This window comes from Pseudomonas sp. CAM1A, assembly GCF_047501685.1.
Lineage (GTDB): Bacteria > Pseudomonadota > Gammaproteobacteria > Pseudomonadales > Pseudomonadaceae > Aquipseudomonas.
In genome coordinates, this window is the sequence record NZ_JBFNXP010000007.1 from 1 (window position 1) to 181,468 (window position 181,468).

Sequence of the window (181,468 nt, forward strand, 5' to 3'; positions counted from 1 at the left end):
CGCTTTCCTCATTTCGTGTCAAGCGTTTATTTTGAAGTTTTTCGTTTCACTTCAAACACTTGACTCGCTGCGATCTCTCGTAGCGGGAGGCGAATCATACAGCGTTACAACCTGCTGTCAACTGCCTTTTTCACCGCTGCCGATCGTGATACCGAAGCACCTCCGCAACTCTCTTCAACAATCAACTCATTGATATTCAAGGAGTTTTTCGTTCCGATGTCGCTGGAAGTGGGGCGCATTATAAGGGGATCTGAAACCCCGTCAACCGTTAATTTCATATATTTGCAATGTCCGGTTCAGACTGATGAAGAACCTCCCCGATCGGCAAGGGCTTGTTCAGCAATACCCCCACCAGCACCGCAAAGATCAGCGCCGCGACACCGGCACTGTACAGCACCGCCTCGAAGCCGCCGATGAGCGCCTGGCGCGCCAGTGGTGCCGCCACCTCTCTCAGCCTTGGGTCGAGCAACGCCAACGCGGCCTGCAGATCCCCCGCCGCCACCCGCGTGGCCATCTCCCCTGCCGCACCCAGCGCCTCGGGTGCCTGGATCGCCAGGGCATCGCGCAGCAGTTGCCCACTGCGCGCCGCAAGGATGCCGCCGAGAATTCCTATGGCAAGGACGATGGCCCCAAAGCGCGTGGTGGTGCTCAGCCCCGAAGCCATACCGGTGCGCTCACGCGGCACGCAGGCCATGATGTTCTTCTGCGTATCGCCATTGAGCAGCCCGGCGCCGGCGCCCAGCACGACACTGGCCAGGGCGAACGCGGCATAGCCACCCTGGCCGGTGGCCCAGGCGCAGGCCAGGTTGCCCACCCCGACCAGGACCAACCCCAATGCGAATACCTGGGCCGGCGACAGGCGCGCAGCCATGCGCATGCCCAGCCGAGGCGTGAGCAGCATGGCCACGGCGAACGGCAACATGCCCGCGCCCGCGGCCAGGGCCGACAGCTGCAAACCGCCCTGCAGGTACAACGGCAGCAAGGTCATCATTACCTGCGCACAGGCGGCATAGGCAAACATCCCTAGCAAGGCGCCGATGAAGCGCCCGCTGCGCATCAGGCCGAGGTCGACCATCGGCCGCGCCTGGCTGCGCTCGACCATCACGAACAGGCCAAGCAGGAACGCGGCGATCAGCAGACGCCCCAACGTGGGGGCGCTGTCCCAACCGACCCGATTGGCGTCGATCAAGGCCCAGATCAGGTAGCCCAGGCCACCGGCGAAAGTCAGGCTGCCCAGTGGATCGAACCGCGCCGCCGAACCGTCGCGGGACTCCTCGATACTGCGTACGACCATGAACGCCAGCACGATCACCAGCGGCAGGTTGATATAGAAGATCCAGCGCCAGCCCAAGGTACTGGCGATCAGTCCACCGAGCAGCGGCGCGAAGGTGATGGTCGCGCCCATGCAGGCGCCCCAGAAGGCCCAGGCCCGCATGCGCTCCTGCGGCGCATGGAAACGGTGGCCGATGGCGGCCAGCGCGGCAGTCAGCAACAACGCGGCACCGATGCCCTTGGCTGCGCGGGCCAGATCAAGGAACAACAGGCTCGGCGCGGCGCCGCACGCCAGCGAGGCAGCGCCGAACAGCGCCAGGCCGAGCAGCAGCATGCGCCGCCTGCCAAAACGGTCGGCCAGGCTGCCAGCGGGTAGCAGGCAGGCGGCGAACGCCAGCAAGTACGCACTGACCACCCATTCGATATCGCTGAACGAGCCGGACAGATCGCGGGCAATGCTGGGCAAGCTGACCGCGACGATGTTGGTGTCGAGGATGATCACGGCGCACACCGCCGAGGCGGTGAACAGGGTGAAGCGTGGTGAGGCGGCTGCAGGCATGACAAGGCTCCGTTATAGAGAGCAGGCGGGTCGTCGCCGCTTTACCGCCACGACGCCAGCCTTGTAGTGTTGCCTCAACCATAACGCCGCAGGGCGCCCGGCTTGTTAGCCAGCACGTCCCGCGTCATTAGCGCCTGGCTAACGAGGCCCCATGGAGATACGTCACTTCCGCTACTTCCTTGCCGTCGCCCGCCACGGCCACTTCACCCGCGCCGCCGAGCAACTGGGTATCGCCCCGCCGACCCTGAGCCGGCAAATCCAGGACATGGAGCGCGAGCTGGGCGTGCGGCTGTTCGAACGCAGCCAGCGCGAGGTAAGCCTCACCGCTGCAGGTCAGGCCTTGCTCACCGAGGCCGAACAGGCGGTGCAGCAGTTCGACGCCGCGCAGTTGGGTGCGCAGCGTGCCGGTCGCGGCGACAGTGGCCGGATCGAACTCGGCTACGTTGCCTCGGCGGCTTACTCCGGCACCCTGCAGCAACAGGTCAGTCGGTTTGTCCAGGCCTATCCCGACGTACAGCTGAACATTCGCGAAGTACCCATGCTCGAACTCCCCTCGCTTGTCGACGAGGGCCAACTCGACCTCGCCTACTTGCGCTCGCCGATGGAGCTGCCGCAGACCCTGAATGCCATTGCCCTGCATCAGGAAGGTTTCGTCCTGGCGCTGCCGGCCAGCTCGCGCCTCAACGAACTGAAGACCATCCCGGCCTCACGCCTGGCCGACGAAACCTTCATCTTGCCCGAGCAGATCTCCGGCACACTGGCCATTGCCAGCCAGGGCAGTTTCACCCCGCGCCTGGGACCGCAACCGGGCAGCCTGGTGGCGGTGCTCACCCTGGTGTCACTGGACCAGGGCGTGGCTGTGGTACCGGCGTCGGTGGTCCAGCGTATCAGTTTGCCCCAGGTCAACTACCGGCCCATCGCCGACGCCCAGGCAAGTTCATGGCTGAGCCTGGTGCACCGCCGCTTCGAAAAGTCGCCCGCAGTGCTGCGCTATATAGAGGGAGTACGCCAAGGTGCCGAATGATCACCTACGCATCGGTTATCGGGTGCTGCTGGCGTTGCTTGCCTGCCTGGCCTGGCCCGCGTGGGCCGACGACACCATGCAGACGATGGCGCTGGGCAAGGCTGCGCCCTACCCTTTCTTCACCTACGCCAATGCCAGGCTCGACACCCGCCTGCCGGTCCGACATGCAGTGATCGTGCTCCATGGCGTGCGCCGTGATGCCGACCACTACTATCGCAGCGGCCTGCTGCTGCTCGGCAATGCGGGACTCACCCAGGACGATACGCTGCTGCTGGCCCCCCGCTTCTTCAGCAAAGACGATCCACAAGCAACGCCCACTCCGCCCTTGTGGGTGAAAAGCCAATGGCTGCAAGGCCACGAGTCCGTGGCCGGGCCCACCGGCATCTCCGCATTTGCCGTGCTCGACGACCTTCTTGCCTACCTCGCCGATCGTCATCGGTTTCCACACCTTGAAGACATCACCTTGATCGGCCACTCCGCCGGCGGCCAACTGTTGCAGCGCTACACCCTGCTCGGCACGGGCGACCAGGCGCTGCGCGCCCTTGGCATCCATGTGCGCTACCTTGTCGCCAGCCCCTCCACCTACCTGTACCTGGATGCCAACCGCCCCCTTGGCGAAGGCTTCGCCCCTTTACCTGCAGCGCAGTGCGCCGACTACGACCGTTACCGTTATGGCCTGCCGGGCGCACCGGACTACTTCGCCACGCAGCGTCTCGATACCCGCCAGGTGCTCAGCCGCTACGCCGCACGCGACGTGACCTACCTGGTCGGCGAGCGCGACCGTCACCCGCACAGCCGGATCATGGACCGCAGCTGTGCAGCCCAGGCCCAGGGCAGTGACCGGGTCGAACGGCAACTCAACTACCTGCGCTACGAGGCTTTTCTGGCCCAGCGCTGGTCGATAGCGCTCGCGCATCGCCAATACGTACTGCCGGGCATCGGCCATGACCCCGCCCGCCTGCTGACCGATCCAGGCGTTGCCCAGCTGCTGTTTTCCGGCCACTGACATATCACCACGCCGCGCAGTACACTCGGGTCCTCCCCCTTTCGGAGACGTCCAAGGTGCATCACGCAGGAAGCGATGAACATCCACCGGCACGTGCCCGAGCTGGCGCGGTCATCTGGCTTACCGGACTCTCAGGCGCGGGCAAGTCGACACTGGCCCAGGCCCTGGCCCGAGCGCTCCATGAGCTGGGACATGGCTGCTACGTGCTCGACGGTGATGTACTGCGCACAGGGCTGAATGCCGACTTGGGTTTCTCGCCCGAGGATCGCCACGAAAACATCCGCCGCACAGCCGAGGTGGCGGCACTGTTCGCCGATGCCGGGCTGATCTGCATTGCCGCGTTGATCTCGCCCTATCGCGCCGGACGCGCCGCCGCGCGCCTGGCCTGCAAGGCAGGCTTCCACGAAGTGCACGTCAAGGCTGATCTGGCCACCTGCGAGGCCCGCGACCCCAAGGGCCTGTATCGCCGCGCCCGGGCGGGAGAGCTGCCGGCCTTTACCGGGATCGATGCGCCCTACGAAGTGCCGGAGCGACCGGAGCTGGTGGTGGAGACGGCACAAGTGCCGCTGCCGCTAGCAACGGCGCAACTGCTGGCGTACGTACAGCAGCGGGTACTGCACCAACCGCAGTAGGCGCGGGCTGATCCCGCGCCTGCTGGTTGTGCTCAACTGCCCGGGGCGATATCGCCACGCTGCCAGCGTGCCTCGTTGTTGCCCAGGGCCTGGGCAATGTCGGCGAGTTCGCCGGACGGCAGGGTCTGCGGCAACGGGTCGAGCCCGGCGCTGGCGAACACCTGGCCATAGCTGTTGCGCAGCTCGGCATAGGCCAGGTCGCGGCGCAGGTCGGCCTGCAGCGCATTCAGTTCGCCCTGGATCAGCTCCAGCTCGCCAATGCCCTGCGCCTGATGGCGATTGCGCAGTTGCTCGACGATCTGCTGGTCAAGGGCGACCAGTTGCTGGCTGGTGGCGAACTGGCGGCGAGCTTCGTTGTAGTTGGCATTGGCCACATAGAGCTGGGCCAGGATGGCCATCGACATCGCCTGGCGACGCGCCTCGACCACCTGCTCGCCAGCCTTGGCCACATCGATGGATGCCGGCCCCGACAGCACGTTGAACAGGTTCCAGGTGACCTTGACGCCATAATCGGCCCAGTGCTGGTTGGTCAGGAAGCTGTTGCTGTCGTAGTGCCCGCCCGCCGAAAACTCCAGCCCCGGCAACATGCGCAGCATTGATTTGCGCACCTCGGCGGCGCTGATGCGGGCCTGGTAGTCCTGCTCGCGCAACTCGGGGCGCGTGGCCAGGGCCTGCTGCTCCAGCGCTTCGAGGCCTACCTTGAGCTCCGGCACGCTGTAGTCGTCGGTGGCGGCGAGGGTCAGCTCGCTACCCGGCGGCAGGTTGATCAGTGCCCCCAGCTCAGTCTTGGCCAGCGACAGCGCGCGGCGCTGTTCTTCCAGCTGGCGGGTGGCCTCGATCAACGAGCGCTGGTAGTTGAGCGCCTGGATCGGGTCGCCGATGCGCTGGTCACCCATGCGCTGGCTGTTGTCCCGGGCCTGCTCGACCCGCACCATCAGTGCGTCGATCTGCTTGAGCAGACGTTCGGCGGCGACCGCCCGCCAGTAGGCCGAGCGCACGTCCTGGATGATGGTCTGTACCACCTTGCGCCGACGTTCCTGGACGATCAGGCGCTGATCGCCCTGTTGCTTGGCGCTGACATAGCTGACACCGAAGTCGAGTACGTTCCACACCATGGTCAGGTCGGCCACGTCGCGGTCGCGGTCCTGGGAGGTCGATGGCTCCAGGGACTGGGTATTGGTCAGCACGCTCTGGCTGCTCGATGCGCTGACGTTGCTGCGTCCGGCGTAACCGGCCGACAGGGCCATGCGCGGCAGCATGTCGAAGGTGGCCAGGTCGACCTGGCGCTGGGCCAGGGCTTCTTCCATGATCTTCAGGCGTGCCTCCAGGTTGTACTTGACCGCACGGGCCATGGCCTGGTGCAGGGTCAGCGGCCCGTGCAAGGCCTCCTGGCCCTTGAACATGCTGGCAAGGTCCGCCCGCGCCCGCTGCTCGCTGACGCTGCGGTCGATGGGCTGGGTCTTGACCGCGCACCCCGTTACCGCCAGTGCCAGTACGCTTACCGCAAAAATCCTCGATGCTCTGCTCATCCCTGTCCGCCCCCTTGGTACGGCACTGCTGTTCTTCTAATTGGATTGCTCGCGTGCGCCGGCTCAAGCCTGCGGCACGGGTACCTCGACCTGCCCCAACGCCTGCGCCAGTTGCCTGGCCTGGTGTTGCTCCCCCTCCCGGAAGGCCTGCAACTGCTGCCCGAGGGTCGGCGCCCCGGTCAGGCCCTTGCCCGCCCCGGCCTCTGCCCCCTGGCGGAATGGTTTGCCACCGCTCAGTTCATACTGACCACCGTCATCCGGCAGCGTCTTGTCGAAGATGTTGGCCAGGCTGCTGGCCCCGAAGACATTGGCGTCACCGCCACCAAAGCCGAGGAAGCCGGCCCCCGAACCATTGCCGATACCGCTGTCAGCGTGCTGGCCGGCGAACACCTGCGCCAGGTAGCTGGGCGCCAGCGCACCGTTGTGGATGAACAGATTGCCCAAGGTCGGCAGCCCACCGCCCGCTGTCGGCACCTCGAACAGCGGCTGTGGCAGCAGCGGCGACTGGAACGGCGCGGTTACCGGCAACGGTGCGATCACCGGCGTACCTGGGCTGGCCTGGCCCGGGCGCGCCGGTGGGTAGGCGCGGAACTCCGGATCACCATCGGTCGACTGCAATGTCACGCTTTGCCCGGCGAAGCCGCCGACCAGGGTGTTGCCTGCGCCATCGAGAATGCCGCTGCCACTGGCCTTGAGCCCCAGGGCCAGGCCACCACTGCCCGCCACGCCTGCGACATTGACCTGCCAGGTATGGCCGTCGAGGCGCACCAGCGACTGCAGCGTGCCACTGGCATTGCCACTGGCCAGCAGTTCGAAGTCGCCCAGATCCACACCGCTGACGTCCTCGCTGAAGGTCACGGTGAAGGACTGGCTGCCCGGCGTCGGCGACGGATTCGCCACGATCGAGACCACGCTGGGTGGTGTGCTGTCGACAATGACCCCGTGGCTATCGCCAATATTGTTCACCCCCGGTGTCAGTTGATTGCCGGCCGCATCGTGCAGGCTCGCACCATTGGCCGACAGGCCAAGCACCTGGATGCCGTCGGCATCGTTGTCGCCGGCCTGGATCTGGTACTGGAACACCAGCGTCGGCGTGCCTGAGCCAGCCACGAAATCGGCGTAAACCGTGCGCCCGCCGACATCCAGGGCAAGCCGCGGCACGCCGTCGACCAGCACCGCTTCGCTGGTGTTGACCACGAAGGTGAGCACATCGCCGGTGTTATAGAGGACGCCGACCGGCACGCCGACACTGCCCACCGTGGGGGCGTCGCGGTCGATGTTATACGTGGCGCCGGTCAGGCCACCGACCAGTGCGTTACCGGCCACATCGGTGATACCGGTGGCACTGCCATTGAGGTTCAGGCCCAGGGTGCCGGTGCCGTGCACACCACTGACGGTAATCACATAGACTCCGCCGCCCAGCGCTTGCAGGCCGCTGAGCGTGCCGCTGGCCGAGCCGGTGCCGACCAGGCTGAAATCGCTGAGGTCGACGCCATTGACCTGCTCGTTGAAGGTCACGGTGAAGCGCACGCTCTGGGCATTGCTCGGCGACGGGTCGAGGGTGACGATGCCGATCGCGCTTGGCGCCTGGGTATCGACCAGCACCTGGTGGGTGTCGGCTACGCCGTTGAGGGTCAGGTCCATGGCATTGCCCGCGGCGTCGACAAGGGTCGCGCCATTGGCGGCAAGGCCGCTTACGGTGATGCCGTCGCTGTCGTTGTCCCCGGCCTGCACGGTGTACTGGAACACCAGCGTCGCGGTGCCTGCCCCGGCCACCAGTTCGGCAAACACCGTGTGCCCGCCGATATCCAGCGCCAGCCTTGGCGAGCCCGATACCTGCACGGCTTCACTGGTGTTGACCACGAACACCAGCGAATCCCCGGCATTGTAGGAGACCCCGACCGGGCCACCGACGCTGGTCACGCTGGGAACGCGGGTGTCGATGGCATAGTTGTTGGAGTCGGTACTGCCCACCCCGGCGTTGCCTGAAGACGCCGCGACCACACCGCTGTTGTCCAGGGTGATCAGGTTGCTGCTGTCCTCGACGCCGTTGCCGGGCGTGAGGGTGGCGGTCCAGGTGATGCCACCATCGCTGCTGCTCAAGCCGCTCAAGGTACCGTTGGCCACGCTCAGGTCGGCCAGGGTGAAGCCGCTGACCGCTTCGCTGAAGGTGATGGTCACCAGTGACGTTTCGCCGACCCGCAAGGCATTGTCGGCAACCACGATGGTGGCCGTGGGCACCACGGTGTCGACCGTGTAGTTGGCCGACGAGGTGGTGCCGACGCCGGCGTTGCCAGCCAGGTCGCTGACACCGGTGTTGTTCAGGGTGATCAGATTGCTGAGGTCCCGCACCCCGGCATTCGGGGTGAAGATCGCGGTCCAGGTGATACCGCCGTCGCTGCTGCTCAGCGCGCTCAGGGTGCCGTTGGCCACTGTCAGGTCGGCATTGGTGAAACCGGTCACCGCCTCGCTGAACGTGAACGTCACCGTGGTGGTTTCACCCGCGGTCAGGTTGGCGTCGGCGATCACGATGGTGGCGGTCGGGCGCTGACTGTCGATGGCGTAGTTGTTCGAGTCGGTGGTGCCTGAGCCGGCGTTGCCGGCCAGGTCCGTCACGCCGGTGTTGTCCAGGGTGATCAGGTTGCTGGTGTCGGTGATGCCGGCAGTCGGGGTCAGGGTCGCGGTCCAGGTCACGCCGCCGTCGCTGCTGATCAGTGCGCTCAAGGTGCCATTGGCCACCGTCAGGTCGGCATTGCTGAAGCCGCTCACCGCCTCGCTGAAGGTGATGGTCACCAGTGACGTCTGGCCGATGGCCAGGTTGCTGTCGGCCACCACGATGGTTGCGGTCGGGCGAAGGGTATCGATGGCGTAGTTGTTCGAGTCGGTGGTGCCGGAGCCGGCGTTGCCGCTGCTGGCGCCAACCACGCCACTGTTGTCCAGGGTGATCAGATTGGTCGCGTCCTGGATATTGCTCGACGGGGTGAAGATGGCGGTCCAGGTGATGCCGCCATCGCTGCTGGACACCGCGCTCAGGGTGCCGTTGCCCACCGTCAGGTCGGCGTTGGTGAAACCGCTCACCGCTTCACTGAACGTGATGGTCACCAGGCTGGTCTCGCCCACGCGCAGGGCCGAGTCGCTCACCACCACCGTCGCCGTGGGCTGCAGAGTGCTGACGGTATAGTTGGCGGAGTTTGTGCTGCCGGAGCCAGCATTGCCGGCCAGGTCGGCCACCCCAGTATTGCTCAGGGTGATGACGTTGCTCGCGTCCTGCACGTTGATTGTCGGGGTGAAGGTGGCCGTCCAGGTGATACCGCCGTCGCTGCTGGCCAACCCGCTCAGGGTACCGTTCGGCACAGTGAGGTCAGCCAGGGTGAAGCCGCTCACCGCTTCGCTGAAGGTGATGGTCACCGTGGTGGTCTCACCCACGGTCAGGTTGCTGTCGGCCAGCACGATGGTCGCGGTCGGGCGCTGGGTGTCGATGGCGTAGTTGTTCGAGTCGGTGGTGCCGGAGCCTGCGTTGCCGGCGAGGTCGGTCACCCCGGTGTTGTCCAGGGTGATGAGGTTGGTCGCGTCGGTGATGGTGCTGGTTGGCGTGAAGGTCGCCGTCCAGGTGATACCGCCATCGCTGCTGGACACCGCGCTCAAGGTGCCGTTGGCCACCGTCAGGTCGGCATTGCTGAAGCCGCTCACCGCCTCGCTGAAGGTGAAGGTCACCAGCGACGTCTGGCCGATGGCCAGGGTGGGGTTGGCCACCACGATGGTCGCGGTCGGGCGCACAGTGTCGATGGCGTAGTTGTTCGAGTTGGTGGTGCCGCTGCCTGCGTTGCCTGCGGCATCACTCACCCCGCTGTTGTCCAGGGTGATGACATTGGTTGCGTCGGTGATGGTGCTGGTCGGGGTGAAGGTTGCTGTCCAGGTGATGCCGCCGTCGCTGCTGGACACCGCGCTCAAGGTGCCGTTGGCCACCGTCAGATCGGCGTTGGTGAAACCGGTCACGGCCTCGCTGAAGGTGATGGTCACCTGCGACGTCTCACCGATCCTCAAGTTGCTGTCAGCCACCACGATGGTCGCGGTCGGGCGCTGCGTGTCGATGGCGTAGTTGTTCGAGTTGGTGGTGCCGCTGCCAGCGTTGCCGGCCAGGTCGGCCACCCCGGTGTTGTCCAGGGTGATGAGGTTGGTCGCATCGGTAATGGCACTGGTCGGGGTGAACGTCGCGGTCCAGGTGATCCCGCCGTCGCTGCTGGAAACGGCGCTCAGGGTGCCGTTGGCCACCGTCAGGTCGGCATTGGTGAAGCCGGTCACGGCCTCGCTGAAGGTGATGGTCACCTGCGACGCTTCACCGATGCTCAGGTTGCTGTCGGCCACCACGAGGGTCGCCGTCGGGCGCTGCGTGTCGATGCTGTAGTTGGCCGAACTGGTGGTGCCTGCGCCGGCGTTGCCGGCCAGGTCGGTGACACCGGCGTTGTTCAGGGTGATGACGTTGCTGGCGTTGGTGATGCTGTTGGTCGGGGTGAAGGTGGCGGTCCAGGTCTTGCCGCCATCGCCGCTGGAGACCGCGCTCAAGGTGCCGTTGGCCACGCTCAGGTCGGCATTGGTGAAGCCGCTCACCACCTCGCTGAAGATGATGGTCACCGTCGCCGTCTCGCCCACTTTCAGGGCCGTGTCGCTGAGGGTGATGGTGGCGGTGGGCGGCACGGTTTCGTGGATGGCCACCGACACCGACGCCGCGCTCGAGGTACCGCCGTCACCATCGTTGACCGTGACCGACAGGGTACGGGTGGCCTGGCCGATGCTGTTGGCGGCATTGCTGTTGTCGTAGGTGAGGTTGCGCACCACCGCCTGGACCGCTGCGGCGCTGGCGTTGCCGTTGAACGTCAGCACCAGATTGGCGCCGCCCGTGCCCCCGGTGTAGGTGCCGATGGCCACGCCACCGTAGCTGACCGTATTGCCGCTGACGCCGACCTGCCCGGCGCCATTGCCCTGGTGGCGGATGCCCAGCACATCTTCACTGGCGACGCCGTTGGCGCTGACGGCCACGGTCAGGTTACCGCCGGCAAAGTCGGCCGAGTCGCTGTCGGTGACCGTGGCGTTGCCGCCGCTGTCGAGCAGCACGGCGCCACTGCCTTGGGTGAAGGTCTGGCTGTCGCCGTTGAGGTTGGCGATCACCGGCACGGCATTGGCCGGCTGGACCACCACCGAGGCCGTGCGGGTGGTACTGCCCATGTCGTCGTTGACGCTGACCGTCACGCTACGGGTGCCACTGGTCCAGGCCCCGGTGCTGTTGCCGTAGGCCACCACGGCGAGGATCGAGCGGTACTGGGCTAGGGTGGCCACGCCGCTGAGCGACAGCACCGTGGTGCCGGAGCCGCTGATGGTGATGCCGTAGCTGGCCGCCGTGGCGATCTGCCCGGCGCTGAGCGACAGAGTTTCGTTGCCGCCGTCGAGCACGCCGCCCAGAGTGAGGGTCGCGCCGCTGACCTGGATGTCGCCGTCGGTCTGGGTGAGGCTGATGTTCGGCACGATGGCCACCGGGCTGCCGGCGAAGTTGACCGTGCTGTCGTTGCCGCCGGTGTTGGTGTCGAGGTCGACCACCGGGGGCGCCGAGTACAGCACCTCGTAGGCACCGATATCGACGCCGCCACCACGGGGCCGGTCGAAGCCGCGCAGGTCGGTGGCCGGCGCGCCCGCAAGGGTGCCCTGGTCGATGGCGTTGCTGGCGGTGCTGGCCAGCCGGTAGTCGCCACCGGCGGCGTTGACGAAGTTTACCGTCGTGCCGATCAGGTTGGTGGTGCTGGTATAGCCGCCGCCACTGCCACTGTTGGTGGCGGCATCAAGGGCTGCGCCATTGACGGTGTTGCCGGTGATGATGCTGTTGCGCACCGTCACCGTGCCGGCGCCACCGGTGGCCCAGCCCAGGCCGGCGGAGTTGATGGTGCCACTGCTGGTATTGAGGTAGGTGTTGTTGGCGATGGTGCTGTTGACGATGGTCACCGACCCCGTGCTGTTGCTCAGCACGATGACCGAAGCGCCGGCGACCGTGGCGGTGGCGGCGTAGGTCCCGCTGTTGTTGTAGATCGCCACGTTCTCCAAAACGTGGTTGTTGTTGCCGCCCAGGCGCACCAGCGACGACATGCCGGTGGCGCCGACGATGCTGGCGTTGTTGTCATGGATCGTGGTGTTGCGGACCACCACCGTGGAGCCAGCGGTGGTCGCCGAGTTGATCACAGTGCCGGCGTTGTCCTGGAAATTGGAGTCCTCGACGGTGATCGAACCGCCGTTGGCGCGAATGGCGCCACCGGTGATGTTGCTGGAGAAATGGCGCATGTCCAGGTTGCGCACCATCAGCACACCGCCGCCGTTGCTTTGCAGGCCCGAGGCCTCGCCGGCATCGCGGGTGTTGTTGCTGTTGACGTCGCCGCTGAGGATGATGTCGCCCTTGCCGTCGCCGTCGACATCGCCGTTGATGGTGATGTTGCTGGTCACCGCCAGCGCCGTGGCCGACGACCAGCGGATGGTCTCGCCTTTCAGGTTCTGGTGAAACACGATGATGTCGTTGCCGCTGCCCGCGGCAGAGCCGTCCACCGAGGTATCGGTGTTCGCCGCCTGGATGGCCTCGGCCAGGGACACCTGGCCATCGTTGGCGATCAGCGAGGCATTGCTGCTGGTGACGGTGATGGTCGCCAGCGAGGTGTTGAACGCCGACAGGTCGCCGCGCTGCACGCCCACGCCGCTGGCCACCACACCGGAGACGGTCTCCAACGCCCAGTCCTCGCCGGCGCGGTTGCCGGTCGAATCCGACGAGGCGCCTACGTCGGCGCCGCTGAGCCGCGCCACCTCGTTGACGAACAACTGGCCATCGCTGCCGGCGCCGGTGTTGCAGGCAAAGAAGCGGATATCGCCGCCGGGTGCCAGGCTGGCACCGATGCGCGCCAGGTCGGCGCCATGACTGGCCAGTTGGTTGGCCCAGATGGCATTGCCGGCCAGGTACACATAGCCGCTGTCGCCGTGGCTGATGATATCGACCGAAGTGACGTCGCTACGGCCATTGAGGTAGTCGGCGATCTGCTTGAAGCCGTCCTTGCCGTTGTCCAGCACCACCACCTCGACCCCTGCGGGTAGGCCTGCGATGAGCTTCTGGTAATCGCTTACCGCCGAGTCGATGAACACCACTTCATGGTTGCCCGGGATCGCGGCTATTGGTGCGGTCGCCGGCGCCGCTTCATGGGCCGGTTCGTGGGCGGTGTTGTCGCGTGTACTGGCGGCATCACTGGCAGCGCTGGTGTCCTTGCCTCCGGTTGCGGCAGTAGCGGCTTCGACCGCCTGAGCCCCCTGATCGGCAACCACGCCTACCGAGGCGTCGAACATCATGCGCGGTTCCAGGGCCTGGATGAGGTTGGGCCGGCTCACGGAAACGTTGGGTGTGTGGGTGTCCTTGCCGCGTTTCCAGAATGCCATGATGCCCTCGTTCAGCCCTGGGGCTGGTTGTGCCTGCCGGCCTTGAAGATGTGGACGGCCTGTCCTTGTTGGGAAATCCTGAACGGACGACGGGGCGCCGATGTGCGCCCCGCAGTCCTGCCTGCTATTTGCCTGACTTCAGTTGCGCGACGGGAAGATCCCCTCGACAGCAATAATGAAGTTGATGCCCAGATACGGGCTCTGGATCGAGAACGGCTGGTTGCCTGCTGCAGTCACGCCCGTCGTGGCAGGGATGGTGAGGTTGAACGGCTTGAGCGTGGTATCGCTGGCGGTGGAGGCGTAGATGTCGATCGTCACCCCTGACCCGGACGAATCCTTCGGTTTGGCCAGTACGCCGGTGGTCGAGGGGGCCGGCAGGTCGGCGTCACCTTCTGCGGCAGGGATGGCGACCGATACGGTCTGGGCGGGAATGTTCACAGCCTGCGACGCCATGTTCAGCGATGTCAGCGTGGTAGTCGGCGTACCGGCTGCCTCGCCGAGATCGACAATCGGCAAACCGGGGCCTTGTCCCTGCTGGACCGGCGCACGGCCACGCAGGTCAGGCAGGGCGAATGTAGTCTGGCCATTGCCTCCGTAGGTCGTACCCAGAATCGAGAACAACGCAGTGTTCTGGGCGATGCTTAGCAGCTGCCCTTGGCATAACATCCAGCCACGTGGCGCGAAGTTTCCCGCGAACAATGTGATCTGACCGATGAATGGCTCACTCATTTACTGCACTCCTTTGACAACGCGGCAAGGACGGGCATCAAAGCCCGCAGGTAATCACGTTCGTGACAGGCACGCTCAGAGCTGCCGATCGGCGTGGAAAATCGTCTGGAGCTCCGGCCCCCTTGGGTATCTGGGCTCACCGGTTACATCAGTCGCGGCAATGGACGTTGGCCGACTCATCTTCAGCGACAGGCCGTTCTCGCCGACCACCTGGAACCCACAGCGCTGGTAGAGCCGCAAAGCCGGGTTGTGGGAGGTCACATGCAGGTCGGCGCTGAGCCCCCGTTCATCGGCACCTGCCAGCCACTGGCCGAGCAGCCGGCTGCCGATGCCTCGGCCGCACCAGGCGGGCAGCAGGGCCATGTCGATGAATTGCACGTGGCTGTCGGTCCACAACAGGTAGGCACGGCCGATGCGCTCCCCCGCCGCTTCGATGACGAAGAAGTCGGCGTCGGCGAACTGGGCCTGGTAGTAGTCGTGCTGGGCTTGGAACTGCTGGTCGAGGAAGGCATCGATGGCGGCCTGCGGCCACGCCAGCAGGGCCATTTCGGCGGCACGCGTGGTGCCATAGAGCTCGCGCAGGAACGCCCGGTCGGCGTCCACCATGGGACGGAGGTTCACCTCGGGGATGGACATCGGGTCTGGCTTCCCTGCGTAAGGTTACCCCATGGTGAGGGGCGCACATCCAAGTGAATTGTCCTACACGATCATTCGCAGCGTAGCCGAAGAACAAGGCATATAGCCACTACCCGAGCGGGGTCTTTACGACTATTTTCTCAAACACCCGTTCGAGGTACTTTGACGCCACTTTCTAGGCATTTCGCAACCGTATGGATTCCAAAGCGTTGTACGGCTGCAGGGCCCATCGGGCGACTGCCGCGCGCACCTCGTCGCTGGCCTCGTCACGCTTGCGCTGGCCATCGGCGCTGAAATTTATGGCCGGCTGCTTGGCGTCGAAGGCTGCAATTGCCTGCAAATCCGGCACATCGCCTGGCGGGATACCAAACAGCGGTCCCAGACGCCCCCACACGGCGTCGGGCAATTCGCTGTAGTTCACCGCGATGGCGCCTTGGCGTTCGCACAACGCTAGGCCAGCCGCGAGGATTTCGCCAATCATCCGGCAGGTGTATTGCACCGCACCCATGCCCTCGGTTTCGGGCAGCACGCTGTCGAGCCCAGAGGCTCCGAGCAGGCCCGGCACCCGGTGCATGCCCGGCTGGCGTAGTTGGGAAACGACAATCTCCAGCGGGTCACGGTAGAGGAACACCCGTGGCACCTGGGGATACAGCGCCGTCAGCAATGGCGCCTCGAAGATGTTCCAGGCATCGAGCTTGATCAGCAGCTGGCGCTCGTCGCCCCGACGACACTGACCGTAGGCCGAACACAGCGCACGCAATACATCGGCCTGCCAGGCGGCGGCGGCCGGGTCCTGGCGCACGGCACGCAGCAGGTTGTCCAAAGGCGGCGGCTCAGACAGCACGATGTTGCGGGCCTGGCTGGCGAGCAATTGGGCGATCAGCGTCGAGCCACAGCGCGAGGCATGGAACACCAGCGCCGATGGCGCCAGACCCGGGCTGCGCGCATGCCAGTCGAGCAAGGCCTGGACGTCGGTGTTGCGGCGCATGGCCTGGTTGAACGGCAAGCGCAGCGCCTGGTCGACGTCGTCGCGGAAAAACGGCCGGGCCAGGCGCCTCTCGCCGAACCAGCACCAGTCCACCCGCCATCCGGCGTCGCCTTGCCAGAGGCGGATGGGCAGCCAGCCGTGAAAATCCATCGGGGTATTCACACTCGCCATTGATCGCTCCATGCCTGCTTGCCCCGGCGCATGGCGCCCAGGACTTCTGCCTCGGAAAACGCCAGCCCTAGCTCGGCACCAAGGCGCACCGCCTCGACCACGAAGGCCCGGGGATCCTCCAACGCCTGTAGTTGCGCGACCAATGCCGGGGCCTCACTCACCTGCTGGCGAAACCGTTCGAATGCCTGCCCAGCCCTGCCGGGCTGCAAGGCCGGCGTCTGCGCCAGGCCTTGGTCGATCAGCGCCAGCAACCAAGGGTCGGCCGCGCAGTCGAGTATCAGGTGGATGCGCTCGCCGGGCCCGGGGTTGGTGACCCGGTGGGGGCGCGACAGGTCGATGAACCAGCACTCGCCCGGGCGCATCGGCACTTGCAGGCCATCCACCAGGAACTCCACGCCCGGCGGGCTCAGCAACGGCAGGTGCAGGCGCAGGCAGCCGCCCGGGCGGCCAAGGTCGGGGTCACGGTGCTCGTGAATCCTCGCCCCCGCGCCCAGGCGTAGCAGGCGGGCTGCGCGCAACGATGCCTGGAAGGGTGCCAGCGCTTGCTGCCAGGCCGGCTCGTCTTGCCACCAGGCCAGGCTTGTCGGCGCGCCGGTGCCTGGGGCCAGCGGCAACGGCGCGTCCTCGGCGGCGACCAGCGCTACACCGCTCCAGTCGCCTTCGTGGTAGCCCCGGTTGAAATGCGCCTGCCAGGCTTGAGTGTCCAGCCGGGTCAGGGCCTGCAGCAACGCGGGCAGGTTCGTGGGCAAGGTAAGGCGGGAACACAGTGGCAGCGTGGTCTCGGTCATGCGGGCTCCTTGCGTTGGCATTGTCTTGAACGGTGTTCCTGGCGATGGATAGCGTAAAAACGACGAGTGTCTGGAGGGAAAGGCCGCCTAAAACCCACTCTCTCGCACCCCCAACGCCGCCAACCGTCGCCAGACAGCCCCCAGCAACGACTCACGCGCGCCCTCCAGCACCACCACGCCACGCAACGGCTGGGCCACATCGGGCACCTCGATCAGCGGGCTAAGGCGCACGCCATACTGGGCCTGCACCGGCTCCGCACGCTGCTGGCCATCACGCCGCACGGCTACCGGGCCATGGCGGTCGGAGGCCAGCGCTTCGAGCTCCAGCACGGCCACGCCAGTGGCATCCACCTGCTCCACGCGCACCGGTAATGCCGGGCGCACCGGGTCATCGGCGATAAAGCGCCCTTCGCTGCCGGCCGCCACCCGCCACAGGTCGGCCTCGGCCAGGTAGCCGCGCAAACGCAGCCCCGGCTCAACCACCCGGCCCAAGGTCTGTGCCGGGCTGACCCATTGCCCCGCTGCCAGGCCGGCCGGCAGGTCGCGCAACACACCGTCGCGGGGCGCGCGCAGCTGCAGGCGCTCGCGCTGGGCGGCCAAGCCGCGGTACTCGGCCACGGCTTCGGCCAATTGCTGTTCGAGCACGCCGGCATCCGCCGCTGTCTCGCTACGCCCGGCCTGGCGGCGTAACAGCAGCTGCAGGATGTCGATCTCGCGGCGCACGATGGACTGGCGCGAGGTCAGGTCGGGCGATTCCAGCTCCACCAGCAGCTCGCCCTGGCGAACCGCCTGCCCTTCGCCCACCGGCAAGCTTTTCACCCGTGCCGCCACCGGCGCATGCAGGGCGCTGACGCGGGACGCCTCGAGCATCGCCGGCACCTCCACCGCGCCACGCCAGGGCACCACCAGCACGGCCAGCAGCAACCCCAGCGCGGCCGCTACCCGCAACGTCTTGCCCGGCGCCGCCTGGCCACGATGCAGCCACCATTGGCGCAACTCCTTGTACACCGGCAAGCCGATGAACCAAGCCAGCTCCACCAGCATCAGGAAGATGCCCAGCACCTTGAAGAACAGGTGATACACCGCCAGGGCGATACCGAAGAACAGCACCGCGCGCCACAGCCAGGCGCCATAGCCCCACACTAGCAAACGACGGCGCATGGTCGGCGACCAAGCTTCCGGGGCCGGCTCGCCATAGCCGAACAGCGCCTCGCGCAGTCGCCAGCGGCACAGGGCAAAGGCGCGGTTCTGCAGKTTCTCTACCCGCCACAGGTCGCTGATCAGGAAGTAGCCATCAAAACGCATGAAGGGGTTGAGGTTTACCAGCAAGGTGGTGATCCAGGTGGCGCTGGCCAGCATGAACGCCGCCGTGCGCGCCGGGCCGTCAGGCAGCAGCGACCAGGCCAGCAACGCCAGCACCGCCAGCAGCAGCTCGGCGAACACCCCACCGGCATCGATCAGTAACCGCGCACGGCGGTCACTGACGCGCCAGGCATCGCTGACATCGGTGTAGAACATCGGCAACAGCACCATGAACGCCAGGCCCATGCTCTGCACCCGGCACCCGGCGCGCTTGGCCATGAAGGCGTGGCCGAACTCATGGCAGAGTTTGGCGAACCCCAGCGCCACGCCAAAGGCGAGGATCCCGCCGAGGCTGAACAGGTGCGGGAACGTGGCGATGAAGCGCGACCAGTCGCGGATCACCAGGAACACGCCCAACGCCAGCACCAACGGCAAGGCGAAACGCAAGATCCAGCCAGCATGGCGTTCGAGCACCGGCCATGCGCGGTTGAGGAAGGCATCCGGGCGCCACAACGGAATCCGGAAGAACAGATACTGGTGCAGCACACGGGTCCACAGGCTCTGCCGGGTGGCGGCGGCCTTGGTCGCATAGCTTCCGCGCTGGCGGGCGTCTTCGGCGCCGATCAGGTCGTGCTGGCCGAGAAACAGCAAGAGCTCTTCCAATGCCTGTTCGTCGACTGCCAGGCCAGGCTCGGCGTTGGCGGCCGCCAGCACACGCTGCGGGTCACCCAGGCGCCAGTGCTGCAACAGCCGCACGGCGCCACCGCCCAGCTTGAAGTAACGCCCGCGCAGCGGGTCGGCCAGGGTCCACTGCGGCGCGCCGTCATGCCCGGCCGCCGCCGGCGACAGATGCAGGTCGGCGCGCAGCACCGGCAGGGTCACAGCCCCAGCCCCTGACGCAACGCAGCCAGTGGGCGACGCAGCAGGTAGTAGACCAGCGGAGCGCGCTCGCCATACACCTTGGCGGTACCGCGCAAGCCGATGCGCGGCGGTGCCTCGTCGAAACCGGCGTCCAGTCGGTAGGCCAGTTGTCCGGCTGCGCTGGCCTGGGCCTCGTAGGCAGCGCGTTCCAGGCGAGCGCCATGGCGGTGCAGTGGGTCGCTGTCGAGGAACAACGCCACTTCGGCACCGGGCTGCAAGGCGATGGCATCGCCCACCGGCAGCTCCAGACGCAGTTCGGCCTGCTGCGGATCGGCCAGTTGCATCAGGCGCTCACCGGTCTGCACGGGCTTGCCGGTCCAGCGCTCGGCGTCGGCGAACACCGCGATGCCCGCACGCTCGGCGCGAATTTCGCTGCGGCCGAGGAGCTGGCGGGCGTAGTCGAGTTCGGCGCGTTTCTGCTCCACGCGGGCGGCCAGCAGGTCGAGGCGGGCATTGGATTCGGCATCGCTGAAGGCGCGCTGGGTGCTGGCCTTGAGCTCGGCCTCGGCGACCCCGAGGGCGCGCTCGGCGACATCGACCTGGGCCTTGAGGGTGGTGGCGTCGAAGCGCACCAGCAGATCACCGACGGCAACCGTCTGGTTGGGCTTGATCAGGAACTCGGCGATCACTCCGTCCAGCGGCGCGGCAACCACCCGCCCTGCCCGCGGCACGACCTCGGCCGGGGCCAGCACCGATTGGCGTACCGGCACCAGCAGCACCAGCAACGACAGCCCCAAGACCACCAGCAGGCGCCGCCGGGGCCAACGCAATCGCCAGGGTTTGGCCGGGCCCAAAGCCAGCCAGGCGTGGGCGTAAGTCTCCCCCAACTGAGTGAGCAGGGCTTGCTCGGCGGGGTTGAACGCCTGGTCGCGGGCCAGCCACAGCCCGCCGAACGCTTTGCCCTGGCGATCGAGCAACGGCAGCCAAAATGCGTGGGCGGCGGATAACGAGCGCCAGTCTGCCTGGGCCTGGGTGTCCAGCGTCGCCGGATCCACGGCCCCGGCCTGGGCCGCGACGCCGGCTGCCTGGAGCGTGTGAGCGGCGCGTTCGACAAACGCCACGAACGGCGCATGGGCCTCGACCACACTGATACCGGTCAGCGCCCGAACCTTGCCGGCGATCAGCAGGGCGGCATGGCGAAAACCGAATAGTGTCTGGCCATCGTTGACCATGTTGTAGGCCAACTGCTCGGGACCAGCCGCCTGGCGGGCTTGGCGCTGCAGGCCGAGAAACAGCGCGAAGGCATGCTCAGCCACCCCCGTGGCGGCGGCCGTCATGGTTGTGCGGCGAAGTGGGCGGTACCGCTCATGCCGGCCAGCAGCCCTTCGCTGTCGCGGGGCAGTTCGCCGATCAGCAGCAAGGTCTGGCTGCCCTCGTCGATCCGCGCGCCGACGCGCTTGACCTGTGCCTGCAACGGCTTGCCGGTTTCATCAGGAACAAACTCGAACGGTTGGCCGGGCTTGAGCTGCCCCAGCCACCGCGAGGGCACCAGCAGGTGGATCTCCAGCGAGCGGTTGTCCACCACCTCGAGCAGCGGCGAGCCACTGGCGACGCTTTCATGGGGCTGGGCCCGGCGCTGCACCACCCGGCCATCGAACGGCGCGCTGACCACGCAGCGCCTGACCTGCACCTGGTACACCTGGGCCTCGGCCTGAGCCTGGGCCTGCTTGGCCTCGGCCAGCGACACCTCGAACTGGCCGACCGACTTCAGCGCGGCCAGTTGGCGGTTGTGGTTGAGTTCTTCGCGGGCAGCGCGCACGGCGGCCTGGGCGGCGTTGAGCTGAGCCTGGTAGGCGCTGCAATCGAAGCGCGCCAGGGTGCTGCCCTGCTTGAAGTCCTGGCCATCGGCATAGGGCATCTCGACGATGCGCCCGGCCAGCTCACTGGACAGCACGGCCTGATCGCGGGCACGCAGTACACCACGGGGGTTGTGTCCGGCACTGGACGCTGCGGGGGTATCGAGCAAGGGGTCGGCGGGCGGGTCACCGGCCTGTGCCAGCGGCAGGTGCAACAGACTCAGAGTCAAAGCCAGACGGAAACCGCGAAGCATGTTGCGCACTCCCTTGCGAGCTGATGGCCGGAGTGTAAGACAAAAGATGATGGCACGGATATATCACGCCGATGAAGATCCGGGATGCTCACAGTGCGCAAGGAGCAGGCCTTGGAACGGCGTGGGAGCGGGCTTGCCCCGCGATGAGGCCAGCCCATGTGACCACGCCACCCGGCACGGGCCTCGCCCGTGTTCGCGGGGCAAGCCCGCTCCCACAGAAACCGCGCAGGCATACGCAGCCCGGGTCAGCCCGGCGACCGCGCAGCCACCGCCCGACGCCCATGCCCTCGGGTGGTGATGATGCCGAGGAACGAGATCACGATCGCCAGGCTCAAGGTGGCGGTGACCTCGGCGCGGTGCTCCTCGGTAAACATCATCACGGCCAGTGCGCCGCCGATGAACAGGATCACTGCCCAGGTCAGCCAGGGGAACAGCCACATGCGGAACTTGAGGTTGGCGTTCTCGCGCTCCAGCCGTGCCCGCATGCGCAACTGCGAAATGGCGATCACCAGGTACACCAGCAAGGCAATGGCGCCGGAGCTGGCGAGCAGGAACTCGAACACGCCCTTGGGCGCGAAGTAGTTGAGGATGGCGATTGCCGCGCCGATCAAGGTGCTGCCGAACACCGCCGCACGCGGCACGCCAACCCGTGAAGTGTTCTTCAGCAGCGCCGGCGCATCGCCGCGTTTGGCCAGCGAGTACATCATCCGCGAGGCGATGTAGATCGACGAGTTCATGCAACTGGTCACCGCGATCAGCACCACGAAGTCGACCATCAGCGCGGCATTGGGGATGTTCATGATCTCCAGCGCGCGCTGGTAGGAGCCCACCACCGCCAGTTGCGGGTCGTTCCAGGGCACCACCGAGATGATCACGAAGATCGACAGGATATAGAAGGTACTGATGCGCCAGATCACCGAACGGGTGGCCTTGGCGATGTTGCGCGCCGGGTCGCTGGACTCGGAGGCGGCGATGGTCACCGCCTCGGTGCCGATGAAACTGAACATCACGGTGATAAAGGCACCGACCACCGCCGACCAGCCCTTGGGGGCGAAGCCGCCGTGCTCGTCGACCAGCGTGCTCAACCCGCTGACCTCGCGCTCCGGCAACCAGCCTGCCAGTGCGGCAAAACCCAGGCCGATGAAGCCGAGAATCGCAGTGACCTTGAGAATGGCGAACCAGAATTCGAACTCGCCGTACTTGGCCACGCTGAACAGGTTGGTGCAGGCCAGCAACAGCACGGAGGCCAGGGCGAAGATCCAGCTGTCTACCTGGGGGAACCAGGCGTTGAGCACATGCCCCGCGGCCAGCGCCTCGATGGGGATCACCAGCACCCAGAACCACCAGTACAGCCAGCCGATGGTGTAGCCGGCCCAACGGCCAATGGCCTGGTCGGCATAGGTGGAGAACGAACCGGTGTCGGGGTGGGCCACGGCCATTTCGCCGAGCATGCGCATGACCAGCACCACCAGGGTGCCGGCCACGAAATAGGAAAGAATGGTGGCGGGCCCGGCAGCCGCGATGGCATGCCCGGAGCCGACGAAAAGTCCCGCGCCGATGATGCCGGCGATGGACAGCATCGTTACGTGACGTGGCTTGAAACCTTGAGCAAGGTTGCCATCAGTTCCCACGGTGTTCATTGGTCTTGTTCTCTTTTTACTGACACAAGGAAGGGACGGGCAGGCGTAGGCGAAACGGTCTCCTCGGCTAAGGGCGGAGTACGTTGCGCACGCTCTGTTACGGCCTTCTCATGCGCCCGGGGCAACGCACCATGGGGATGCGGGCTTCACTTTAAGCTGGGCGCGGCGCGAGCAAAATGCTCGAAAACGTCAGACAACTGTTCGATCACGACACCACGTGCCCATGTACGTCAGTCAAGCCCCCGGACATGCCTGATTGCGTCAGTCGCGGTTACGGACTTCTACGCCGAGCTGCAAGACAGCGACGTGGAGATCGCCCGGCAGGCCCCCGACCTGCCCCGGGTACTGGCCGAAGGCGGCCTGGCACTGGTGCTGATCAGCACCTACCGGCTGACCGACGGCGAGGCGCCGCATTGGGGGCTGGTCACCGCCTGCGATGACGACTTTGTCTATCTGCACAACCCCAACACCAACCATGGCCGCCATCGCCAGGCCCTGGACTGCCAGTACTTGCCGGTCAGCCATCAGGAGTTCCAGCGCATGAGCCTGTTCGGCGGGCGCAAATTGCGGGCGGCGGTGGCGCTGTTCGAGCGGGAATGCGCCTTGGGCGGGAGATAATGCACGCCAGGCTGACTCGTGATGTGCACCCGATGGACCTGACATTTTTGCCAGTTACCCGGGCATCGGGCTGGTGCTAGTGTGATTTCACGCAGCGCTAAAGAATCTGGGAAGGTGCCTGGCTCGATGAATCAATTTACTGAAAGTACGTTGGCAATTGGACAAGAGGTCGCCATGACAACCCCAAAGATCCTCGCAACTGACTGGATGCAGACGCCCCAAGTTGCGCAAACTGGAGCGCTGCGCTTGCCTTGCAGCCATGCACCTTACGGTCACCGCAGCGCACCGGCTGGCGCTCCGGATACAGGACTCACCGGACAGCGGCGCGAGACCGCACTGGGCTGGTACCTGCTGGGCAACGGCCACAGGTGCTATAGCCCAGTACTGATGCGCTTCCACTCTCCTGATCTGACGAACAGTCCTTGGCGCGAAGGGGGTATCAACAGTTATGCCTACTGCCAGGGGGATCCAATCAACTTCCATGATCGAAGTGGTCGAGTCATAGGCTGGGCGAATTCCACAGTAAGCACGTCCAGGTATCAGAATTTCAGTACAGTAACGAATACCACGGCCGGCATCCTCCCTGGAGTCACCGCATTCTCATTCGTCGCTATCAGCAAAATGAACTCAGCGAGTATTTCCCGTAACGACGCAGCACTTCTGGCTACTGGAGGTATCGGCGCAGCTATTTATGGCGCGGGAAAAGTGGCGAGATACACGTATGACGAGAATGTAGCCACTATGCTGGAAGATGTAGGCACCACGATTGTGAACGCAGCAGGCATCGCCTCAATTCACCAATTCTACAAATCCACAAAAGCCGCACAACTTCAAAACCTTGCAGATCAATATATTTCTTCGACACCGTTAATGTCACCTACGGGCACTGACCAAGTCGACGCGACTTCCTTCTCACGGCGCTCAACCCGACCCAGAGTTAGTGTGATAGGGGGCAGAGCCTTACTAGTTTCAACCTCCTCGACACCCAGTAACAGTACTCATTCGTCTAGGGCCACTCTGTCGACGCCCGGATTCACAGGACATATGAAGAATATATTCAACTACATCACTGGAAATCAAGTACGCTCATCAGAGCAGATCAACATCGATATCCTTTAATAGCCTCGAATATTCGAGCATGATAAATCACAGTACGCCCCTTGATCGAGCCCACACAGCAGCCATACCAAAACCAGCCCAATGATAGATTCCAGCCTCATGAAAAAATATAACCACCCGGCTAACTACTCCGACAGCAAGCTGCTGAGCATTGACCGCAGTGGTTCCGTACTGAATCTGCTGGCAAAGCCATTTTCATATTCCTGCTTCGGTTATCTACCCGGCGAGCATGGGCTATCCGTACTGCTGGCTTTCAATGCACTGCCGTTGGAGCTTTCTACAGGATGCTATCTGCCGGGCAACGGTCGACGGGTCTATAATCCCGTGTTGATGCGTTTCCAATCTGCGGATGCACTAAGCCCATTCGAAGTCGGGGGGCTCAACGCGTATGGTTACTGTGAGGGTGATCCGATAAACTGGCAGGACAAATCAGGGCAGGCTCGCAGTTTCATTCAAATAATTCAGACTCTTGTAGGAAACGGCCATTCGAAATTTACACAACCCATTCCCCCCACTTCTCCCACTTCTCCCACTTCTCCCACTTCTCCCACTTCTCCCACTTCTCCCACCTCTCCCGACACACCAGAGTCGAGCAGAGCGGACACAATGCGGATAAAAAAAGTAAAATTCTCTGAAAAAGCCAGTGTTGCAACCTATGATATGATCGACGCACCCGCCGCACAAAAGAAACACCAAAACGTCATCAATGCCGAACACGCACTTGTTCAAGCAGATTCAGCATTTCGAAATCAACCAACAACAAAAAATAAAATAAAGCTAGGCCAAGCTATTTACAATCAGCAAATCGCGAACACCAAACTTGAGCGCGCCAGAAAAACCACACCACCGTCTTATATACTTACAGGCAGTTACCAGGAAGATATAAGAACACAATGAACATTTAAAACAGCCTTCATTCAAGCGCACATCACTTATCACCCGCACCAGCGGCTACAACTTTTTACAGTTCAACATCCCCACCACGGCTAATCTACAATTCCTTTCGCTGAAAGTTCGACATCATGGCAACCTTTCTCGATGATCCCTCCTTTGAGCGGATGGAGCACTACCACGACAACCCGCATCTGCGCGCCGAACTCAACGCCCTCACCCGCCAGACCTATGGCTTCGACTTCGAAGCCTGGTACCAGGCCGGCTTCTGGCAAGCCGACAACCAGCCGTGCTCACTGGTTCGCAACGGGAAGATGCTGGCCAACGCCTCGGCCAACCTGCTCGACTTCACCCTCGATGGCCAGCACCTGCATTGCGTCCAGATCGGTACGGTAATGACCGCGCCCAAAGCAAGGGGCCGTGGCTACAGCCGCTACCTGATGGAAGTGCTGGTAGAACGCTGGGCAGGCAAGTGCGACCTGTTGTACCTGTTCGCCAACAGCACCGTACTCGATCTCTATCCCAAGTTCGGCTTTCGCCGAGTGATCGAACACGAGTACTACCAGACATGGTCGGCGCAGCAACGGGCCACGACCTTCCACCCGGTGAGTCTGGAAGATGGCGAACAACGTCAACGCTTCATCGATGCGGTGAAAAAGAGTTGTCCACAGGCGCGATTGAGCCTGGTGCCGAATGTTCCGCTGACGATGTTCTATTGCGATGGGCCATACCGGGAGGCGGTGTTCCATTCCTCAAAGCACGAGGCCTACGTGGTGATCGAACATGATGGCGAGCGGATGGTGCTGGTGGACGTGTTCTGCGAACGCGAACTGGTGCTGGCCAATGTCGTGGCTGAACTGGTCACGGCAACGACGCGGGAGGTGGTGCTGGGGTTTGCGCCGCTACACAGCGATGGTTTCGCGACGCGAGTTGTGGATAGCGATGATGCGCTGTTCGTCTGGGGCGCGGCACCCACCAGTGTCGAGGGACAGGCGCTGATGTTTCCATTGCTGTCCCATACCTGAAATGGGGGGTTGCGTGGGAGCGGCGGTACGCCGCTCCCACGTCACCAGGTCAGGCAGATCTTGCCGAAATGCCGATTGCTCTCCTGGTACCTGAACGCCTCGACCATCTGCTCCAGCTCGAAATGCTTGTCCACCACTGGCCGCAGGCCATTGGCGTCGATGGCCCGGACCATCGCCTGCTGCTGGGCGCGGCTACCCACCAGCACGCCTTGCAGGCGGATCTGCCGCACCAGCGCCTGCACCAGCGGCAACTGCCCGGCAACGCCGGTAAGGATGCCGATCAACGACACGTGGCCACCGATGCGCGCAGCGATCATCGACTGCTCCAAGGTGGCCGGGCCGCCGACTTCGATCACATGGTCCACGCCGCGTCCGCCAGTCAGTGCACGGACCTTTTCGCCCCAGGCGGGCGTGGTCTTGTAGTTGATCAGATGATCCGCGCCCAGTGCCTTGAGGCGCTCGAGCTTGGCATCGCTGGACGAGGTGGCGATCACCGTGGCGCCGGCCAGCTTGGCGAACTGCAGGGCAAAGATCGATACGCCACCGGTGCCCTGCACCAGCACACTGTCACCGGGCTTGAGGTGGTCGTCGCTCATCAAGGCGCGCCAGGCCGTGAGGCCGGCGGTGGTCAGCGTCGCCGACTCGGCATGGCTGTAGCCTTTGGGCGCAAGGGTGAAGGCGGTGGCCCGGGCGGTCACCTGTTCACGGGCGTAGCCGTCGATGCCATCCCCGGGCACACTGGCAAAGCCCTCGACCTGGGCCTGGCCGTCGAGCCAGTCTGGGAAGAACGTACTGACCACGGCATCGCCAACCTGGAACTCACTGACCCCTGCCCCCACCGCGATCACTTCACCGGCGCCGTCGGCCATCGGGATGCGCCGCTCGCTCGGCCCCCACATGCCACTGACCACGGCGAAGTCGTGGTAGTTGAGAGAGCTGGCGTGCAGGCGCACGGTGATCTCGCCGGCCTTGGGCGCGGCGGTTTCGCAAGTGCCGACCTGGACCTTGTCGTAGCCGCCGCCGGGCAGGACGTAGAGGGCCTTGGTGCTCATGGGATGGGTCTCCATCGAGGGGAAAGGTGCAGTGCAGCTTAGACAGGTCTGGATGATCGGGGGGCCGTCAGCCGAGCAACGCCTTCAACGCCCGGCAATCGGCCGCGTGCCAGTCGGCCAACTGCGGCCAGGGATTGTCCGGCAAGTTGACCAGCACGGTGCGGGTGCCCGCGGCCCGGCCACAGTCGAGGTCGAAGCGGTAGTCACCGACCATCACCATTTGACCAGGGCTCACACCCCAAGCCTGGGCGATCTGCAACAACCCGTCCGGGCTGGGCTTGGGCGCCGCCTCGTCGCGACCGAGGATATGTTCGACCGGGAAGCAGTCAGCCAGGCCGATGGCCTCGAGGGTCACGTGGGCAAGCTCGCGGGCATTGCGCGTGAGAATGGCCAGCCGGCAGTCACGTCGAGCCAGTTCGCGCACCAGCTCCACAGCGCCATCGGCGGCCTTGGAGGCGATCGCCAGGTCGCGCTCATGCTCCAGCAGCCAGGCATGCTTGGCCGCCGCCTCCGCTGCCGGCAAGGCTGCCAGGTGGGTGAGGATGTCGTGCTCGGAGGGGATATCGAGCGCTTCGCGGATGGCCGCGAAGTCATGCACGGCGACCGTGAGGGTGCCGTCCATGTCGAACACCCAGTGGCGGATGTCGCCCAGGCTCATGCCCAGTCCTTGCGATGGCGGATCAGGCCTTCCTGGGTCGACGAGGCCACCAGCTGCCCGGCGCGGTTGAAGATGCTGCCCCGGCAGAAGCCACGGGCATTGCCGGCCCAGGGGCTGTCGGTGGCGTACAGCAGCCAGTCGTCGGCGCGCAGGTCACGGTGGAACCACAGCGAGTGGTCGAGGCTGGCGATCTGCATGTCCTTCTGCCACACCGACTTGCCATGGGGCAGCAAGGACGTGGTCAACAGGCCGAAGTCCGAGGCGTACGCCAGCAGGTACTTGTGCAGCGCCGGAATGTCCGGCAGGTTGCCGTCGGCGCGGAACCAAGCGTACTTGACCGGATCGCCAGGCTTGGGGTTGAACGGGTCGCGCTCGGTGACCGGGCGGATCTCGATGGGCTTGGCGCACAGCACCTTCTCGCGGATGCGCTCGGGCAACTTGTCGGCCATGGCGCTGGCCAGCTCGACCTCGCTGGGCAGGTTCTCCGGGCCGACCACGTCGGGCATCGGCGCCTGGTGCTCGAAGCCTTCCTCGTCGTACTGGAACGAGGCGCTGCAGGTGAAGATCGGCTGGCCCTTCTGGATCGCCGTCACCCGCCGGGTGCTGAAACTGCCGCCGTCACGCACGCGGTCCACCGAGTAGACCACCGGCATGCTGGCGTCACCCGGGCGCAGGAAGTAGCCATGCAGCGAATGCACATGGCGCGCGTCCTCGACCGTCTGGCTGGCCGCCGAAAGCGACTGGCCGAGCACCTGACCGCCGTACAGCTGGCGGAAGCCCAGGTCCTGGCTGCGTCCGCGGAACAGGTTCTCCTCGATGGACTCGAGGCTCAGCAAATCGACCAGATCGTCGAGTACGTGGCTCATGGGGTTCTCCTGGCAAGGCAATACGGCGCTGTTAAGGCGGTAAATGATACAGGGTTTGTCAGTAGTCCCGCCGTACGAATGGCCACCTATTCAGCCGCGCAGGTTGTGCTGCCAGCGGGCGCGGTCGATGCGGTAGAGCACATGAGGGCGCAGCGGATCGCCCGGCGGCAGGCGCGGGTGCTCGAAGCTGCCCGCCGGGTCCTGGACCATGCCGATGGCCTGCATCACCTTCTGCGACGGCAGGTTGCCCTCGGTGGTGAACGACACCACCTCGTCCAGATGCAGCTGGGCGAAGGCACAGCGCAGGCAGGCCCAGGCCGCCTCGCTGGCGAAGCCCAGCCCCCAGTGCCGGCGGGCCAGGCGCCAGCCGATTTCCACCGCCGGGCCGAAGGGCGCGTCGAAGTTGACGTTGAGCAGGCCGGTCATGCCGATGAAGGCGCCACTGTCCTTGCGCTCCAATGCCCACAGGCCGAAGCCGTACTCGTTGAAATGACCGCGGATCCGGCCGATCAGCGCCGCCGCCTCGACCCGGGTCATCGGCGCGGGGAAGTAACGCATCACCTGTGGGTCGGCGCACAAGGCGGCGAACTCGCGCAGGTCGTCGTCCTGCCATTGACGCAGCACCAGGCGCGGGCTTTCCAGTTCGAGGATGGGGGTCATCGGCGCGGCTCCGAAATCACGGTCTGGCAGTGTACAGCGTAGGCCGCGTGCATCGGCCAGCCGATGCTTTTTTCACATCGGCTTCACCGCCCCCCGACAGGCCTCTTCGCACAATGCCGACACCTACCGCGGCCTTGGTCGACGCCGCACTGCCATCGGAGTGACGCATGCCCCCCAGCAACACCCTGCACAACCCGGCCCTGCTGGCCCGCCCCGAACGCCGCCGTTCACGCACCGCACTCGGCGCCGCCTTCGGCCTGCTCCTGGCACTGGCCGGGGCCAGCACCTGGCTAGCGACGAGGACGCACATCGTGAACCTTGGCAACGAGCAACAACTGAGCGACAGCGGCCTGCTGCAGGACTGGAAGGAAGGCGCGGTGATCGTGATGATCCGCCACGCCGAACGCTGTGACAGCGCCCCAGGCCCCTGCCTGGACGATGCGACCGGCATCACCGTGGCCGGCAGCCAGGCGGCGCAGCGGGTCGGTCAGGGCCTGCGGCAACTGGGGCTGACCGGTGCCGACCTGCTAAGCAGCCCAAAGCTGCGAACCCGCCAGACCGCGCATTTCATCCTTGGCCAGGCGGTATCCAGCGAAGACTGGCTGGAGCGCTGCGACCGTCCGTTCCCCGCCGAAGCCATGGCCCGCAAGCGGCCCGGGCACAACCTGGTGCTGGTGACCCACAATGGTTGCATCGATCACTTCGCCCGCCAGCAGCATGTGCCGGGGGGCGAGCGTGAGAGCGGCTACGCCAGTGCGCTGTTCGTGTCGGTGGATGGCAATGGCAAGGCACGGATTCTTGGGCGGATGAACGAGCCGGACTGGCAAAGGGTGCTGGCATCGGCAGGCCAATGAGCGCCACAAGATCACTGCAGCCCTGTGATAGTGGGCTTGCCCCGCGATTGCGTTGGCGCCTGCGCCACCAATACTGGCAAGATCGGTGTTCGCCCTCAACGCGCCGACACCATGCCCCTGCCGCTGATCTACCACGACGACTACAGTCCCGAATTCCCGCCGGACCATCGCTTCCCGATGGACAAGTTCCGCCTGCTGCGCGATCACCTGGTGGACAGCGGCCTGACCACCGACGCCGCCCTGCTGCGTCCTGAAATCTGCCCCAACGACATCCTCGCCCTGGCCCATGACCGCGCCTACATCGAGCGCTACATGAACGGCGAACTGTCCCGCGAGGACCAGCGCCGCCTGGGCCTGCCCTGGAGCGAAGCCCTGGCCAGGCGCACGGTGCGCGCCGTGGGCGGTTCACTGTTGGCCGCCGAACAGGCACTGCAGCATGGCATCGCCTGCCACCTGGCCGGCGGCACCCATCATGCCCACTACGACCACCCCGCCGGCTTCTGCATCTTTAACGACCTGGCAGTGATCAGCCGTTACCTGCTGGAAGCCGGACGCGTACACCGGGTGCTGATCTTCGACTGCGACGTGCACCAGGGCGACGGCACCGCGCGCATTCTCCACGACACGCCGGAGGCGATCACCGTGTCGCTGCACTGCGAGCAGAACTTCCCGGCGCGCAAGGCCCAGAGCGACTGGGACATCCCTCTGCCCCGCGGCATGCACGACAGCGCCTACCTCAAGGTGGTCGAGGATGCGCTGAACTACCTGCTGCCGTTGTACCAGCCAGACCTTGTGCTGTACGACGCCGGCGTCGATGTGCACAAGGACGACGCCCTGGGCTACCTGCAACTGACCGATGCAGGCCTCGCTGCCCGCGACGAGCATGTGCTGCGCCAATGCCTGGGCCGCGACATCCCGGTGGTGGGGGTGATCGGTGGCGGCTACAGCAAGGACCGCCAGGCGCTTGCCCGGCGCCACGGCATCCTCCACCACAGCGCGGCGCGGGTGCTCGGTTGTTCACAATGACTGTGGAACCGCCTGTGGATAACCTGCGGGAAAGCCGCTCCAGCCCTTTAACTGCCTGATCTGCAAAGAGCTGGTCATTTTTTGAGCAGTGCCGCGAGTCATCCCGCTGGGGTAGAATGCGCGCTCTTTTCCACAGCCTGCCGCCCGCCATGAACGATCCTCGCCCCGCCTCCCGCCCCCTTGTCGCCGTGATCGGTGGCGGCCCTGCTGGCCTGATGGCCGCCGAAGCCCTGGCCAGGCGCGGGATGGCAGTTGAAGTGTTCGACGCCATGCCTTCGGTGGGGCGCAAGTTCCTGCTGGCCGGAGTCGGCGGCATGAACATCACCCACTCCGAGCCTTACCCGGCCTTCGTCGGCCGCTACGGTACACGCCACGGTGAGATCGACACGCTGCTGCGCGACTTCGACGCCGATGCCCTGCGCCAGTGGATTCACGGCCTGGGCATCGAAACCTTCGTCGGCACCTCGGGCCGCGTGTTTCCCCGCGACATGAAGGCCGCGCCGCTGCTGCGTGCCTGGCTCAAGCGCCTGCGCGAGGCCGGCGTGGTTATCCACACCCGACACCGTTGGCTGGGCTGGACCGACGCTGGTGCCTTGCGGATCAGTTATCCACAGGGCGAACGACAACTGCAGGCAGACGCCGTGGTACTGGCCCTGGGTGGCGGTAGCTGGGCGCGCCTGGGTTCGGACGGAGCCTGGGTGCCGCTGCTGGCTGAACGGGGTGTGGATATCTCCACACTGCAGGCAAGCAACTGCGGCTTCGAGGTCGAAGGCTGGAGCATGCTGCTCAAGGACAAGTTCGCAGGTGCCCCGCTGAAGAACATTGCCTTGAGCGTCCCCGGCACTGCGCCGCGCAAAGGCGAGTTCATCCTCACCGCTCAGGGCGTGGAAGGCAGCCTGGTGTATGCCTGGTCGGCGGCGCTGCGCGAGGCGATCAACTGCGACAGTCGGGCTACCCTGCTGCTGGACCTGCTGCCGGACCGGCCTGTGGACAAAGTTGCCCAGGCCCTGGCCAAGCCCCGGGGATCGCGCTCGATGGCCAAGCATCTGCACGGTCAGCTGGGCATCGACGGGGTGAAGGCTGCGCTGTTGCGCGAGCTGACCGACCAGGCGACCTTTGCCGACCCTGCGTGCCTGGCGGCGGCGATCAAGGCGCTGCCGATCGTGCTGGTGCGGACCCGGCCACTGGACGAGGCGATCAGCAGTGCCGGCGGTGTGCGCTTTGAAGGGCTGGATGAGGGGCTGATGGTGCGCAACCTGCCCGGGGTGTTCTGCGCAGGGGAGATGCTGGATTGGGAAGCGCCGACGGGTGGGTACCTGCTGACGGCGTGCTTCGCTAGTGGGTTGCGGGCGGGAAATGCGGCGGCGGATTGGCTGACGCGCCTGACCTGAGGAATGCCGGGGCTGCTACGCAGCCCCGAGGATCTCAAGGCTTGGGCTTGCGCGGCTTGCCACCGAACGCCGGCACCTTGCGCACCGCCTTGACCGCCGGCGCCGAAGCCCCCGCGCCCTCGCTATCCATCCAACGCCCCAGGCCACGCTTGGCGCTGTTCTCCTTGGGCTTCTTGGGCTTCTTCGGTTTCTTCAGCACCTGGCCACTGGCATCGGTCACCGGCACTCGGTGATCGGGGATGAAATCCGGCTCCTCATGCCGTGGCAACACCTGGCGAATCAGGGTCTCGATCGTGGCCAGCAATTGCACCTCGTCGGCACACACCAGCGAAATCGCCTCGCCCTTGTTCCCCGCGCGGCCGGTACGGCCGACGCGGTGCACATAGTCTTCGGCGACGATCGGCAAGTCGAGGTTGACCACCAGCGGCAGGTCGTCGATGTCCAGGCCGCGAGCGGCCACATCGGTGGCCACCAGTACCTGGATCTCACGGGCCTTGAAGCTGTCCAAAGCGCGCTGGCGCGTGGCCTGCGGACGGTCGCCGTGGATGCCGTCGGCATTCACGCCCTCGGCCAACAGACGCTCGACCAGTTGATCGACACCGTTGCGAGTCTTGGCGAACACCAGCACCTGCTTCCAACGCTGCTTGCGCATCAGGTGGATGAACAAGTCGGCCTTGCGCTTTTTATCCACAGGCACCAGCCACTGCTTGACCGTGGTCGCGGCGGCGTTGCGCGGGCTCACCTCGATGCTCAGCGGATCGTTCAGCGCCAGGCCCGCGAGCAGGCGGATCTGCTCGGAGAAGGTGGCGGAGAACAGCAGTGTCTGGCGCTTGCGCGGCAACGCCGCGTACACCGATTGCAGCTCTTCGGCAAAACCCAGGTCGAGCATGCGGTCGGCTTCGTCGAGCACCAGGGTCTGCACCTGATTGAACTTCACCGCGTTTTGACGGAAGAGGTCGAGCAAGCGGCCCGGGGTCGCCACCAGCAGGTCGACGCCACGACGCAGGCGCATCATCTGCGGGTTGATACTGACCCCGCCGTACACCGCGTAGGTGCTCAGCGGCAGGTTCTCGGCATACTCGCGCACATTGTTGTGCACCTGCTCGGCCAGCTCGCGGGTCGGCACCAGCACCAGCGCGCGGATCGAGTTGCTGGCGACCTTCTCCCCTTCCAGCGCCAGGCGCTGCAGTACCGGCAGGGCGAAGCCGGCGGTCTTGCCGGTGCCGGTCTGGGCGGCGGCCATCAAGTCACGGCCAGCGAGCACGGCGGGGATGGCCTTGGCCTGGACCGGGGTGGGCGTGGTGTAGTCCAGCGTCTGCAGGGTGCGCAGCAGCGGTTCGATCAGGCCGAGTTGGGCGAAATTCATGGCAATACCGTCAGGGGTTCAGCGAAGGCGGCAAGTTTACCGCAACGCCCTGCCCTACTTGCACATTTCGCCTTTGAGCGGCACAGGTTGCTGCGGCGCCTTGCGCCACTGCGGCAGGCCGATCAGCACCACCGCGCCGATGATCACCGCCATGGCCACGCACTCCTCGGCGCCGATCTGTTCGCCGGCGAAGACGATCCCCAGCAGCACCGCCACCGCCGGATTGACGTAGGCATAGCTGGTGGCCGCTGCCGGGCGCACGTGCTTGAGCAGATACATGTAGGAACTGAACGCCAGGATAGAACCGAAGAACACCAGGTAGGCCAGCGCGCCCCAACCGGCAGCGGTGGGCATCTGGGTCAGGCGCTCGCCGCTGACGGCGCTGCCGATCAGCAGCGCGGCGCCGCCCACCAGCATTTCCGCCGCGCTGGCCATTGCCCCCTGGGGCAGCGGCAGGCTCTTGCTCCACACCGAGCCGAAGGCCCAGGCGGCCGCGGCGAACAGGATCAGTGCCGCGCCCATGGGGCTGGCCTGCAGGTTCGAACCCAGGTTGAGCATGCCGATGCCGACCAGCCCAAGGGCGATCCCCGCCCACTCGAGGCGCGAATTGCGATGGCCGAAGAACAGGCCGAACACCAGGGTGAACAGCGGCACCGTGGCCACCGCCAGCGCCGCCACGCCCGAGGCGACCCCAGCATGTTCGGCCAGGGTCACGCCACCGTTGCCACAACTGAGCAGCAGGAAACCGATCGCCCCGGCCGCGCGCCACTGAGGCCAGGTCGGCGCCGGCACGCCGCGCCAGCGCAGGAAGCCATACAGCAGGCTGCCGGCAATCACGAAACGCACCCCGGCCATCAGCATCGGCGGCCAGGACTCCACGCCAATGCGGATGAACAGGTAGGTCGAGCCCCAGACCAGGTACAGGGCGAGAAAGGCGCCGACAAGCATTAACGGGAAGCGACGGGCAGTGGACATGGCTAGGGCTCGAAATCCGTTTACGGGTGGATTAGTTTAGAAAGGCCCTGGCGCAAACTTAAGTTACAAAACACGTTTAAAACACCGAAACACTTTGCAATGCATGGTTATGCAGCGCCTTTCCCATCGATTGCAAAGTCACCAGGAATCACCATGGACAAGTACGACCGCATGCTCCTCGCCGCCCTGCTGGAAAATGGCCGGGCCACCTACGCGCAGCTGGCGCGCCAGGTCAATCTCTCGGCACCGGCGGTGGCCGAACGGGTGGCCAAGCTGGAGGCCAGTGGCGTGATCAGCGGCTACACGGCCAAGGTCGACCTGGAGAAGATCGGCCTGCCGATCCAGTGCGTGATGGAACTGCGCCTGGCCAGCCATGGCAACCAGCAGGCCTATGAGGCCCTGGAGAAAATCCCCGAACTCACCGAATGCCATCGGGTAACTGGCGACCCGTGCGTGATCATGCAGGCGGCCGTCACCTCGATGGGCGAGCTGGAGGCGCTGATCAACCGCGTGTCGCAGCTGGGCTTCACCAAGACGTCGATCATCCTGTCCAGCGCGGTGGCGCGAAGGGTGCCGCTGGGGCATCTGGCGGGCAACGGCAAAAAAGCCTGAACCTGGATTCAGTGACGCAGCAGCAGCCTGCCCTCGATCGGCACGTAGCGGCTTGCGGCGCGGATCACCGACAACGCCGTCAACCCCGGCACGCCGTACACGACGGTTTCCACGCCATGGCGTTGCATCGCCCGCTCCAGCAGCAGGTCGAAATCACCGTCGCCGGAGGCCAGCACTACCTGGTCGACCCGTGCTGCTGCCTCGATCACATCGAGGGTGATGCCCACGTCCCAGTCACCCTTGGCCGACCCGTCGGCACGTTGGATGAACGGTTTGAGGCGTACCTCGAAACCGAGGTTGCGCAGGATCTGCTGGAACTGCTGCTGCTTGCTGTCGCCGCGGTCGATGGCATAGGCCACCGCTTCGACGATCTGGCCCTCGCGGCTGACGTCGGCCCACAGCGCGGCGTAGTTGAAATGGCAGCCATGGCCTTGGCGAACCGTGTAGTAGAGGTTCTGTACATCGGCGAACAGCGCGATTTTCTTCACCGGGAGCCTCTCTCTGGCAGTGGCAGACAATCGCGGGGCAAGCCCGCTCCCACGCTTCGATAGGAGCGGGCTTGCCCCGCGATCAGACGCTGCAGTATGCCAGAGCCCTCAGACGTAGTCGTCGTCCGAGAAGAAGCCGCCATCATCGCCGCCGCTGTAGTCGGTATCGGCGAACCCGCCCTGGTCATTGCCCCAGCCACCGTTGTCGGCCACCTGGCGCTGACTGTCCTGATCGTTCCAGCCGCCAGCGTCGCTGGCCGGCTCTTCCTTGATCACCTCGACGATTTCTTCAGGCTGCGAGTTGTGGTTGAACAGGCTGCTGATACCTTGAGCCAGCAGCACGCCACCAGCCACCCCCGCAGCAGTCTGCATTGCCCCGCCGAGGAAGCTGCTGGCACCGCTGCGCGCCGGAGCAGGCGCCGCAGCGAAACCCTGTTGCGGTGGCGGCGGGGTATAAGCCTGCGGCGCCGGCTCACGCCAACCTCCTGTGGAAGTCGAAGCCGGTGCAGCCGGCCGCTGCGGCTCCGGGCTGCGCGCTCCCGCGCCGAAGATGCTGGAAAGAAAACCGCCGCCGTTGCCACTGGGTCGGCTTGCCTCCAGTTGCGCCCGCGCTTGCTTGAGCTCGGCCTCGAGCTGCTTGTTCTGCTCGTCCAGGCGCTTGATCGCCGCTTCCTGCACCAGGATCGCCTGGGCCATATAGTAGGGCGCCGCCGGCTGCTGGCGCAGGTGCTCCTCGATCCGCGCCTGGGCCTGGGCATCGCGCGGCTGGGCCGGGTCCTCGGCTTGCTTGAGACGGCCGAACAGGCCATCGATCAGGGTTTGTTCTTCAGTGTTCATCGGGGCAACCTCGTGCGCTGAACAGGGCATCGGACAGCGTCAAAGATGGGGGGCCGGGCGCGGCGATTCAATTGCCCCGGCCATGAAACTTTTTTCAGCAAGCGGGCGGTCTGGGCTAAAGTTACGCCCTGCTTTTTCCGCCATGCGATGTTGACCGATGAATCCGTTGAGCGTTCTGCGCGACTCCCTGTACTTCTTCCGCCGTCACCTGACGAGCATCCTCCAGCTGTGCCTGCCGTTGGTGGTACTCGAGGCCCTCGGCACCCAGCTGCTCTACAACCAGCTGGGCGAACAGGCCTCGCCGGCCTACGGCATGCTGGTCAGCCTGCTGTTCTATCCGCTGTACAGCGCCGCGCTGATCCTCTACCTCGACACCCGCAGCAATGGCCAGGACATCGCCAAGCGCGCCCTGTTCGCCCGCGCCCTGCACCTATGGCCGATGCTGGCCCTGCTGATCGTGATCAGCTCGTTGCTGATCATGGCGGGCCTGGCGCTGCTGATCTTCCCCGGCGTTTGGATCATGGTGAACCTGGTGTTCGCCGAGTACCTGCTGGTGCTGCGCGGCCTGCCGGTGATCGAGGCGATGCGCACCAGCGCGCGCATGACCACCGGGCACTTCCTGCGCATCATGGTGTGCATGCTCTCGGTGCTGGCGCCGCTGTGGCTGATCGACGGCCTGCTGCTGCAGCTGTTCCCCGAGCCACAGGCCGGTGTGCAACTGGCGCTGGACAGCCTCAGCGGCTTCCTGCAGCTGTTCAGCACCGTGGTGCTGTACCGCCTGTTCATGCTGCTCGAGGGTGAAGCCGGCGCCTGAGACCGGCATTCCCCGAGCGAACGCAGACTTCAGACCTTCCTTGGCTTGGCCCTGGCCGTCGCTTCGGCCACCAGCGGATCGTCCGGCCAGTAGTGCTTGGGATACCGCCCTTTCAAGTCCTTCTTCACCTCGGCGTAGGTGGTGCGCCAGAAGTTGGCCAGGTCCTGGGTCACTTGCACCGGCCGACGTGCTGGCGACAGCAGGTGCAGCTTGACCTGCTGCCGCCCATTGGCGATTTGCGGGGTGTCGGCCAGGCCGAACAGCTCCTGCAGGCGCACGGCCAGGATCGGTGGATGCTCGCTGTAGTCAAGGCGGATGCTTGAGCCCGAAGGCACCGCCAGGTGCGATGGTGCGAGCTCGTCCAGGCGCTGGGGCAGCGGCCAGGGCAGCAGGTTGCGCAGGATCGAGGCCAGGTCCAGGTTGGCGAAATGGCTCAGCCGCGACACCTTGCCCAGGTAGGGTTGCAGCCAGTCTTCCAGGCTCGCCAGCAAGGCGTCGTCGCCCAGATCAGGCCATTCGCTCCGGCCGTCCTTGTCCAGATCGAGCTGACGCAGCAGCGCGACGCGGGCCTGCCACTGGCGCAGTTCCGGGGTCCAGGTCAGCAGGTTCAGGCCTTTGCGCCGAACCAGGCCGAGCAATGCCTTGGCCCGCGCCTCGTCGTCCAGCCCAGGCAACGGTTCACGGCAGAGCACCAGCTCGCCGACCTTGCGCTGGCGCTCGGCGCGCAGCACCTGCTCACGTTCGTCCCAGTCGAGCAGGTCGAGTTGCTCGACTTGCTCGGCCAGCACTCCGTCGAACAATGCCGGGTCAAACTCTGCAGCCAGGTAGATGCGTTCCTCGCGCTGCCCCTGCCGGCTACCCAGGTCGGCAATAACCAGCCACGGGCTTTTCATCAGCACATCGGCTTCGGCGAACAGCGCCGCCCGGCCATTGGCCAGGCGGTACTCGGCGCCACCTTGGCGACGTTGCTGCGCCACCCGATCGGGATAGGCCAGCGCCAGCACCGCGCCCAGCCAGCGAGAATGGTCGGGATCGGCCACCGGACTGCGCGGTTTGCCACGCAACTGGCCGCGGTACTGCCGGGCCAGTTGCCGGGCACGCTGCACCCCGCCCTGCCCACCTCGCGCGGCCCGGCTTTCACCGCTGAGCAACACCAGCCGGCTGTGCAGGTCGGCACCACCGCCACGCAGGATGTCGCGCTCGCCCAGCAACGCTGCGACATCGCACGCCAGGTCGGCCAACCCGAGATCCTGACCGCGCAGCAGCAAATGGGCGATGCGTGGATGCGCAGGCAACTCGGCCATGGCCTGGCCATGGGCGCTCAGGTTGTCGCGGCAACCTGGCTTGAAGGCGCCGAGCCGGGTCAGCAGGTCCTGGGCTTGGCCATAGGCGGCCGTCGGTGGCTGGTCGAGCCAGCTGAGCTGCTCCGGCGGCACTCCCCAGCGCGCCAGCTGCAGGGCCAGTCCGGCCAGATCGGCCTGGAGGATCTCGGCACTGCCGTGGGCCGCCAACTGGTCATGCTGCGCCTCGGACCACAGCCGATAGCACACGCCAGGCTCGAGGCGCCCGGCACGACCGGCGCGCTGGGTGGCGCTGGCCCGGGAGATGCGCTGGGTGTCCAGGCGGGTCATGCCGCTGCCGGGGTCGAAGCGTGGCACCCGCGCGAGACCCGCGTCGATCACCACGCGCACACCGTCGATGGTCAGGCTGGTTTCGGCGATGTTGGTGGCCAGCACCACCTTGCGCTGGCCCTTGGGCGCAGGCTCAATGGCGGCGCGCTGGGCACTCAGCTCAAGCTCGCCGTGCAACGGGCAGAGCAGGATGCCCGGGCGCTCGCCCACGGCCTCCTGCAGAGCCTGGTGCACGCGGCGGATCTCGGCCTGCCCGGGGAGGAATACCAACAGGCTGCCGGATTCGTCGGCCAGGGCCTGGAGCACGCAGTCGACCACCCGCGGTTCGACGAACTCGCCAGGCTGGAACGGCCGACTCCAGCGGATATCCACCGAGTGCATGCGCCCCTGGCTGCTGATGATCGGTGCGTCGTCGAGCAGGCGCGACAGGCGCTCACCCTCCAAGGTAGCCGACATGAGCAGAATCTTCAGCGGCGGCTCGTCGCGCAACAGCGCCCGGCCGTTGAGGCTCAGGGCCAGGGCCAGGTCGGCATCCAGGCTGCGCTCGTGAAACTCGTCGAAGATCACCAGGCCCACGCCTTCAAGCGCAGGATCGCTTTGCAGGCGGCGGGTGAGGATGCCTTCGGTGACCACCTCGATGCGCGTGTTCGGGCCGACCTTGCTGTCGAGGCGGATGCGGTAGCCCACGGTTTCGCCGACCTTCTCGCCCAGCTCGCTGGCCAGGCGTTCGGCGGCGGCGCGGGCGGCCAGGCGCCGGGGCTCGAGCATGAGGATGGTCTGCCCGGCCAGCCAGGGCTCATCGAGCAGCGCCAGCGGTACGCGGGTGGTCTTGCCGGCGCCGGGAGGTGCCTCGAGCACCGCTTCGTCACATTCGGCCAGGGCCTGGCGCAGGTCGGACAGTACGGCATCGATCGGTAATGAAATCATGGTGGTCCTCGAACAATCGTCCGAGTATAACGGCGAACCGAGGCGGCCTTATCATGGTCTTAACCTCAGGCGCAGGCGATTGCCGCGCCCATGTTTGTCGTTATCTTCCGGAGATTCACATGCGCATCCCTTCCCGCGTCATCGGTGGCGCCCTAATCGCCACCCTGCTGACCCAGCTGACGGCCTGCGGCACCCTGTTCTACCCCGACCGTCGCGGCCAGATCGAAGGCAAGATCGATCCGGTGGTCGCGGCGCTGGATGCCATCGGTATCCTGTTCTATGTCATTCCCGGCCTGATCGCCTTTGGCATCGACTTCGCCACCGGCGCCATCTACTACCCCGGGGGCACCACGGCCCATGTCGACCCGGCCAAGCTCAAGCCGGCGATCAATGCCGACGGCCAGGTCGACAGGACGAAGCTGCAGGCTATCCTGGAAAGCGAACTGGGCCAGCGCCTGCCGCTGAACGATCCACGGCTGATCCAGCACCGTGGCAGTGTCGAACAACTGGCCAGCTACGGCCTGGTGCCCGCCGCCTGATCCGAACACGGACGATCCTCTGCGCATGACCGTCACTGCCGAACACCAACGCCTGCTGCGCCTGGCCACCCGCGCCTCGCTGAGCGTCGCCTGCATCCTGGTGCTGAGCAAGGCCGTGGCCTGGTGGCTGAGCGGCTCGGTCAGCCTGCTGGCCGGGCTGACCGACTCGGCGCTGGATGCCGCCGCCTCCTTCCTCAACCTGCTGGCCGTGCATTACGCCCTGCGCCCGGCCGATGACGACCACCGCTTCGGCCACGGCAAGGCCGAAGCCTTGGCCGGCATGGCCCAGGCGCTGTTCATCGGGGTCAGTGCGGTGCTGATCGGGGTGCAGGCGGTTGATCGGCTGAAGTCGCCGGAGCCTTTGGGCGATACCGCCGCCGGCATCGCGGTGATGCTGCTGTCGCTGGTGCTGACCTTCGCATTGCTGGCATTCCAGCGCAAAGTCATCCGCGCGACCGGCTCCACGGCCGTGCGCGCCGATTCGCTGCACTACCGCTCCGACCTGTTGCTCAACGCCAGTATCCTCCTGGCGCTGCTGCTGGCCCGCTTCGGCTGGCCACAGCTCGATGCCCTGTTCGGCCTCGGCATCGCCCTGTACATCCTGTGGAGCGCGCTGCAGATCGCCCGCGAGAGCACGGCGATCCTGATGGACAAGGAACTGCCTGCCGATGTCGGCGAACGCATGCTTGAAGTGGTGCTGGCGATTCCCGGGGTGAAGGGCGTGCATGACCTGCGCACGCGGGTGTCCGGCAGCCAGTGGTTCGTGCAGCTGCATCTTGAGTTACCCGGCGAAATGCCGCTGCACGCCGCCCACGAATTGTGCGTGCAGGCTTCGCAGGTCATTCGCCAGCGCTATCCGCGGGCCGATGTGATGGTTCACGCCGACCCGGTGTAGCCCGCTATCGCAAGTGCCGCATCAATTGACGCTGTAGCCGCGCCCACTCAGGCACGCCCCCAAAGCCCGCCTATAGTTGTCCGCCACATTGGCCGGCGGCGCATAGGTCGCCGTCGCCGGATCGAACCCCGACTGGCTTACCGCCCAGCGGTGGCACTGGTAGCGGTCCTGCTCCTGCTGCTCCGGTCCCTGGCCGTACATCGGGTAGGCAATCACATCATAGCCACTGCCCTGCTGCTGCGCTGCGGGCGCGACGCTGGGCGGGTTGACCACCACGTACTCGCGGCTGTCGGCGAGGTACTGGTAGTAGGTGTCGGACACCAGGAAGAACAACGCACCGCTCAACCACATCTCGCGGGCATAGGGCGGCAGATAGCCGACCCGTACACCGTAAGGCGGCGTGACCACAACGTAGCCGCCGCCATGGGGTCGATACCAGTATCCGCCGGAGTAGAAGTAATCCTGTCCACGGTAAGGCACCTTCCAGTAGCGATCCGGGAAGCGGTCGACGGTGTGCCCAGGGTGATATTGCGGCCCTGGCCCCCAGCCATTGCCATGACCATCGGGCCGGCCTGACCAGTCGCCACCGGGGCGCTGACCCGGGCCGCCCGCTTCCCAGTGACGGTTGTCACCGTAACGCCGGGGAATGTCCTGGTAGTAGCCCTGGCGCGGCGGTTGCGTCTGGCGCACTTCGTCACGTGAATTGAGCGGCGATCCGCGCCGTTCACCACCGCCCTGCTCCTGCTGGCCGCCATGCCCGTCCCCCGGCCCCTCGGCCAGGGCACCCAGGCTGATGCCCAGGCCCAGCAAACCAACACCTGCCAACCGCCAGATGCGCGAACTCATGTTGTTCCTCTCGATGAAAACACCCGCCATTTACCGTTCGCAGTCTACTGCGCAGACCACGACCGACAAATGAAATAGCCGACAGCCTAGTGTGGTGTTTCACAAATAACGACCCTGATTCGCGGCGCAATAAAAAAGGGAGGCCTTGCGGCCTCCCTTCGGGAATTGTCGTCCGTGCTCGGCGCTTGTGGCACCGGCTCACCTCGCGCCGTCTTCTGGACAGTGCGTAGCCCGGGGACCTGGCGGATCCTGTTGGATGGCTGGCCGCGACCGCCCGCCTAGGGCGCGTCGCCGTGGACTGATGTCCGGGCAGTGATTCTGTTGATAAAGATAGGGCAGACGCCGGGGCAGAGGATTGCGAAGATTGCTCTGATAAATAGCGCTTGCGCAATTTTTCACTCAGGATCGATAATTCGCCGCAATCTGAACAGAAAAGGCCTTTTCCATGAGCAAGCTCGACCGCTACGACCTGAGCATCCTCGCCGAATTGCAGCGCGATGCGCGCATCTCCAACCAGGAATTGGCCGAACGCATCGGCTTGTCGCCGTCACCCTGCTCACGTCGGGTCAAGCAGCTCGAAGACGACGGTTATATCTCGCGCCAGGTGGCCCTGTTGGATCGCAAGAAGCTCGGCCTGAGCCTTACCGCCTATGTGCTGATCGGCATGGACCGGCACACCCCGGAACGCTTCGAAACCTTCGAGGCGGCGATCCGCAGCCTGCCCCAGGTCCTCGAATGCAGCCTGGTCACCGGAATGGACGCCGACTACCAGCTCAAGGTGGTAGTGCCGGACATGGACCATTACCAGAAACTGCTGCTGGGCAGCCTGACCCGTATCGAAGGGGTGACCAGTGTGCGCTCCAGCTTCGTGCTCAATCAGGTACTGGCCAGCACCGAGCTGCCATTGACCCACCTGCGTTGAATCCCTGCGCGCCCGGCGTATGATCGGGCTTTGCGCTTGCCTGGAGTAAACTGATGGATCCCGCCGTATTCGAAGAATGGATGATGATCATCCTCGTCACCGTGCTGATCGCCTTCATGGGCTTCATCGTCTGGGACCTGGCGAAGAAGTCCAAGGCCGGCCGCTTCGGCACACTGATCCTGTTCTTCGTGCTGGGCCTTGGCGTGCTGGCGTTCATCATCAAGAGCGTGGTGGTGGGGTTTATCGAAGGGGTCTGACCACCCCACCCGGGGCGGCGATTACAGCTTCGCCGCCACCTCCCGCCAACATCCCTGCTGCAACCCTTCGATCGTCCAGTCACCGATACGCACCCGCACCAGACGCAAGGTCGGTAGCCCCACCGCCGCCGTCATCCGCCGTACCTGGCGGTTGCGCCCTTCACGTATCACCAGCTCCAGCCAGGCAGTCGGCACGCTCTTGCGAAAACGTACCGGCGGATTGCGCGGCCACAACTCGGGCTCCTCGAGCAAGCGTGCCTGCGCGGGTAGCGTGGGCCCGTCGTTGAGCTCGACGCCCTCGCGCAGGCGCTGCAACTGCTCCTCGCTCGGCTCGCCTTCCACCTGCACCCAATAGGTCTTGGCCAGTTTGTGCTTGGGGTCGGCGATGCGCGCCTGCAAGCGCCCGTCGTTGGTCAGCAGCAGCAAGCCTTCGCTGTCGCGGTCCAGGCGCCCGGCCGGGTAGATGCCGGGGATGTCGATGAAATCCTTGAGCGTGGCGCGCCCCTCGCCGTCGCTGAACTGGGTGAGCACATCGAACGGTTTGTTGAACAGGATCAGGCGCGGCTCGGCCGGCGGCGCCTTGGGCTGGCGACGCGGGCCGGTGGGTCGCGCCGCCTGGCGGCGCGGGGTGCTACGGGGTGGCAGGGGCATGGATCCTCAGCGGAACGGCGGCTCATCGAAGCTGCGCAGTTTACGCGAGTGCAGCGAGTTGAGCTCGGTGCGCAGCAGGTCGAGGGCGGCAATGCCGATCTTCAGGTGCTGGCTGACCGCGCGGTTGTAGAAGGCGTTGGCCGACCCCGGCAGCTTGATCTCGCTGTGCAGCGGCTTGTCGGAGACACACAGCAAGGTGCCGTAGGGGACGCGCAGGCGGTAGCCTTGGGCGGCGATGGTGCCGCTTTCCATGTCCACTGCCACGGCACGGGACAGGTTGATCAGCGGGCGCTCCTGTGCCCAACGCAGTTCCCAGTTGCGGTCGTCGTAGGTGAGCACGGTGCCGGTGCGCAGACGCTTCTTGAGCTGCTCGCCACGTTCTCCGGTGACCTGCGCGGCCGCCTCCTGCAACGCCAGCTGCACCTCGGCCAGGGCCGGGATCGGGATGTTCGGCGGCACCACCCGGTCGAGGATGCCGTCGCGGCGCATGTAGGCGTGGGCCAGCACATAGTCGCCGATGGTCTGCGACTGCCGCAGGCCGCCGCAGTGGCCGATCATCAGCCAGCAATGCGGGCGCAGCACCGCGAGGTGGTCGGTGATGTTCTTCGCGTTGGACGGGCCGACGCCGATGTTGACCAGGGTCACGCCATCGCCGTCGGCGGCAATCAGGTGGTAGGCCGGCATCTGGTAGCGGTGCCAGACCACACTGGCAACCAGTGCCTGGGCCTCACCGTTGTCCATGCCCTTCTCGATGATGACGTTGCCCGGCAGGACCATGCGCACGAAGCGTGGATCCTCGCGCAGTTGCTCAAGGCCATGGGCGATGAACTGGTCGACATAGCGGTGGTAGTTGGTCAGCAGGATCCATGGCTGCATGTGCCGCCAGTCGCTGCCGGTGTAGTGCACCAGGCGGCGCAGGGAAAAGTCCACGCGGGCGGCGTCGAACAGCGCCAGCGGCAGGGTCTCGGCGCTTTCCCAGTCGTACAGGCCATCGGCGGTGTTGTCGGTGGCCGCCGACAGGTCGGTGCTGGGGAATACGCGTGCCAGCTGGGCCGCGGTGATGCCGCTGCCCGCCAGCTCGTCGCCCTGGTCGACCACGTAGGGGTACGGGATGTTCTGTTCGCTGACGCCGACTTCCACGGTCACGGTGTAGTCGTGCATCAAGGGGCGCAGCTGTTCGAGCAGATAGCCACGGAACGCCGCGGGCTGGGTGACGGTGACGCTGTAGGTACCATCCACCTGGACCTTGGCGTAGGCGCGGGTGGTCGCGGCGACTTCGCCCTGGCTGGAATAGATGAGGCGCAGGGCCGGGTAGCGGAACAGCGCGCGTTCTTCGTCACCGGGCTCGGTGCGGTCTTTCAGGTAGCGCTTGAGGGCCTGGCTCAGGGCACCGGTGGCCTGTTCATGCAAGGCCGCCAGACGGTCGACGGCCTGTTCGGGGGTATCAACGACTACAAACGCTTGGCTCACGCAGGGCTTCCTGTCTTATGGAATGCATGACAACCATCTTGCCTGCGTTGCAGGGTAAAAACACCCCCGCGATGGCGTTACCCAGCCCACGCCGGCGTGGCCCTGGCCACCAGCGCCTCGGCATCCACCCCGCGCGGCAACGCACCATACACCCGCCCGCCAACGCCCAGCCGACTGCCGATAAACGCATCGCTCACCGTGGCGTTGCCCGCCTCCAGCAACAGCTTGGCCTGCAGCGCCACGGCGATGTCCTCGGTCAGCTGCCGGGCGCGGTACTGAATATCGCCGGTATCGGCGAAGGCGCCCTTGAGGTTGCCGATGAACGCCGCCAGACGCGGGTCGCCATGCCCGTCCCCCAGCTCGGTAAACAGCGCCTCCAGCACACCCGGCTCCTTCGACAAGGCGCGCAGCACGTCCAGGCACTGTACATTGCCCGAGCCCTCCCAGGTCGAGTTGACCGGCGCCTCGCGGTACAGCCGCGGGAGGATGCTGTCCTCGACGTAGCCGGCGCCGCCCAGGCACTCGGCGGCCTCGTTGATCATCCCGGGGGCGCGCTTGCAGATCCAGTACTTGCCCACGGCCGTCACCAGGCGGGCGAAGTGCGCCTGCTGCGGGTCATCGAGCCGATCAAGCGCCTGGCCCATGCGCAGGCTCAGGGCCAATGCGGCCTCGCTTTCCAGAGCAAGGTCGGCGAGCACGTTCTGCATCAAGGGCTGTTCGGCCAGCACGCGCCCGCCGACCTTGCGATGGGCGCAGTGATGCGCGGCCTGGGTCAGGGCCTGGCGCATCAAGGCGCTGGAGCCGACCATGCAGTCGAAGCGGGTCATGGCCACCATTTCGATGATGGTCGGCACGCCGCGCCCCTCCTCGCCCACCATCCAGGCCAGGGCACCACGGAACTCCACTTCGCTGGAGGCGTTGGAGCAGTTGCCGAGCTTGTTCTTCAGGCGCTGGATGTAGAACTGGTTGCGATTGTCGTCAGGGCGGTGGCGCGGCAACAGGAAGCAGCTCAGGCCCTTGTCGGTCTGCGCCAGGGTAAGGAAGGCATCACACATCGGTGCGGAGCAGAACCATTTGTGCCCCACCAGTTCATAGGGCTGGCCTGGACCGGGCGCGCCAACTGGGTAAGCGCGGGTGGTGTTGGCGCGCACGTCGGTACCGCCCTGCTTCTCGGTCATGGCCATGCCGATCGTGACGCCGGCCTTGTGCCGGTCGCCGACATTGCGCGGGTCGTATTCGCGGGCATGGACCTTGGGCAGCCAGTAGCCGGCCAGCTCAGGTTGCAGGCGCAAGGCCGGCACGGCGGCGAAGGTCATGGTCAGCGGGCAGCCGGTACCGGCTTCGGCCTGGCTGTGCAGGTAGGTCATTGCGGCCCGGGCCACGTGGGCACCGTCTCGTGGCTCCGCCCACGGCAACGAGGGCAGGCCATGCTCGATCGCGGTGCGCATCAACTGGTGATACGCGGGATGGAATTCCACCAGGTCGATGCGGTGGCCATAACGGTCATGGCTGCTGAACTCGGGCTTGTGGGCATTGGCAAGGAAACCCGCCGCCATCAGCGGGCCACCGGCCAGTGCGCCGTAGGCGTCGATCCGCGCTTCGGCCCAGCCGGCACCGAAGCGCCGCGACCATTCCTGCAAGGGCTGGTCGAGGCGGTAGAGGTTGGCACCGTCGAGGGACGGCGGCTGGTTGGTGACTTCGTGGGTTTCCGCGAACTGGTGCAGGTTCATCGTGGGCCTCCTGGATCCGTTCATGCCTGGATAACCCAGTGAAACACCGCGGGCCGGTCAGTCAAAGTGACAAAACGGACTACATCGGGGGCACCTCTGTTCAGAAGCGGTCCAGGCTCGAGACAGCACGCGCCGGTGGAGCCTGCACCTGTGCCACCGTCAAGGGCAGCGTCAGCTCGAACCGACTGCCCAGCCCCTGCGTGGACTCATGGGACAACGTGGCGCCGATCAATTCGCTCAACTGGCGGCAGATGGACAGGCCGATCCCCAATCCGCCATAGCGCCGTGTCATCGAACCGTCCACCTGGAAGAAGCGCTGGTACAGCACCGCCTGGTCCAGGTCGTCGAAGCCGATGCCGCTGTCACTGACTGTGAGGCTCAGGGCCAGGCTGTCAGGTCCGGTACGCCGGCCACGGGCCTGCACGGTGACGCCGCCCTGGTGAGTGAACTTCAGCCCGTTGTCCACCAGACACGCCAGGCAGCGGGCGAGCTTCTGCGCATCGCCGACCAGGCTGTCGGGCAGGTCGGCGGGGATATCCAGGCTCAGGTACAGGCCCTTGGCCAGCGCCTGGCTGGCATAACCGGCCCGCAGTTCCTGGAGCAGCCGCCGCAGGCTGAACGCCATGCCATGGTTGCGCAGGCGCCCGGCCTGCAGTTCGGTGAGGATGAGGATATCGTCGACCATCGCCATCATGTCCTGGGCCGAGCCGGTGGCGGTGCGATGGTACTGAGCCTGCTCGGCGCTCATGGGCAGGGTGTGCAGCAGCTCCAGCGAACCGATCACGCCGTTCATCGGTGTGCGCAGTTCGTGGGTCACGGTGGCGAGGAACTCGTCCTTGAGCCGGTTGCTGCGGGCCAGTTGCAGGTTCAACTGCTCAAGGGTACGCCCGGTGTCGCGCAGGGCCTGAGCCTGCTGCTCACGCAAGCTGTTGATGCGGTCGGCCAGAGCCAGTGACAACAGCGCCACTTCCAACGCAGCGCCCAGCTGGCTGGCGTACATGGTGATGAACAGGTTGGGCAGGTACCCCAGCACCATCAAGGTGTTGACCAGCCCGCCGACGAGGAAGGCGGTCCAGGCGATGATGAACCAGCGCGCCACGCGCAAGCCGCGCCACCAGGCATACAACCCCGCACTGAAGATGCTCACGGTGAACAACAGTGCCAGCAGCGTGGCCATGCGCAGCGCCACGCCGTAACGCAGGGTCACCGCCAGCACCATCACCAGCGCGCCGCCAGCCATCAACCCCTTCAGCAGACGGTCGAGACCACGGCTGAGGTTGCCCAGTTGCAGGAAATGACGGGCGAACTGGCAGCCGAACAGCCCGGCGGCACCGATGAAAAATGGCGTGGCAGCGTTGGCCCACCAGGGGCTGTCGGGCCAGAAGTAGGCGATGCCGGCACCGTTGACCGAGACCTGATAAAGGCCGAACGAAGCGATGTAGAGGATGTAGTACAGGTAGCTGACATCACGCACGCTGAGATACAGGAACAGGTTGTACACCAGCATCACTAGCAGCACGCCGTAGATCATGCCCAGCACGTAAAGACGCGTGGGCTGGTCTTCCAGATAGGCCTGGGCCGACCACAATGTCAGCGGTGCCTGGATCGAACCCTGGCTGTGCAGGCGCAGGTAGACGGTCGTCGCCTGGCCGGGGTGCAGCGGCAGCTCGAACAGGTAGTTGTTCTGACGGACCTGCCGGCTGGCGTAGGGCAAGGCATCACCCGTGCGCTGGGCCAGGCGATAGGTGCCCTGGGCGTCCGGCAGATAGAGTTCCAGATGATCCAGCGGTGGGTAGGCAAGCTCCAGCAACCACTGGCGTGGCGCCGGCGAAGGCGTGGCTGCATAGGCGAGGTCGACACGGAGCCAGAAAACCGAGGTCGAATAGCCGGCGTTGAGCACGTCGTCGTGATGAGCATGGAAGCGTCCGGCGAATGCGCCGGTACTGACCTGGGCGATGCTGGCGCTGCCATCGTGGTCTTCATAGACCTGCATGTAGCGGCCCAGCGGCAAGCGCCCGGTGGCGTCGTCGAATTCGACCGCTCCGGCCAGCAGGGGCAAGCAGCCCAGAAGCACAATCAGCAAATAGCGCATACAGCCCCAGCATGGCCTGTCCGGTTGCGTCGCGGTTGCCTCCCTTCCCTTTGAGACGACGTGATCCGGCAGAACCCGTTCATCGAGTTATCCGAGCACTCTAGCATAGCCTCCAGCACTGCTCAGCAGCTACTGAGAATTTCAATGCAGAGGCTCTAGAACGCACGTTTCAGAATATCCAACAAAACCAACCTGACCACTTGATCAGCAATTCTCTCGCCACGACCGAACCGCACAAAAAGGTTTGGTGATAAGCTCGCCGACCATGAATACCTACAGCTCCCGCCCCGTTGTCCTCTGTCTCTCCGGCCACGACCCCAGTGGTGGCGCCGGGCTGCAGGCAGATATCGAAGCCCTGATCGCCCAGGGTTGTCACGCCGCACCCGCCGTGACCGCCCTGACCGTGCAGGATACCGTCAACGTTTCCGACTTCCGCGTGCTTGACCGCGAGTGGGTGCTGGCCCAGGCCAACGCCGTGCTGGCCGACTCCACGGTGGCCGCGGTGAAGCTGGGCATGCTCGGCTCGATCGAGATGGTCGACACCGTCGCCGAACTGCTCGCCGCCCACCCGCACCTGCCACTGGTCTGCGACCCGGTGCTGCACGCCGGTGGCGGTGGCCGCCTGGGCAAGGACGAGGTCGGCTACGCCCTGCGCGAACGCCTGCTGCCGCTGGCCACCATCGCCACGCCGAACCTGCCGGAAGCACGCATTCTGGCGGAACTGCCCGAAGGCACCGCGGACGAGTGCGCCGAAAAATTGCTGCCGTTCTGTAGACACCTGTTGATTACCGGCGGTCACGGCGACGAGGTGGAAATCCACAACCGCCTGTACAGCCGCGACGGCCAGCAGCACACCTGGACCTGCCAACGCCTGCCGGGCAGCTACCACGGCTCGGGCTGCACCCTGGCCAGCGCCCTTGCCGGCCGCCTGGCCCTGGGTGAAGCATTGACCAGCGCCGTGCGCAGCGCCCTGGACTACACCTGGCGCACCCTGCGCGACGCCGAACAGCTGGGCAAAGGCCAGTACGTGCCGCGCCGCCTGCCCCTGGATTTCTGTTCCTGACACGAGGCCATCCGATGAAGCTCCGCGGTCTGTACGCGATCACCGACAGCCAGCTGCTGGCCGGCCGTTTCCTCTCCCACGTCGAAGCGGCACTTGAAGGCGGCGTGCGCCTACTGCAGTACCGCGACAAGAGCGACGATGCCGCCCACAGACTGCGCGAGGCCGAAGCGCTGAAGACGCTCTGTGAGCGTTACAGCACCGAGCTGATCATCAACGATGATGCCGAACTAGCTGCCCGCCTGGGCGTTGGCGTGCACCTTGGCCAGACCGATGGCCCGCTCACCCCGGCCCGCGCCCTGCTCGGCCACCAGGCGATCATCGGCTCGACCTGCCACGCCAGCCTCGACCTCGCGCAGCAGGCCGCCAACGAGGGCGCCAGCTATGTCGCCTTTGGTCGCTTCTTCAATTCCGTCACCAAACCGGGCGCGCCCGCCGCCAGCGTCGAGCTGCTGGAGCAGGCCCGCGCCCAGGTCAAGCTGCCGATCGCGGTGATCGGCGGCATCACCCTCGACAACGCCGCCCCGCTGGTCGCCCATGGCGCCGACCTGCTGGCGGTGATCCACGGCCTGTTCGGTGCCGACAGCGCGCAGGAAGTCACCCGCCGCGCCCGCGCCTTCAACGCCCTGTTCGTTTCCTGATTTCGAGAGAAGACTCCATGTCCCGTTCCGAAGCCCTGTTCGCCCAAGCCCAGAAACACATCCCCGGTGGCGTCAACTCGCCGGTGCGCGCCTTCAAGAGCGTCGGCGGCACCCCGCTGTTCTTCAAGCACGCCGAAGGCGCCTACGTCATCGATGAAGACGACAAGCGCTACGTCGACTATGTCGGTTCCTGGGGCCCGATGATCCTCGGCCACGCCCATCCAGAGGTCCTGGATTCGGTGCGCAAACAGTTGGAGCACGGCCTGTCCTACGGTGCGCCGACCGCCATGGAAACCGAGATGGCCGACCTGGTCTGCTCGATCGTGCCGTCGATGGAGATGGTGCGCATGGTCAGCTCTGGCACCGAAGCGACCATGAGCGCCATCCGCCTGGCCCGTGGCTACACCGGCCGTGACGCCATCATCAAGTTCGAAGGCTGCTACCACGGTCACTCCGACAGCCTGCTGGTCAAGGCCGGCTCCGGCCTGCTGACCCAGGGCGTGCCAAGCTCGGCCGGGGTACCGGCGGACTTCGCCAAGCACACCCTGACCCTGCCGTTCAACGACATCGCCGCCGTCGAGAAGACCCTGGCCGACGTCGGCCAGACCGTGGCCTGCATCATCGTCGAACCGGTGGCCGGCAACATGAACTGCGTGCCGCCGGCGCCGGGCTTCCTCGAAGGCCTGCGCACGTTGTGCGACAAGCACGGCGTGGTACTGATCTTCGACGAGGTGATGACCGGCTTCCGCGTCTCCCTTGGCGGTGCGCAAGGCCACTATGGCATCACCCCCGACCTGTCGACCTTCGGCAAGATCGTCGGCGGCGGCATGCCGGTCGGCTGCTTCGGCGGCAAGCGCGAGATCATGGGCTGCATCGCCCCGCTGGGCCCGGTCTACCAGGCCGGTACCCTGTCGGGCAATCCGTTGGCCATGGCCGCCGGCCTGACCACCCTGAAGCTGATCAGCCGCCCGGGCTTCCATGACGAGCTGAGTGCCTTCACCAGCCGCATGCTCGATGGCCTGCAACAGCGTGCCGATGCCGCCGGTATCCCGTTCGTCACTACGCAGGCGGGCGCCATGTTCGGCCTGTACTTCAGCGGTGCCGACGATATCGTCACCTTCGACGACGTGATGGCCAGCGACGCTGAACGCTTCAAGCGCTTCTTCCACCTGATGCTCGAAGGCGGCGTGTACCTGGCGCCAAGCGCGTTCGAGGCGGGCTTCACCTCCATCGCCCATGGCGACAAGGAGCTGCAGATCACCCTGGATGCCGCCGAACGGGCATTTGCCAAGCTGAAGTAAGGGTGTTCCTGTCTCGGCCTGATCGCGGGCTTGCCCCATGATCAGGCCGGACCAGGCAAGCCTGTGAACCCCATCACAACCCGCCACGTCCCATCCTGCAGTAGAAATTCGCGTAAAACTTTGTAAGGTAGGCGCTGCTTATCCCATAATGTGCCACCAGAGACATTGGCCGTAGCTTTGCAGAGGTAAGTCGATCCCCATGAACCGCACCGGCCGCGCCCTTACCCTGGGCTGCCTGTTGCTTCTTCAGCCCCTGCTGGCCTTGGCGGAGGGCGGTAATTCGTTGCTGATTCCAGCGACGGGCCGCTGCGCCCTCGATACCGCGCCCGAAGACCTGCACAATGCCCTGAAGGCCTGCGAGCAGACCGCGCAGTCAGGGGACGCCGAAGCGCAGTACGAGCTGGGCGAGTTCTACTACAGCGGCACACCGCGTCAACTCGACAACGCGCTCAAGTGGTTCGAGAAAGCCTCGCTGCAAGGCCAGGCGCAAGCACAGTACCGCCTCGGCTCGATGTTCTTCCATGGCGAAGGGGTCAAGGCCAACAACGTGCAAGCCTACATCCTGCTCAAGATCGCCGCGGTCAACGGTGCCGAAGACGCCCTGGACATGGCCGACGAAGTCACCGAGCAGATGCCCCGCGACGAGCTCGAGCACGCCACCCAGGTACTCGGCCAGATCTTCCGCAAATACCTGCTGGAACTGCAGAACGCCGAAGGCCGCACGCCCTTCTCCCCGCTTCCCTGAACCGTTGCCCGGCCCGGCGCTGGCCCAGGCATCATCGATTCGTCAACTTGCCCTGCCATGCTTGACGCACGGATCGGACGCGTCCCAGCGACCCTTGATCGTTTCAGTGCTTTCGCCACTGCCACTCAAGGGTTATTCTTGAGTTCACATTCATTGCCGTCGAGCGGCTAAAAACGACCTTGAACGCACCCATACAACCCCATCGCTTCATCCTCGAACCCTTCGAGGCCCATCGTTTCGCCAACCTGTGCGGCCAGTTCGACGAGCACTTGCGCCTGATCGAACAACGTCTGGCCATCGAGATCCGCAACCGCGGCAATCAGTTCGAACTGATCGGCGAACCCAAGACCACTTCTGCCGCCGAACAACTGCTGCGCCGACTCTATCGCGAGACCAAGGGCACCGACCTGTCGCCGGAAACGGTCCACCTCTACCTTCAGGAATCGGCGGTAGAGAGCCTCGAAAACCCGGCCGTCAACGAAGTCAGCGTCTCGCTGCGCACGCGCAAGGGCAATATCCGCCCGCGCGGCGTCAACCAGCAGCGCTACGTCAAGGAAATCCTGGCCAACGACATCAACTTCGGCATCGGCCCGGCCGGTACCGGCAAGACGTACCTGGCCGTGGCCTGCGCGGTCGATGCGCTGGAGCGTGAACAGGTACGCCGCATCCTGCTGGTGCGCCCGGCGGTCGAGGCCGGCGAAAAGCTCGGCTTCCTGCCCGGCGACCTGGCCCAGAAGATCGACCCGTACCTGCGCCCGCTCTACGACGCGCTCTACGAGATGCTTGGCTTCGAGCACGTGGCCAAGCTGATCGAGCGCCAGGTGATCGAGATCGCGCCGCTGGCCTACATGCGCGGCCGCACCCTGAACAACAGCTTCATCATCCTCGACGAGAGCCAGAACACTACCCTCGAACAGATGAAGATGTTCCTCACCCGCATCGGCTTTGGCTCGACCGCGGTGATCACCGGCGACATCACCCAGGTCGACCTGCCCCGCGGCACCAAGTCGGGCCTGGCCCATGTGATCGAGGTGCTCAAGGACGTGCCAGGCATCAGCTTCACCCATTTCCAGCCCAAGGACGTGGTACGCCACCCGTTGGTGCAGCGTATCGTCGAAGCCTACGACCGCTTCGAAGCCCGTCAGTCCAAGCCCGAGGCACCCGGCAAAGATGCTTGAACTCGACCTGCAACGGGCCACGGACGCCGCTGCCCCCGATGACGCCGCCTTCCGCCGTTGGTGCGAACTTGCCCTGCGCCAGCGCAGCGCCGACTCGGAAATGACCATCCGCCTGGTCGACACCGCCGAAGGCCGCGAGCTGAACCACACGTACCGGCACAAGGACTACGCCACCAACGTGCTGTCCTTCCCCGCCGACGTCCCCGACGAGCTGCTCGACATCCCGTTGCTGGGCGACCTGGTGATCTGCGTGCCGGTGGTCGAGCGCGAGGCCGCCGAACAGGGCAAGTCCCTGGAGGCGCACTGGGCGCACCTGGTCATCCACGGCTGCCTGCACCTGCTCGGCTACGACCACATCGAAGACGATGAGGCCGAGGAAATGGAAGCGCTGGAACGGCAATTGCTGGCGGAACTGGGTCATCCGGATCCGTACGCCGATGACGAAACCGAAACAATCACACACTGATACTGCAAGGATCACGAGTAACCGCCATGAGCGAAGACCGATCGAGCAACGGGCAAAAGTCCTGGTTGGGTAAGCTGACCCAGGCTTTTGCCCATGAGCCGAAAAACCGCCAGGAGCTCCTCGAGCTGCTGCGCGAAGCCCATCAGAACAAGCTGCTCGACAGCGAAGCGCTGACCATCGTCGAAGGCGCCATCCAGGTCGCCGACCTGCAGGTGCGCGACATCATGGTGCCGCGTTCGCAGATGATCAGCATCAAGGCCAACCAGTCGCCCCGCGAGTTCCTGCCGGCAGTGATCGATGCCGCGCACTCGCGCTACCCGGTGATTGGCGAGAGCCACGACGATGTGCTCGGCATCCTGCTCGCCAAGGACCTGCTGCCGCTGATCCTCAAGGAGAATGGCGACAGCTTCAACATCAAGGACCTGCTGCGCCCGGCCACCTTCGTGCCCGAGTCCAAGCGCCTGAACGTGCTGCTGCGCGAGTTCCGCGCCAACCACAACCACATGGCCATCGTCATCGACGAATACGGCGGCGTGGCGGGGCTGGTGACCATCGAGGACGTGCTCGAGCAGATCGTCGGCGATATCGAGGACGAGCATGACGTCGAGGAAGACAGCTACATCAAGCCGCTGCCCAGCGGTGACTTCCTGGTCAAGGCACTGACCCCGATCGAGAACTTCAACGAGTTCTTCGACAGCGAGTTCTCCGATGACGAGTTCGATACGGTCGGCGGCCTGGTGATGAGTGCGTTCGGCCATTTGCCCAAACGTAACGAAACCACCGAGATCGGCGGCTACCGCTTCCGCATTCTCAATGCCGACAGCCGCCGGATACACTTGCTGCGCCTGACACCGATCAATCGTTAAGGACGAACATGCGCTGGATCACCCGCCCCGGCTGGCCCGGTAACCTGCTGGCCATGGCGGCCGGCGCCTCCACCCTGCTGGCCCTGGCCCCCTTCGACATCTGGCCGTTGGCCCTGCTGTCCCTCGCGCTGTTCTATGCAGGGCTGCGCGAACTGAGCCCGCGCCAGGCCCTGGGCCGGGGCTGGTGCTTCGGCTTCGGCCTCTACGGTGCCGGCACCTGGTGGATCTACGTCAGCATGAACACCTACGGCGGCGCCTCGCCGCTGCTGGCGATCCTGCTGCTGCTGGCGTTTTTCGCCTGCCTGGCCTTCTTCTTCGCCCTCCCCGCCTGGCTCTGGGCACGCTGGTTGCGCCGCGACGAGGCGCCGCTGGCCGACGCCTTGTGCTTTGCCGCCCTGTGGTTGCTGCAAGAGGCTTTCCGAGGCTGGTTCCTCACCGGTTTCCCTTGGCTCTACGCAGGTTACAGCCAGCTCGACGGCCCGCTTGCAGGCCTCGCGCCGCTGGGCGGCGTGTGGCTGATCTCGTTCGCCCTGGCGTTGACCGCCGCCCTGCTGTGCAACCTCCATCGCCTGCGCGAACGCTGCTCGTTCCTGGCTGTGGGTGTGGTACTACTGGTGACGCCGTGGATCATCGGCCTGGCCCTGAAGGACCACGCCTGGACCAAGCCGGCAGGTGATCCGCTGAAGGTCGCCGCCCTGCAAGGCAACGTCGAGCAGGACCTGAAGTGGGACCCGGCGCACGTCAATGCGCAACTGGCGCTGTACCGCGACATGAGCTTCAGCTCCAGGCCCGTCGACCTGCTGGTCTGGCCGGAAACCGCCGTGCCGGTGCTCAAGGACCAGGCTCAGGGCTACATCGACATGATGGGCAACTTTGCCGCCGAGAGGCACTCGGCACTCATCACCGGGGTACCGGTGCGGCAGATGGTCCATCACCAGCGCCGCTACTTCAACGGCATCACCGTGACCGGCGAGGGCGACGGCACCTACCTCAAGCAGAAGCTGGTGCCCTTTGGTGAGTACGTGCCATTGCAGGACATGCTGCGCGGCCTGATCGAGTTCTTCAACTTGCCGATGTCGGATTTCGCCCGTGGCCCCGAGGACCAGCCACTGCTACAGGCCAAGGGTTACCAGATCGCCCCTTACATTTGCTACGAAGTGGTCTATCCCGAATTCGCCGCGAGCCTGGCCGCGCGCAGCGACCTGCTGCTGACCATCAGCAACGACACCTGGTTCGGCACCTCGATCGGCCCGCTGCAGCACCTGCAGATGGCCCAGATGCGCGCACTGGAGGCCGGCCGCTGGATGATCCGCGCCACCAACAACGGTGTGACCGCGCTGATCGACCCGTTCGGCAGGATCACCGCGCAGGTCCCGCAGTTCCAGCGTGCGGTCCTGTACGGCGAGGTAGTGCCTATGCAACAACTGACGCCTTACCTGCAATGGCGTTCGTGGCCGTTGGCGATCGTCTGCGTGCTGTTGCTGGGCTGGGCGCTGCTGGCCGGGCGCATCGCGCGGACCGTCTGAGGTCCTCCTGGGGCCGCGTAGCGGCCCCAGGCCTTAGTAGAACAAACGATACCCCACCAACCCCACCGCCTCGTTCAGCAACTGCCCGCTCTGCCACATTGCCCGGCTTTCCGGCAGCAATCCCGCGAACGGTCGCGCATGATCCCGCCCCAGGAACCCCACCGGTGCCGGCACCACTTCGAACCCGGCCCGCTCGAAACTCAAGCGCGAGCGCTGCATGTGCCAGGCCTGCGTCACCACCACCACCCGCTTGATACCCTGCGGCTGCAACACCTTGGCGCTGAACTCGGCGTTTTCCCAGGTGGTGTGGCTGGCTTCCTCCTTCCAGGAAACCTTTACCCCAAAATCCGCCTCCAGGCGGTCAGCCATCAGCTGGGCCTCACTGGGCGGCGTGCCATAGTGCAAGCCACCGCTGGTCAGCACCGGCAGCCCTGAGGCCTTGGCCAGTTGCGCGGCGTAGCGCATGCGCTCGAGGGCGACGTAGGTTGGCTGATCAAGGCCACCCCAGGCCGGATCACCGCGCTCCCGCCCGGCACCGAGGACCACGATGGCGTCGGCCCTTGACGCCAGGCCTGCCCACCCCTCAAGCGCCAATGGCGGCTCTGTTTCAAGGGCCCGGGCAACCTGCTCGACAGTCAGCGGCAGGCTCATCAGCCACAAGCCACCCAGCCCCAGAGCAAAGCAGGCGGCGGCCAGGCGCGGACGGCGACGGCGCCACCACCAGGCGGCCAGCAGCAACAGGAACAGGACGCCGGGCGGCATCAACCATTGTTTGATGAAAAAGCGCAGCGGCATCACACACCTCCATGGAAGGCGTGCAGCCTAAGAGGATCGGCACCGGGCCTCAAGGGCAACCGGCGCCGATCGATGCGTGCATTGCGAAAACCGGCGCGTCGGCCCGCGCCTGCAACCCTGAACGGCTATCGGGACGGCAAGGTCCTGGAGCTGGCTTGGGCGCCGGGGCGCCTGCGGTCCTTGAGCCAGACAATCCTGGCAGAGGACGGCTCCGGTTGCGGGTAGGCACCGGCACTGGCAAATCGGCCTTCCGGGAGGGATTCCAGGTAGGCTTTGATCACCTCGAACTCGGCATGGCTCAGGCCACGCAACTCCAGTTCGGCAGGCATCTCGTCGCGCAATCGCACGGAGGTCCTGGCGACTTCCAGTGCCAGGCCCAAACGGTCGATCAAGCGCTCGTAAAGCTCCGGTTTGCTTGCGGTTAGTTGCGACTCTCCCATCCGTTCACCTCATTGAAGGTAAGAATATCTCCCCCCACAAATGAGCTTAGCGTCACTCGTAAAAGCGGCCGGGCGCCGCGACCAACGGCCCGCGCGGCGGGCGATGCAATCAGGGTTTCCCACGATGCGCGGCGCTCATGTATGCTACGGCGTTCACTCTTGCAGATCCCGGAGTGCCGGACGCAGTGAGGTCGAGCTGCCTGGAACATGTCTCTTATCTCTCAATACAAAGTAGCCATGCACGAACAATACACGCCCCGTGATGTAGAAGCCGCCGCCCAGAATGCCTGGGACGAGCAACAATCGTTCGCTGTCACCGAACAGCCAGGCAAAGACACCTACTATTGCCTATCGATGTTCCCGTACCCGAGCGGCAAGCTACACATGGGCCACGTGCGCAACTACACCATCGGTGACGTGATCGCCCGCTACCAGCGCATGCTGGGCAAGAACGTCCTGCAGCCGATGGGCTGGGACGCTTTCGGCATGCCGGCGGAAAACGCCGCGATGAAGAACAACGTCGCCCCGGCCAAGTGGACTTACGAAAACATCGACTACATGAAGACCCAGCTCAAGAGCCTGGGCCTGGCCATCGACTGGTCGCGTGAAGTCACCACCTGCAAGCCGGACTACTACCGCTGGGAGCAGTGGCTGTTCACCCGCCTGTTCGAAAAAGGCATCATCTACCGCAAGAACGGCACCGTGAACTGGGACCCGGCGGACCAGACCGTACTGGCCAACGAGCAGGTCATCGACGGCCGCGGCTGGCGTTCCGGCGCGCTGATCGAAAAGCGCGAAATCCCGATGTACTACTTCCGCATCACCGACTACGCCGACGAGCTGCTGGAAAGCCTCGACGAACTGCCGGGCTGGCCCGAGCAGGTCAAGACCATGCAGCGCAACTGGATCGGCAAGTCCCGCGGCATGGAAGTGCAGTTCCCCTATGACCAGGCGAGCATCGGTCATGAGGGCACCCTGAAAGTCTTCACCACCCGTCCGGACACCCTGATGGGCGCCACCTACGTGGCCGTCGCCGCCGAGCACCCGCTGGCCACCCAGGCCGCCCAGGGCAACCCGGCGCTGCAGGCGTTCATCGACGAGTGCAAGAGCGGCAGCGTCGCCGAGGCCGACATGGCCACGCAGGAGAAGAAGGGCATGGCCACTTCCCTGTTCGTCGAGCACCCGCTGACCGGCGAGAAGCTGCCGGTATGGGTCGCCAACTACGTGCTGATGCACTACGGCGATGGCGCGGTCATGGCCGTGCCGGCGCACGACGAGCGCGACTTCGAGTTCGCCCACAAGTACAACCTGCCGCTCAAGGCCGTGGTGCGCACCAGCGTCGGCGATGAAGTCGGCAACGAATGGCTGGCCACCTATGGCGAGCACGGCCAGCTGATCAACTCCGGCGAATTCGACGGCCTGGATTTCCAGGGCGCCTTCGACGCCATCGAAGCCGCGCTGATCCGCAAGGACCTCGGCAAGTCGCGCACCCAGTTCCGCCTGCGTGACTGGGGCATCAGCCGCCAGCGCTACTGGGGTTGCCCGATCCCGATTATCCACTGCCCGTCCTGCGGCGACGTGCCGGTGCCGGAAGACCAACTGCCGGTCACCCTGCCGGAAAACGTGGTGCCGGACGGCGCCGGCTCGCCACTGGCGCGCATGCCTGAATTCTACGAATGCACCTGCCCGAAATGCGGCACCGCGGCCAAGCGCGAAACCGACACCATGGACACCTTCGTCGAGTCGTCCTGGTACTTCGCCCGCTACGCCTCGCCGAACTACGACAAGGGCCTGGTCGACCCGAAAGCCGCCAACCACTGGCTGCCGGTCGACCAGTACATCGGCGGTATCGAGCACGCCATCCTGCACCTGCTGTATGCGCGCTTCTTCCACAAACTGATGCGTGACGAAGGCCTGGTCACTTCCAACGAGCCGTTCAAGAACCTGCTGACCCAGGGCATGGTCGTCGCCGAAACCTACTACCGCGTCGCCAGCAACGGCGGCAAGGACTGGTTCAACCCGGCTGACGTCGAAATCGAACGTGACGCCAAGGCCAAGATCATCGGCGCGCGCCTGAAGACCGACGGCCTGCCGGTGGAAATCGGCGGCACCGAAAAGATGTCGAAGTCGAAGAACAACGGCGTCGACCCGCAGTCGATGATCGAGGCCTACGGTGCCGACACCTGCCGCCTGTTCATGATGTTCGCCTCGCCGCCTGACATGAGCCTGGAATGGTCCGATTCCGGGGTCGAGGGTGCCAGCCGCTTCCTGCGCCGTGTCTGGCGCCTGGCCCAGGCCCATGTCGCACAGGGCCTGCCGGGCAAGCTGGACATCGCCGCCCTGAGCGACGAGCAGAAGGTCATCCGCCGCGCCATCCATGCCGCGATCAAGCAGGCCAGCACCGATGTGGGCCAGTACCACAAGTTCAACACCGCCATCGCCCAGGTGATGACCGTGATGAACGTGCTGGAAAAGGCGCCACAGGCCACCGCCCAGGACCGCGCCCTGCTGCAGGAAGGCCTCGAGGCCGTTACCCTGCTGCTGGCACCGATCACCCCGCACATCTCCCACGAACTGTGGAAGGCGCTGGGCCACGACCAGGCGGCGATCGACGCGGCTTGGCCGACGGTCGACGAGAACGCACTGGTGCAGGACACCGTGACGCTGGTGGTTCAGGTCAACGGCAAGCTGCGTGGCCAGGTGGAAATGCCAGCCGCCGCCAGCCGCGAGGAAGTCGAGGCCGCCGCTCGCAACAACGAGAACGTCCTGCGCTTCACCGACGGCCTGACCATCCGCAAGGTCATCGTCGTTCCGGGCAAACTGGTCAACATCGTCGCCAACTGATGGCAACGCCCGCCTGCATATCCTGCAGGCGGGCGTAATCGGTCCACGAGGGAGCAACACACATGATCAAACGCAATCTGCTGGTAATGGGCCTGGCTGTGCTGCTCAGCGCCTGCGGTTTCCAGCTGCGCGGCACCGGCACCAACGAACTGAGCATCAAGGAGCTGGACCTTAGCGCCCGCAACGAGTACGGCCCGACCGTCATGCAGCTGCGCCGCACCCTGGAAAGCAGCGGTGTAAAAGTTTACTCCGGCGCGCCGTACAAGCTGGTGCTGACCAACGAGCAGGAAACCCAGCGCGCCGCCACCTACAGCGGTGGCAACCGCTCGGCCGAGTACGAACTGACTACCGTGCTGAACTATGCGGTCGAAGGCCAGAACGACACCATCCTGCTGGAAGACAAGCTGCAAGTGCAGAAGTACTACGTCTACAACGGCAACAACATCACCGGTTCCGGCCAGGAAGCCAACCAGGTCCGCGAGGAAATGCGCCGCGATCTGGTGCAGGGCTTGATGGCCCGCCTGCAGCAGCTGCCCCCGGAACACCTCGACGAGCTGCAGCGCAAGGCCAACGAGCGCGCCGAAGCCGAGGCTCGCGCCCTGAAGGAAGCCCAGCGCATCCAGGACGAGACGCCCCAACAGTCGCCGCTGGAAGTCCCGGCTCCCTGAGCCTGAACGGGGCACCTGAGGTGCCCCGCCCTTCGCCATGAAGCTCTCCCCGGCCCAACTCAACAAGCACCTGCAAGGCCAGCTCGCGCCCGTCTACATCGTCAGCGGCGATGACCCGCTGCTTTGCCAGGAGGCCGCCGACGCCATCCGTAGCGCCGCACGCCAGCAGGGCTACGACGAACGCCAGGTGTTCAGCGCCGATGCCAACTTCGACTGGGGCAACCTGCTGCTGGCCGGGGCCAGCCTGTCATTGTTCGCCCAGCGCCGGCTGCTGGAGCTGCGCCTGCCCTCGGGCAAGCCCGGCGACAAAGGCGCTGCCGCGCTGATGGAATACTGCGCCAACCCGGCCGAGGACACGTTGCTGCTGATCAGCCTGCCCAAGCTCGATGGCAGCGCGCAGAAAACCAAGTGGGGCAAGGCCTTGATCGAAGGCCCGCACTGCCAGTTCATCCAGATCTGGCCGGTGGACGCCCAGCAACTGCCACAGTGGATCAACCAGCGCCTGTCCCAGGCCGGCCTTTCGGCCCAGCGTGACGCCATCGACCTGATCGCCGCCCGGGTCGAGGGCAACCTGCTGGCCGCCGCCCAGGAGATCGAGAAGCTCAAGTTGCTCGCCGAGGGCAACCAGATCACCGTCGAAACCGTCCAGGCCGCTGTCGCCGACAGCGCTCGCTTCGACGTATTCGGGCTGGTCGATGCCATTCTCAATGGCGAAGCGGCCCATGCCCTGCGCATGCTCGAAGGACTGCGTGGCGAAGGTGTCGAGCCACCGGTCATTCTCTGGGCGCTTGCCCGCGAACTGCGCCTGTTGGCCGGGCTCGCACAGCAGTTCAGCCAAGGCGTACCGCTGGACAAGGCCTTCAGCCAGGCCCGACCTCCAGTCTGGGATAAGCGCCGCCCGCTAGTCAGCAAGGCCCTGCAACGCCTCTCGGCTCAGCGCTGGGCCATGCTGTTGCAGGATGCCCAGCGTATCGATGCGCAGATCAAGGGCCAGGCCGAGGGCTCGCCGTGGACCAGTCTGGCACGCCTGTCGCTGCTCATGGCCGGACAGCGCCTGGCGCTGCCCGCCGAATAAAGCGCACCGCCGCCATAAACACAATCAATTGGCCCACAGAGCGCTACAGGCCTAAAGTGCGCCCGCAATCCATCCAGACCGGGAATCCACCATGAGCAAGAAGCCGAAAAAGCACGGCCCCAACAAGGCCAAGTCGATCATCGCCCAACCACTGTTCCGCTGCCGCCAGGAACAGGCAGGAAAAGGCAAAGGAAGCTACCGCCGCGAAGCCTTCCAATCGAGAGATTGGGAGGCTTCCTGCTTTATGGCCGCCTGAAAAGGCATGAAATGCGCAGGCATGGTATGGTCGGCACCTGACCTGCAATTCTGGATCTGTGCATGCCCTCTCGTCTCACTCTCCGCTGGCAACCCCGCCAGCTGATCGCGGCCACAAGCTTCATCCTGCTCGTCGCCTGCGCCGAGAAACCCACCGCCGCCGATGCCCTGCCGCTGGCACCCGCCCAGCCCGCACCCGTCGTTACGCTACCCGGCGCCACGCCCGATAGCAGCAGCGAAATCCAGCCCCTGCAGACCTTCGCCCAATGGCAGGCCGGTTTCCGCGAGCAAGCCCTGCAAGCCGGGATCAGCTCCAGCCTGTTCGACCGTGCCTTCCTCGGCGTCACTCCGGACATGGACGTGATCAAGGCCGACCGCAGCCAACCAGAGTTCACCCGCCCGGTCTGGGAATACCTGGACGGAGCCCTGTCGCCGCTGCGCGTACGCAACGGCAAGAAACTGCTAGAACAAAATGCCGAGCTGCTGGCACGCATCGAGCAACGCTACGGCGTCGACCGCCAGGTGCTGGTCTCGGTGTGGGGCATGGAGAGTAACTTCGGCCAGTTCCAGGGTAGCAAGTCGGTGATCCGTTCGCTGGCCACCCTGGCCTATGAAGGCCGCCGCCCCCAGTTCGCCCAAGACCAGCTGATCGCCGCGCTGCAGATCCTGCAGAACGGCGACATCCAGCCTGACGCGATGCGCGGCTCCTGGGCCGGCGCCATGGGCCAGACCCAGTTCATCCCGACCACCTACCTCACCCACGCGGTGGATTTCGACGGTGATGGTCGCCGTGACATCTGGAACAGCACCGCCGACGCCCTGGCATCCACCGCGCACTACCTGCAGGCCTCCGGCTGGAAGCGTGGCCAGCCTTGGGGCTTCGAGGTACAGGTACCTGCCGGCTTCGACTGGTGGCTGGCCGATGGCAGCCAGCGCAAGAGCGTCAGCGAATGGTTGCAGTTGGGCGTGAAACTGCCCGCCGGCACCTCATTGCCCGCTGGCAGCAACCAGCTGTCCGCTGCTCTGCTGCTGCCCGCCGGTGCCCGTGGGCCGGCGTTCCTGGTACTGGACAACTTCCGCGCGATCCTCAAGTACAACAACTCGTCATCCTACGCGCTGGCGGTGAGCCTGCTGGGGGATCGCTTCTACGGTTGGGGGTTCATTGCCGGCAGCTGGCCGAAAGAGGACCTGCCGCTGAGCCGCAGCGAACGGATAGAGCTGCAGACCTTGCTCAATGCCAGCGGCCATGAGGCGGGCAATCCCGACGGGATCATCGGGGCCAATACCCGCAAGGCCATTCGCAATGCGCAGCAGGCGCAGGGCTGGCCGGCGGATGGCTATCCGACGCACAAGCTGCTCGACAGCCTGCGTCGCTAGCAAATACCGGGGCCGCAAAGCGGCCCCGACTGTTTCAGGCCTTGAACAAGGCCTGTTCGAGCACCAGCCGCTTTTCTCCCGCTTCGAGCCTGACCCGCGCCCCCAATGGCAGACACACATTCGGGTCACAATGCCCACTGCGCCACCCCGCCAGCACTGGCACCCCGAGCGGGCCGAAGATATCCAGCAGCAAGGGCGTCATGGCCGCGACCGTGATCCCGGCAAAATCTCCCACCAGTACACCACGCACACCCTCCAGCTTGCCGGCCAGGCGCAATTGGGTCAGCAGGCGGTCGACACGATAGAGCGGCTCGTTGACGTCCTCGATGAACAGGATGCTGCCCTGGGTATCGACTTCGCCCAAGGTCGCCAATGTTGCCCCGAGCACCGACAGGTTGCCGCCAACCAACCTGCCACTGGCCACCCCGGGAATGACCCCGGTCAGCGCAAAAGCCGGCGGATGGGCAATCTCGTCCCCCGCCACTACCTGCCCGCCAAGCTGGTCGAACAACGAGCGCACGGTCGGCTCCAGCTTCACGCCCAGCAAGTCGGCGTTGAGCATCGCCCCATGGAAGGTCAGCAACCCCGCATGCCGGTTGATCGCCGTATGCAACGCGGTGATATCGCTGTAGCCCACCAGTGGTTTGGGATGACGGCGGATCAAGTCGAAGTCGATACGGTCCAGCAGGCGCATGCTGCCGTAGCCCCCGCGCATGCACAGGATCGCGTCGATGTCCGGGGCGCGGAACGCGTCATGCAGATCGCGCAGGCGCTGCTCGTCGCTGCCCGCCAGGTAGCCGTCCGCCTGCAGTACCCCGGGGTAGATCCGGCACTGGTGGCCACGCTTCTCGAACCATTGGCGAGCCTTGTCGGTATCCAGGCGCGCCGGGCCAGCCGGGGCGATGATGGCGAAACGGGCGTTGCCAGGCAGTGCCTTGGGCAACAGGGGTTCAGCGGTCTCCAGGCAATTCATCGCGCCACTCCTTGCAGCTCGTCGCTTGAAACATGCAGCTCAAAAAAAATGCCGATGCCGCCTTCCGGCGCACATCGGCATATCCCGCTCAAGCCCGTCTCAGAGCTTGATCTTGGCTTCGTGGGCCTGCTGGTCGGCATGGTACGACGAGCGCACCAGAGGACCGGATGCGACGTTCTTGAAGCCCATCTTGTAACCTTCCTCGGCGAACCAGGCGAAGGTGTCCGGGTGCACGAAGCGCTGTACCGGCAAGTGGTTGCGCGACGGCTGCAGGTACTGGCCGAGGGTGAGCATGTCGATATCGTGCTCGCGCATGCGGTGCATCACCTCGATGACCTCCTCGTCGGTCTCGCCCAGGCCCAGCATCAGGCCGGACTTGGTCGGCACGTGCGGGACCATCTGCTTGAACTTCTGCAGCAGGTCCAGCGACCAGTCGTAGTCCGAGCCCGGGCGTGCGGCCTTGTACAGGCGCGGCACTGTCTCGAGGTTGTGGTTGAACACGTCCGGCGGGGTCTGCGCGGTGATTTCCAGCGCCACGTCCATGCGGCCGCGATAGTCCGGCACCAGGGTCTCCAGCTGCACGCCCGGCGACAACGCGCGGATCTCGCGGATGCAGTCGGCGAAATGCTGGGCACCGCCGTCACGCAGGTCGTCGCGGTCCACCGAGGTGATCACCACGTACTTAAGGCGCAGGTCGGCGATGGCCACGGCCAGGTTCTTCGGCTCGTCGACATCCAGCGGCTTCGGCCGGCCATGGCCGACGTCGCAGAACGGGCAGCGGCGGGTGCAGATGTCGCCCATGATCATGAAGGTGGCGGTACCGCCAGAGAAGCACTCACCCAGGTTCGGGCAGGAGGCTTCTTCACACACGCTGTGCAGCTTGTGCTTGCGCAGCAGCTGCTTGATGCGGTCGACTTCCGGGGATACCGGAATGCGCACGCGGATCCAGTCGGGCTTTTTCGGCAGCTCTTCGGTAGGGATGATCTTCACCGGGATGCGTGCCACCTTGTCGGCGCCACGCAACTTCACGCCGGCTTCCACTTTTTTAGGAGCAGGGCGCGGGGTGACGTCTTGCGTCGGGATCAGGTTCGGCACGGCTTCTTGCACAGTTGTCATAATCAGTCGATTCCGCCCGTCAGGGTCGTCTGCTCAGCATAGTCGAGGTGCTTGACCAGCTGTCCGCGCAGCCTTGTCCTGACCTCAATGAGTTCGATCGGACCTGCCAGGTCGCGCAGCTGGGTCATGGCCAGCCCCGCATACCCACAGGGGTTGATTCGGCGGAATGGCGCAAGGTCCATGTCCACGTTCAGGGCAAGGCCGTGGAACGAACGGCCATTGCGGATTCGAAGGCCAAGGGACGCGATCTTCGCGCCATCGACATAGACGCCCGGGGCGTCGGGTTTGGCCACCGCCTGCACGCCATAGCTGGCGAGCAGGTCGATGAGGGTCTGCTCGATGCGGCTGACCAGCTCGCGCACGCCGATACTCAGGCGGCGCACGTCCAGCAGCAGGTAGGCCACCAGCTGGCCGGGGCCATGGTAGGTGACCTGGCCGCCGCGGTCGGTCTGCACCACCGGTATCTCGCCGGGGATCAGCAGGTGCTCGGCCTTGCCGGCCTGGCCCTGAGTGAACACCGGAGGATGCTCGACCAGCCAGACTTCGTCCAGGCTGTCCGGGCCGCGCTGCTCGGTAAAGCGACGCATGGCCTCCAGCACCGGTTCATAGGGCTGCAGGCCAAGATCGCGAAAACCGAGACAAGCGGGCATCACAGCACCATTTTCACGATGCCGGTAGCGCGCAAGGCGCTGTTGATGTCGTGGAGCTGGTCCTCACCGGTAGCAACGATATGCAGTTGCACCGTGGTGTACTTGCCTTCCTTGCTCTGGCGTTCGGCCAACGTCGAGAGGTCGACCTCGGCGTACTTGCTGAGAATTTCGATTACCGTGTCCTTGAAACCGACAACGGTGTCACCGATCACCTTGATCGGGTAATCATTGCAGGGGAATTCGATCTTGTGCGACTTGACGTCTTCTTCGCTCATGGCGGAAACGGCCTCGTAAGCCGTGGCAGCAGCGCCCCCGCCTGGTTCACGGGGGCGTGCAAGTCACGTATCAGTTGAACAAACCGTAGAAGAACAGGCGGATGCTGTCCCACATACGGCCGAAGAAACCTGCTTCCTCGACACCGTCCAGGGCGATGAGGTCGGCACTGTGAACCACTTTCTCGTCCAGTTTGACTTCCACTTTGCCGATCACGTCACCTTTGGCGATGGGCGCGGTCAGTTGCGGGTTCATGGTCATCGAAGCCTGGAGGCGTTTCAATTGGCCTTTAGGCATTGTCATGGTCAGGTCGTTGGCCAGGCCGGCTTTCACCTGGTTGGTCGCGCCTTTCCATACCGGAGCTTGAGTCAGCTCGGTGCCTTTCTGGTAGAAAGTCTGGGTTTCGAAGAAGCGGAAACCATAGGTCAGCAGCTTCTGGGTCTCGGCGGCCCGCGATTGCTCGCTGTTGGTGCCGAACACCACGGCGATCAGGCGCTGGCCGTCACGCACGGCCGAGGCGACCATGCAGTAGCCGGCCTCATCGGTGTGACCGGTCTTCAGGCCGTCGACGGTCTTGTCGCGCCACAGCAGCAGGTTGCGGTTAGGCTGCTTGATGTTGTTCCAGAAGAACTCTTTCTGCGAATAGATGGCGTAGTGCGCCGGATCTTCGTTGATGATCGCACGCGCCAGCAGGGCCATGTCGTGGGCCGAGGAGTAGTGCTCCGGGTTCGGCAGGCCTGTTGGGTTCATGAAGTGGCTGTTGGCCATGCCCAGGTCGGTGGCGGTCTTGTTCATCATGTCGGCGAAGGCATCTTCGCTGCCGGCGATGTGCTCGGACAGGGCGACCGATGCGTCGTTGCCGGACTGGATGATGATGCCGTGCAGCAGGTCGCTGACGGTCACCTGGCTGCCAACCTTGATGAACATGCGCGAACCGCCGGTGCGCCAGGCGTTCTCGCTGACGGTCACCGGGTCGTTCTCGCCAATCTGGCCACGACGGATGTCCAGGGTGGCGATGTAGGCGGTCATCAGCTTGGTCAGGCTGGCTGGCGGCAGGCGCTCGTCACCGTTGTTCTCGACCAGCACATTGCCGCTGGACGCGTCCATGAGTACGTAGGACTTGGCGGCCAGTTGCGGTGGTGCCGGCATCATCTGCTCGGCTGCGAAGGCAGCAGGCGTGATCAGCAGCAGAACAGGCAGGCAAAGTCGTTTGGCAAGGTTGGTGATATTCATCCGTCTCTCGTAAATCGCTAATGGTCTGATGTTCCGTGGGCAAGTTCGTTTGCCCAGCGCCCCGTCAGTCTAGTTTTATGGCCTGTGGCCTGGCCCGAAAAGTGCGGCGTAATGCCGCTGCGGGCAAAAGCGGCATTGTACATACCTGCGACCGGCAATTCATGAACAAACCGACAGGTCGGCGTGTCGATTCATTGCAGAGCATGCCCGCCCCCACGCCGTTCGGACCACCTGGCATGGGTGCGGGTTCGCTGCGCGCTTCCGCTCAGTCAGTCACGACTTTCGCCTGGCCGAGATTGGCCAGGCGAATGCTGTCCTGGGCCTGCTGGATCTCACCCTGGCTGCTGATCGGCCCCAGGCGCACCCGGTGCAGGGTCTGCTGGTTGCGCACGACGGAGCTGATGAATACCGGCGCGCTGACCATGGTGCTCAGCTTCGAGCGGAGCAATTCGGCGGCGTCCGGGTTGGCGAACGCGCCCACTTGCAGGATGCTGCCCCCGCTGGCGTTCGGCACATTGTTGCCACCCACCTGCACCGGCACCACTGGCGCCGCGTGCTGCTGCGGCGGCGGGGTCCACTGCTCGACGCGCCCGGTGCTGGCGGCGATCGGCTGGGCCTGGGCCATCTGTGGCTCCTTGAGCACCATCGGCGGCTGCTGGCCACGCTGGGCCCACCATTGCTGCGGGTCGATGCCTTCGACGCGCACGTGCGCAGTGCCGCTTTCGGCATAGCCGAGTTTCTTCGCAGCCGCGTAGGACAGGTCGATGATACGGTCGGAATAGAACGGGCCACGGTCGTTGACCCGCAGTATTACGCTGCGCCCGTTGGCCAGGTTGGTTACCCGCACGTAAGCAGGCAGCGGCAGGGTCTTGTGCGCCGCGCTCATGCCGTAGAGGTCATAGAGCTCGCCATTGGCGGTGTTCTGGCCATGGAACTTGGTGCCATACCACGAAGCGGTACCCTCGGCGCGGTAGTTGCGCGAGTCCTGCATCGGGTAGTAGGTCTTGCCCAGCACTGTGTACGGGTTGGCCTTGTAGTTGCCGGTGTGCACGGTCGGGGTGGCGTCGGGGATCTTGTTGACGTCCACGTCCCACCAGGGCGCGCCATCCTTGTGGGCACGGTTGATGTCCAGCCCCGGTTGCGCACGCACGGTGTTGCCGCTCTGCGGGGTGGAGGGTCGGCTCGACGAGCAACTGGCCAGCACCAGGCCGACGGCGACGCAGGTCAGCAGTTTTGCGGCATTTGCAGTGAAGAGTTCGCGCATTTACTTGACGCCCCGTGCCAGAACCAGCTGTTCCGAAAGCTGATGCACCGCCATGGCATACATCACGCTGCGGTTGTAGCGAGTGATCGCGTAGAAATTCTTCAGGCCCATCCAGTACTCAGGGCCGTATTCACCTTCCAGGCGGAAGGCGGTGACCGGCAGATCATCGCGCAGCGCATCATGACTCGACCAGCCCAGCGCCCGCAACTGCGCGACCGTCTTCACCGGCTCGATGCCGCTGGTCAGGCCTTCGTCGGCGCGCTCGCCACGCACGGTGGCACGGCTGACCACAGGCTCCCCGGCCACCCAGCCGTGGCGCTTGAAGTAGCTGGCGACGCTACCGATGGCATCGTCCGGGTTGTTCCAGATGTTGATGTGCCCGTCGCCGTCGAAGTCCACGGCATAGGCACGGAAGCTGCTCGGCATGAACTGCGGCAGGCCCATGGCACCAGCGTAGGAACCCTTGAGCGTGAGCGGATCGAGCTGCTCTTCCCGGGCCAGCAGGAGGAATTCACGCAGCTCCTTGCGGAAGAATTCGGCGCGTGGCGGGTAATCGAAACCTAGCGTGGACAGCGCGTCGATGACGCGATAGTTGCCGGTATTGCGGCCGAAGAAGGTTTCCACCCCGATGATCGAGACAATGACCTGCGCCGGCACGCCGTATTCCTGCTCGGCGCGGGCCAGCACGGCCTCGTGCTGGCGCCAGAAGTCCACGCCACGGGCGATGCGCGCATCGGTGATGAACATCGGGCGGTATTCCTTCCACGGCTTGACCCGTTCGGCCGGCCGCGAGATCGCGTCGAGGATCGCCTGCTTGCGCTGCACCTCGCGAAACACACCCATCAGTTGCTCGCCGGCAAAGCCGTAGTCGCGAGTCATCTCGCCAACGAACTCGGCCACTTGCGGCGAACCGTCATAGTCACCGGCATTGGCCTGCTGGACTGCGCCGAGCAGACCCAACGCGCCGAACCACGGCGCCAGGCGGGCAGCCCAGCCACGCACTGCTTGCATGAAATTCTTCACCTTTTTCAAACCTGTGCGATCCATTTGCGGTGCGTATGGATCGACATCAGAACGCCAAACGCTGACAGCAGCGTCACCAACGAAGTTCCGCCATAGCTGATAAAGGGCAGCGGCACACCCACCACAGGCAACAGGCCGCTGACCATACCGATATTGACGAACACATAAACAAAGAAGGTCATGGTCAGGCTGCCCGCGAGCAGCTTGCCGAACAGGGTCTGGGCCTGGGCGGTGATCATCAGCCCGCGACCGATCAACAGGATGTAGATCAGCAGCAGCAGGCAGATGCCGACCAGGCCAAACTCTTCGCCGAGCACAGCGATGATGAAGTCGGTGTGGCTCTCGGGCAGGAAGTCCAGGTGCGACTGGGTGCCCAGTAGCCAGCCCTTGCCGAACACGCCGCCCGAACCGATCGCCGCCTTCGACTGGATGATGTTCCAGCCGGTGCCCAGCGGGTCGCTTTCCGGATCGAGGAAGGTCAGCACGCGCTGCTTCTGGTAGTCGTGCATGACGAAGAACCACATCGCCACCGCCACCGGCACCGCTGCGGCGATCACGCTGACGATCCAGCGCCAGCGCAGCCCGCCCATGAACAGCACGAAGGCGCCGGAGGCGAGGATCAGCAGCGCCGTGCCCAGGTCGGGCTGGCGCACGATGAGAATGAACGGCACGCCGATCAGGATCAGGCTGATCGCCACATGCTTGAGGTGCGGCGGCAAGGTGCGCTTGGACAGGTACCAGGCGATGGTCGCCGGCATGATGATCTTCATGAATTCCGAGGGCTGGAAGCGGATCACCCCGGGAATGTTGATCCAGCGTGTAGCGCCCATGGCGTTGTGGCCCATGACGTCCACCACGATCAGCAGGAACACCCCTGCCAGGTAGGCCAGTGGCACCCACCGCGCCATGAAGCGCGGCTCGAGCTGGGCGATGATGAACATCGACACCAGGCCGATGCCGAACGAGCTGGCCTGCTTCATCAGCAGGTCCCAGTTCTTGCCGCTGGCCGAATACAGCACGAACAGGCTGCCGGCGGCGAGCGTCAGCAGGATAAGCAGCAAGGGGCCGTCGATATGGATGCGCTGCAGGAAGCTGGCGCGCCTGCGCATCACGTCCTCGCTGGACAGCATGCGGTCGAAGTTGTTCTTCACGGGGCCGGTTCCTGGGCGACTGTGGCGGGGGCGAACTCGGGCTTGAGCCGGCCATTCTCGTCAAGCAGCCAGGCATCCATGACCTGACGTACCACGGGGGCAGCGACGCCGGAGCCGGACTCGCCGTTCTCGACCATCACCGAGACCACGATCCTGGGGTCTTCGGCCGGGGCGAAGGCAACGAACAGGGCGTGGTCGCGGTGGCGTTCCTGGAGTTTGTTGCGGTCGTACTTCTCGCCCTGCTTGATCGCCACCACCTGGGCGGTACCGCTCTTGCCGGCGATGCGGTACTGCGAGCCGATGGCGGCCTTGCGGGCGGTGCCGCGGGCGCCGTGCATCACCTGCTCCATGCCATGGGTGACCCGGGCCCAGTCGGACTTGTCGCGCAGGACGATGTTTTCCATGGGGTTCTCGTCCACCGGCGGCTGGCCTTCGATGGTCTTGGCCAAGTGCGGGCGGTTCCACACGCCCTTGTTGGCGATCAGCGCGGTGGCCTGGGCCAACTGCAGCGGCGTGGTCTGCATGTAGCCCTGGCCGATGCCAAGAATCAGGGTTTCGCCGGGGAACCAGGCCTGGCGGCGAGTGGCGCGCTTCCACTCACGGGAAGGCATCAAGCCGGGCGATTCCTCGAACATGTCCAGGGCGACCTTCTGCCCGATACCGAACTTGTTCATGTAGCTGGACAGCCGATCGATGCCCATCTTGTGCGCAAGGTCGTAGAAGTACGTGTCGTTTGAGCGCATGATCGCCACATCCAGATCCACCCAGCCATCGCCGGAGCGGTTCCAGTTGCGGTATTTGTGATCGTAGTTGGGCAGTTGGTAGTAACCCGGGTCGAACACCCGGCTGCCTGCCGTCACCACGCCACTGTCGAGCCCGGCGATCGCCACCGCCGGCTTGATGGTCGAGCCTGGCGGGTAGAGGCCACGCAGCACGCGGTTGAACAACGGCCGGTCGATCGAGTCGCGCAGTTCGGCGTAGGCCTTGAAGCCGATGCCGGTGACGAACAGGTTGGGGTCGAAACTCGGCTGGCTGACCATCGCCAGCACTTCGCCGGTGCGCGGATCGAGGGCGACGATGGCGCCACGGCGTCCGCCCAACGCCTGTTCGGCGGCTTCCTGCAGTTTGATGTCGAGGCTCAGGACAATATCCTTGCCCGGCTTCGGATCGGTGCGCTTGAGCACCCGCAGCACCCGGCCCCGAGCGTTGGTCTCGACTTCCTCGTAGCCCACCTGGCCATGCAGTTCGTCTTCGTAGAAGCGCTCGATGCCGGTCTTGCCGATATGGTGGGTGCCGCTGTAGTTCACCGGGTCGAGGGTCTTGAGTTCTTTCTCGTTGATCCGCCCGACATAGCCCACCGAATGGGCGAAATGCGCGCCCTGGGGATAATGGCGAACCAGCTGCGCCGCCACCTCCACACCGGGCAGACGGAACTGGTTGACCGCGATGCGGGCGATCTGCTCTTCGTTGAGCTCGAACAGGATCGGCACCGGCTCGAACGGCCTGCGCCCCTGCTTCATGCGCTTCTCGAACAGGGCGCGGTCGTCAGGGGTGAGCTCGAGCACCTCGACGATCACGTCCAGCACATCCTGCCACTTGCCGGCGTTGCCAGCGCGTTCGCGGGTCATCACCAGGCTGAAGCTGGGGCGGTTGTCGGCCACCACCACGCCGTTGCGGTCGAAGATCAGCCCGCGGGTCGGCGGAATCGGCTGCACATGCACCCGGTTGTTCTCCGACAGCGTCGAGTGATAGTCGTACTGAATGACCTGCAGATAATACAGCCGGGCAATCAATACGCAGACGAGCAGCACCACCGCCACGGCGCCCACGACGACGCGGTTGCGCACCAGGCGGGCGTCTTTCTCGTGGTCCTTGAGGCGGATCTGCTGCGGCATCGGAGAGGCTTACAGGTTCATTTGTGGTAGGGATGCCCGGACAACACGGTCCAGGCGCGGTAGATCTGCTCGCCGATGAGTATCCTTACCAATGGGTGCGGCAATGTCAGCGGCGACAACGACCAGCGCTGTTCGCTGCGCGCGCAGACTTCCGGCGCCAGCCCTTCCGGGCCGCCCACCATCAGGTTGACCGTACGCGCATCCAGGCGCCAACGGTCCAGCTCGCCCGCCAGTTGCTCGGTGCTCCAGGGCTTGCCATGGACCTCGAGAGTGACGATGCGTTCCCCAGGCTGCACCTTGCTCAGCATCGCCTCGCCCTCCTGACGGATCAGGCGGGCGACATCGGCGTTCTTGCCGCGGGTGTTCAGCGGGATTTCCACCAGCTCCAGCGCAAGCTCCGGGGGGAGGCGCTTGGCATACTCATGCCAGCCTTCCTCGACCCACTTGGGCATGCGCGAGCCGACCGCGATCAGGCGCAGACGCACGGCGCTTCCTTATTCCCGGTCCTTGAGCTTGTCGGAATACTCGTGAACGTGTTCCGGGCTGTGGTGCTTGCCATCGGCCGAACGGCTCTGCTCGGCGCCCAGCCACAGACGCTCCAGGTCGTAGAACTGGCGGGCAGCTGCGGTCATCATGTGCACGATGACGTCGTTCAGGTCCAGTAGCACCCAGTCGCTGTCGCCCTTGCCTTCTTCGCCCAGCGGCTGTGCGCCCTTGGCTTTGACGGCCTCGCGGACCTTTTCCAGCATCGCGTTGATCTGGCGGTTGGAAGTACCGGTGGCGATGATCATGTAGTCGGTCAGGCTGTGCTTCTCGCGCACGTCGATGACCTGGATGTCCTGGGCCTTGACGTCTTCCAGCGCGGCCTTGGTCAGTTCGACCAATTCTTCGCCACTGATGCCATTGATTTTCTGCTTGGTCATATAAAACTCGTTCAACTCATTGATTGAGGCGCGAACAGCGCCGTCAGTTGGACGCACGATACAGATCGTGCGCCTCGATGTAGGCCAGTACTGCGTCCGGCACCAGGAACCGAACCGACTTGCCACTGGCCAGCAGCTGTCGGATCTGCGTGGCGGACACCGCAAGCGGGGTCTGCCAGACGAACGAAATGTGCCCCGCCGGGCCGGACATGGCGGTGGGATCGCTCTGTGAACGGGCTGCCAGCAAGTTGCGCAGCTCGTCAGGGGGTTCTACGTCGGCATCCGGGCGTTGCAGCACCAGGATGTGACAGTGTTGCAGCAATTCTTCCCAGCGGTGCCAGCTGGGCAGGCCGCAGAATGCGTCCCAGCCCAGCACCAGGAACAACTGGTCGTGCGCATTCAGTTCGCCACGCACCGACTCCAGGGTGTCGATGGTGTACGACGGCTTGTCGCGGGCCAGCTCTCGGGCATCAACGCTCAGGCGTTCGACGCCTTGTACCGCGCTGCGCACCATGGCCAGACGGTCCTGCGGTGCCACCTGCGGGGTGTCGCGGTGCGGCGGGCGGGCGTTGGGCAGCAGGCGCAGTTCGTCCAGGGCCATGAACTCGGCCACTTCCAGCGCACTGCGCAGGTGGCCGATATGCACCGGGTCGAAGGTTCCGCCAAGAATGCCGATGCGCCGGACTGCCGCAGCCTTGCTCAACTCAGCACGACTCCTGGCCGCGCAGCTGGCCGTCGCCGATCACCACGTACTTCTCGCAGGTCAGGCCTTCAAGGCCAACCGGGCCGCGGGCGTGCAGCTTGTCGGTGGAGATACCGATTTCTGCGCCCAGGCCATACTCGAAACCATCGGCGAAGCAGGTCGGTGTGTTGAGCATGACCGAGGCCGAGTCGACCTCGGCCATGAAACGCCGGGCCTGGCCTTGGTGCTCGGTGATGATCGAATCGGTGTGGTGCGAGCCGTAATGGTTGATGTGCTCGATGGCCTGCTCCAGGCCGTCGACAACGCGAATCGACAGGATCGCATCGAGGTATTCGGTGTGCCAGTCGTCCTCGCTGGCCGGCTTGGCGTCGATGAACGCCCGGGTGCGCTCGCAACCGCGCAGCTCGACGCCTTTCTCCTGGAAACGACGGGCCATTTCCGGCAGGAAGCGTTCGGCCACCGACTGGTCCACCAGCAGCGTCTCCATGGCGCCGCAAATACCGTAGCGGTAAGTCTTGGCGTTGAAGGCCACGCGCCAGGCCTTGTCCAGGTCGGCCTGGGCATCGACGAAGATGTGGCAGATGCCGTCCAGGTGCTTGATCACCGGTACCCGGGCGTCACGGCTGATGCGTTCGATCAGGCCACGGCCGCCACGGGGCACGATGACATCGACAAACTCCGGCATGCTGATCAGCGCACCCACGGCTTCGCGGTCGGTGGTCTCGACCACCTGCACCACTGCCGGCGGCAGGCCGGCCTCGGCCAGGCCGCGCTGGATGCAGGCAGCGATGGCGCGGTTGGAATGGATGGCTTCGGAGCCGCCGCGCAGGATGGTTGCGTTGCCTGACTTGAGGCACAGGCTGGCGGCGTCGATGGTCACGTTGGGGCGCGACTCGTAGATGATGCCGATCACCCCCAGCGGCACGCGCATCTTGCCGACCTGGATCCCCGACGGGCGGTAGCTCATGTCGCGGATGGCGCCGACCGGGTCCGGCAGGCTGGCCACCTGGCGCAGGCCGGTGATCATGCCGTCGATACGCGCCGGGGTCAGCGCCAGGCGCTCGAGCAGTGCGGGTTCCAGGCCGTTCTTGCGGCCATTGGCCAGGTCCTGTTCGTTGGCTGCGGTGAGCGCGTCGCGGGCCGCGTCGAGCGCGTCGGCGGCGGCCTGCAGGGCGCGGTTCTTCTGCGCGGTGCTGGCACGGCCGATCACCCGCGAGGCCTCACGGGCGGCGCGACCCAGGCGGGTCATGTAGTCAAGAACGGACTCGGTCATGGGTTCGGTGTCTTGGCAAAGGGGAAATCGGCTGATTATAACTGGAGCGCTCGGGTACGCCCAGCGGCGGGTGGCGGATGGTAGAAAATGCTGGAAGGAATATGTAGGAAAGATGTAACCACCCATATCGAAACACACCCCAGCGTCATTGCGGGGCAAGCCCGCTCCCACGCCCTGCGGGGCATGCAGCCATTTGCGCGGGAGCGGGCTTGCCCCACGATGGCGTTAACCTGATTCAGCCAAGATTAAGCCATTCATTGCTATCATCCCGGCCTTCACAGCCACGAACCGTCCGTATGTCCGCCCCAGCCCCCTGCCCGGCCCGCGCCCTGCCCGACAGTTTCTTCGATCGCGATGCGCAGACCCTCGCCCGCGACCTGCTGGGCAAGGTCATCCGTCACCGCCAGGGCGACCTCTGGCTGGCGGCGCGCATCATCGAGACCGAGGCCTACTACCTCACCGACAAAGGCAGCCATGCGTCCCTGGGTTTCACCGAGAAGCGCAAGGCGCTGTTCCTCGATGGCGGGCATATCTACATGTACTACGCCCGCGGCGGCGATTCGCTGAATTTCAGCGCCCAGGGCCCGGGCAACGCGGTGCTGATCAAATCCGCCTATCCCTGGATCGACGCCATCTCCGACGCCAACAGCCTGGCCCGGATGCAACTGAACAACCCCGACGCCAGCGGCGGCCTGCGCCCGCCCGAGCGCCTGTGCAACGGCCAGACCCTGCTGTGTCGGGCCATGGGCCTGAAGGTGCCGCACTGGGATGCCCGGCGTTTCGACCCCGAGCACCTGTACGTCGAAGATTGCGCCATCGTGGTCCCCCGGGTGATCCAGACCACGCGCCTGGGCATCCCCCATGGTCGCGACGAACACTTGCCCTATCGCTTCGTGGACGCCGAATTCGCGCGTTTCTGCACCCGAAACCCGCTGCGACGCGGCCAGGTCGAAGGGCAAGACTTCTTCATGCTTGAACAAGGAAACTGAACCATGGGCCAATGGCTGGACAGCCTGACCACCTGGCTTGGCGCCAACCCCCAGTGGCTGGGCCTGGCAATCTTCGTCGTGGCCTGCGTCGAATGCCTGGCCATCGCCGGCATCATCGTGCCCGGCACCGTGCTGTTGTTCGCGGTCGCCGTGCTGGCCGGTAGCGGCACCTTCAGCCTGGGCGAAACGCTATTGCTGGGTTTCCTCGGTGGCATGCTCGGCGACGCGATCTCCTACGCCATCGGCAAGTACTTCCACCAGAACATCCGCCGCCTGCCGCTGCTGCGCAGCCACCCGGAGTGGATCGGCAGCGCCGAGGCGTACTTCCAGCGCTATGGCATCGCCAGCCTGCTGGTCGGTCGCTTCATCGGCCCACTGCGGCCCATGCTGCCGATGGTCGCCGGCATGTTCGACATGCCGCTGCCGCGCTTCATCGCCGTAAGCCTGGTGGCCGGCGCCGGCTGGTCGGTGGCCTACCTGCTGCCCGGCTGGGCCACCGGCGCGGCGATGCGCCTGCCACTGCCGGAAGGGTTCTGGCTGGACGCCGGGATCGTCGTCGGCACCCTGGCGGTGCTGATCGGCCTGAGCCTGAGCACCAGCATCCGCGATCAACGCCACGGCACCCGCCTGATCGCCGCCCTCAGTGGCCTGGCGGTAGCCGCGCTGTTCATCGGCTGGCGCTACTTGAGCGAATTCGACCAGGGCGTGATGACCCTGGTCCAGGAGCACCGCAGCCAGGCCATCGACAGTGCGGTGGTAGTGATCACTCGCCTCGGCGACTTCCGCACCCAGTTCTTCCTCGGTGGCCTGCTCACGGGCCTGTTGCTGCTGGCCCGACAATGGCGCCACGCGCTGTTCGCCGGCGCGACACTGATCGGCACAGCCCTGGCCAATGGCTCGCTGAAATGGTTGTTCGCCCGCGCCCGCCCGGAAGTGCTGACCGACCCGCTGACCAGCTACAGTATGCCCAGCGGGCATAGCTCGGCATCGTTCGCCTTCTTCCTGGTGCTGGCAGTGCTGGCCGGGCGCGGCCAGCCGCCGCGCATGCGCCTGACCTGGGTGCTGCTGGGATGCATTCCGGCCCTGGCCATCGCGCTGTCGCGGGTATACCTGGGCGCGCACTGGCCGACCGATATCCTCGCCGGCGCGCTGCTGGCATGCTGCGTGTGCGCGCTGGGCCTGACCCTGGTGCAATATCGCCAGCCGCTCACGGCGCTGCCGCAACGGGTATGGTGGCTGGTATTGCCAGCGTGCATCGCGTTGCTGACATTCTTTGCCCTGCACGCGCTGCCCAAGGCGTTGCTGCGCTACCAATACTGACGGCCTTCGCCGAGCAAACCCGCTCCCGCAGTGCGTCGGAGCGGGCCTCGGTGGTTCAGGCGAACAACTCGCCCTGGATCCGCTCCAGCAACGCCTGGATCGCCTCCAACCTCAGCTGCGGCGAGTCGATGGCCAGCAGGTCGAGCTTGTCCTCTTCCACGAACGGCAACAGGTAGGCCAACTGGTTGGCCAGCGCCTGTCGCCCGTCAACATCCCGCGGCATGTCCAGCGCCTCGACCATCGGATGTTCGCCCAGGGCCAACAGCAGCGCCAGCAGGTCATCGTCCTGCTCCTGCAGTGGTCCGTCCGCCAGTTCCGACAGCCACTGCACCTGGCCGATCATCAACTGGTCCTTCTGCACCTCGGTGCGCTCGACACGAAAACGCCGCACGCCTTCGACGCGAATGCCCAGCAGGCCGTTGTCCTGCTGCACGAAGTCGCGGATCAGCGCCTCGCAGCCGACCGACGCCACCACCGGCGCCGCCTTGCCCACCTGCTCGCCTTCCAGGATGCATACCACGCCGAAGCCTTCACCCTGCTTCATGCAACGGCCGATCATGTCCAGGTAGCGCGCCTCGAAGATCTGCAGATCGAGCAGACATCCGGGGAACAGCACGGTATTGAGGGGAAACAGCGGTAATGTCATCTCGACTCCTCAAGCCACCAGGCTGACCGCCAACGGCAGGAACACCGCCGTGGCCACCCCCATCAGGCTCATCGCCAGCGCGGCGAAGGCGCCGCATTCGTCACTTTCCTGCAAGGCCACCGACGTGCCCACCGCGTGCGCGGTGACGCCTAGCGCCATACCTCGGGCCTCGGGGCTGAGCACGCCGAAGCGGCTCAGCAGTGCCGGGCCGAAGATCGCGCCGATCACCCCGGTGATCAGCACGAACACCGCGGCCAGGGCCGCCACGCCACCGATCTGCTCGGCCACCAGCATGGCGATCGGCGAAGTGACCGACTTCGGCGCCATGGTCATCAGGATCATGTGCTCGGCGCCAAACCACCAGCCCAGCGCCAGGCATGCCACGGTGGCGAACAGGCCTCCGATTACCAGCGTAGTAAATGTCGGCCAGAACAGCTGGCGGATCCGCCGCAGGTTCAGGTAGAGCGGCACCGCCAGGGCCACGGTGGCCGGGCCCAGGAGGATGTTCATGATCTCGGTGCTCTTGCGGTACTCGGCGTAGTCGATGCCGCAGACAAGCAGGATGCCGATCACCACCAGCATCGACACCAGCACCGGTTGCAGGAAGATCCAGCGGGTCTTTTCATAACCTGCCAGCACCAGCTGGTAGGCGGCCAAGGTGATACCGATACCGAACAGCGGATGGTGGATGACCGCGTCGAGCGCGCCGTGCCAATCGAGGGTCATGGCTGCTCCTCGTGCCCGCCCTGGCGCTGGATGAGCTTCTGCATCAGCACGCCGACGAACACCAGGGTCGCCAGGCAGGAGATCAACAGCGCCCCGACGATGGCCCAGAAATCGGCGGCGATGTCCCTGGCATAGACCATCACCCCCACCGCCGGCGGCACCAACAGCAGCGGCAAGTAGCGCAGCAGGCTGCCGGCGGCCTCGTTGAGCGGCTGGCCGACTTCGCCACGCACCATCAGGAACACCAGCAGCAGCAACAGGCCGATGATGGGCCCGGGCAGGATGTGCAGAAACAAATGGTTGATCGCCGTTCCCAGCAACTGGAACAGCACCAGCCAGGTCAGACCACGCAACAGCATAGGGACCTCCATCAGAACATGGCGGCCATTATAAGCACGCTAAGCAATTGCCTATAAGGCGATATTCGGCGAAAAGCGGGCAACTTGACTGAAACGGTGCAGCGTGCTGATCTTGAACATTCGTACCAAATGACAATCTGGAGATGTCGCGATGCCCTATGTACCCGTTACAGAGCTTTCGCAGTACGTTGGCAAGGAGCTGGGCCGTTCCCAATGGCTGAAGATCGACCAACAACGCATCAACCTGTTCGCCGAAGCCACCGGCGACTTCCAGTTCATCCATGTCGATCCGGTGAAAGCGGCCAAGACCCCGTTCGGCAGCACCATCGCCCATGGTTTCCTTACCCTGTCGCTGATCCCCAAGTTGATGGAAGACATCCTCGTGCTGCCCGAGGGGTTGAAGATGGTGGTCAACTATGGCCTGGACAGCGTGCGCTTCATCCAGCCGGTGAAGGTCGACAGCCAGGTACGGCTGAAGGTCGACCTGACCGACGCCACCGAGAAGAAGCCCGGGCAATGGCTGCTCAAGGCCACGGCCACCCTTGAAATCGAAGGCGAAGAGAAACCGGCCTACATCGCCGAACCACTGTCACTCTGCTTCGTCTGATCACCACGCCGCGCCTGTAGCAGACGCACGGGGCGCGCAGCGCCCCAATTCACGGCCTGGCGTATTCTGCGGCATACTCGGCGCATCGTTTTCCCCGGAAGCCGCCATGCGCCCCCTGCTCCCTCTGACCCTGATCCTGCTGCTCGCCGCCTGTGGCGAAGGCGAATCCCTGTCTCCGCCGGACGCGCGCCTGCCCGATGGCGGCCGCTACCGTGGCCAGGTGGTGAATGGCCTGCTGCAGGGCGAGGGCCGCATCGACTACCCCAACGGCAGCTGGTACGCCGGCAGCTTCAAAGATGGCCAGTGGCACGGCCAGGGTGAATGGCACGGCAGCAACGGCGAGGTCTACCGTGGCCAGTTCAGTGAAGGCCTGTTCCAGGGCCTGGGCGACCTGACCACGCCCGGCAGCCATTACGCCGGCACCTTCAAGCATGGTCGCCGGGATGGTGAAGGCACCCTCAAGCAACACGACCAGACCTACCGCGGCCAGTTCAAGGACGACCAGTACGAAGGTGCAGGGCAGTTGGAGCTGGCTGACGGCAGCCGCTACCAAGGCCTGTTCGCCAAGGGCAAACCGAACGGTGCCGGGGTACGCAGCGATGCCAGCGGCAACCAGTTCAGCGGCCACTTCATCGATGGCCAGCTACAGGGTGCCGGCACCTACGACAGCGCAAACGGCGAACAGTACATCGGCGAGTTCAAGGACAATCGCCTCGAGGGCCGTGGCCGCTACGAGAGCGTCGACGGCGACGTCTGGATCGGCGACTTCAAGGATGGATCGCTGGCCGGCCAGGGCGAACTGCTGGGTAGCGATGGCAGCCGTTACAAGGGTGGTTTCCGTGACTGGCGCTTCGCTGGCACCGGCACCTTGCAACTGGCCGACGGCAGCCAGTATGTCGGCGGTTTCGCCGACGATGCCTACCACGGGCGTGGCAAGCTGACCCACCCGGACGGTCGCAGCGAAAACGGCACCTGGGTCAACGGCGTGCGCGTGCGCGACGCCCAGGGCAAGCTTTTGCCCGACCCGCTCGACCTGGCCCTGCTCAACCAGGGCCAGCTGCTGGCCGATGCGCTGGCCAAGGTGCCGGCATCAGTCCCGCCTGTGCAGCTGTACAGCCTGGTGGTGGCCGGCGACGGCCAGCAGAGCGTGTTCCTGCGCGAGGCTGACTATGTCAGCAATATGCTCAAGGTGCGTTTCGGCGCACACGGCCAGATCACCCTGGTCAACCATCGCGACCACCTGGCCGACCGGCCCATGGCCACCCGCGAGAACCTCACCCGCGCTGCCCGCACCCTGGCCGAGCGCAGCGGCCCCGAGGACCTGGTGTTCATCTACCTGACCAGCCATGGCAGCCACGATCACCAACTGGTGCTCGACCAGCCGCGCCTGCAACTGGCCGACCTGTCCGCCGACGAGCTGGCCAGCGCCCTCGCCCCACTCAAGGACCGCGACAAGGTGATCGTCATCTCCGCCTGCTACTCCGGCGGCTACATCGCTCCGCTCAAGGACGACCGCACCCTGGTCATGACCGCCGCCCGGCCTGACCGGGTGTCATTCGGCTGTTCGGAAGAGGCCGACTTCACCTACTTCGGCGACGCCCTGTTCGCCCAGGCATTGAATCAGACCGACGATCTGAAACAGGCGTTTGAACTGGCGCGGCAAAGCGTTGCCGAACGAGAACGAAGGGAAGGTTTCGAAGCCTCTGAGCCGCAGCTCTGGGCGCCGCCGGCGGTGATCAGCCATTGGCAGCGCCTGCGCCGCCAACAAGCCGAGCAAGCCCTGCGCAATGAAGCCCAGCCAGCTTCGGGGGATCAGGCAAAAAACCCTGGTGCCCACTAAGCTGTGTAGTAACGAGGGAGACACACCATGTATCTGACGCCTCAGCATGTCCTGCTTGCCGGTGCCACGGGTCTGACAGGTGAACACCTGCTCGACCGCCTGCTCAACGAGCCCACCATCAGCCGCGTGCTGGCGCCGACCCGCCGCCCGCTGGCCGAGCACCCGCACCTGGAAAACCCGGTGGGTGACCCGGCCATGTTTCTCCCGCAACTGGCCGGCCGTGTCGACATCGCCTTCTGCTGCCTGGGCACCACCCTCAAGCAGGCCGGCTCCGAGACGGCCTTCCGCGCCGTGGACCTGGACATGGTCGTGGCCTTCAGCAAACGCGCCCGGGAGATGGGCGCCCGCCATCTGCTGGTGATCAGCGCCCTGGGCGCCGACCCGAAGTCGTCGATCTTCTACAACCGGGTCAAGGGCGAAATGGAGGAAGCGCTCAAGCAGCAGGATTGGCCGCAATTGACCATAGTGCGACCGTCACTGTTGCTGGGCGAGCGGATCGAGCCACGGCTGGGTGAGCGGATCGCGGCGCCGTTCGCCCGCCTGATACCGGGCAAGTACCGCGGCATCGAGGCTTGCACCCTGGCCCGGGCGCTGTGGCGCCTGGCGTTGGAGGAGGAGGATGGGATCCGGGTGGTCGAGTCGGACGAGTTGCGCAAGCTGGGGAAGAAGTAAGGCATCAAGCCCATCGCGGGGCAAGCCCGCTCCCACGCTACGGGCTATCGCTCAAAGGCGTGGGAGCGGCGGTTCGCCGCTGCGACTTGCCCCGCGATGCTTTTACAACCCACCGGTAGCGTTGAACCCCACCCCCGCCGCCGTCAACAACGACAACGGCAGCAGCAAGGTATCAAGCAACGCGCTCCCTGGCAGGTCCAGCCCCGGATAGGCCGGCGCCTCGGCGCCGAAGCGGTCCTCTGGGCAGCACCCGCCATTGATCGCGTACAGGTCAAGCCGTGTCCCGGCATACACCACCGGCGCCCCTGGCTTGTTGGCATCCAGGGTGCGCACCGTGGCGCAGCCGCCGAGCTGGGCCAGTATCACCAGCCCCGCCAGCACCCGCCTCAATCATCGACCCCATAGTGATGCTCGCCCCAGCGCGGCAGCATGTCCTGCGGGATATTCAGCAGGTTCAGAATGCGTGCCACGACGAAGTCGACCAGGTCGTCGATGGTCTGCGGCTGGTGGTAAAAGCCCGGCGCCGCCGGCAGGATCACCGCGCCCATTTGCGACAGCTTGAGCATGTTCTCCAGGTGGATGGTCGAGAACGGCGCCTCGCGCGGCACCAGGATCAACTGCCGACGCTCCTTCAGGGTCACGTCGGCGGCCCGCTCGATCAGGTTGTTGCAGGCACCGGTGGCAATCGCCGAGAGAGTGCCGGTGGAGCATGGCACCACCACCATCGCCGCTGGCGCGCCGGAGCCCGAGGCCACCGGCGACATCCAGTCTTCCTTGCCGTACACGCGGATCTGCCCGTCGGCCGCACCCGTGTACTCAGTGAGGAACGCTTGCATGGCCTGGGGTTTGGCCGGCAGCAGCACGTCGGTCTCGGTGGCCATCACCAGTTGCGCGGCCTTGGAGATGAGGAAATGCACCTCGCGGTCCTCGCGCACCAGGCAGTCGAGCAGACGCAGGCCATACTGCACCCCGGAGGCGCCGGTCATGGCCAGGGTGATGCGTTCTGGCCCGCTCACTTCAGCGCCTCGGCCAGCTTGCCGTGCAGGCCGCCGAAGCCGCCATTGCTCATAATCACCACATGGGTGCCCGGACGGGCCTGGCCCTTGATGCGCTCGATGATCGCCTCAAGGCTATCGGCCACCACGCTCGGCACCTTGCACTGCGCAGCAGTGCCCGCCAGGTCCCAGCCCAGGTTGGGCGGCGCGTACCAGATCACCTGGTCGGCGTCGTTGACGCTTTCCGGCAGACCATCGCGGTGGGCGCCGAGCTTCATGGAGTTGGAGCGCGGCTCGATCACCGCGATCACCGGGGCCTCGCCTACGCGCTTGCGCAGGCCATCGAGGGTGGTGGCGATAGCGGTCGGGTGGTGGGCGAAGTCGTCATAAATGGTCACGCCCTGAACCTCGGCAACCAGTTCCATGCGGCGCTTGACGCTCTTGAACGCGCTCAGGCCTTCGATGCCCATGGCCGGCGCCACGCCGACATGGCGGGCGGCAGCCAGGGTGGCGAGGGCATTGGCGACGTTGTGCTGGCCGGTCAGCGCCCAATCCACGACGCCTTGCGCCTGGCCTTCGAACAGCACTTCGAAGCGCGAGCCGTCGGCGCTGAGCAGGCGCGCCTGCCACTGGCCACCCTCGCCCGTGGTCTGCACCGGGGTCCAGCAGCCCATGCCGATAACGCGTTCCAGCGCCTGCTCAGTGGTCGGGTGAATGACCAGCCCCTCACTGGGGATGGTGCGTACCAAGTGGTGGAACTGCCGCTCGATGGACGCCAGGTCGGGGAAGATGTCGGCGTGATCAAACTCGAGATTGTTGAGGATCGCGGTCCGCGGATGGTAATGCACGAACTTGGAGCGCTTGTCGAAGAAGGCGCTGTCGTACTCGTCGGCCTCGACCACGAAGAACGGCGTACCGCCCAGGCGCGCCGACACCGAGAAATTCTGCGGCACGCCGCCGATCAGGAAGCCCGGGCTCATGCCGGCGTGTTCCAGCACCCAGGCCAGCATGCTGCTGGTAGTGGTCTTGCCATGGGTGCCGGCCACGGCCAGTACCCAGCGGCCTTGCAGCACATGGTCGGCCAGCCACTGCGGGCCCGATACGTACGGCAAGCCCTTGTTGAGCACGTGCTCCACCGCCGGGTTGCCCCGCGACATGGCGTTGCCGATCACCACCAGATCGGGCGCCGGCTCCAGCTGGGCCGGGTCGTAGCCTTGGGTCAGCTCGATGCCCTGGGCTTCGAGCTGAGTGCTCATCGGCGGATACACGTTGGCATCGGAGCCGGTGACACGGTGGCCAAGGTCCTTGGCCAGCACCGCCAGCGAACCCATGAAAGTGCCGCAAATACCGAGAATATGAATGTGCATGATCGACCTCGCAAAACGTCGAGGCAGGGTAGCGTAGGCCGAGACAATTCGCACACGCTGTTTCGTTCAGCAGCCCCTGGCTATGCCATGTTTGCGCAGTTTTCGATACAAGGTATTGCGGCTGATACCCAGGTGCTCGGCGACGCGGGTCATGTGCCAGTGGTTTGCCTCCAGGGCGCTGAGCAAGGCATGGCGTTCGGCGTCACCAAGACAGGCACGACCATCGTGGGAGCGACGGTGCGCCGATGCGACTTGTCCCACAATTGCGTTGGCAGGGCCCGCTCCCACGTTGCGCAGCAATTGCGGGAGGTCCGGATACTCGATCCGCCCTTCCTCGCACAATGCCACCAGCGTGCGCAGCACATTGCGCAACTGCCGCACGTTCCCTGGCCAGGCAAAATCCAGCAACGCCTGTCGTGCCTTCGGTTCGATTTCGATGACCTGCCCTTCGGCCTCCTGCGCCAGCAGGAAGTCCAGCAGTTGCGCTTTGTCGCTGCGCTCGCGCAGCGCCGGCAAGGCCACCTCCAGGCCATTGAGGCGGTAATAGAGGTCTTCGCGGAACCCGCCTTGCGCCACCCGCTCCAGCAGGTCACGGTGGGTGGCGCTGATGATCCGCACATCCACCGCCTGCGGCTCGCCACCGATCGGCACCACCTGGCGCTCTTCCAGTACCCGCAGCAAGCGAGTCTGCAGCGCCAACGGCATGTCGCCGATCTCGTCCAGCAGCAAGGTGCCGCCATCGGCCTGCAACAGCTTGCCGCGCATGCCTTCCTTGCGCGCACCGGTGAAGCTGCCGCCGCGATAGCCGAACAGCTCGCTCTCGATCAGGCTCTCCGGGATCGATGCGCAGTTGATCGCCACGAACGGCTTGTCACGGCGTGCGCTGGCCTGGTGCACCGCCTGGGCGAAGGCCTCCTTGCCGCAACCGGTTTCGCCGCGCAACAGCACCGGCACGTCACGCTCGAACACCCGCACGGCACGGCGGAAGTCCTCGCGCAAGGCCGGATCGAGCAGGCAGATGCCCGGTGCAGCGGTCTGGGGCAAGGCCACCGGCACCGACCATACCGGCGCCCGTGCCTGGCCGCGCAGGCTGGCGAATACCTGGCGACCGTCGCGAGTGTGCAGCGGCCATGCAGTGCTGCCCTGGGGCGTGGCGCGGCTGAACACTTCGTCGTGGCTGCAGGCGAAGAACCTGTCCAATGGCTTGCCCAGCACTCCACCACGGATGGTCCCCAGCAGGTTCAACGCACTCTGGTTGGCGGCGCAGATACGCCCGTCGCCATCGAAGGCCAGCAGGCCCTCGCTGAACAGCCCGACCGACTCGGCCTGCAAGTGGAAACGCAGCAGCCATTGCTGCTCGAAGTGGCGCAGGAAGTAGCAGCTTTCGATCATCTTCGCCGACAGGTTGACCAGCGCCATGGTATGGAACTGGCTTTGGCGCGAGACATCGGGCCGCGCCGACGACACATCGAGTACCGCCAGCAACTCGCCGTGTGGGTCGAACACCGGGCTGGCCGAGCAGGTCAGCCCGGTGTGGCGGCCACGGAAGTGTTCATCTTGGTGAATGGTCAGGGCCTGGCGCTCGACCAGGCAGGTGCCGATACCGTTGGTGCCCTCGCGGGCCTCGCTCCAGTCGGCGCCGAGCCACAGCCCGGCACGCTCGAAGATGCGCCGCTCGCTGGGCGCGGTGACGCAGTTGAGGATCACCCCGCGAGCGTCGGTCAGCAGCACCGCATGCCCGGTGCCGGACAATTGCTGGTGCAGGCTGTTCATCTCGTTGTCGGCGATCTGCAGCACCTGGCGCAACCGCTCGCGGCTCTCCAGCAGGCGGCCGTGTTCGAGCACTACCGGGGCCTGGGCCCGCGCGGGGTCGAGGTGGTAGTCCTCCAGGCAACGCAGCCAGGAGCGAGCGATGGACGGGTCGCTGCCCGGCCCGCTGGTCTGGCCCTGGGCGACCGTGAGCACTTGCTGGGCATGGCGGCTGAACGGGTTGCTCTGCATTTCTTGTTGTTCTCCGCAGATAGAGCGTGTCGCCAGCATCCTCCAGGCAGGAACGCTTTGCAATGGTGCGCCGACCCTACGGTCACGAGATGTGTCGCAAAGGGTACAAAGTGTCACCCTGGCCGTGCCGAGGCTGACACAGGTCATTTCGATAGCGCCGCCGTCCTTGACCCAAGTCATTGATATACAAGGGCCTCCAGGCGCTGGCCCGACCTTTGCTCTACGCTTGGTAACTCCGTAACAATCACAACGACCAGGAGACACATCATGCGTTATGCACATCCCGGCACCGAAGGCGCGAAGGTCAACTTCAAGAGCCGCTACGGCAACTACATCGGTGGTGAGTTCGTGGCGCCGGTGAAGGGGCAGTATTTCGAGAACACCTCCCCGGTCAACGGCAAGCTGATCGCCGAGTTCCCCCGCTCCACCGCCGAAGACGTTGAAAAGGCCCTCGATGCGGCCCACGCTGCCGCCGATGCCTGGGGCCGCACTTCGGTGCAGGACCGTTCCAACGTCCTGCTGCGCATCGCCGACCGCATCGAACAGAACCTCGAGCTGCTGGCCATCACCGAAACCTGGGACAACGGCAAGCCGATCCGCGAGACCCTCAACGCCGACATCCCGCTGGCGGTCGATCACTTCCGCTACTTCGCCGGCTGCATCCGCGCCCAGGAAGGCGGCGCCGCCGAGATCAACGAAACCACCGTGGCCTACCACATCCACGAGCCGCTGGGCGTGGTCGGGCAGATCATCCCGTGGAACTTCCCGCTGCTGATGGCCGCCTGGAAGCTTGCCCCGGCCCTGGCCGCCGGCAACTGCGTGGTGCTCAAGCCCGCCGAACAGACCCCGCTGGGCATCAGCGTGCTGATGGAACTGATCGGCGACCTGCTGCCCAAGGGCGTGCTCAACGTGGTGCAAGGCTACGGCCGTGAAGCGGGCGAAGCCCTGGCTACCAGCAAGCGCATCGCCAAGATCGCCTTCACCGGCTCCACCCCGGTCGGCGCGCACATCATGAAATGCGCCGCCGAGAACATCATCCCCTCCACCGTCGAACTGGGCGGCAAGTCGCCGAACGTGTACTTCGAGGACATCATGCAGGCCGAGCCGAGCTTCATCGACAAAGCGGCCGAAGGCATGGTGCTGGCATTCTTCAACCAGGGCGAAGTGTGCACCTGCCCGTCGCGCGCCCTGGTGCAGGAGTCGATCTACCCGCAGTTCATGGAAGTGGTGATGAAGAAGGTGCTGCAGATCAAGCGCGGCGACCCGCTGGATACCGACACCATGGTCGGCGCCCAGGCCTCGCAGCAGCAGTTCGAGAAGATCCAGTCCTACCTCAAGATCGCCCAGGAAGAGGGCGCCGAGCTGCTCACCGGCGGCAAAGTGGAACAACTCGAGGGCGCGCTGGCCAGCGGTTACTACATCCAGCCGACCCTGCTCAAAGGCAACAACAAGATGCGCGTGTTCCAGGAGGAGATCTTCGGCCCGGTGGTCAGCGTCACTACCTTCAAGGACGAAGCCGAGGCCCTGGCGATTGCCAACGACACCGAGTTCGGCCTCGGCGCCGGCGTGTGGACCCGCGACATCAACCGCGCCTATCGCATGGGCCGCGGCATCAAGGCCGGCCGCGTGTGGACCAACTGCTACCACCTGTACCCGGCGCATGCCGCGTTCGGTGGCTACAAGAAGTCCGGCGTCGGCCGTGAAACCCACAAGATGATGCTCGACCACTACCAGCAGACCAAGAACCTGCTGGTGAGCTACGACATCAACCCGCTGGGCTTCTTCTAACAAGACCAGCTTCAAGTTCCAAGCTTCAAGCGACAAGAAAAAGCAGGCCTGATGCGGGCTACTTTCCTTGAAGCTTGCGGCTTGGGGCTTGCAACTGCCCCTTGGCCCGCTTTCTGCAAAACGAATCACCAGTAGCCGGCAGTCCCTCCGGCAACCTAAGAAAAACAACAGGTGAACCCTATGCCAAGCGATCATTCCGGCAGCGCGCCGGCGAGTTCCTCCGTCGACTTCGAAAAGGTCGGCTCGGACTATTTCCAGCAACGTGAACTGAAGAAAGGCGCCGCCGGGTGGGTCCTGCTGGTGGGCCTGGGCGTCGCCTATGTGATCTCCGGCGACTATGCCGGCTGGAACTTCGGCCTGGCGCAAGGCGGCTGGGGCGGCATGTTCCTCGCCACCCTGCTGATGGCCACCATGTACCTGTGCATGTGCTTTTCCCTGGCGGAACTGTCGTCGATGATCCCCACCGCCGGCGGCGGCTACGGCTTCGCCCGCAGCGCCTTCGGCCCTTGGGGCGGGTTCCTCACCGGCACGGCGATCCTCATCGAATACGCCATCGCCCCCGCGGCCATCGCGGTGTTCATCGGTGCTTACTGCCAGTCGCTGTTCGGCATCGGCGGCTGGATGATCTACCTGGCCTTCTACATCGTGTTCATCGGCATCCACATCTTCGGGGTCGGCGAGGCGCTGAAGCTGATGTTCATCATCACCGCCGTCGCCGCCATTGCCCTGGCCGTATTCCTGATCGGCATGGTGCCGCATTTCGATGCAGCCAACCTGTTCGACATCGCCAAGACCGACGCGGTCGGTGCCAGCAGCTTCCTGCCGTTCGGCTATGTCGGCGTGTGGGCGGCGATTCCCTACGCGATCTGGTTCTTCCTCGCGGTCGAAGGCGTGCCGCTGGCCGCCGAAGAGACCAAGAACCCGAAGCGTGACCTGCCCCGTGGCCTGATCGGCGCGATGCTGGTGCTGCTGGCCTTCGCCTTGCTGATCCTGGTGGTCGGCCCCGGTGGCGCCGGTTCCGAAGCCCTGAAGGCCTCGGGCAACCCGCTGGTCGAGGCGCTGTCGAAGGCCTACGGCGGCTCCACCTGGATGGGCGGTTTCGTCAACCTGGTGGGCCTGGCCGGCCTGATCGCCAGCTTCTTCTCGATCATCTACGCGTATTCGCGGCAGATCTTCGCGCTTTCCCGCGCCGGCTACCTGCCACGCAAACTGTCCGAGACCAACAAGAGCAAGGCCCCGGTGCTGGCCCTGGTGATCCCCGGGATCATCGGCTTCGCCCTGTCACTGACCGGCCAGGGCGACCTGCTGATCCTGGTGGCGGTGTTCGGCGCCACGCTGTCCTACGTGCTGATGATGGCCGCGCACATCACCCTGCGTATCCGCCGCCCGAAAATGGAGCGTCCGTACCGCACCCCCGGCGGCATCTTCACCTCTAGCGTGGCCTTGGTTCTGGCCTGCATCGCCGTGATCGCCGGCTTCCTGGTCGATCCGCGAGTGGTGATTGGCGCCGCAGTGATCTATGCAGTATTAATTGCCTACTTTGCGTTCTACAGCCGCCACCACCTGGTGGCCGGTACACCGGAAGAGGAATTCGCCGCGATCCAGAAGGCCGAAGAGGCCCTGCACTGATTGCCGACTTGCGCCGCAGGCCAGCCCTGCGGCGCCCTGGAGATTCTGTATGGCAAGTTTCACGCATACCGTGGGCCACCAGGTCTACCGCTTCGACAGCCTCAAGGAGGTGATGGCCAAGGCCAGCCCGGCACGCTCGGGCGACTACCTGGCCGGCGTCGCCGCCAGCAACGACGGCGAGCGGGTGGCCGCGCAGATGGCCCTGGCCAACATCCCGCTCAAGCACTTTCTCAGCGAAGCGCTGATTCCCTACGAACAGGACGAAGTCACCCGCCTGATCATCGACACCCACGATGCCGCGGCCTTCGCCACGGTCAGCCACCTGACCGTCGGCGGCTTGCGCGACTGGCTGCTCAGCGACAAGGCCGACGAACACAGCCTCAGGGCCCTGGCCCCCGGCTTGACGCCGGAAATGGCCGCGGCGGTGTCGAAGCTCATGCGCGTGCAGGACCTGGTACTGGTGGCGCAGAAGATCCGTGTGGTCACCGCGTTCCGTGGCACCATGGGGCTGCGCGGACGGCTGTCGACGCGCCTGCAGCCCAACCACCCCACCGACGAGCCGGCCGGTATCGCCGCGAGCATTCTCGACGGCCTGCTGTACGGCAACGGCGATGCAATGATCGGCATCAACCCGGCCACCGACAGCATCGCCTCGATCTGCGCGCTACTGGAAATGCTCGATGCGATCATCCAGCGTTACGACATCCCCACCCAGTCCTGCGTGCTGACCCACGTCACCACCTCGATCGAGGCAATCAACCGCGGCGTGCCGCTGGACCTGGTGTTCCAGTCCATCGCTGGCACCGAAGCGGCCAACGCCAGCTTCGGCATCAACCTCAACGTGCTGCAGGAGGGCTACGAGGCCGGCCTGTCACTCAAGCGCGGCACGGTCGGGCAGAACCTGATGTACTTCGAGACCGGCCAGGGCAGCGCGCTGTCGGCCAACGCCCACCACGGCGTCGACCAGCAGACCTGCGAAACCCGCGCCTATGCGGTGGCCCGGCACTTCAAGCCGTTCCTGGTCAACACCGTGGTCGGCTTCATCGGCCCGGAGTACCTGTACAACGGCAAGCAGATCATCCGCGCCGGCCTCGAGGACCACTTCTGCGGCAAGCTGCTGGGCGTGCCTATGGGCTGCGACATCTGCTACACCAACCACGCCGAAGCCGACCAGGACGATATGGACACCCTGCTGACCCTGCTGGGCGTCGCCGGGATCAACTTCATCATGGGCATCCCCGGCTCCGACGACATCATGCTCAACTACCAGACCACCTCGTTCCACGACGCGCTCTACGCGCGCCAGACCCTGGGCCTGAAGCCCGGGCCGGAATTCGAGGCGTGGCTTGCGCGCACGGGCATCTTCACCCAGGCCGACGGCCGTATCCGCTTCGGCGACAACCTGCCGCCGGCCTTCCGCCAGGCCTTGGCACAGCTGGCCTAGAGGTGAGCATGGAACGACACACCCCCACCCCCGACAACCCCTGGCTGGCCCTGCGCAACCTGACGCCGGCACGTATCGCCCTGGGCCGCACCGGCATCAGCCTGCCGACCGGCGCCCAACTGGACTTCCAGTTCGCCCATGCCCAGGCCCGCGACGCCGTGCACCTGCCCTTTGACCATGTCGGCCTGCGCCAGCAGCTCAGCGACCGCGGGCGTGACAGCCTGCTATTGCACAGCGCCGCCAGCGACCGCCACCAGTACCTGCAACGCCCGGACCTGGGCCGGCGTCTGCACGAGGACTCAGCCCAGTGCCTGCGCGAGCACGCCCAGGCCAACCCCGGCGGCGTCGACCTGGCGATCGTCGTCGCCGATGGCTTGTCGGCGCTGGCCGTGCACCGCCACACCCTGCCTTTCCTGAGCCGTTTCGAGGAGCAGGCCGCCGCCGATGGCTGGACCAGCGCCCCGGTGATCCTGGTGGAGCAAGGCCGGGTCGCGGTGGCCGACGAAGTGGGCGAACTGCTCGGCGCGCGCATGACGGTGATGCTGATCGGCGAACGCCCGGGCCTGAGTTCACCCGACAGCCTGGGCCTGTACTTCACCTACGCACCGAAGGTCGGCCTGACCGACGCCTACCGCAACTGCATTTCCAATGTGCGCCTGGAAGGCCTGAGCTACGGCATGGCCGCTTATCGCCTGCTGTACCTGATGCGCGAGGCCTGCAGGCGCCAGCTGTCGGGGGTAAATCTGAAGGACGAAGCCGAGGTCCATAGTATCGACAGCGAAGATTCTGCCGGGAAAAGCGGAAACTTCCTGCTCGGTGAAGGGTAAAAAACATGTCACCGAAGGCGGATTGCGCTTCTAGCCTGCTTTAGGCAGCATGCCAGTGGACGCTGCTGGCAATCCGCCGTATTCCCAATGGACTCAGAGGCCCGCCCATGCGCATCATCCAGGCAACCTTGGAACACCTTGACCTGCTCACCCCGCTGTTCGTGAAGTACCGCGAGTTCTATGGGCAACTGCCTTACCCGGACAGTTCGCGGGCCTTCCTCGAGAAGCGCCTCAAGCGCAAGGAATCGATCATCTACCTGGCCCTGCCGGATGATGGCGACGACCGCTTGCTGGGCTTCTGCCAGCTGTACCCGAGCTTCTCGTCGCTGTCGCTCAAGCGCGTGTGGATCCTCAACGACATCTACGTCGCCGAAGACTCGCGGCGCATGCTGGTGGCCGACAACCTGATGCGCGAAGCCAAGAAGATGGCCAAGAAATCCAACGCCGTGCGCATGCGCGTGTCCACCAGCAGCGACAACGAGGTGGCGCGCAAGACCTATGAATCCATGGGCTTTCGCAAAGACACCGAGTTCGAGAACTACATCCTGCCGATCAGCCAGGATTGAAGTCCGTGCGAAAAACTTCGCACGGAGCCTGATCGATACGTCGGCACATCGTGCACTGTGGGAGCGGGCTTGCCCCGCGATTGCTACGACGCCCCTAACGCGGGGCAAGCCCGCTCCCACGAAACCGAATGCCCCCCATTGTCGTAACCCCTCGCTACAAACTCTCCGGGCACAATCCGGACTTCGCCGTATAATCCCCCTCCTGTCATGTGCGAAAAGTTACCGGCACAACCGGTAAACCCTTGCCAACCATGGCGCTGTCCGTCATCGCGTGCCCGTGGAAGCGGGTCAAGAACACAGGTGCTGTACATGGATTTCAACCCGCTGGACCTCATCCTGCATCTCGATGCCTACCTCGATCTGCTGGTCAACAATTACGGTCCCTGGATCTACGCAATCCTCTTCGCCGTGATCTTCTGCGAGACCGGCCTGGTGGTCATGCCATTCCTGCCGGGTGATTCGCTGCTGTTCATCGCCGGCGCCGTGGCCGCCGGTGGCGGCATGGACCCGGGTTTGCTGGCCGGCCTGCTGATGGCCGCGGCAATCCTCGGCGACAGCACCAACTACGTGATCGGGCGCACGGCGGGCGAACGCCTGTTCCGCAACCCCAACTCGAAGATCTTCCGCAAGGATTACCTGCAGCGCACCCACGATTTCTACGAGCGCCACGGCGGCAAGACCGTCACCCTGGCGCGCTTCCTGCCGATCCTGCGCACCTTCGCGCCGTTCGTCGCCGGCATCGCGCACATGCACTACCCGCGCTTCCTGGCCTTCAGCGTGGCCGGCTCGCTGCTGTGGGTGGGCGGCCTGGTGACCCTGGGCTACTTCTTCGGCAACGTGCCGTTCATCAAGCAGCACCTGTCGTTGATGGTGGTGGCGATCATCCTGCTGTCACTGATACCGATGATCCTTGGCCTGCTGCGCGGCCGCTTCGGTCGCACGGCCAAGGCCCACTGACCTGGGCATGTGGTCGTTCAGCGCCTGGCGGCGCAGGCGCACCCTGGCCCGCTTTCCGGTCGATCCACAGCTGTGGCAGGTGATCCGCGAACGCCTGCCGCTGCTCGACGGCATCAGCGACGACGAAGACCGCTGGTTGCGTGACGCCTGCGTGCTGTTCCTGCACGACAAGCACCTGACCACCCTGCCCGGGGTCGAGCTGGACGACGAGCAGCGCCTGTTCCTTGCCGCCCAGGCCCAGTTGCCGCTGCTGCACCTGGGCGAGCTGAACTGGTACCAGGGCTTCCACGAAATCATCCTCTACCCCGACGACTTCAAGAGCCCCCAGCGCCACCGCGACAGCAGCGGGGTCGAGCATGCCTGGGACGCCGAGCACAGCGGCGAAGCCTGGCAGCAGGGGCCGGTAATCCTCGCCTGGCCCGGAGTCCTGAGCAGCGGCGGCTGGGAGGCCTACAACCTGGTCATCCACGAACTGGCGCACAAGCTGGACATGCTCAACGGCGATGCCAACGGCCTACCACCCTTGCACAACGGTATGCGCGTGGAAGACTGGGCCCAGGCCATGCAGCAGGCCTACGACGAGCTGAACCGCCAGCTCGACGCCAACCCCGACGCCGAGACGGCCATCGACCCCTATGCCGCGGAAAACCCGGCCGAATTCTTCGCCGTCACCAGCGAATACTTCTTCAGCGCACCCGACCTGCTGCATGAGGCCTACCCGAAGGTCTACCAGCAACTGTCGCTGTTCTACCGCCAGGATCCGCTGAGCCGCCTGGCACGTCTGCAGGCCGGGCACCCGGACTACCGCGCCAGCCACGGCTGAAAGCCGCACATCAGGCCGGGCGTGGCACCCACTGTGGGAATGTGCCTATAATCGCCGCCACTTTTTTGTTCAAACACGGGGGCATTGCCCAATGAGCTACAGCAAGATTCCAGCCGGCAAAGACCTGCCGAACGACATCTACGTCGCCATCGAGATCCCGGCCAACCACGCGCCGATCAAGTACGAGATCGACAAGGACAGCGACACCCTGTTCGTCGACCGTTTCATGGCCACCCCAATGTTCTACCCGGCCAACTACGGCTTCATCCCCAACACCCTGGCCGACGACGGTGATCCGCTGGACGTGCTGGTCGTGACCCCGTACCCGGTCGCCCCAGGCTCGGTGATCCGCGCCCGTCCGGTTGGCGTACTGAACATGACCGACGACGGCGGCGGCGACGCCAAGGTCATCGCCGTTCCTCACGACAAGCTGTCGCAGCTGTATGTCGACGTGAAGGAATACACCGACCTGCCTGCCCTGCTGATCCAGCAGATCGAGCACTTCTTCGCGAACTACAAGGATCTCGAGAAGGGCAAGTGGGTCAAGATCGAAGGCTGGGACGGCGCCGACGCCGCCCGCGCCGCGATCACCAAGTCGGTCGCAGCCTACAAGGGCTGAACCTGACACGAAGAAAGCCCTGCTCCGGCAGGGTTTTTTTATGGGCGCCGTCAGCCATCCGGCAGCGCGCCAGAGGCAGCGGATTGGCCTGCAATTGAGCGTCATATCGAATCTTCCTACCCAATCCTCAGCAACCCCCTACAAACCGCCACGTTTCCTACAATTACCCTCGACATCGGGTTGATTTCCACACCGTTCGACGGGCGATAGACTCGCCGTCATGAACACATCCGGTGACCGTCTCAAAGCCCTCCTGCTGGAGTGCAACCTGACCCCTTCCGACTTTGCCGCGCAGCGCAAGATCACGCCGCAGCACGTCAACAATTGGTTCAAACGCGGCGTGCCCCTGGCCCGGCTCGACGAACTGGCCGACCTGTTCTGCGTACGCAGGCGCTGGCTGCGCAGTGGCGAAGGTCCGAAGCATCCGACCCCGCTTGTCTGCGCCCGATCCTCCTGTTCGGCCCCCCCCTTGCCGCCGCCACTGCTGGCCCTGGAGACTGGCATGGCGCATCTGCCCCTGCATCACGTGGAGCAAGGTCGTCTGCAAGCCCTGCCAGGGCACTACCAGCCGCTTCCCCGGCGGGCCTTGGAGGCCCTGCAGGTCTCTGCGGAAAAAGCCATCTGCCTCGGCATGCCGGGCAACAACATGGCTCCCTTGCTGCCCCAAGGCACCCTGTTGGCCATCGACCGCGGCTCTACCCGCATCGTGGAGGGCGAATGCTATGCGCTGCTGCACAATGGCCGCCTGCGTGTTCAGCGTCTCTCCGTTGGCCAGAACGGTACGCTGTGCCTGCACAGCCATGACCGCCTCAACCACCCCAGCGAACGCTACACCGCCTATCAACGCCGCGTGCAGAAGCTGGAAATCCTCGGCTGGGTGTTCTGGTGGTCATGCCTGCGCCCTGCGCGTCCGGGCTGAAACACCTCGCACCATTTTTTTCTGGGCAGGTGCCACGCACACGGGTATGCTACGCGGCACATCACGCCCCCTGAGGGTGCAAGCCGCATTCCAGAGGGCCTGGCGACGCCTCACACAGCCGTCCGCCATCTTTTTCAGGCCATGTTGCCAACCGTTTAAGGCGGTTGCGGCTTATCAAAAATGAGCCAAGACCGTCCCCGAGAAGCCGGCCACAAGCCGGCTTTTTAATGCCTGTCGAAAAGCAAGGCATCCCTCAGAACCGCGCCACCATCCCCACCCGCCAGGTCCGTCCAGGTGCCGGCATGAAGCTCTGCGCCAGCGGATCCAGGTAGTAGCGGTCCGTCAGGTTCTGCACCGACACGTTCAGCTCGGTGTGTTCCAGCACCTTGTACTTGAGGAACAGGTCGAACAGCGCCACCGAGCGGTAGTCGATCTGCGGCGTGGTCGCGCCGGTCTGCCAGGGCTTGTCCATCTGCGCGGTGGGCCCCGAGGTATAGGTCATGCGCCCGCCCACGGTCAGCGCCTCGTCGAAGAAGCGCAAGCCGGTCAGCAGGTTGGCCGAGAAGCGCGGCGGGTTCTGCGTGTTGGTGTAAGAGCCCATGTAGCTACCCGACGTGCAGTCAGGGGTGTCGTGGGTACGCTGGTACTGATTGGCACTGGCGCGCAGCTTGCCGGCGAAGGCCGCGTCGCAGGTCTCGGTCATCAGGTAGTAGGTGGCCGACAGGTCGGCGAACACCCTTCCGGCATCGTAGTGCGACTGCAACTCCAGGCCGCGGGTGTGGAAGCTGTCGGTGTTGCTGAAGGTCATCTGCCCCCACAGCCCCGGGCTTGGGTCGTAGTAGCGGGTGATGTAGTTCTTGATGTCGTTGTCGAACCAGGCCAGCTTGGCCGACGCCTCGTCGCCCGCGGTCAGCAGATCGCTGCGCAAGGCACTGACGCCCACTTCCCAGCTGCGTGAGCGCTCGGGCTTGAGGTGCTTGCCCGGGGTGACCTGCTGCGTGCCCTGGCTGGTCTCGAACAGCGAAGGCAGGCGCAGGCCCTGGGTGTAGGACGCGTACACGAAAGTGTCGGGGAGGAACTCGACATTGATGCCGAAGGCCGGCGAGAAGCCTCCACCGCTGCTCTTGCCCTGCGGGGTGTAGTCATAGCCGGTGGTTACATTGCTGATGCCTTCCGGGTGGACCACCACATTGGTCGCGCCGGATTCGTTGAACGGCACGCCATTGAACGGCTCGTTGCTGTTCTCGAAGACGATGCCGTTGTTCAGGCGCGGGTCGGTGGCATCGGTGTACTGCCCGTTCTGGTCCGGGAACCACATCATGCTGCCCCAGTGTCCAGGGCTGCTGGCGGTGATCCAACGCATTTCGCGCTCCTCGCGGCGCGCCTCGGCCAGCACCGTGTTGTCCTTGGTGCGGTAGTGGGCGTAGCGCCCGCCGCCCCACAGCGTCACCGTCTCGACCGGCTTGTACTCCAGGTTGCCGTTGAAGCTGAACTCCTGACGCGAGGCATCGCGCAACATGCGGTTGGCGTTGATGTCGTGCTGGGTGGCCACCACGCTCTTCTGCGGCTGCAGGTCCTCGAGCTGGAAGGCACCACCCAGGTCAAGCTTGAAATCGCCATGGGCGGTGCTGAAGCGCGACACATTGCTCAGGTCGCCGCCGATGCGGCGGTTGTCCTGGCGCGACCAGGCGCGGTCGGTGCGGAACAGCTGCGACTTGGGCGCCATCCAGGCCGCGCTCAAGGTGCTGGTCTTCGAGTCGGTCATCCACAGGTTGCTGGTGAGGTCCACCCACGGATTGCCCTCGGGCAGGTAGTGATAGCGCGCGGTATAGGTGTCGATCTCGATTTCGCTGGTGGGGTACTGGTAGATGCCGGCGGTGCCGTAGCGGAAGATGTCCGACGGCATGATCTCGCCCATGTGCCCGTCGAAGCGCCGGTAGCCGAGGTCCAGAGTGTGGTCGTCGGCCAGCCGCCAGGTGGTCTTGAGCAGGTAGGAATCGGTCTCGGCCGACGAGTTGAGCACTTCCTCGCCGGCATTGTAGGTGTTGGCGACACTGGCCTGCTCATCGCCCCAGCGATCATAGAGGCGGTAGCGGTCCTGGCCCTTCTTGCCGGAGAAGTAGTTGCCCTGGTTGCGGTGCGCATACGCCGCCACCAGGTCGAAGCGCTCGTGGGAATAGGCGAAGGCGGCGCTGCCGGATTCGGCCTTGGAGCCGAACAGGCTGCCGCGCTCATCACGCGGCGCCGCACTCAGGTCCTCGTCGCGGGAATGGCGGTTGCGGTGCTCGGGTTCGACGCCGTTGTTCCACAGGTTGCCGGTCAGGCGCACGCCGACGTCCTTGCCATCGACCAGGATGTCATCCACGCCGATGGTCTTCATCTCCACCGAGCCGCCAATCGCCCCGGAGCGGGTGCTCGGCCCCTTGTTCACGGTGACGCTGCTGATCAGGTCCGGGTCGATGTAGCTGCGTTGCTGGGTACCGCCGTAGCCGCGGTACACATCCAGCGCCTGCTCCGCGCCATCGACCCTGACCGCGACCCGGCTCTGCCCCTGGATGCCGCGAATGTTGACGTCCAGCGCGCCGCCGTTGCGGCTGTCGCCCACCTGCACGCCGGCCACGCCCTTGAGCATGTCGCCCACCGACACGGTGCTGAAGCGGTCGAGGTCTTCACGCGACAGGTGCACCGTCGAACGCGGCGCGCGGTAGGTGTCACGCTGCGGGTCGACCATTTCGCTGGAGGCGACCACGGTGGGTGTCAGCTCCGTTGCCATCGCCGATGCCTGGGCCTGAGGGATGAGGATGTACGCCCCCCGTGAGTTGGGCAGCAGCTGCAGGCCGGTATTGGCCAGCAGGCGCCGGGCGCCCTCCTGCACGGTGTAGCGCCCCTTGAGCGCTGGCGCGGCGCGGCCGCGGGTCAGGTCGGGGTCGTAGGACAGCAACAGCCCCGATTGCTTGGCGAACACGCCCAGCGAGGTGCTCAGCGGCCCCTGGGCGATATCGTAGTCGCGACGCGTGGCGTCGTCGGGCCGGGCGTTCTCGGTTGCCGCCGGGGCGGCCTGGGCCAGGCTTGCGCCAGAGCCCAGCAAGCAGCCGAGCACCGCGCACCGCACGGCGAAGCTGATCGGGGACAAGCGTTGCGATGGGCGCGAAACTGGGGGAAGCCGATAGCTGGCGGGCATGCTTTTCTCGCTCGTGAGGTCAGTGCCCGGCACTCGATGCGGGCTTGCACCCCTTCTGTCGCACGACAGCGAAAAAGGTATATGCGTGCGATTCGCATTTTCACTTGTTCTTGTGATTTAGCCAAATCTAGTGATAATTGTTTGCATTTACACCCTTGACCCCGCTGCCCATGACCCTCTTCAAGAACCCGCCACGGCACATCGAGCACTGCGCCGTCACCACGCTGTACGTCGAACACCACGCCTGGTTGCGCGGCTGGCTGGCGTACCGCTTGCGTTCCTGGGGGCGTGGCGTGGCCGATGACCTGGCCCAGGACATTTTCGTGCGCGTGCTGGCCAGCCGCGACACCACCCAGCCTGATACCCTGCGCCAGCCACGTGCCTACCTGGCCCGTATCGCCAATTGCGTGCTGGTCAGCTGGCGTCGGCGGCATTCCCTTGAGCAGGCCTGGCTCGAGGCCCTGGCGTTGGTGCCCGAAGTCGAACATCCGTCGCCCGAGCAGCAGAGCGTGATTCTCGAGACCCTGCACGAGATCGATGCCGTACTCGACAGCCTGCGGCCACGGGTCAGGCAAGCCTTCCTGATGGCAACACTGGACGGCATGAAGCAGAAAGACATCGCCCAGGCACTGAACATCGCCTTGCCGACGGTGAAGAAATACATTCACGAGGGCTACGTCGCCTGCCTGAGCCAGATGCCCGATGAGTGACCAGCCTCCCATCGCCCAGGCCATTCTCGCCCAGGCCGCCGCCTGGCTGTTGTTGATGCAGGAAGGGCCGCTGACGCCGGCACAACAGCGCGAACTGGAGCACTGGCGATACCGCGACGCCGAGCACGAACGCGCCTGGAACCGGGCGCAGCGCCTGCTCACCCGCCTCGGCACCTTGCCTCCCACCCTGGCCCGACAGACGCTGGTGCGCCCGGACAGCAGCCGGCGCACCGTGCTGCGCAGCCTGCTGGTGTTGCTGGGCGCGGCACCGCTGGGCTGGTGGGCATGGCGGCGCAGCGAAGGTGGCATCGACTACCTCACCGCCCTGGGCGAACGCCGGGATGTGCTGCTGGCCGATGGCACCCAGGTTTCCCTCAACAGCCGCAGCGAGCTGAGCGTGCGCTTCACGGCCGAGCAGCGCCTGCTGCACCTGCGCCGGGGCGAGATATACATCGTCACCGCGGCGGACCCGTCGCGCCCTTTACGGGTGCGCACCGGGCAAGGCGTCATGCAGGCGTTGGGCACCCGCTTCAGCGTGCGCCAGTTCCCCCAGCAGACCCTGCTCGCGGTCTACCAAGGCGCCGTACAGGTCCAGCCCGAAGCCGCCGGCGGTGTCATCGTCCAGGCAGGCTCGCAGCTGCGCTTCAGCCGTGATCGGCTCGATCCGCTGGAGGATGCACGCGACGCCCAGCTGGCCTGGCGCAATGGCCTGCTGGTAATCGACGAGATGCCGTTGTTGCAATGGACCCAGGAACTGATGCGCTACGGCGACCAGCGCCTGGTCTGCGACCCGGCGTTGGCCGAGTTGCGGGTTTCGGGCAGCTTCCCGATCGATGACCTGCCTCTGGCCCTGGCCATGTTGGCCCAGAGCCATAAGCTGCGTACCCGCAGCGAGGCCGGCGGGATATTCATCAGCCGCTGAAATCCCACAAGCCAGGTGCTGTCCAAGCGACGAAATGCCAGCACCTGGCCATTGCCCCGGCACCGCCGCCAATGGGATGATTCGTATTTGCAACGCATTCTCATCAAGGCCATCCCGTGTCCCCCAAGCTCCTCCTCGCCGAAGACGACCCCCGCCTGCGCCAGGACCTGGAACACCACTTCCTGCGCCGTGGCTTCCGTGTCAAGGCCTGCGAGAACGGCACACAGGCCTTGAATGCGATACACCAGGCACACTTCGATCTGCTGCTGCTGGACATCATGCTCCCGGGTGTCGACGGCCTCAGCCTGCTCGACGAACTGCGCCGGCACCAGGCCGTGCCGGTGATGCTTATGTCGGCCTTGGGCGCCGAGCAGGACCGCATCAGCGGTTTCACCCGTGGCGCCGACGACTACCTGCCCAAACCGTTCAGCCTGGCCGAGCTGGATGCCCGGGTCGACGCCCTGCTGCGCCGGGTGGCGCTGGACCGGCGGCCGCCTGCTCCGCGCAAAACCTGCACCTTGGACTTCGACACGGCCAACCATGATGTCGCGCACCAGGGCCAGAACGCCGGATTGACCGGTTCCGAATATCGCTTGCTGGCGACCTTGCAGGCCCACCCCGGCGAGGCCCTGAGCAAGGCTTTCCTCTACCAGAGCGTCCTGCACCGGGCCTACACCCGCCTCGACCGTGGCCTGGACGTGCATGTCTGCAACCTGCGCCGCAAACTCGCCGCCATCGGTGCGGGGCACCTGGAGATCCAGGCCGTGCGCGGCCAGGGCTATATCCTGGTCGACTCAGGTAGCGCCTGATGCGCCGACATCCCTTGCTGTGGAAACTGGCGCTGCTGCAGGTGTGCTTCTGCCTGCTGCTGACCTGGCTGATCTGGACCTGGGGCCTGTCGGTGGAACGCAGCACCTACTTCCTCGCCCCCGCCGACCGGGTGTACCTGGCTGGCTTCGCCGAACAGGCCGAGCAGGCCTGGCGCACGGATGGCGCCGACGGCGTTGAGCGCCTGCGCCGCGAACTGGAAGTCCGGGAAGACACCTGGGTCGCCATCATCGGCCCGCACCTGCAAAGCCTCGGTTCCACCCCGCTGAGCGCCGAGGAGGCCAGCCGCCTGACCTTCATGCGCAAGCTCGACTGGCCCATGAGCCGGCGCCTGCAGGACGAGCTGCCCTATGTAAGCATCGAGTTCCCCAACCACCCCCAGGATGGCCGCCTGGTCATCCAGCTCCCCGAACACCTGCTGCCCACCGGGTTGACCCCCTGGACCCACGTGATCACCCACGGCGTTGCCCCCGCCCTGCTCGCCTTGTTGCTGGGCCTGGCGTTGTACCGCCATCTGGTGGTACCCCTCAACCGCCTGCGCGACCGCGCCGACGCATTGCGTGCAGACGATCTGGACGGCCCCGGCCTGCCTCTGCAGGAGCGTCGCGACGAACTGGGCGAGCTGGCCCAGGCCTTCGAGCACATGGCCGTGCGCCTGCGCAGGAGCCTGGACCAGCAACGCCTGCTGCTGCGCACCCTGTCCCACGAACTGCGCACTCCGCTGGCGCGCCTGCGCATCGCCCATGACAGCGGCCTGCCCCCGGAGCAGTTGCGCCAGCGCCTGGACCGGGAAGTGAATGACATGCAAAAACTGCTGGAGGGCACCCTCGACCTGGCGTGGCTGGACACCGAGCAGCCGCAACTGGCGACCGAACCGGTGCTGGTACTTTCGGTGTGGGAAGCGCTGGTGCAGGACAGCAGCTTCGAGAGCGGCTGGGCGAAGGACCGGCTGCCCTGCCCGCTGGGCCTTGACTGCCTGGTGCAGGCTCACCTGGACAGCCTGGCCCAGGCCCTGGAAAACCTGCTGCGCAACGCCATCCGCCATTCGCCCGCAGGTGGCCAGGTCAGCCTGGAGGGCTGGCGCGAGGGCAGGTATTGGCACCTGTGCCTGCGCGACCACGGGCCTGGGGTCCCGGAGGCGGAACTCGAACCGATCTTCCAGGCCTATCGCCGCCTGCCCGGCAGCGGCGCCGGTTTCGGCCTGGGCCTGGCCATCGCCCGACGCGCCATCGAGCTGCAGGGCGGACGGCTGTGGGCGAGCAACGGCCACCCCGGGTTGTGCCTGCACCTGCTGCTGCCCGTAGCCGAAAGTGTTTAGAAAGTTAATGCGCTTTACTCTCAAATAAGAGCCATTACCATCTGTGATCTCTTGAAATCAGCCCGCCGCGCCGGAGATCACACATGTCGCCCCGCCCGCTTTGCCTGTCGCCCTTCCTGCTGCTGTCCAGCTGCCTGCTGAGCAGCGCCGTGCACGCCGCCAACCAGCCCGCACCGATCGAGCTGGAAAGCCAGAATGTGGTGGCCACCGCGCTGGAAGAGACCAAGCAGGCACCCGGTGTGTCGATCATCACCGCCGAAGACATCAAGAAGCGCCCGCCAGCCAATGACCTGTCGCAGATCATCCGCACCATGCCTGGGGTCAACCTGACCGGCAACTCCACCAGCGGCCAACGCGGCAACAACCGCCAGATCGACATTCGCGGCATGGGGCCGGAAAACACCCTGATCCTGGTCGACGGCAAGCCCGTCAGCAGCCGCAGTTCGGTACGCTACGGCTGGCGTGGCGAGCGCGACTCGCGCGGCGACACCAACTGGGTGCCGGCCGACCAGGTCGAGCGCATCGAAGTGATCCGCGGCCCGGCGGCGGCACGCTATGGTTCCGGAGCCATGGGTGGGGTGATCAATATCATCACCAAGCAGCCGGCGGGCGAGACCCACGGCAACATGACCGTGTACCAGAACTTCCCGCAGCATGGTGACGAAGGCGCCACCAAGCGCATGAGTTTCGGCCTCAACGGCCCGCTGACCGACACCCTGAGCTACCGAGTCTACGGCAACGTGGCCAAGACCGACGCGGACGACTGGGACATCAACGCCGGGCACGAGTCCGTGCGCACCGGCACCCAGGCCGGTACCCTGCCCGCTGGCCGGGAAGGTGTGCGCAACAAGGACCTCAACGGCCTGCTGAGCTGGCGCCTGACCCCGGAACAGACCCTGGAACTCGAGGCCGGCTTCAGTCGCCAGGGCAACCTGTACGCGGGCGACACGCAGAACACCAACTCCAATGCCAACGTCAAAAGCATGCTGGGCAAGGAAACCAACATCCTCTACCGCGAGAATTTCGCCATCACCCACCGGGGCGACTGGGACTTCGGCAGCAGCATGGCTTTCCTGCAATACGAGAAGACCCGCAACCAGCGCATCAACGAAGGCCTGGCCGGCGGCACCGAAGGCATTTTCAGCAACACCGACTTCTATACCTCGACCCTGCGCGACCTGACCGCCCATGGCGAGCTCAACCTGCCGCTGCACGCCTGGCGCGACCAGACCCTGACCCTGGGCAGCGAGTGGAGCCAGCAAAGGCTGGACGACCCCAGCGCCAACACCCAGAGCACCAGCGAAGGCGGCAGCGTGCCCGGCCTGACCAGCAGCGGCCGCAGTACCAGCACCCAGGCGCAGATCTTCTCGCTGTTCGCCGAGGACAACGTCGAACTGCTGCCCGGCACCATGCTCACCCCGGCGCTGCGCTTCGATCACCACAGCATCGTCGGCGACAACTGGAGCCCGTCGCTCAACTTGTCCCATGCGCTGACCGACACCCTGACGCTCAAGGCCGGCATCGCCCGTGCCTACAAGGCGCCGAACCTGTACCAGCTCAACCCCGACTACCTGCTCTACAGCCGTGGCCAGGGGTGCTACGGGCAGACCACCAGCTGCTACCTGCAGGGCAACGAGCACCTTGAGGCCGAGACCAGCGTCAACAAGGAGCTGGGCATCGAGTTCCAGGACAACGGCTGGGTGGCGGGCCTGACGTACTTTCGCAACGACTACAAGAACAAGATCGACTCAGGCCTGAGCGGCATCGGCCAGGCATCCGGCGGCGTCGGCGGCAACGCCAACGCGACGCTCTACCAATGGGAGAACATCCCCAAGGCGCTGGTCGAGGGTCTGGAAGGCACTCTGACCATCCCGCTGAGCGAGCAGTTGAAGTGGAGCAACAACCTCACCTACATGCTGCAATCGAAGAACAAGACCACCGGCGAGACCCTGTCGGTCACCCCGGTCTACACCCTCAACTCGATGCTCGACTGGCAAGCCACGGACGACCTGTCGCTGCAACTGAGCGTGGCCTGGTACGGCAAGCAGACGCCGAAGAAGTACGACTACCAGGGCAAGCGCGTGACCGGCACCGCCAACGACCAGGTGGCGCCTTACGCCTTGGTCGGCGCCAGCGGCACCTACGCCCTGACCAAGAACCTGAGCCTGACTGCCGGCATCGACAATCTGTTCGACAAACGCCTGTACCGCGCCGGCAACGCCCAGGCGGTCAACGGCATCGAAGGCGCAGGCGCGGCGACCTACAACGAACCGGGCCGCACCCTCTACACCAGCCTCACCGCCTCCTTCTGAGCCCCCTGCCACCGTTGCATCCACGATGCAGCGGCGGCACGTCATGGAAGACCCCCACGAGAACGCCTGATGAAAATCCCGACCCTTGCCCTGGCATTGCTGCTGACCGGCACGGCCCTGGCGCAGCCGCACCCCGAACAGAAGATGGACACCACCCTGCTGCAGCGCCAGGACCTGGCCTATCGCTTCAGCCACCTCGACCTGGACTCGCGGGACGGCCAGCGCCACTACCGCCTGTGGATCGGCAAGCCCCAGCGCCCGGCACCCGCCAACGGCTACCCGGTGCTGTGGATGCTCGATGGCAACGCCGCGATCAGCGCCTTGGCATCGCAGCAACTGCAGGCACTCGCCAATGGCGAGGCACCGCTGCTGGTTGCCATCGGCTACCAGACAGACCAACGCATCGAGCGCGCCGCACGTACCTACGACTACACCCCCGTGGTGCCAGGACTGGCCGCGCAGCGCGACCCCCTGACCGGCCAGGCCAGCGGTGGTGCCGATGAATTCCTCGACCTGCTGGAGCAGCGCATGCGCCCGATGGTCGCCGCTGTGGCGCCCGTCGACCCGCAACAGCAGACACTCTGGGGCCACTCTTATGGCGGGCTGTTGACGCTGCACGCGCTGTTCACCCGCCCGTGGCTGTTCAGCCACTATGCGGCAGCCAGCCCATCGTTGTGGTGGCACGACGGCGCCATCGTGGCCGAGATGCAGAGGTTGCAGGCACGACTGGGAACCAGCCGGCCAAGCCTGCTGCTGATGCGCGGTACGCGGGAGCCGGCCAATCCCCGGGAGCCGCTGCAGGGCGATGTGCAACGATCTGCCCGGGAGCTGGTGGCCAGTCTGGCCGGAGTGAAGGGATTGTCAGTGACGTTCCAGCCATTCGACGGCCTGGACCACGGAGCAATGCTACCGGCCTCACTGCGGTGGGTGATGGACAGGATGTCCAGGTCGACTCAGTGAGGCGTAATTCGTTCCACGAGCTTGGCCAACCCATTGTGCTGCGCTGTCGCGCAAGCCACAGAGTTGCAGGCATCATCAGCGTGGGAGCGGGCTTGACCCGCGATGCGCTCTATCGCACCGGCTTCGCCGGTGATCGCGGGTCAAGCCCGCTCCCACGCTGCCCCCGTTAAATCAACTGCTACGTTCGGGGCCGGTCTTGGCGTTAGTGGGTTTTCACCAACTTCGGCGCACGGTGTCCCGCAGGAAATCATCCAGCAGCCCGGTGTCACCACGCGTCACTGGTACTTCCCGCACCTCGTCGGCCCGCGCCAGCTCTGCCTCGATGAATCCATGCAGCACCTCATCTCGCGGTCCGTGCTCGGCTTCGCCGCTGCGTCGTTTCAAGGCCAGCAACGCATCGATCGCCGCCTGCAGGCGCGGGTCATCGACGGTGCGCGCCATCAACGCGGCAAACGCCGTCGGCGGCATGCCCAGCCCCTGGTCGATCCAGCGCACCGCCAGCAATGGCCGCAGCACATACAAGTACTTCTTGAAGCGCACCGTCTCGCCCATCAGGTAGCCACGCTGGTTCTTGCGTGCCATCGACAGGTAGTGATGGCGCACCGTGCGCGGCGAGTAGAACGCCTCGCCCAGCCCGCGCAAACGCCCGGTAGCTTCGGCGTCGGCGCGATACACCAGCGGCGAGCCCAGCCACTCGAGCAGGCTCGGGTTGGCGCCGCGCATCAGGCGCAGGGTCTTGCGCAGTTCCCAGCCGCTGATGTCGAGTTCGTCGCTCAGCGGCCGCTCGATCACATCACGAGGCTCGTCCACCCGCAGGTACCAGTCGTTGCGCGGCACGTAGACGAAGCGCACGTCGTAGTCGCTGTCGGGCGAGGCGAAGCCCCAGGCGCGGCTGCCGGACTCGCAGGCATAGAGCACGGTCACCTGGTGCTCGCGCTCGATACGTTGCAGTTCATCGAGCACCCGGGCGCGCATGGCCTCGGGCAGGGGATGGGGGTCGTCCTGATACATGTCTTCGTTCCTTGTACCGGGCGCCACACGGCGCCCGTCTCAACCTTTCACACACACCACCTGACGCAGGGTGTGCACAACTTCGACCAACTCACGCTGGGCCTGCATCACCGTATCGATATCCTTGTAGGCCATCGGGATCTCGTCGATCACATCCTTGTCCTTGCGGCACTCCACATGGGCAGTGGCGCGCTGCTGGTCTTCGACGGTAAAGCGGCTCTTGGCCTTGGTGCGGCTCATCACCCGGCCCGCACCATGGCTGCACGAGCAGAACGATTCCTCGTTGCCCAGGCCACGCACGATGAAACTCTTCGCGCCCATGGAGCCGGGGATGATGCCCAGCTGGCCTTTCTGCGCCGACACCGCGCCCTTGCGGGTCACCAGTACCTCGCGGCCAAAGTGCTGCTCCTTCTGCACATAGTTGTGGTGGCAGTTCACCGCCTCGAGGCTGGCTTCGAACGGTTTGCCCAGCACCTTGCGGGTGGCGGCGACCACCGCCTGCATCATCAGCTCGCGGTTGTGCCGGGCGAAGTCCTGCGCCCACTCCACCGCCTCGACATAGTCGGCGAAGTGCCGGCTGCCTTCCTCGAAATACGCAAGGTCGCGGTCTGGCAGGTTGACCATGTGCTGGCGCATGTCGGCCTGGGCCAGTTCGATGAACAGGTTGCCGATGGCGTTGCCGACACCGCGCGAGCCGCTGTGCAGCATGAACCAGACGCGGTCGGCCTCGTCCAGGCAGACCTCGATGAAGTGGTTACCGCCACCCAGTGTCCCCAGGTGCTGGCGGTTGTTGGTCTTCTCCAGCCGCGGATACTTGTCGGTGATCGCCTTGAAGCGCCCGGCCAGGCCGCTCCACACCTGGTCGGCCTGGTTCGGCACATTGTCCCAGGCACCCTGGTCGCGACGGCCGAAGGTCTTGCCGTGGGGCACGGCCTTCTCGATGGCTGAGCGCAGGCCGTGCAGGTTGTCCGGCAGGTCACGGGCGTGCAGCGAGGTGCGCGCGGCGATCATGCCGCAGCCGATGTCCACGCCCACCGCCGCCGGGATGATCGCGCCCACGGTGGGGATCACGCTGCCGATGGTCGAGCCCTTGCCCAGGTGCACGTCCGGCATCACCGCCAGGTGCTTGAAGATGAACGGCATCTTGGCCGTGTTCATCAGCTGCTTGCGGGCGTCGTCCTCGACCGGCACGCCATCGGTCCACAGTTTGATCGGCTTGCCGCCCGCCACTTCGAGTATGTTCATTGCCTTGTTCCTTGTTGCTTTGCGTCGTGTCGCACAGGGTCAACCCGCCTTGAGGTTGACCATGCCACTCAATACCTGATCCAGGCCACCGAACACCGAAATCCGGTCAATGCGCTCGGCCACCCGCTCCAGGGTTTCCAGCTCCTTCAGGCGCAGGGCCGTCGGGTTGCCTTCCATCACCTTGGCGGTGTTGAGCAGCGAACGGGTCGCCTGGGTTTCCTCACGCCGGCGGATCACGTTGGCCTGGGCGGCCTTCTCCGCCTCCACCACCTGGGCCAGCAGGGCCTTCATCTCGCCCGGCAGGATGATGTCACGCACCCCCAGGCTGCTCACTTCCAGGCCACTGCCTTGCAGGTTCGCCAGCAGGTGCTCGGTGACGCTGCCGTCGATGGACTGCTTGTCTTCCAGCAGCTCGTCGAGGGTGCGGGTGCCCACCGCGGCACGCAAACCGAACTGCAGCTCGCGGTACAGGTGCTCCACCGGCTTGCTCATCTGCCCGTGGGCGCCGAGCACATCGCTGTAGCGCCAGTTGGCCACCAAGCTCAGGCGCAGGCTGACCTTGTCGCGGGTGAGGATCTCCTGGCCGTTGACCTCCAGCGCCTGCAGGCGGGTGTCGACCATCTCCACCGCGACCTGGCTGCCGCAGCGCCAGTAGCCATGGCGGCCCGGCTCGAGCAACCCGGCCACCACGCCGTCGATCTTCAACACACCGACATGGAACGCCGGCACCAGCGCCAGCAGCACCAGGTCCGTGCCGGCCACGCCGGGACGGTTCAGGCGGACCACCAGTTCATCGTCCAGGCGCCGGCCCTGGTTCAGGTCGATGCGCTGCAAGCCATGCTCGACCTGGCCTTTCCAGTACAGGCGGCGACTGTCCGGTGCCAGCAGCTCGACCAGACGGCCGTCCTCGAAACGCAGGCCCGCCTCGTGCTGCGCCAGGTCCATGGCTTCGAAATGCTGCTCGATCAGCGTTGTCTCATGCCCACGCAGGTATTGCGCCAGCGGGTGGTCGAACAGCGGGGATTGGAGGCTGAAGGTGGTCACCGTCAGCCGGTCTTGCCAGTCGAAACGCGAGTACTGGCCAGGCTCGAGAATCGATACGAAGTCGCCTTCGCTCATCAGCAGGCCACGTTCGTTCTTCTTCACCACAAAGCGTTTCAACAGTTTCATCTTGCTCATCCTTTTATCAATGTCCTTGGGTGCGGGTGGTCGCCGACTCACCGAGCGCCGTGGGCGAAGCCCGGCGGAGTCAGGGGCCGGGAGCGATTGCTCCGGCGGCCGCCATCGTTGCGCCAGGCCCGGCCGGCGGGCCGGGTGGGCCAGCGGTGGCCCAGGCGTCCTTCGCAGAAGCGGACCATCCTGGCCCTGGTTGCGCTGCCTGTGCCCCACCTGCGGGTGTTGCGGTTGTAGCTACCGTGGAGGGTAGTGCCGGGACTGGGCCCGGCGAGCGCCTCGCAAGCCTGTTCACAGGCTTGCGCCGCAATGACCGGTCGTTGCGGCGGCGGCATGCACGACACCAACACCCGAGGGTGGGTACGTGCACCGGCGGGGGTTGATATCCCCTGTCCCGAGGGCCTGCCTGGCGATACGGTCGAAAGGGATATAGCGAGCGGCGTGCCAGATTTTGATTCTGGCCCTGAAATATTTTTTAACTATCTGATTTATAAGACTTTATTTTTATCCTTTAGGCCAACCAACACCCCAGCACAGTCATGCCGATTTCATATTTCGTATATCCTTCGATATATATTTATCTTGTTGGATAATCACGGATGACCAAGCCCCTCGTCGCCATCGGTTTTCTCGGCACCACCCTCGACCGCAACGGCAAGGGTGCGGCGCGCTGGAACAAGTGGCGGCCAACCATCGGCCTATGCCAGCAACCCGACCTGCCCCTGGACCGCCTGGAGCTGATCCACGGCCCCGGCGCACGCGACCTCGGCCTGGCCGAGCGGATCCGCGCCGACATCCAGCAGGTCTCGCCCGACACCGAGGTGCGCCTGCACCCGCTGGCGCTGCGCAACCCCTGGGATTTCGAGGAGGTCTACGGCGCCCTGCACGACTTCGCCAGCGGCTACAACTTCGACACCGAGCACGAGGACTACCTGGTGCATATCACCACCGGCACCCACGTCGCGCAGATCTGCTGGTTCCTGCTCACCGAGGCACGCTACCTGCCGGCGCGCCTGGTGCAGACCTCGCCCTCGCGCAAGCACGACGAAAACAGCGACCCGGCCGGCATCGCCACCCTGATCGACCTCGATCTCTCGCGCTACGACCCGATCGCCTCGCGCTTTCGCCGCGAACAGGTCGAGGGGCAGTCGCTGCTCAAGTCAGGCATCGCCACGCGCAACCCGGATTTCAACCGCACCATCGAGCAGATCGAACGGGTCGCCCTGCGCTCCAAGGCGCCAATGCTGCTGGTCGGCCCGACCGGCGCCGGCAAGTCGTTCCTGGCCCGCCGCGTCCATGAGCTCAAGCGCGGCCGTCACCAACTGGGCGGTCGCTTCATCGAGGTGAACTGCGCCACCCTGCGCGGCGACGGCGCCATGTCGACCCTGTTCGGCCACGCCAAAGGCGCCTTCACCGGCGCGCAGAACGCCCGCGACGGCCTGCTGCGCGCCGCCGACGGCGGCATGCTGTTCCTCGACGAAATCGGCGAGCTGGGCGCCGACGAACAGGCCATGCTGCTCAAGGCCATCGAAGAAAAGCGCTTCTTCCCGCTGGGCGCCGACCGCGAGGTGGAAAGCGACTTCCAGCTGATCGCCGGCACCCACCGCGACCTGCGCGCCAAAGTCGCCGACGGCTCGTTCCGCGAGGACCTGTTCGCCCGCATCAACCTATGGACCTTCGCCCTGCCGGGCCTGGCCGAACGCCGCGAAGACATCGAGCCGAACCTCGACTTCGAACTGCAGCGCCACGCCCGCGAACAAGGCCGCCAGGTGCGCTTCAACCTCGAGGCCAAACGCCGCTACCTGGCCTTCGCCCACGCCAGCGAAGCACGCTGGGCCGGAAACTTCCGCGAGCTGTCGGCATCGATCACGCGCATGGCGACCCTGGCCGACAGCGGGCGCATCGACGAGGCACTGGTCGAGGAAGAGATCGAGCGGCTGCGCTATGCCTGGGGCCCGGAATCGGCAACCGAGCCGCTGCTGGACGGCCGCGAGCTCGACCTGTTCGACCAGGTGCAACTGCAGGCGGTGATCGATGTGTGTCGCCGCGCCCCCAGCCTGTCCGAGGCCGGGCGCCAGCTGTTCGCGGTGTCGCGCCAGGAGAAGGCCAACCCCAACGACGCCGACCGCCTGCGCAAGTACCTGGCGCGCTTCGGACTCGACTGGCAGCAACTAAAGTCGTAGGGCTTGCCAGCAGACCGCCACCGTGGGGTATGCTTGCCCGGTCTTCAGGGCGGGGTGAAAGTCCCCACCGGCGGTAAATCGAAAGATGAGCCCGCGAGCGCCCCGGCCATGCCGGGGGTCAGCAGATCTGGTGAGATTCCAGGGCCGACGGTCATAGTCCGGATGAAAGAAGGCGTTTGGCAGGGGCCGTCCAGGCGCCCCTGCGCGCGCATTTTGTTCGCCCCGAGACGTTCATCGATCATTCACGAGGAGCGTTTCATGTCCACCCCGCTTAACAAGCAATTCCCCAACGTCAGCGCCGCCATCGCCGCCTTCCAGGCCGGGCGCCCCGTGCTGCTGCTCGACGACGACGACCGCGAGGACGAAGCCGACATCGTCGCCGCCGCCGAGAACCTGTCGCTGCAGACCATGGCCATGATGATCCGCGACTGCAGCGGCATCGTCTGCCTGTGCCTGGACGAAGCCACCGTCGACGCCCTGCAGCTGGCGCCGATGGTGCAGAACAACCAGGCCCGCCACGGCACCGGCTTCACCGTCACCATCGAAGCCGCCGAAGGCGTCAGCACCGGCGTGTCGGCACAAGACCGCATCACCACCATCGAAGCCGCGTTGCGCTCGACCGCGCAACAGCGCCACATCGTCAGTCCTGGCCATGTGTTCCCACTGCGTGCCCGTGATGGCGGCGTGCTGACTCGTCGCGGCCATACCGAAGGCTCGGTGGACCTGGCCCGCCTGGCCGGCCTGCGCCCAGCGGCGGTGCTATGCGAGCTGATGAACTCCGATGGCAGCATGGCCCGCGGCGAGCAGGTGGCGGTGTATGCGCGGCAGTACAACCTGCCAGTGCTGACCATCGAGGAGCTGGCGCGCTATCGCGAGGCGATGGTGGAACTCGAGGCCGAGCCGGCCTGATACCTGGGCCAGCCCGCTCCCGATCAGTGTGGGAGCGGGCTGGCCCCGCGATGAGGCCAGGCCTCAACGCAACCCTAACGGCCCCTTCAGAAACTCATACAATCCCGCCGCACTCTTGCGATAGCCATCGGCTGTCAGATGGACAAGATCAGGCCGCGCCAGCCCCTGCGCCTGCCAGCCGGCGATCGAGCACGGCCCGCCCATGAATCCCTGCCAATCCCAGAACAGCGCCTTGTGCTTGCGCGCCATCTGCTTCTGGATACGGATCACCGAGGCCAGCGGTTGCGGCTGGCGCGCCGCGCAACTGCGCGCCTTGCGCTGCTTGATCGAGTCCGGCGGGCCGACCAGCAGGATCGCCGCCTGCGGCAGGTCCTTGCGCAAGCCCGTGAGGGTCGCCTCCAGCTGCGCCTGGTACAGCGCCAGGTCGAGCTTGTCGTCGAACGCCTCATTGGTGCCGTAGGCCAGGATCACCAGGTCCGGCCGCACGGCCTTGAGGCTGTCGCGCCAACCCGCCTGCCACTTGTCCACCACCTCCAGGCGCGCGCCGTTGATACCCAGCGTCGAATAGGTCACCCCGGCATTCTTCTGCCCCTGCAGGTACCAGCCACCCAAGGCGACGCCACGGCCACCTTCCACCGTCAGTTGCACCGGCAGGCCGACATTGGCAAGCGCAGGGCTGAAGCGCCATTGGCCGTTACTGGCCGGCAACACCCGGCGCTGGCCGCCATTGACCAGCAGGCTGGCACTCCCGCTGGACTGGTACAGCGCCGAGACCTTGTAGCGCTGGCGGTCCTCGTCACGCGCCTGCAGCATCACGCTGGAACGGTTGGCCTGCGGCAGCGACAGATAGCCACCCAGCGGAAACTGCTGGCTCTGCTGGTTGCGCGCCGACACCAGTTCCCACTGGCGCTTCTCGCTCTTGATGATCACCCGGTCATTGCGGATCCCCGGCACCGGCGAGGCCGGCACCAAACCGATGCCGCCGTCGCCGTAGCGCGCCTGCAACAGCTTGCGCAGCTCACCGCTGAACAGGTCGGCGGCGGTATGCGAATCACCCAGCTGGACGATGGCGACCGGGGCACGCCCGGCATTGCGCAGCTTGCTCGCGAGCAGGGCGACGTTGCCGTTCTGGCGGGTGACGGGCGCGGCGGTGGGCCGTGCCGCGGGCTGGGCGCTCACGCTGTTGGCGCCGGTGCTGCAACCCGGCGCGGCGCTGATCAGCAGGGCCAGGCCCAGCAGGTGATGCCATTGGCGCATCTCAATGTCCTGTAACGGTCAGGCCAGGAAAGCTGATCAGCGACAGTACCTGTTCGGCGATCATCTTCTGGCCTGTGATGGTGAAATGAATGCCGTCGTCGACCCGCACCTTGACCCGCTTGCCCTGCGCGGTCTGCACCGTGTACGAGAAGCTGGCGTCGGCGTAGCCGAGGATCGGGTTGGCCGACACGTAGTGTTGGCCGTACAGTGCGGTCTGTTCCTGGTAGAGCCCGCTGAGGTAGCCCATGGCGGTGGACAGCCGCGCCTTCTCCATGTTCGGCGGCCCGACCCAGATAACCTGCACGTTATGCGTGCGGGCCTGTTCGAGGATCGAGTCGATCCGGGCGCGATAGGCCACCTCCCATTCCGGCGACTTGAAGCGCAGGAACGGCTTGCCCTTGCCCTGGGGCATGTCCCAGGGGTCGTTGGGGCCTAGGAACACTACCATCAGCCGCACGTTCGGTTCGTGGTCGAGGGTCTCGGCCACGGTCTTCGGCCAGTTGAAAAAGCCCGGGTAGGCAAGGCCGGTACTCTGCTTGCTGAGGTTGACGGTGCGGATCTGATAGCGCTTACGCAAGCTGTTGGCCAGGTGCGGGGCAACGCCCTGCATCAGCGAATCGCCGACCAGGAACACTTCGTCACCGGCGGCCAGGGAGGCCACGGTACCCGGTTGCAGCAATGCCGGCGCCGGGGCTGGTGCTGGAGTTGCTGCTGGCATTGGCGCTGGTGTCGGCACTGCCGCGACGGGCTGGGCGACAGCCACGGGCGCGGGCACGTGAACAGGCGCCGGCGTGTGCGCCGCACCATGGGGCAGCGGCTTGGCCAGTGCCGCCGGGGTCTGCAGGTCGACCGTGACCACCGGTATCGGCGCGGGCAGCACCTCGGGCAGCGGCGCTTCGGCCACCTGTGGCGCTGGCTGCAGGCGCTCGAGCAGGTCGTCGCGACGCGCCTCGAGCAGCGCCGTCAGTTGCGCCCCCGTGCGCCAGGCCGGCATCTGCCCCAGCAGCGGAATTTCGCAGCTCTGGTGGTACTTCTGCTGGCAGTAGAGCTTGATCGAATCCTGGTTCAGCCAGAACAGCAGCGCGGTGGTGACCACGATCGCGTACAAGCCACGGACGGCGCCCATCTGCACCTGGAACAGCTGTTTGCTATCAGAAGCTTGCATAGATGAACCCCGGCACGCCCGACTGCGAAGCGAAAATCACCAGCGACACGCCGACCCCGAGCGGGATCGGGTACAGCTGCCACGGCAGGCGCTGGAAAGCCGCGCCGCTCTGGCGCAGCAGCGCCAGCCATTGTGGATAACTGGCCACGAACAGCACACAGGCCAGCAGCATCAGGCCCGTGGCACTGTTCAGCCCCGCCAGGCTCAGTTGGGCGATGTCGCCGAGCATCTCCAGCGCGCCTTCCAGCGTCGGGCTGCGGAAGAAGATCCAGGCGAAGGCCACGTAGTGGAAGGTCATCAACCGCGCCAGCAAGCCCGATCCCGGCAGGCGGGCGAACCCCGGGCACCTCTGGCTGAACAGCTTGGAGATAGCCAGGCCCACACCGTGCAGCGCGCCCCAGATGATGAAGTTCACGCTCGCCCCGTGCCACAGCCCGGACACCAGCATCGCCAGCAGCATGTTGAGGTTGCCGCGCCACACGCCCTGGCGGTTGCCGCCCAGGGGGATATAGACGTAGTCGCGGATGAAGCGCGACAGGCTGATATGCCAGCGCCCCCAGAATTCCTTGAGGTTGTGCGCGGCATATGGCGCGTCGAAGTTATCCGGCAGGCGGAACCCCAGCAACAGGGCGATGCCGGTGACCAGGTTGGTGTAGCCGCTGAAGTTGAAGTAGATCAGCAGGCTGTAGCCGTACACGCTCAGCAGCACCTGCTCGGGGGTGGCGCTGCCCGGCGTGTCGAACACCGGGTCCACCCACTCGCTGCCCAGCCAGGCACTGAGGAAGAACAGCTTGACCACCGCCATCGCGATCAGCCCCAGCGCCCGCTGCGGCTCCAGCACCTGGCGCATGGCCGCCGGGCGGATCTGCGGCAGCATGTGCAGGGCGCGGTTGACCGGCCCGGCCACCAGGCTGGGGAAGAACGCCAGGTACAAGGCCAGGTCCAGCGGCGCCGACGGCGCCAGCTCGCGCCGGTTGATCGACACCAGGTAGCTGACCGAATGGAAGGTGTAGAACGACAGCCCGATCGGCACCAGCACTTCCAGCAACGGCAGCGCCACGTCGAACCCGGCGGTGGCCAGCGCGGCCTGCGCGCCTTCGACGAAGAACGCCTGGTACTTGAACAGGTAGAAGCAGCCCAGCACCAGCGTCAACAGCAGCACGCGGCTGAACCAGCGCCCGGGGTAGCGCCCCGCCAGCAGGCCGAGCAGGTACACCAGCACGCTGTAGCCCAGCAGGATGTAAAGCGACTGCAGGCTGAAGCTGGCCACCAGGCCATAGCTGGCCGTCAGCAGCAGCAGGTTCTGCAACCGGACACTCCAGCACAGGCTCCAGTAAAGCAGGAAGAACAGCGTGAAACAGAGGCCGAATTCGATCGAGAGGAAGCTCACAACGTAGTCCATTACATGACGTCGGGGAGGGAAGCCGCTGGCCCGCGGGCCAGAGCGCGCGGATTATGGCAGAGGGCCGCCACCCCCACAATTCGATTGCTTCGCAGATTGCAAGATGGCGCACATCGAACAAGTGCAACAAAATGCGACGATCGATAGCCCTGCGCAATTTGCTCCCCCTGCCCCGCTCTGCTAGTGTCGCGCCGTTCTGGACACCACCGAGACTGTCGCCATGGCCCGCAAAAAAGCCTCCATCGATTTCGAACAATCCCTCGCCGACCTGCAAGCCCTGGTCGAGCGCCTGGAGAACGGCGAACTGTCGCTGGAAGAGTCGCTGGCCGCCTTCGAGCAAGGCATCGCCCTGACCCGCGATTGCCAGGGCGCCCTGGCCCAGGCCGAGCAGAAGGTGCAGATCCTGCTGGAGCGTGACGGCGAGCTGGCCGCGCAGCCGTTCGACGCGGAGCCCGAGGCATGATCGCCCAGTACCAGGCGAGCGCCCAGGCCCGGGTCGACGCGGCCCTGGAACCCTTGTTCCAAGCCCCCTCCAAGGAGCTCGAGCGTCTCTACGCGGCGATGCGCTACAGCGTGATGAACGGCGGCAAGCGCGTGCGCCCGCTGCTGGCCTACGCCGCCTGCGAGGCCTTCGGCGTGCCGGCGGAGCAGGCCAACGGCGCCGCCTGCGCAGTGGAGCTGATCCACGCCTACTCGCTGGTGCACGATGACCTGCCGGCCATGGACGACGACGACCTGCGCCGCGGCCAGCCGACCACCCACAAGGCCTTCGACGAAGCCTGCGCGATCCTCGCCGGCGACGGCTTGCAAAGCCTGGCTTTCAGTGCCTTGCTCGATCCGCGCCTGAGCCCGCAGCCGGACGCCATCCGCCTGCAGATGGTCCAAGCTCTGGCCAATGCCGCCGGCCCCGCCGGCATGGTCGGCGGGCAAGCCATCGACCTCGGCTCGGTGGGCCTGAAGCTCGACCAGAAAGCCTTGGAGTACATGCACCGGCACAAGACCGGCGCGCTGATCGAAGCCAGCGTGCGCCTCGGCGCCCTGGCCAGCGCCCGCGCCGAACAGGTCCAGCTCGATGCACTGCAGACTTATGCACAGGCCATCGGCCTGGCGTTCCAGGTGCAGGACGATATCCTCGACGTGGAGAGCGACACCGCCACCCTGGGCAAACGCCAGGGCGCCGATATCGCCCGCGACAAGCCGACCTACCCGGCGCTGCTCGGGCTGGAGGCGGCCAAAGCCTATGCCCTGGAGCTGCGCGACCAGGCGCTGGCCGCGCTGGCAGGCTTTGGCGACAACGCCGAGCCGCTGCGGGCGTTGGCCCGCTACATCGTCGAACGCCGCCATTAGGGCACCCGTGGGAGCGGGCTTGCCCCGCGATGCGATGTCAGGTCAACCGCCGTCATCGCGGGGCAAGCCCGCTCCCACGAGCCCACAGATCACTACTGATACCCCCGTCTGAATGGGCAGCTTTTCCTACAATGGGGTAAACTGCCGCGTCTTCACACCTATAACGACTCGCCTGATGCCCACGACGTTTCAAGAGATCCCCCGCGAACGCCCGGTCACGCCGTTGCTCGACCGCGCCGACACGCCCGCCGGCCTGCGCCGGCTGGCCGAAGCCGACCTGGAGACCCTGGCCGACGAGCTGCGCCAGGACTTGCTCTATACCGTCGGGCAGACCGGTGGGCATTTTGGTGCGGGCCTGGGCGTCATCGAGCTGACGATCGCCCTGCACTACGTCTTCGACACCCCGGATGACCGGCTGGTGTGGGACGTCGGCCACCAGGCCTACCCGCACAAGATCCTCACCGGCCGCCGCGAGCGCATGCTCAGCCTGCGCCAGAAAGACGGCATCGCCGCCTTCCCGCGCCGCAGCGAGAGCGAGTACGACACCTTCGGCGTCGGCCACTCCAGCACCTCGATCAGCGCCGCGCTGGGCATGGCCATCGCCGCCCGCCTGCAGAATGACCCGCGCAAGTCGATCGCGGTGATCGGCGACGGCGCGCTGACCGCCGGCATGGCCTTCGAGGCGCTGAACCACGCCCAGGAAGTCAACGCCGACATGCTGGTGATCCTCAACGACAACGACATGTCGATTTCGCGCAATGTCGGCGGCCTGTCCAACTACCTGGCCAAGATCCTCTCCAGCCGCACCTATGCGAGCATGCGCGAAGGCAGCAAGAAAGTGCTGTCGCGCCTGCCCGGTGCCTGGGAAATCGCCCGCCGCACCGAGGAGTATGCCAAGGGCATGCTGGTGCCGGGCACGCTGTTCGAGGAACTGGGCTGGAACTACATCGGCCCGATCGACGGCCACGACCTGCCGACCCTGATCGCCACCCTGCGCAACATGCGCGACCTCAAGGGCCCGCAGTTCCTCCACGTGGTGACCAAGAAGGGCAAGGGCTTCGCCCCGGCCGAGGTCGATCCGATCGGCTACCACGCCATCACCAAGCTGGAGCCGGCCGACAAGCCGGTCGCGCCGAAGAAGGCCAGCGGCCCGAAATACGCCTCGGTGTTCGGCCAGTGGCTGTGCGACATGGCCGCCGCCGACAATCGCCTGGTGGGCATCACCCCGGCGATGAAGGAAGGCTCGGATCTGATCGACTTCAGCGAACGCTACCCGGAGCGCTACTTCGACGTCGCCATCGCCGAGCAGCACGCAGTCACCCTGGCCGCGGGCATGGCCTGCGAGGGTGCCAAGCCGGTGGTGGCGATCTACTCGACCTTCCTGCAACGCGCCTATGACCAGCTGATCCACGACGTGGCGGTGCAGGACCTCGATGTGCTGTTCGCCATCGACCGCGCCGGCCTGGTCGGCGAGGACGGCCCGACCCACGCCGGTGCCTACGACCTGTCCTACCTGCGCTGCATCCCCGGCATGCTGGTGATGACCCCGAGCGACGAGAACGAGCTGCGCAAGATGCTCAGCACCGGCCACCACTACAAAGGCCCGGCCGCCGTGCGCTACCCACGCGGCACCGGCCCCAACGCGCCGATCAGCGGCGACCTGGAGCCGCTGGAAATCGGCAAGGGCGTGGTCCGCCGCCAGGGTGGCAAGGTCGCCCTGCTGGTGTTCGGCGTACAGCTGGCCGAAGCCCTGCAGGTGGCCGAGCAGATCGATGCCACCGTGGTCGACATGCGTTTCGTCAAGCCACTGGACGAGGCGCTGCTACTGGAAATGGCCGCCAACCATGAGTTGCTGGTGACCCTCGAAGAAAATGCCATCATGGGTGGCGCCGGCGCAGCGGTCGGCGAGTTCCTCGCCCGCGAAGCGGTGGTCAAGCCGCTGCTGCACCTGGGGCTGCCGGATATCTATGTCGAGCATGCCAAGCCTGCGCAGATGCTGGCCGAGTGCGGGCTGGATGTGGCAGGGATCGAAGCCTCCGTCAAAGCCCGAATGGCCAAGCTCGGCCTGTAAGGCCATATCGCGGGTCAAGTCGCATCGGCGGTGCGCCGATGCGACTTGCCCCGCGATCGCAATGGAACTGCCCCATGAAGATCCGCGCCCTCCCCCTGCTCTGCCTCCCCGCCGCCGCCCTGGCTGCCGAACCCTCCCGTGATGACGCCCTCAAGCTCCCCGACGTGCTGATCAGCGCCAGTCGCCAGGTCGAGTCGCGCACCACCACCAGCGCCGCCAACACGGTATTCACCCGTGCCGACATCGACCGCCTGCAACCCAGCAGCGTCACCGATCTGCTCGCCCGCGTGCCCGGCGTGCAGGTCGCGCCCACCGGCGGTCGCGGCAGCCTGCCGGGCATCTTCGTGCGCGGCACCAAAGCCGCCCAGACCCTGGTGCTGGTTGATGGCGTACGCATCGCCAACGCCACCTCCGGCGACAGCGGCCTGCAGTTTCTCGGCATCGACCAGATCGAACGCGTGGAAGTGCTGCGCGGATCGCGCTCGGCGGTATACGGCAGCGACGCCATCGGTGGGGTGATCCAGATTTTCACCCGGCGTGGCGAGGGCCAGGGCCTGCAACCGCGCCTGCGCCTGGCGGCGGGCAGCAACCAGACCTGGCAGCGCAGCCTGGGCCTGTCCGGTGGCGATGGCGCGACCCGCTTCAACCTCGGCGCCAGCCTGGACGAGACGGCCGGCATCGATTCGACCGGGCCGTCGTATGCCAGCGATGGTGACCATGATGTTTATCGCAACCGCTCGCTGAACCTGAGCCTGAGCCACAGCTTCAACGAGCGCTTCGAAGCGGGCCTGAACCTGCTCGACAGCCGTGGGCGCAGTGAATACGACAATCCTTATGGGCGGCTGGATGAAACCACCTATCTGAGTTATCCACAGCAGCCCTATACCGATTTCAGCGTCAGCAGCCTCGGCACCTGGTTCGACGCCCAGCTAAGCGACACCTGGCACTCCAGGTTGGAACTTGGTCATAGCGAAAACCGTGACGACAAGCGTGACAAGCTGAGCGACGAGCGTTTCATCTACAACACCTACCGTGACCAGGTCACTTGGCAGAACGATTTCACACTCGACGAGCGCAACCAGCTGATGCTCGGTGGCGACTGGTACCAGGACCGCTTCCACGGTACGGCGAACTTCAGCGAGGACAGCCGCTGGAACCGCGCAGCCTTCGCCCAATACCGCTTTGCCGGGGACAGCTTCTCGAGCGAACTGGGTGTACGCCAGGACCGTAACCAGCAATTCGGCGACCAGACCACCTGGAATGCCAGCCTCACTGTCCCGCTGAACCCTCGCAACGACGTGCTGCTCTCCTACAGCGAAGGCTTCCGCGCCCCGACCTTCAACGATCTCTACGATGTGAAGTACGGCAACCCAGACCTGCGCCCCGAGCACTCGAAAAGCTACGAACTGCAATGGCGCAGCCAGCTGGCCAGTGACACACGGCTGGAAGCCTCGTTGTATCGCACCGACCTGCGCGACGCGATCAACTACGACCCCGATCGCAGGCGACCCGGCAATGTCGACAACGCGCGAATCAATGGCATGGAGCTGTCGCTACAGCAGGAATGGGCCGGCTGGACCTCTCAGTTGGGCCTGAGCCTGGTCGACCCGCGTGACCGGGAAAGCGGGCATACCCTGCAACGCCGCGCTCGTCGCACGTTGAGCCTGGATGTGGACCGACAATTTGCTCGCTACAGCGTGGGGGCCAGCTGGCAGGCCGTCAGTGGCAGCTACGACGATCCGTCCAACAATCGGCGCATGGGGGGCTATGGGTTGCTCGGCCTACGTGGCGGCATGGCCCTGACAGACGAGGTGAGGGTGGAGCTGAAACTGGACAACCTGCTGGACAAGCAATACAGCCGCGCCCTCTACAGCTACGAAGGCAGTTGGCACGGTTACCGCGAAGAAGGCCGCACCTGGCTGCTGAGCCTTACCTGGACACCGGCGCTCTAGCGTCGAGCAACGCACACAGCCGAGCAGTGGCCTCGATCATCTGCCCGCTGGGCCGCTCCAGGCCTTTGTCCGGCACCACCAGCAAGCGCTCGCCCTTCACGGCGCTCAGCCGCGGCCAGTTGCGCCAACTGGCCAGTTGCGCCTCATCGCCCGCCAGGATCACCTCGGGGTCGCGCAGCAGCACCGACTCCACGCTGACCTGCGGGGCGGGCTGGGCCAGATCGTCGAACACATTGCGCGCCCCGCACACGCGCAAGGCGTCGCTGACCACCTGGTGGCCACCCAAGGTATATAGCGGCTTGTCCCAGACCTGGTAGAACACCCGTAACGGCGCCTCACGCCGATAGCGGTCACGCAGCCCCTGCAGCCGCTCACGCAGGCTGGCGGCATAGGCGTGGCCCTGCGCGTCACGGCCAATACGTTGGGCGATGGCTTCGATCTGGTCGATCAACTGGTCAAGATCGCCGGGTTCGCCGCTGAACGTGGCGATGCCCAGGCGCCTGAGCTGGTCGCGCTGGGCCGGCGACACGCTGCCCGGCCACAGCAGCAAGAGGTCGGGCTCGAGACTGAGCAGACGCTCCATGTCGAGCTGGCCATGGCGGCCGACGGAAGGCAAACGGGCCAGCGCCGGCGGACGCTCGCCGCCATCGAGCACGCCGACCAGCAACTCGCCGGCTTGCAGCTCCAGAACGATCTCGGTCATCGATGGCGCCAGGCTGACCACCCGCGGCGCAGCCTCGGCCAAGGCGCCGAGGCACAACAGCGAAACACCGGCGAGCAGCGTCCGCATCAACCGAGCTGGCGTGGGATGCGATAGAGGTACAGCAGCACCACGGTGGACAGGGCGAGGAGAATTTGCGGCACTGCTTCCAACCCGACCAGCACCGACAGCGCCGCAACCCAGGCCGGGAAGCAGGCGAACAGCATGGCCAGGCGGCGCACCCGCGCCAACTCGATCCAGGCGGCCGGCTCTTCGGCGCTGCCCAGCGCCTTGTCGGTGGCGATCAACGCCCGCTTGTACGCGCTGAAGCGCGGCAGGCTGAGGAACATGCTGGCGGCACCGGCGATGAACAGCGGCATGGCCAACACCGGGATCAGCGCCTCGCCGCCACCGAAGGCCCAGGCCATCACCGGCAGCGGCAGCAAGCCCACGGCCAGGTACTGCCACCAGGCCAGCGCCAGCCGCCGCTTCACCTCTGTGCGCGTCACGCCTGGGGCACCTCGCCCTGATGCTTGTTGCCCATCATGTGGCCGAGCTTGTCGGCCTTGGTGGCCAGGTACAGGCGGTTGTGCGGGTTGTGGCCAGTGTGCAGCGGCACGCGCTCGGCGACCTTGATGCTCATGTCAGTCAGGGCCTTGACCTTGCGCGGGTTGTTGGTCATCAGGCGCAGCGATTTCACGCCCAGGTGCTCGAGCATCGGCAGGCACATGGCGTAGTCACGCTGGTCGGCGGCGAAGCCCAGGCGCTCGTTGGCCTCGACAGTATCGGCACCGCCATCCTGCAGCTCGTAGGCGCGGATCTTGTTCAGCAGGCCGATGCCACGACCTTCCTGGCGCAGGTACAGCAGCACGCCACGGCCTTCACGGGCGATGGCCTGCAATGCGGCCTCCAGCTGCGAGCCGCAGTCGCAACGCTGGCTGAACAGCGCATCGCCAGTCAGGCATTCGGAGTGCAGACGCCCCAGCACCGGCTCGCCGTCGGCGATATCACCCAGGCTGAGCACCACGTGCTCGCGGCCAGTGGCTTCGTCGAGGAAGCCATGCATGGTGAAGGTCGCAAAGGGAGTCGGGAGTTTCGAGGCGGCAACAAAGACGACGGGCACGTTGTGCTCCTGGGCAGTAGGATTTTTCAGATCGGCCGATTGTATCAGCAGCCCGGCGCAGGTGCGCAGGAGGAATATCGTGGCTTAAGATCGAAAAGTTAGATGCATATGGTGTTGCGGGCGCCGGTGTTCACTCGTGGGAGCGGGCTTGCCCCGCGATGACATCGAGGCCAGATCGCGGGGCAAGCCCGCTCCCACGCCCCTCTACTCAGTGAGACTGACTGTCACTGGTAAACGGATATGGCTGCTTCCAGCGCTCGAAGATCGGCTTCAGCTCGCCACTGCGCACCAGTTGCTCCATGCGCCGGTCGAACAGGTCGCGCAGGGCTTGGCCCTGTTCACTGTGGGTGAAGGCCAGGTACAACGGCAGCTCGGCGACATGGGTGCGGCGAAAGCGCGAGGCATCGGGCGCCTGGCCAAGCACATAGTCGACCTCGGCGAGCGCATCGATGTAGAAGTCGACCCGGTCATGCTCGAGCATCGGCAGGATGCCCTCACGACGCTGGATCTCGCGGAAGTTGTGGACCTTGGGCAGATAGCTGGCGTAGTCGTAGCCGCGCACCCAGGCCAGCCGGTACTGGCCAATGGTCTCGAGCGTTGGCACCGGCTTGTCGACCAGGCCCAGGGCATAGATATGGTCCTGGTCGAAGTACCACTGCGGATACAGGTTGTCGGCGTTCTCTTCCTTGTAGGAGCCGACCCAGGCATCCGCCTCGCCGCGCTTGACCAGCCCGACGGCGCGGCTGTAGGGCGCGCTCTTGACCACGACCTTGACCCCGGCCGGCTCGAACACCTTGCGCAACACGTCCCAGGCCAGCCCGGTGCCGTCGGCATTGGTGTAGTCGACCCACGCCTCGCTGACCAGACGCACCTGCGCCGGCGCCTCCTGGGCCATCGCACCCGGCCCCGCGACCAACAGCATCGATGCCAGCACCACAGCCTTCAGGCCCATCGCAACGCTCCCTGTCTCAGGCCACCGCCCACACCAGAACCTGCATGCCCAGCCAGGCGAACACGCCGGCCAGGATATCGTCGAGCATGATCCCGAACCCACCATGCACATGGCGGTCGACCCAACGGATCGGCCACGGCTTGAGGATGTCGAAAAAGCGGAACATCAGGAACCCCGCCAGCAGCCATTGCCAACCTTCCGGCACCAGCCACAGGGTGATCCACATGCCGACGATCTCGTCCCAGACAATGCCCTCGTGGTCGTGCACGCGCAAGTCGTTGGCCACCTTGCCGCACAGCCACACGCCGAACAGCATGCTGATGCCCAGCAACAGCCAGTAGCCCCAGTCGGGCAGCATCTGCCACAGCGGGATGAACGGCAGCGCCACCAGCGAACCCCAGGTCCCCGGCGCCTTGGGCAGGGTGCCAGAGCCGAAGCCGAAGGCGATGAAGTGCCACGGGTTGCGCCAGACCGAAGGCGGAACGAACTCCGCAGGCACCTGGTTGGGGTGGTCGGTCACGGTGTCTCCCTGAAATGTTGATAGCCCCGTTGCACGGGAGTGATGTCCTGGCCTTGCGGGTCACGCAAGGTCACGCCCTGGCCTTGCAATACACGACCGATGACGTGCACCTCACGGGCCAGGGCGGTCAGTGCGCTTTCCGGCATGGTGAGCGCCAGCACGTAGTCGTCACCACCAGTGAGCGCTGCATGCAAGGCCGCTTCACGACCGAGCAAAGCCTGTAAAGGAGCAGACACGGGGACCTGCGCCAGGTTCACCTCAAGCGCAACGCCAGACGCCCTGGCGATATGCCCGCAGTCGGCCAGCAGGCCGTCGGAAATATCCAGCGCCGCCGTGGCCAGGCCGCGCAGGCGCTCGCCCAGTTGCAGTTGCGGCAAGGGCGACCAGTAATGCTCGAGCAATGGCCCAGCCACATCGGCAGGCGCCTCGCGTTCGCCCAGAACCAACGGCAAGGCGCCTGCCGCATTGCCCAGGAAACCACCGACACACAGCAGGTCGCCCGGCTGCGCGCCGCTGCGACGCAGCGCCTGGCCGGTCGGCACCCGGCCGAACACGGTCACGGTGATGCTCAACGGGCCGCGGGTGGTGTCGCCACCGATCAGGCTGATACCGCAGCGCGCGGCCATGCGCCCGAGGCCGTCGGCAAAACCGGCAAGCCATTGCGCGCCGACCTGGGGCAAGGTGAGGGCAAGGGTGAAGCCGATGGCCGTGGCGCCCATGGCCGCCAGGTCGCTGACCGCCACGGCCAGCGAGCGCTGGCCGAGCAGCAACGGGTCGCAGACTGCGGGAAAATGCACACCGGCCACGAGCGTGTCGGTGGAGATCGCCAGCTGCTCGCCGGCAGGCAGGTCCAGCAGGGCGCAGTCGTCGCCGATCCCCAGGGCCACGCCCTCGCCGCCCTGCGCACAAGGCGCGGCGGCGAAGTAGTGACGGATCAGCTCGAACTCACCCATGGCTGGTCAGCGCCGCAATCAGCGCTTGTTCGCCTTGACTTCCGCCTCACGCAGACGCGGAGCCAGCTTGTCGAGCACGCCGTTGACGAACTTGTGACCGTCGGTGGCGCCGAAGACTTTCGCCAGTTCCACACCTTCGTTGATGACCACGCGGTACGGTACGTCGGCGCGCATCATGAACTCCCAGGTGGACAGGCGCAGCACGGCCAGTTCGACCGGGTCGAGCTCTTCCAGCGGCGTATCCAGGCAAGGCTTGAGCGCCTCGTCGATCTCGGCCTTCTTCGCCGGAACCCCGTGCAGGATCTCGCGGAAGTAGGCGCCGTCGACATCGGTGAAATCGTTGTCGACCCGGAACTGCGCTTCCACTTCGTTCAGCGAATGCTTGGCCATGTGCCACTGGTAGAGCGCTTGCGTGGCGAGCTTGCGGGCTTCGCGACGCTTGGCGCTCTTCGAGGGCTTGCCGGCATCCGCGGGTTTTGGATCGCGCGGGTTGAAACGATCGCTTTCGTCGCTAATCACTTGGCCTCCAACTGCGCCAGCAGGCTGACCATTTCCAGAGCGGACAGGGCAGCTTCGGCACCTTTGTTGCCGGCCTTGGTGCCGGAACGCTCGATGGCCTGCTCGATGGAGTCGACGGTCAGTACGCCGAAGGCCACCGGAACACCGAACTCCATGGACACCTGGGCCAGGCCCTTGGTGCACTCGCCCGCCACGTATTCGAAGTGCGGGGTACCGCCACGGATCACCGCGCCCAGGGCGATGATCGCGTCATAAGCGCCCTGCTGGGCGACTTTCTGTGCCACCAGCGGGATTTCGAACGCGCCCGGGGCACGGATGATGGTGATGTCGCTTTCGCTGACGCCGTGGCGTACCAGGGCATCGACTGCACCGCTTACCAGGCTTTCGACGACGAAGCTGTTGAAGCGGCCAACCACCAAAGCATAGCGACCTTTGGGGGCGATGAAGGTACCTTCGATGGTCTTCAGGGTCATTCCGGAGTTCTCATCTTCAAGAGCGAGGCCGCGCTGTGGCGGCCTCGGGAGGGTTTTGACTCGAGCTTAAGGGCGATCAGGCCGCCTCAAGTCACTCGGAGGGCACGTATTCTACAACTTCCAGATCGAATCCGGATATCGCATTGAACTTCATCGGCGAACTCATCAGGCGCATCTTGCGCACACCGAGGTCGCGCAGGATCTGCGAACCGGCACCGACGGTGCTGTAGGTGGTGGGTGCCTTGGGCTGCGCATCGCCCGCGCTTTCGCGGATGTGCGCCAGCAGCACGTCGCCGTCCAGCGGATGGCCCAACAGCAGGACCACGCCGCTGCCGGCCTCGGCCACCGCGGCCATGGCCGCGCGCAGGCTCCAGCGCCCCGGCTGCTTGACCAGCAGCAGGTCGCGCAGCGGGTCCATGTTGTGCACCCGCACCAGCGTCGGCTCTTCGGCGCAGATCTTGCCCAGGGTCAGGGCCATGTGCACATCGCCTTCCACCGCGTCACGGTAGGTGACCAGGTTGAATTCGCCCAGCTCGCTCTCGATCGGCTGCTCGGAAACGCGCTGCACGGTGCGCTCGTGGATCATGCGGTAGTGGATCAGGTCGGCGATGGTGCCGATCTTCAAGCCATGTTCGGCGGCGAACACCTCCAGCTCGGCGCGGCGCGACATGGTGCCATCGTCGTTCATCACCTCGCAGATCACCCCGCTTGGCTCGAAACCGGCCATGCGCGCCAGGTCACAGGCAGCCTCGGTATGGCCGGCGCGGGCCAGGGTGCCGCCGGGCTGGGCCATCAGCGGGAAGATATGCCCAGGGCTGACGATGTCCTCGGCCTTGGCGTCCTTGGCCGCGGCGGCCTGCACGGTACGCGCGCGGTCGGCGGCGGAGATGCCGGTGGTGACGCCTTCGGCGGCCTCGATCGACACGGTGAACTTGGTGCCGAAGCCCGAACCGTTGCGCGGCGCCATCAGCGGCAGCTTCAGGGTTTCGCAGCGCTCGCGGGTCATCGGCATGCAGATCAGGCCACGGGCGTGCTTGGCCATGAAATTGATGTGCTCGGGCAGGCAGCACTCGGCCGCCATGATGATGTCGCCTTCGTTCTCGCGGTCTTCGTCATCCATGAGGATGACCATTTTGCCCTGGCGGATGTCTTCGACCAGTTCTTCGATGCTGTTGAGCGCCACGCGGCACCCCCTTCTCAATCAGGATTTCAAGAAGCCGTTGGCGGCCAGGAAGCTTTCGGTGATGCCACTGCCTTTGCTCGGCTCTGCGGCCTTGTCGCCCAGCAGCAGACGCTCCAGGTAACGGGCCAGCAGGTCGACCTCAAGGTTCACCCGACGCCCTGCGCGGTAGTCGGCCATGATGGTTTCGGACAGGGTGTGCGGGACGATGGTCAGCTCGAACTCGGCGCCATCGACTTCGTTGACCGTCAGGCTGGTGCCGTCGACGGTGATCGAGCCCTTGTGGGCGATGTACTTGGCCAGCTCCTTGGGTGCGCGCACGCGGAACTGGATGGCGCGGGCGCTATCGGCGCGCGAGACGATCTCGCCGACACCGTCGACATGGCCGCTGACCAGGTGGCCGCCCAGGCGGGTGGTCGGGGTCAGGGCCTTTTCCAGGTTGACCCGGCTGCCGCTCTTGAGGTCGACCATGGCGGTACGCTTGAGGGTCTCGGCGCTGACGTCAGCCCAGAAGCCGTCGCCGGGCAGCTCGACGGCGGTCAGGCACACGCCGTTGACCGCGATGCTGTCGCCGAGCTTGACGTCGCCCAGGTCGAGCTTGCCGGTCTCTACGTAGACGCGCACGTCACCGCCCTTGGGGGTGAGGCTGCGGATGGTGCCGATGGATTCGATGATGCCGGTGAACATGCTGTTCTCCTCAGGTACGGGCTGCGCGAAGCAAGCCAGGCATTATACGCCGGGGGCCGGCAGGGGGATGGCAGTGACTCGCCAGTCATCGCCGACCGCGCGCATGTCGGTGATCTTCAGCCGCGGCGCCTCGCTCATTTTCGACAAGGGCCAGTCCAGCAGCGGACGGGCGTCGGAGCCGAGGAAGGTGCCGGCAACGAACAACTGGTACTCGTCGACCAGGCCCTGGCGGGCGAAGGCGCCGACCAGGCCGGCGCCGGCTTCCAGGAGGATTTCATTGACCCCGCGCTCGGCCAGGGTGTGCAACAGTGCCGCCAGGTCTACGCGACCATCGCTGCCGGGCAAATTGATCAATTCATGGCCGGCGGCCACGTAGCGCGGATCTTCGCCGGCGGCGGTCACCACCAGCGCCGGGCCGGCCTGGAAGAACGGCGCGTCCAGTGGCAGGCGCAGGCGCCCGTCGATCAGCACGCGCAGCGGCGGGCGCGACACGGCCAGGGCGGTGAGCGCCTCATCCAGGCCAAGTTCTTCGCCACGCACGGTCATGCGGGCGTTGTCGAACAGCACGCTCTCGGCGCTGGTCAGCACCACGCTGGACCGGGCGCGCAGGCGCTGCACCGCGGCACGGGCAGCGTGGCCGGTGATCCACTGGCTCTCGCCACTGGCCATGGCCGTGCGACCGTCCAGGCTCATGGCCAGCTTCGCGCGCACGAATGGCAGGCCGTGTTCCATACGCTTGAGGAAGCCTGGGTTGAGGGCGCGGGCCTCGGCTTCGAGCACCCCGCTGGCGACCTCGATGCCGGCCTCGCGCAGACGGCGCAGGCCATTGCCGGCCACTTGCGGGTTGGGGTCCTGCATGGCAGCCACAACCCGCGCCACCCCGGCGTTGACCAGGGCTTCGGCGCACGGCGGCGTGCGCCCATGATGACTGCAGGGCTCGAGGGTGACGTAGGCACAGGCGCCTCGGGCGCGCTCGCCGGCCTGGCGCAGGGCATGGACCTCGGCGTGCGGCTCGCCGGCACGCACATGCCAGCCCTCGCCGACCACCTCGCCATCGCGCACGATCACGCAGCCCACGCGGGGGTTGGGGTGGGTGCTGTACAGGCCCTTGCGGGCCAGTTCCACGGCCCAGGCCATGTAGTGGGCGTCGAGAATGGCTTGGCTGGACATACTTACTCTTTGGCTGGCTCGCGGGCCAAACGGTCGATTTCTTCGCGGAATTCGTCAAGGTCCTGGAAACGTCGGTAGACCGAGGCGAAACGAATGTAGGCCACTTCGTCGAGCTTGCGCAGCTCGGCCATCACCATCTCACCGACCACCAGCGATTTCACTTCGCGCTCGCCGGTGGCACGCAGGCGGCTCTTGATGTGCGCCAGCGCCGCTTCCAGGCGCTCGACGCTGACCGGGCGCTTTTCCAGCGCGCGCTGCATGCCGGCACGCAGCTTGTCTTCATCGAAGGGCTGGCGCGTGCCGTCCTGCTTGATCAGCCGCGGCAGCACCAGTTCGGCGGTTTCGAAGGTGGTGAAACGTTCGCCGCAGGCGACGCACTCGCGACGGCGACGCACCTGCTCGCCCTCGGCGACCAGGCGCGAGTCGATGACCTTGGTGTCGTTGGCGCCGCAAAACGGACAGTGCATGGTGGCAGGCAACAAAAAAAGGGAGGGCCATGGTAGCGCATTGCACTGGCAAGACAAGCCAAAGGGGTTACCATCCATGCAAATCTGCCCGTGAAGGACGACCCCATGTACCCTCGAGCGCTCGTCGTGCTGTGTTGCGCCGCCCTGCTCGCCGCCTGCGGCAGCGACCGCCCCAAGCCAGAACAGGCCCCCGCACCGGTGCCGGCCAAGGTGGCGAAGAAGACCGAACCCCTGGGCCCGCTGCCGGCCTACCAGCGCGAGCTGAGCGGCACCCTGATGGAAATCCCGGCAGGTGCCGATGTGGAACTGGCCCTGCTGGTGATCGACGAGCGCGGCCGCCCGCAGCAACTGCTGGCCAGCAGCACCCTGAGCGGCACCGGCCAGGCCCTGCCCTACCGCCTGCGCTTCAACCCCGAAGCCTTCCCGGCCGGCGCCCGCGTCGAACTGCGCGGCCGCGCCAGCCGCTCCGGCCAGTTGATCCTGCACCTGCCTCCGGTGCCCATCGCCCAGGCCCAGACCCAGGCCACCGGCCCGCTGCGTTTCGAAAAGGCACCATAGATGGCCCCGCTGGCCCTGCAACAGGCCTTGAGCGGCCTGATCGGCGAAGCACGCCTGATCGTCAGTGAACTGCCCGAATGCGACCTGAAACTCTGGTTGATCGACGACCAGAACATGGACCGCGCATTCAGCAGCGAGGAAACCCGGCGCATTCTCGAAGAGCCGCCCTACTGGAGCTTCTGCTGGGCCAGCGGCCTGGCCATGGCGCGCTACCTGGCCGAGCAGCCGCACTGGGTGCGTGGCAAGCGCGTGCTGGACTTCGGTGCCGGCTCCGGCATCGCCGGGATCGCCGCCGCCCGGGCCGGCGCGCTGGAAGTGGTGGCCTGCGACCTCGACCCGCTGGCCCTGGACGCCTGCCGCGCCAACGCCGCACTGAACGGCGTGACGCTGGGCTACAGCAGCGATTTCTTCGCCGAGGCCGACCGCTTCGACCTGATCCTGGTCGCCGATGTGCTCTACGACCGCGCCAACCTGCCGTTGCTGGACGCATTCCTCGGCCGTGGCCGCCAGGCGCTGGTGGCCGATTCGCGGGTGCGTGACTTCAGCCATCCGCTGTACCGCCCACTCGGCGTGCTGGAGGCGCTGACCCTGCCGGATCTGGCCGAGCCACACGAATTCCGCCGGGTCAGCCTGTACCACGCCAGCCGCGAGCCCTTATAGTGGGGGCATTCACGGATTTGCGAGAGTTGCGATGAGCCAAGCGCCAGTTAACCAAAGCCTGCCCTATATCTTCGATGCCACCGATGCCAACTTCCAGCAACTGGTCATCGAGAACTCCTTCCACAAGCCGGTGCTGGTCGACTTCTGGGCCGAATGGTGCGCGCCATGCAAGGCGCTGATGCCGCTGCTGGCGAAGATCGCCGAGGGCTACCAGGGCGAGCTGCTGCTGGCCAAGATCAACTGCGACGTCGAGCAACAGATCGTCGCCCAGTTCGGCATCCGCAGCCTGCCGACCGTGGTGCTGTTCAAGGATGGCCAACCGGTCGACGGCTTTGCCGGCGCGCAGCCCGAGTCGGCCATCCGCGCCATGCTCGAACCCCATGTACAGATGCCCGCGCCGCCTGTCGCAGCGCCGCTGGAGCAGGCCAAGGCGCTGTTCGCCGAGAGTCGTTTCAGCGAGGCCGAGTCCCTGCTGCAGGTGCTGCTGGGTGAAGACAACAGCAATGCCGAGGCGCTGATCCTCTACGCCCGCTGCCTGGCCGAGCGCGGCGAGCTGGGCGAGGCCCAGGTGGTGCTCGACGCGGTCAAGACCGACGAGCACAAGGCCGCACTGGCCGGCGCCAAGGCCCAGCTGACCTTCCTGCGCCAGGCCGCCAGCCTGCCGGAAGCCGCGGAGCTGAAGAGCCGCCTGGCGCAGAATTCGCAGGATGACGAAGCCGCCTACCAGCTGTGCATCCAGCAGTTGGCACGCCAGCAGTACGAGGCCGCGATGGATGGTCTGCTGAAGCTGTTCCAGCGCAACCGCGCCTACGACAACGGCCTGCCGCAGAAGGCGCTGCTGCAGGTGTTCGAGCTGCTGGGCAATGAGCATCCGCTGGTCAGTGTGTACCGCCGCAAGCTGTCCTCTGCATTGTTCTGAGGCTGTTGGGGCTGCTATGCGGCCCCCTCATCCCACCCAGCGGTACACCGGCGCATCCACGCCACTCTCCACCTTCACCTCACTGCTATGGCGCAACCGCACCAGCAGCCGCTTGCCTGCCGCCACGCTTCCGGTCAAACCTTCCAGACGCTCCAGCAGCTCCGGCCCGCCCATCTGCCCCGCCTGACGCAGCACTTCACGCGCCGCCGCCCACTGTCCGTCATCCTGTCGGGGTGCGGGGCTGGCGCTGACCGGCACAGCTTCCACCGACGCCTGGACTTCCATCCTACGCCCCAGCTGCGCCCATTCATGCGGTTCCAGCTCGACAGTCAGGTCCACCGGCCACTCGCCGATCTGTCCACGAATTCTCACGATTATTTCCTTGTTTCCAGGCTCGATTGCGCCATGCTCCCACGAACATGAAACCTGTGCCAGGCAGGCTGGCGGGGCAAATGCAAATTGTTATAACATCACAAATTCATCCCAAGCCGCCTGTGGAGCCGTCCATGCGTCGTCTGTTGCTCGCCCTGCCCTTCGCCCTGCTTCCCCTGGCCGTGGCCCATGCCCACGACGATCACGACCATGACCACGACCACGCCCATGGCACCCTCGGCGCCCATGAGCACGGCGTGGCCAAGCTCAACGCGGTACTCGACGGCAACGTCCTCGAGCTGGCGCTGGACAGCCCGGCGATGAACCTGGTCGGCTTCGAACACGCCGCCAGCAGCGACGCCGACAAGGCCAAGGTCGCCGCCGCCCGCCAGCAGCTCGAACAACCCCTGAAGTTGTTCGCCATCGCCCAGGCCGCCGGTTGCAAGGAGGAGGCCCAGGAGCTGGAAAGCCCGCTGTTCGGTGATGCCCCCGAGGCTGGCGGCGACGCGCACCAGCACGCCGACATCGATGCCCGTTACCAGCTGACCTGCGCCACCCCGGGCAAACTCACCCAGATCGATCTCGGCCCGCTGTTCAAGACCTTCCCGCAAACCCAGAAGATCAACGTGCAACTGATCGGCCCGAATGGCCAGAAAGGCGTGGAAGCCACCCCCGCCAAGGCCGTGGTCGCGTTCTGAATGAGCCAGCCGCTGATCGACCTGCATGACCTGGTGTTCGCCTGGCCTGGCCAGGCGCCGCTGCTGGAGATCCCGGCGTTTCGCCTGGAACCCGGCGAGGCGTTGTTCCTCAAGGGCCCCAGCGGCAGTGGCAAGACCACCCTGCTCGGCCTGCTGGGAGGGGTCAACCGCCCCGGCCAGGGCAGCATCCGCCTGCTCGGCCAGGACTTGGCGAGCTTGGGCCAGGGCGCGCGCGACCGCTTCCGGGTCGATCACACCGGCTACATCTTCCAGCAGTTCAATCTGTTGCCGTTCCTGTCGGTGCGCGAAAACGTCGAGCTGCCCTGCCGCTTCTCGAAAAGCCGTGCCGCACGCGCCGCCCAGCGCCACGGCAGCATCGACCAGGCCGCTGCCCAGTTGCTCGCCCACCTGGGCCTGGACGACCCGGCCCTGCTCGGCCGCCGCGCCGACAGCCTGTCGATCGGGCAGCAGCAGCGGGTCGCCGCGGCCAGGGCGCTGATCGGCCAGCCCGAACTGGTGATCGCCGACGAGCCGACCTCGGCCCTGGACGCCGACACCCGCGAGGCGTTCATCCGCCTGTTGTTCGACGAATGCCGCGACGCCGGCGCCAGCCTGCTGTTCGTCAGCCATGACCAGAGCCTGGCGCCGCTGTTCGACCGCCACCTGTCCCTGGCCGAGCTCAATCGCGCCGCCAAGCCCCGGGAGGCCTGATGTACCTGCTTCGCCTTGCCCTGGCCAGCCTGGCCAACCGCCGTTTCACCGCCCTGCTCACCGCGTTCGCCATCGCCCTGTCGGTGTGCTTGCTGCTGGCCGTCGAGCGGGTACGCACCGAAGCCCGCGCCAGTTTCGCCAGCACCATCAGCGGCACCGACCTGATCGTCGGCGCCCGCTCGGGGTCGGTGAATCTGCTGCTGTACTCGGTGTTCCGCATCGGCAATGCCACCAACAACATCCGCTGGGACAGCTACGAGCATTACGCCAAGGATCCACGGGTGAAGTGGGCGATCCCGATTTCCCTGGGCGACTCGCACCGTGGCTACCGGGTGATGGGCACCAGCGCCGACTACTTCAGCCATTACCAGTTCGGTCGCCGCCAGCACCTGGCACTCGACCAGGGCCGGGCGTTCGCCGACGATCCGTTCGAAGTGGTGCTGGGTGCCGAAGTCGCCGAGGCGCTGCACTACACACTGGGTGACAAGCTGGTGCTGGCGCACGGCGTGGCCGCCATCAGTCTGGTCAAGCATGACGACAAGCCATTCACCGTGGTCGGCGTGCTCGAGCGCACCGGCACCCCGGTGGACCGCACCCTGCACATCAGCCTGGCCGGCATGGAAGCGATTCACATCGACTGGCACAACGGCGTCCCGGCCCGTGGCGCCGGGCGCATCAGTGCCGAGCAGGCCCGCGCCATGGACCTGCAACCCACCGCCATCACCGCCTTCATGCTCGGGCTCAACAGCAAGATCGCCACTTTCAGCCTGCAGCGCGAGATCAACGAGTACCGTGCCGAGCCTTTGCTGGCGATCCTGCCCGGCGTGGCCCTGCAGGAGCTGTGGAGCCTGATGGGCACGGCGGAGCAGGCATTGTTCGTGGTGTCGCTGTTCGTCGTGCTCACCGGCCTGATCGGCATGCTCACCGCGATTCTCACCAGCCTCAACGAACGCCGCCGGGAAATGGCCATCCTGCGCTCGGTGGGGGCCCGTCCCTGGCACATCGCCGGGCTGTTGGTGCTCGAGGCACTGGCCCTGGCATTGTCGGGCATCGCCGCCGGGCTTGGCTTGCTGTATGCCGGCATTGCCCTGGCGCAGGGCTATGTGCAGGCCAACTACGGGCTGTACCTGCCACTGGCCTGGCCAAGCGCCCATGAGTGGACGCTGCTGGCTATCATCCTTGGCGCGGCGTTGCTGATGGGCAGCGTGCCGGCCTGGCGTGCCTACCGGCAGTCGCTGGCCGATGGCCTGTCGATTCATCTTTGAGAACCTTCATGAGCGCGACATCCATGGACAACAGGCAGGCTTCCACTGCTTGGCATTACCTGTTACTGGCAGTGGTGTTGCTGGCATCCACGGTGTGCGCCGCCGAACCTCGTGAGCTGGACTGGCCCGCGCTGATCCCCGAGGGCGCGCCGATCATCCCGCCGCAACTGACGCCCCTGCACGATCTGTCGCAGATCAGCGACGCGCTGGCTGCCGAGGCCGCCCCCGCCGCCCGCCAGCAGGCGCCCAACGCGCCGGTGGTAAAGGCGCTGGACGGCCAGCCGGTGAAGATCCCCGGCTACATCGTGCCACTGGAAGTCAGTGAAGAAGGCCGCACCACCGAGTTTCTCCTGGTGCCCTACTACGGCGCCTGCATCCACGTGCCACCGCCGCCCTCGAACCAGATCGTGCACATCTTCAGCGAGATGGGCGTGCGCATCGAAGACCTCTACCAGCCCTACTGGATCGAAGGCACGATGCAGGTCAAGGCGTCCAGCAGCGAGCTGGCGGATGCGGGCTACCAGATGGAAGCCGAGAAAATCTACGCTTATGAGCTGAAGTGAGCACTGTGCACGCCCGTTTGAAGAGGCTTCGTTGAGCTGGGTCAAACTTTCTGTTTAGTCAGCTTCGTACCATTGGACTACTCGATTACTCACGTCCTCTGGGAGCTTCCATGAACAAGTCCTTGCTCAGTGCCTCGCTCGTCGCGTTGGCGCTCGCAGCCCCTGTTGCCCACGCCCACCAGGCGGGGGATTTCATCCTCCGCGCCGGCGCCATCACCACGGCGCCGAATGAAAGCAGCGGTGACATCAAGCTCGATGGCGCCAAGGTCTCGGGCACCAAGGCGACCCTGGACAGCGACACCCAGCTGGGCCTGGCCTTCGCCTACATGCTCACCGACCACATCGGCCTCGAGCTGCTGGCCGCCACGCCATTCCAGCACACCGTCGGTGTCAAGGGCCTCGGCCCGGGCCTGGACGGCAAGCTGGCCGACATCAAGCAGCTGCCACCGACCCTGTCGCTGCAGTACTACCCGATGGCACCGTCCTCAAAGTTCCAGCCCTACGCTGGCGTGGGCATCAACTACACGATGTTCTTCGACGAAGACCTGACCAGCAACCGCAAGGCGCAGGGCTTCAGCAACATGAAGCTGAAGGACTCGGTGGGTATCGCCGGCCAGCTGGGCATGGACTACATGCTCACCGACAACCTGCTGGTCAACGCCGCGGTCTGGTACGTCGACATCGACACCAAGGCCAGCATCGATGGCCCGAGCGCCCTGGGCGTCGGCAAGACCAAGGTCGACGTGGACGTCGATCCATGGGTCTACATGGTAGGCATCGGCTACAAATTCTGATCCGCAGGCAAGCCCGTTCCTTCTGGAGCGGGCTTGCCCCGCGCCGTCTCGCCCCACCACAGGTACCCCCAGTAGCCCCAGGCAACCGCGCTTATTCCCGCCCCCAACCCGCAAACCGCCATCCAGCCCCACTGCCCATACACCCAGGTCGCCACGACCGCACCCACCCCACTACCGACCGAATAGCAGCACATGTAGGCACCGATCAGCCGGCTGGCCATCTCGCCGCGCCCCGCCAGCAACAGGCTCTGGTTGGTCACATGCACGGCCTGCACGGCCAGGTCCAGCATCAGCACCCCGATCACCAGCGCCAGCAATGACTGCTCCAGGTAGGCACTGGGCAGCCATGACAGCGTCAACAGCCCGAGCGCCCATCCGCTCACCCGCCGGCCCTGCCCCTGATCCGCCAGGCGCCCGGCACGCGATGCCGCCAGCGCGCCAGCCACACCGGCCAGGCCGAACAACCCGACCTGGGTATGATCGAGCGCCAACGGCGAGGCGCTCAAGGGCAACACCATCGCGCTCCACAGCACGCTGAACGCCGCAAAGACCAGCACCGCAAACACACCGCGCTGACGTAGCAGACGGTCATGCCGGTACAAGCGCAGCACAGAGACCAGCAGTGCCCGATAGCGCTGCTTCGGCCCCTGCGGCCTGACAGCAGGCAAGCGCCAGGCCAGCAACAACGCCATGGCCAACGCCAACCCCGCCGCCACGACGTACACCCCGTGCCAGCCCAGCAGGTCAGCCAGTGCGCCCGAGACCAACCGCGCTGACAGGATGCCCAACACCACGCCACTGGTGACAGCCCCCACCGCCTGCCCCTGCTGAGCTGGCGTGGCCAGTGTGGCGGCATGCGCGACCATCACCTGCACCACCACCGCAGCCAGGCCGACCATGGCCATCGCCACCAGCAGCATGGCCCAGTCCACGGCAAACGCCACGGCCAACAGCGCGCCGGCCGATGCCAGCAACTGGCCAACAATCAGCCGGCGGCGATCGACCAGATCGCCCAGCGGCACGATCAGCAACAGACCCAAGGCATAGCCGGCCTGGGTCATGCCCACCACCAGGCCGGCGCGCGCAGCGCTTACGCCAAGGCTCGCGGCCATGGCCTCAAGCAGCGGCTGGGCGAGGTACACCGTGGCCACGGCCAGGGCGCAGGCGGCCGCCAACAACAGCGTCAATCCACGAGTGAGCGATGGCATCAGCGACCTCTTCAAGCCTGGTTTCAATTTAAAACCACATAACTGGCTTTCTAGCAAAAGTAGTTTTATTCTGCAACCAGAACACACCCAAGGAACGCCCCATGCTCGACGAGAACAACCAGCAATGCCCGGTGGCCCGCGCCCTGGAGGTGCTCGGCGAGCGCTGGGCGCTGATGATCCTGCGCGATGCCTTCGATGGCCCGTGCCGCTTCAGCGAATTGCAGAAAAACCTCGGGCTGGCGAAGAACATCCTCGCTTCACGCCTGAAACTGCTGGTGGAGACCGGGCTGCTGGCACAGCAGCCTGCATCCGATGGCAGTGCCTACAAGGAATATGTGCTGACGGAAAAGGGCCGTTCGGTGTTTCCGGTCGTGATCGGCTTGCGCCAATGGGGGGAGCGCTACCTGTTCACGTCAGGAGAGTCAAGCTCGCAGTTGGTCGATGATCGCGGCCAGGGGCTGGAGACGTTGCAGGTGCGGGCCCGGGACGGGCGAGTGCTGGGGCCGGAGGATTGCCGGCGACAACTGATCCGGCATTCGTGACGTCATCGCGGGGCAAGCCCCGCGAGAGGTTCAAGCTTTGCCGAGCAAGCGGGCCAGGCCTTCGACAAACGGCGTTGGCTCGGGAAATGCGAAACGTGCCAGCAAACGCGCGTTGTCCGCCCGTGAATGACGGATGTCCCCCGACCGTGCCTGGCCGTAGCTGATTGCAGGCAAACCGCCAACCACCTGTTCCAGCGCCTTGAGCAACTGGTTCAGCGAGGTCGCCTGGTTCAGGCCGATGTTCACCGCGCCCTCTTCCACCGCCTGCTGCTCGAGCGCCTGCACCATTACCTGGACCAGGTCACCGACAAACAGGAAGTCGCGGGTCTGCTCGCCATCGCCGAACACCGTGATCGGTTTGCCACTGGTGGCGCGCTCGCAGAAGATGCTGATCACCCCCGAATACGGCGAGGAAGGGTCCTGGCGCGGCCCGAAGATATTGAAGAAGCGGAACACCACCGGCTCCAACCCATGCTGGCGGCGGTAGAAGTCCAGGTACTGCTCGCTGGCCAGCTTGTCCACCGCGTAAGGGGTCAGCGGCGCCTTGGGCGTGTCTTCGGCAATCGACTGGCCTTCACCGTTGTTGCCATACACCGCCGCGCTGGAGGCGAAAAGCACGCGGCGGATGCCGTTCAGGCGCATCGCCTCGCACACGTTCAGCGTACCGATGAAGTTGCTCTGGTGGGTCTTCACCGGGTCTTCCACCGAGGCCTGCACCGAGGCCACCGCAGCCAGGTGCACCACCGCCTGGCAGCCTCCGGCGGCACGGGCCACCAGCGCGGCATCGGCGACATCGCCCTCGAGCAGTTCCAGGCGCGGGTGGCCAAGCTGCAGGTTGTCGCGCTTGCCGGTCGACAGATCGTCGAGGATACGCACCGCGTAGCCTTTCTCCAGCAACGCATCGCACAGGTGCGAGCCAATGAAACCGGCACCGCCGGTGATCAGGATGGGGGCGTCAGCCATGTCGGTAGAATCGGTCCAGTAGGGGCGGCAAGCCGGCGCGCCAGGCGCGTGGCTTGATGCCGAAGGTATGAAGGATCTTCTTGCAGGCCAGTACCGCGTGCTGCGGCTCCTCGCTGGCATCCGGGCGGGCGGCGTGGGCCTGGGCGGTAGGCGCCTGCACGGCCAGCTTGCGCCACTGGGTGGCCTCGGTAAGGATCGCCTGCCCCAGCACCAGCGGCGTGGTGGCCTCGTTGCCGGCGTAGTGGTAGGTACCCCACAGTGGCGCCTGGCAGTCGAGCTGCTTGAGCACCGAGAGGATCACCCGCGCCGCATCGTCCACCGGCGTCGGGTTACCGCGTCGGTCATCGGCCAGCAGCAGCTCCTGGGGCTGCTCGGCACGGGTCAGGAAACGCCCGAGCGCGCCATCGAGGCTTTCATCCAGCAGCCAGCCGAAACGCAGCAACACATGCTGCGGGCAGGTGGCGCGCACGCTCTGCTCGATGCGCCAAAGCGCCTGGCCACGCAGACCGAGCGGTACCGGCTCGTCCTTCTCGCTATAGGCCGTGGCGCGCGAGCCATCGAACACCCGGTAGCTGGACGGCTGCACGAGGATCATCTCGTGGTGCTGGCATAGCTCGGCGAGCCGCTCCACCGCCCGCTCCTGCTGAGCCAGGCGTTGCTCGCTGACCGACTCGGCCTGGAACCAGTCGAAGTAGTAGGCCAGGTTGACCACGGTGTGCGGGCGCTGCTCGTCGAGCAGCAGGGTCAGGCTGGCCGGATCCCAGCCGTTTTCCGGAGGGCGAGGCGCCAGGAAAGCGATGTCTTCCTCGGCCCCGAGACGAATCAGCGCTTGCCCGAGGGCATTGCCACCACCCAACAGCATCAGGCGCATACGCATAGAGTCAACAGGTCCGGTCTGGTCGATGGAGGAAAGGGTTCATTTTGCTGTTTCCGACAGGGGAAGTCCAACCCAGGCAAGGCCTGGCGCGCGCCGCGTGCCGATTGGCAACGGTCGGACGGGTGTTCCGCCTTTGCCAACAGCTACTTATACTGCGCATGGCCTGTTCAAGGAGATCAACATGGATGCCGAGTCGAACACCGCGCTGCGCGCCAGATGGCAATACGACGAACCCGCTCCCGGCCCGGAACGCTTCATCGACGAGGCTTTCGACGGCTATCGGCAACAGGCCCGCCTGCTGCTTCCGGCACATGAGTGCGCCCCCACGGTCTTTGTGGTCGGCGGCGCCCGCTCCGATTTCACCCGCCTGAACCCCTTGCTCTATCGCCTGCAACAGCAGGGGATCGGCTCGCTGACCGGCAACCTCTCCGGCCACAGCCTGGCCAGCGAGCCTGGTGCAAAGGACGCGTCGTTGGCCAGCAACCTGCAGGAAGCCCTGCGCTTCCACCAGCATCTGGATGCCCGCAGCGACACGCTGATCGGCCACAGCCTTGGCGCTGCCATCGCGCTCAAGCTGGCGGCGCAACGTCCAAGCGTGCGCAAGCTGGTGCTGATCTGCCCCGCGGTGTATCCCGATGCGGCCCATGTCGCCCCCTTCGGCCCAGCCTTCAGCGAAGCGATCCGCAAGCCTTATGCGTTCCTCGACTGCGACAGCTATGCCTTCCTGCGCCAGTTCCAGGGCCGCGTGCTGCTGGTGATCGGCGAATATGACGGGCTCAACTCCAAGGTCCATGGCCAGGGCCCCGGGACCTCGGCCGGGACCCGGTGCCTGGCGGGTGTCGAGCGCTACAGCCCGATCCCCGAGGAAGTCACCCACGCCTTGCTGCGTTCGGTGCCGGCGCCCCATGTGGAATGCCTGATGCTCACCGACTGCGACCACGGCATCGCCGCGCACCTGCGTGACCGGCCGCAGGTGGCGGATCAGGTAGCCGATGCGGTGGCGGCGTTCATTTTCGATTGAAATCGGTGGAGCACTGCTGTCCTTGCGTGGGAGCGGGCTTGCCCCGCGATGGCGTCCGAGCGGGCGACCTCGTTGGTCATGCTGACGCAATCGCGGGGCAAGCCCGCTCCCACGCATCAATGCGCGACCAACTGCGCCATCAACGTTGACTCACTCGATCTCGAACAATCCGTTGCTGATCATCCCCGCACTGAGACGGTCGCGGATATCGTCGTCGATGCGCGGATCGTCCGGGCGGTACAGCTTGATCTGCCGGAAGGCGTTGATGCGGTTGATCTCCTCGCCCAGGTATTCCCACACCACGCGGGTGCAGGCCGGGTTGCGCCGGTCACCGCTGGAAACCCCGGTCTTGAGGCCGTTCAGGCGGCTGATACGGCTCTTGAAGCTGGGGATGAGCACGGTCTGGCTCATCTCATTGAGGGTCAGCGACTCGTAGTCGATCAGGAACATCCGGTCCTGCAGCTGGAACGCCGCGCCCAGGTAGCGGCAGCGCACCTCGGCATGCCGGTCGAGGCCGCTGCTGCGCTCCTGGCGTTCCTGGCGCTCGAACAGGAAACTGCCGCGCTCCTCCCACAGGTGCACCAGCGACACCAGGATCGAACCGGGCACCGACATACAGTTGGAGTATTCGAAGTAGTAGCCGCAATAACGTGAGAGGTTGCCGGCTTCTTTATGCAGTGGCTTGAACAGCTCGCTGATGGGGTCGTCCTGGGGGCCGACAGGCTGCGCCTGGTTGCGTGCGCCGATCAGGCGGGCGAACTGCTCGGGCGGCAGGCCCAGCTCGTAGTCCTCCACGCCGAAGAAGTCGCCGATGCGCTTGAGGTTGTAGGCCGTCGGACGACTCTGGCCGCTCAGGTACTTGTTGAACTGCGCGCGATTGATCGACAGCTGCCGGCAAACCTCGGAGATAGAGCGGTAGTGACTGCAGGCCAATTTGAGGTTGATAGCGAAGTGATCGCCCATGATGCGCGGGTCCGGATGATGCGAATGACGCCATTCTAGCATCAAGTCGCACCAAAATGGAGCAACCCGCGAAATTGTAACCATAGTTGTCATAGCCAACCATGCGCCCCCAATGAATAGCGGTGCGCCTGCCGTCCGCTGGTCTTTCCATGCGAAGAATAAGAATCGAGGTCATTTTCCAATGCTCGAAGCACTCAACGATTTCCTTTCGGGGAAACTCCTCATCGTGCTGATCGTCGGACTCGGCGGTTACTTCACCATCCGCTCGCGGTTCGTCCAGTTCCGCCACTTCGGCCACATGTTCGGCGTCTTCAAGGAATCCCTTCGCGGCCAGGCAGGCCAACTGAGCTCGTTCCAGGCCCTGATGCTGAGCCTCGCCGGCCGCGTCGGCGCCGGTAACATCGCCGGTGTCGGTATCGCCGTGACCCTCGGCGGCCCAGGCGCCGTGTTCTGGATGTGGGTCACCGCACTGGTGGGCATGTCCAGCAGCTTCTTCGAATGCACCCTGGCCCAGGTCTACAAGCGCGCCGACGGCGACGGCCTGTACCGCGGCGGCCCGGCGTACTACATCCAGCACGGCCTGAAGCTGAAAAGCATGGCCATCGTGTTCTCGATCCTGCTGCTGGTCACCTACGGCTTCGCCTTCATCGGCCTGCAGTCGTACACCGTGACCCACTCGCTGCAGAACGCCTTCGCCTTCGATCCCAAGCAGACCGGCATCGTCCTCGCCGTGCTGCTGGCCATCACCTTCATCGGCGGCATCAAGCGCATCGCCGCTGTGTCCGACCTGCTGGTACCGGTCAAGACCCTGGCCTACATCGGCGTGACCCTGTACGTGATCGGCACCCAGATCGAACACGTGCCAGCCATGCTGGAAACCATCTTCAAGAGCGCCTTCGGCCTCGACCCAGCCTTCGGCGGCCTGCTCGGCAGCGCTATCGTCATGGGCGTGAAGCGTGGCGTGTTCGCCAACGAAGCGGGCCTCGGCAGTGCGCCGAACGTGGCCGCCGTCGCCGCCGTGAAGCACCCGGGCGCCCAAGGCGTGGTCCAGGCCTTCAGCGTGTTCCTCGACACCTTCGTGATCTGCACCTGCACCGCGCTGCTGATCCTGCTGTCGGGCTTCTACACCCCGGGCTTCGAAGGTGACGGCATCGTCCTGACCCAGAACTCGCTGGCCGCCGTGGTCGGTGACTGGGGCCGCATCTTCGTCAGCGTCGCGCTGTCGCTGTTCGTCTTCACCTGCATCCTCTACAACTACTACCTGGGCGAGAACAGCCTGCAGTTCCTCAGCCGCAACCGTGCCGTGCTGATGACCTTCCGTGGCCTGGTGCTGGCGCTGGTGGTGTGGGGTTCGACCCAAGACCTGTCCACTGTGTTCGCCTTCGCCGACATCACCATGACCTGCCTGGCCTTCGTCAACCTGATCGCCCTGGCCATGCTGTTCAAGGTCGGCCTGCGGGTGATGCGCGACTACGACGCACAACGCAAGGCGGGCATCAAGCAGCCGGTGTTCGACTCCAGCAAGTTTGCCGACCTGGACCTGGACCGCGCCGCCTGGCCGGCCAACCCGCAGGCTGAAACAGCCGCTGACAAAGCCGCCGCCCCGGCGCCAGCGCAGCACTGATACCCTGCCCTGCCACAGCCGCCCCGTTCGCGGGCGGCTGCCTCTTCCTTCGCTACATCGCTACGGAATGCTTCCATGCGTGCAGTCAAGAATCTCCTCGTCCTCTATACCGGCGGCACCATCGGCATGCTGCAGACCGCCGAAGGCCTTGCGCCTGCCGGTGGCTTCGAAGCGCGCATGCGCGAACACTTTGCCGCCTGCGGCGATGCGCCCAAGGTGCACTGGTCACTGCGTGAACTGAACCCGCTGATCGACAGCGCCAACATGCAACAGGCCAACTGGCTGGCGATGCGCGATGCCATCGTCGAGGCGGTCGAACGCGACGGCCATGACGGCGTGCTGGTGCTGCATGGCACCGACACCCTGGCGTACAGCGCCGCTGCCCTGTCGTTCCTGCTGCTGGGCCTGCCGGTGCCAGTGCTGCTGACCGGTTCCATGCTGCCGGCCGGCGCGCCGGACAGCGATGCCTGGGCCAACCTGGTCGGCGCGCTCAATCTGTTCGAAAGCGGCCTGGAAGACGGCGTACAGCTGTATTTCCACGGCCAGTTGCTGCACGGCTGCCGCGCCTCGAAACTGCGCAGCGAGGCGTTCGACGCCTTCACCGTGCTGCCGCGCCATCGTGATGGCGAGCGTGCCCCGGAACTGCCAACCCGCCTGGACTACCGCCAGCCACGCCAGCCGGTCAAGCTGGCGGTCATGCCAGTGTTCCCAGGCCTTGCCGCCGAACACCTGCGCGGCCTGTTCGACAGCGGTATCCAGGGCCTGGTGCTGGAGTGCTACGGCAGCGGCACCGGCCCGTCGGATGACCAGGCGCTGCTCGACGCGCTGCATGACGCCCGCCAGGGCGGCGTGATGATCGTTGCCATCAGCCAGTGCCCGGAAGGCTCGGTGGTGTTCGACACCTACGCCGCCGGCAGCCGCCTGCGCGATACCGGGCTGGTCAGTGGCGGCGGCATGACCCGCGAGGCGGCGCTGGGCAAGCTGTTTGCGCTGCTGGGCGCAGGGTTGGACGTGCAGGCGGCGGAACATTGGTTCGCGTTGGACCTGTGCGGCGAGCGCGCCTGACTCGCAGATCGTCCATTCGCCATCGCGGGGCAAGCCCGCTCCCACAAATTCGTGGGAGCGGGCTTGCCCCGCGATCGTTTCAGCATCTGGAAAAGTGGCGGAAGGCAGCGGGAGTCGAACCTGCCCGGGAACGGCTGCCGTCCCCAACCGGGTTTGAAGCCCGGCCGCGCCACCGGGCGCGATTGCCTTCCTTGAAATCAGGGCCCGTGTTGCGGTTGGGCCAGGGCGCTGTCGGCGCGAACCTGTCGCAGGTCACCGACCCGTCGGGTCAGGCCGATGCGATCGAAGTACTCGAGTATCTGCACACTGCGCTTGCGACCGATGGCCAAACCATCGCGAAATGCCGCGACCTGCACTATCGGTGATGTCGCGGCCTGGCGCAACAGCAGCTCTGCCATGCGCCTGAGCGTCGCCTCCGGGTAGAACAGGTCACGCACCACCTGATGCACCAGGCCCAGCCGGGCCAGCTTGCGCAACAACAGCCGGACATCCGCCTCTTCGCAACCCTCCTCGCCGGCCAGGGTCCGTACCCAGGGCGGGTCGAACTCACCTGCCAACAGGCGCGGCAACAGACGCTCCCACAACGCGCTGTCCGCGTCGCTCAACTGAACCCGATGGTCCGGCAGGTGCAGCCACGGGCCACTGCTGCTGATGGCGCCTGCGCCCAGCAACTCATCCAGCAAGCTGACAAACGCAGGACGCTCCAATGGCAAGGCGGTAAAGCGGCGCAAGCGGTCCCGGTCCGGGCCAAGCTGGTCGGGTTCCTGCTCATGGAACTGCGCCAGACGCTCCAGCACCTGTCGCTTGAGTGCCTGCCACTGTAAGCGATCGAACAACAGCTGACCTTGACGGGTGGCAATCACCAGCACCGAATCCGGCAACTGCCAAGTCTCGCGCAGACGGTTGAACTGGCGCTCCAGACGCCGGGGCTCGAGACCGCCGGGGGCCGCCTCGAGCAGGGCCGACAGCGCTTGCTCGAGATTGTCGGTATCGCGCAGCACCTGCAACTGACGCAAGCGCGCTTCGCTGCGCCGTTGCCGGCTCGGGGCGAAAGGGTCGAGCACACGCCCACCACCCAGCGTGCGCTGGGCGCGTTGGTCACGCAGTACCAGGCGATCCCCATGCACCGCTTGCAGCGGGGCATTGAGCAGCAACTGGGCGAACATGCGCTGGCCGGTGGCGAGCCGTTCACCTTCGAGCAAGGCAACCCGGGCGGTGACATCCTGGGTGCCCAGGTGCACATGCACTGCGCTGAAATGCTCGAAAGTACGGGTTTCACTCGGCAGCAGGGTGAAGTCGATATCGACCCGCACGCTGGGCGCATGCAGCCACTGCGGCACAAGCCAGTCGCCACGATGCACCTGCTCGGCCGAAAGCTTTTCCGCGCTGATGTTCAAGGCCACCCGCTGACCGGCCGCGGCGACCAGGGCCGCCTGGTTCTGGGCATGCAGGCCACGCACCCGCACTGCTTTGCCGGCCTTGCCGAGCAGCAAGGTATCGCCGACGCTGACCTGCCCGGCCAGCGCCGTGCCGGTGACCACGACGCCCGCTCCGGAAACCGCGAAAGCTCGGTCTACCGCCAGACGGAAACCGCCGCGCACGCTGCGCTGGCGAACATGCGCTTGGGCCGCCAGCAAAGCCTCGCGCAGGGCGTCGATCCCCTCGCCGGACACGCTCGAAACCGGAAATTGCCGAGCCTCGGCGTAGGGGCCGGGTGCGAGCAGTTCGGTGACCTGGGCCCGAACTTCGCTCAACCGCGACGGCTCGACCCGGTCGCACTTGCTGATCACCACCAGCGCCCGGGGAATGCCCAGCAGCTCGATGATCGCGAGGTGCTCTCGGGTCTGCGGCATCACCCCATCGTCGGCGGCCACCACCAGCAGTACCAGGTCGATGCCATGGGCACCGGCCAGCATGTTGTGAATAAACCGCTCGTGGCCCGGCACATCGATGAAGCCTGTCAGCGGCACCCCTTCCGCCAGCGCCGCGTAACGATAACCGAGGTCGATGGTCATGCCCCGGTCGCGCTCCTCCCGACGGGTGTCGCCGGCCTGGCCGGTCAGGGCCTGGAGCAGCGCGGTCTTGCCATGGTCGATGTGGCCGGCAGTCCCGACGATCACTGCACCGGCCCCAGTTGCAACGCCGGCAGTTGCGCCAGCCACTGGGCTTCGTCGTCCAGCTGGCGCACGTCGAGCCACAGGGCATCGTCGTCGATACGACCGAGCACCGGCACCGGCAGGTCGCGCAACGCGCGCTCCAACACATGCAGACTGCGCCCGCGCAGTTTCTTCGACACCTGCGGACGCAAGCACAGCGCCGCGCTGGGCAGCCGCGCCACCGGTTGGCTGCCGCTGCCGATCATGCCGAGTGCCGGCTCGACGCTCACCACCCATTGCGCACCGAGGCGAACAGCCAGCTCAGGCGCCAGCCGCTCGGCCTGGGCGGCGATCTCGGCTTGCGCACGGGTCAGCAGGCGCAGGCTCGGCAGGCGCTCGGCCAGACGGTCCGGATTACGGTACAGCGCCAGCACAGCTTCAAGGGCCGCAAGGGTGATCTTGTCCACCCGCAGGGCGCGCTTGAGCGGGTTCTTCTTGATCTTCGCGATCAGTTCCTTGCGCCCGACGATGATCCCCGCCTGTGGCCCGCCGAGCAGTTTGTCACCACTGAAGGTGACGATGTCGGCGCCGTCGGCCAGCGCCTGGCGCACCGTAGGCTCGGCCGGCAGGCCCCAGCGGGTCAGGTCGAGCAGGCTGCCGCTGCCCAGGTCTTCGAGCAGCGGCAGCTCATGTGCATGGGCGATGCGCGCCAATTCCGCAGTGGGCACCTGGGTGGTGAAACCCTGGATGCTGTAGTTGCTGCAATGCACACGCATCAGCAGGCCCGTGCGCGGGTTGATCGCGCTTTCGTAGTCGCGGGCGTGGGTGCGGTTGGTGGTGCCGATCTCGTGCAGCTTCACTCCGGCGCGGGCCATGATATCGGGGATGCGGAACGCCCCGCCGATTTCGATCAGCTCGCCGCGCGAGATGATGCCCTCCTTGCGTGCGCCCAGGCTGTTGAGCGCCAGCAGCACGGCGGCGGCGTTGTTGTTGACGACGGTGACGGCTTCAGCGCCGGTCAGCTCGCGAATCAGGCCTTCGATCAGGTCGTCGCGGTCGCCGCGCTTGCCGGTGTTGAGGTCGAACTCCAGGTTCAGCGGATAGCGAGCTGCAGTCTGCATGGCTTCGACCGCTTCCTCGGGCAGCAAGGCCCGGCCGAGATTGGTATGCAGTACCGTGCCGGTGAGGTTGAACACCCGGCGCACCTGGCTGCGTTGCTGGATCGCCAGGCGCTCGCCGGCACGACCCAGAAGGACTTCGGCGGTCAGTTCGGCAGCATTCAGCTGACCGAGGCGAGCAGGCTCGCGCAGGTCGTCGAGCAGCTGGCGCAAGGTGGCCAGCGTGGCGTCACGACCGTGGCGGTCGATCAGAGGGGCACAGGCTGGGTGGCGCAGCAAGGTATCGATGGAGGGCAGGCGTGGGGTGTCGCTGGCGAGGCTTGAAGACATGCGGTACTACCTATGACTGATCCGTTGTCTGGTTGGGTGCAATCGCGGGGCAAGCCCGCTCCCACGCCGATCGCACCCATTGCGTGGGAGCGGGCTTGCCCCGCGATCCGGTTCAACTCGATTGCAGTGTAGACACTACCCCGGTGCCAGCAGCAGGTTCGGCGCCAGCCGATGGAAACCCTCCTCGTCCAGGCGCATGTCCAGCGCCAGGCTCGCCAGGTCATCGGCCAACGGCTCGGCCGCGGCGTCGTTCTCCAGGTAGCACTGCTTCAGGTAGCTCTGGCACCCCGGACAGCACTCGGCGCGCAGCGGTGCCTTGCCCGGCGCATGGCGGTCATCCTCGAGGCTGCTGTAGCGCAGATCCTTGCTCGACTCGCAGTACACGCACTTGACCCGCACCACATGCCATTCGCAGGCACACAGCGAACAGGCCAGGTAGCGCAAGCCGTTGTGCTTGCCGCGGTTGCGCACCACACCGGCCATGGCCGGCGAGCCGCAGGCCGGGCACTGGGCCAGGCTGCCAGCGGGTTTGAGCTCAGGCTTGGGCAGCGCCAGCAACCAGCTCGACCAGGCGGCCTGCAACGCCGCGCCCAGGAAGGGCACCAAGGCCGCCGGTACGGCGTCGTACTGGCCACCGAGCAGCGCGACGGCCCAGCCCTTGCGCTGTTCGTCAGCGCTCTCGCGCAGGCTGCCCAGCGCCGCTGCCAGCGGCCCTTCGGGCGCCGGCTCGAAGTGATCGAGCAGCGCTTGCAGCCACACCAGCCACTGCCCTTCGCGCACCAGGCCGTCTGCTGCCAGGGGTGGCAGACCATGGCTTATGCACAGGCGCTGACGCTCCTCGGCTACCGGCAAGCCGCCGGGCGGGTTATCCACAAGCTGCTGCTGGATCCGGCACAGCCGCGCGACCAGATGCAGATACTCGCCAAGGGCATTGCCCTCGGCCAGCTGCTCAAGGCGCGCGGCCCGCACTGCGAACAGGTTGGCGGGCGGCAGATGCAGGAACGGCGGCATCACCGCCGACGCTTCGATCTGCCCGGGTTCGAGAATCGTGCTCAAACGCTCATCCTTCTTTTCTACGGTGCGGCGTCTTGTCGCCGGTGACTTCCCGGTACCACAGTTCATGGTGCTTGCGCGCCCAGGCGCGGCTGACCCAGCCATGCAGCATGGCGCCGATCGAGCCCTTGATCCAGATCCCGGCGTAGATGTGCACAATGATGCTGAGGATCAGCACGAACGCCGCCAGGGCATGCAGCAGCGCCGACAGGCGAATGACGTCGATGCCGAACCAATGGCTGAAGTACGCGCGCCAGATCACCACGCCACTGACCAGCAGCACCAGCATGCACGCCAGCAGCGTCCAGAACAGTAGCTTCTGCCCGGCGTTGTACTTGCCGATCGGCGGCACGCCTTCTTCCTTGTTGAGCATCACCCGGTCGATGCGGCGCAGCCACAGGCGGTCGTTGGCGGTGATGAAGTTGGCGCGCCAGAAGCGCAGCACCAGCCCGAGGAAGAACACGAACATCGCCACGCCGATGAACGGGTGGAGGATCCGTGTCCACGGCCCGCCGCCGAACAGGTGGCTGAGCCAGAACAGCGCCGGGTGGAACAACGCCAGCCCCGACAGGCCGGCCAGCACGAACAGGATCGCGACGATCCAGTGGTTGCTCCGCTCGTTGGCGTTGTAGCGCAGGATAGGCTTGTTGTCGTTCATGGCCGCTGCTCCCCCTGCCCGCCCGGGCGGTTCGGATCATAGACATGCACCGCCGGGTCCACCTGGTGGACATCGTTATCCACAGGTGCCGGATGCTCGTCTTCCTCGACCCGCTGCGGGCCGACACGCACGTAGTGGAAGAACCCGGCCAGCACCGCCGCGCCCATGGCCAGCAGCGCCAGCGGCTTGCTGAAGCCCTTCCACAGCCCGACCAGCGGGCTGATCACCGGTTGGTCCGGCAGGCCGGCGTAGATCCGCGGCGTGTCGGCATGGTGCAGCACGTACATCACGTGGGTGCCGCCGACACCGTCCGGGTCGTACAACCCGGCGTTGTCGTAGCCCCGCGACTTCAGGTCGACGATGCGCTCGTCGGCATGCACCTTCATCTCTTCCTTGCTGCCGAAGACGATCGCCCCGGTCGGGCAGGTCTTCACGCAGGCCGGCTCCAGGCCCACGCTCACGCGGTCGGAACACAGGGTGCACTTGTACGCCTTGTGGTCCTTCTGCGAGATACGCGGGATGTTGAACGGGCAGCCGGTGATGCAGTAGCCGCAACCGATGCAGTGGTCCTGGTTGAAGTCGACGATACCGTTGGCATGCTTGATGATCGCCCCCGGGCTCGGGCACGCTTTCAGACACCCCGGATCGGCGCAGTGCATGCAGCCATCCTTGCGGATCAGCCACTCCAGGTTGCCGTCGTCGCGCTCGTGCTCGGTGAAGCGCATCAAGGTCCAGGTTTCGGCACTGAGGTCCTGGGGGTTGTCGTAGGTGCCATGGTTGTGGCCGACCTCGTCACGCAGTTCGTTCCACTCCGAGCACGCCACCTGACAGGCCTTGCAGCCGATGCACTTGGTGGTGTCGATCAGCTTGGCGACTTCCTGCTGCTGGCGTACCGAAGGCGGCACGGTGGTGGTGGCCGAGCGGGCGATGATGTCTTGGCTGGCCATCAGAGTTTCTCCACTTTGACGAGGAACGACTTGGACTCCGGCGTCTGCGTGTTGCCATCACCGAGGAACGGCACCAGGGTGTTGGTCAGGTAGCCGTGCCGCGTGCTGCCAGTGAAGCCCCAATGCAGCGGGATGCCAATCTGGTGCACGGTCTGGTTGTTGACCTGCAGCGGGCGGATCCGCTTGGTCACCACCGCAACCGCATCAATGTGCCCGCGCTTGCTCGATACCCTTACCCGGTCACCGGCCTTGATGCCCTTCTCATTGGCCAGCACCTCGCCGATCTCGACGAACTGCTCGGGCTGGGCGATGGCGTTGAGCCGGCAATGCTTGCTCCAGAAGTGGAAGTGCTCGGTCAGCCGGTAGGTGGTCGCCGCGTAGGGGAACTCGTCGTGCGTGCCGAGGGTGTCCCACACCGAATCGAAGATCCGCCCGGCCGGGTTGCTGGTGGCCTTCTTGTTCTGCGGGTGCAGCGGGTTGATGCCAATCGGCGTTTCGAACGGCTCGTAGTGCTCGGGGAACGGCCCCTCGGCCATCTTGTCGATGGCGAAGAAGCGCGCCACACCCTCGGGGTTCATGATGAACGGATTCATCCCCGCATCCGGAGGCGAGTCGACCTTGAAGTCGGGCACGTCGCTACCGGTCCAGGCCTTGCCGTTCCACCACACCAGGCGCTTCTTCTCCGGGTCCCACGGCTTGCCTTGCGGGTCGCTGGAGGCGCGGTTGTAGAGGATGCGGCGGTTGGCCGGCCAGGCCCAGGCCCAGTTCTGCACCTGGTGCATGCCATAGGGGTCGCTGTTGTCGCGCCGGGCCATCTGGTTGCCCTGCTCGGTCCAGCTGCCGGCGAAAATCCAGCAGCCTGATGCGGTGCTGCCGTCATCCTTCATCTGGGCGAAGCCGGCGAGCTGTTGCCCGGCCTTGAGCGTGGCACCAGAGGCGTCGGTCAGGTCGCTGACCGCCCAGCCGTTCATCTCCTTGGCCAGCTCTTCGGGCGAAGGCTCTTCAGGCACCTTGTACGGCCAGTTGATGTTGAGCAGCGGGTCCGGATAGGCACCGCCCTCGGCCTGGTAGCGTTTGCGCAGGCGCAGGAACAGCTCGCTCATGATGTGCACGTCGGTACGGGTCTGGCCCGGCCCATCGGCGCCCTTCCAGTGCCACTGCAGCCAGCGGCTGCTATTGACCAGCGAACCGTCCTCTTCGGCGAAGCAAGTGGTGGGCAGGCGGATCACCTCGGTCTGGATGTTGGCCGTGTCGACGTCGTTGAACGGGCCGGCGTTACGCCAGAACTCGGACGTTTCGGTAGCCAGCGGGTCCATGATCACCAGCCACTTGAGCTTGGCCAGCGCGGCGGTGACGCGGTTCTTGTCCGGCAACGCGGCGATCGGGTTGAAGCCCTGACACATGTAGCCGTTGACCTTGCCCTGGCCCATCATCTCGAACATGCGCAGCACGTCGTAGGCCGGCACGTCTAGCTTGGGCAGCCAGTCGTAGCCCCAGTTGTTCTCGGCCGTAGCATTGGCGCCGTACCAGGCCTTCATCAGGCTGACGTGGAACTTGCCGTAGTTCTGCCAGTACGACAGCTGCCCCGGACGCAACGGCTTGGAGGCGCGCTTGTCGATGTAGGTGGCGTAATCCTGCTCGGCGTCGCCGCCCAGGGTGAGGTAGCCCGGCAGCGAGTTCGACAGCAGCCCCAGGTCGGTCAGGCCCTGGATGTTGGAGTGCCCGCGCAGGGCGTTGACCCCGCCGCCGGGCATGCCGACGTTGCCCAGCAGCAACTGCACCATCGCCGCGCTGCGGATGATCTGCGCGCCGATGGAGTGCTGGGTCCAGCCCAGGGCGTAGAGGATCGTCATGGTCTTGCCCGGCACCGAGCAAGTGGCGATCTCTTCCCAGACTTTCATCATCTGGTCCTGGGGCATGCCACAGGTCATGCTCGCCAGCTCCGGCGTGTAGCGGCTGTAGTGCTGCTTCATCAGCTGATAGACGCAACGCGGGTGCTGCAGGGTCGGGTCGACCTTGGCGAAGCCGTCCTCACCCAGCTCGTAGCCCCAGCCGGACTTGTCGGCATACACGCGCTTGGCCGCGTCGTAGCCGCTGAACAGCCCGTCCTCGAAGCCATAGCTCTCTTTGACGATGAACGACACATCGGTGTAGTTGCGCACGTACTCGTGCTGGATCTTGTCGTTGCTCAGCAGGTAGTTGATCAGCCCGCCCATGAAGGCGATGTCGCTGCCGGTGCGAATCGGCGCGTAGTAATCGGCTACCGAGGCGGTACGGGTGAACCGCGGGTCGACCACGATCAGCCGCGCCTTGTTGTGCGCCTTGGCTTCGGTCACCCACTTGAAGCCACACGGGTGCGCTTCAGCGGCGTTGCCGCCCATCACCAGGACCAGGTTTGCGTTGGCGATGTCAGACCAGTGATTGGTCATCGCGCCACGGCCGTACGTCGGGGCAAGACTTGCCACCGTCGGGCCGTGTCAGACACGCGCCTGGTTATCGAACCCCAGCATGCCGGTTGCACGGATCACCTTGTGCGTCAGGTAGCCCGCTTCACTGGAAGCGGCAGACGCGGCGAGGAACCCGGTGGTGAGCCAACGGTTGACCGTCTGGCCTTGGGCATTCTTCTCGATGAAGTTGGCGTCGCGGTCCTGTTTCATCAGGTCGGCGATGCGGTCGAGGGCTTCGTCCCACTCGATGCGGGTCCACTCATTGCTGCCCGGCTTGCGCACCTCGGGGTACTGCAGGCGGCTCGGGCTGTGGATAAAGTCCAGCAGGCCCGCGCCTTTCGGGCACAAGGTGCCACGGTTGACCGGATGGTCCGCGTCGCCCTCGATATGGATGATGTTCTGTTTGACGTTCTTGCCCGCGTCACCCTGGCTGTACATGATCAGGCCGCAGCCGACCGAGCAGTAAGGGCAGGTGTTGCGGGTTTCTTTAGTGTGCGCCAGCTTGAAGTGGCGCACCTGCTCGGCGAATGCGGGGGTTGGGGCCATGCCCAACGCCGCAAGGCTCGAGCCTCCAAGGCCGACGGCGGCGACCTTGAAGAATTGCCGACGGTTGAGGTCCATCGTGCACTCCTGATCAGGTTCTCGGGCGCACGGGACTTGGCCGGCGCCTCAGGGACTTCACGGTGGCGGTAGATAGAAACCGCCAACCCTTAAGCCTAGTCAATAATCTGAAGAGGGTGATGACGTGGCTCAATGAACTGGCGGTGCAGGAGATCCTTCGTTCCCGCCGCCCCTAAAAAAGGCTGGAAGTACTGTAATAGAGGCGTTTTGTCCAAATTTCACAAACGATAATCATTATTGACACGATGCCATCATATTGGCATAAGAGCCGCCCTTGACCACGTTGGTTGGGGCATGGCCAGCGCGGGGGCGCGCGGCGATCCTGACGCCACGGCCATGTTTTCAATACGGACGAAAACAGACATATGAACCAGACGTTCTTCCCGGTGATCTCGGTCTCTGAAACAGAGCAGGCCAAGTCCATTTCCGACTTGATAACCGCCTTGGGCAAAGCCCTCGAGAACCACCCCAACCCCAAAGCCAAGGCATTGGGCGAGACCCTCGCCCAATCCGGCGACATAGGCGGCATCACGGCCGACATGTTCAAGCTCAAAGCCAACTCTGCGGACTACCTGAAGCTGGTCGATACCGCCGCCGAAGTCGCCGCAGGCATGCTTGGTAGTGCGGGCGGTGCGGCGGCCCTGGAAAGTTTCATCATCAGCAGCGTTCCGCGAGCGCTGGCGGTAGGCGCCTTGGCTTCCGCCTTCCCGGTCATGGGAACGCTGGCCCTGGGTGCGGGCTACCTGGGGGCAGCGTATCTGGGTGGCAAACTGGTCGAAGGTGCCTATGGCTGGAGCAAACGTGCGGCAGAAGCGCTGTCCACGCAGTTGCCCACCGGCGCTGTCACACTGCCCGCGAGCTTCGATGCCATCAAGACCCAAATGGAATTCCCAGGGGCCGTGATCCTCGACCCGACTTATGTGAACGACCAGTACGACGGCTATGCGCTGGATGTCGATACCGACCAGTTCATGCGCAACCAGGACCGCGGCATCGATCGTGACTTCCTGCACCAGATGCAGCGGGAGATCAATGATTTCAACTTCTCACTCTCGGACATGTTCAAACCCGGCAATGATTTCCTCAGGCCCGACAGCAACGGCATGTTGGGCTGGAGCGGCGGCTATCAGGCACTACAGGATCAGATATTCAACAGTGGCGGGCTGAACTTGCCCTGGGGTGATAACTGGGGCTCCGCGTTCAACGACAAGATGTACCGGCTGACGGAAGCCGCCAGCAGCATGCAAGACTTCATCGACAACAATTTCGGACGAGCCAACAACACCCTCGGCGGCTCAGCGAGCACCCTGAGCGACAAGGCGGGCGAGGCGGCCAGCGACCTGGACAGCGCCATGGCGGAAATGACGCCACTGGCCTTGGACCTTGGCGGCGAAGGTATCAAGACCCGCTCGATTTTCGAGGGGATTTCCGGTTTCGAGTTCGTTGAGGGGCAACAGGGCGGGCGACACGGCTGGCTCGATGGCTCCAGCGCCTTCCTGGCGTTGGATCGGAATGGCAATGGCAGCATCGACAATTTCACCGAGCTGTTTGGCAACGTCACTCAGGATGGTTTCACTGTCTTGCGCGAACTCGATAGCAATGGGGATGGCCGCATCGACCAGGCCGATGAGCGGTTCGAAGCGCTGATGGTGTGGCAAGACCGTGATCAGAATACCCGTTCCGACGCCGGAGAGTTGCACACGCTGCGCGAGGTCGGCATCAAGGAGATCTCATTGGACCAGGTGACCCGGGTCGAACGGCCCGACGTAAACGGTAATACAGTGAAATGGACGTCCAGCTTCACGCTGGAAAACGGCGAAACGCGGGAAATAGCCGATGTCTACTTCAGGTACAGCACGCCCAATCAGGAAGCTGCTCCAGACCTGGTCACCGCAGTCGACCAGCAGGTACAACGGCTGGTGCAAAGCATGGCCGGCTTCGCCGCTCCTGCGGCGATGGAGTTCACTTCCGCGGCAGACCAGCGAACAGCATTGAACGTGCCGCTGGCCGTGGGTAACTGATTAAATTGATGACCCGCCACTCACTTGCGTGACGGGTCATCCTTCAGGTGTCCTTTCCCATGAGCGGCCCACGGTCAAGAAATCCTTGCAACGAAAGCGCAATGAGCACGAACACTGCCGGGAGCAGCATTGTCTGGTAGAGCATGCCGAACGGGATGCTCATGCCGTACAGGCGATTGCCAAATAGCCCCTGCGGCACAGCACCTACTGTCGGCCCCCATAGCTCACTCAGCACATGCCAAAGGCATACCAGCAGAATCAGTAACGCCGGGTAGTTCTGCCGGTAATGCCGGACAGAGAAGAATGCGGAAAAGCGCATGCCAAAATGCCTTGAGTAAACGAAGCAGAGCCAGCCCAGCATTCCCAGCAGCAGTAGAAAGTCTTTCTCATAGATCCAGGCTGTCGTCTTCAGGAAGTCCATACGCCCCTGCTCGTTGAAAAACACCTCGGCCTTTGCGATCACCGGCAACGTGCGCAGCAACTCCCCCTGCTCGGCAATCCCGCTCCACACTATTGCTACGCTCGACGACCAAGAGAACAGTACATAGCCCACCCATATACACAGATACTTCTTCACGTTCACGTCCTATTGACCTCCTTGCCTTTACAGGGCCGTCGAACACGACGCCCCCCTGCCCTCGCGCAGTCACTCATCACGCGCATGGCAAAAAAAACCCCATCCGCATGGATGGGGCTCTTCCTGCTCGCAGCGAAGGCTGTGATCAGAACGGAATATCGTCGTCGAAGCTGTCGAAGTCAGCGGCAGGCTGCGGAGCCGGCTGTTGCGGCGCGGGGCGCTGCGGCGCTTGTTGCGGGCGCTGGGCCTGCTGGCGCGGGGCCTGGTTGTACTGTTGCTGCTGACCGCCCTGGTTGTAGTTGTTGCCACCACCCTGGTTGTACTGGTCACCACCACCCTGCTGGCCCTGCGGACGACCGCCGAGCAGCTGCATGGTGCCGTTGATGTCGACGATGATCTCGGTGGTGTAGCGCTTGATGCCGTCCTTTTCCCACTCGCGGGTCTGCAGCTTGCCTTCGATGTAGCACTGCGAACCCTTGCGCAGGTACTCGCCGGCGATTTCGGCGACCTTGCCGAACAGCGACACACGGTGCCACTCGGTACGCTCGACCTTCTGGCCCGACTGCTTGTCGGTCCACTGCTCGCTGGTGGCCAGGCTCAGGTTGGTCACGGCGTTACCGTTGGGCAGGTAGCGGACTTCGGGATCCTGACCGCAAGTACCGACCAGAATGACTTTGTTAACCCCACGGGCCATAACGTTCTCCTAGGCTTCGCACGCCGCAGAGGCTGGGTTCACCAGACGCTCGAGGGTCGCACGGTCCAAAATTTTCGTATCCAGTTTGATATAGATGGCGGCTTCATCTGCCACCACCACGGCGTCGGTCACACCCGGCACGGCCATCAGGCGCTCGGTCAGGCCGGCTTCCCGGACTGCTTCCGGCGTCAGCGGCATGCGCAGGCTGGTCACGTACGGCGGCTCGTTCATGCGCAACGCCGTGAGCAGCCAGAAGGCACACAAGCCAGCGCAGCCGAGGAACACCATGCTCAAGCCACCGTGCTGGAACAACCAGCCACCGAGGATGCCACCCAGTGCCGCGCCAAGGAACTGGCTGGTGGAGTACACCCCCATCGCCGTGCCCTTGCCGCCGGCAGGCGACACCTTGCTGACCAGCGAAGGCAAGGATGCCTCCAGCAGGTTGAATGCAGTAAAGAATACCACGGTGCCGATCACCAGTCCGCGCAAGTTGTCAGCCCACTGCCAGAAGAACACCTCCACCAGCAGCAGGACACTGACCGCGCCGAGCAACACGCGTTTCATCTTGCGCTTCTTTTCCCCGTAGATGATGAAGGGGATCATTGCAAAAAATGAAACCAGCAGCGCGGTCAGGTACACCCACCAGTGCTCCTCCTTGGGCAGCCCGCCGCGCTCGACGAAGGCCAGGGGCAGCGCCACGAAGCTGGCCATCAGGATGGCGTGCAGCACGAAAATACTGATGTCCAGGCGTAGAAGGTCGGGATTGCGCAGGGTCGGGCCGAGGGCCTGACGGGCGACACCGGACTCGCGATGGCTCAGCACACTGTGCGAGCTGGGCACGACGAAAGCGATCAGCGCTATGCCAACCAGGGCAAGTCCTGCAGTGGCAAGGAACAATCCTGACAAGCCAAAGGCGCGGGTCAACAGCGGGCCGACCACCATCGCCACGGCGAACGACAGGCCGATGCTCATGCCGATCATGGCCATGGCCTTGGTCCGGTGCTGTTCGCGGGTCAGGTCGGACAACAGCGCCATGACCGCCGCGGAAATCGCCCCTGCGCCCTGCAGGATGCGCCCGGCGATCACGCCCCAGATCGAGTCGGCCTGGGCCGCCAGCACGCTGCCCAGGGCAAAGATCACCAACCCCACGTAGATGACCGGACGGCGGCCGATGCGGTCGGAAATCATCCCGAACGGAATCTGCAGCACCGCTTGGGTCAGGCCATAGGCGCCGATGGCCAGGCCGATCAGGGTCGGCGTCGCGCCGGCCAGGTCCATGCCGTAGGTGGCCAGCACCGGAAGCACCATGAACATGCCCAGCATACGAAAGGCAAAGACCAGGGCCAGGCCGCTCGCGGCGCGGGTTTCGCTGCCACTCATGCGCTCGTTGTGGGTGTCGTGCATGGATTAACCTCGTGTGAACCGGCGGCGATTCTATCAGTCCGACGCCTTGACGGCATATACGCGACGCTTTGCCGCGTACTGGCAGCGCCCCGTATACTGCTTTGTTTATGCCCGCCGAGCGAGGCCGTAGTGGACAAGATCCTGATCCGTGGGGCACGTACCCACAACCTGAAGAACATCGACCTGACCCTGCCCCGGGACAAACTGATCGTGATCACCGGCCTGTCCGGGTCCGGCAAGTCCTCGCTGGCGTTCGACACGCTGTACGCCGAAGGCCAGCGGCGCTATGTGGAGTCGCTGTCAGCCTATGCCCGGCAGTTCCTGTCGATGATGGAAAAGCCCGACGTCGACACCATCGAAGGATTGTCGCCGGCCATCTCCATCGAGCAGAAGTCGACCTCGCACAACCCGCGCTCGACCGTCGGCACCATCACCGAGATCTACGACTACCTGCGCCTGCTCTATGCCCGCGTCGGCACCCCCCGCTGCCCGGACCACGACATCCCGCTTGAGGCGCAAACGATCAGCCAGATGGTCGACCTGGTCCTGGAAAAGCCCGAAGGCAGCAAGCTGATGCTGTTGGCGCCGGTGATCCGCGAGCGCAAGGGCGAGCACCTGGCGGTGTTCGACGAGCTGCGCGCCCAGGGCTTCGTTCGCGCCCGGGTCAACGGCAAGCTCTACGAGCTCGACGAGTTGCCCAAGCTCGACAAACAGAAGAAGCACAGCATCGATGTGGTGGTGGACCGTTTCAAGGTCCGCGCCGACCTGCAGCAGCGCCTGGCTGAATCCTTCGAGACCGCCCTTAAGCTGGCCGACGGCATCGCCCTGGTGGCGCCGATGGACGACGAGGAAGGCGAAGAAGTGATCTTCTCGGCGCGCTTCGCCTGCCCGGTGTGCGGCCATGCGATCAGCGAGCTGGAGCCGAAGCTGTTCTCCTTCAACAACCCGGCGGGTGCCTGCCCGACCTGCGATGGCCTGGGGGTGAAGCAGTTCTTCGACACCAAGCGCCTGGTCAACGCCGAGCTGACCCTGGCCGAAGGCGCGATTCGCGGCTGGGACCGGCGCAATGTCTATTACTTCCAGATGCTCGGCTCGCTGGCCGCGCATTACGGCTTCAGCCTGGAGGAACCGTTCGGCGAGCTGTCGGCCGAGCACCAGAAGGTGATTCTGAACGGCAGCGGCAAACAGAGTGTCGACTTCAAGTACCTCAACGACCGAGGCGACATCGTCAAGCGCTCGCACCCGTTCGAAGGCATCGTGCCGAACCTTGAGCGTCGCTATCGCGAGACCGAGTCGGCCACCGTGCGTGAAGAGCTGGCCAAGTTCCTCGGCACCCAGCCCTGCCCTGATTGCCGCGGCACCCGCCTGCGCCGCGAAGCGCGCCATGTCTGGGTGGGCGAGAAGACCCTGCCGGCAGTGACCAACCTGCCGATCGGCGAAGCCAGCAATTACTTCGGCGCGCTGAGCCTCACCGGTCGGCGTGGCGAGATTGCGGCGAAGATCCTCAAGGAGATCTGCGAGCGCCTGCAGTTCCTGGTCAACGTCGGCCTCGACTACCTGACCCTCGACCGCAGCGCCGATACCCTGTCTGGCGGCGAGGCCCAGCGCATCCGCCTGGCCAGCCAGATCGGCGCAGGCCTGGTGGGGGTGATGTACATCCTCGACGAGCCCTCGATCGGCCTGCACCAGCGCGATAACGACCGCTTGCTGGCGACGCTCAACCACCTGCGCGACCTCGGTAACACGGTGATCGTCGTCGAGCACGACGAGGACGCCATCCGCCTGGCCGACTATGTGGTGGACATCGGCCCGGGCGCCGGTGTGCATGGCGGCCAGATCGTCGCCGAGGGCTCGCCCGAGGAGGTGATGGCGCACCCCGATTCGCTGACCGGCAAATACCTGTCCGGGCGCAAGAAGATCGTTGTCCCGGCCAAGCGCACCCCGCGCAACAAGAAGCTGTCGCTCAAGCTCAAGGGCGCGCGCGGCAACAACCTGCAGAACGTCGACCTGGAAGTACCGATCGGTCTGCTGACCTGCGTGACCGGTGTGTCCGGCTCGGGTAAATCGACCCTGATCAACAACACCCTGTACCCGCTCGCCGCCACCGCACTCAACGGCGCCAGCAGCCTGGAAGCGGCGCCGCACGCCAGCGTCGATGGCCTGCAGCACCTTGACAAGGTGGTCGATATCGACCAGAGCCCGATCGGCCGTACGCCACGGTCGAACCCGGCTACCTACACCGGGATCTTCACGCCGATCCGCGAGCTGTTCGCCGGCGTGCCGGAATCGCGCTCGCGCGGATACGGGCCGGGGCGTTTCTCGTTCAACGTCAAGGGTGGGCGCTGCGAGGCCTGCCAGGGCGACGGCCTGATCAAGGTCGAGATGCACTTCCTGCCGGACATCTACGTGCCGTGCGACGTGTGCAAGAGCAAGCGTTACAACCGCGAGACCCTGGAGATCAAGTACAAGGGCAAGAACATCCACGAGGTGCTGGAAATGACCATCGAGGATGCCCGCGAGTTCTTCGACGCGGTGCCGGCCCTGGCGCGCAAGCTGCAGACCCTGATGGATGTAGGCCTGTCGTATATCAAGCTGGGGCAATCGGCGACCACGCTGTCGGGCGGCGAAGCACAACGGGTCAAGCTGTCCCGCGAGCTGTCCAAACGGGACACCGGCAAGACCCTGTACATCCTCGACGAGCCGACCACTGGCCTGCACTTCGCCGATATCCAGCAACTGCTGGATGTGCTGCATCGCCTGCGCGACCACGGCAACACCGTGGTGGTGATCGAGCACAATCTGGATGTGATCAAGACCGCCGACTGGCTGGTGGACCTGGGGCCGGAAGGCGGATCCAAAGGCGGCCAGATCATTGCCTGTGGCACGCCAGAAGAGCTGAGCAAGATGAAGCAGTCGTACACCGGCCACTACCTCAAGCCACTGCTGGAGCGTGACCGGGCCTGAGTGGAGTCGCTGACATGAAAAAGCCCCTGGTACCGTCGGTGCCAGGGGCTTTTTCGTAGGGCTGTGGATAACTTACATCTGCGACTGCAGGTAGTTCTCCAAGCCGATGGCCTTGATCAGACCCTGCTGCTTCTCCAGCCAGTAGGTGTGATCTTCTTCGGTGTCGGCCAGCTGTGCGCGCAGGATGTCGCGGCTGATGTAGTCCTTGTGCAGTTCGCACAGCTCGATGCCCTTGCACAGCGCGGCACGTACTTTGTACTCGAGCTTGAGGTCGGCCTCGATCATCTCCGGCACGGTGCTGCCCACTTCCAGGTCGTCGGCGCGCATGTCCGGCGTGCCTTCGAGCATGAGGATACGGCGCATCAGGGCATCGGCGTGCTGCGTCTCTTCTTCCATCTCGTGGTTGATACGCTCATAGAGCTTGGCCAAGCCCCAGTCTTCGTACATGCGCGAGTGAATGAAGTACTGATCGCGTGCTGCCAGTTCGCCCTTCAGCAACGTGACGAGATAGTTGATTACGTCCGGGTGACCTTGCATCGCCCTGCTTCTCCGTGTGAATACGTCAATAGAGCCTAGTGTGAACCAGGTTTTGCTCGCGGTCACTGAAAAACGCGCAATTAGAAGCAAAAAATCGGCTAAACAGTAGTGATATTCATTGAAAAACCGCCTAAATGAGGGCGGTTCTTCTTATTACTTCGACTTAGCCGAGATTCACACCCAAGGCCTTGGCGATCCCTTCGCCGTAGGCCGGATCAGCCTTGTAGAAGTACTGCAACTGACGCTGGATGACATCGTCGCTGACACCGGCCATGGTCCCGGCGATGTTATTGATCAACAGGGCCTTCTGCTCATCGCTCATCAGGCGGAACAGTGCCCCGGCGTGGCTGTAGTAATCATTGTCCTCACGATGATCGTAGCGGTCCGCCGAGCCGTTCAGGGCCAGTGCGGGCTCGGCATGCCGCGGCGATTGCTTCGGCGCGCTTGCATGGCTGTTGGGCTCGTAGTTGGGAGCGCCGCCGTATGCGCCGATGGCCATGGAGCCGTCCCGCTGGTAACTGTTCACCGGGCTGCGCGGCGCATTGACCGGCAGTTGCTGGTGGTTGGTGCCTACGCGGTAGCGATGCGCATCGGCATACGCGAACACACGTCCCTGGAGCATGCGGTCTGGCGACAGGCCAACCCCGGGGACCATGTTGCTGGGCCCGAACGCCGCCTGCTCGACTTCGGCGAAGTAGTTGAGCGGGTTGCGGTTGAGCTCCAACACGCCGACTTCGATCAACGGATAATCCTTCTGCGACCAGGTCTTGGTCACATCGAACGGGTTTTCGTCGCGGCTGGCCGCCTCGGCCTCACTCATTACCTGGATGCACACGGTCCAACGCGGGAAGTCGCCGCGCTCGATGGCCTCGAACAGGTCCCGCTGGGCATAGTCCGGATCGCTACCAGCCAGGCGGGCAGCGTCGGCCGGCGCCAGGTTCTTGATGCCTTGCTGGGTCTTGAAGTGCCATTTGACCCAGGTCCGCTCGCCGTTGGCGTTGATCAGGCTGTAGGTGTGGCTGCCGAAGCCGTGCATGTGGCGGTAGCCATCGGGAATGCCGCGATCGGAGAACAGGATGGTGACCTGGTGCAGCGCCTCGGGCGAATGCGACCAGAAGTCCCACATCATTTGCGCGTTCTTCAGGTTGCTCTGCGGGTGGCGCTTCTGGGTGTGGATGAAGTCGGGGAACTTCAGCGGATCACGAATGAAAAACACCGGGGTATTGTTACCGACGATGTCCCAGTTACCTTCTTCGGTGTAGAACTTCACCGCGAAACCACGCGGGTCGCGTTCGGTGTCTGCGGAGCCGCGCTCGCCACCCACGGTGGAGAAGCGCAGGAACGTCTCGGTCTGCTTACCGATTGCGTCAAACAGCTTGGCACTGCTGAGCTCGGTGATATCGCGGGTGACGGTGAAGGTACCGTAGGCGCCAGAGCCCTTGGCGTGCACGCGACGCTCCGGGATGTTCTCGCGGTTGAAGTGGGCAAGCTTCTCGAGCAGGTGGAAGTCGTCGAGCAGCAGCGGGCCACGGGGGCCTGCGGAACGGGAGTTCTGGTTATCGGCTACGGGTGCACCGCTGGCGGTAGTGAGAATCTTGCTCATGGGCTCTCCTGGTCGGTCTTGAATTGCCGGCTAATCGGCTTGAGGAGAGTATTGTCGAGCAAGGTTACAAGGACAAATTCATTAAATGACTTGTATCAATAGAAAATAACAATTCACCAGACAACAAAAAACCGGGCCTAGGCCCGGTTTCTTGTAGCAGACAGAACGTCTTACTCGGCAGCTTCTACAGCACCACCGACCGGACGATCAACCAGCTCGACGTACGCCATAGGCGCGTTGTCGCCAGCGCGGAAACCGCACTTCAGGATACGCAGGTAGCCGCCCTGACGGGTGGCGTAGCGCTTGCCCAGGTCGTTGAACAGTTTGCCAACGGCGGACTTCGAACGGGTACGGTCGAAGGCCAGACGACGGTTGGCAACGCTGTCTTCCTTGGCCAGGGTGATCAGCGGCTCGGCAACGCGACGCAGTTCCTTGGCTTTCGGCAGGGTGGTTTTGATCAGCTCGTGCTCGATCAGCGACACAGCCATGTTCTGGAACATAGCTTTGCGGTGAGAGCTGGTACGGCTCAGGTGACGTCCACTTTTACGATGACGCATGATTCATTCCTTACCAAACACAACGTTCGGTGATTACGACGATCAGGCAGTCGCCTTGTCGTCTTTCTTAAGGCTTGCAGGCGGCCAGTTGTCGAGGCGCATGCCGAGAGACAGACCACGGGAGGCCAGCACGTCCTTGATTTCAGTCAGGGACTTCTTGCCCAGGTTAGGAGTCTTCAACAGCTCTACTTCGGTACGCTGAATCAGGTCGCCGATGTAGTAGATGTTCTCCGCCTTGAGGCAGTTGGCCGAACGTACGGTCAGTTCCAGGTCGTCAACCGGGCGCAGCAGGATCGGATCGATCTCGTCTTCCTGCTCGACCACAACCGGCTCGCTGTCACCTTTGAGGTCGACGAACGCGGCCAGCTGCTGTTGCAGGATGGTCGCGGCACGACGGATAGCCTCTTCAGGATCCAGGGTACCGTTGGTTTCCAGATCGATGACCAGCTTGTCCAGGTTGGTACGCTGTTCAACACGGGCGTTCTCGACCACGTAGGCGATACGACGCACCGGGCTGAACGAAGCGTCCAGCTGGAGACGGCCAATGCTGCGGCTTTCGTCTTCGTCAGTCTGACGAGAGTCGGCCGGCTCGTAACCGCGACCACGAGCTACGGTGAGCTTCATGTTCAGGGCGCCGTTGGACGCCAGGTTCGCGATTACGTGATCGGGGTTGACGATCTCGACATCGTGATCCAGCTGAATATCGGCAGCGGTAACCACCCCCGAACCCTTTTTCGACAAGGTCAGCGTAACTTCGTCACGACCGTGCAGTTTGATAGCCAGGCCTTTCAGGTTCAACAGGATTTCAATGACGTCTTCCTGTACACCTTCGATCGCGGAGTACTCATGGAGTACGCCATCGATCTCGGCCTCGACTACTGCACAGCCAGGCATGGAGGACAACAGGATGCGGCGCAGCGCGTTGCCCAGGGTATGGCCGAAGCCACGCTCGAGAGGCTCGAGCGTGATCTTGGCGCGGGTTGGACTGACAACCTGCACGTCGATGTGACGGGGTGTCAGAAACTCATTTACCGAAATCTGCATGGATGCACCTATTTTCTAGCCCTTACTTGGAGTAGAGCTCGACAATCAGGTTTTCGTTGATGTCGGCGGACAGGTCGCTGCGAGCAGGAACGTTCTTGAAAACGCCCGACTTTTTAGCAGCATCCACATCAACCCACTCAACGCGGCCACGCTGGGCGCACAGTTCAAGGGCTTGAACAATGCGCAGCTGGTTCAGCGACTTCTCGCGAACCGAGACCACGTCACCCGGACGAACTTGGTAGGATGGAATGTTTACAGTCTTACCGTTGACGCTGATCGCTTTGTGCGAAACCAGCTGACGGGACTCGGAACGAGTCGAGCCGAAGCCCATACGGTAAACGACGTTATCCAGACGGCACTCGAGCAGTTGCAGCAGGTTCTCACCGGTTGCGCCTTTTTTCGAGGCAGCAGCTTGGTAGTAACCGCGGAACTGACGCTCCAGAACACCGTAGATACGACGGACTTTTTGTTTCTCGCGCAGCTGGGTACCGTAGTCGGACTGACGGCCACGGCGCTGGCCGTGGATACCTGGGGCTGCTTCGATGTTGCACTTCGATTCCAGAGCGCGAACGCCGCTCTTCAGGAACAGGTCAGTGCCTTCACGGCGAGACAGTTTGCATTTTGGACCAATGTAACGTGCCATTTATCTGTCTCCTGATTACACGCGACGCTTCTTCGGCGGACGGCACCCGTTATGCGGGATTGGCGTCACGTCGGTGATGCTGGCGATCTTGTAGCCGCAGCTGTTCAGTGCACGAACGGCGGACTCACGACCTGGACCTGGACCCTTGACGTTCACGTCGAGGTTCTTCAGACCGTATTCCAGCGCAGCTTGACCAGCACGCTCAGCAGCGATCTGTGCTGCGAACGGAGTGGATTTGCGCGAACCACGGAAACCCGAACCACCGGAAGTAGCCCAGGACAGTGCGTTGCCCTGACGGTCGGTGATGGTCACGATGGTGTTGTTGAAAGACGCATGGATGTGGGCGATGCCATCAACCACTGTCTTTTTGATTTTTTTACGAGGACGAGCAGCAGGTTTTGCCATGTCTATATTCCTGGGCGATTACTTGCGGATCGGCTTACGCGGGCCCTTACGGGTGCGTGCGTTGGTCTTGGTGCGCTGACCGCGAACCGGCAGACCTTTACGATGACGCAGGCCGCGGTAGCAACCCAGGTCCATCAAGCGTTTGATCTTCATGTTGATGTCACGACGCAGGTCACCTTCGGTGGTGAACTTCGCGACTTCGCCACGCAGGGTTTCGATTTGCTCGTCGCTCAGATCCTTGATCTTAGCGGCTGGGTTTACACCAGCATCCGCACAGATCTTCTGTGCAGTTGTGCGACCGACACCATAGATGTAGGTCAGCGAGATAACAGTATGCTTGTTATCTGGAATGTTGACGCCTGCAATACGGGCCATTCAGTGGGACTCCAATTGACAGCTACCTACGCCCCGGAAGCCAAGAAATAGGGCGCGAGATAATATCGCTGTAGAAACGATTAATCAACCCAGCAGCACACTAGCTGCTGGGTTTGAAGCGCGGATCACACTCAGCCTTGGCGCTGCTTGTGACGCGGTTCCGCGCTGCAGATCACGCGCACGATACCTTCGCGACGAATGATCTTGCAGTTGCGGCACAGCTTTTTCACCGATGCACGAACTTTCATTACCGACTCCTCGAACCTTAAGGGGCTAAATCAGCGCAGCAGACCGCTGCCGCCGTAGCCTTTCAGGTTGGCTTTCTTCATCAGGGATTCGTACTGGTGCGAAACGAGGTGCGATTGTACTTGGGACATGAAGTCCATCACAACCACTACCACAATCAGCAACGAGGTCCCGCCAAGGTAGAACGGCACGTTTGCTGCCACCACCAGGAACTGGGGCAGAAGGCACACGGCCATCATGTAAAGAGCACCGAACATGGTCAAACGGGTCAGAACGCCATCAATGTAGCGCGCCGACTGCTCACCAGGACGGATGCCCGGAATAAAGGCACCGGACTTCTTCAGGTTTTCCGCTACGTCTTTCGGGTTGAACATCAACGCTGTGTAGAAGAAGCAGAAGAAAATGATCCCTGCACTAAACAGCAGAATGTTCAACGGCTGACCAGGAGCGATCGACTGCGAGATGTCCTGCAGCCAGCCCATACCTTCAGACTGACCGAACCAGGCACCCAGCGAAGCCGGGAACAGCAAGATGCTGCTCGCGAAAATGGCCGGGATTACGCCCGCCATGTTCACTTTCAGCGGCAGGTGGCTGGTCTGCGCAGCGAAGACCTTGCGGCCCTGCTGACGCTTGGCGTAGTGAACGGCGATACGACGCTGACCACGCTCGATGAACACCACGAAGCCGATAATCGCTACTGCCAGCAAACCGATTGCGACCAGGGCGAAGATGTTGATATCGCCTGTGCGTGCAGACTCGAAAGACTGCCCGATTGCTCTCGGAAGACCGGCAACGATACCTGCGAAGATCAACATCGAGATACCGTTGCCCACACCGCGCTCGGTGATCTGCTCACCCAGCCACATCATGAACATCGCGCCTGCCACGAAGGTGGAGACGGCGACGACATGGAAGCCGAGGCCAGCAGAAAACGCCACGCCCTGGTTGGCCAGGCCAATGGACATGCCAATGGCTTGAACCAGCGCCAGGATAACGGTGCCGTAGCGGGTGTACTGGCTGATCTTGCGACGGCCAGCTTCACCTTCCTTCTTCAACTGCTCCAGCTGCGGGCTGACAGCGGTCATGAGCTGCATGATGATCGATGCCGAGATGTACGGCATGATCCCCAGTGCAAAGATGCTCATGCGCTCCAGCGCGCCGCCGGAAAACATGTTGAACAAGCTAAGAATGGTCCCCTCATTCTGCCGGAACAGATCCGCGAGACGGTCCGGGTTAATGCCTGGTACCGGGATGTGCGCGCCAATCCGATAGACGATGATCGCCATGAACAGAAAACGCAGACGAGCCCAGAGTTCCGACATCCCGCCCTTACCGAGCGAAGAGAGAGCACCTTGCTTAGCCATTTATTCCTCGAACTTGCCGCCAGCTGCTTCGATAGCCGCACGTGCACCTTTGGTGACGGCGATACCCTTGAGGGTGACTGCGCGAGTGACTTCGCCCGACAGCATGATTTTCACACGCTGTACGTGCTGGCCGATCACGTTGGCGTCCTTCAGGGACTGAACGGTGATCAGATCGCCTTCCACCTTGGCCAGCTCGGACAGACGCACTTCTGCGCGGTCCATGGCTTTCAGGGAAACGAAGCCGAACTTCGGCAGGCGACGGTGCAGCGGCTGTTGACCGCCTTCGAAGCCTGGAGCAATGGAGCCACCGGAACGGGAAGTCTGACCTTTGTGACCACGGCCACCAGTCTTGCCCAGACCGCTACCGATACCACGGCCCGGACGGTGCTTCTCGCGACGGGAACCCGGCGCTGGACTCAGATCATTGAGTTTCATTGATTAACCCTCGACCTTCAGCATGTAGTAAGCCTTGTTGATCATCCCGCGGTTCTCGGGAGTATCCTGGACTTCTACAGTGTGACCGATACGACGCAGACCCAGACCCTTCACGCACAGCTTGTGGTTAGGGATACGGCCCGAGACGCTCTTGATCAGCGTTACTTTGACGGTTGCCATGATCAGCGGATCTCCTCAACAGTCTTGCCGCGCTTGGCAGCAATGGACTCAGGGGATTGCATGGCTTTCAGACCCTTGAAGGTGGCGTGAACCACGTTCACCGGGTTGGTCGAACCGTAGCACTTGGCCAGGACGTTCTGAACACCAGCAACTTCCAGGACGGCACGCATTGCGCCGCCGGCGATGATACCGGTACCTTCCGAGGCAGGCTGCATGTAGACCTTCGAGGCGCCGTGGGCGGCCTTGGTGGCGTACTGCAGGGTGGTGCCCTTCAGGTCAACCTGAATCATGTTGCGACGAGCAGCTTCCATGGCTTTCTGGATCGCGGCAGGTACTTCGCGCGACTTGCCACGGCCAAAGCCAACACGACCCTTGCCATCACCTACCACGGTCAGCGCGGTGAAGGTGAAGATACGGCCGCCTTTAACGGTTTTGGCTACGCGGTTAACTTGAACCAGCTTCTCGATGTAGCCTTCGTCGCGCTTTTGATCGTTATTTGCCATAACTTAGAACTCCAGCCCGCCTTCACGAGCAGCATCAGCCAGCGCTTTGACGCGGCCATGGTACTTGAAGCCGGAACGGTCAAAGGCAACTTGAGATACACCGGCGGCTTTCGCGCGCTCAGCTACCAGCTTGCCAACCTTAGTGGCCGCGTCGATGTTGCCAGTGGCGCCATCACGCAGTTCTTTGTCCAAGGTCGAGGCGCTTGCCAGAACCTTGCTGCCGTCGGCCGAAATGACCTGGGCATAGATGTGCTGCGAGGAGCGGAACACGCACAGACGCACGGCTTCGAGCTCGTGCATTTTCAGGCGTGCTTTGCGAGCGCGACGCAGTCGAATAACTTTTTTGTCGGTCATTTGCTAGGCCCTACTTCTTCTTGGCTTCTTTACGACGGACTACTTCGTCCGCGTAACGCACACCCTTGCCCTTGTAAGGCTCTGGCGGACGGAAACCGCGGACTTCAGCGGCCACCTGACCCACCAGCTGCTTGTCGATACCCTTGATCAGGATGTCGGTCTGGCTTGGGGTTTCAGCGGTGATACCGGCTGGCAGTTCGTAATCCACTGGGTGCGAGAAGCCCAGAGCCAGGTTCAGGACGGTGCCTTTGGCCTGAGCTTTGTAACCAACACCGACCAGCTGGAGCTTGCGCTCGAAGCCTTGGCTTACGCCTTGGACCATGTTGTTCACCAGGGCGCGGGTAGTACCGGCCATGGCGCGAGCTTGCTGGTCACCGTTGCGAGCGACGAAACGCAGCTCACCAGACTCTTCGGTAACTTCAACAGACGAGTGAACGTTCAGTTCGAGAGTGCCCTTGGCACCCTTCACCGAAAGCTGCTGGCCGGCGAATTTGACTTCGACGCCTGCTGGCAGCTTAACGGGGTTCTTAGCGACGCGAGACATGCCTATCTCCCCTTAGAACACTGTGCACAGAACTTCGCCGCCGACACCGGCAGCGCGCGCAGCGCGGTCAGTCATCACACCTTTGTTGGTGGAGACGATAGACACGCCCAGGCCGCCACGTACTTTCGGCAGCTCAGTGACGGCCTTGTACTGGCGCAGGCCAGGACGGCTGGTACGCTTCAGTTCCTCGATGACCGGACGGCCTTCGAAGTACTTCAGTTCGATCGACAGGGAAGGCTTGGCTTCGCCGTTGACTTCGTAGCCAGCGATGTAGCCTTCGTCTTTCAGTACTTTGGCAACCGCGACCTTCAGGGTAGAAGAAGGCATGCTTACGACAGACTTTTCAGCCATCTGGGCATTACGGATGCGAGTTAGCATGTCCGCTAACGGGTCCTGCATACTCATGGGCTAGATGCTCCTGATACAAGAATTATTAGCCTTGCGGCTATCACAACCACCCGAGCAGGCAGGGCAAAAAACCCGGGCTCAGGTGAGCCGGTCATTCTAGACACAAGGCAGAAACGAAACAAGCCCCATATAGGGGCTTGTTTCAATGCGAGGTCACCGGTGGTCGGAAGATTGCTCCCCTTCCACCGGTGGTCACGCCAACCGGGATTACCAGCTGGCCTTGACCAGACCCGGCACGTCACCACGCATGGCAGCTTCGCGCAGCTTGTTACGGCCGAGGCCGAACTTGCGGTACACGCCGTGCGGACGACCGGTGATGCGGCAACGGTTACGCATGCGCGAAGCGCTGGCGTCACGTGGTTGCTTCTGCAGGGCGACAACGGCAGCGAAACGCTCTTCTGGAGAGGCGTTCAGGTTGACGATGGTCGCTTTCAGCTCGGCACGCTTTTTGGCGTACTTGGCTACCGTGAGCTGACGCTTCAGCTCGCGGTTTTTCATGCTCTTCTTGGCCATTTTCCTACTCCAATCAGTTGCGGAACGGGAACTTGAAAGCACGCAGCAGAGCGCGGCCTTCGTCGTCCGAACGAGCAGTGGTGGTCAGGGTGATGTCCAAACCGCGCAGAGCATCGATCTTGTCGTAATCGATTTCCGGGAAGATGATCTGCTCTTTCACGCCCATGCTGTAGTTGCCACGGCCATCGAAGGACTTGGCATTCAGGCCGCGGAAGTCGCGAACCCGAGGCAGGGAGATCGCCAGCAGGCGGTCCAGGAATTCGTACATCTTGTCGCTACGCAGGGTCACCTTGACGCCGATCGGCCAGCCTTCACGGACTTTGAAGCCCGCGATGGATTTACGAGCGAAAGTCACGACCGGCTTTTGACCGGTGATCTTTTCCAGGTCGGCAACAGCGTGCTCGATGACTTTCTTGTCGCCGATCGCTTCGCCCAGACCCATGTTCAGGGTGATTTTGGTAACGCGCGGAACTTCCATCACGTTCGACAGCTTAAGTTCTTCCTTAAGCTTGGGAGCGATTTCGTTCCGGTAAATCTCTTTCAGTCGTGCCATGGTCTTCTACCTAGCAGTGTTCAAGCATCAACCGCTTTTTGGGTCGACTTGAAGACACGAATTTTCTTGCCTTCTTCTACTTTGAAGCCAACGCGGTCAGCCTTGTTGGTTTCGCTGTTGAAGATGGCAACGTTGGAAGCGTGCAGTGGCGCTTCTTTTTCGACGATACCGCCCTGAACGCCCGCCATCGGGTTAGGCTTGGTATGACGCTTGACCAGGTTCACGCCACCGATGACCAGACGGTCATCAGCCAGAACCTTCAGCACCTTACCGCGCTTACCCTTGTCTTTGCCGGCGATCACGATGATCTCGTCGTCACGACGAATCTTTTGCATGTCGGATCTCCTTAGAGCACTTCAGGGGCGAGCGAAACGATCTTCATGAACTTCTCGGTACGAAGTTCACGGGTCACTGGCCCGAAGATGCGAGTACCGATCGGCTCTTGCTTGGTGTTCAGCAGAACAGCAGCGTTGCCGTCGAAACGAATGATGGAACCGTCAGCGCGACGTACACCGTGACGGGTACGGACGACAACAGCGGTCATCACCTGGCCTTTCTTGACCTTACCGCGAGGAATTGCTTCCTTGACGGTAACTTTGATGATGTCACCGATACCGGCGTAACGACGGTGGGAACCGCCGAGCACCTTGATGCACATGACGCGACGAGCGCCGCTGTTATCGGCCACATCGAGCATGGATTGAGTCTGAATCATAAAATTTCTCCGACCCCTAGCCCTTAGACTTCAACAGCGCGTTCGAGGACTTCAACCAGTGCCCAGGACTTGGTCTTGGCCAGCGGACGGGTTTCACGGATGGAAACCTTGTCGCCGATCTTGCACTGGTTGGCTTCGTCGTGCGCGTGCAGCTTAGTCGAACGCTTAACGTATTTACCGTAGATCGGGTGCTTTACGCGACGCTCGATCAGAACGGTGATGGTCTTGTCCATTTTGTCGCTGACGACACGGCCAGTCAGCGTACGGACGGTTTTTTCAGCTTCAGCCATGATCACTTACCTGCCTGCTGGTTGAGCACAGTTTTCACGCGAGCGATGTCACGCTTAACTTGCGAGAGCAGGTGCGACTGCCCCAACTGGCCAGTTGCTTTCTGCATGCGCAGATTGAACTGGTCGCGCAGCAAGCCGAGCAGTTGCTCATTCAGTTGCTGTGCGGATTTTTCACGAAGTTCATTCGCTTTCATCACATCACCGTCCGCTTAACAAAGGAGGTGGCGAGTGGCAGCTTTGCAGCAGCCAGGGCGAAAGCTTCGCGCGCCAGCTCTTCAGAAACACCCTCGATCTCGTACAGGACTTTGCCTGGCTGAATCTGGGCAACCCAGTATTCCACGGAACCCTTACCTTTACCCATCCGCACTTCGAGAGGCTTCTTGGTAACCGGCTTGTCCGGGAACACACGGATCCAGATCTTGCCGCCACGCTTAACGTGACGGGTCAGGGCACGACGTGCCGACTCGATCTGGCGAGCGGTGAGACGACCGCGGGCGACAGCTTTCAGAGCGAATTCGCCGAAGCTGACCTTGCTACCGCGCAGTGCCAGACCACGGTTGTGGCCGGTCATCTGCTTGCGGAATTTTGTACGCTTTGGTTGCAACATTTGGCGTACCCCTTACTTAGCAGCTTTTTTACGAGGCGCTGGTGCTTGCGGCTTCAGCTCTTCCTGGCGACCACCAATAACTTCGCCTTTGAAGATCCAAACCTTCACACCGATCACACCGTAGGTGGTGTGAGCTTCGTAGGTGTTGTAGTCGATATCGGCACGCAGGGTGTGCAGGGGCACACGACCTTCGCGATACCACTCGGTACGTGCGATCTCGGCGCCGCCGAGACGACCGCTCACCTGGATCTTGATGCCCTTGGCACCAATACGCATGGCGTTCTGCACGGCGCGCTTCATGGCGCGACGGAACATTACGCGGCGTTCCAGCTGCTGGGCTACGCTCTGAGCAACCAGCATAGCGTCGAGTTCCGGCTTGCGGATCTCTTCGATGTTGATGTGCACAGGCACACCCATCTGCTTGGTCAGGTCCTGACGCAGCTTCTCAACATCTTCACCTTTCTTGCCGATAACGATACCGGGACGAGCGGTGTGGATGGTGATGCGTGCAGTTTGAGCCGGACGATGAATATCGATACGGCTAACGGACGCGCTTTTTAGTTTGTCTTGGAGGTACTCGCGAGTTTGCAGATCCTTCAGCAGGTAATCTGCGTAAGTCGCGCCGTCTGCGTACCAGACGGAGGTGTGCTCCTTGACGATTCCCAGGCGAATGCCAGTGGGATGTACTTTCTGACCCATCTGATCGACTCCGTTACTTGTCCGCAACCTTGACAGTGATATGGCAAGACCGCTTGACGATGCGATCAGCGCGGCCTTTGGCACGCGGCATGATGCGCTTCAGCGAACGCCCTTCGTTGACGAAGACGGTGGAGACCTTCAGGTCATCAACGTCTGCGCCTTCGTTGTGTTCGGCGTTGGCAACGGCCGACTCGAGGACTTTCTTCATGATTTCAGCGGCTTTTTTGCTGCTGAAGGCCAACAGGTTGAGCGCTTCGCCCACCTTCTTCCCGCGGATCTGGTCGGCGACCAAGCGGGCTTTCTGGGCGGAGATGCGAGCGCCCGACAACTTAGCGGCTACTTCCATTTCCTTACCCCTTAACGCTTGGCTTTCTTGTCAGCCACGTGCCCGCGGTAGGTGCGGGTACCGGCAAACTCGCCCAGTTTGTGGCCGACCATGTCTTCGTTCACGAGAACTGGGACGTGTTGGCGACCGTTGTGTACCGCGATGGTCAGACCGACCATTTGTGGCAGGATCATCGAACGGCGCGACCAGGTTTTAACTGGCTTGCGATCGTTCTTCTCCACCGCCACTTCGACCTTCTTCAACAGGTGAAGATCGATAAAAGGACCTTTTTTCAGAGAACGTGGCACTGTCGTATCCCTCTAGTTACTTGCGACGACGGACGATCATGTTGTCGGTACGCTTATTACCACGGGTTTTAGCACCCTTGGTTGGGAAGCCCCATGGCGATACCGGATGACGACCACCGGAGGTACGACCTTCACCACCACCATGTGGGTGGTCAACCGGGTTCATGGCAACACCACGAACGGTTGGGCGAACGCCGCGCCAGCGTTTGGCACCAGCTTTACCCAGCGAACGCAGGCTGTGCTCGGAGTTCGAGACTTCGCCCAGGGTCGCACGGCACTCAGCCAGGACTTTACGCATTTCACCAGAGCGCAGACGCAGGGTCACGTAGACACCTTCGCGAGCGATCAGCTGAGCCGAAGCACCAGCGGAACGAGCGATCTGAGCACCTTTACCCGGCTTCAGTTCGATGCCGTGAATGGTGCTACCTACTGGGATGTTGCGCAGCTGCAGGGAGTTACCGGCCTTGATTGGGGCCAGGGCACCTGCGATCAGCTGGTCGCCAGCACTCACGCCTTTAGGGGCGATGATGTAGCGACGCTCACCGTCTGCGTAGCACAGCAGGGCGATGTGAGCAGTACGGTTCGGGTCGTATTCGATACGCTCGACAGTGGCTGGGATGCCATCTTTGTCGTTGCGACGGAAGTCAACCAGACGGTAATGCTGCTTATGACCACCACCTACGTGACGCGTGGTGATGCGGCCATTGTTGTTACGACCACCAGACTTCGATTTTTTCTCGAGCAGCGGTGCGTGAGGAGCGCCTTTGTGCAGCTCCTTGTTGACCACCTTGACCACAAAACGGCGGCCAGGGGAAGTCGGTTTGCATTTAACGATTGCCATGATGCACCCCTTCCTTACTCAGCACTGCTGCTGAAATCGAGATCTTGGCCTGGCTGAAGGGAGACGATCGCCTTCTTCCAGTCATTACGCTTGCCCAGACCACGTGCGGTACGCTTGGTTTTACCCAGAACGTTAACAGTCGACACGTTTTCAACTTTTACGTTGAACAGGCCTTCGACAGCTTTCTTGATTTCCAGCTTGGTTGCATCAGTAGCAACCTTGAATACGAACTGGCCTTTTTTCTCAGCCAGAACGGTAGCCTTCTCGGAAACGTGCGGGCCAAGGAGGACTTTGAATACGCGTTCCTGGTTCATCCCAGCAGCTCCTCGAATTTCTTCACGGCCGAGACAGTGATCAACACTTTCTCGTATGCGATCAGACTGACCGGGTCGGAACCTTGAACGTCACGTACGTCGACGTGCGGCAGGTTACGAGCAGCCAGGTACAGGTTCTGATCAACAGCGTCCGAAACGATCAGTACGTCGCTCAGACCCATGCCGTTCAGCTTGTTCAGCAGATCTTTGGTTTTCGGTGCTTCAACAGCGAAGTCCTGAACCACGACCAGACGGTCGCTACGCACCAGCTCGGCGAGGATGGAGCGCAGTGCTGCGCGGTACATCTTCTTGTTGAGCTTCTGCGAGTGATCTTGAGGACGAGCTGCGAAGGTTACACCACCGCCACGCCAGATCGGACCACGGGTAGTACCGGCACGAGCGCGGCCAGTACCCTTTTGACGCCATGGGCGCTTACCGCCACCAGCTACGTCAGAACGGGTCTTCTGCTGCTTGGTGCCCTGACGGCCGCCGGCCATGTAGGCCACGACTGCTTGGTGTACCAGCGTCTCGTTGAATTCGCCACCGAAAGTCAGTTCGGAAACTTCGATCGCCTGAGCGTCATTTACATTAAGTTGCATGTCAGTTTCCCCTTACCCGCGAGCCTTGACAGCTGGACGCACAACCACGTCGCCGCCAGTAGCGCCTGGAACGGCACCCTTGATCAGCAGCAGGTTGCGTTCAGCGTCTACGCGTACTACTTCCAGGGACTGCACAGTCACGCGCTCAGCGCCCATGTGACCGGACATTTTCTTGCCCTTGAATACACGACCAGGAGTCTGGCACTGGCCGATGGAGCCAGGGACACGGTGCGATACGGAGTTACCGTGGGTGTTATCTTGACCACGGAAGTTCCAGCGCTTGATGGTACCGGCGAAGCCTTTACCTTTGGACTGACCGGTTACGTCTACCAGCTGGCCTGCAGTGAAGAGTTCAGCTTTGATCAGATCGCCAGCCTGGAAATCGCCTTCTTCAAGACGGAACTCCCAGACACCGCGACCAGCGGCAACGTTGGCCTTGGCAAAGTGGCCTGCCTGAGCGGCGGTCACACGCGAAGCACGACGCTCGCCGACAGTGACTTGCACTGCACGGTAGCCATCAGTTTCTTCGGTTTTGAACTGGGTGACGCGATTCGGCTCGATCTCAATGACCGTGACCGGAATGGAGACACCTTCTTCGGTGAAAATACGGGTCATGCCCGCTTTCCGACCGACTACACCAATAGTCATGTTGTAAACCTCATGAGTGTACGGGGCTTTCACCCGCTATGGCCGCCCATTTCAGAGCGTTACACGACCAGACCGAAGTCTTAGCCGAGGCTGATCTGCACTTCCACACCGGCCGCCAGATCAAGCTTCATCAGCGCATCAACGGTTTTATCCGTTGGCTGGACGATGTCCAGAACACGCTTATGAGTGCGAATCTCGTACTGGTCACGCGCGTCTTTGTTGACGTGCGGGGAGACCAGAACGGTGAAACGCTCTTTGCGGGTAGGCAGTGGAATTGGACCACGCACTTGTGCACCAGTACGTTTCGCGGTTTCCACGATTTCCTGGGTGGATTGGTCGATCAGGCGATGGTCGAAAGCCTTCAACCTGATACGGATTTGCTGATTTTGCATTGGATTTCAGACTCCAGGCTGTTCCCAACGGACGCACTACGCCCGCTAAAAGGAGGCGTGATTCTATAGACGCCCCAATTTAGTGTCAACCCAATAAAAAAAGCCCCCGCTGAGCGGGGGCTTTTTCAATCGGTCGAGTGATTACTCGATGATTTTGGCTACGACGCCGGCGCCGACGGTACGACCGCCTTCACGGATGGCGAAACGCAGACCGTCTTCCATTGCGATGGTCTTGATCAGAGTGACAGTCATCTGGATGTTGTCACCTGGCATTACCATTTCAACGCCTTCCGGCAGTTCGCAGTTACCGGTCACGTCAGT

At 64.6% G+C, this 181,468-nt stretch carries 179 protein-coding genes, 1 tRNA gene, 1 pseudogene and 1 riboswitch; of the genes and pseudogenes, 69 read left to right on the top strand and 112 right to left on the bottom strand.

Annotated elements, in window-relative coordinates; translation table 11 throughout:
• Nucleotides 1-274: 274 nt before the first annotated feature.
• Nucleotides 275-1,831 carry an MFS transporter gene (locus ABZO33_RS16660; protein ID WP_414536928.1) on the bottom strand — a complete coding sequence of 519 codons (1,557 nt, stop codon included), beginning with the start codon at nucleotides 1,829-1,831 and terminating at the stop codon, nucleotides 275-277.
• Nucleotides 1,832-1,982: 151 nt separating this feature from the next.
• Between ABZO33_RS16660 and ABZO33_RS16665 the strand changes: the two genes are divergently transcribed.
• From ABZO33_RS16665 to cysC, 3 genes are read left to right on the top strand one after another with little or no spacing between them, the layout of a single operon-like run.
• Nucleotides 1,983-2,855, top strand: a complete 873-nt coding sequence (locus ABZO33_RS16665) for a LysR family transcriptional regulator (protein ID WP_414536929.1) — start codon at nucleotides 1,983-1,985, stop codon at nucleotides 2,853-2,855.
• Nucleotides 2,845-3,861, top strand: coding sequence for a hypothetical protein (locus tag ABZO33_RS16670; RefSeq protein WP_414536930.1), 1,017 nt, complete (start codon nucleotides 2,845-2,847; stop codon nucleotides 3,859-3,861). The genes ABZO33_RS16665 and ABZO33_RS16670 overlap by 11 nt, the downstream gene beginning before the upstream one ends.
• Nucleotides 3,862-3,917: 56 nt before the next feature.
• Nucleotides 3,918-4,493: an adenylyl-sulfate kinase gene (gene cysC / locus ABZO33_RS16675; protein ID WP_414536931.1), complete on the top strand. Its 576-nt coding sequence runs from the start codon at nucleotides 3,918-3,920 to the stop codon at nucleotides 4,491-4,493.
• Between the two features lie 32 nt (nucleotides 4,494-4,525).
• On the opposite strand, the gene ABZO33_RS16680 is transcribed toward cysC, so the two are convergent.
• From ABZO33_RS16680 to gabP, 10 genes are all read right to left on the bottom strand, one after another.
• Entirely contained in the window at nucleotides 4,526-6,022 is a 1,497-nt protein-coding gene (locus ABZO33_RS16680) for a TolC family protein (protein WP_038707307.1), read from the bottom strand.
• A gap of 63 nt (nucleotides 6,023-6,085) precedes the next feature.
• Nucleotides 6,086-13,477, bottom strand: coding sequence for an Ig-like domain-containing protein (locus ABZO33_RS16685; protein ID WP_414536932.1), 7,392 nt, complete (start codon nucleotides 13,475-13,477; stop codon nucleotides 6,086-6,088).
• 138 nt (nucleotides 13,478-13,615) lie between these two features.
• Nucleotides 13,616-14,206, bottom strand: coding sequence for a phage tail protein (locus ABZO33_RS16690; protein WP_414536933.1), 591 nt, complete (start codon nucleotides 14,204-14,206; stop codon nucleotides 13,616-13,618).
• Nucleotides 14,207-14,281: 75 nt separating this feature from the next.
• The gene (locus ABZO33_RS16695) at nucleotides 14,282-14,842 is read right to left on the bottom strand and encodes a GNAT family N-acetyltransferase (protein WP_414536934.1); all 561 of its coding nucleotides are present in this window, start codon (nucleotides 14,840-14,842) and stop codon (nucleotides 14,282-14,284) included.
• Nucleotides 14,843-15,017: 175 nt separating this feature from the next.
• Nucleotides 15,018-16,001 (bottom strand): sulfotransferase family protein, encoded by a 984-nt coding sequence (locus ABZO33_RS16700; RefSeq protein WP_414536935.1) that lies wholly within the window; start codon nucleotides 15,999-16,001, stop codon nucleotides 15,018-15,020.
• Nucleotides 15,989-16,789, bottom strand: coding sequence for an aspartyl/asparaginyl beta-hydroxylase domain-containing protein (locus ABZO33_RS16705; RefSeq protein ID WP_414536936.1), 801 nt, complete (start codon nucleotides 16,787-16,789; stop codon nucleotides 15,989-15,991). The genes ABZO33_RS16700 and ABZO33_RS16705 overlap by 13 nt, the downstream gene beginning before the upstream one ends.
• Before the next feature lie 87 nt (nucleotides 16,790-16,876).
• Nucleotides 16,877-18,973, bottom strand: coding sequence for an HlyD family efflux transporter periplasmic adaptor subunit (locus ABZO33_RS16710; protein WP_414536937.1), 2,097 nt, complete (start codon nucleotides 18,971-18,973; stop codon nucleotides 16,877-16,879).
• The gene (locus tag ABZO33_RS16715; RefSeq protein ID WP_414536938.1) at nucleotides 18,970-20,289 is read right to left on the bottom strand and encodes an efflux RND transporter periplasmic adaptor subunit; all 1,320 of its coding nucleotides are present in this window, start codon (nucleotides 20,287-20,289) and stop codon (nucleotides 18,970-18,972) included. The genes ABZO33_RS16710 and ABZO33_RS16715 overlap by 4 nt, the downstream gene beginning before the upstream one ends.
• Nucleotides 20,286-21,062, bottom strand: coding sequence for an efflux RND transporter periplasmic adaptor subunit (locus tag ABZO33_RS16720; protein ID WP_414536939.1), 777 nt, complete (start codon nucleotides 21,060-21,062; stop codon nucleotides 20,286-20,288). The genes ABZO33_RS16715 and ABZO33_RS16720 overlap by 4 nt, the downstream gene beginning before the upstream one ends.
• Nucleotides 21,063-21,307: 245 nt before the next feature.
• The gene (gabP, locus tag ABZO33_RS16725) at nucleotides 21,308-22,702 is read right to left on the bottom strand and encodes a GABA permease (RefSeq protein WP_414536940.1); all 1,395 of its coding nucleotides are present in this window, start codon (nucleotides 22,700-22,702) and stop codon (nucleotides 21,308-21,310) included.
• Between gabP and ABZO33_RS16730 the strand changes: the two genes are divergently transcribed.
• The 4 genes from ABZO33_RS16730 (at nucleotide 22,589) to ABZO33_RS16745 (ending at nucleotide 26,355) form a co-directional block, all read left to right on the top strand.
• The gene (locus ABZO33_RS16730) at nucleotides 22,589-23,320 is read left to right on the top strand and encodes a peptidase C39 family protein (RefSeq protein ID WP_414536941.1); all 732 of its coding nucleotides are present in this window, start codon (nucleotides 22,589-22,591) and stop codon (nucleotides 23,318-23,320) included. The two genes, gabP and ABZO33_RS16730, sit on opposite strands and share 114 nt — an antisense overlap.
• 126 nt (nucleotides 23,321-23,446) lie before the next feature.
• Entirely contained in the window at nucleotides 23,447-24,439 is a 993-nt protein-coding gene (locus tag ABZO33_RS16735) for an RHS repeat-associated core domain-containing protein (protein WP_414536942.1), read from the top strand.
• A gap of 99 nt (nucleotides 24,440-24,538) precedes the next feature.
• On the top strand, nucleotides 24,539-25,336 hold the full coding sequence (locus tag ABZO33_RS16740; protein WP_414536943.1) for an RHS repeat-associated core domain-containing protein: 798 nt from the start codon (nucleotides 24,539-24,541) through the stop codon (nucleotides 25,334-25,336).
• A 125-nt stretch (nucleotides 25,337-25,461) separates the two neighbouring features.
• Complete coding sequence (locus ABZO33_RS16745; RefSeq protein WP_414536944.1) at nucleotides 25,462-26,355, top strand: GNAT family N-acetyltransferase; 894 nt, start codon at nucleotides 25,462-25,464, stop codon at nucleotides 26,353-26,355.
• A 41-nt stretch (nucleotides 26,356-26,396) separates the two neighbouring features.
• On the opposite strand, the gene ABZO33_RS16750 is transcribed toward ABZO33_RS16745, so the two are convergent.
• The 4 genes from ABZO33_RS16750 to ABZO33_RS16765 form a co-directional block, all read right to left on the bottom strand.
• The gene (locus ABZO33_RS16750) at nucleotides 26,397-27,407 is read right to left on the bottom strand and encodes a zinc-dependent alcohol dehydrogenase family protein (protein ID WP_414536945.1); all 1,011 of its coding nucleotides are present in this window, start codon (nucleotides 27,405-27,407) and stop codon (nucleotides 26,397-26,399) included.
• Between the two features lie 67 nt (nucleotides 27,408-27,474).
• The gene (locus ABZO33_RS16755; RefSeq protein WP_414536946.1) at nucleotides 27,475-28,065 is read right to left on the bottom strand and encodes an HAD family hydrolase; all 591 of its coding nucleotides are present in this window, start codon (nucleotides 28,063-28,065) and stop codon (nucleotides 27,475-27,477) included.
• Complete coding sequence (gene tesB, locus ABZO33_RS16760; RefSeq protein WP_414536947.1) at nucleotides 28,062-28,931, bottom strand: acyl-CoA thioesterase II; 870 nt, start codon at nucleotides 28,929-28,931, stop codon at nucleotides 28,062-28,064. The genes ABZO33_RS16755 and tesB overlap by 4 nt, the downstream gene beginning before the upstream one ends.
• A gap of 90 nt (nucleotides 28,932-29,021) precedes the next feature.
• Nucleotides 29,022-29,591, bottom strand: coding sequence for a GNAT family N-acetyltransferase (locus ABZO33_RS16765; protein ID WP_414536948.1), 570 nt, complete (start codon nucleotides 29,589-29,591; stop codon nucleotides 29,022-29,024).
• A 167-nt stretch (nucleotides 29,592-29,758) separates the two neighbouring features.
• Between ABZO33_RS16765 and ABZO33_RS16770 the strand changes: the two genes are divergently transcribed.
• The 3 genes from ABZO33_RS16770 (at nucleotide 29,759) to ABZO33_RS16780 (ending at nucleotide 32,862) form a co-directional block, all read left to right on the top strand.
• Complete coding sequence (locus ABZO33_RS16770; protein ID WP_414536950.1) at nucleotides 29,759-30,445, top strand: histidine phosphatase family protein; 687 nt, start codon at nucleotides 29,759-29,761, stop codon at nucleotides 30,443-30,445.
• A 111-nt stretch (nucleotides 30,446-30,556) separates the two neighbouring features.
• The gene (locus ABZO33_RS16775; protein WP_139668338.1) at nucleotides 30,557-31,471 is read left to right on the top strand and encodes a histone deacetylase; all 915 of its coding nucleotides are present in this window, start codon (nucleotides 30,557-30,559) and stop codon (nucleotides 31,469-31,471) included.
• A 149-nt stretch (nucleotides 31,472-31,620) separates the two neighbouring features.
• Nucleotides 31,621-32,862, top strand: coding sequence for a TIGR03862 family flavoprotein (locus ABZO33_RS16780; RefSeq protein ID WP_414536951.1), 1,242 nt, complete (start codon nucleotides 31,621-31,623; stop codon nucleotides 32,860-32,862).
• Nucleotides 32,863-32,896: 34 nt separating this feature from the next.
• On the opposite strand, the gene ABZO33_RS16785 is transcribed toward ABZO33_RS16780, so the two are convergent.
• Together ABZO33_RS16785 and yedA are read right to left on the bottom strand one after the other, a co-directional pair.
• Nucleotides 32,897-34,228 (bottom strand): DEAD/DEAH box helicase, encoded by a 1,332-nt coding sequence (locus ABZO33_RS16785; protein WP_414536952.1) that lies wholly within the window; start codon nucleotides 34,226-34,228, stop codon nucleotides 32,897-32,899.
• Nucleotides 34,229-34,282: 54 nt separating this feature from the next.
• Nucleotides 34,283-35,203, bottom strand: a complete 921-nt coding sequence (gene yedA, locus ABZO33_RS16790; RefSeq protein WP_414536953.1) for a drug/metabolite exporter YedA — start codon at nucleotides 35,201-35,203, stop codon at nucleotides 34,283-34,285.
• 153 nt (nucleotides 35,204-35,356) lie between these two features.
• On the opposite strand from yedA, the gene ABZO33_RS16795 reads away from it, so the two are divergent.
• Entirely contained in the window at nucleotides 35,357-35,815 is a 459-nt protein-coding gene (locus ABZO33_RS16795; protein ID WP_414536954.1) for an Lrp/AsnC family transcriptional regulator, read from the top strand.
• An 8-nt stretch (nucleotides 35,816-35,823) separates the two neighbouring features.
• Here the strand turns inward: ABZO33_RS16795 and ABZO33_RS16800 are convergent, their stop codons facing one another.
• Both ABZO33_RS16800 and ABZO33_RS16805 read right to left on the bottom strand, forming a co-directional pair.
• Nucleotides 35,824-36,303 (bottom strand): NYN domain-containing protein, encoded by a 480-nt coding sequence (locus ABZO33_RS16800; RefSeq protein ID WP_023631362.1) that lies wholly within the window; start codon nucleotides 36,301-36,303, stop codon nucleotides 35,824-35,826.
• A gap of 108 nt (nucleotides 36,304-36,411) precedes the next feature.
• Nucleotides 36,412-37,140: a DUF2076 domain-containing protein gene (locus tag ABZO33_RS16805; protein WP_414536955.1), complete on the bottom strand. Its 729-nt coding sequence runs from the start codon at nucleotides 37,138-37,140 to the stop codon at nucleotides 36,412-36,414.
• A 157-nt stretch (nucleotides 37,141-37,297) separates the two neighbouring features.
• Here ABZO33_RS16805 and ABZO33_RS16810 point away from each other — a divergent pair, with 157 nt between their 5' ends.
• Nucleotides 37,298-37,954, top strand: a complete 657-nt coding sequence (locus ABZO33_RS16810; RefSeq protein WP_414536956.1) for a YciC family protein — start codon at nucleotides 37,298-37,300, stop codon at nucleotides 37,952-37,954.
• 29 nt (nucleotides 37,955-37,983) lie between these two features.
• Here ABZO33_RS16810 and hrpB read toward each other — a convergent pair whose 3' ends face one another.
• Nucleotides 37,984-40,512, bottom strand: a complete 2,529-nt coding sequence (hrpB, locus tag ABZO33_RS16815) for an ATP-dependent helicase HrpB (RefSeq protein ID WP_414536957.1) — start codon at nucleotides 40,510-40,512, stop codon at nucleotides 37,984-37,986.
• A 119-nt stretch (nucleotides 40,513-40,631) separates the two neighbouring features.
• Between hrpB and ABZO33_RS16820 the strand changes: the two genes are divergently transcribed.
• Together ABZO33_RS16820 and ABZO33_RS16825 are read left to right on the top strand one after the other, a co-directional pair.
• Complete coding sequence (locus ABZO33_RS16820) at nucleotides 40,632-41,051, top strand: hypothetical protein (RefSeq protein ID WP_050707034.1); 420 nt, start codon at nucleotides 40,632-40,634, stop codon at nucleotides 41,049-41,051.
• A 25-nt stretch (nucleotides 41,052-41,076) separates the two neighbouring features.
• Nucleotides 41,077-41,946 carry a cation diffusion facilitator family transporter gene (locus ABZO33_RS16825; RefSeq protein ID WP_414536958.1) on the top strand — a complete coding sequence of 290 codons (870 nt, stop codon included), beginning with the start codon at nucleotides 41,077-41,079 and terminating at the stop codon, nucleotides 41,944-41,946.
• Between the two features lie 21 nt (nucleotides 41,947-41,967).
• On the opposite strand, the gene ABZO33_RS16830 is transcribed toward ABZO33_RS16825, so the two are convergent.
• Nucleotides 41,968-42,792, bottom strand: coding sequence for a DUF6515 family protein (locus ABZO33_RS16830; RefSeq protein WP_414536959.1), 825 nt, complete (start codon nucleotides 42,790-42,792; stop codon nucleotides 41,968-41,970).
• Between the two features lie 445 nt (nucleotides 42,793-43,237).
• Here ABZO33_RS16830 and ABZO33_RS16835 point away from each other — a divergent pair, with 445 nt between their 5' ends.
• Complete coding sequence (locus ABZO33_RS16835; protein WP_011535815.1) at nucleotides 43,238-43,714, top strand: Lrp/AsnC family transcriptional regulator; 477 nt, start codon at nucleotides 43,238-43,240, stop codon at nucleotides 43,712-43,714.
• Between the two features lie 53 nt (nucleotides 43,715-43,767).
• The gene (locus ABZO33_RS16840) at nucleotides 43,768-43,971 is read left to right on the top strand and encodes a DUF2788 domain-containing protein (protein WP_166890032.1); all 204 of its coding nucleotides are present in this window, start codon (nucleotides 43,768-43,770) and stop codon (nucleotides 43,969-43,971) included.
• Between the two features lie 21 nt (nucleotides 43,972-43,992).
• On the opposite strand, the gene ABZO33_RS16845 is transcribed toward ABZO33_RS16840, so the two are convergent.
• From ABZO33_RS16845 to ABZO33_RS16860, 4 genes are all read right to left on the bottom strand, one after another.
• Entirely contained in the window at nucleotides 43,993-44,622 is a 630-nt protein-coding gene (locus ABZO33_RS16845) for a pseudouridine synthase (RefSeq protein ID WP_414536960.1), read from the bottom strand.
• Between the two features lie 6 nt (nucleotides 44,623-44,628).
• Nucleotides 44,629-46,092 carry an AMP nucleosidase gene (gene amn / locus ABZO33_RS16850; protein WP_203648145.1) on the bottom strand — a complete coding sequence of 488 codons (1,464 nt, stop codon included), beginning with the start codon at nucleotides 46,090-46,092 and terminating at the stop codon, nucleotides 44,629-44,631.
• Between the two features lie 77 nt (nucleotides 46,093-46,169).
• The gene (locus ABZO33_RS16855) at nucleotides 46,170-47,822 is read right to left on the bottom strand and encodes an acyl-CoA dehydrogenase family protein (RefSeq protein WP_414536961.1); all 1,653 of its coding nucleotides are present in this window, start codon (nucleotides 47,820-47,822) and stop codon (nucleotides 46,170-46,172) included.
• A gap of 100 nt (nucleotides 47,823-47,922) precedes the next feature.
• Nucleotides 47,923-49,914: a sensor histidine kinase gene (locus tag ABZO33_RS16860; protein WP_414536962.1), complete on the bottom strand. Its 1,992-nt coding sequence runs from the start codon at nucleotides 49,912-49,914 to the stop codon at nucleotides 47,923-47,925.
• Between the two features lie 265 nt (nucleotides 49,915-50,179).
• On the opposite strand from ABZO33_RS16860, the gene ABZO33_RS16865 reads away from it, so the two are divergent.
• The 8 genes from ABZO33_RS16865 to lnt all read left to right on the top strand — a co-directional run bounded on the left by ABZO33_RS16865 (nucleotide 50,180) and on the right by lnt (nucleotide 57,697).
• A complete protein-coding gene (locus ABZO33_RS16865; protein WP_414536963.1) occupies nucleotides 50,180-50,977 on the top strand; it encodes a hydroxymethylpyrimidine/phosphomethylpyrimidine kinase in 798 nt (265 codons plus the stop codon).
• A 14-nt stretch (nucleotides 50,978-50,991) separates the two neighbouring features.
• On the top strand, nucleotides 50,992-51,615 hold the full coding sequence (gene thiE, locus ABZO33_RS16870) for a thiamine phosphate synthase (RefSeq protein WP_414536964.1): 624 nt from the start codon (nucleotides 50,992-50,994) through the stop codon (nucleotides 51,613-51,615).
• A 17-nt stretch (nucleotides 51,616-51,632) separates the two neighbouring features.
• Nucleotides 51,633-52,916, top strand: a complete 1,284-nt coding sequence (gene hemL / locus ABZO33_RS16875) for a glutamate-1-semialdehyde 2,1-aminomutase (RefSeq protein WP_217868160.1) — start codon at nucleotides 51,633-51,635, stop codon at nucleotides 52,914-52,916.
• Nucleotides 52,917-53,115: 199 nt separating this feature from the next.
• Entirely contained in the window at nucleotides 53,116-53,661 is a 546-nt protein-coding gene (locus tag ABZO33_RS16880; RefSeq protein WP_414536965.1) for a tetratricopeptide repeat protein, read from the top strand.
• 179 nt (nucleotides 53,662-53,840) lie between these two features.
• Nucleotides 53,841-54,839 (top strand): PhoH family protein, encoded by a 999-nt coding sequence (locus tag ABZO33_RS16885; RefSeq protein WP_414536966.1) that lies wholly within the window; start codon nucleotides 53,841-53,843, stop codon nucleotides 54,837-54,839.
• Nucleotides 54,832-55,305 (top strand): rRNA maturation RNase YbeY, encoded by a 474-nt coding sequence (ybeY, locus tag ABZO33_RS16890; RefSeq protein WP_414536967.1) that lies wholly within the window; start codon nucleotides 54,832-54,834, stop codon nucleotides 55,303-55,305. Before ABZO33_RS16885 ends, ybeY begins: the two co-directional genes overlap by 8 nt.
• Before the next feature lie 26 nt (nucleotides 55,306-55,331).
• Nucleotides 55,332-56,171: an HlyC/CorC family transporter gene (locus tag ABZO33_RS16895; protein ID WP_023630352.1), complete on the top strand. Its 840-nt coding sequence runs from the start codon at nucleotides 55,332-55,334 to the stop codon at nucleotides 56,169-56,171.
• Nucleotides 56,172-56,179: 8 nt separating this feature from the next.
• Nucleotides 56,180-57,697 (top strand): apolipoprotein N-acyltransferase, encoded by a 1,518-nt coding sequence (gene lnt, locus ABZO33_RS16900; protein ID WP_414536968.1) that lies wholly within the window; start codon nucleotides 56,180-56,182, stop codon nucleotides 57,695-57,697.
• 33 nt (nucleotides 57,698-57,730) lie between these two features.
• Here lnt and ABZO33_RS16905 read toward each other — a convergent pair whose 3' ends face one another.
• Both ABZO33_RS16905 and ABZO33_RS16910 read right to left on the bottom strand, forming a co-directional pair.
• Nucleotides 57,731-58,492, bottom strand: coding sequence for a YdcF family protein (locus ABZO33_RS16905; protein WP_414536969.1), 762 nt, complete (start codon nucleotides 58,490-58,492; stop codon nucleotides 57,731-57,733).
• Nucleotides 58,493-58,617: 125 nt separating this feature from the next.
• Nucleotides 58,618-58,932, bottom strand: a complete 315-nt coding sequence (locus ABZO33_RS16910; protein ID WP_414536970.1) for a hypothetical protein — start codon at nucleotides 58,930-58,932, stop codon at nucleotides 58,618-58,620.
• 237 nt (nucleotides 58,933-59,169) lie between these two features.
• Between ABZO33_RS16910 and leuS the strand changes: the two genes are divergently transcribed.
• The 5 genes from leuS (at nucleotide 59,170) to ABZO33_RS16935 (ending at nucleotide 65,151) form a co-directional block, all read left to right on the top strand.
• A complete protein-coding gene (leuS, locus tag ABZO33_RS16915) occupies nucleotides 59,170-61,776 on the top strand; it encodes a leucine--tRNA ligase (RefSeq protein WP_414536971.1) in 2,607 nt (868 codons plus the stop codon).
• A gap of 62 nt (nucleotides 61,777-61,838) precedes the next feature.
• A complete protein-coding gene (gene lptE, locus ABZO33_RS16920; protein ID WP_414536972.1) occupies nucleotides 61,839-62,444 on the top strand; it encodes an LPS assembly lipoprotein LptE in 606 nt (201 codons plus the stop codon).
• A 37-nt stretch (nucleotides 62,445-62,481) separates the two neighbouring features.
• Complete coding sequence (holA, locus tag ABZO33_RS16925) at nucleotides 62,482-63,519, top strand: DNA polymerase III subunit delta (protein ID WP_414536973.1); 1,038 nt, start codon at nucleotides 62,482-62,484, stop codon at nucleotides 63,517-63,519.
• 91 nt (nucleotides 63,520-63,610) lie between these two features.
• Nucleotides 63,611-63,775 (top strand): alternative ribosome rescue factor ArfA, encoded by a 165-nt coding sequence (gene arfA / locus ABZO33_RS16930; RefSeq protein ID WP_023630277.1) that lies wholly within the window; start codon nucleotides 63,611-63,613, stop codon nucleotides 63,773-63,775.
• A gap of 62 nt (nucleotides 63,776-63,837) precedes the next feature.
• Nucleotides 63,838-65,151: a lytic murein transglycosylase gene (locus ABZO33_RS16935; protein ID WP_414536974.1), complete on the top strand. Its 1,314-nt coding sequence runs from the start codon at nucleotides 63,838-63,840 to the stop codon at nucleotides 65,149-65,151.
• Nucleotides 65,152-65,185: 34 nt separating this feature from the next.
• Here ABZO33_RS16935 and ABZO33_RS16940 read toward each other — a convergent pair whose 3' ends face one another.
• The 13 genes from ABZO33_RS16940 to ABZO33_RS17000 all read right to left on the bottom strand — a co-directional run bounded on the left by ABZO33_RS16940 (nucleotide 65,186) and on the right by ABZO33_RS17000 (nucleotide 77,628).
• Nucleotides 65,186-66,124 carry a S66 peptidase family protein gene (locus ABZO33_RS16940; protein WP_414536975.1) on the bottom strand — a complete coding sequence of 313 codons (939 nt, stop codon included), beginning with the start codon at nucleotides 66,122-66,124 and terminating at the stop codon, nucleotides 65,186-65,188.
• Nucleotides 66,125-66,223: 99 nt separating this feature from the next.
• Complete coding sequence (gene lipA, locus ABZO33_RS16945; protein WP_046857277.1) at nucleotides 66,224-67,240, bottom strand: lipoyl synthase; 1,017 nt, start codon at nucleotides 67,238-67,240, stop codon at nucleotides 66,224-66,226.
• 2 nt (nucleotides 67,241-67,242) lie between these two features.
• Complete coding sequence (gene lipB / locus ABZO33_RS16950) at nucleotides 67,243-67,890, bottom strand: lipoyl(octanoyl) transferase LipB (protein WP_110703220.1); 648 nt, start codon at nucleotides 67,888-67,890, stop codon at nucleotides 67,243-67,245.
• Complete coding sequence (locus ABZO33_RS16955) at nucleotides 67,890-68,165, bottom strand: DUF493 domain-containing protein (RefSeq protein WP_414536976.1); 276 nt, start codon at nucleotides 68,163-68,165, stop codon at nucleotides 67,890-67,892. Before ABZO33_RS16955 ends, lipB begins: the two co-directional genes overlap by 1 nt.
• A 70-nt stretch (nucleotides 68,166-68,235) precedes the next feature.
• Nucleotides 68,236-69,396, bottom strand: coding sequence for a D-alanyl-D-alanine carboxypeptidase family protein (locus ABZO33_RS16960; protein ID WP_046857279.1), 1,161 nt, complete (start codon nucleotides 69,394-69,396; stop codon nucleotides 68,236-68,238).
• 265 nt (nucleotides 69,397-69,661) lie between these two features.
• Nucleotides 69,662-70,660 carry a septal ring lytic transglycosylase RlpA family protein gene (locus tag ABZO33_RS16965; protein ID WP_414536977.1) on the bottom strand — a complete coding sequence of 333 codons (999 nt, stop codon included), beginning with the start codon at nucleotides 70,658-70,660 and terminating at the stop codon, nucleotides 69,662-69,664.
• Complete coding sequence (gene mltB, locus ABZO33_RS16970) at nucleotides 70,661-71,671, bottom strand: lytic murein transglycosylase B (RefSeq protein ID WP_031315361.1); 1,011 nt, start codon at nucleotides 71,669-71,671, stop codon at nucleotides 70,661-70,663.
• 17 nt (nucleotides 71,672-71,688) lie between these two features.
• On the bottom strand, nucleotides 71,689-72,792 hold the full coding sequence (gene rodA / locus ABZO33_RS16975) for a rod shape-determining protein RodA (RefSeq protein WP_052062270.1): 1,104 nt from the start codon (nucleotides 72,790-72,792) through the stop codon (nucleotides 71,689-71,691).
• Nucleotides 72,793-72,830: 38 nt separating this feature from the next.
• Complete coding sequence (gene mrdA / locus ABZO33_RS16980) at nucleotides 72,831-74,729, bottom strand: penicillin-binding protein 2 (RefSeq protein ID WP_414536978.1); 1,899 nt, start codon at nucleotides 74,727-74,729, stop codon at nucleotides 72,831-72,833.
• Nucleotides 74,730-74,746: 17 nt separating this feature from the next.
• Nucleotides 74,747-75,214: a 23S rRNA (pseudouridine(1915)-N(3))-methyltransferase RlmH gene (gene rlmH, locus ABZO33_RS16985; RefSeq protein ID WP_023631106.1), complete on the bottom strand. Its 468-nt coding sequence runs from the start codon at nucleotides 75,212-75,214 to the stop codon at nucleotides 74,747-74,749.
• A gap of 9 nt (nucleotides 75,215-75,223) precedes the next feature.
• Nucleotides 75,224-75,652 carry a ribosome silencing factor gene (gene rsfS, locus ABZO33_RS16990; protein WP_414536979.1) on the bottom strand — a complete coding sequence of 143 codons (429 nt, stop codon included), beginning with the start codon at nucleotides 75,650-75,652 and terminating at the stop codon, nucleotides 75,224-75,226.
• A 43-nt stretch (nucleotides 75,653-75,695) separates the two neighbouring features.
• A complete protein-coding gene (nadD, locus tag ABZO33_RS16995; protein WP_414536980.1) occupies nucleotides 75,696-76,355 on the bottom strand; it encodes a nicotinate-nucleotide adenylyltransferase in 660 nt (219 codons plus the stop codon).
• 1 nt (nucleotide 76,356) lies between these two features.
• The gene (locus ABZO33_RS17000) at nucleotides 76,357-77,628 is read right to left on the bottom strand and encodes a glutamate-5-semialdehyde dehydrogenase (RefSeq protein ID WP_414536981.1); all 1,272 of its coding nucleotides are present in this window, start codon (nucleotides 77,626-77,628) and stop codon (nucleotides 76,357-76,359) included.
• 296 nt (nucleotides 77,629-77,924) lie between these two features.
• Between ABZO33_RS17000 and ABZO33_RS17005 the strand changes: the two genes are divergently transcribed.
• Both ABZO33_RS17005 and ABZO33_RS17010 read left to right on the top strand, forming a co-directional pair.
• Complete coding sequence (locus ABZO33_RS17005) at nucleotides 77,925-78,617, top strand: DNA-3-methyladenine glycosylase (RefSeq protein ID WP_414536982.1); 693 nt, start codon at nucleotides 77,925-77,927, stop codon at nucleotides 78,615-78,617.
• Between the two features lie 3 nt (nucleotides 78,618-78,620).
• Entirely contained in the window at nucleotides 78,621-79,937 is a 1,317-nt protein-coding gene (locus tag ABZO33_RS17010; RefSeq protein ID WP_414536983.1) for a bifunctional DedA family/phosphatase PAP2 family protein, read from the top strand.
• Between the two features lie 55 nt (nucleotides 79,938-79,992).
• On the opposite strand, the gene ABZO33_RS17015 is transcribed toward ABZO33_RS17010, so the two are convergent.
• The 3 genes from ABZO33_RS17015 to ABZO33_RS17025 are packed head-to-tail and all read right to left on the bottom strand — an operon-like array spanning nucleotide 79,993 to nucleotide 81,668.
• The gene (locus ABZO33_RS17015; protein ID WP_414536984.1) at nucleotides 79,993-80,583 is read right to left on the bottom strand and encodes an LON peptidase substrate-binding domain-containing protein; all 591 of its coding nucleotides are present in this window, start codon (nucleotides 80,581-80,583) and stop codon (nucleotides 79,993-79,995) included.
• A gap of 9 nt (nucleotides 80,584-80,592) precedes the next feature.
• The gene (locus ABZO33_RS17020; protein WP_046857287.1) at nucleotides 80,593-81,309 is read right to left on the bottom strand and encodes an LrgB family protein; all 717 of its coding nucleotides are present in this window, start codon (nucleotides 81,307-81,309) and stop codon (nucleotides 80,593-80,595) included.
• Complete coding sequence (locus ABZO33_RS17025) at nucleotides 81,306-81,668, bottom strand: CidA/LrgA family protein (protein WP_414536985.1); 363 nt, start codon at nucleotides 81,666-81,668, stop codon at nucleotides 81,306-81,308. The genes ABZO33_RS17020 and ABZO33_RS17025 overlap by 4 nt, the downstream gene beginning before the upstream one ends.
• A 151-nt stretch (nucleotides 81,669-81,819) precedes the next feature.
• Between ABZO33_RS17025 and ABZO33_RS17030 the strand changes: the two genes are divergently transcribed.
• The 3 genes from ABZO33_RS17030 (at nucleotide 81,820) to ABZO33_RS17040 (ending at nucleotide 84,787) form a co-directional block, all read left to right on the top strand.
• A complete protein-coding gene (locus tag ABZO33_RS17030; RefSeq protein WP_414536986.1) occupies nucleotides 81,820-82,275 on the top strand; it encodes a MaoC family dehydratase in 456 nt (151 codons plus the stop codon).
• Between the two features lie 106 nt (nucleotides 82,276-82,381).
• Entirely contained in the window at nucleotides 82,382-84,115 is a 1,734-nt protein-coding gene (locus tag ABZO33_RS17035; protein ID WP_414536987.1) for a C13 family peptidase, read from the top strand.
• Nucleotides 84,116-84,142: 27 nt separating this feature from the next.
• Nucleotides 84,143-84,787: an oxidoreductase gene (locus ABZO33_RS17040; RefSeq protein ID WP_414536988.1), complete on the top strand. Its 645-nt coding sequence runs from the start codon at nucleotides 84,143-84,145 to the stop codon at nucleotides 84,785-84,787.
• A gap of 102 nt (nucleotides 84,788-84,889) precedes the next feature.
• Here ABZO33_RS17040 and ABZO33_RS17045 read toward each other — a convergent pair whose 3' ends face one another.
• From ABZO33_RS17045 to ABZO33_RS17060, 4 genes are all read right to left on the bottom strand, one after another.
• The gene (locus ABZO33_RS17045; protein ID WP_414536989.1) at nucleotides 84,890-85,177 is read right to left on the bottom strand and encodes a YceK/YidQ family lipoprotein; all 288 of its coding nucleotides are present in this window, start codon (nucleotides 85,175-85,177) and stop codon (nucleotides 84,890-84,892) included.
• Nucleotides 85,174-85,803, bottom strand: a complete 630-nt coding sequence (gene ubiX / locus ABZO33_RS17050) for a flavin prenyltransferase UbiX (RefSeq protein WP_414536990.1) — start codon at nucleotides 85,801-85,803, stop codon at nucleotides 85,174-85,176. Before ubiX ends, ABZO33_RS17045 begins: the two co-directional genes overlap by 4 nt.
• Entirely contained in the window at nucleotides 85,800-87,149 is a 1,350-nt protein-coding gene (mpl, locus tag ABZO33_RS17055) for a UDP-N-acetylmuramate:L-alanyl-gamma-D-glutamyl-meso-diaminopimelate ligase (RefSeq protein WP_414536991.1), read from the bottom strand. Before mpl ends, ubiX begins: the two co-directional genes overlap by 4 nt.
• Nucleotides 87,150-87,215: 66 nt before the next feature.
• Nucleotides 87,216-89,150, bottom strand: coding sequence for a sigma-54-dependent Fis family transcriptional regulator (locus ABZO33_RS17060; RefSeq protein ID WP_414536992.1), 1,935 nt, complete (start codon nucleotides 89,148-89,150; stop codon nucleotides 87,216-87,218).
• A gap of 267 nt (nucleotides 89,151-89,417) precedes the next feature.
• On the opposite strand from ABZO33_RS17060, the gene ABZO33_RS17065 reads away from it, so the two are divergent.
• The 9 genes from ABZO33_RS17065 (at nucleotide 89,418) to ABZO33_RS17105 (ending at nucleotide 98,722) form a co-directional block, all read left to right on the top strand.
• Nucleotides 89,418-90,938 (top strand): aldehyde dehydrogenase family protein, encoded by a 1,521-nt coding sequence (locus ABZO33_RS17065; RefSeq protein WP_367857241.1) that lies wholly within the window; start codon nucleotides 89,418-89,420, stop codon nucleotides 90,936-90,938.
• 180 nt (nucleotides 90,939-91,118) lie between these two features.
• Entirely contained in the window at nucleotides 91,119-92,567 is a 1,449-nt protein-coding gene (gene eat, locus ABZO33_RS17070; RefSeq protein ID WP_414536993.1) for an ethanolamine permease, read from the top strand.
• Nucleotides 92,568-92,616: 49 nt separating this feature from the next.
• Nucleotides 92,617-94,011 carry an ethanolamine ammonia-lyase subunit EutB gene (locus ABZO33_RS17075; protein WP_414536994.1) on the top strand — a complete coding sequence of 465 codons (1,395 nt, stop codon included), beginning with the start codon at nucleotides 92,617-92,619 and terminating at the stop codon, nucleotides 94,009-94,011.
• 8 nt (nucleotides 94,012-94,019) lie between these two features.
• Nucleotides 94,020-94,838, top strand: coding sequence for an ethanolamine ammonia-lyase subunit EutC (gene eutC, locus ABZO33_RS17080; RefSeq protein WP_414536995.1), 819 nt, complete (start codon nucleotides 94,020-94,022; stop codon nucleotides 94,836-94,838).
• A gap of 107 nt (nucleotides 94,839-94,945) precedes the next feature.
• Nucleotides 94,946-95,404, top strand: a complete 459-nt coding sequence (locus tag ABZO33_RS17085) for an N-acetyltransferase family protein (protein ID WP_414536996.1) — start codon at nucleotides 94,946-94,948, stop codon at nucleotides 95,402-95,404.
• A 309-nt stretch (nucleotides 95,405-95,713) separates the two neighbouring features.
• Nucleotides 95,714-96,361, top strand: coding sequence for a DedA family protein (locus ABZO33_RS17090; RefSeq protein WP_414536997.1), 648 nt, complete (start codon nucleotides 95,714-95,716; stop codon nucleotides 96,359-96,361).
• A gap of 7 nt (nucleotides 96,362-96,368) precedes the next feature.
• On the top strand, nucleotides 96,369-97,184 hold the full coding sequence (locus ABZO33_RS17095) for a zinc-dependent peptidase (RefSeq protein ID WP_414536998.1): 816 nt from the start codon (nucleotides 96,369-96,371) through the stop codon (nucleotides 97,182-97,184).
• Nucleotides 97,185-97,275: 91 nt separating this feature from the next.
• On the top strand, nucleotides 97,276-97,803 hold the full coding sequence (gene ppa, locus ABZO33_RS17100) for an inorganic diphosphatase (protein WP_016484715.1): 528 nt from the start codon (nucleotides 97,276-97,278) through the stop codon (nucleotides 97,801-97,803).
• 220 nt (nucleotides 97,804-98,023) lie between these two features.
• Nucleotides 98,024-98,722 carry a LexA family transcriptional regulator gene (locus ABZO33_RS17105; RefSeq protein WP_414536999.1) on the top strand — a complete coding sequence of 233 codons (699 nt, stop codon included), beginning with the start codon at nucleotides 98,024-98,026 and terminating at the stop codon, nucleotides 98,720-98,722.
• A gap of 253 nt (nucleotides 98,723-98,975) precedes the next feature.
• Here ABZO33_RS17105 and ABZO33_RS17110 read toward each other — a convergent pair whose 3' ends face one another.
• Nucleotides 98,976-101,903 (bottom strand): TonB-dependent receptor domain-containing protein, encoded by a 2,928-nt coding sequence (locus ABZO33_RS17110; protein WP_414537000.1) that lies wholly within the window; start codon nucleotides 101,901-101,903, stop codon nucleotides 98,976-98,978.
• A 170-nt stretch (nucleotides 101,904-102,073) separates the two neighbouring features.
• On the opposite strand from ABZO33_RS17110, the gene ABZO33_RS17115 reads away from it, so the two are divergent.
• The 6 genes from ABZO33_RS17115 to ABZO33_RS17140 all read left to right on the top strand — a co-directional run bounded on the left by ABZO33_RS17115 (nucleotide 102,074) and on the right by ABZO33_RS17140 (nucleotide 108,953).
• On the top strand, nucleotides 102,074-102,613 hold the full coding sequence (locus tag ABZO33_RS17115; RefSeq protein ID WP_198754411.1) for a sigma-70 family RNA polymerase sigma factor: 540 nt from the start codon (nucleotides 102,074-102,076) through the stop codon (nucleotides 102,611-102,613).
• Nucleotides 102,606-103,535, top strand: coding sequence for a FecR family protein (locus ABZO33_RS17120; RefSeq protein WP_414537001.1), 930 nt, complete (start codon nucleotides 102,606-102,608; stop codon nucleotides 103,533-103,535). The genes ABZO33_RS17115 and ABZO33_RS17120 overlap by 8 nt, the downstream gene beginning before the upstream one ends.
• 116 nt (nucleotides 103,536-103,651) lie before the next feature.
• Nucleotides 103,652-104,344 carry a response regulator transcription factor gene (locus tag ABZO33_RS17125; protein WP_414537002.1) on the top strand — a complete coding sequence of 231 codons (693 nt, stop codon included), beginning with the start codon at nucleotides 103,652-103,654 and terminating at the stop codon, nucleotides 104,342-104,344.
• Nucleotides 104,344-105,681, top strand: a complete 1,338-nt coding sequence (locus tag ABZO33_RS17130; protein ID WP_414537003.1) for a histidine kinase sensor domain-containing protein — start codon at nucleotides 104,344-104,346, stop codon at nucleotides 105,679-105,681. Before ABZO33_RS17125 ends, ABZO33_RS17130 begins: the two co-directional genes overlap by 1 nt.
• 83 nt (nucleotides 105,682-105,764) lie before the next feature.
• The gene (locus ABZO33_RS17135; protein WP_414537004.1) at nucleotides 105,765-107,993 is read left to right on the top strand and encodes a TonB-dependent siderophore receptor; all 2,229 of its coding nucleotides are present in this window, start codon (nucleotides 105,765-105,767) and stop codon (nucleotides 107,991-107,993) included.
• Between the two features lie 69 nt (nucleotides 107,994-108,062).
• Entirely contained in the window at nucleotides 108,063-108,953 is an 891-nt protein-coding gene (locus ABZO33_RS17140; protein ID WP_414537005.1) for an alpha/beta hydrolase, read from the top strand.
• Nucleotides 108,954-109,166: 213 nt separating this feature from the next.
• On the opposite strand, the gene ABZO33_RS17145 is transcribed toward ABZO33_RS17140, so the two are convergent.
• The 3 genes from ABZO33_RS17145 to ABZO33_RS17155 are packed head-to-tail and all read right to left on the bottom strand — an operon-like array spanning nucleotide 109,167 to nucleotide 112,379.
• Nucleotides 109,167-109,964: a nucleotidyltransferase domain-containing protein gene (locus ABZO33_RS17145; RefSeq protein WP_414537006.1), complete on the bottom strand. Its 798-nt coding sequence runs from the start codon at nucleotides 109,962-109,964 to the stop codon at nucleotides 109,167-109,169.
• Nucleotides 109,965-110,003: 39 nt separating this feature from the next.
• Nucleotides 110,004-111,209, bottom strand: coding sequence for an RtcB family protein (locus tag ABZO33_RS17150; protein ID WP_414537007.1), 1,206 nt, complete (start codon nucleotides 111,207-111,209; stop codon nucleotides 110,004-110,006).
• 39 nt (nucleotides 111,210-111,248) lie between these two features.
• The gene (locus ABZO33_RS17155; protein WP_414537008.1) at nucleotides 111,249-112,379 is read right to left on the bottom strand and encodes a slipin family protein; all 1,131 of its coding nucleotides are present in this window, start codon (nucleotides 112,377-112,379) and stop codon (nucleotides 111,249-111,251) included.
• 602 nt (nucleotides 112,380-112,981) lie between these two features.
• On the opposite strand from ABZO33_RS17155, the gene rtcR reads away from it, so the two are divergent.
• Both rtcR and ribB read left to right on the top strand, forming a co-directional pair.
• Nucleotides 112,982-114,565, top strand: coding sequence for an RNA repair transcriptional activator RtcR (rtcR, locus tag ABZO33_RS17160; RefSeq protein WP_414537009.1), 1,584 nt, complete (start codon nucleotides 112,982-112,984; stop codon nucleotides 114,563-114,565).
• A gap of 36 nt (nucleotides 114,566-114,601) precedes the next feature.
• Nucleotides 114,602-114,743, top strand: a riboswitch (FMN riboswitch).
• Nucleotides 114,744-114,823: 80 nt separating this feature from the next.
• Entirely contained in the window at nucleotides 114,824-115,474 is a 651-nt protein-coding gene (gene ribB / locus ABZO33_RS17165; RefSeq protein ID WP_414537010.1) for a 3,4-dihydroxy-2-butanone-4-phosphate synthase, read from the top strand.
• A 63-nt stretch (nucleotides 115,475-115,537) separates the two neighbouring features.
• Here ribB and ABZO33_RS17170 read toward each other — a convergent pair whose 3' ends face one another.
• From ABZO33_RS17170 to ABZO33_RS17180, 3 genes are read right to left on the bottom strand one after another with little or no spacing between them, the layout of a single operon-like run.
• Nucleotides 115,538-116,731: an SGNH/GDSL hydrolase family protein gene (locus ABZO33_RS17170; protein WP_414537011.1), complete on the bottom strand. Its 1,194-nt coding sequence runs from the start codon at nucleotides 116,729-116,731 to the stop codon at nucleotides 115,538-115,540.
• 1 nt (nucleotide 116,732) lies between these two features.
• Nucleotides 116,733-117,896, bottom strand: a complete 1,164-nt coding sequence (locus ABZO33_RS17175) for a DUF459 domain-containing protein (RefSeq protein WP_414537012.1) — start codon at nucleotides 117,894-117,896, stop codon at nucleotides 116,733-116,735.
• The gene (locus ABZO33_RS17180; protein ID WP_414537013.1) at nucleotides 117,883-119,298 is read right to left on the bottom strand and encodes an MBOAT family O-acyltransferase; all 1,416 of its coding nucleotides are present in this window, start codon (nucleotides 119,296-119,298) and stop codon (nucleotides 117,883-117,885) included. The genes ABZO33_RS17175 and ABZO33_RS17180 overlap by 14 nt, the downstream gene beginning before the upstream one ends.
• A gap of 220 nt (nucleotides 119,299-119,518) precedes the next feature.
• Between ABZO33_RS17180 and ABZO33_RS17185 the strand changes: the two genes are divergently transcribed.
• The 4 genes from ABZO33_RS17185 (at nucleotide 119,519) to ABZO33_RS17200 (ending at nucleotide 124,668) form a co-directional block, all read left to right on the top strand.
• On the top strand, nucleotides 119,519-119,761 hold the full coding sequence (locus ABZO33_RS17185) for an exodeoxyribonuclease VII small subunit (protein WP_011531978.1): 243 nt from the start codon (nucleotides 119,519-119,521) through the stop codon (nucleotides 119,759-119,761).
• Nucleotides 119,758-120,645 carry a (2E,6E)-farnesyl diphosphate synthase gene (ispA, locus tag ABZO33_RS17190; protein ID WP_414537014.1) on the top strand — a complete coding sequence of 296 codons (888 nt, stop codon included), beginning with the start codon at nucleotides 119,758-119,760 and terminating at the stop codon, nucleotides 120,643-120,645. Before ABZO33_RS17185 ends, ispA begins: the two co-directional genes overlap by 4 nt.
• 175 nt (nucleotides 120,646-120,820) lie before the next feature.
• Complete coding sequence (dxs, locus tag ABZO33_RS17195; protein WP_414537015.1) at nucleotides 120,821-122,716, top strand: 1-deoxy-D-xylulose-5-phosphate synthase; 1,896 nt, start codon at nucleotides 120,821-120,823, stop codon at nucleotides 122,714-122,716.
• Nucleotides 122,717-122,790: 74 nt separating this feature from the next.
• Nucleotides 122,791-124,668 (top strand): TonB-dependent receptor plug domain-containing protein, encoded by a 1,878-nt coding sequence (locus ABZO33_RS17200; RefSeq protein ID WP_414537016.1) that lies wholly within the window; start codon nucleotides 122,791-122,793, stop codon nucleotides 124,666-124,668.
• On the opposite strand, the gene ABZO33_RS17205 is transcribed toward ABZO33_RS17200, so the two are convergent.
• The 12 genes from ABZO33_RS17205 to nrdR form a co-directional block, all read right to left on the bottom strand.
• Nucleotides 124,646-125,458, bottom strand: coding sequence for a cobalamin-binding protein (locus tag ABZO33_RS17205; protein ID WP_414537017.1), 813 nt, complete (start codon nucleotides 125,456-125,458; stop codon nucleotides 124,646-124,648). The two genes, ABZO33_RS17200 and ABZO33_RS17205, sit on opposite strands and share 23 nt — an antisense overlap.
• A complete protein-coding gene (locus tag ABZO33_RS17210; RefSeq protein ID WP_023631164.1) occupies nucleotides 125,458-125,877 on the bottom strand; it encodes a hypothetical protein in 420 nt (139 codons plus the stop codon). Before ABZO33_RS17210 ends, ABZO33_RS17205 begins: the two co-directional genes overlap by 1 nt.
• A complete protein-coding gene (gene ribA / locus ABZO33_RS17215) occupies nucleotides 125,874-126,491 on the bottom strand; it encodes a GTP cyclohydrolase II (RefSeq protein WP_023631163.1) in 618 nt (205 codons plus the stop codon). The genes ABZO33_RS17210 and ribA overlap by 4 nt, the downstream gene beginning before the upstream one ends.
• A 208-nt stretch (nucleotides 126,492-126,699) precedes the next feature.
• Entirely contained in the window at nucleotides 126,700-127,443 is a 744-nt protein-coding gene (locus ABZO33_RS17220; RefSeq protein ID WP_414537018.1) for a substrate-binding periplasmic protein, read from the bottom strand.
• Between the two features lie 16 nt (nucleotides 127,444-127,459).
• Entirely contained in the window at nucleotides 127,460-127,963 is a 504-nt protein-coding gene (locus ABZO33_RS17225; RefSeq protein ID WP_023632630.1) for a phosphatidylglycerophosphatase A, read from the bottom strand.
• Nucleotides 127,960-128,916, bottom strand: coding sequence for a thiamine-phosphate kinase (gene thiL / locus ABZO33_RS17230; RefSeq protein ID WP_414537019.1), 957 nt, complete (start codon nucleotides 128,914-128,916; stop codon nucleotides 127,960-127,962). The genes ABZO33_RS17225 and thiL overlap by 4 nt, the downstream gene beginning before the upstream one ends.
• Nucleotides 128,917-128,934: 18 nt before the next feature.
• Nucleotides 128,935-129,435, bottom strand: coding sequence for a transcription antitermination factor NusB (nusB, locus tag ABZO33_RS17235; protein WP_414537020.1), 501 nt, complete (start codon nucleotides 129,433-129,435; stop codon nucleotides 128,935-128,937).
• Entirely contained in the window at nucleotides 129,432-129,908 is a 477-nt protein-coding gene (ribE, locus tag ABZO33_RS17240) for a 6,7-dimethyl-8-ribityllumazine synthase (RefSeq protein WP_003255395.1), read from the bottom strand. Before ribE ends, nusB begins: the two co-directional genes overlap by 4 nt.
• 91 nt (nucleotides 129,909-129,999) lie before the next feature.
• Complete coding sequence (gene ribBA / locus ABZO33_RS17245) at nucleotides 130,000-131,091, bottom strand: bifunctional 3,4-dihydroxy-2-butanone-4-phosphate synthase/GTP cyclohydrolase II (RefSeq protein ID WP_038707258.1); 1,092 nt, start codon at nucleotides 131,089-131,091, stop codon at nucleotides 130,000-130,002.
• A gap of 18 nt (nucleotides 131,092-131,109) precedes the next feature.
• Nucleotides 131,110-131,775, bottom strand: coding sequence for a riboflavin synthase (locus ABZO33_RS17250; RefSeq protein ID WP_414537021.1), 666 nt, complete (start codon nucleotides 131,773-131,775; stop codon nucleotides 131,110-131,112).
• 42 nt (nucleotides 131,776-131,817) lie between these two features.
• Nucleotides 131,818-132,945: a bifunctional diaminohydroxyphosphoribosylaminopyrimidine deaminase/5-amino-6-(5-phosphoribosylamino)uracil reductase RibD gene (gene ribD, locus ABZO33_RS17255; protein ID WP_414537022.1), complete on the bottom strand. Its 1,128-nt coding sequence runs from the start codon at nucleotides 132,943-132,945 to the stop codon at nucleotides 131,818-131,820.
• Nucleotides 132,946-132,947: 2 nt separating this feature from the next.
• Nucleotides 132,948-133,412, bottom strand: a complete 465-nt coding sequence (gene nrdR, locus ABZO33_RS17260) for a transcriptional regulator NrdR (protein ID WP_009685710.1) — start codon at nucleotides 133,410-133,412, stop codon at nucleotides 132,948-132,950.
• Between the two features lie 105 nt (nucleotides 133,413-133,517).
• Between nrdR and ABZO33_RS17265 the strand changes: the two genes are divergently transcribed.
• The 3 genes from ABZO33_RS17265 to trxA are packed head-to-tail and all read left to right on the top strand — an operon-like array spanning nucleotide 133,518 to nucleotide 135,549.
• A complete protein-coding gene (locus tag ABZO33_RS17265) occupies nucleotides 133,518-133,970 on the top strand; it encodes a YbaY family lipoprotein (RefSeq protein ID WP_038707256.1) in 453 nt (150 codons plus the stop codon).
• Nucleotides 133,971-134,630, top strand: a complete 660-nt coding sequence (locus tag ABZO33_RS17270) for a class I SAM-dependent methyltransferase (RefSeq protein WP_046857321.1) — start codon at nucleotides 133,971-133,973, stop codon at nucleotides 134,628-134,630.
• A gap of 31 nt (nucleotides 134,631-134,661) precedes the next feature.
• Complete coding sequence (gene trxA, locus ABZO33_RS17275; RefSeq protein WP_414537023.1) at nucleotides 134,662-135,549, top strand: thioredoxin; 888 nt, start codon at nucleotides 134,662-134,664, stop codon at nucleotides 135,547-135,549.
• Between the two features lie 27 nt (nucleotides 135,550-135,576).
• On the opposite strand, the gene ABZO33_RS17280 is transcribed toward trxA, so the two are convergent.
• Nucleotides 135,577-135,921 (bottom strand): hypothetical protein, encoded by a 345-nt coding sequence (locus tag ABZO33_RS17280; RefSeq protein WP_414537024.1) that lies wholly within the window; start codon nucleotides 135,919-135,921, stop codon nucleotides 135,577-135,579.
• Between the two features lie 134 nt (nucleotides 135,922-136,055).
• Here ABZO33_RS17280 and ABZO33_RS17285 point away from each other — a divergent pair, with 134 nt between their 5' ends.
• From ABZO33_RS17285 to ABZO33_RS17305, 5 genes are all read left to right on the top strand, one after another.
• A complete protein-coding gene (locus ABZO33_RS17285; protein WP_414537025.1) occupies nucleotides 136,056-136,619 on the top strand; it encodes a DUF2796 domain-containing protein in 564 nt (187 codons plus the stop codon).
• Nucleotides 136,620-137,330 (top strand): ABC transporter ATP-binding protein, encoded by a 711-nt coding sequence (locus tag ABZO33_RS17290; protein WP_414537026.1) that lies wholly within the window; start codon nucleotides 136,620-136,622, stop codon nucleotides 137,328-137,330.
• The gene (locus ABZO33_RS17295; RefSeq protein ID WP_414537027.1) at nucleotides 137,330-138,595 is read left to right on the top strand and encodes an ABC transporter permease; all 1,266 of its coding nucleotides are present in this window, start codon (nucleotides 137,330-137,332) and stop codon (nucleotides 138,593-138,595) included. The genes ABZO33_RS17290 and ABZO33_RS17295 overlap by 1 nt, the downstream gene beginning before the upstream one ends.
• Nucleotides 138,596-138,603: 8 nt before the next feature.
• Complete coding sequence (locus ABZO33_RS17300; protein ID WP_414537028.1) at nucleotides 138,604-139,158, top strand: DUF3299 domain-containing protein; 555 nt, start codon at nucleotides 138,604-138,606, stop codon at nucleotides 139,156-139,158.
• Nucleotides 139,159-139,268: 110 nt separating this feature from the next.
• The gene (locus ABZO33_RS17305) at nucleotides 139,269-139,952 is read left to right on the top strand and encodes an OmpW/AlkL family protein (protein ID WP_414537029.1); all 684 of its coding nucleotides are present in this window, start codon (nucleotides 139,269-139,271) and stop codon (nucleotides 139,950-139,952) included.
• On the opposite strand, the gene ABZO33_RS17310 is transcribed toward ABZO33_RS17305, so the two are convergent.
• On the bottom strand, nucleotides 139,940-141,163 hold the full coding sequence (locus ABZO33_RS17310; RefSeq protein WP_414537047.1) for an MFS transporter: 1,224 nt from the start codon (nucleotides 141,161-141,163) through the stop codon (nucleotides 139,940-139,942). The two genes, ABZO33_RS17305 and ABZO33_RS17310, sit on opposite strands and share 13 nt — an antisense overlap.
• A gap of 98 nt (nucleotides 141,164-141,261) precedes the next feature.
• Between ABZO33_RS17310 and ABZO33_RS17315 the strand changes: the two genes are divergently transcribed.
• Complete coding sequence (locus ABZO33_RS17315) at nucleotides 141,262-141,702, top strand: winged helix-turn-helix transcriptional regulator (protein WP_414537030.1); 441 nt, start codon at nucleotides 141,262-141,264, stop codon at nucleotides 141,700-141,702.
• A gap of 30 nt (nucleotides 141,703-141,732) precedes the next feature.
• Here ABZO33_RS17315 and ABZO33_RS17320 read toward each other — a convergent pair whose 3' ends face one another.
• Both ABZO33_RS17320 and ABZO33_RS17325 read right to left on the bottom strand, forming a co-directional pair.
• The gene (locus ABZO33_RS17320; RefSeq protein ID WP_414537031.1) at nucleotides 141,733-142,665 is read right to left on the bottom strand and encodes an NAD-dependent epimerase/dehydratase family protein; all 933 of its coding nucleotides are present in this window, start codon (nucleotides 142,663-142,665) and stop codon (nucleotides 141,733-141,735) included.
• Nucleotides 142,658-143,542, bottom strand: coding sequence for a sugar nucleotide-binding protein (locus tag ABZO33_RS17325; protein ID WP_414537032.1), 885 nt, complete (start codon nucleotides 143,540-143,542; stop codon nucleotides 142,658-142,660). The genes ABZO33_RS17320 and ABZO33_RS17325 overlap by 8 nt, the downstream gene beginning before the upstream one ends.
• A gap of 181 nt (nucleotides 143,543-143,723) precedes the next feature.
• Between ABZO33_RS17325 and ABZO33_RS17330 the strand changes: the two genes are divergently transcribed.
• A complete protein-coding gene (locus ABZO33_RS17330) occupies nucleotides 143,724-144,563 on the top strand; it encodes an alpha/beta hydrolase (RefSeq protein ID WP_414537033.1) in 840 nt (279 codons plus the stop codon).
• Between the two features lie 150 nt (nucleotides 144,564-144,713).
• Here the strand turns inward: ABZO33_RS17330 and ABZO33_RS17335 are convergent, their stop codons facing one another.
• Nucleotides 144,714-145,526, bottom strand: a complete 813-nt coding sequence (locus ABZO33_RS17335) for a helix-turn-helix domain-containing protein (RefSeq protein ID WP_414537048.1) — start codon at nucleotides 145,524-145,526, stop codon at nucleotides 144,714-144,716.
• A gap of 181 nt (nucleotides 145,527-145,707) precedes the next feature.
• Here ABZO33_RS17335 and ABZO33_RS17340 point away from each other — a divergent pair, with 181 nt between their 5' ends.
• Together ABZO33_RS17340 and ABZO33_RS17345 are read left to right on the top strand one after the other, a co-directional pair.
• Entirely contained in the window at nucleotides 145,708-147,150 is a 1,443-nt protein-coding gene (locus ABZO33_RS17340) for an alanine/glycine:cation symporter family protein (RefSeq protein WP_023632679.1), read from the top strand.
• 75 nt (nucleotides 147,151-147,225) lie between these two features.
• The gene (locus ABZO33_RS17345; RefSeq protein ID WP_414537034.1) at nucleotides 147,226-148,215 is read left to right on the top strand and encodes an asparaginase; all 990 of its coding nucleotides are present in this window, start codon (nucleotides 147,226-147,228) and stop codon (nucleotides 148,213-148,215) included.
• Between the two features lie 95 nt (nucleotides 148,216-148,310).
• Here ABZO33_RS17345 and ABZO33_RS17350 read toward each other — a convergent pair.
• From ABZO33_RS17350 to fdnG, 7 genes are all read right to left on the bottom strand, one after another.
• Nucleotides 148,311-148,406: transfer RNA gene (locus tag ABZO33_RS17350), tRNA-Sec, on the bottom strand.
• A 6-nt stretch (nucleotides 148,407-148,412) separates the two neighbouring features.
• Nucleotides 148,413-150,335, bottom strand: coding sequence for a selenocysteine-specific translation elongation factor (gene selB / locus ABZO33_RS17355; RefSeq protein ID WP_414537035.1), 1,923 nt, complete (start codon nucleotides 150,333-150,335; stop codon nucleotides 148,413-148,415).
• Nucleotides 150,332-151,759 carry an L-seryl-tRNA(Sec) selenium transferase gene (gene selA / locus ABZO33_RS17360; protein WP_414537036.1) on the bottom strand — a complete coding sequence of 476 codons (1,428 nt, stop codon included), beginning with the start codon at nucleotides 151,757-151,759 and terminating at the stop codon, nucleotides 150,332-150,334. Before selA ends, selB begins: the two co-directional genes overlap by 4 nt.
• Before the next feature lie 135 nt (nucleotides 151,760-151,894).
• Entirely contained in the window at nucleotides 151,895-152,815 is a 921-nt protein-coding gene (gene fdhE / locus ABZO33_RS17365) for a formate dehydrogenase accessory protein FdhE (protein ID WP_414537037.1), read from the bottom strand.
• Between the two features lie 4 nt (nucleotides 152,816-152,819).
• Nucleotides 152,820-153,470 (bottom strand): formate dehydrogenase subunit gamma, encoded by a 651-nt coding sequence (locus ABZO33_RS17370; RefSeq protein ID WP_414537038.1) that lies wholly within the window; start codon nucleotides 153,468-153,470, stop codon nucleotides 152,820-152,822.
• A complete protein-coding gene (fdxH, locus tag ABZO33_RS17375; RefSeq protein WP_038707246.1) occupies nucleotides 153,467-154,417 on the bottom strand; it encodes a formate dehydrogenase subunit beta in 951 nt (316 codons plus the stop codon). Before fdxH ends, ABZO33_RS17370 begins: the two co-directional genes overlap by 4 nt.
• Nucleotides 154,417-157,485 (bottom strand): formate dehydrogenase-N subunit alpha, encoded by a 3,069-nt coding sequence (gene fdnG, locus ABZO33_RS17380; RefSeq protein ID WP_414537039.1) that lies wholly within the window; start codon nucleotides 157,483-157,485, stop codon nucleotides 154,417-154,419. Before fdnG ends, fdxH begins: the two co-directional genes overlap by 1 nt.
• Before the next feature lie 365 nt (nucleotides 157,486-157,850).
• Between fdnG and ABZO33_RS17385 the strand changes: the two genes are divergently transcribed.
• Nucleotides 157,851-159,506, top strand: coding sequence for a hypothetical protein (locus tag ABZO33_RS17385; protein ID WP_414537041.1), 1,656 nt, complete (start codon nucleotides 157,851-157,853; stop codon nucleotides 159,504-159,506).
• A gap of 43 nt (nucleotides 159,507-159,549) precedes the next feature.
• Here the strand turns inward: ABZO33_RS17385 and ABZO33_RS17390 are convergent, their stop codons facing one another.
• The 3 genes from ABZO33_RS17390 to ABZO33_RS17400 form a co-directional block, all read right to left on the bottom strand.
• Nucleotides 159,550-160,089: a hypothetical protein gene (locus ABZO33_RS17390; protein ID WP_414537042.1), complete on the bottom strand. Its 540-nt coding sequence runs from the start codon at nucleotides 160,087-160,089 to the stop codon at nucleotides 159,550-159,552.
• Nucleotides 160,090-160,228: 139 nt separating this feature from the next.
• Nucleotides 160,229-160,777, bottom strand: a complete 549-nt coding sequence (locus ABZO33_RS17395) for a single-stranded DNA-binding protein (protein ID WP_023629920.1) — start codon at nucleotides 160,775-160,777, stop codon at nucleotides 160,229-160,231.
• 9 nt (nucleotides 160,778-160,786) lie between these two features.
• On the bottom strand, nucleotides 160,787-162,181 hold the full coding sequence (locus tag ABZO33_RS17400) for an MFS transporter (RefSeq protein ID WP_414537043.1): 1,395 nt from the start codon (nucleotides 162,179-162,181) through the stop codon (nucleotides 160,787-160,789).
• 129 nt (nucleotides 162,182-162,310) lie between these two features.
• Between ABZO33_RS17400 and uvrA the strand changes: the two genes are divergently transcribed.
• Nucleotides 162,311-165,145 carry an excinuclease ABC subunit UvrA gene (gene uvrA / locus ABZO33_RS17405; protein WP_414537044.1) on the top strand — a complete coding sequence of 945 codons (2,835 nt, stop codon included), beginning with the start codon at nucleotides 162,311-162,313 and terminating at the stop codon, nucleotides 165,143-165,145.
• Between the two features lie 72 nt (nucleotides 165,146-165,217).
• Here uvrA and bfr read toward each other — a convergent pair whose 3' ends face one another.
• The 31 genes and pseudogenes from bfr to ABZO33_RS17560 form a co-directional block, all read right to left on the bottom strand.
• Nucleotides 165,218-165,682: a bacterioferritin gene (gene bfr, locus ABZO33_RS17410; RefSeq protein WP_414537045.1), complete on the bottom strand. Its 465-nt coding sequence runs from the start codon at nucleotides 165,680-165,682 to the stop codon at nucleotides 165,218-165,220.
• A 163-nt stretch (nucleotides 165,683-165,845) separates the two neighbouring features.
• Nucleotides 165,846-167,285, bottom strand: coding sequence for a catalase (locus ABZO33_RS17415; protein WP_414537046.1), 1,440 nt, complete (start codon nucleotides 167,283-167,285; stop codon nucleotides 165,846-165,848).
• 170 nt (nucleotides 167,286-167,455) lie between these two features.
• On the bottom strand, nucleotides 167,456-167,842 hold the full coding sequence (rplQ, locus tag ABZO33_RS17420; protein ID WP_003255451.1) for a 50S ribosomal protein L17: 387 nt from the start codon (nucleotides 167,840-167,842) through the stop codon (nucleotides 167,456-167,458).
• 42 nt (nucleotides 167,843-167,884) lie between these two features.
• Nucleotides 167,885-168,886 (bottom strand): DNA-directed RNA polymerase subunit alpha, encoded by a 1,002-nt coding sequence (locus tag ABZO33_RS17425; RefSeq protein ID WP_003255452.1) that lies wholly within the window; start codon nucleotides 168,884-168,886, stop codon nucleotides 167,885-167,887.
• A gap of 22 nt (nucleotides 168,887-168,908) precedes the next feature.
• Complete coding sequence (gene rpsD / locus ABZO33_RS17430; protein ID WP_023629185.1) at nucleotides 168,909-169,529, bottom strand: 30S ribosomal protein S4; 621 nt, start codon at nucleotides 169,527-169,529, stop codon at nucleotides 168,909-168,911.
• 15 nt (nucleotides 169,530-169,544) lie between these two features.
• Entirely contained in the window at nucleotides 169,545-169,934 is a 390-nt protein-coding gene (gene rpsK / locus ABZO33_RS17435) for a 30S ribosomal protein S11 (RefSeq protein ID WP_012270237.1), read from the bottom strand.
• Between the two features lie 18 nt (nucleotides 169,935-169,952).
• Nucleotides 169,953-170,309: a 30S ribosomal protein S13 gene (gene rpsM / locus ABZO33_RS17440; RefSeq protein WP_003255457.1), complete on the bottom strand. Its 357-nt coding sequence runs from the start codon at nucleotides 170,307-170,309 to the stop codon at nucleotides 169,953-169,955.
• Nucleotides 170,310-170,440: 131 nt separating this feature from the next.
• Nucleotides 170,441-170,557, bottom strand: coding sequence for a 50S ribosomal protein L36 (gene rpmJ, locus ABZO33_RS17445; RefSeq protein ID WP_011531897.1), 117 nt, complete (start codon nucleotides 170,555-170,557; stop codon nucleotides 170,441-170,443).
• A 30-nt stretch (nucleotides 170,558-170,587) separates the two neighbouring features.
• On the bottom strand, nucleotides 170,588-171,919 hold the full coding sequence (gene secY / locus ABZO33_RS17450) for a preprotein translocase subunit SecY (RefSeq protein WP_003255459.1): 1,332 nt from the start codon (nucleotides 171,917-171,919) through the stop codon (nucleotides 170,588-170,590).
• Complete coding sequence (rplO, locus tag ABZO33_RS17455; RefSeq protein ID WP_011531896.1) at nucleotides 171,920-172,354, bottom strand: 50S ribosomal protein L15; 435 nt, start codon at nucleotides 172,352-172,354, stop codon at nucleotides 171,920-171,922. It lies immediately after the preceding gene.
• 3 nt (nucleotides 172,355-172,357) lie between these two features.
• Nucleotides 172,358-172,534 carry a 50S ribosomal protein L30 gene (gene rpmD / locus ABZO33_RS17460; protein WP_011531895.1) on the bottom strand — a complete coding sequence of 59 codons (177 nt, stop codon included), beginning with the start codon at nucleotides 172,532-172,534 and terminating at the stop codon, nucleotides 172,358-172,360.
• A 2-nt stretch (nucleotides 172,535-172,536) separates the two neighbouring features.
• Nucleotides 172,537-173,037, bottom strand: coding sequence for a 30S ribosomal protein S5 (gene rpsE, locus ABZO33_RS17465; protein ID WP_046857343.1), 501 nt, complete (start codon nucleotides 173,035-173,037; stop codon nucleotides 172,537-172,539).
• Between the two features lie 3 nt (nucleotides 173,038-173,040).
• Nucleotides 173,041-173,391, bottom strand: a complete 351-nt coding sequence (rplR, locus tag ABZO33_RS17470) for a 50S ribosomal protein L18 (RefSeq protein ID WP_023629183.1) — start codon at nucleotides 173,389-173,391, stop codon at nucleotides 173,041-173,043.
• 10 nt (nucleotides 173,392-173,401) lie between these two features.
• Complete coding sequence (rplF, locus tag ABZO33_RS17475) at nucleotides 173,402-173,935, bottom strand: 50S ribosomal protein L6 (protein ID WP_046857344.1); 534 nt, start codon at nucleotides 173,933-173,935, stop codon at nucleotides 173,402-173,404.
• 12 nt (nucleotides 173,936-173,947) lie between these two features.
• Nucleotides 173,948-174,340, bottom strand: coding sequence for a 30S ribosomal protein S8 (gene rpsH / locus ABZO33_RS17480; protein ID WP_046857345.1), 393 nt, complete (start codon nucleotides 174,338-174,340; stop codon nucleotides 173,948-173,950).
• Nucleotides 174,341-174,550: 210 nt separating this feature from the next.
• Nucleotides 174,551-174,856 carry a 30S ribosomal protein S14 gene (gene rpsN / locus ABZO33_RS17485; protein ID WP_023629181.1) on the bottom strand — a complete coding sequence of 102 codons (306 nt, stop codon included), beginning with the start codon at nucleotides 174,854-174,856 and terminating at the stop codon, nucleotides 174,551-174,553.
• Between the two features lie 13 nt (nucleotides 174,857-174,869).
• The gene (rplE, locus tag ABZO33_RS17490) at nucleotides 174,870-175,409 is read right to left on the bottom strand and encodes a 50S ribosomal protein L5 (RefSeq protein WP_003255474.1); all 540 of its coding nucleotides are present in this window, start codon (nucleotides 175,407-175,409) and stop codon (nucleotides 174,870-174,872) included.
• A gap of 20 nt (nucleotides 175,410-175,429) precedes the next feature.
• Nucleotides 175,430-175,744: a 50S ribosomal protein L24 gene (rplX, locus tag ABZO33_RS17495; RefSeq protein ID WP_023629180.1), complete on the bottom strand. Its 315-nt coding sequence runs from the start codon at nucleotides 175,742-175,744 to the stop codon at nucleotides 175,430-175,432.
• A gap of 11 nt (nucleotides 175,745-175,755) precedes the next feature.
• Entirely contained in the window at nucleotides 175,756-176,124 is a 369-nt protein-coding gene (rplN, locus tag ABZO33_RS17500) for a 50S ribosomal protein L14 (protein WP_008089810.1), read from the bottom strand.
• Nucleotides 176,125-176,147: 23 nt separating this feature from the next.
• Nucleotides 176,148-176,414, bottom strand: coding sequence for a 30S ribosomal protein S17 (rpsQ, locus tag ABZO33_RS17505; RefSeq protein ID WP_003255478.1), 267 nt, complete (start codon nucleotides 176,412-176,414; stop codon nucleotides 176,148-176,150).
• Nucleotides 176,415-176,416: 2 nt separating this feature from the next.
• Entirely contained in the window at nucleotides 176,417-176,608 is a 192-nt protein-coding gene (gene rpmC, locus ABZO33_RS17510) for a 50S ribosomal protein L29 (protein ID WP_002555481.1), read from the bottom strand.
• The gene (gene rplP / locus ABZO33_RS17515; RefSeq protein ID WP_009397508.1) at nucleotides 176,608-177,021 is read right to left on the bottom strand and encodes a 50S ribosomal protein L16; all 414 of its coding nucleotides are present in this window, start codon (nucleotides 177,019-177,021) and stop codon (nucleotides 176,608-176,610) included. Before rplP ends, rpmC begins: the two co-directional genes overlap by 1 nt.
• A 12-nt stretch (nucleotides 177,022-177,033) precedes the next feature.
• The gene (rpsC, locus tag ABZO33_RS17520) at nucleotides 177,034-177,720 is read right to left on the bottom strand and encodes a 30S ribosomal protein S3 (protein WP_011531889.1); all 687 of its coding nucleotides are present in this window, start codon (nucleotides 177,718-177,720) and stop codon (nucleotides 177,034-177,036) included.
• Between the two features lie 13 nt (nucleotides 177,721-177,733).
• The gene (rplV, locus tag ABZO33_RS17525; protein ID WP_003103908.1) at nucleotides 177,734-178,066 is read right to left on the bottom strand and encodes a 50S ribosomal protein L22; all 333 of its coding nucleotides are present in this window, start codon (nucleotides 178,064-178,066) and stop codon (nucleotides 177,734-177,736) included.
• Between the two features lie 11 nt (nucleotides 178,067-178,077).
• Entirely contained in the window at nucleotides 178,078-178,353 is a 276-nt protein-coding gene (rpsS, locus tag ABZO33_RS17530) for a 30S ribosomal protein S19 (protein ID WP_003255482.1), read from the bottom strand.
• Nucleotides 178,354-178,369: 16 nt separating this feature from the next.
• Nucleotides 178,370-179,194, bottom strand: a complete 825-nt coding sequence (gene rplB / locus ABZO33_RS17535) for a 50S ribosomal protein L2 (RefSeq protein WP_027915105.1) — start codon at nucleotides 179,192-179,194, stop codon at nucleotides 178,370-178,372.
• Between the two features lie 14 nt (nucleotides 179,195-179,208).
• Nucleotides 179,209-179,508 carry a 50S ribosomal protein L23 gene (gene rplW / locus ABZO33_RS17540; RefSeq protein WP_003255484.1) on the bottom strand — a complete coding sequence of 100 codons (300 nt, stop codon included), beginning with the start codon at nucleotides 179,506-179,508 and terminating at the stop codon, nucleotides 179,209-179,211.
• On the bottom strand, nucleotides 179,505-180,107 hold the full coding sequence (gene rplD / locus ABZO33_RS17545; RefSeq protein WP_003255485.1) for a 50S ribosomal protein L4: 603 nt from the start codon (nucleotides 180,105-180,107) through the stop codon (nucleotides 179,505-179,507). The genes rplW and rplD overlap by 4 nt, the downstream gene beginning before the upstream one ends.
• Nucleotides 180,108-180,119: 12 nt before the next feature.
• Nucleotides 180,120-180,755, bottom strand: a complete 636-nt coding sequence (rplC, locus tag ABZO33_RS17550; protein WP_011531887.1) for a 50S ribosomal protein L3 — start codon at nucleotides 180,753-180,755, stop codon at nucleotides 180,120-180,122.
• 80 nt (nucleotides 180,756-180,835) lie between these two features.
• Nucleotides 180,836-181,147 carry a 30S ribosomal protein S10 gene (gene rpsJ, locus ABZO33_RS17555; RefSeq protein WP_003186070.1) on the bottom strand — a complete coding sequence of 104 codons (312 nt, stop codon included), beginning with the start codon at nucleotides 181,145-181,147 and terminating at the stop codon, nucleotides 180,836-180,838.
• Between the two features lie 141 nt (nucleotides 181,148-181,288).
• Nucleotides 181,289-181,468 (bottom strand): annotated as a pseudogene (locus ABZO33_RS17560) (elongation factor Tu); the annotation flags it as partial.

Bases quoted from the DNA above. Each gene is read 5' to 3' on its own strand.
- ABZO33_RS16745 (WP_414536944.1), top strand. From the start codon at position 25,462: ATGGCAACCTTTCTCGATGATCCCTCCTTTGAGCGGATGGAGCACTAC.
- ABZO33_RS17010 (WP_414536983.1), top strand. From the start codon at position 78,621: ATGGGCCAATGGCTGGACAGCCTGACCACCTGGCTTGGCGCCAACCCC.
- hemL (WP_217868160.1), top strand. From the start codon at position 51,633: ATGTCCCGTTCCGAAGCCCTGTTCGCCCAAGCCCAGAAACACATCCCC.
- selA (WP_414537036.1), bottom strand. From the start codon at position 151,759: ATGTCTTCAAGCCTCGCCAGCGACACCCCACGCCTGCCCTCCATCGAT.
- ABZO33_RS16715 (WP_414536938.1), bottom strand. From the start codon at position 20,289: ATGACGGCCGCCGCCACGGGGGTGGCTGAGCATGCCTTCGCGCTGTTT.
- ABZO33_RS17305 (WP_414537029.1), top strand. From the start codon at position 139,269: ATGAACAAGTCCTTGCTCAGTGCCTCGCTCGTCGCGTTGGCGCTCGCA.
- ABZO33_RS17140 (WP_414537005.1), top strand. From the start codon at position 108,063: ATGAAAATCCCGACCCTTGCCCTGGCATTGCTGCTGACCGGCACGGCC.
- ABZO33_RS16845 (WP_414536960.1), bottom strand. From the start codon at position 44,622: ATGCCCCTGCCACCCCGTAGCACCCCGCGCCGCCAGGCGGCGCGACCC.
- ribD (WP_414537022.1), bottom strand. From the start codon at position 132,945: ATGTCCAGCCAAGCCATTCTCGACGCCCACTACATGGCCTGGGCCGTG.
- ABZO33_RS17320 (WP_414537031.1), bottom strand. From the start codon at position 142,665: ATGGCTGACGCCCCCATCCTGATCACCGGCGGTGCCGGTTTCATTGGC.
- rplO (WP_011531896.1), bottom strand. From the start codon at position 172,354: ATGAAACTCAATGATCTGAGTCCAGCGCCGGGTTCCCGTCGCGAGAAG.
- ribB (WP_414537010.1), top strand. From the start codon at position 114,824: ATGTCCACCCCGCTTAACAAGCAATTCCCCAACGTCAGCGCCGCCATC.
- rpsH (WP_046857345.1), bottom strand. From the start codon at position 174,340: ATGAGTATGCAGGACCCGTTAGCGGACATGCTAACTCGCATCCGTAAT.
- ABZO33_RS16705 (WP_414536936.1), bottom strand. From the start codon at position 16,789: ATGACCGAGACCACGCTGCCACTGTGTTCCCGCCTTACCTTGCCCACG.
- ABZO33_RS16895 (WP_023630352.1), top strand. From the start codon at position 55,332: ATGAGCGAAGACCGATCGAGCAACGGGCAAAAGTCCTGGTTGGGTAAG.
- rpsD (WP_023629185.1), bottom strand. From the start codon at position 169,529: ATGGCACGTTACATTGGTCCAAAATGCAAACTGTCTCGCCGTGAAGGC.
- ABZO33_RS17395 (WP_023629920.1), bottom strand. From the start codon at position 160,777: ATGGCCCGTGGGGTTAACAAAGTCATTCTGGTCGGTACTTGCGGTCAG.
- ABZO33_RS16750 (WP_414536945.1), bottom strand. From the start codon at position 27,407: ATGAGCACCAAGGCCCTCTACGTCCTGCCCGGCGGCGGCTACGACAAG.
- ABZO33_RS17330 (WP_414537033.1), top strand. From the start codon at position 143,724: ATGGATGCCGAGTCGAACACCGCGCTGCGCGCCAGATGGCAATACGAC.
- rpsQ (WP_003255478.1), bottom strand. From the start codon at position 176,414: ATGGCTGAAGCTGAAAAAACCGTCCGTACGCTGACTGGCCGTGTCGTC.
- rpsE (WP_046857343.1), bottom strand. From the start codon at position 173,037: ATGGCAAATAACGATCAAAAGCGCGACGAAGGCTACATCGAGAAGCTG.
- rsfS (WP_414536979.1), bottom strand. From the start codon at position 75,652: ATGACCAAGCAGAAAATCAATGGCATCAGTGGCGAAGAATTGGTCGAA.
- rpmC (WP_002555481.1), bottom strand. From the start codon at position 176,608: ATGAAAGCGAATGAACTTCGTGAAAAATCCGCACAGCAACTGAATGAG.
- ABZO33_RS17030 (WP_414536986.1), top strand. From the start codon at position 81,820: ATGCCCTATGTACCCGTTACAGAGCTTTCGCAGTACGTTGGCAAGGAG.
- ABZO33_RS17415 (WP_414537046.1), bottom strand. From the start codon at position 167,285: ATGAGCAAGATTCTCACTACCGCCAGCGGTGCACCCGTAGCCGATAAC.
- ABZO33_RS17120 (WP_414537001.1), top strand. From the start codon at position 102,606: ATGAGTGACCAGCCTCCCATCGCCCAGGCCATTCTCGCCCAGGCCGCC.
- ABZO33_RS16860 (WP_414536962.1), bottom strand. From the start codon at position 49,914: ATGCGCTATTTGCTGATTGTGCTTCTGGGCTGCTTGCCCCTGCTGGCC.
- ABZO33_RS16820 (WP_050707034.1), top strand. From the start codon at position 40,632: ATGCGCATCCCTTCCCGCGTCATCGGTGGCGCCCTAATCGCCACCCTG.
- ABZO33_RS16905 (WP_414536969.1), bottom strand. From the start codon at position 58,492: ATGCCGCTGCGCTTTTTCATCAAACAATGGTTGATGCCGCCCGGCGTC.
- ABZO33_RS17325 (WP_414537032.1), bottom strand. From the start codon at position 143,542: ATGCGTATGCGCCTGATGCTGTTGGGTGGTGGCAATGCCCTCGGGCAA.
- ABZO33_RS16830 (WP_414536959.1), bottom strand. From the start codon at position 42,792: ATGAGTTCGCGCATCTGGCGGTTGGCAGGTGTTGGTTTGCTGGGCCTG.
- mrdA (WP_414536978.1), bottom strand. From the start codon at position 74,729: ATGCCGCAGCAGATCCGCCTCAAGGACCACGAGAAAGACGCCCGCCTG.
- ABZO33_RS17285 (WP_414537025.1), top strand. From the start codon at position 136,056: ATGCGTCGTCTGTTGCTCGCCCTGCCCTTCGCCCTGCTTCCCCTGGCC.
- rodA (WP_052062270.1), bottom strand. From the start codon at position 72,792: ATGCGCAGGCGCGCCAGCTTCCTGCAGCGCATCCATATCGACGGCCCC.
- ABZO33_RS17090 (WP_414536997.1), top strand. From the start codon at position 95,714: ATGGATTTCAACCCGCTGGACCTCATCCTGCATCTCGATGCCTACCTC.
- ABZO33_RS16825 (WP_414536958.1), top strand. From the start codon at position 41,077: ATGACCGTCACTGCCGAACACCAACGCCTGCTGCGCCTGGCCACCCGC.
- ABZO33_RS17155 (WP_414537008.1), bottom strand. From the start codon at position 112,379: ATGAAACTGTTGAAACGCTTTGTGGTGAAGAAGAACGAACGTGGCCTG.
- ABZO33_RS16700 (WP_414536935.1), bottom strand. From the start codon at position 16,001: ATGGCGAGTGTGAATACCCCGATGGATTTTCACGGCTGGCTGCCCATC.
- ABZO33_RS17060 (WP_414536992.1), bottom strand. From the start codon at position 89,150: ATGCAGAGCAACCCGTTCAGCCGCCATGCCCAGCAAGTGCTCACGGTC.
- ABZO33_RS17315 (WP_414537030.1), top strand. From the start codon at position 141,262: ATGCTCGACGAGAACAACCAGCAATGCCCGGTGGCCCGCGCCCTGGAG.
- ABZO33_RS17200 (WP_414537016.1), top strand. From the start codon at position 122,791: ATGAAGATCCGCGCCCTCCCCCTGCTCTGCCTCCCCGCCGCCGCCCTG.
- rplV (WP_003103908.1), bottom strand. From the start codon at position 178,066: ATGGAAGTAGCCGCTAAGTTGTCGGGCGCTCGCATCTCCGCCCAGAAA.
- rpmJ (WP_011531897.1), bottom strand. From the start codon at position 170,557: ATGAAAGTTCGTGCATCGGTGAAAAAGCTGTGCCGCAACTGCAAGATC.
- hrpB (WP_414536957.1), bottom strand. From the start codon at position 40,512: ATGATTTCATTACCGATCGATGCCGTACTGTCCGACCTGCGCCAGGCC.
- ABZO33_RS17005 (WP_414536982.1), top strand. From the start codon at position 77,925: ATGTCCGCCCCAGCCCCCTGCCCGGCCCGCGCCCTGCCCGACAGTTTC.
- mpl (WP_414536991.1), bottom strand. From the start codon at position 87,149: ATGCACATTCATATTCTCGGTATTTGCGGCACTTTCATGGGTTCGCTG.
- thiE (WP_414536964.1), top strand. From the start codon at position 50,992: ATGAAGCTCCGCGGTCTGTACGCGATCACCGACAGCCAGCTGCTGGCC.
- lipA (WP_046857277.1), bottom strand. From the start codon at position 67,240: ATGACAACTGTGCAAGAAGCCGTGCCGAACCTGATCCCGACGCAAGAC.
- ABZO33_RS16940 (WP_414536975.1), bottom strand. From the start codon at position 66,124: ATGAATTGCCTGGAGACCGCTGAACCCCTGTTGCCCAAGGCACTGCCT.
- rtcR (WP_414537009.1), top strand. From the start codon at position 112,982: ATGACCAAGCCCCTCGTCGCCATCGGTTTTCTCGGCACCACCCTCGAC.
- ABZO33_RS16805 (WP_414536955.1), bottom strand. From the start codon at position 37,140: ATGAACACTGAAGAACAAACCCTGATCGATGGCCTGTTCGGCCGTCTC.
- lptE (WP_414536972.1), top strand. From the start codon at position 61,839: ATGATCAAACGCAATCTGCTGGTAATGGGCCTGGCTGTGCTGCTCAGC.
- ABZO33_RS17220 (WP_414537018.1), bottom strand. From the start codon at position 127,443: ATGGGCCTGAAGGCTGTGGTGCTGGCATCGATGCTGTTGGTCGCGGGG.
- ABZO33_RS16730 (WP_414536941.1), top strand. From the start codon at position 22,589: ATGCCCGGAGCCGACGAAAAGTCCCGCGCCGATGATGCCGGCGATGGA.
- ABZO33_RS17335 (WP_414537048.1), bottom strand. From the start codon at position 145,526: ATGGGCGATCACTTCGCTATCAACCTCAAATTGGCCTGCAGTCACTAC.
- ABZO33_RS17000 (WP_414536981.1), bottom strand. From the start codon at position 77,628: ATGACCGAGTCCGTTCTTGACTACATGACCCGCCTGGGTCGCGCCGCC.
- rplB (WP_027915105.1), bottom strand. From the start codon at position 179,194: ATGGCAATCGTTAAATGCAAACCGACTTCCCCTGGCCGCCGTTTTGTG.
- ABZO33_RS17145 (WP_414537006.1), bottom strand. From the start codon at position 109,964: ATGTATCAGGACGACCCCCATCCCCTGCCCGAGGCCATGCGCGCCCGG.
- fdxH (WP_038707246.1), bottom strand. From the start codon at position 154,417: ATGGCCAGCCAAGACATCATCGCCCGCTCGGCCACCACCACCGTGCCG.
- ABZO33_RS16780 (WP_414536951.1), top strand. From the start codon at position 31,621: ATGAACGATCCTCGCCCCGCCTCCCGCCCCCTTGTCGCCGTGATCGGT.
- rplF (WP_046857344.1), bottom strand. From the start codon at position 173,935: ATGTCTCGCGTCGCTAAGAACCCCGTTAAGCTGCCAGCAGGCGTCGAA.
- ABZO33_RS16695 (WP_414536934.1), bottom strand. From the start codon at position 14,842: ATGTCCATCCCCGAGGTGAACCTCCGTCCCATGGTGGACGCCGACCGG.
- ABZO33_RS17075 (WP_414536994.1), top strand. From the start codon at position 92,617: ATGGCAAGTTTCACGCATACCGTGGGCCACCAGGTCTACCGCTTCGAC.
- ribE (WP_003255395.1), bottom strand. From the start codon at position 129,908: ATGACCCTGAAGACCATCGAAGGTACCTTCATCGCCCCCAAAGGTCGC.
- ABZO33_RS16935 (WP_414536974.1), top strand. From the start codon at position 63,838: ATGCCCTCTCGTCTCACTCTCCGCTGGCAACCCCGCCAGCTGATCGCG.
- ABZO33_RS17300 (WP_414537028.1), top strand. From the start codon at position 138,604: ATGAGCGCGACATCCATGGACAACAGGCAGGCTTCCACTGCTTGGCAT.
- ABZO33_RS16775 (WP_139668338.1), top strand. From the start codon at position 30,557: ATGCCCCTGCCGCTGATCTACCACGACGACTACAGTCCCGAATTCCCG.
- rplW (WP_003255484.1), bottom strand. From the start codon at position 179,508: ATGAACCAGGAACGCGTATTCAAAGTCCTCCTTGGCCCGCACGTTTCC.
- ABZO33_RS17205 (WP_414537017.1), bottom strand. From the start codon at position 125,458: ATGCGGACGCTGCTCGCCGGTGTTTCGCTGTTGTGCCTCGGCGCCTTG.
- ABZO33_RS17110 (WP_414537000.1), bottom strand. From the start codon at position 101,903: ATGCCCGCCAGCTATCGGCTTCCCCCAGTTTCGCGCCCATCGCAACGC.
- ABZO33_RS17040 (WP_414536988.1), top strand. From the start codon at position 84,143: ATGTATCTGACGCCTCAGCATGTCCTGCTTGCCGGTGCCACGGGTCTG.
- ABZO33_RS16955 (WP_414536976.1), bottom strand. From the start codon at position 68,165: ATGAGCGAAGAAGACGTCAAGTCGCACAAGATCGAATTCCCCTGCAAT.
- ABZO33_RS16835 (WP_011535815.1), top strand. From the start codon at position 43,238: ATGAGCAAGCTCGACCGCTACGACCTGAGCATCCTCGCCGAATTGCAG.
- bfr (WP_414537045.1), bottom strand. From the start codon at position 165,682: ATGCAAGGTCACCCGGACGTAATCAACTATCTCGTCACGTTGCTGAAG.
- nrdR (WP_009685710.1), bottom strand. From the start codon at position 133,412: ATGCACTGTCCGTTTTGCGGCGCCAACGACACCAAGGTCATCGACTCG.
- ABZO33_RS17425 (WP_003255452.1), bottom strand. From the start codon at position 168,886: ATGCAGATTTCGGTAAATGAGTTTCTGACACCCCGTCACATCGACGTG.
- ABZO33_RS17150 (WP_414537007.1), bottom strand. From the start codon at position 111,209: ATGAACATACTCGAAGTGGCGGGCGGCAAGCCGATCAAACTGTGGACC.
- rplD (WP_003255485.1), bottom strand. From the start codon at position 180,107: ATGCAACTTAATGTAAATGACGCTCAGGCGATCGAAGTTTCCGAACTG.
- rpsM (WP_003255457.1), bottom strand. From the start codon at position 170,309: ATGGCCCGTATTGCAGGCGTCAACATTCCAGATAACAAGCATACTGTT.
- ABZO33_RS16865 (WP_414536963.1), top strand. From the start codon at position 50,180: ATGAATACCTACAGCTCCCGCCCCGTTGTCCTCTGTCTCTCCGGCCAC.
- yedA (WP_414536953.1), bottom strand. From the start codon at position 35,203: ATGTCCACTGCCCGTCGCTTCCCGTTAATGCTTGTCGGCGCCTTTCTC.
- lipB (WP_110703220.1), bottom strand. From the start codon at position 67,890: ATGCCCGCTTGTCTCGGTTTTCGCGATCTTGGCCTGCAGCCCTATGAA.
- ABZO33_RS17250 (WP_414537021.1), bottom strand. From the start codon at position 131,775: ATGTTCACCGGCATCATCGAATCCATCGGCACCATCCGCAGCCTCACC.
- ABZO33_RS17385 (WP_414537041.1), top strand. From the start codon at position 157,851: ATGAACCAGACGTTCTTCCCGGTGATCTCGGTCTCTGAAACAGAGCAG.
- ABZO33_RS17345 (WP_414537034.1), top strand. From the start codon at position 147,226: ATGCGTGCAGTCAAGAATCTCCTCGTCCTCTATACCGGCGGCACCATC.
- lnt (WP_414536968.1), top strand. From the start codon at position 56,180: ATGCGCTGGATCACCCGCCCCGGCTGGCCCGGTAACCTGCTGGCCATG.
- ABZO33_RS16785 (WP_414536952.1), bottom strand. From the start codon at position 34,228: ATGAATTTCGCCCAACTCGGCCTGATCGAACCGCTGCTGCGCACCCTG.
- ABZO33_RS16960 (WP_046857279.1), bottom strand. From the start codon at position 69,396: ATGAATATCACCAACCTTGCCAAACGACTTTGCCTGCCTGTTCTGCTG.
- leuS (WP_414536971.1), top strand. From the start codon at position 59,170: ATGCACGAACAATACACGCCCCGTGATGTAGAAGCCGCCGCCCAGAAT.
- rpsK (WP_012270237.1), bottom strand. From the start codon at position 169,934: ATGGCAAAACCTGCTGCTCGTCCTCGTAAAAAAATCAAAAAGACAGTG.
- trxA (WP_414537023.1), top strand. From the start codon at position 134,662: ATGAGCCAAGCGCCAGTTAACCAAAGCCTGCCCTATATCTTCGATGCC.
- mltB (WP_031315361.1), bottom strand. From the start codon at position 71,671: ATGCAAGCAGTGCGTGGCTGGGCTGCCCGCCTGGCGCCGTGGTTCGGC.
- ABZO33_RS17135 (WP_414537004.1), top strand. From the start codon at position 105,765: ATGTCGCCCCGCCCGCTTTGCCTGTCGCCCTTCCTGCTGCTGTCCAGC.
- rplE (WP_003255474.1), bottom strand. From the start codon at position 175,409: ATGGCACGACTGAAAGAGATTTACCGGAACGAAATCGCTCCCAAGCTT.
- ABZO33_RS17170 (WP_414537011.1), bottom strand. From the start codon at position 116,731: ATGCGCCAATGGCATCACCTGCTGGGCCTGGCCCTGCTGATCAGCGCC.
- rplX (WP_023629180.1), bottom strand. From the start codon at position 175,744: ATGCAAAAGATTCGTCGTGACGACGAGATCATCGTGATCGCCGGCAAA.
- rplN (WP_008089810.1), bottom strand. From the start codon at position 176,124: ATGATTCAGACTCAATCCATGCTCGATGTGGCCGATAACAGCGGCGCT.
- rpsC (WP_011531889.1), bottom strand. From the start codon at position 177,720: ATGGGTCAGAAAGTACATCCCACTGGCATTCGCCTGGGAATCGTCAAG.
- ppa (WP_016484715.1), top strand. From the start codon at position 97,276: ATGAGCTACAGCAAGATTCCAGCCGGCAAAGACCTGCCGAACGACATC.
- rplQ (WP_003255451.1), bottom strand. From the start codon at position 167,842: ATGCGTCATCGTAAAAGTGGACGTCACCTGAGCCGTACCAGCTCTCAC.
- ABZO33_RS16810 (WP_414536956.1), top strand. From the start codon at position 37,298: ATGAATCCGTTGAGCGTTCTGCGCGACTCCCTGTACTTCTTCCGCCGT.
- eat (WP_414536993.1), top strand. From the start codon at position 91,119: ATGCCAAGCGATCATTCCGGCAGCGCGCCGGCGAGTTCCTCCGTCGAC.
- ABZO33_RS17265 (WP_038707256.1), top strand. From the start codon at position 133,518: ATGTACCCTCGAGCGCTCGTCGTGCTGTGTTGCGCCGCCCTGCTCGCC.
- rplP (WP_009397508.1), bottom strand. From the start codon at position 177,021: ATGTTGCAACCAAAGCGTACAAAATTCCGCAAGCAGATGACCGGCCAC.
- holA (WP_414536973.1), top strand. From the start codon at position 62,482: ATGAAGCTCTCCCCGGCCCAACTCAACAAGCACCTGCAAGGCCAGCTC.
- ABZO33_RS16665 (WP_414536929.1), top strand. From the start codon at position 1,983: ATGGAGATACGTCACTTCCGCTACTTCCTTGCCGTCGCCCGCCACGGC.
- ABZO33_RS17290 (WP_414537026.1), top strand. From the start codon at position 136,620: ATGAGCCAGCCGCTGATCGACCTGCATGACCTGGTGTTCGCCTGGCCT.
- rplC (WP_011531887.1), bottom strand. From the start codon at position 180,755: ATGACTATTGGTGTAGTCGGTCGGAAAGCGGGCATGACCCGTATTTTC.
- ABZO33_RS17175 (WP_414537012.1), bottom strand. From the start codon at position 117,896: ATGCAAGCTTCTGATAGCAAACAGCTGTTCCAGGTGCAGATGGGCGCC.
- ABZO33_RS16770 (WP_414536950.1), top strand. From the start codon at position 29,759: ATGCCCCCCAGCAACACCCTGCACAACCCGGCCCTGCTGGCCCGCCCC.
- eutC (WP_414536995.1), top strand. From the start codon at position 94,020: ATGGAACGACACACCCCCACCCCCGACAACCCCTGGCTGGCCCTGCGC.
- ABZO33_RS16690 (WP_414536933.1), bottom strand. From the start codon at position 14,206: ATGAGTGAGCCATTCATCGGTCAGATCACATTGTTCGCGGGAAACTTC.
- ABZO33_RS17295 (WP_414537027.1), top strand. From the start codon at position 137,330: ATGTACCTGCTTCGCCTTGCCCTGGCCAGCCTGGCCAACCGCCGTTTC.
- tesB (WP_414536947.1), bottom strand. From the start codon at position 28,931: ATGAGCCACGTACTCGACGATCTGGTCGATTTGCTGAGCCTCGAGTCC.
- thiL (WP_414537019.1), bottom strand. From the start codon at position 128,916: ATGGGTGAGTTCGAGCTGATCCGTCACTACTTCGCCGCCGCGCCTTGT.
- rpsJ (WP_003186070.1), bottom strand. From the start codon at position 181,147: ATGCAAAATCAGCAAATCCGTATCAGGTTGAAGGCTTTCGACCATCGC.
- ABZO33_RS17095 (WP_414536998.1), top strand. From the start codon at position 96,369: ATGTGGTCGTTCAGCGCCTGGCGGCGCAGGCGCACCCTGGCCCGCTTT.
- ABZO33_RS17115 (WP_198754411.1), top strand. From the start codon at position 102,074: ATGACCCTCTTCAAGAACCCGCCACGGCACATCGAGCACTGCGCCGTC.
- rpmD (WP_011531895.1), bottom strand. From the start codon at position 172,534: ATGGCAACCGTCAAAGTAACGCTGATCAAGAGCGTCTCGGGCCGTATC.
- ABZO33_RS16720 (WP_414536939.1), bottom strand. From the start codon at position 21,062: ATGCTTCGCGGTTTCCGTCTGGCTTTGACTCTGAGTCTGTTGCACCTG.
- ABZO33_RS17180 (WP_414537013.1), bottom strand. From the start codon at position 119,298: ATGGACTACGTTGTGAGCTTCCTCTCGATCGAATTCGGCCTCTGTTTC.
- ABZO33_RS17015 (WP_414536984.1), bottom strand. From the start codon at position 80,583: ATGACATTACCGCTGTTTCCCCTCAATACCGTGCTGTTCCCCGGATGT.
- ispA (WP_414537014.1), top strand. From the start codon at position 119,758: ATGATCGCCCAGTACCAGGCGAGCGCCCAGGCCCGGGTCGACGCGGCC.
- ABZO33_RS17025 (WP_414536985.1), bottom strand. From the start codon at position 81,668: ATGCTGTTGCGTGGTCTGACCTGGCTGGTGCTGTTCCAGTTGCTGGGA.
- ABZO33_RS16755 (WP_414536946.1), bottom strand. From the start codon at position 28,065: ATGAGCCTGGGCGACATCCGCCACTGGGTGTTCGACATGGACGGCACC.
- ABZO33_RS16965 (WP_414536977.1), bottom strand. From the start codon at position 70,660: ATGCGCGAACTCTTCACTGCAAATGCCGCAAAACTGCTGACCTGCGTC.
- ABZO33_RS16735 (WP_414536942.1), top strand. From the start codon at position 23,447: ATGAATCAATTTACTGAAAGTACGTTGGCAATTGGACAAGAGGTCGCC.
- ABZO33_RS16680 (WP_038707307.1), bottom strand. From the start codon at position 6,022: ATGAGCAGAGCATCGAGGATTTTTGCGGTAAGCGTACTGGCACTGGCG.
- ABZO33_RS16660 (WP_414536928.1), bottom strand. From the start codon at position 1,831: ATGCCTGCAGCCGCCTCACCACGCTTCACCCTGTTCACCGCCTCGGCG.
- ABZO33_RS17270 (WP_046857321.1), top strand. From the start codon at position 133,971: ATGGCCCCGCTGGCCCTGCAACAGGCCTTGAGCGGCCTGATCGGCGAA.
- gabP (WP_414536940.1), bottom strand. From the start codon at position 22,702: ATGAACACCGTGGGAACTGATGGCAACCTTGCTCAAGGTTTCAAGCCA.
- ABZO33_RS16765 (WP_414536948.1), bottom strand. From the start codon at position 29,591: ATGACCCCCATCCTCGAACTGGAAAGCCCGCGCCTGGTGCTGCGTCAA.
- ybeY (WP_414536967.1), top strand. From the start codon at position 54,832: ATGCTTGAACTCGACCTGCAACGGGCCACGGACGCCGCTGCCCCCGAT.
- secY (WP_003255459.1), bottom strand. From the start codon at position 171,919: ATGGCTAAGCAAGGTGCTCTCTCTTCGCTCGGTAAGGGCGGGATGTCG.
- ABZO33_RS17370 (WP_414537038.1), bottom strand. From the start codon at position 153,470: ATGAACGACAACAAGCCTATCCTGCGCTACAACGCCAACGAGCGGAGC.
- arfA (WP_023630277.1), top strand. From the start codon at position 63,611: ATGAGCAAGAAGCCGAAAAAGCACGGCCCCAACAAGGCCAAGTCGATC.
- ABZO33_RS17185 (WP_011531978.1), top strand. From the start codon at position 119,519: ATGGCCCGCAAAAAAGCCTCCATCGATTTCGAACAATCCCTCGCCGAC.
- rpsN (WP_023629181.1), bottom strand. From the start codon at position 174,856: ATGGCCAAGAAGAGCATGAAAAACCGCGAGCTGAAGCGTCAGCTCACG.
- ABZO33_RS16685 (WP_414536932.1), bottom strand. From the start codon at position 13,477: ATGGCATTCTGGAAACGCGGCAAGGACACCCACACACCCAACGTTTCC.
- ABZO33_RS16910 (WP_414536970.1), bottom strand. From the start codon at position 58,932: ATGGGAGAGTCGCAACTAACCGCAAGCAAACCGGAGCTTTACGAGCGC.
- ABZO33_RS17130 (WP_414537003.1), top strand. From the start codon at position 104,344: ATGCGCCGACATCCCTTGCTGTGGAAACTGGCGCTGCTGCAGGTGTGC.
- dxs (WP_414537015.1), top strand. From the start codon at position 120,821: ATGCCCACGACGTTTCAAGAGATCCCCCGCGAACGCCCGGTCACGCCG.
- ABZO33_RS16840 (WP_166890032.1), top strand. From the start codon at position 43,768: ATGGATCCCGCCGTATTCGAAGAATGGATGATGATCATCCTCGTCACC.
- ABZO33_RS17020 (WP_046857287.1), bottom strand. From the start codon at position 81,309: ATGACCCTCGATTGGCACGGCGCGCTCGACGCGGTCATCCACCATCCG.
- rplR (WP_023629183.1), bottom strand. From the start codon at position 173,391: ATGACCGACAAAAAAGTTATTCGACTGCGTCGCGCTCGCAAAGCACGC.
- ABZO33_RS17340 (WP_023632679.1), top strand. From the start codon at position 145,708: ATGCTCGAAGCACTCAACGATTTCCTTTCGGGGAAACTCCTCATCGTG.
- ABZO33_RS16855 (WP_414536961.1), bottom strand. From the start codon at position 47,822: ATGAACCTGCACCAGTTCGCGGAAACCCACGAAGTCACCAACCAGCCG.
- ABZO33_RS17035 (WP_414536987.1), top strand. From the start codon at position 82,382: ATGCGCCCCCTGCTCCCTCTGACCCTGATCCTGCTGCTCGCCGCCTGT.
- ABZO33_RS17400 (WP_414537043.1), bottom strand. From the start codon at position 162,181: ATGCACGACACCCACAACGAGCGCATGAGTGGCAGCGAAACCCGCGCC.
- ABZO33_RS16740 (WP_414536943.1), top strand. From the start codon at position 24,539: ATGAAAAAATATAACCACCCGGCTAACTACTCCGACAGCAAGCTGCTG.
- ABZO33_RS17105 (WP_414536999.1), top strand. From the start codon at position 98,024: ATGAACACATCCGGTGACCGTCTCAAAGCCCTCCTGCTGGAGTGCAAC.
- ABZO33_RS17065 (WP_367857241.1), top strand. From the start codon at position 89,418: ATGCGTTATGCACATCCCGGCACCGAAGGCGCGAAGGTCAACTTCAAG.
- ABZO33_RS17085 (WP_414536996.1), top strand. From the start codon at position 94,946: ATGCGCATCATCCAGGCAACCTTGGAACACCTTGACCTGCTCACCCCG.
- ABZO33_RS16795 (WP_414536954.1), top strand. From the start codon at position 35,357: ATGGACAAGTACGACCGCATGCTCCTCGCCGCCCTGCTGGAAAATGGC.
- ABZO33_RS16880 (WP_414536965.1), top strand. From the start codon at position 53,116: ATGAACCGCACCGGCCGCGCCCTTACCCTGGGCTGCCTGTTGCTTCTT.